Below are 186,507 nucleotides of genomic sequence, written 5' to 3' on the forward strand. Positions count from 1 at the left end.
CGAACTCGTGCACAGCGGGCAATTCCGCGAGGATCTGTATTACCGGCTCAAAGGCGTCGAGCTGAATCTGCCGCCGCTCGCGGAGCGCGTCGATAAGCTGCCGCTGATTCATCATCTGCTCGCGGCCGAGACCGACGACGATCCGCCGGAGCTGACGAGGGAAGCCGAGCAGGCGTTGCTGAGCTATGCATGGCCCGGCAACATCCGCCAGTTGCGTCACGTATTGCAAATGGCGATTGCGTTATGCGACGGACAACCGATCCGCTGCGAGGATTTGCCCGTCGAAGTCACGCAGCGCGAACCGGAGGTGGCGTCGCCCGCCGCGCCACAGGCGGCGCAGCCCGCCCCGCATGCAGACGACGACCCGGACCTTTCCGCGCTGAACGCGATTCAGTTGAACGAACGCGAGACGGTTCTTGCAATGCTCGAGGAAAACCGCTGGAACGTGAGCAACGTCGCCAAGGCGCTCGGCATCAGCCGCAATACGCTGTACCGGAAGATGCGGCGCCTGCAGATCCGTCTGTCGCACGACGGCTCGGGCAACGACGGCCTGGAAGCCGACGACGCGGCCGACGAACTCACCTCCGATGCGGCCGCACCCGAAGGCTCGCCGGGCGATGCCGCGCATCGCGCCCATGACGCATGAGCCAGGCGCCGGCTCGTCATCTCGCGGACTTCAAGCCCGATGCGCGCTTTGCGTGGTGCGTGACCGGCTCGGGCCATCTGCTCGAGGAGTCGATCGAGCTCGCGCTCGCCTTGCCGCGCACCGACCTCTTTCTCTCGGCCGCCGCCGAGGAAGTGCTGCCGCTCTACGGCTGGAAGCTGCCGCGACTGCGTGAGCGCTTCAACGTGTTCCGCGACAAGAGCGCGAGCGGCGTGCCGGTTGGCATGCTGTATCACGGCATGTATCACACTGTGATCATTGCGCCGGCCACCAGCAACACGGTGGCCAAGTGCGCGTTCGGCATCTCCGATACGCTGCCGACCAACATGTACGCTCAGGCGGGCAAGCAGTGCATTCCGGGCATCGTCTTTGCATGCGATACCGAGCCGACCGTGGTCACGCAAAGCCCTAACGAATGGGTCGAACTGCGGCCGCGGGCGATCGAGCTCGACAATGTGGAGCGGCTATCGCGCTTCGAATATACGACGGTGGTGCGCTCGCTCGATGAGTTGAAGGCGGCGCTGGATCAACGGGTCGCGATGCTCGATCTTGCATGAAAGCACTCTCACGCTAAAAACCTGCCCGGCGGCTCGGCGCGTACTGACATGGACCACATCCTCTTCCTGACAGGCCGGCTCGCCGAAAAGAGCCTCGTGCGCGTGCTCGAAAGCATGGCGCCGACGCCGTTCAGTTTGGAAATCCGCGAAATCGGTTTGCAGGTTGCGGCGCTGATGACGGCCGACATGATCCGCCGACGCGTGCCCGCGCCGCTCGCCGCGCAACGCGTGATCGTGCCGGGGCGCTGCCGTGGCGATCTCGCCGCGCTGAGCGAACACTACGGCGTGCCGTTCGAGCGCGGACCGGAAGAAGTGAAAGACCTGCCGCAATTCTTCGGCCGCGAGGCGAAACCCGTCGACCTGTCGCGCTACGAGACCGAGATTTTCGCGGAGATCGTCGATGCGCCGCGCCTCGATCTCGACGGCATCGCCGCGCGTGCTCGCGACTACGCGGCGCAGGGCGCGGATGTGATCGACATCGGCTGTCTGCCGGAAACGCCGTTTCCGCATCTCGAGGATGCGGTGCGCCGTTTGAAAGCCGAAGGCTATCGGGTGAGCGTCGATTCGATGCGCACCGACGAGTTGCTGCGCGGCGGCCGGGCGGGCGCGGACTATCTGATGAGCCTTAACCTCGACACGCTATGGATCGCCGACGAAGTGCCGTCCACGCCGATCCTCGTCGCGCGCGATCCGGGCGACCCCGCTTCGCTCGACGCAGCCATCGAACTTTTAACCGCGCGAGGCCGCGCGTTTCTCGCCGATCCGATTCTGGATCCGATTCCGTTCGGTCTCGCGACGTCGATTGCACGCTATGTCAGGCTGCGCGAGCGCTATCCGGACGTGGCCATCATGATGGGCATCGGCAACGTGACCGAGTTGACCGAAGCCGACACGAGCGGCATCAACGCGGTATTGCTCGGCATGGCCGCGGAGCTTCGCGTGAGCGCGGTGCTCACGACGTCCGTCAGCCTGCACGCGCGGCGCGCGGTGCGCGAAGCCGACGTCGCGCGCCGCGTGATGCACGCCGCACGGGAAGCGCACATGCTGCCCAAAGGCATCAACGGCGATCTCGCGACCGTTCACGCAAAGCGCCCTTTCCCCTATAGCGCGGCGGAAATCGACGAATTCGCGCGCGATGTTCGCGATCCTAACTTTCGTGTGCAGGTCAGCGACGAAGGTATTCACGTCTATAACCGCGACGGTCATCTCAAAGCCGGCGATCCGTTCGCGCTCTACCCCGATCTTCACCTCGAAGCCGACGGCGGCCACGCGTTCTATATGGGCGTACAGTTGGCGCGCGCCGAGATTGCGTGGCGTCTCGGCAAGCGCTTCGATCAGGACCAGCCGCTCGATTGGGGTTGCGCCGTCGAGCGGCCGGAACAGGATCTGTCGGCATGGTGCGCGCCTGGCGAAACGATGAAAAAACGCTGACGCCATTCGGTTCGATTTCTCCCAAACCGAACAGCCGCCCGAGTTTTTCAGCGCACTTCCGCCAAAGCCCTTTCGTCCGATTCGCTCACTTGCGCAAGTTCGCCGCGCATGTCGCTGATCGCCCGCGCATAGTCGTCCGCGCCGAACACCGCCGAACCGGCCACGAACACATCGGCGCCCGCCGCCGCAATCTGCGCGATGTTCGACGCCTTCACTCCGCCATCCACTTCGATCAGCAACGGACGACCCGTGCGCTGCATCGTCGCGTCGACCCGTTCACGCAGCATGCGCAACTTCGCGAGCGTCTCGGGTATGAACGCCTGGCCGCCGAAGCCGGGGTTCACCGACATCACGAGCACCACGTCGAGCCGTTCGATCACATGATCGAGCACCGCGAGCGGCGTGGCCGGATTCAGCGCGAGTCCGACGCGCGCGCCCTGCGTCTTGATGAGTTCGATCGTCCGATGCACATGCAGCGACGCTTCCGGATGAAAACTGATCGTGTTCGCGCCCGCTTCCGCAAAGGCGATGACAAGCGGATCGACCGGCATCGTCATCAGATGGACGTCGATCGGCACGCGCGTATGCGGCCGGATCGCCGAGCACACGAGCGGCCCGACCGTCAGATTCGGCACGTAATGGTTGTCCATTACGTCGAGATGAACCCAGTCCGCGCCGGCCACGGTGACGTCGCGAATCTCGTCGGCGAGACGCGCAAAATCCGCGGACAGCAGCGAAGGAGCAATCAGAAAATCACGCATGATGTCTCCTTGCGTTCAGTGATAACGGCGCGCCATTGCCTCGAGCGGCAACGGCTTGATGCGCGGCGCCTGCCCCGCGCAACCGAACGCCTCGAAGCGCTCGACGCAAATGCCGCGCGCCGCCGCCGTCGCCGCCTTCAACGCGGCCCGCGGATCGAATTCGCCGCGCGCGTTCGCCATCGACTCGCGCATCGCGCCGCTCATCGCGAGCCGGATGTCGGTGTCGATATTCACCTTGCGCACACCGTGCGCAATGCCGCGCTGAATTTCCTCGACGGGCACGCCATACGTTGTCGGAATGTCGCCGCCATATTCGCGGATCACCGCAAGCCATTCCTGCGGCACCGACGACGACCCATGCATCACGAGATGCGTATTCGGAATGCGCTCATGGATCTGCACGATGCGGTCGATCGCGAGAATATCGCCGGTGGGCTGGCGGCTGAATTTATACGCGCCGTGCGATGTGCCGATTGCGATGGCGAGCGCATCGACGCCGGTTGCATCGACGAAAATTTGCGCTTCGCTCGGGTCGGTCAGCAGAGTGTCGCGCGTGAGCTGGCCTTGCGCGCCGACGCCATCCTCGTCGCCGGCCGTGCCCGTTTCGAGCGAACCTAAGCAACCCAGTTCCCCTTCAACGGAAACGCCGACCGCATGCGCCGCCTCGACCACCCGGCGGCTCACGTCGACGTTGTAGTCATACGCGGCGGGCGTTTTCTGATCGGGCAGCAGCGAGCCGTCCATCATCACCGATGTAAAGCCCGAGCGGATTGCCTGCTGACACACGGCCGGACTCGCGCCGTGATCCTGATGCAGCACGAGCGGAATGTCGGGATGCGCCTCGAGCGCGGCGAGCACCAGATGACGCAGATACGGCTCGCCCGCATACTTTCGCGCGCCCGCCGACGCCTGCAGGATCACCGGGCTCGCGGTTTCCTCCGCGGCCTGCATGATCGCGTGAATCTGCTCCATGTTGTTGACGTTGAACGCGGGCACGCCGTAGCCGTGTTCGGCCGCGTGATCCAGTAGTTGACGCAGTGCGATGAAGGCCATTGCAAACTCCTCGGGAACGAATCATTGGATTCTGTTGTGCCGCTCGTGCGAAGCGAAGCGCTGCACGACGCGGCGCGCTTCGTCGGCCACGGCTTGCGCGGTCAGCGCGAAATGTTCGAACAGCGCGGCAGCGGGCGCGGATTCGCCGAAGCTGTCGATACCCACGACGCCGCCTTCGAGGCCCACGTACTGCCGCCAGAACGCGCGCACGCCCGCTTCGACGGCGACGCGCGGCACGCCCGGCGGCAGCACCGCTTCGCGCCATGCATCCGGCTGCCGGTCGAATACGCTGGTCGACGGCATGGAGACGACGCGTGCGGCGATGCCCGTTTCGGCGAGCAGCGCGAGCGCATCGAGCGCGAGCGATACTTCGGAACCCGTAGCAATTAGCACGACGCGAGCTTGCGCATTACCCTCCGGCCAATCGCGCAACACATAACCGCCTCGCTCGATTGCGTCGATCTGTTCGCTGTCGCGCGCGACGAACGGCAGGTTCTGCCGGCTCAGCAGCAGGCACGTCGGCCCATTGCGTTCGATCGCGCTGGCCCACGCGCGCGCGGTTTCGACCGTATCGCACGGTCGCCAGACGTCGAGCCCCGGAATCAGCCGCAAGCTCGCCGCGTGCTCGACCGACTGATGCGTCGGCCCGTCTTCTCCGAGCCCGATCGAATCGTGCGTGAACACGAATATCGAGCGTGTCTTCATCAACGCGGCCATGCGCAGCGCGTTGCGCGAGTAGTCGGAAAACGTGAGGAACGTGCCGCCGAACGCAATCTGCCCGCGATGCAGCGCGATACCGTTGATCACCGCGCTCATGCCGAACTCGCGCACGCCGTAGTGCAGATAGTTGCCGCCGCGCAGGCCGTCTTCGTCCGCGTGGATGTCCACCGCCGCCTGCCAGTTGGTCAGGTTCGAGCCCGTCAGATCCGCCGAGCCGCCGAGCAATTCCGGCAGCGCGCGAGCCAGCACGGCAATGGTCTGCTGCGAAGCCTTGCGCGTCGCGATGGTTTGCGCCGCGCTGTCGGCGTCGCGCAGCATCGCGCGAACGGCATCGTGCCAATGCGCGGGCAGCCTGCCCTGCGTCCTGCGCTCGAATTCGGCGGCTTCATGCGGATAGTGCGAGCGATACGCTTCGAAGCGGCGTCTCCAGTCGGCTTCGGCCGCCTCGCCGCGAGCGCGCGCATCCCACTGCGAGCGAGCCTCCTCGGGCACGACGAACGGCGGATACGGCCAGCCGAGCGCGCGCCGCGTATTCGCGACTTCGTCGGCGCCGAGCGGCGCGCCATGCACATCGTGCGTGCCCGCTTTGCCAGGCGAGCCTCTGCCGATCACCGTGCGGCAGCAGATCAGCGTCGGCCGGCCGGCTGCGCGCGCGTCTTGCAGCGCGCGGTCGACCGCGTCCGCATCGTGACCGTCGACGTCGCGCATCACCTGCCAGCCGTATGCGGCAAAACGCGCGGGCGTGTCGTCGTTGAACCACTGCGCGACATGGCCATCGATGGAGATGCCGTTGTCGTCGTAGAGCACTGTGAGTTTGTCGAGCTTCAGCGTGCCCGCAAGCGATGCCGCTTCGTGCGAAATGCCTTCCATCAGGCAGCCGTCGCCGGCGAACACATAGGTACGGTGATCGACAATCGTATGGCCGGGTCGATTGAACTCATGCGCGAGCAGCGCTTCCGCGAGCGCCATGCCGACCGCGTTGGCGAGGCCCTGGCCAAGCGGACCGGTGGTCGTCTCGACGCCGGGCGTCACGCCCACTTCGGGATGCCCCGGCGTTTTGCTGTGCAATTGACGAAAGCGTTTCAGTTCGTCTATCGGCAGATCGTAGCCGGTGAGATGCAGCAGCCCGTACAACAGCATCGAACCATGTCCGTTCGACAGCACGAAGCGGTCGCGGTCGGGCCATGCCGGATTGCGCGGATTGTGTTTCAGATGCCGGTCCCACAACGCAACGGCGATCTCGGCCATGCCGAGCGGCATGCCGGGGTGGCCCGACTTTGCCGCTTCGACGGCGTCGATGGCGAGCATGCGCAGCGCGTCGGCCATCAGGCGGGTTTCAGGTAATGCAAGCGATTCTGCGACGGCGCTCATCGAATGTCTCCTTGGAACAGCAAGCCGGTGTTTCGCGTCGGGTCTTTGCGGCTGGGCCGCGGTTACGGCCGCGGCTACGGCTTACGCTCGCGAGCGCCGGTCGATCAGTTGCAGAATCATCGGCGTGAAGATCAGTTGCATGGCGAGGCCCATCTTGCCGCCCGGCACGACAATCACATTCGGCCGCGACATGAACGAGTCGTGCAACATGGTCAGCAGATACTGGAAGTCGATGCCTTTGGGCCGCGCGAAGCGGATCACGACAAAGCTCTCGTCGGGCTGCGGAATCTCGCGCGCAATGAACGGGTTCGACGTATCCACGGTCGGCACGCGCTGGAAATTGACATGCGTGCGGGAAAACTGCGGGCAGATGTAGTTCACGTAGTCGGGCATGCGCCGCAAGATCGTATCGACGACCGCTTCATGCGAGTAGCCGCGCATGGTCTGATCGCGATGCAGTTTCTGAATCCATTCGAGGTTGATGGTCGGCACCACGCCAATCAGCAGATCCGCATGCCGCGCGATGTCGATGTGGTCGGTCACCGCCGCGCCGTGCAGACCTTCGTAGAACATCAGGTCAGTGTCGGGCTGCACGTCTTCCCACGGCGTGAACGTGCCGGCATCCTGCTTGTAGAGACGCGTCTCCGTTTCGTCGTGCACGTAGTGACGAAACTTGCCGGTGCCGGTCTCTCCGTAGCTGGCGAACAGCGCCTCCAGTTCTTCCAGCAGATTCGCTTGCGGTCCAAAGTGGCTGAAGTTCGGCACGCCGTCGCGCTCGTGCTGTTTCATTGCTTCGCGCATGCCGTTGCGGTCGTAGCGGTGAAACGCGTCGCCTTCCACGATCTGCGCGTTGATCTTTTCGCGCCTGAAAATATGGGCAAAGCTCTTCATCACGGTCGTCGTGCCGGCGCCGCTCGAACCGGTCACCGCGATGATCGGGTGTTTGATTGACATGCGCTTGTCTCCGGATAGTAGTGTTGTGTTCGGCCGCTCTGCGTCAGTGCGAGCCTGCATTGCGCGCAATCAGGCGGTGAAGCCCGGCAGAAACAGCGAGCGTCGGCCGAAGAGCGGCGACGTGAACGGCTGGTCCTCGCCACGGTCGTACTCGCCGTGATAGCGGCCAATGCGCTCGACTTCGTTGCGCGAGCCGAGAATCACGGGCACGCGGCCATGCAATGTGTGCGGCACGACGTCGAGAATGCGTTCGCGGCCTGTAATCGAAAGACCGCCCGCCTGCTCGACCAGAAAGCTCATCGGATTCGCTTCGTACAGAAGCCGCAGGCGCCCGTGCATGCCGGGCGTTTTCGAGTCGCGCGGATACATGAACACGCCGCCGCGCATCAGGATGCGATGCACTTCTGCGACCATCGAGGCGATCCAGCGCATGTTGAAGTCCTCGGTCCGGCAGCCGGTGCGTCCGTCCTTGCACTCCTGCACATAGCGGCGCACCGGCGGCTCCCAGAAGCGTTCGTTCGATGCGTTGATCGCGAACTCCGCAGTTTCCGCGGGAATGCGGATGTTCGAATGCGTGAGCACGAAATTGCCGATGTCGCGTTCGAGCGTGAAGCCGTGCGTGCCGTTGCCGACCGACAGCACGAGCATCGTCGAAGGGCCGTAGATCGCATAGCCCGCCGCGACCTGCTCGCGGCCCGGCCGCAGAAAAGCGGATTCGCCCACGGGTTCTTCGGCGTCGGCGGGACGATCGTCCACATGACGCAGCACCGAGAAGATCGACCCGACTACGCCGTTGATGTCGATGTTCGACGAGCCATCGAGCGGATCGAATGCGAGCAGATAGTCGCCGCGCGGATAGTGCTGCGGAATCGTGTAGACGCGCTCCATTTCTTCGGAGGCCATCGCCGCGAGGAGACCGTCCCACTCGCAGTGCTGCACGAAGACTTCGTTGGTGGCGACGTCGAGCTTCTTCTGTTCCTCGCCATGCGTGTTGACGCTGTGCGCCGAGCCGTAATGCCCGCCGAGCGCGCCCTTGGTGAGCATCGCCGAAATCGACTTGATGGCCGCGGCCACGTCGATCAGCAGCGCGGAAAGGCCCGCGTTTTGCGCGGTTCCCGCCGCGCAAGGCTGGCGGTCGAGCGTGTCGATCAGAAACTTCGAAAGGGTCGTGCGTCCGTCTTGCATGGCGATCTCCTGAGGTTGTTCTGTTTCAGCCTGGCGGCGCGGGGGCGGTGTGGTGCGCTTCGGGCGCATCGGGCGCGTCGGGCGTATCTGCGTTCGACGCATGGGCGGACGCTTCGGCGAACACGCGGCTCGCGCGAATGTCCTCGGCTGCGATCAGCGTCAACGCGGCTGCGTCGATTGGCGCGCCGCCGTCGATCGCTCTCGCGAAAAGACGATTGGCCTGGCGCAGCCGCGAGCGGTCGAGCGCATTGCGCACCGAGCGCGCATTGGCAAAATTCGGCTGACGCGTGCGCAATGCGAGGTAGTCCGCGAAAGCGCGCCGCGAATCCGTGTCGAAGCGGTAATGCATCGTCGCGAGCATGCGCTCGGCAATGTCGAGCAATTCCGCGTCGCCGTAATCGGGAAACGTGATGTGATGCGCGATGCGCGAGCGAAAACCCGGATTGCTCTCGAAGAACACTTCCATCCGCGACGCGTAACCGGCGAGGATCACGACGAGATCGTCGCGCTGGTTTTCCATCGTTTGCAGCAGGATTTCTATGGCTTCCTGACCGTAGTCGCGTTCGTTCTCGGGACGGTACAGGTAATATGCTTCGTCAATGAACAGCACGCCGCCCATCGCGCGCTTCAGCACATCGCGCGTTTTTGGCGCGGTGTGGCCGATGTACTGGCCGACCAGATCGTCGCGCGTGACCGACACGAGATGATTGCGGCGAATGTAGCCGAGCCGGTGCAAGACCTCGGCCATGCGCAGTGCAACCGTGGTTTTGCCCGTGCCCGGATTGCCCGAGAAACACATGTGCAGCGTCGGCGCGCCGCTCGCGAGACCGAGCGATTCGCGCGCACGCTCGACCAGCAGATGCGCGGCAATCTCGCGGATGCGCGTCTTGACCGGCACGAGCCCGACGAGATCGCGGTCGAGTTCCGCGAGCACGTCGCCGATGCCCGAGTCGCGATACAGCGCGGCGAGATCGATATGGGGCGGCAGCGCGAGGTTCATGTATCAATGCTCCGTGCCGTAGCGTTCGCCCGAAGGCCGGTCGCTCGCATAGCCTGCAAGGCCGTAGTGTTGCAAACGTCCTGGCCCGTCCTGACGCGTCAGACGGAAGCCCGGCTCATGATCGGGACGATTGACGATGAACGACAGGCGCATCGTCTCGAAGCCGCGCACCGAATCGAACGCATTGACCTTGATGTAATGATCGGGCCTTGCCGCGCGGCACGCTTTTACTTCCTGCAGCACGCCGGCTGCATCGTGCAGGTCGAACATCGGCAGGCCCCACATTTCCCAATACGTATTGCGCGGATGCGGGTCGTCGGTGAATTCGACGGAACAGGCCCAGCCCTGGCTCAATGCATAGTCGATCTGCAGACCGATTTCCTCGTCGGTCAATTCAGGCAGGAAGGAGAACGTGCCCTGTGTAATACGCATGACGTACCTCGCGATTGATTGACTGCAACGTTCGGACGGCGCAAGCGGTGTCACGCGCGGTGCGTCGGCACCGCTGCGAACTTGCATCCGTGATCTTTTGATGCGGGGTTTAAGCTGCTTAACGACCTAGGCTGCCGTCGGCGTGGCCGCGAAATCCGGCGAGTCAGTCGACGCGTAGTTGAAGGTCACGTCGCGCCACGTATCGAGCGCCTGCTTGAGCGGCCCGCACCAGCGCGCCGCTGCTTCCAGAATCTCCGGCCCTTCCTGACGGATGTCGCGCCCTTCGTTGCGCGCCTTCACCATGCACTCGAGCGCGACGCGATTGGCAACAGCGCCCGCCTGAATGCCGCCCGGATGACCGATGGTGCCGCCGCCGAACTGCAGGATCGCGTCGTCGCCGAAGAGGTCCAGCAGTTGATGCATCTGCCCTGCGTGGATGCCGCCCGAGGCCACCGGCATCACCTTGCGCAAACCGGCCCACGGCTGATCGAAGAAGATGCCGCGCGACAGGTCCACTTCGTTATGCGCCTCGCGGCACACGTTGTAAAAGCCCTGCACGGTCAGCGGATCGCCTTCGAGCTTGCCGACCGCCGTGCCCGCATGTGCGTGATCGACGCCCGCCATGCGCAGCCACTTCGCGATCACGCGAAACGAAATGCCGTGATTGCGTTGCCGCGTGTACGTGCTGTGCCCCGCGCGATGCAGGTGCAGGATCATGTCGTTCTTGCGCGCCCAGCGTGCCATCGACTGAATCGCGGTCCAGCCGATCACGAGGTCGATCATCACGATGCACGAACCCAGTTGCTTCGCGAATTCGGCGCGCTCGTATATGTCTTCCATCGTGCCCGCGGTGACGTTCAGGTAGTGCCCTTTCACCTCGCCGGTTTCGGCCTGCGCGCGGTTCACCGCTTCCATCGAAAAGAGGAAACGGTCGCGCCAGTGCATGAAAGCCTGGGAGTTGATGTTCTCGTCGTCCTTCAAGAAATCGAGGCCGCCGCGCAAACCTTCATAGACGACGCGGCCATAGTTCTTGCCCGAGAGGCCGAGCTTCGGCTTCACGGTTGCGCCCAGCAATGGCCGGCCATATTTGTCGAGCCGTTCACGTTCGACGACGATGCCCGTCGGCGGTCCCTGGAAAGTCTTCAGATAAGCAACAGGTATGCGCATGTCTTCGAGGCGCAGCGCTTTGAGCGGCTTGAAGCCGAACACGTTGCCGATGATCGACGCGGTCAGGTTCGCGACCGAGCCTTCCTCGAAGAGATCGAGTTCATACGCGATGTACGCGAAGTACTGCGGCTCGCTCGCGCTCGACGCGGGCACCGGATCGACGCGATACGCTTTGGCGCGGTACATGTCGCACGCGGTGAGGCGATCGGTCCAGACCACGGTCCAGGTTGCCGTCGACGATTCGCCGGCCACCGCGGCGGCCGCTTCCTCCGGATCGACGCCCGGCTGCGGCGTGATGCGAAACAGCGCGATGACGTCGGTGTCTTTCGGCGTGTAATCCGGTTGCCAGTAGCCCATCTCGCGATACTTCATCACGCCTGCGGCATAACGCTCGCGAGGATCGCCCGCATTGCGCGGCTTGTGGAGGGACTCGATCGCCGGTTGACTGAAATCGTTCATGACGTATCCTCGATGGTGGACAGGCGCGCTGCCGGAAGAACGAAGCGCTTGTGTGCACTGTAGGCAAGGTCGTCATCGACGGGAATTCACGATTTTATTTGGCAGAGTTAAGCGATCGGTTATTCATCGCACACGGTGGTGTGGGGTTTTGGCAGGTGAACTCAAATGCCGTCCTCACCGACCAGCACCAGATGCTAGTGCTCAGGACGAACCCTAAGTGACACCCGCATCAGGGTCTTTGCTGCAAGGTGGCACACTTTGCTGCATTATCGGAACAGTGCGCCGCACGAACTGCCGTCAGGCACCCACGCGGCGTGCGAAGCTACCGCCGCCGCTATCCGGCGAAAACCGTGTCGCGGCGCGGCATCGGCTGCATCGAGTGCGATTGCCATTGCGGCACGAACCTTGCGTAGCCGATGATGCCCATGAAGTCCGGCGCCTTGCCGGACCGACGGCGTGACGCTGTATCAACCGATGGAGGAAGCACATATGCAATGGACGACTCCGAGCTACACCGATATGCGTTTTGGTTTCGAAATCACGATGTATATCGCTACGCGTTAAGCCCGCATGGGCCGCGTAATGCGGCCCCTCTGCGGACCGATTGTTAATCGTCAGCCATACGGGCGGCCTGACGTGCTGCCACGACATGCGTTCCCATCCATGATCCACGAAACGATCGTCACTACCGCAGCGAGCGATGGCCGTCCACATGTCGCGCCGATGGGAGCCCGTTACGAGGGCGACTTCGTCGTCCTGTCGCCTTTTCGTCCGTCCGTCACGCTGGACAATATCGTCGCCACCCGCGCGGCGGTTCTCAACTTCACCACCGACGTCCGCGTTTTCGCCGGCTGCGTCACGCATTGCGCAACCGACTGGCCGACGCTGGCAGCGAGCCGCGTCGCGAGCGTGAGACTCGCCGAATCGCTCGCGCACGCCGAGTTCGAACTGCACGAGCTGCGCGACGACAACGAGCGCCCCGTGCTGCGGATGAAATGCGTGCACCGCGAAACGCATGCGCCCTTCACGGGTTTTAACCGCGCGCAGGCGGCGGTCGTCGAAGGCTCGATTCTCGTGAGCCGGCTCTTCATGCTGCCGGCCGACAAGGTCGATCGCGAGATGGCCTATCTGCAGATCGCCATCGACAAAACCGCCGGCGAGATTGAACGCACCGCGTGGGGATGGCTCACGTCGGCGATCGCGCGACATCGCGAGCGGCTTGCGTCGCCCGGCGGCCAGGCCGCCTAGTTCGCTTTTTTCGTATCTCTCCCGCTTTTTCCGCTTTTTTCGGAGAATACCGATGACGGCATTGCTTGCGAGCGTCCGCTCGCACGACGAAGCATTCGAGGCGGCCCGCGCCGGCGCGGACCTGATCGACCTGAAAGAGCCGAACGCGGGCGCGTTGGGCGGTTTGTCGATTGGCGATATTGCGCGGATCGTCCGCGAGCTTCGCGCCCGCTATCCGGTCAAGCCGATCAGCGCGACGATCGGCGACCTTCCGCCCGAAGCGCTCGACGAAATCGCCGCGCGCGTGATCGATGTGAGCGATACGGGCGTCGATTACGTGAAGGTCGGCGTGACGCCCGGACCGGCCGCGCGCCGTTGCCTCGAACAACTCGCGAATCTGCCGGCCGCGGTCGTGCCGGTGCTGCTGTGCGACGGCGGCATGGAGGGCGAGCTGGTCGCGCATGCCGCGTCGCTTGGTTTTGTCGGCGTGATGTTCGACACATCCACGAAAGACGGCAGCACTTTATTCGATCACGTGGACAGCGATTCGCTCGCGCGTTGGCTGCGGCTCGTGCGACAGCAAGGCGCGATGTGCGGCCTCGCCGGCTCGCTGGGCCTCGCTCAACTGGAACAGATTCGCGCGCTTGCGCCGGATGTGGCGGGCTTTCGCACGGCGTTGTGCGTCGATGGCCGGCGCTCGCGGCTCGATCCGCAACGCGTCGCCGATTGGGCGGATGCGCTGCATAGCGGATCGGGCGGCGTTCGAGGCGCGGGTGGCGACGTGGATTCTGTGGTGGTGGGTACGCTCGGCGTTTAACGAGCGCGCGGGGCGACAACGGCTCGCTGCAAGAGCCGCATGTCGTGCAGGTAACGCATGCACCACTGCGGCAGCCTTCAAATCACCGGCGTATTCAACAGCCGGTCTCTCATCAATTCGACGTTGTCCTTGTTGAAAAGCTCGACCACATAGTTCGCTTCGTTCACGTAATCGACGAAACGGCGGTCCACCACGCCCGACGCCGCGAGCGCGTCGAGCCGTTCGTTTCCCGCTATCGGGCACGACTTCACGACGATCAGGCGCTCGGCGTTGAGCATCGTCGAGAGCCAGGCGGCGAGGCTGTCCGAGGTCGTGTCCCAGTTGCTCATCGCGTCGGGCGTGTCGCGCATCAGCGCGGTCGGCACCCAGACGGCGACGTGACCATCGCGCAGCGCGCGGCGAATCTTCGCCTCGCTCGATGCCAGCACGAGTTCGGGCAGCACGCCCTGCATCAGAAGCGCGTACTGGGTCATCGCGAGCAGACACATGTTGTGCGCGGCGAGGTCGTCGAAACACCACTCGCTCTGGTACTGGCGCACCTTGTCCGCGAAATCGCCGCCGCCGGGAACGATGACGATGCGCCCGCCCCCCACCTCGCATAGCTCCATGAGCCATTGGCGCAGCGCCGGCTCATGACTCAGGCTGCCCCCGATCTTGACCACCCACATGATCGTCGTCCTCGTTTGCGATTAACCTCGTTTGCTTGTCCGCTTCGCTGCCTGTTTGCTTCTATGCCGGTCCTCCTGTGGATGGTTTGTGCCGTTTGCCTGCGTTTTCCTCTAGCCACAATCACTGCATCGGCCGCGTCCCCTTCACGCGGCGCGAAAAGCCGCATCGACGCTCGCGGCGCCCTCGCCGGCCGTCACGTCGCCCGCGTTCCCATACCGCGCCGCTGCAAGCAAACCCACCGCGACGCTCGGCGCGCAGGTCGCCGCCCACTCCGCCTGATCCGCCGCGCCTCCCGCGAGCGTGCCGAAATCGATGTAGCCGCGCGCCTCCTCGCGTGCGAGCGCCGCCGCGAGAAAACGTCCGCAGCCCGCGCCCACCAGCGGCGCGGCGGCCAGTTCAGGATGCGCGGCCGTCACGCGCGTCAGGTTCGCGCCGATCTCGCGCAATTGCAGCTCGCGCCAGCGCAACGCGAACGCGCGCCATTCGGCGGGACTCGTTTCGTGCGCGTCGCGGCCGATCATCCGCGCGATCCGCCTTCGGCTCGCCAATTCGGTTTTCGGGCCATTGTCGGCACTCGGGTAGAGGTCGTATTGCGGCGCGAGTTCGCCCGTGAGCCGGTAGACGTCGGCGGTGCTCGCGAACCATTCGTTCATCACGTTGACGGCCGCGCCGCCGAATTCGATGCGCCGCGCGATGCCACACAGCGGCGTGCGCACCACGCCCTGATACACGAGTTCGCCGGTCGCGAGCCGCCCGGCATCCGTCGATGCGCGCGCAACCACACGCCCGTTCGCGACCGGAATGATGTCGGTCGTCGTGCTGCCGATGTCGATCAGCAACGCATTCGGCACGCGCGTCGCGAGCCAGTGGGCGGTCGCGAGCCAGTTCGCCGACGCGACGCTGCGCCAGCCGGCCGCGCACGTCTCGCGCGTCAACCAGCCCGCGTCGCCCGCATAAAAAGCGACGCGCGGCCCGAGCCGCTGCGCCAGTGCGGCGGCAATCGCGCGCACGCCTTGCGAGCGGTCCTCGAAGAGGTCGACCATTTCGCCGGTCATCGTCACCGCATGACGCGCCGCGTAGGTCTTCGCGACCGGCCAGCGCTCGAATACAAGGTCGATCGTGCGCTCGAGATGTTCGAGCCCTTGCCACAACGGGCAGGCCCACTGGCCGACGTCGAGCAGCACGCCGCCGGCATCGCTCATCGACACCTTCACATGCGCGCCGCCGACGTCCCAGCCGAACACCGGCGAGCGGCCTACCGGTTCCATGCGCGGCGCGTTCATGGTTGCGCTCCGCAAGCGGAGTGAGTGTCGAACTCGCGCGCCGCCGCGCTCGTGGTTTCACGAGGTTCGCCGACCCGAACCCCATGCGCGCCCAGCAACACCGCGGAAAGGTTGCGCCCAAGCGCCGCCGACAAACCCGCATAAGCCACAGTCAGTCGCGGATTGACCTCGATGACCACAGGACCGCGCGACGGATGCCACACCACATCGATTCCGGCAAAACCGCGCAGCCCCGGTATCGCCTCCGCGACGCGATGAGCGAGTTCGCGCAGCGTCCGTCCCTGATCGCTGGCCTTGTCGATCTGATTGACCGTCACGCCGTCGAATTCGACGATGCTCGCGCGCTGCCCCGGCGCCGTGCTCTCCGAGAGCCCAATCCGTTGCCGGTTGATGCTGACGAGTTCGACGCGCTTGCCGTCGCAGATCAGCGAAAGGCTCAGCGGCTCGCCGTCGACCCACTCCTGCAACACCGGATTACGCGCCGCTGCCGCGCGCGCATCGTATTCGGTGCAGGCTTCGGCGAAATCGTCGAATACGAAGGTGTCGAGTCCGCCCGCGCCGTCGTCCGGCTTCACGACCCACTTGCGCCCCGCGTGAGCCATTGCATTGGCCGCCGCATGACCGGGCTCGATGGCCGGCGTGGTCGCAATGCCCTTCGCGGCGAGGCACGCGGCGGTCGCGCTCTTGCTCGACGTGACGCGGATCGCTTCCTTCGCGCAGCCGAGCCAGCGCGCCGCGCCGACCGCGTCGTACAGATGCAGCAGCAAGCCGTCGCATTCGGGCGCGACGATCCATGCGTAGTCATGTTCGCGAGCCGCGCGCGCGACGAAAGCCGTCATCGATTCGCCCGGCGCGGCCATACAATGAGCGAGCGCGGGGTCGACGTTTTCAAAGCGCGAGGTTGCGAAGCTCACCTCGACATCGTCGAGTTGACGCAGGTCCGCGACCAGCGCGTCGCGCATCACGCGGCCTTCGACGATCAGCGCGCTCAGGTCGGCGAGACTCGCCGCGCCGGCCAATGCCGGGTCGATGCCGCCGCCGGTGAGATACTCGAAGACAAAGATCTTGGTCAAAGGACGCGCCCCTATGCAGGTGATACCGGTTCTCGATCTGCTCGACGGCCACGTCGTGCGCGCGGTACGCGGCGAACGGAGCGCCTATCTGCCGATACGTTCGTCGCTTGCCGCCACCAGCGAGCCGCTTGCCATCGCCCGCGCGCTGCTTGCTGCAAGCGGCGCCCGCACGCTCTACATCGCCGACCTCGGCGCGATCCTTCAGCAGCGCGCTCACATCGAGACGCTTGCCGCGTTGCGCGCCGCGCTGCCCGGCATCGACATCTGGCTCGACGCGGGCTATGCCGACTTCGCGTCGATGCAGGCGCTGTTCGCGCGCATCGACGCAAGCAATCAGCACCCGCAACACTCGCAACACCCACAGCACACGCTCGCGACGCTCGTGCCGGTATTCGGCACCGAATCGTTGCAAGACATTCACGCACTGCGCGCCGCCGAAACAACCGCGTCGCCAACCTCGCCAGCCTCGCCGATCCTCTCGCTCGACCATCGCGCGGGCCAACTGCTCAGCGCCGCTGCCGCTCACGAATGCCCGGAGCCCGCGCGCTCATGGTGGCCGCGCAGAGTCATCGCGATGACGCTCGATCAGGTCGGCAGCTACGACGGTCCCGATCTCGCCACCTTCGAACGCATTCGAGCCAGTGCGCCTGCCGATACTCAGGTGATCGGCGCGGGCGGCATTCGCGATCGCGACGATCTGACTGCTGCGGCGCGTACCGGCGCAAGCGCGTGGCTCGTCGCGTCGGCGTTGCACGATGGCCGCATCGGCCTGCCGCTCGCAGCGTCGACGTAGGCGAGCAAAACAAGTTCCATGCCAATCGGCGGAAGCGGTGCGGTGGTAAACAACGGCCAGGCTTTATCGTGCTTTCGCGGGCCGCGGGTGACACTCTGCTCCAGAACGGCACACAACCTGTACGCGGACAACGCAGGCGCATAGCGCGGCGCGGCGCGGCGGGCGGCCTTCGCGAAGTCGGGCACGCTGTTCAATCGGCAGGCGTTTGCGGGTTTGAGTTTGGACACGACGCGCCCTCGCGGCCGTTCGCCCGGCATACGCGTTCAAGCCAACGCGACCTAAGCACCACGCATTTGCACCGCACTATTGCCGCGCGATGAAATGCATCGGCATGGAGCTTGCTAAAAGTCGCCCCATGCACCTCTCGCCCACCGATCCGTCGACGACCAACCCATCGGGCGCGGCCACCTCGGCCGCCGCGTCGATCACGCGCGACTGGACCTGCCCGTTCTGTCCGCTGCTTTGCGATGACCTCGCGATCGAATCGCATGACGACGCGACGCTCGCTGCGCAGAACACCGATTGCCCGCGCCTCCTGGAAGCGCTCACGCACTATGGCGCCGCGGATGCGCAATGCAGTGCGAGCATCGACGGAAACGCGGTGGACCTCGACGCGGCGCTCACGCGCGCGGCGCACATTCTGTCGTCGGCGCGGCGGCCGCTGTTCGGCGCATTGGCGACCGACGTGGCCGGCGCGCGTGCGCTGTACACGCTGGCTGCCGGCTGCGGCGCGATCCTCGATCATCGGCATGGCGATGCAATGAGCGCCGCGACGCTCGCGCTTCAGGACCGCGGCTCGTTCTTCACGACGCTTTCCGAAGTGCGGTCGCGCGCCGATTTGCTGCTGTTTTTCGGCTGCCAGCCATCGCGGCGCTATCCGCGCTTTTTCACGCGCACCATCGAGGGAACGACGACGCCGCGCGAGCTCGTGTTCATCGGCTGCGAAGCGGACCCGGCGGCGAGTGGACCTGGCTGCGAGCATGTGCGGGTCGAGTCGATTTTGCCCGACGCCGATCCGTTCGATACGCTCGCGCTGTGGTCGACGATCAGCGATCGCCGTCCGCCGACTTCGCTGCATCAGGACGTCGCCGATGCGCAAGACGCGCAGCGCACGCTTGCCGCGTTGCAGGCGCTACAGGCTCGCATCGATGCCGCGCGCTACACGGTGCTCGTGTACGAACCCGCGTCGTTGCCCGGCCCTCATGCTGCGTTGCTGATCGAAGCGTTGAACCGGATCGTGAAGGCATCGAATCTGAAGTCGCGCGCGGGCGGCCTCGCACTCGGCGGCGATGACGGCGCGTTGACGGTCAACCAGACGGTGACATGGCTCTCGGGCCTGCCGCTTCGCACGCGCGTATCGACACCGGCGCGTATCGCGGGCACCGCGCCGCTCGACTACGATCCGTATCGCTATCGCACGGAAAGACTGCTCGCGGATCGCGAAGTCGACGCGCTCTTGTGGGTCGCGTGTTTCGCGCCGCCCGCGTGGCCCGAAGCGCTTGCCGACGATGTGCCGCTCATCGTGCTCGGGCATCCGGCTCTCGCGCAGCGCGCGGCGGCTCGCGGCAAGAACACCGTGTTTATTCCGGTGGCGACACCGGCTGTGGACAGCGGCGGGCATCTGTTCCGTGTGGACAGCTCGGTCGTGATGCCGCTCACCGCCGCGCGCCGCGCCGGGCTTCCGTCGGTCGGAACGATTGCCGCAAAGCTTGGCGCGCTGCTGGCCACGCCGCTCGCCGCGTCTCACGCAGAGGCCCAGCCATGACGCTCATCCGCCTCAAGGGCGGCACCCTCTTCGATCCGGCCAACGGCGTCGACGGCGAGCGCCGCGACCTGGCAATCCGCGACGGCCGCATCGTCGACGTCCCCGCGAACGCTCCAGCCGACCGCGAATACGACGCGACCGGCATGATCGTGATGGCGGGCGGCATCGACATGCACTCGCATATCGGCGGCGGCAAGACCAATCTGTCACGTCTCCTGCTGCCAGAAGATCATCGCGACGATCCCGTGCGCGACGCATCCTATGAATCCGTGCAGGACGCAAACGGCCGCTATCTGCGCCTGCCGTCTTGCGGCGTCTGCGCGCCGGGCACGCTCGCAACCGGCTACCGTTACGCCGAAATGGGCTACACGGCCGCATTCGAACCGGCGATGATCGCCTCCAACGCGCGCCACACGCACCTCGAGATGGGCGACACGCCGATCATCGATCACGGCGCGTACGTGATGCTCGGCAACGACGAGCTGTTCCTGCAAATGCTGGCCGCGCGCGACGATTTCGAGCATCTGCGCGACTACGTCGGCTGGACGATTCATGCGAGCAAGGCGCTCGGCGTGAAAGTCGTGAATCCGGGCGGCATCTCGGCGTTCAAGTTCAACCAGCGCTCGCTCGATGTCGACGAACCGCACGTGCATTACGGCATCACGCCGCGCGAAGTGCTGCACACGCTGACACGCGCGCTCACCGAACTGCGCGTGCCGCATCCGCTGCATGTGCACGCGAGCAATCTCGGCGTGCCCGGCAACATCGATTCGACGATCGCGACGATGGACGCCGCCGACGGCCTGCCGATCCATCTCACGCATATCCAGTTTCATAGCTATGGCGTCGAAGGGCCGCAGAAGTTTTCGTCGGGCGCGCGGCGCATCGCGGAAGCCGTGAATGCGCGGCCGAATGTGTCCATCGACGTCGGCCAGATCATCTTCGGGCAGACCGTCACCGCTTCCGGCGACACCATGATGCAGTTCCGCAACGCGCCGCTCGCGCGGCCGCACAAGTGGATCGTCGGCGACATCGAATGCGACGCCGGCTGCGGCGTGGTGCCGTTCCGCTATCGCGAGCAGAGCTACGTGAATGCGTTGCAGTGGATCATCGGGCTCGAAATCTTTCTGCTGGTGGACGACCCGTGGCGCGTCGCGATGACGACCGATCATCCGAACGGCGGACCGTTTACGAGCTATCCGCATCTGATTCGTCTGCTGATGGACAAATCGTTTCGCGACGAGCAACTCGCGAAGCTGCATCCCGACGCGCAAGTGGCGAGCGCGTTGCCGCAACTGACGCGCGAATTCTCGCTGTACGAGATCGCGACCATCACGCGCGCGGGGCCGGCGCGTCTGCTCGGCCTGAAGGACCGCGGCCATCTCGGCGTGGGCGCGGCGGCGGACATCGCCGTGTATCGCGACGATGCCGACCGCGAGCGGATGTTCACGTCGCCCGCTTATGTGTTCAAGGACGGCGAACTGGTCGCGCGCGACGGCACGCTCGTCTCGACGCCAACGGGCGGCATTCATTTCGTGTCGCCCGAATTCGACCGCGGCATCGAGAAGCGAATCCGCGCGTACAGCGAAGCGAATCTTGCGAGCAACTTCGCGCATGCCGCAATCGGCGACGACGAGATCTGCCACTGCTGCCGCGGCGGCAAGCTGTTGCCGGTCGAATGCTTCGCGAACGGTCAACGACATGGCTGAAACCGCTGACCCGACGACCGTCACCCCGAACCGTGACCCGCACACGATGAGCGACACGCCGACCCTGCAGATCAACGGCACCACGATCGACGCCACCTTCGCCGAAGCGTTTCCGATGAAGGCGACGCGGCTCGTCATCACCGCGCATACGCCGGCGTGGGCGATGAACGCGGCGCACTCGCTGACGGGCTTCGCGACCTCGGTGATCGGCTGCGGCTGCGAGGCGGGCATCGAACGCACGCTCGAGGGCGACGACACGCCGGATGGTCGCCCCGGCGTCGCGGTGCTGCTGTTCGCGGTGTCGTCGAAGGAACTGGCGAAGCAGATCGAGCGGCGCGTCGGTCAATGCGTGCTCACGTGTCCGACCACGGCCGTGTATCGCGGCATCGATCCGCAAACGAGCCGCGCGCCGCTGTCGGATCTCGCGCCGCTCGGCAAAAACCTGCGCTTTTTCGGCGACGGCTGGCAGATTTCGAAGATGCTCGGGGACACGCGTTACTGGCGCGTGCCGGTGATGGACGGCGAGTTCGTCTGCGAAGAAACCGCGCCCACGGTGAAGGCCGTGGGCGGCGGCAATCTGATCCTGCTCGCGCGCGACATCGACGCTGCGCTCGCCGCCGCCGAAGCCGCCGTCGACGCGATGCGCCGCCTGCCGAGCGTGATCCTGCCGTTTCCTGGCGGCGTCGTACGGTCGGGATCGAAGGTCGGCTCGAAGTACAAAGGCGCGACCGCGTCCACCAACGACGCGTTCTGTCCCACGCTCGCCGGCCTCTCCGCGCGCAGCGAGTTGAGCGCGGAAGTGGGCTGCGTGCTGGAAATCGTGATCGACGGACTCACCGAAGCGGATGTCGGCGCGGCGATGACGGGGGGCATCGTCGCCGCTGCGGGGCTCGGGCGCGCAGGCGGCCTGCTGCGCATTTCCGCAGGCAATTACGGCGGCAAGCTCGGCCCGTATCACTTCCATCTGCATCAACTGGCCGGCGGCCTCGGCGGGAGCAGCGCATGAGCGTCGTGACGACATTGCGCGTGCGTACCGCACCGGGTTTTCGCGTCGATGCTTCGGCGCTGCTGCCGGCAACGCTGGCGGCGCTCGCGGTCGCGGACATCGAGCGCCTCGTGCTGCCGGCGGGCAACGATCGCTGCGTCGTCGGCGATGTATTCGATGTGTCGCGCGACGGCGACGCAGCGCCCGACGCACACAACGCACAGAACGCCGAAGCCGCGCTCGTGATCGAAGACGCCGTCCCGTGGCTCGACCGTCTCGGCGCACGGATGACGCAAGGCCATCTGATCGTGCGCGGTTCGGCGGGCGATCACAGCGGCTTCCAGATGGCGGGCGGCGTGCTGCGTATCGACGGCGACGCCGGTCACTTCACCGCCTGCGAAATGCGCGGCGGACGGCTGACCGTCGCGGGCGATTGCGGCGATTTCGCGGCGGGCGCGCTCGCCGGCGACGTCGAAGGAATGACGGGCGGCACGCTGACGATTCACGGCAACGCGGGCGCGCGGCTCGCCGACCGGATGCGTCGCGGGCTCGTGCTGGTCGGCGGCGATGCGGGCGACTTCGCGGCGTCGCGGCTCGTGGCGGGGACCATCGGCATTGCAGGCCGGTTGGGCGCACACTATGCGTACGGTATGCGGCGCGGAACCCTGCTGCTTGCGCAGCGTCCCACTAGTCTGCCGCCCACTTTCGCCGACGGCGGCCGCGGCTTCGACGTATTCTGGTCCTTGCTCGTACGCAGTCTCGCGGGCGAAATCGCGCCGTTTTCGCAGTGGCGCGCGGCCGCGCTGCCGCGCCGTTATGCGGGCGACGCCGCCGTCGACGGGCGCGGCGAAATACTCGTGATGAGCTAACCAGGGAGGCAGAGATGACGACCGCGCATGCTTCTTCCGCACAACGCCGCGCCGACGCGTCCACGCAGCGCTATGCGGGTTCGTTGATCGCGCTGCACTGGCTGATCGCGTTCGGCATCATCGGCCTGCTTGCGCTCGGGCTCTACATGGTCGGACTGCCGAAGGGCCTGCCGCTCAAGGCGACGCTGCTGAACCTTCATAAATCCATCGGACTCACAGTTTTCCTGCTGGTGCTTCTACGCATCGCGGCGCGGGCGGCCTTTCATCGGCCGCCCCTGCCGCCGATGCGACCGTGGCAACGCGCCGCCGCGCGCACTACGCAGGGCCTTTTATACGTGGCAATGGTTGTCATGCCTGTGTCGGGCTATCTGGGCTCGTCGTTCAATCGCTATGGGACGCGCTTCTGGGGCATTCCGCTGCCGAAGTGGGGTTGGGACGATCCCGGCTTACGCGAACTGTTCTTCGGCATTCATGAAGTGACGGCGTATCTGCTGATCGCGCTGATCGTGCTGCATGTGGCGGGCGCGATCAAGCATCAATGGATCGACCGCGACAATCTGCTCGCGAGGATGCTGCCATGACGCGGGCGCGAACAACCGGCACGCTGCGCACGCGCGACGCGCATCGCGTGTCGTTCACGGTTGCCGGCGCCGACGACGGCGTGCCGGTCGTCGTCCTGCACGGCGGCCCAGGCAGCGGCAGTCAGCCTGACGCAACGCGGCTCTTCGACCTGACGCGCTTCAGGGTCGTGCTGATCGATCAGCGCGGCACTGGAGCCTCGACGCCGCGCGGCGGCGTGCGCCGCAATCGCACCGACCGCCTGATCGAAGACATCGAAGCGGTACGCGCGCGGCTTCGCATCGAACGCTGGGGCGTGCTTGGCGGATCGTGGGGCGCGGCGCTCGCGCTCGCCTATGCGGGACGGCATCCGCAATCGGTGACGGGCGTGGTGTTGCGCGGCCTTTTTCTCACGTCGATGCGCGAGGTTCGCGGCCTGTTCGTCACGTCGCGAAAACGCGCGCCGCGCGCATGGCAAAAGCTCTGCGCCGCTGCGCATTGCAAGCGGCCCGCTGCGCTGCTTTCGCAATGCCATGCGCGACTGCAACGCGGCCGCGCAAGCGAGGCCCAGCAGCGCAAGCTCGCGCTCGCATGGCGCGGCTATGAAAACGCCGTGCTCGCGAGTGCGAACACGCGGCGCAGGCTCGTACCGGCCAGGCTCTCGCACAAGGACAGCCGCAAGCTCATCGGCAAGTACCGCATTCAGGCGCATTACCTGATGCATCACTGCTGGCTCGGCGAAGCGCGGTTGCTGTCGTTCGCGCGCCGCGCCGCCGCGGCCGGCGTACCGCTCTTTGCAGTGCACGGTTCGCGCGATCCCGTGTGTCCGCCGGATAACCTGCGGCGCCTCGCGCGAGCGGTTCCCAATGCTCACATTGAATGCGTGCGCGCCGGCCATCTTGCAAGCGATCCCGCTTTGCATGCACGCGTGGCCGATGCACTGACAACACTGTTTCTTCCACTCACCGACGAGGGGCGCACGCTGCGCCGCGCGGCATGAAAATCAAGGTACTCGGCTCATCGGCGGGCGGCGGCTTTCCGCAGTGGAACTGCAACTGCCGCAATTGCGACGGCGTGCGGCGCGGCACGCTGAAGGCCACGCGCCGCACGCAATCGTCGATTGCGGTGAGCGCGAACGGCGAGGACTGGCTGCTCGTGAATGCGTCGCCCGATCTGCTCGCGCAGATCGCCGCGAACCCCGAACTGCAACCGGCCCGCCGCGCGCGCGACAGCGGCATCGCGGCGGTGCTCGTCATCGACGCGCAGATCGATCACGTCACCGGCCTCCTGATGCTGCGCGAGCGCGACACGCCGCTGCCGCTCCATGCAACCGACGCCGTCTGGCAGGACCTGACAAGCGGCTTTCCGATCGCGCCGATCCTCTCGCACTACTGCGGCGTCGAGCATCGGCGGATCGCGCTCGACGGCGCGCCGCTCAGCGTCGACGCATTGCCCGGCGTGCAGATCGACGCGCTGCCGCTCACCAGCAAGGCGCCGCCCTACTCGCCGCATCGCAACTCGCCCGAGCGCGGCGACAACATCGGGCTCGTATTCACGAACCGGCAGACCGGCAAGCGCGTGTTTTACGCGCCCGGTCTCGGCGAGATCGAACCGCACGTACTCGAGGCGATGCGCGCGGCGGATCTGCTGCTCGTCGACGGCACGTTGTGGACCGCCGATGAAATGATCCGCCTCGGCCTCTCGAAGAAAACCGCTGCGGATATGGGTCATCTGCAGCAATCGGGACCTGGTGGCATGATCGAAGTACTGGATTCGCTCGACGCAAACAACGCGCGCAAGGTGCTGATCCACATCAACAACACCAACCCGATTCTCGTCGAGGATGGCCCGGAACGCCGCCTTCTCACGGAGCACGGCATTGAAGTTGCCTACGACGGCATGACCTTCGAACTATGAAGCGCGGCCACGCAGCACGCGTCGCGCAGGAACGGGAGATTGCATGAACGCGAAAGACACGTTGGGCACCACGCCAGGCAGCGAGCGCGCCCGCGACGAAGCCTGGACCCGTGAGGAATTCGAAGCGCAGTTGCGCGCGAAAGGCACGGCGTACCACATTCATCATCCGTTCAATGTGAAGATGAATAGCGGCGGCTGCTCGCCCGAACAGATTCGCGGCTGGGTCGCGAACCGCTTCTACTATCAGATCAACATTCCGCTGAAGGACGCGGCCGTGATGTCGAATTGCCCGGATCGCGAAACGCGCCGCCGCTGGGTGCTGCGCATTCTCGATCACGACGGCTACGGCGGCGAGGAAGGCGGCATCGAAACATGGGCGCGTCTGGGCGATGCAGTGGGCCTCTCGCGCGACGAACTGTGGTCGCTCGAACATGTGACGCCTGGCGTGCGCTTCGCCGTCGACGCGTACGTGAACTTCGCGCGCCGCGCGCCGTGGCAGGAATCGGTGTGCTCGTCGCTCACCGAAATGTTCGCGCCGCAGGTTCATCGCGACCGGCTCGCGAGCTGGCCCGAACACTATCCGTGGATCGAACCCTCCGGCCTCGCCTACTTTCGCTCGCGCATCACGCTCGCACAGCGCGACGTGGAGCACGGCCTCGAAGTCACGCTGAATTACTTCACGCGGCGCGAACAGCAGGAACGCGCGCTCGAGATTCTGCAATTCAAGCTCGACATTCTGTGGACCATGCTGGACTCGATCGAAAAGGCCTTTCCGCAATGAACGACACGTCCAACGCCGATCGTCCCGCGCTCAACAAGCTGTTCCGGCTGCAATGGGAACCGGCGCAGAACGCGCATGTGCTGCTCTATCCGGAAGGGATGGTGAAGCTCAATCAGAGCGCGGCGGAAATCCTCAAGCGTTGCGACGGCACGCGCGACATCGAAACGCTGATCGCCGATCTGGAGCAGGCGTTCAACGCAACAGGACTTGGCCCCGAAGTACGCGCATTCGTGACCGAAGCGCATTCGCGCGGATGGCTGGAGTAGCGCAATGACCGATCTCTCGCAACCTGCTGCCGACATTCACACTGAAGCACAGCCCGAAGCGACGCCCGCGAGCGTCGCGCCGCCGCTGTGGTTGCTCGCGGAACTGACGTATCGCTGCCCGCTGCATTGCGCGTTCTGCTACAACCCCGTCGACTACACCGATCACAATCGCGAACTCAGCACCGAACAATGGCTCGGCGTGCTGCGCGAGGCGCGCGCGCTCGGCGCCGCGCAATTGGGCTTTTCAGGCGGCGAACCGCTGATGCGCGACGACCTCGAAGTGCTGGTCGGCGAAGCGCGCAAGCTCGGCTTCTATACGAATCTGATCACCTCGGGCGTCGGTCTCACGGACAAGCGCCTCGGCGACCTGAAAGCGGCCGGGCTCGATCACATTCAGTTGTCGTTTCAGGACTCGACTCAGGAACTCAATGACTTCTTGAGCAGCACACGCACGTTCGATCTGAAGCAGCGCGTCGCGGCATCGATCAAACAGCATGGGTTTCCGATGGTGCTGAACTGCGTGCTGCATCGCTATAACCTGCCGCACGTCGACAAGATCATCGACATGGCGCTCGCGATGGGCGCCGAATACCTCGAACTCGCGAACACGCAGTACTACGGCTGGGCGCATCACAATCAGGCGCAGCTCATGCCGACCCGCGAACAACTGGAGGAAGCCGAAGCGGTGGTCGAACGCTATCGGCGCACGCATGGCGACCGCTGCAAGATTTTCTTCGTCGTGCCCGACTATTTCGAGCGACGCCCGAAGCGCTGCATGAACGGCTGGGGCGCGGTGTTTCTCGGCGTCGCGCCGGATGGCGCCGCGCTGCCCTGTCACGCGGCGCGCGCGCTGCCCGGCCTCGTGCTGCCGAATGTGAAAGACATGCCGCTGCGCGAGATCTGGTACGAGAGCGACGCATTCAATCGTTTCCGCGGTCTGCAATGGATGAAAGAGCCGTGCCGCAGTTGCGACGAGAAGGAAAACGATCTCGGCGGCTGCCGTTGCCAGGCGTATCTGCTCACCGGCGATGCGGCCAATGCGGACCCTGTGTGCGACAAGTCGCCGTTGCATGAAAAAGTGGTCGACGTGACGCGTCTCGCGGCGGCGGCGCATGAACCGCGAGAGCAGCCCATCATGTTCCGCAACGATGCAAACTCGCGCAAGCTGACGGGCGCGCATGCACCGCAAAACAAGGTGCAAAAAACGGCGCACGACGAGCCAAACGACAACGGCCACACCGGGGGTTGACCATGACAGCGGCGGACATTTCAGTGTTGCTCGTCGACGATCACGCCGTGGTGCGCGAAGGCTACCGGCGGCTACTCGAAGTGAATGCCGACGTGCACGTGTGCGGTGAAGCAGCCGACGCCGCTCAGGCCTATCAGCGCTTCTGCGCGCTGCGGCCCGATGTCGTCGTGATGGATGTCTCGTTGCCGGGCGCAAGCGGAATCGAAGCGATGCGGCGCATGCTCGCGCGCGAGGCCGATGCGCGCGTGCTGATTTTCAGCGTCCACGAAGAGGCGATTTTCGTGCGCCGCGCACTCGACGCCGGCGCGCTCGGTTATGTGACGAAAGCCAGCGCGCCCGACGTGCTGGTCGAAGCGGTGCGCACGATCGCGCGGCGCGCCAGTTATCTAAGTCCCGACATTTCGCAGGCACTCGCGCTGCGCAATGCATTCAGCGAAGGCCCGCCCGGACGGCAGTTGTCCGCGCGCGAATTCGAGGTCTTGCGTTTGCTCGTGCAAGGCTACACGCTGCCGAGCATCGCCGAAAAATTGGGCCTCAGCCAGAAGACCGTGGCCAATCATCAGTCGGTGATCCGGCAGAAGTTCGGCGCGGACAACGGTGTGCAACTCGCACAAATGGCAAGCCGCCTCGGCCTTCAGTTCACCGGCTCCGCCAGTCCCGCTTGAGCGGGCACGCGCGCGCAAAACAGGAAGCCGCCTTCGGGCTTGCTCGCGACATGAAACTCGCCGCCTAGCGCTTCGACCCGCTCGCGCATGCCGATGAGCCCCAGGCCCGCGCGCGGCGCATCGAGGTCGACGCCGGGACCGTCGTCGGCCATCGTTACGACGATTTCATCGATTGGCGCGCGTTTTTGGGCACTTTTCTGCGGCACATGCGCCTCACGCGGCGCGCGCACCATAAACACTTCCACGCGCGAGTGCCGCGCGAACTTCGACACGTTCGTCAGCCCTTCCTGCACCAGCCGGTAAAGCGTGATGGTGAGCGCGTCGCTGAGCCCTGTGTAATCGCCTTCTATCGTCAGCGAGAACGACGCGTCGGGCAAGCGCTCGCGCCATCCGTCGATGCAATGCTCGAGCGCGCTCGGCAAACCGAATTCGTCGAGACCGATAGGCCGCAAGCGCCGAATCATTCCGCCGATCTGCCGATACACATGGCTCGCGCTCCGCATCAATTCCACCGATATGCGATGAATCTCCGGCTCGCGCGCGGCGGAGAGATCGCGAATACGTGCTGCGTCGAGTGAAATGGCGTTCAGGTACTGGCCGAGTTCGTCGTGCAGTTCGCGCGCGAGATGGCGGCGTTCGAGTTCCTCTGCCTGCAACGCCTGGTTCGCAAGACGCCGGTTGTCGGCGAGCAGACGTTCGGCCTCTTCTTCGAGCACGCGGCGATGCGCAAGCTCGCTGCGCGTCTCGCGATAGCGGCGCCACGCGAACCACGCAAGCCCCAGCGACAGCACGCACAGCGTGAGCGGCAACTCGTCGAGTTGAAAGCGCTCGACGCCGCGCGTCCACCGATAAGCGCGCTCGCTGACATCGAACAGCGAGCCGAGCGCGGCCGCGAGCAAGGTCAGCGCGAGCACGCAGGCAAGATCGCGCGGCACCGCTGAATGCGGCGGATTGCGCGGCATATTGCGGCGCGTTTGATGAGGTTGGGTGGATTCGCTCGACATCACGTTTGCATTCTAGTCAGGCCAATCGGACACGAAGTTCGTCGCAACCAGTTTGGGAACGCTTCCTCGCGATTTCGGGAAAAGCTCCCGAGCCTTCACGCGAGCGCGCATGCGAAGCTTTGCACACCTTGAAAGAAAGCGCTACGTATGCCGCCACGCGGCTGCGTCCGAAGAAAGCGTCGATTCGGCAGGAGACAGAATAATGAATATCTCATCACGCGTGCGCCGCGGAAAACCCGGCCTCGGCTTCAGGCGGCGAGCCGGCATCACGCTTGGATTCGGCAGCGCGCTCGCGAGCATGTCGATAGGCGCATGGGCGCAAGCGGAGCCGGCGGCTGGCGTACCGGCTTCGGCTGCGGCTGCGGCTGCGGCTGCGGCTCCTGCTTCGGCGGCTGCCGCAGCCGATGCGCCAGACGATACGCCCTCGACCACGCTCGCGCCCGTGGTGGTGGTCGGCACGACGCCGCTGCTCGGCATCGGCACGCCGCTCGCGCAGGTGCCCGCCAACGTGCAGACCGTTCGCGCGCGAGACATCGAAGCGCAGCATCGCTTCAACCTCACGGATTACCTGGCGAAGAATCTGCCGAGCGTCGACATCGCCGATGCACAAGGCAACCCGTATCAGATGAACGTCAACTATCGCGGCTTCACGGCGTCGCCGCTGCTCGGCACACCACAGGGCATTTCGGTGTTCGTCGACGGCGTGCGCGTGAACGAGCCTTTCGGCGACGTGGTCAACTGGGACGTGCTGCCGCAACAGGCCATCGACACCATTCAATTGATTCCCGGTTCGAATCCGACGTATGGGCTGAATACGCTTGGCGGCGCGCTCGCCATCACGACGAAGAACGGCAAGACGAGCCCCGGCGGCGAGGCCGAAGTGGCGCTCGGCTCGTGGGGCCGCAAGACCGCGCAGATCGAACAGGGCGGCACGATCGGCCAGAACCTCGACTACTACGTGACCGGCAACGTCACGAACGACAACGGCTGGGCCGAGCAGAATGCGAGCCGCGTGCGGCAGATTTTCGGCAAGCTGCGTTATACCGATGCCGACACCACGCTGTCGTTATCCGCAGGCGGCGCGGACAACGATCTGCACGGCACGCAAACCATTCCGCGCTCATTCCTTGGCAATCCGAAGCAGCCTTATACGTATCCCGATCAGAACCTGAACAGCGCGGGCTACGTGACGCTGTCGGGCGAACACTACTTCAGCGATAACGTCGAGCTGAGCGGCAATGCGTACTACCGGCACTTCCGCAATAGCAATGTGAGCAGCAACACGAATCCGAACTTCGGTTCGATCGACGACGACGGCGACGTCGACACCACGCAGGCGACCAACGAGAAATCCGTCGTCTCTACCGATAGTTACGGCGCGAGCCTGCAACTCACGCTGCTCGGCAAACTCGGCGGCATGCAGAACCAGTTCGTTGCGGGCGTATCCGCGGACATCGCGAATTCGCGCTACACGCAATCGTCGCAGGATGCGGTTTTCACGGCTTCGCGCGCGACGGTCGGCATCGGCGATTTCACGCAGGAAACCGCGGCGAAAACCCATAACGGCAACTACGGCATCTATCTGCAAGACACTTTATCGCTGACGAAGCAATGGACGTTGACGCTCGCGGGACGCTACAACTGGGCCGAAGCGACCATCGGCGATTCGAGCGGCCTTCAGCCGCAACTGGACGGACACCATACGTTTTCGCGCTTCAATCCGGCGGTCGGCATCAACTGGAATCCGACCTCGGCGTTCACCGCCTACGCAACCTACAACGAAGGCATGCGCTCGCCGACCGCGATCGAACTCGCGTGTGCAGACCCGGCCGCGCCCTGCTCGCTGCCGAACGACTTCGTGTCCGACCCGCCGCTGCAACCGGTGATCTCGAAGACCTTCGAAATCGGCGCACGCGGACGAATCGGCCAGACGACAAGCTGGAGCGCCGCCGTCTATCGAACCACGCTCGATAACGACATCGAATTCATCGCCAGCAATGGCGCGGCGAGCAATCGCGGCTTCTTTCAGAACGTGGGCCGCACGCGCCGGCAAGGGTTCGAACTCTCGGGACGCAGCCAGCTAGGCCCGCTCGCGGTGACTGCGAGCTACAACTACATCGACGCGACGTATCGCACCGCGTGGACCGAGAACAGCGCGAGCAATTCCAGCGCGGATGCGAACGGCAACATCAACGTGAAGCCCGGCGATCATCTGCCCGGCATTCCGGCGAACACGGTCAAGCTGCAACTCGACTACGCGGCGACCGCGAAGTGGAGAGTCGGCGCGAACCTCACGTGGCGCGGCGGCATCTATGCACAGGGCGACGAAAACAATCAGGACGTCAATGGCAAGATCGCCGGCTATTTTCTGATCGATCTCGACACGTCGTATCAGGTCACCAAACAGTTGCAGGTGTTTGCGAGCGTCTCGAATCTGCTCGACAAGCGCTATGCGAGCTTCGGTTCGCTCGGAGAAAACTTCTTCAACGGCCCGAACCATACGTTCGACGGCGCGAATCCGAGCAACGAACAGTTCGTCGGACCGGGCGCGCCGCGCGGGTTTTGGGTCGGTCTGCGCTATGCGTGGAAGTAGGTGAAAGTGAGGGCGGTCATGCGTCGGCTCGCGCATGACCTCCGCGTGCTCAGTGCGATTCGATCGAGCCGTCGCTATGCGGATAGGTGACGATGCCCCACGCGAGCGGCAGTTGACCAATCTGCGTGACCGGCTGATAACTGCGCGCGTCGAGCACATAAACGGCATCGGAGCGCCCGCAGGCGACCAGCAGCTTTGTGCCGTCGGGCGTAAAACTGAAGTGCCAGCAACGCTGACCGACCGGCACGTCGGCAAGATGCTCGTAGCTCTTGCCGTCGAATACCTGCACCGTCTTGTCGCGCGCCGCCGCGACGAAAAGCCGCTTGCCGTCGGGACCGTAGGCGACGCCGTAAGGACCCAGTTTGGTATCGACGGTCTTCTTCACCTTGAACGTGCGCGCGTCGATCACGACGAGTTTGCTCAGCGACTCCAGCGTGACCACGTAGTCCTTGCCGTCCGGCGACAGGCGAATGCCACGCGGACGCCCGCCCGCCGCGAGCTTCACGGTCCTGACGGGCGCGCCTGTGCGCGCGTGATAGACGGAGACCGTATCGTCGCCTTCGTTGGTGACGAGCATGTTCTTGCCGTCGCGTGAAAATTCGATGCCCTCGGTTTCGTGGCCGCTCGTCACCGAGCGCACCACGCGCCAGCTTTTCATATCGACGATAGCGATCTCGGCGGGCGGCTTGTTGGCGTCGTCATCGTCGTCGGCGTGGGGTTTGCCGGCTTGCGCTTCGCCTGGCTTCTCGGCTGGCTTCTCGGCTGGCTTCCCAGACTGTCCGCTCGCTGCAGGCGGGCCGCCGTCTTCGCCCGGCTCATACGTCACATACGCATAGCCGTTGTGCACGCGCACAAACTCCGGGTTCTGACCGATCTTCACCCGCTGCACGACTTCGCCTGAAGCCGTATCGATCACGGCAAGATCGCCCGTGTTCTTGTTGGCGACCAGCAGGCGCGAGCCGTCCGCATTGAGGCTCAGGCCGCGCGGGCCGTCCGCGCCGACGGGGAAGGTTCGGGTCAACGTCATCTTGTCGAGGTCGATCACACCGACGCCGCCCTTCTCGCTCGTCACATAGGCGAGAGGCGCCGCGGCATGCGCCGAAGCGGCGCCGAACGCCGTCGCCGCGACCATACCCGCCGCGATCAAGGCTGAAACGATGGCGCGTCCCCGTGTTGTTTTGCGAAACCGTGTCTCCAGCATATGTTCTGCTCCGTTGTAAAAGCACTGTGCCGCGCAAGGCCGGCATTCAAGCAAAGTAGTTCATTAGAGGATCGTTTGACAACGGACGAAGGCGGGAGATTTTCCCGAATTGACCTGGCAAGGCCGCTAACGGTACTAAAACACCGGGCCGCGGCGGACAATGAACGCGGCGGCTCGACGAGTCGAAGGAAACGGTCATGCAGCACTATGGTCTCGCGAATGTCTGGCAAAGCGGCGATTTCATCACGCGCGCGATTCTCGGCATACTGTTCATCATGTCGATCCTGTCGTGGACGGTTATCGTCGTCAAGCTGTGGCATGTGCTGCGCATCAAGCGAGTAACCGGGCGCACCGACGCGCAGTTCTGGCAGGCCGACAACTTCGAACATGGGCTCAGGAACCTGGGCGGCCTTGCGGGCCACAGTAGTGAGGCATCGGCTGAGGCGCTGCGCGACAATCCGCTGCTCGCTCTTGCGATGGCCGCATCTGAGGCGGCCGCGCATCATCGCGACACCAGGCCGCATTTGCAGGATCGCATCGACGTATCGGACTGGATCGCGCGCCGCCTGCAAGGCAGCATCGACGACGCCGTCGCGCATATGCAAAGCGGCCTCGCGGTGCTGGCGTCGATCGGCAGCACCGCGCCGTTCGTCGGGCTCTTCGGCACGGTGTGGGGCATTTATCATGCGCTGATCGTGATCGGCGAAACGGGTCAGGCGTCGATCGATCATGTGGCCGGACCGGTCGGCGAGTCACTCATCATGACCGCGTTCGGGCTCTTCGTCGCGATACCGGCCGTGCTCGGGTATAACGGTCTCACGCGCGCGAACAAGTCGATCGTCACGCGGCTCAAGCGCTTCGCACATGGACTGCACGCGTACTTCGTGACGGGTCTGCAATTGCCGCACGGGTAATGGACCGTTAAACGATGCGTTATCGCCCGTCAAAGAATCTCTGAATTCAAATCGCGTGCGCGCTCCGCTATCGTGGCTTGCATACCGGCGGTATGCAGTCATGCACTCATGCAGTCACGCATCGCGCCGGCTCTCCATCACTGCGAGAGGACCGGCCCATGCAAGCCCTGATCTTCGATGTCGACGGCACGCTTGCCGATACCGAAAGCGCGCATCTGCACGCGTTCAACGCGGCGTTCGCGCAAGCCGGTCTCGACTGGCACTGGGACGAAGCGCTCTATGTGCGCCTTCTGGAAGTGGCGGGCGGCAAGGAGCGTCTGCTGCACTACTGGCGCATCGTCGATCCCGAGGAGGCGGAAGGCCCCGGCGTGAGCCGCGTGATCGACGCGGTGCATGCGATCAAGACGCGTCACTATGCGGCGCATGTTCGCGATGGCGGCTTGCCGTTGCGGCCGGGCATCGCACGCCTGATCGATGAAGCGGGCGCGGCCTCTATCCCCGTCGCCATCGCGACCACCACCACGCCCGCGAATCTCGACGCGCTGTTGCACGGACCGTTCGGCCCCGAATGGCGCAGCCGCTTTGCCGCGATTGGCGATGCAAGCACGACGCAGTCAAAGAAGCCCGCGCCCGATGTGTATCTCGACGTGCTTCGTCAACTCGGCCTCAAAGGCCAGGACTGCATCGCGTTCGAAGATTCCGCGAACGGCTTGCGCGCGGCGCGTGCAGCGTTTGTTCCGACTATCGTGACGCCGACAGCATACACAGCGCATCATTCCTTCGACGGCGCGCTCGCCGTGCTGCCTCATCTCGGCGATCCGCATGCGCCGCTCGCTTCGGCGGCTGCGAACGAGAATGAGCGGCCCGCATGGGTGGATCTCGCCACATTGCGTGGCTGGCATCGCAATGCGTTGAGCGAGGCTGCGGCCGTATGACGACGCCGCCGGTTTTTTCGCCTGAAGCGCTAACGCTAACGCAAGCGTTGCCGCGATCACGAACGCGCGCCGTGCTGATCGACCTCGACGGCACCATGGTCCACACAGCGCCGGATATTGTCGAAGCGGTGAGCTGCATGCTCGCCGATTTCGATCAGCCGCCGTTGCCCTTCGACACGGTCAGCAGTTTTATCGGCAAAGGCGTGCCGAACCTGGTTAAGCGCACGCTCGAAACGGCGGCGCTCGATGGACGAGTCGACATGGACGCCGCGCTCGCGGTGTTTGATCGGCACTATCGGCAGACGAATGGGCGCTTCGGTCATGTTTATCCGCACGTCGCCGCAGGTCTTCGCGAGCTCGCACGGCTCGGCTATCGGCTCGCGTGCGTGACCAACAAACCGGAGGCGTTGGCCGCACCGCTGCTGCGCATGACAGGACTCGCGCAAGATATCGACGTACTGGTCGCAGGCGATTCGATCGACAGCATGAAGCCTGCACCGCAACCGCTGTGGCACGCGTGCCGGTTGCTGGATGCAGACGTGGAATGCAGCGTTCTGGTGGGCGATTCGCCCGTCGATGTCAGCGCGGCGCGCGCGGCGGGCGTGCCGGTGTTTATCGTGCGCTACGGCTATGGCGGCCCGGATGGCGCGACGGCCTTGCAGTGCGATGCGTTAATCGATTCGTTCGCGCAGTTGCCCGATCTGCTTGCGCTGCGCGATGAGCGCTTGAACGCCGATGCAGGGTCGTAGTTCTCGCAGTCCACTATGAAAACGACCCGGACACTTACGCGTCCGGGTCGTCGGTTTCTCTGCTGCAAGCAAGCTCGCCAACAAGCTCGTCAACAAGCCGCTACAGCAGAATCAACCGCAGCGGAACATCAGAACTTATGACGGATACCGACGATCGCCAGCGCCTGCGAATCGGTGCCGTTGTAGCCATACGAACCGATCGAAGCCTGCGCGTCCTGCGTGGTGCCATCGGCGAGACGCTGCGTGCCGCTCGCGTGCTGGTAGGCCGCGACCGCGTAGAAGTCCGTGCGCTTCGAGATGTTGTAGTCCGCGCCGATGCTGAACTGGTGGTAATGCGCCGACGTGTCGCCGGAGGCAGCCGTGTACGCGTACCCCAGACCCGCGACCAGTGCCGGCGTCGCCTGATACGCAACGAAGGCTTTACCGCTGTTGTACTTCTCGGTGCCGGTGAAGGTGGACGCGCCGTCGCTCTTCAACTGCGTGTTGCTATACGAAGCGCCGAGCGTGACGGGGCCGAGCGCGTATTGGCCGCCGATCTGCGCGATGCTGACCGATTTCGCCGTCACGTAGCCGTCGTTGATATGGCTGTCGAAGATCGAATCGGTCGTGCTGCTCGCCCAGCTCGAACGCGCGGCCGTAGACGATGCGTTGGTCGCGCGCAGGTAGCCGCCCGCGAGCGAGAATGGACCGTTCGAGTACGACACCGCGCCGCTGTAGGTGTAGCCCTGGCCCGCCTGACCCGCGACGCCGCTGAATGCATACAGTGCTTCGAACTGCAGGCCGGCGTAGTTCGGCGACACGTATTTGACCGCGTTCGATACGCGCGCGCTGTTGTCGTTGTTGTCGACGTCGCCCGGCGTTGCGAAGGCGGAGCCGAAGAAGTTGTCGGCGGTGACGCCCTGCACCATGTCCGTGATCGGATCGTACTGGCGGCCGGCCGTCACCGTGCCCCATGTCGCGCCCGTCAGCCCGACGAACGACTGGCGGCCGAACTCGCGCGAGCCCTGACCGAGTTTGCCGGTGCCGACGTCGAAGCCATTTTCCAACGTGAAGATCGCCTTCAGGCCGCCGCCCAGATCTTCCTGGCCCTTCAGCCCCCAGCGGTCGCCGCTCAGATTGCCGTTGAGCATGCCCGCGAGATTGCTGCCCGAGCTGGCGTTATGCACATAGCCGATGCCGGCGTCGATCACGCCGTACAACGTCACGCTGTTCTGTGCATGGGCGGACCCCGCCGCGACCAGCAGTGCGAGAGAGGCGGAAGTCAATGCTGTCTTTTTCATCCTTGTTCCTTTATTCACGTTTCAGAAAGACATTGCGGACGCGCAGCATACCTTGATTAATTTAAAAATCAATAAAAGCGTTTGGAAATTCCAACACGATTAGTATCGCCAATTGATTACAAATAATTAAGGGCTATGTGCGAACACATAGCCCCGAGCCCGGCGCAACGACTTTCCCTGCGTGGAGACGTGGAGAAAGAACCGAACGGGATGCATTTAGCCAGCGCGATAGTGTGAAGTCAAGCGGCGGTCGATTGAGTTTCCTTTCCTGATCTTTTCACGCTCTCTTTATCGCGGCTTTATATTTCATTTTATTAATTCGCCTTTCCATTTCTAATTATCAAAGCGGGACGATCGAATCAAGAGAATCCCGTTTCAGTGACACCCTATTGCACAACCCTGGCCCGCGCGCCGCGCCCGTTGGCATGCACTGGCTTTTTCTCGCGAATGCTGGCTCTCCCACATACTGGCGGTGCGGAGCTTGTCATGCTGACGACTCAGGCGCGCGCGAAAAGGAGGTCGCCATGTCGGTCTATGTGGATGACGGATTCCGGCCCTGTGTCACGGAGCGCGCAACGGTCGCGTTCAGGGTCTGCTGGGACGACCGGGCGCAGGTTTTCGAAGTCAGCGCGGACGCGCTCATCGCCTATTGCGGCGCGGCAAGCGCGCGCAAGAAAGACTTGCTGCTCGCCTTCGAGGGCGCGCAAAGCGAGATCCTCACAGTGGCCGCACGGAAGTGGACGTTCCGGCCGACAGAGCCAGTGCCACTAGGCGTCGACGAATTCCGTATGATCATGCATTAGTCCACCCATTCGCCATGCAAGCACTGCGCCATGACCTGGATCGCCGCCCTGCCGATGTACAACGTCACGCCCTCGCTGGAAAACGAGTGGCGCGGGTGGCTTGCGGACGTGCTGCGCATGGTCAAGCCGGCGTGCCGCATCGTCGATCCCGATGAAGAATTGCACGGCTTCTGGCGGCGGCCCAATCTGCTGATTTCACAAACCTGCGGTTATCCGTTGATGCATGGTCTGCGCGAACAGGTGCAACTCGTCGCGACGCCGCGTTTCGACGCGCCCGGTTGCGAAGGCGCGCATTACTCGAGCGTCATCGTCACGCGCGCCGACGCACCATTCGATACGCTGGCCTCGTGCCGCGGCGCGCGCGTTGCCTACAATCAGGACGATTCGAATAGCGGCATGAACGCGCTGCGTCATGCAGTGGCGCCACACTCGCAGGAAGGTGCGTTTTTCCGCGCCGCGCTGCGCACCGGCTCGCATGTCGGCTCGTTGCGCGCCGTCGCGGACAATCACGCGGACGTCGCCGCGATAGATTGCGTGACCTTCGCTTTCGTCTGCGATGAAATGCCGGAACTGGCGCGGCAGGTTCGACGCATCGGCATGACAGCGGCGTCGCCGGGTCTGCCGTTGATTGCGTCCGACACCGTGCCGGCCGCGACCGTCGAAGCACTGCGCGACGCACTGAACGAAGCGCTGGCATTGCATCCCGAACGCGCAAAACGCCTGCGTTTGCAGGGGTTTTCCGCGTTACCGCTCGAGGACTACGAGCGCATCGCGCAGCTCGAGAGCGAGGCGCGCGCGGTGGGGTATACGCGGCTTGGCTGATACGGCGCCGATTGGCTCAGCCTGTCGGCGCGCTTAATCGTGCGCTTAATCGTGCGCTTATTCCCGCGCTACTGCACGTCCAGCACCAGAAGCTGCGCGCCGTCGGCAACCTGATCGCCCACCGCATACAGCACTTCCGACACAACGCCGGCCGCCGGCGCGCCGATGGTGTGCTCCATCTTCATCGCTTCCATCACGATGAGCGGCGTGCCCTTCTCCACCACCGTGCCCGGCTCGACGAGCACCGCGATCACCTTGCCCGGCATCGGCGCGGTCAGCCGGCCTTCGCCATGTTCCGCATCCGCGGCGTGCGCGAGCAGGTTCTGCCACTCGAACGCCAGTGCGTGACCGAGGCAGAACACATGAAACGTATCGCCGTCGATAAACACGCGCCCCGTGGCCCGCGCATCGCCGATGGTCGCGCGATATTCATGCAAGCCCGAACCGCTCGACCACGTGAAGCCTTCGCGCAGACCGTCGTGTTCGAGCGTTTGCGTGCCGCCGTCGCGCGCGAACGTGACCGTGAACGCATTGTCGTCTTCGACACTGCGCCAGCCTAGCGTCTGCGCGTAGCCGCCATTCAGACGCCAGTGCGACAGCGCATCCCAGGGCGACGCGCCGTGCGCGGTGCCGCCTTCGCGCGTGAGCAACGCGCCGCATGCGAGCGCGAGTGCTTCCTTGAAAGGCTTTTTCACGGGCGCGAACAGGGCCTCGTGATGCCGTTCGATCAGACCGGTGTCCAGATCGCCGCTCGCAAACGGCTCGCTTTCGACAATGCGCTGCAGAAACTCGACGTTCGTATGCGGCCCGACCACTTCGCATGCGTGCAGTGCACGGCTCATTCGCGCGAGTGCTTCTTCTCGCGTCGCGCCGTGCACGATCAGCTTTGCGATCATCGGATCGTAGAACGGCGTGATCGTGTCGCCCTCGCGCACGCCGCTGTCGATACGCACCGGCGCTTTACGGCCAGGCTCGCCGAGGCCGGCCGCGTCGATCGCGAATTCCACGCCTTCAGGCATGCGCAAATGCTTGAGCGTGCCGGTGGACGGCAAGAAGCCGCGCGCCGGATGCTCGGCGTAGATGCGCGCCTCGATCGCATGGCCGTCGATCTTGAGTTGATCTTGCGTCAGCGGCAACGGCTCGCCTGCGGCCACGCGCAGTTGCCATTCCACCAGGTCCTGGCCCGTCACCATCTCCGTGACCGGATGCTCGACTTGCAGACGCGTGTTCATTTCCATGAAATAGAACTCGCCGGTAGCCGTCATGATGAACTCGACCGTGCCCGCGCCGACATAGCTCACCGCGCGCGCGGCAGCGACTGCGGCCTCGCCCATTTCACGCTTGATTTCCGCGGACAATCCCGGCGCGGGCGCCTCTTCCAGCACCTTCTGATGACGACGCTGCACCGAGCAGTCGCGATCGAACAGATACACCGCGCCGCCGTGACGATCCGCGAAAACCTGCACTTCGACGTGGCGCGGCCGCGTCAGATACTTTTCGATCAGCACGCGATCGTTGCCGAAGCTGCTCGCCGCCTCGCGCTTGCACGAAGCGAGCGCCGCCACGAAATCCTCGCTGCGCTCGACCACGCGCATGCCCTTGCCGCCGCCGCCCGCGCTCGCCTTGAGCAGAACCGGATAGCCGATCGAATCCGCCTCGCGATGCAATAGTTCGGGGTTCTGATCGTCGCCGTGATAGCCGGGCACGAGCGGCACCGCGGCCGCATGCATCAGCGCCTTCGCGGCGGCTTTCGAACCCATCGCCGCAATCGCGTCGACCGGCGGTCCGATGAATACGATGCCCGCCGCTTCGCATGCATGCGCGAAGTCTTCGTTCTCCGACAGAAAACCGTAGCCGGGATGCACCGCCTGCGCGCCCGTCGCGCGTGCCGCTTGGATAATGCGCTCGATGCGCAGATAGCTTTCCGCCGCGCTCGCGCCGCCGATATGCACGGCTTCGTCGCACGCGCTCACGTGTTTGGCATCGGCGTCCGCATCCGAATAGACGGCCACGCTGGCGATGCCGAGCCGCTTGCAGGTCGCCGCGACGCGGCACGCAATCTCGCCCCGGTTGGCGATCAGGATCTTGTTGAACATGTGTTGTCTCGATCTCGGGATATTCTTCTGGTGAACGCCTCAAGGCGCCGCGCAATGTCGGTGAGCCGCACGTCAGTCGCGCCAGGCGGGCGTACGCTTTTCGAGGAACGACGCGACGCCTTCGCGGCCTTCCGCACCGGCTCGCGTGCGAGCGATGCGCGCCGCCGTGTCTTCGATCAATGCATCGTTCAGCTCGCGGCCGGCCATGTCCTGCACGAGTTGCTTGCAGGCGCGCACCGCTTCTGGACCGTTGGCGCAGAGCGTTTGCGCGATCTGCTGCACGGTGGCGTCGAGTTGCTCCGCGCTGACCGCTTCGCTCACGAGCCCGAGGCGCAGCGCGGTCGCGCAGTCGAACTGCTCGGCGGTGATGAAGTAGCGCCGCGACGCCTGCTCGCCCAACGCGCGTATCACGTACGGCGCGATGGTCGCCGGAATCAGGCCGAGACGCGCCTCAGAAAGACAGAAGCGCGCGCTTTCCACCGCGACCACGATGTCGCACGCGGACAAGAGGCCCATGCCGCCCGCGTAGGCGTCGCCGTTCACGCGCGCGATCACCGGCTTGTTGCAGCGATAGATGGACGACAGCATGCTGGCGAGCAACATTGCGTCGGCGCGGTTCTCGTCGTGCGAGTAGCCGGCCATCTTCTTCATCCAGTTCAGATCGGCGCCCGCGCAGAACGCCTTGCCGTTCGCGGCGAGCACGACTGCGCGCACATCGTCGCGTGTGTTCAGCGCGGTGAAGGCCGACGTGATGTCGGCGATCATCGTTTCGTTGAACGCATTGCGCACGTCAGGACGATTCAGCGTGACGGTCGCGACGTGTCCGGCGATCTCGACATTCAGCGTTTCATAGTGCATCGTGGCGGCTCCCATGCGTCGCGCTCTGTCACATCCGGAACACGCCGAAGCGTGTGTCTTCGATCGGCGCATTCATCGCCGCCGACAAACCGAGGCCGAGCACGTCGCGCGTTTGCGCCGGGTCGATCACGCCGTCGTCCCACAGGCGCGCGCTGGCATAGTACGGGTGCCCCTGATGCTCGTACTGCTCGCGAATCGGCTGTTTGAAGGCTTCTTCTTCGTCGGCGCTCCATGAACCGCCGCGGCTTTCGATGCCGTCGCGCCTGACCGTGGCAAGCACCGACGCGGCCTGTTCGCCGCCCATCACCGAAATGCGCGCGTTCGGCCACATCCACAAGAAGCGCGGCGAATACGCGCGTCCGCACATGCCGTAATTGCCCGCGCCGAACGATCCGCCGATGATCACCGTGAACTTCGGCACCTTCGCCGTGGCAACGGCCGTCACCATCTTCGCGCCGTTACGCGCGATGCCTTCGTTCTCGTACTTGCGGCCCACCATGAAACCCGTGATGTTCTGCAGAAACACGAGCGGAATCTTGCGCTGGCAGCATAGTTCGATGAAGTGCGCGCCCTTGAGCGCGGACTCCGAAAACAGAATGCCGTTGTTTGCAATGATGCCGACCGGATGCCCCCAGACATGCGCGAAGCCGCACACAAGCGTCGTGCCGTAGCGCGCCTTGAATTCGTCGAATGCCGAGTCGTCGACGATGCGCGCGATCACCTCGCGAATGTCGAACGGCTTGCGCGTGTCGACGGGAATCACGCCGTACATGCTCTTCACGTCGTAGCGCGGCGGCTTCGGTTCCTGCAACGCGACCGGCACATGCTTCGTACGATTCAGATTGCCGACGATGCTGCGCGCAATCGCCAGTGCATGCGCGTCGTTCTGCGCGAGATGATCGACCACGCCGGAAAGACGCGTATGCACGTCGCCGCCGCCGAGGTCTTCCGCGCTCACCACTTCGCCGGTTGCCGCCTTGACGAGCGGCGGACCGCCGAGAAAAATCGTGCCCTGGTTCTTCACGATGATCGACTCGTCGCTCATGGCCGGCACATACGCGCCGCCCGCGGTGCACGAGCCCATCACCACGGCGATCTGCGGAATGCCCGCAGCGGACAGATTCGCCTGGTTGTAGAAGATGCGGCCGAAGTGGTCGCGGTCGGGAAACACGTCGTCCTGATTCGGCAGATTCGCGCCGCCCGAGTCGACCAGATACACGCACGGCAAGCGGTTTTCCGCGGCGATTTCCTGCGCGCGCACGTGCTTCTTCACGGTGACCGGATAGTAGGTGCCGCCCTTGACCGTCGCATCGTTGCAGACGATCACGCACTCGTGGCCCGCAATTCGCCCAATGCCGGTGATGACGCCCGCGCCCGGCGCGTCGTCGTTATACATGCCGTAAGCCGCGAGTTGCGAGAACTCGAGAAACGGCGTGCCCGGATCGAGCAGCTTTTCGATGCGCTCGCGCGGCAGCAGTTTGCCGCGGCCCGTGTGCTTTTCGCGCGCGGCCTGGCCGCCGCCCAGCGCGAGCTTCTCGACCTTCGCGCGAAGATCGTCGACCAGCGCCTCGAGCGCGGCCGCGTTGGCGCGAAAGTCGTCGGAGCGCGGATTCAGCTTGGATTCGATGATCGGCATCGCGTCGTTCTCCTCGTTGGCCCGGCTTACATCGTTTCCGCAAACAGCTCGCGGCCGATCAGCATGCGACGGATCTCGCTCGTGCCCGCGCCGATCTCATAGAGCTTCGCATCGCGCCACAGACGTCCAACCGGATACTCGTTGATATAGCCATTGCCGCCGAGAATCTGGATCGCTTCGCCGGCCATCCACGTGGCTTTTTCCGCGGTATAGAGAATCACGCCCGCGCAGTCCTTGCGAACCTGGCGCACGTGTTCCGTGCCGAGCGTATCGAGTTGACGGCCCACCGCGTACAGATACGCGCGGCACGCCTGCAACGTGGTGTAGAGATCGGCGACCTTGCCCTGAATCAACTGGAATTCGCCGATCGACTGGCCGAACTGCTTGCGGTCGTGGATATACGGCACGACCGCGTCCATCACCGCGACCATGATGCCGGTCGGGCCGCCCGCGAGCACGGCGCGCTCGTAGTCGAGGCCGCTCATCAGCACCTTCACGCCGCCGTTCAGTTGACCCAGAATGTTTTCTTCGGGCACTTCGACGTCCTGAAACACGAGTTCGCCCGTATGCGAGCCGCGCATGCCGAGCTTGTCGAGCTTCTGCGCAACCGAAAAACCCTTCATGCCTTTTTCGACGATAAACGCGGTAATGCCGCGCGAATTCGCTTCGACGTCGGTCTTTGCATACACAACCAACGTGTCGCAATCGGGGCCGTTGGTGATCCACATCTTCGTGCCGTTCAGCACGTAGTGATCGCCTTTCTTGTCGGCGCGCATCTTCATGCTCACGACGTCCGAGCCCGCATTCGGCTCGCTCATCGCGAGCGCGCCGACATGCTCGCCGGAGACGAGCTTCGGCAAGTACTTCTGCTTTTGCGCGTCGGTGCCGTTGCGATGAATCTGGTTCACGCACAGATTCGAATGCGCGCCGTATGAAAGACCGACCGACGCCGACGCGCGCGAGATCTCTTCCATCGCGACCATATGCGCGGTGTAGCCCATGTTCGCGCCGCCGTATTCCTCCGAGACCGTCATGCCGAGCACACCGAGATCGCCGAATTTGCGCCACAGGTCCATCGGAAACTGATCGGTGCGATCGATCTCGCCGGCACGCGGCGCGATTTCTTTCGCAGCGAACCCGGCAATGCTGTCGCGCAGCATTTCGATTTCTTCGCCGAGTGGGAATTGCAAACCGGGCAGGTTGCTCATTGCTGTGTCTCCAGAGTTCATTGGCGGCCGGCGAGCGTTGCCGGCGAATTCGGGCTGGCCTCGTCTGCGGCCCTATGCGGAATCGCATCTTCCGATCTTTAAGGCGCGACGTTCAACGCGCATTTCACGCCAGATTTACGTAAGCGTCAATAGGTATTTTTGAGTGTCACTCAGAAAACAGGTTGACCCGGTTCATTGGCTTGCCGCTTGTGATAGCATCGAATCGACCGGGTTTTCCATACGAAGCTCGCCGATAAATTTGACCTCGACTCATATGACGGTTGCTATCAAGCCCGAACTGCCCGCGTCCCGTCGCCAGCCGGCCGGGCGCAAGTCGCAGCAGCGCGTGAAGGAAATCCTTCAGGCGGGCCGCGACGTGTTCTCCGAAAAGGGCTATGAACGCGCGACAACCGCGGAGATCGCTCAGCGGCTAGGCGTTTCGGAGGCCACCGTGTTCAGCTATTTCCGCGGCAAGCGCGAGTTGTGCGCGCGGGTGATCGGCGACTGGTACGACGAAATCATCGGCGCAATCGAATCCGGACTGCCGCGTGACGGCACCGTGCGTCAGCAGTTCGCGTTCATCGTGCGCACGCATTTGCGGCTGATGCTCGTGAACGGCACCGACCTCTGCGCGCTCGTGCTCTCGGAAGGCCGCGCGCGGCATCATGAATTGAGCGAAGCGCTGACCGAATTGCAGCGCCGCTACACCGCACCGTTGATGCGCGTCCTGGCGCAAGGCCAGGAAAGCGGCCAGATTCGCGCGGACATGCCGTTGCGTTTATTACGCTCGATGGTGTTCGGCCCGATGGAACACGTGTTGTGGGACGCGACGCTGGCGAAGCGGCATACCGACATCGAAGCCACCGCGGATCAGTTGATCGACGTGCTGTGGGCCGCGTTGACGCCGCCCGATCCCGCGGTGAATGCATTGCAGCAGTTCCGCGCGGAAGTGGCGGAAGCCAACCGGCGTTTCGACGAAGCCACGCGTGAAACGGCCGCGCGCGCTACGAACCCGGCGGCGAGTAGCGAGTAGCGCCTCCAAGCCGCCATCGGCACCGCTGTTGTAGTTCCAGCAATGCAGCGTTTCAACGCATCGACCGTTGATCCGCTTGACAGTGTGCTTATACACACATAGAGTGCCACCCATGAACCGCCCTATCTCCTACGACGAATGCAACTGTTTTGCGCTGCGCCAGGCGGCACGTCATGTCACGCAAATCTATGAGCGCCATCTCGGCCGCGTGGGCTTGACGGCTGCCCAGTTCACGATTCTCGCCAAGCTTGCCCGCACGCCCAATTTGCCGATATTGGACCTGGCGGACGCCATGGTGATGGAGCGCACCACGCTCCTGCGCGCGATGAAGCCCTTGCAGCGCGACGGACTGGTGGTGGCCGAATCGGCGGAACACGACGGCCGCACGTTTCTGTTCAGCCTGACGGAGCAAGGCGAAGCCATGTTCGATCAGGCCGCCATTGCGTGGCGCGCCGCGCAGGACGAATTCGAACAGAAGTTCGGCCGTGCGCGCGCCAAAATTCTTCGTACCGAACTCTTTAGCATCACCGACTAATTAGCGACTCGCCTGCTCGTTCAAACAGCGATCAGCTCGCCCTTAAATGTGCATATGCACTAACTGATAAGGAAACGCGGAAATGCAAGAACTGTTCGACGACGATTGCTTCGCAATCCGCCAGGCCGCGCGCTATGTCTCGCAAATATACGACCGGCACCTCGCTCATGTTGGGCTCACGATTACGCAGTTTTCGCTGCTGGGAAGGCTTAGACGCACTGGCGCGATGACCATGAAGCAAATGGCCGAAGCCATGCGCATGGAACGCACGACCCTCGTTCGCACCGTTCAGCCGCTGCGCCGCAACGGCCTCGTGTCGAGCGACGCACTCGGCGCCGACGCGCGCGCGCTGACCGTCACGATCACGCGAGCGGGCGAAGAACGTCTGAAGGCGGGCGGTCAACATTGGCAGGCCGCGCAAGCCGAATTCGAGCATCGTTTCGGCGAACGGCGCGCGGCCGCATTGCGCGGCGAACTGTTTGCCGTCACGCACGATTCCAACTGAAGTCGCGGACACAGCGACATGCGGCTCGCGCGATCCACGGGCCGCTTTTTTTCAACGTAAAGAGTGCATACACACAGGCCGACAACATGTCCACTACTCCATCGACTATCGCCCCGCCGAGCGCGGCGCAGACCGCGAGACCGGCACGGCGCATTCCGTGGATGCTGCTCGCGATCATCACCGTGCTTGCCGTGCTCGCGCTTGCGGTCTCGTACTGGTTCTTCGTCGGCCGCTTCTACGAGACAACGGACGATGCTTACGTGGGTGGCGACGTCACCGTGATGGCGCCGAAGGTCAACGGCTTCGTGACGAACGTGCTCGTGCGCGACAACCAGTTCGTCCACGCGAACGACGTGCTGATCCAGCTCGATGCGCGCGATTACGACGCGCGGCTCGCGCAAGCCAGAGCGGAAGTGCGGAGCGCGCAAGCCGCAGTGATCGAACTGCAGGCGAAGAAATCGTTGCAGCTCGCCACCATCAACCAGCAGGCCGCCGAAGCGCGCGCGTCCGGCGCCGAATTGACGCGCAGCGCCGCGGATCAGACGCGCTACCGCGAACTCGTGAAGGACGATGCGGTGTCGAATCAAGTCGTCGAACGCGCGGATGCCGATCTCGTCAAGGCACGCGCGGCGGTCGATCGCAGCGCGGCCGCGTTGACCGCGGCGCAACGCCAGATTGCCGTGCTCGATGCGCAGATCGGCGACGCGGAGGCGCGCATCGCGACAGCGCAAGCCGCCGAGCGCGTGGCGGCGCTGAACGTGGAGTACACGACCATTCGTGCGCCGATCGACGGCTATATCGGCAATCGCACCGCGCGTGTCGGCGTGCTGGCGAGCGCGGGTGTGCCGCTCTTGACCGTGGTGCCGTCGGGCGGATTGTGGATCGACGCGAACTTCAAGGAAGACCAGTTGAAGAAGATGCGCGTGGGCGACAGCGTCGACGTCGATCTCGACGCCTTCAGCACGCCCATCCACGGCGTGGTGGAAAGTCTCGCGCCGGCCACCGGCGCGACGTTCAGCGTGCTGCCCGCGGAAAACGCCACCGGCAACTTCACGAAGATCGTGCAGCGCGTGCCGGTGCGGGTGCATCTTACTGTGCCGAAGAACATGGAGGGCGCGTTGCGTCCGGGCCTGTCGGCCACGGTGAAAGTGCATGTCGATAGCGGCAAGACGCCGGCGCGCGGCTGAGCCCATCATGACGCAAGCTCTCGCCAACTCCGCCGGCCCTGCCACGCCCGCCGCCCCCGCCAATCCCGCCGACCTGCCGACGCGAATCAAAGTCCTGGCCTTCACGCTGATGTGCGTCGGCTTTTTCATGGCAACGCTCGACATCCAGATCGTTGCGTCGTCGCTGAAGGACATCGGCGGCGGCTTGTCCGCGAGTCAGGACGAACTGTCGTGGGTGCAGACGTCGTATCTGATCGCCGAAATCGTGGTGATTCCCATGTCCGGCTGGCTCACGCGTGTGTTTTCCACGCGCTGGGTGTTCGCGTTTTCCGCGCTCGGCTTCACGATTGCGAGCATGTTGTGCGGCCTCGCGTGGGACATCAACTCGATGATCCTGTTTCGCGGCCTGCAAGGCGCGCTCGGCGCCGCGATGATTCCGACCGTGTTCACCACGGCGTTCGTGCTGTTTCCCGGCAAGCAGCGGCTGATTGCATCGACCACGATCAGCGCGCTCGCCACGCTCGCGCCGACCATCGGCCCGGTGATCGGCGGCTGGATTACGTCGCAATGGTCGTGGCACTGGCTGTTCTATCTGAACCTGGTGCCGGGTGTCGCCGTCGCGCTGCTGGTGCCGAAATATGTGCACTTCGACGACGCCGACCTGTCGCTGCTGAAGAAGGGAGATTACTTCGGCATCCTTTTGATGTCAGGCTTTCTGGCCTGCCTCGAATACGTGCTAGAGGAAGGGCCGCGCAAGAACTGGTTCGGCGACGACGTGATCGTGACGTGTACGTGGATCACGGCGATTTGCGGCTTTCTGTTCATCGTGCATGCGTTCACCGCCAAAGAGCCGATCGTCGATCTGCGCGCGTTGGCCATCCGCAACTTCGGCATCGGCAGTCTGCTGTCGTTCATTACCGGCATCGGCATTTTCTGCGCGGTGTTTCTGACGCCCGTGTTCCTGTCGCGTGTGCGTGGTTTCGATTCGCTGCAGATTGGCGTGGCCTTGCTATCGGTCGGCTGTTTTCAGTTGGCCGCGATGGTGGTGTACTCGGTGGTCGCGCGCTTCGTCGACATGCGGATTCTGCTGGTGATCGGTCTCCTGCTGTTCGGCCTCGGCTGTTATCTGTATGTGCCGTTGACCAGTCAATGGGGCTGGCGTGAGTTGCTGATCCCGCAGGCGTTACGCGGCATCGGCCAGCAGTTCTGTATTCCGCCGATTGTGACGATGGCGCTCGGTTCGTTGCCGATGTCGAGGCTTCGTTCCGCTAGCGGCCTCTTTAATCTGATGCGCAACCTCGGCGGCGCGATCGGCATTGCGGTGAGCAGCACGATGCTGAACGACCGCCTGAACCTGCACTACGAGCGGCTCGACGAACATCTGAACGCGGGGCGCCCGGTCGTCCAATCGGTGTTGCAACAGCAGACCGCGCATTTCGCGGCAGTCGGCGGCAACGCGTTGAACGCGGCCAACGCCGGACTCGCGCAACTGCACGCGCTGCTGATGCGCGAAGCGCTCGTGCTCACGTTCTCCGACACTTTCTTCGCGTTGTCGCTGTGTTTCGTGGTCGGGCTGTTGAGCGTGCTGTTATCGCGGCCGTTCGGCAATGCGGCGCCGCCGCCCGATGCCCATTAAGGAATTCGACATGAAACCGAACTTTGTCAAAGTACTGGCGAGCGCCGCGTTGCTGACGCTCGCGGCGTGCGCGGTGCAACCGGAAAAGCATGCGGATTTGCCGCTCACCGTGAAGACCGTCGCGCCCGCCGCGTGGAATGTCGATGCGCCGCAGGACGCCGTGAGCGCCAACGCATGGTGGGCCCAATTCGGCGACCCCGTCATGCATCAACTGGTCGAATCCGCGTTGACCGGCAACCTCGATGTGCAGGCGGCAGTGGAGCGCGTCAGGCAGGCGCAAGACCTGGCGAAGCAGAATCGCGCGGCGCTGCTGCCTGAACTCAACGCGAGCGCCACCGCGTCGAACTCGCGCCAAAACACGCCGCCGCCCCTCGGCTATGTGCGCCAGGCCGGCGTCGGCTTGACGGCGAGCTGGACGCCCGACGTGTTCGGCGGCGAACGTCTCGCGGTGCTGGCTGCTCAGGCGCAGGTCTCGGGACGGCAGTCGGCATTGAACGAAGTGCGCCTCGCGCTCGCGGCGAATACCGCCGCAGCCTATATCGATCTGCGCTGGGCGCAAGCGCAGTTGCAGATTCTCAGCGACAACGAGACGATCCGCGCCCGCGCGCTGAAGCTCACGCAACAGCGCCTGCGCTACGGGCTGTCGACGCAACTCGACGTGGCGCGCGCGCAGAATCAGCTTGAGGATTTGCGGGCGCAGATTCCGCGCGTGCAATCGGCGGTGCAGCATCAATTGAGTTTGACCGCGGTGTATTCGGGGCGCACGCCGGAGAGCGTCGATACGCTGGTGCTCGCGAGCGCACGCGAGATTCCGGTGCCCACGCAAAGCGCGCCGCAGACGTTGCCATCAGAAGCGTTGTTGCAGCGGCCGGACGTACGCACCGCCTACGCGACGGTCGAGCAGCGCGCCGCGGAAGTCGGCGTGTCGAAAGCGCAGCGCTATCCGCAGTTCCGCCTCAATCTCGCCGACGGCCTGCTGGCCTCCTCTTACCTCGGCTTGCCGACGCTCACCGACAACCTGTTCAGTGCCGCGTTGAACGCGACGAGTCCGATTTTCAACGCGGGCCGCATCACCGCGAATATCGATGCGAGCGAAAGCCGCATGCGCGAATCGCAGCTCGCATTGCAGCAGACCATGCTGCAAGCGCTGAAGGAGATCGAGGACAACCGCAGCGATCTGGTCAACGGCGCAGTGCAGGTGCAGCGCCTTGGCGGTGCGCTGGATGCGTCGAACCAGGCGCTGCGTTTATCGAGCGAACTGTATAAGGGCGGCGCGTCGAGCTTCCTGGATGTGCTCGCCGCGCAGGAGGCGTATCTGCGTGACGCGGAGTCGTTGAACCAGGCGAAACGCGAGCATGCGCTTTCGGCCGTCTCGTTGTATCGGTCGCTTGGCGGCGGCTGGGATGTGCATGACGCCGTCGCGACCGTGTCGGCAAACAACTGATCGACCGATGCTTTTGCCTACGTAAAGTCATCACCCCGGGAACAAATCATGCTGCACGACGGCTGAGTTCCTGCCGGGCCGGGTGATGAAAAAACTGCTCGAAATCTGCCTCGGCGTCGTGACGGGCGTCGGCGGCTTTCTGGAGATGGGCTCGCTGGCGACAGCCGTACAAGGCGGTGCCGCGTTTCGCTTTCAGCCCGGCTGGGCCATCCTCGTCGGCACCGTGTGCCTCGTCTTTCTCACCGAGATGGCGGGCCGTTTCTCCGCGGTGAGCCGGCATACGATCGCCGACGGCATTCGCGACCGCTTCGGCGTGAAGTTCTTCCTGTTGCCGCTCATCGCGGTCGTCCTCGTCAACGCGCTGGTTATGTCGGCGGAAATCGGCGGCGTCAGCGTCGCGCTCGAGATGGCGACCGGCATCAAGCATCCGTGGTGGGCGTTTCCCGTTGCATTGCTTGCGTGGTGTGTCTTGTGGCGCAGCACATTCGGCGTGATCGAAAAAGGAACCTCGCTGCTCGGCCTCGTCACATTGAGCTTTGTGGCCGCGGCTATCGTGGCATCAGGTGGCACGCGGTCTCGTGCCCAGCGCGCCGCATCACGATCCCGCGAACTACTGGTTCACGGTGGTCAGCATTCTCGGTGCGTCGATCACGCCTTCGCTGTACCTGTTCTATTCGTCAGGCGCTATCGAGGATCACTGGGACCGCGGCTATCTCGGCGCGAATCGAGCGATTGCCGGTTTGGGCATGGCCTTCGGCGGCGGGATTTCACTGGCTGTTCTGATTGCGGCGGCCGTCGTTTTTCCGGCGCACGGCATCACGCGGGTCGACGATTATCAGCAGTTGCCGCTGACGCTCGTCGCGGTGTTCGGCTTCTGGGGTTTCGTGCTGTTCATCGCGTCGCTCGCTTTCGCGTGCTTCGGCGCGACGCTGGAAATGGCGCTTGAGCAGGCGTACTTCGTCGCACAGGGATTCGGCTGGAACTGGGGCAAAGATCGCAAGCCGCGCGACGACCCAGGGTTCAGCCTCGTGTACACCTGCGCGCTCGCAATCAGCGCGATCCCGATTGCCGCGGGTGCCGATCCGCTGAAACTGACGGTATTCTCGATGGCGCTGAGCGCGTTTAGCCTGCCGCTCACGGTCGTTCCGTTTCTCGTGCTGATGAACGACGAGAGTTATGTCGGACGTCATCGCAACGGCGCATTTTCCAATGCTGTCGTCACCGCGATCGTCGCGCTGAGCTTCGTGCTGGCAATCGTCACGCTGCCGCTGCAGATAGCCGGAGGCACATGATGGATCTCGTGCGAGACATACTCGACAAACAACTGGTGGATCGGCACGGCGCGAAGATGGGCCGCGTCGATGGAATCGTCGTTGAGCTGCGCCACGGCCGGCCGCCCGAGGTGATTGCGCTCGAGACCGGCCCGATAACCATAGGGCGACGCATCGGCAAGCGTGCCGCGGCCTGGGTCACGCGTCTCATGATCCGTATCGGCGGCCCACAGAACGGCGAGCCGTACCGCATTCCATGGAATCGCGTGCGCCGCATCGAGATCGATATCGGCGTGGACGCCGACGTGGCCGATACGCCGCTTGGCAGGCGGCAGAACTGGTTGCGCGAACATATTGTCGGACGCATTCCGGGGGCTCGGCGATGACGCAACTCAACATCGAACTTGTGCTCGGTCGCGAAGTGCGCTCTCGCGATGGCAAGCGACTCGGACACATAGAAGCAATCCATCTCGCACGCGACGGAGACTCGCTATTCATCAGCGAATTCCACATCGGCCCCGATGCGTTGCTTGAGCGTCTCGCGGTGGGATTATTGCCGCAGTGGCTGCGTGAAGTGGTCCATCGCAGGAATCAGTCGCGCCGCCATCGGCTTGCGTGGGACCAGATGGACCTTAGTGATCCGCGACATCCGCGGCTGATTTGCGACGAAGCTCAACTCAGGAAGCACGCGCACACAGATGACGCCCAGGCGTGAAGCCATGTTGTGCTGAAGTGTCCGAAGGAACGTCACGTCAACTCGACGAGGCATCGAACGGCGCAAGTCAGTCGACCAGTTGCGGGTCGTCAATCGCTCCCGTCAGCAACTGAAGAAACGCCTGCATCGCGACCGGCAACGATCGGCCTGCCATCGTCTGAATCTGAAGCGTGCGTTGATGCAATGCAGGGTTGCGAATCGGCAGCGCGGCGAGGCCGTCCGCGGCGAGCCGGCTGCGCACCGTCAGCAGTCCGGTCAGCGTCACCGCATCCGTTTGGCGCACGAAGCTTTGCAGCGCCGGATGATAGTTGCTCACGAACACGGGATCGAACACGAGCCCTTCGAGGCTGCATGCAATGTCGAATAGCTGGCGGATCGTCACGCCCGTGTTGTTGATCGCGAACGGCCACTGCAGAAGGTCCGCGAGCGTCACGGAGTCCTGCTTGCAAAGAGGATGATCGCGCCGGAGAAGCGCAAAGATCGGCGCGCGCTGCGAGTACACCACGTTGATGTCCTTCTCGGGCGCGATGCTGAAGCACACGGCGATGTCGGCGGTGCCTTCGCGCACGCGCTGCGTCGCGGCCGACGGCGCCGCGACGTCGAGCTGGAAATGCGTCGCCGGATGCGTCTTCAGAAAGCGCGCGAACACCTGCGGCAAGAAATGCGGCGCGACGCCTTCGGAACTCGCGACGCGAATCGTCGCGCGTCCGCCGTTGGTCAGCCCGCGAATTTCCTCGGTCACGCGCTCGGCGTCGAGCAGGCTGCGCTGCGCGTGTTCGGCCAGCAAACGCCCGGCATCGCTCAATACCATGCCGCGCGGACGCCGCTCGAAAAGCGCCGCGCCCACCTCTTCCTCAAGCTTCGCGATCTGCCTGCTCAGTGCGGACACGGCCACGTACAGCCGCGTCGATGCCTGGCTGAGCGAACCGCTGCGAGCCACCTCCAGAAAATAACGCAGTGCGGTGTTGTCCATATCGGTCGAGCTGCCCTTTGCCGTTTCGGCAACGATCGGTGCCAAATATTGTAATTGTCCACAAATATCGTCCACGCCAGGATTGCAGATAACGCCTTATCAACCGTTAGCGCCGCGGCGCGTCATTGCGCCATTGGAGAACCATGTTGACACGCGACACCGCCATCCACCAGGCGACGGATCAGTACGACTCCGGCCGTTTTCTCGACGACCTGCAGCGCCGCGTCGCGCTTCGCACGGAAAGCCAGGAAGCCGACAGCGGCGCGCGCCTGCACGCTTATCTGAGCGACGAAATCACGCCGACGCTGACGCAAATGGGCTTCACCTGCCGCATCGTCGACAATCCCGCTGCGGGCGCCGGGCCGTTTCTGGTGGGGCACCGCCACGAGGGCGACGGCTTGCCGACCGTGCTGACCTACGGCCACGGCGACGTGGTGCGCGGCTACGACGCGCAGTGGCGCGAGGGTCTGGGACCGTGGCGCGTGACGGTCGAGGGCGAGCGCTGGTACGGCCGCGGCACCGCTGACAACAAGGGCCAGCACAGCATCAACCTGGCGGCGCTGCAAGCGGTGCTCCGCGCGCGCGGCGGCAAGCTCGGCTTCAATCTGAAAGTGCTGTTCGAAACCGGCGAGGAAGTGGGTTCGCCGGGCCTGCACGCGGTCTGCGCGCAGTTGCGCGACGAACTCGCCGCCGACGTGCTGATCGCCTCGGACGGCCCTCGCCTCGCCGCGCAACGTCCGACGATTTTCCTCGGCTCCCGCGGCCTCGTGAATTTCCGCCTCGACGTCAAGCTGCGCGACGGCGGCCATCATTCGGGCAACTGGGGCGGCTTGCTGCGCAACCCCGCGGTCGTGCTCTCGAACGCGATTGCGTCGATGGTCGACGCGAACGGCCGCATCCTCGTTGAAGGCTTGCGCCCGCCGCCCGTGCCCGACGCGGTTCGCCAGGCGCTCGCCGACATCGCTGTAGGCGGCAATCCAGGCGAGCCGGAAGTCGATGCCGACTACGGCGAGCCTGGCCTCACGCCGACTGAGCGCGTGTTCGGCTGGAACAATCTCGAGGTGCTCGCATTCCGTACGGGTAATCCCGAGAAGCCGGTCAATGCGATTCCGCCGCACGCGTTCGCGTACATGCAGATCCGCTTCGTGGTCGGCACCGATTGGGAAAACCTCGAACAAATCCTGCGGCGGCATCTCGACGAGAACGGCTTCAGCATGGTGGATATCGATGTCGAACGCGGCATGCCCGCAACGCGCGTCGATCCTCTCGATCCGTGGGTGCAGTGGGCGTTGCGCTCGCTGCGGCAAACGACCGGCGTCGAGCCCGTGCTGCTGCCGAATCTCGGCGGCACCTTGCCCAACGACGCGTTCGCCGACGTACTCGGCATGCCCACGCTGTGGATTCCGCATTCGTATCCGGGCTGCTCGCAACATGCGCCCGACGAGCATCTGCTCGGTCCGGTGGTGCGGGAAGGACTCGGCATCATGGCGGGGCTTTTCTGGGACCTCGGCGCGCAGGATGCCGACGCGCCTCATCGCGCGAAAGCGAGTGCATCGCAACTTCCACGAAACGTTGCACAAGGACAACCGTCATGAGCACCGATACCGCCACCGCAGCCGGCACGATCGCGGCGCCTGCATCGAACGCGCACCTGTCGCGTCTGATCCTCGCGACGTCCATCGGCAACGCGCTCGAGTTTTACGACCTCGTCGTGTACGGTTACTTCGCGACGGTTTTATCGCGGCTGTTCTTTCCGGCTCACGACAAAACCGTGTCGCTTCTGCTGACGCTCGGCACCTTCGCGCTGTCGTATCTGGCGCGGCCTGTGGGCGCGCTCGTGCTCGGCTCGTTCAGCGACCGCAAGGGCCGCAAGGCATCGCTGACGCTCTCCATCGCGTTGATGACGCTCGGCACCGGGCTCGTCGCGCTGATGCCGCCGTATGCGGCGATCGGCGTGCTCGCGCCGATCGGCATCTTCGCGTCACGGCTTCTGCAAGGCTTTTCGGCCGGCGGCGAGTTCGGCAGTTCGACGGCGTTTCTGATCGAGCATGCGCCGCAGCGCAAAGGCTTCATGGCAAGCTGGCAGTTCTCAAGCCAGGGCGCAAGCACGCTGCTCGCGTCCGCGTTCGGCGCCGTGCTGACAAGTACGCTGACACAGGATCAACTCGAAGGCTGGGGTTGGCGCATTCCGTTTTTATTCGGGATGCTAATCGGTCCGGTCGGCCTCTATATCCGTCGACGCATCGACGAAACGCCGGAATTTGAGCGGGCTGAAAAAGCCGCCTCGCCCGTGCGTGAACTGCTGGCCACGCAGAAGTCGCGCGTGCTCGTGTCGATCGGCGCGCTCGTGCTGACCACCACGGCCAACTACATGCTGCTTTACATGCCGACGTATGCGTCGCGTCAACTGGGCCTCGCGCCGTGGGCGGGTTTCGTCGCGACCTTGCTGGCCGGCTTCATCATGATGGTGCTCACGCCGATAGTCGGCCATTGGTCCGACAAGGTGGGCCGCACGCGCATCATGCTCGGCGCCGGCGTGCTGTTCCTCGTCACCGTCTATCCGGCCTTCATGCTGATGAACGCGCATCCGTCGCTCGTGACGCTGCTCGCCGCCGTCGTGTGGGTCGCGCTGCTCAAGGCCACCTACTTCGCGCCGATTCCCGCGCTAATGTCGGAGCTGTTCCCGACCCGCACGCGCACGACCGGCATGGCGCTCGGCTACAACATCGGCACCACCGTATTCGGCGGCTTTACGCCGCTCGCCGTGGCGGCGCTGATCGCGGCAACCGGCAACAATCTCGCGCCGGGTCTTTATCTGATGCTCGCGGCTGTCATCAGCCTCGGCACACTCGTCTGGGCGCGTGCGCGGCTGAACGCGCGCTGATCGTCCAATCACGCTGAACCCGTTAATAGCAGGAAATCTGGAATGCAAGAAGATTTGCAACGAGCCGTGCAGTTTGCAGTTGAACATGAGTCGCTGTGGGATCGTCACGTCGACGGTGCGTGGGGTGTGCATGTGAACGATCCGCCGCCGTGGAATCGCTTGCTCGGCCCCGTACACGATCGCGGGCCGGTGTCGGGCGCGATCGCCGTCGACGGCCGTGTGCTGACCACCTGGGGCGAACCCGATCGCGCGGACCTGACCTTCAGCGTCGCGAAGATGTACCTCGCGTTGCTCGCAGGCGTCACGCACGATCGCGGCTTGCTGCCCGATGTGGACGAGCCCGTGCGTCTGCGCGTGCCCAACATCGGTTTCGACGACGAGCACAACGCAGCCGTCACATGGGCGCATTTGCTTCAGCAAACCAGCGAGTGGCAAGGCACGTATTTCGGTTTGTCCGACCAGGCCGATCACTATCGCGCTGTTAACTTCGCCGCACCGCCGATTGGCAAGAAGGGCGACTTGCGTCCGTTGCAGCGTCCCGGCACGTACTGGGAATACAACGATGTGCGGATCAACCAGTTGTCGCTCGCGCTGCTTCATCTGTTTCGTCGACCGTTGCCCGAGGTCTTTCGCGAAGCCATCATGCGCCCTGCCGGCGCCAGCGAAAACTGGCAATGGGTCGGCTATGACAACGCATGGGTCGAGATAGACGGACGGCGCATGCAATCGGTGCCGGGCGGCACGCACTGGGGCGGCGGCATGTCGGTGAGCGCGAACGATCAACTCAAGGTCGCGCAGATGCTGCTCGACGAAGGCGTCGCGAACGGCCGCCGCGTGCTGTCGCGCGAATGGATCGCGCGCATGCGCACGCCTTGCGCGATCGCGCCGTTCTACGGCTATCTCGTGTGGCTCAATACCGGCCGCAAGGTGTTCCCGAGCGTGCCGGCATCGAGCTATTTCGGCGTCGGCGCGGGCAGTTCTTTTACGTGGATCGAACCCGAGCGACGCATGACCGTTGTGGTCCGCTGGTTGAATCCGGCCGCCGCCAACGAGTTCTTTGGACTGGTGCTCGATGCGGTCGATGCCGTCCACAGCGCGTGACATGTTCCGCCGCGAATCGCGAAGTCGAAGTGCGGAGAGGCCGGCGCAGTGCCGGCCATCTGTCGTCTAGAACGCGCTCTTGATGACGCCCCCATCGGCGCGCAACGAAGCGCCGGTCGTGGCCGACGCAAGCGGACTGGCGATATACGCGACGAGGGACGCGATTTCCTGCGGCGAACCGAATCGCTTGATGAGCGATGTGGGACGCACCTTCTCGAAGAACTCCTTCTCGAATGCTTCGAACGATTTGCCGTCGGCCTTCGCGAGCGTCTCCACGAATTCGCCCACGCCGCGCGATTTGGTCGGCCCCGGCAGCACGCTGTTGACTGTAATCCCGGTGCCCGCGACGGCTTCGGCCAGCCCGCGCGAGACCGCGAGCTGCGCGGTTTTCGTTACGCCGTAGTGGATCATTTCGGCGGGAATCTGCACGCCGCTTTCGCTCGAAATGAAAATAATGCGCCCCCAGTTCGCCTGCTTCATCGCGGGCAGATACAGGCGGGCAAGGCGTACGCCGCTCAGCACGTTGACGTCGAAGAAACGCTGCCAGTCTGCGTCGGGAATCTCTTCAAACGGCTTCGGCTCGAAGATGCCCAGGTTATTGACCAGAATTTCGACAGCGGGATAGCGGCGCGCGAGTTCGTCGGCTGCGGCGGCCGTACTCAGGTCGCCCGCGAATCCAAGCACGTCGCCGCCGGTGTCCGCTTTCAGTTGAGCGACCACTTCATCCACCGACGACTGCGAGCGGCCATTGACGATCACACGAGCGCCTTCCTGCGCCAATGTGCTGGCGATCGCGAGGCCGATGCCGGCCGTGCTTCCGCTAACCAGCGCGAGTTTGCCTTTCAGGTTCAGGTCCATCAGCAATTTTCCTTTTCCGTGGATGAAATAGAAATGACGGCATCCGGTGTTGAACAACCGGATGCCGTCATGCTGATATTGACATACTCGCTATCTATTCGCGCTCGCCTCCACTAATTCAATGCGCGTTCGAACCAACCGGCGCTTCGCTCGCAGACGCTGGTTCCGCGGCCGGATGCCCGGCCGGCCGCAAGTCTTCGATCTCGTCGATGTTCTCCCGATTCAGCACCACACGCGCCCTGTCCATATCGAGCTGCCCTTCCCAACGCGCGACCACGACAGTAGCAACGCCATTGCCGATCAGGTTCGTAACCGCACGCGCCTCGTTGAGAAAGCGGTCGACACCGAGCAGTAATACGAGCCCTTCGACGGGAATCTTGTGCATCGACGCAAGCGTAGCCGCCAACGCAACGAATCCCGCTCCGGCGACGCCCGCCGATCCTTTTGACGTCAGCAAAAGCACGGCGAGTACGAGCAACTGGTCCCAGATCGACAGATGAATGTTCATGGCCTGCGCGATGAACAACGCCGCCATCGTGAGGTAAATTGCAGTGCCATCTGCATTGAACGTGTAGCCGGTCGGCAGCACCATGCCGACTACCGGACGCGAGCATCCCATCTTCTCCATCTTGATCAGCATTTGCGGCAATACGGCTTCCGTCGACGCCGTGCCAAGCGTAATCAGAATTTCGTCCTTGATATAGCGAAGGAACTTCCAGAGCGAAAGTCCGCATAGCCGCATCACGAAGCCAAGCACGACAACGACAAAGAAAATCGACGTCAGATACAGGCAAAGCATCAGTTCGCCGAACGACGCCAGCGTGCCGATACCGTACTTTGCGATCGTGAACGCCATGCCGCCGAACGCGCCGATCGGTGCAACGTACATGACGATCCGCACCACCCCGAACATGCCCTGCAAGAACATGTCGAGCATGTCGACAAACGGCGCGGTCCGTGGACCGAGCTTGGCAAGCGAGATGGCGAGCAGGACAGAGAAGAAAATGATCGGCAGCATTTCGCCGTTTGCGAATGCCCCGACAATGCTGTTCGGAACAATGCTCATGAAGAATTCGAGCATGCCGTGTTGCTTCGCCGCGTGCGTGTAAGTCGCGATTGCCGCGCCGTCGATATGCGACGGATCGACGTTCATTCCGCTACCCGGCTTGATGACATTGACGACCACCATTCCGATCAAGAGCGCAATCGTCGATGCAACTTCAAAGTAAACAACGGCCTTCACGCCGACTCGCCCCGCTTCATGAAGATCGTTCATGCGCGCAATGCCGACCACGACAGAGGCAAAGATGATCGGTGCAAGCAGCATCCGGATCAGCTTGATGAAGAGATCGCCCAATGGCTTGAGTTGCGAGCCAATGTCCGGATAGAAGTGCCCCACCAGGATACCGGCGACGATGCCGATGAGAACCTGCACGTAGAGCTTCGAGACGATTTTCCTGCCTTTCGATACCAGCATGTCTGTCTCCTGTGACTGGCGTCTTCTGGAAAGAGGACGTGCGGCCACAGCGGAGCAATCCGCCCTGGCGACCACGGCTCGCTTTCGCCTTCGTTGTATTTTTTATGTGTGCACCGACGGGCGCCGCCGGTGCATTTTTACTGCGAGGTTTTATACGGACAGCTTGCGCATTTCGGCGATCAGATCCGACTTGCCTTCAAAGCCAATGCCTGGCAAGTCCGGCATCGTGATGTAGCCGTTATCGACCTTGACGCCATCGGGGAAGCCGCCATACGGCTGGAACAGGTCCGGATACGACTCGTTTCCGCCGAGGCCGAGTCCAGCCGCGATGTTCAGCGACATCTGATGGCCGCCGTGGGGAATGCAGCGGCTCGGCGACCAGCCGTGCTGACGCAGCATGTCGAGCGTGCGCAGGTATTCGACGAGGCCATAGCTCAACGCGCAGTCGAACTGCAGCCAGTCGCGGTCGGGACGCATGCCGCCGTAGCGGATCAGGTTGCGGGCATCCTGCATCGAGAACAGGTCTTCGCCGGTTGCCATCGGGTTGTCGTAATAGTTGCGCAGCGTGGCTTGCAATTCGAAGTCGAGCGGATCGCCCGGTTCCTCGTACCAGAACAGGTCGTATTGCGAGAGCGCCTTCGCGTACTGAATCGCGGTATCGAGATCAAAGCGGCCGTTCGCGTCGACGGCGAGTTTCTGGCCGTCTTGCAGCACGCTGAGAATCGAGTCGATGCGGCGCAGGTCTTCATCGAGCGACGCGCCGCCAATCTTCTTCTTCACGACCGTATAGCCGCGGTCGATATAGCTGCGCATCTCGTCTTTCAGCTTCTCGTGATCCTGACCGGGGTAGTAATAGCCGCCCGCCGCATACACGAAGATCTTGCGATCCGGCTGGCCATTGCCATAACGGTCCGCGAGCAACTGGAACAGCGGCTTGCCTTCGATCTTCGCCACTGCATCCCAGATCGCCATGTCGATGGTGCCGATTGCAACCGAGCGCTCGCCATGACCGCCGGGCTTTTCATTGGTGAACATGGTCGCCCAGATCTTGTGCGGATCGAGGTTGTCGCCTGCATCGTTGACGAGAGAGGCAGGGTCCGCTTCGAGAATGCGCGGAATGAAGCGCTCGCGCATCAGCTTGCCCTGGCCGTAGCGGCCGTTCGAGTTGAAGCCGTACCCGACCACCGGCTTGCCGTCGCGGATCACATCCGTGATGACGGCGACGAGACTCAGCGTCATCTTGCTGAAGTCGATATAGGCGTTGCGGATCGGGGAACTGATCGGAACGGTATTTTCGCGGATTTCAACGATTCTCACGGCACAGTCTCCAGAGTTTTGGCAGAGGGTTGCGATACGTCGATTGCAATATGTGACGTAGCTTAATCGCCGGAAACGCTGCTAAACTGCACTTCGATTCATTTCATTTTTCACATTCGGTGAATACTGCCACCCAACCCGCCACCGACTTCGAGTTTTTCATTCTGCTTGCGAAACTGCGGAGCTTGTCCGGTGCGGCGCGAGCGCTCGATCTGTCGCCGCCCGCCGCGACGAAGCGACTCGGCGTGATCGAGCAGCGCCTCGGCGTGCGCCTCGTGAATCGAACCACACGAAGCGTGAGTCTCACGCCCGAAGGCGAAACGTATCTGCGATATGCGTCGCAAATCGTCGGGCAAGTGCGCGAGATGGAAGAGGCGATTTCAGGAGCGAAGCGCGACCCGCAAGGTCTTTTGCGCATCAACGCGACGCTCGGTTTTGGCCGCACGACGATTGCGCCGCTCGTCTCGGAGTTCGCGAAGCGCTTTCCGGCCGTCGAAGTTCAGTTCGAAGTAACGGACCGTCCCGTCGATCTGGTCGAAGGCGCGTTCGATATGGCGATCCGGTTCGGCGAACTACCGGACAGCCGGCTCAGCGCGCGGCGCATCATGAGCAACCGCCGCTTTCTCTGCGCATCGCCGAAGTACCTGGAGAAGTACGGCACGCCCGAGCGCGTTGAAGATCTCGCCGAACACCGCTGCATCATCCATCGGCAAAACGACGATGCGTACGGCGTCTGGCGCTATATCGTCAACGACCATATCGAGGCGATCAAGGTAAAAGGCGCGCTGTCCAGCAACGACGGCGACATCGTGCTTCGCTGGGCATTGGACGGACACGGAATCCTGATCCGCTCCGAATGGGATCTGGCCAAGTACGTGCAGAGCGGACGACTCAATCTCGTGCTGCCCAACACGGTGCTTCCATCGGCCGATCTGTTTGTCTATTACCCGCGGCAGAAGAACCAGACGGTTCGCGCGCGCGCCTTCATCGACTTTTTGGTCAGCCGGTTTCAGGCGCCGTTCACGCCGGTCGAGACAGGCGTTCAACCGCGCGAACGGAATAAACGAAACGCGCGCAAATGATGGCCACGTGCCTAGTGCCCTGAGCCACTCACGCCGTCGCTTGCTCTACTGCGGCCACGCTCTGTCTGTTTTTATCCATGAACAGCACGGCTATCGTGGCAATCACGGCCGGCGCCGCAATGGCGACGAAGTTCAGCTTCAGCGGCAACGCCATTTCCATCAGAATGCCGATGATGATCGGCGCGAGAATTGCCCCGCTTCGTCCAAACCCCGATGCCCAGCCGATTCCCGTCGACCGGATCGCCAGCGGATAAAACTGCCCCGCATATGCGTAAGTGAGAATCTGCGTACCGATCGTCGACGCACCCGCGAGTCCAACCACGAAGAACAGCACCGGCGTCGGCATCTTGAACCCGAGCAACGTGATCGACACGGCGGCGAGCGCATACATGCAAGCCAGCACATGCTTGATGTTGAAGCGATCCGCGAGCCACCCGCCGCCGATCGCGCCGATCATCGCGCCGAGGTTCAGCACGAGCACGAACGTCAATGCCGAGCCGAGCGTGTAGCCGGCGCTCGCCATCAATTTCGCGAGCCACGAACTCAGCGCGTAGACCATGAAGAGGCACATGAAGAAGGCGATCCACAGCATGACGGTGCCGAACGCGCGTCCATCCTGGAACAGCTTGCCGATCGGCGTGGCGCGCGCCGTGCCGCCATCGGACAAAACGAAGCGGTCGCCTTCCTGCGGAACGTAATCGGGCACGAGACGCGCGGCGATGGAGCGCAACGCGTCGGTGCGGCCCGTGCGAAGCAGGAACGCCATCGACTCCGGCATCATTCGCAATACGAACGGAATCAGCAGAACCGGCAGACCCGCGGCGATGAACACGGACTGCCAGCCGAAGCGCTCGATCAAGCCTTTGCCCAGCAGCGCCGCCAGCATGCCGCCGACCGAATAGCCGCTGAACATCAACGTCACCATCGTGCTGCGGATTTTGCGCGGCGAGTACTCGGACATTTGCGCGACCACGTTGGGCATCACGCCGCCGATACCCAATCCGGCGACGAAGCGAAACGCGCCGAACGTCACCGGGTCCCTGGCGAAGCCGGCCGCCGCGGTAAACACGCTGAACAGCAAGACGCAAGCAGCGATTGTCCAGCGCCGGCCGATACGATCCGCGATCGTGCCGAAGATCACCGCGCCGAACATCATCCCGAACAACGCGGTGCTGACCATGAAGCCGGCGCTGGTCGCCTTGATGCCCATCTCCTTCATGATCGACGGCAACGCGATGCCCGCGACCGCCAGATCGTAGCCGTCGAAGATGATCACCAGCGTGCACATGGCGAGCACGATTGCATGTAGACGCGTAAAGCGCGCGTCGTCGCCAAGCTTGTGAATGTCGATGTGCCGCATGTTGGTTCTCCTTGAACCGGCTTGAACGAGGCGCACGCGCACGGCGTGCCAGGAACAGGTGTAGCTGGCGGCCTGATTGGGATTGCCGCTCGTGTAAGTGCCCTTGGCGGGATACAGGCGCGGCTGTATTGCAGTTCGTTAGTTCGATGCACGCGGCGGCAGCGTTAGTCGCATCGCCAAACCCCGCCCGTCCCGAGTGAATGCACTATAGAGCACATTTAACATGCACCATAATGCTCGTTAACACTAGCGCAGCGCGTTGCATCGGGTCGATAAGGGCTCGCGGAGGGCCGCTCCGTCGACGGCCGCCGGGCGGCGATATACTCGGCTACTTCAGCCGTCCGCCTTCGTGGGAATCGAATGAATTCATCGCCGACCGACGCGGCCGCCGACGCAGCGCCCAAAGAGCCCGTGCTCGTCGCACTGGGTGAGCGCGTCCGTCTTTTGCGCGCGCGGCAAGGCATGACGCGGCGCGATCTGGCTCATCAGTCCAACGTGTCCGAACGTCATCTGGCCAATCTGGAGATGGGCAGCGGCAACGCGTCCCTGCTCGTGCTCGCGCAACTCGCGCAAACGCTGGGCTGCTCAGTCGCGGCGCTCGTCGGCGATCCGTTGAGTTGCTCGGCCGAAGGCGAGCAGATCCTGGAGTTGTTGCGCGATCAGCCACCGGCTGCGTTGCAGCACGCGCTCGAAACACTCAGGCAGTCGCTCGCCGCCCGTTCCGCCGACCCTGGCCGCTATCGGCGCATTGCATTGATCGGCTTGCGAGGCGCCGGCAAATCGACGCTCGGCAAAATGCTGGCCGATGCAATGGGCTTGCCGTTTATCGAACTCACGCGCGAGATCGAGCGGATTGCGGGCTGCAAGCCGTCGGAGGTTCATGCGCTGTATGGCGCGACCGCCTATCGGCGTTATGAGTTCAGAGCCCTCGAAGAAGTCCTGAAGCGCGAAGCGGAAGCGGTCATCGCGTCGCCGGGTGGACTGGTATCGGAGACGCGCACGTTCAATCTGCTTCTGTCGCGCTGCTTCACCGTCTGGTTGCGCGCGACGCCCGAGGACCACATGCAGCGTGTGATCGACCAAGGCGATCTGCGGCCGATGGCAGGCCGAAGCGAAGCAATGGACGACCTGCGCCGCATCCTCGCGGGCCGCTCCGAACTCTATGCACGCGCGGACGTTGCTTACGACACCAGCGGCAAGACCTTGAAGCAGGCTTATCGAGGATTGCGCGAGCTGGTGACGGCGAGCGTCGAATCAAATACGGGGGATGGCTCTTGGGCGTCAACTTTGACCTGAACGATTTGCAGGCGTTTCGAGCCGTCGTGGAGTTGGGCAGTTTCCGCAAGGCAGCGGAGGCGGTCAATATCTCGCAGCCGGCGCTGAGCCGGCGCATCGAGAAACTCGAAGCGGCGCTCGGCGTGCGGCTGTTCGAGCGGACCACGCGCAGCGTGACGCTGACCACCGTCGGCCGCGTGTTCGCGCCGAGCGCGGAACAGCTTCTCGACGATCTCGACGTCGCCTTGCTCGGCATCCGCGACGTTTCCAGCAGCCGCCTTGGTCATGTGACCATCGCCTGCGTGCCGTCAGTTGCGTACTATTTCCTGCCGAGCGTCGTTGCCGCCTATCACGCCCGCTATCCGCGGATCCGCGTCAAGCTGCTCGATTCGAGCGCCAACGAAGTGCTCGGCTCGGTCATCAGCGGCGAAGCCGACTTCGGCGTCAGCTTCATGGGCAGCCAGGAGCCGGAGGTGGAGTTCAAGGTTCTGCTGCAGGAAAGGTTCGTCGCGGCATGCCGGCGCGATCATCCACTGGCCCGCAAGACGCGCGTGTCATGGAGCGAGCTTTACGAACACGAATACGTTTCCGTCGACAAGACATCCGGCAATCGCCTGCTGCTAGATCAGGCGTTGACCAGCGTGGCGCCGCCCGTGCCGAGCGTCTGCGAGACGCGCCATGTGACCACCCTGCTCGGCCTGATCGAAGCGGGACTCGGTGTGGCCGCGGTGCCTTCGATGGCGATGCCGATGCGCGATCATCCAATCTTGACCAGCGTGCCGCTCGTCGATCCGGTCGTGACGAGGCGCGTCGGCATTCTCAAACGCCGCGGCCGCCCGCTTGCGCCGGCCGCGCAACAGTTCCATCAGATGATTCTCGAGGCCAGGCGCAGCAGCACGGCGCGCGCGGCGAAGAAGACTTCGAAATGATGCTCGCCAGGCCATTGCGGCTGCTTTACGTCCAGGTGCTGCTTGGCATGGCGCTCGGCATGACCGTCGGCCATGTGTGGCCGCAGATCGGCGCATCGCTCAAACCGCTCAGCGATGCGTTCGTCGCGCTGGTACGCATGATGATCGCGCCGATCGTCTTCTGCACGATCGTCACCGGCATTACTTCGCTGGCGAGCGGCTCGAAGATCGGCCGGACCATCCTGAAGGCGCTGGCGCTCTTCTACTGTCTCACCATCGTCGCGCTCGTTCTCGGGCTCGCCACCGCGTTCGCGCTGCATCCGGGCGCGGGAATGCACATCGACGCGCATCATCTCGACACGGCCATCCTCGCGCACTATTCGGCGCGCACCGAGTCGCACGGACTCGTCGAATTCGCGCTGCACGTGATTCCGCAGACGCTTGTCGGCGCATTCGAGAAAGGCGAAGTGCTGCCGGTCCTGCTGCTCGCCCTTCTGTTCGGCTTTGCATTGAACGCGAGCCCAACAGCCGGGCGGCGGGTGCAGGAAATGATCGACAGTGTCGCGGACGTGCTCTTCCGCATCCTCGCGATGATCATGCGGCTTGCGCCCGCCGGCGCGTTCGGCGCGATGGCATTCACGGTCGGCCGCTTCGGCATTCGTTCGATCGGCTCGCTCGGCATGCTGATGCTGTCGTTCTACGTGGCGTGTCTGCTGTTCGTGATCTGCGTGCTCGGTCCGCTCGCGCGGCTGCATGGCTTCTCGCTGTGGCGGCTGCTGCGCTACATTCGCGAGGAACTCGTGATCGTGCTCGCGACGTCGTCGACGGAACCGGTGTTGCCGCGCCTCATCGTCAAGCTCGAAGCGCTCGGCTGCGACAAGGGCATCGTGGGTCTCGTGCTGCCTGCGGGCTACTCGTTCAACCTGGACGGCACGGCGATCTACCTGACGCTTGCCTCGATGTTCATCGCTCAAGCCTGCGATGTCCCGCTCTCCGGCGGCCAGATCGCGACGATGCTCGCCGTCATGCTGCTGACGTCGAAGGGCGCGGCGGGCGTATCGGGCAGCGGGCTCGTCGCGCTCGTCGCGACGCTCGCCGTCATTCCAGACTTGCCGCTTGCGGGCGTCGCGCTGCTGGTGGGAATCGATCGCTTCATGTCCGAAGCGCGCGCGCTGACGAGTGTGATCAGCAACGCGTGCGCGGTGATCTTCGTATCGATGTGGGAGCGTGCCTGCGACCGGACGCGTCTGAGAGAAGCATTGAGCCTCGCGCACGCGCCGGAAGAAGCATTCGATCAGCCCGCCGACCTGCCGGACTGAGTGCTTGCCTTCAATGATTGCGTTGAATGGTTGCCTTCGTCAGTGCGAGGCGACGGAATCGAGCCCGGTCGATCGCACTTCCGGCTGCGCGGCGGGCGACGCGAGATAGTCGAGCAGCGCCCTGGCCTCCTTCGGATGCTGCGCGCCGACCGGAATGCCGGCCGCAAAGCGCGTGACAGACTGCAGCGACTCCGGAATCTTGCCGACGTACGCCGCGCCCTTCACGGGCAGCAACTCGCTCACCTGCTGAAATCCCAATTCGTAATCGCCGCTTGCAACGACCGACGCCACCGGGATCTTCGGGATCATTTTCGCCTTGCCCTTCATCTGTTCCTCGATGCCGAGCCGCTTGAACAGTTCGCGCTCGACATACACGCCGCTCGCGCTGTCCGAGTAAGCGATCGAGCGGGCATGCAGCAAGGTTTGCTTAAGCGCCGCCTCGGAGCCGATGTCGGGCTTCGGCGCGCCGTCGCGCACGACCATGCCGATGCGCGAATCCGCGAGTTCGACGCGCGAATCGGGGATTACCTTGCGCTGCTTGATGAGGTCGTCGAGTGCATAGCCGACCATGATCACCACGTCGGCCGGCTCGCCGCGTTCGAGCCGGTTCGGAATGGCTTCGGGCGACTTGCCCATCGACGGGCCGAACGCGGTATCGAGTGTATTGCCCGTCGACGCCGCGAATTGCGGTCCGAGCACTTTGTAGGCGGCCGTGAAGCCGCCCGAGCTCATCACGCGCAGATCGGCGGCCTGCACATTTGCCGCCGCGGCGGCGCTGCCGAGCAGCGCCACGGTACACAACTTCAGGAAGAAGGATTTCATGGTCGGAAGAATGTCAGTGTGAAGTCCGAACGAGCGACGCAGCGATGCATCACTAAGCTGCACGCAGCGGCGCGGCACGCCGCCGATACAGTGCGATGGTCGCGCCGAGGCCGCACATCGCGGCGAAGCTCATCCAGTAGCCCGGCGCGGCCTTGTCGCCGGTCATGTGAATCAGCGCGGTCGAGATGACGGGCGTGAAGCCGCCGAACACCGCCGTCGCGAGACTGTATGCCAGCGAGAAGCCCGCCACGCGCACTTCGACCGGCATCACTTCGGTGAGCGCGACGACCATCGCGCCGTTGTACATGCCGTACATGAACGAGAGCCACAACAGCACCAGCAGCATGTTGACGAAGCTCGGCGCGTGAGCCAGCAGCGACAGCGCGGGATAGGCCGTCGCGATCGCCAGCAGCGTCATGCCGAGCAGCAGCGGACGGCGCCCGATGCGATCGGACAGCGCGCCGCCGATGGGCAACCAGATGAAGTTGGAGATTCCCACGCATAGCGTGACGAGCAGACTGTCGGCGGTGCTCAGATGCAGGACCGTCTTGCCGAAGGTCGGCGCATACACGGTGATCAGATAGAAGCTCGTGGTGGTCATCGAGACCAGCAGCATGCCCGCGACCACGACATTCCAGTTCTGCACGAGCGTCGCGAAGACTTCTTTCATACTCGGGCGATGCTGGCGCTGCTTGAATTCCCGCGTCTCCTCGAGATTGCGTCGCAGGATGAAGATGAACGGCACGATCATGCAGCCGACGAAGAACGGCACGCGCCATCCCCACGCAGCGATCACCGCCGTGTCGAGCCACTGATTGAGCCCGAAGCCGAGCGCCGCCGCGATCACGATCGCCACTTGCTGGCTCGCCGACTGCCAGCTCGTGAAGAAGCCCTTGCGGCCCGGCGTCGCCATTTCGGCGAGATAGACCGAGACGCCGCCCAGTTCCGCGCCCGCCGAGAAACCTTGCAGCAGGCGTCCGATCAGCACGAGCGCCGGCGCAACAAGTCCGAGGGTCGCGTAGCCGGGTACGAATGCGATCAGGATTGTGCCGCTCGCCATGATCGACAGCGTGACGATGAGGCCCTTACGCCGGCCGACATCGTCGATATACGCGCCGAGGATGATCGCGCCGAGCGGGCGCATCAGAAAGCCGGCGCCGAACACGGCGAACGTCATCATCAGCGAAGCGAATTCGCTGCCCGCCGGGAAAAACACCGCAGCGATCTGCGTGGCGTAAAAGCCGAACAGGAAGAAGTCGAACTGCTCGAGGAAGTTGCCTGCCGTCACGCGCAGCACGGCGGATGTCTTCGATTGCCCGGGAGCGACAGGCGTTGAGGAAGCATGCATCGAGGGTGTCTCCAGAAATTTCGAACTCGCGGGGGTGCGGGCGGTTTGTTGTTTGTCGAATCTTCGCCCGGCGCGCGGGAAACGATAAGTGCTATTTTCTGAATGATCGATGCACGGTGGTTATCAATCGCGGCGCGACTCAACCGGCCTGCGATTGCGGACACTCCGTCTGAAACCAGTAGTCGACGAGGCGCTGCGCGGCTTGCAGATCGTCGGGATAGTAGGGATCGTCATACCAGGGCGACGGGTCGTAGCCGGCTTTCCTGAGAGCCGCGAGTTCGCTTTGATGCTGGCCCATCGTCGGCGGTGCGTTGGTTTTTAGCGCCGCCAGGTCGCGGCACTCCGTCGGGCTGAGATGCGGTCCCGCGTATGGCGCGCCGCCGACCACGCAACCGGAGAGCAGAAGCGCCAAAGCCGACAGTGCACCCACTGCCGGCCGAAATGTTTGCCGTGTGCTCATACCGGTTGCGCTCCGAAAAAGTACTGCATGTCGAATTTACGACCGTTACACGCGAATGTTGGAACAGCGCCTATTCGTCTCCACTGTAGTACACGTAGCCCGGCTGACGCAGACGAACCTGTCCGTACGGTTCATCGGTCGTATTGCCTTGCATTGGAAACTTGTCCCACAGCAACGCCCTGCCCTCCATCTGCTGTCTGTCCACCTCGGGATGCGTCGCCTTGTACTGATTGAGAAACTGCTCGAAGGGCGATACGTATAGCCCTTTTGTCGCATCCGAAGCGTTATTTGACGAGCGGCCGAATAGCTTCATTTCACTCTCTCACATCGTCCACATTGAAGGCGCACGCCGAACCGCGCGTGCGCGTGTGCATTGCTGAATACAGCTAGCCGCGTGCCACGCGGCGCATACCGGCAACAAGCGCTAACGCGGCCCGTGCCGTTGCTTTGCGCCGCCGCCGGCTCCGTGGTCCTTGCCGGCCTTGGTGTGATTCGCCGCGTGTTGTCCGCTGCCCGGCTTGCCGCTGGGCGTCGTTGCGGGCTTGCCGGAGTTTGCTTCGGCCTTGGCGTCCTGCTCGGTGCGATTATCGGGGGGAGCGGTCTTCACGATTGGTCCTCCATTTGCGCATGGCGCGGTAACGATCCAGCGACGCGCGAGCCGCACACGTCGCTGGTCCAAAAAAACAAGCGCTGCTTCGCGAGCGGCGCTTCGATAGGTCACTTCGACGAAGACACCCCAAGCGCTTGCGCCAGCTCGGCTGCATGTTGCAGATGTTCTTTGCCGACGGGCACACCTCGCGCCGCGAATGCCTTGACGTCCGGGTCTTCGCCCTGCGCGGCCTCGCTGGCATAGAGCGAGTTACCCATTCGATGAATGTGCAGTTGCGAGATCACATATTCGCGATCGAATTGCGCTCCGGACATATGCGAGAGTTCCGAATAGAGCGTGTGATTCGCGGGGTCCATCGCCTTCAGGAGCCGGACATGTTTCGTGTCCGCGAGCTGCGTGAGCTCAGCGTTGATCCGCGTATGTTCGGCGACCATGTGCTCGCCGAACGAGCGGACTTCCGGCGAACTGCCTCGCGTCGCCGCCAATTGGCCGAGGTCGATTTCAGCGGTTCCGACGCTCGCCGCCGTCAGCATGAATTGCTGATCGGTGGGCGTGACTTCGGCGCCCGACTGCATTAAACGGCATCCCGCTGCGGCGAGCATCGTGGCGCAACACAGCGCGGCAAAAGCAAAGAACCGGCTTCGCGGCGCGTGGCGCGACGTGTTGCGCGCCTCGGTTGACGCGCCGCTAGTGCTGTCGATGCGATTCATAGTCGGCTCTCCCGGATGCAACCGCCTGCGATGCGTGGGCAGCGGTCGTTGCTCGTCGAAGGCGATGGCGGCCTCGTTCATCCGCTCGCGATACGCGGATGCCTGGGCGCAAGTTCATCTCGACGACGTACCGAGCATGGGCTATGCCTGGCGCGCGATCAGCCCGGTTGAGCTTGCGTGCATTCGGTCTCGTACCAGATGTTCACCTGGCGCTGCGCCGCTTCGAGATCGGCCGGGTAATAAGGATCGAAGCGCCATTCCGGGTGATAGCCCGCGCTGCGCAGCGCCGTCAGCTCGCTCATGCTGCGCTCGTGCGTGGCGGGCGCCTTGTTGCGCAGATCGGTGAGATCGCGGCATTGCGCGGCGCTCAGATGCCGTTGCGCGGTCTGCTGCATGCCGCCCGTCGCGCAACCGGCGAGCGAGAGCACCAACGCCGCAAGCAGCGGCTCGAACTTCGTCGCGATCTTCATGTGGTGTCTCCTTTACTCCAACTTAGCCAAACTTGATCCAACGATCACGGCGGCGCATGCCGTGTTCCTGGCTCACAGTGCGGACGTCGGCGAAGATGGCCAACTCTGCAACGCTCAATGCGACGACACATACGTCGCATCCGCGAAGGCCGGCAGCGCGAAACTTTCGCGCATGCGCTTCGCCTCCGCCGCCGGCGTCAAGCCGAACAGGCGCTTGAACTCGCGGCTGAACTGCGAAGGACTCGTGTAGCCCACGGCGTGACCGGCGGCTTCCGCAGTCAGGTCCTGGCGAACCATCAATAGACGAGCCTGATGCAGACGCGTCGACTTCACGTACTGCATCGGCGACACCTGGGTGACCGCCTTAAAGTGGCTATGGAAGCTCGGCACGCTCATGCCCGCCTCGTCGGCAAGCTGCATCACGTCGAGCGACTCGGCAAACGCGGCATGGATGAGGCGCAGCGATCTGCCGATGCGGCCGAACTGTCCGCGCATTGCCAGCGCCCCTCTCATCGAGCGTCCCTGCGCGCCGGTGAGCACGCGGAAGTACAGTTCGCGCAGCAGGCCGGGTCCGAGGACAGCGCCTTCGAGCGGCCGATGCAACGCTTCGAGCAGGCGCAATACCGACGACTGCATGGCCGCATCCATCGGCGTCGACATCATGCTCTGGGGCGCCTCGATGGCTTCCGTCGCGGCTTCCGTCACGCCTTCGCGATCGATCTGCGCGGCGAGTTCCGCGGCCATCGCGAGATCGAGATGCAGATACAGCGCAAGCAGCGGACGCGCCGGGCTCGCGTCGGTTTCCATCGTGAACGGTACGGGCACGGACACGGCAAGGTAATGGCGCTCGTCGTAGAGATAGAGCTGGTCGCCGAAGTAACCTCGCTTGCGTCCCTGGCAAACGATCACAATGCCGGGATCGTAGAGCACCGGCGTACGCGACAGCGCCCGGTTCGAGCGCAGGATGCGCACGCCCGGCAACGCGGTCAGGTTGTAGCCCTCGTCGGGCGCGAGCTTGCGCAGCAGCGCAACGATGCGCTTCTGGTTGGCGCGCAACAGTTCACGCTGCTCGGCGAAGACGCGTTTTGCGTTCATAGTTTGCGTTCATAGCTTTAGGCAAGAAAATTAGCGGAACCGGGCTTTCGGTGCTCCGCTCGCAAGATTAGCATGCACTTTTCAATCAACACGACGGAGCGTGCTTCAATGTCATCCAGCAAAACTCTGCTTATCACGGGCGTCAGCAGCGGCTTTGGCCGGGCGCTCGCGCAAGAAGCGCTCGCGATGGGCCACCAGGTCGTCGGTACGGTAAGAAGCGCGGACGCCAGGCGCGATTTCGAGTCGCTCAGCGCGAGTGGCGCTATTGGACGCATTCTGGATGTGACCGATTTCGATGCCATCGACGGCGTCGTGGCCGAAATCGAAACCAGCGTGGGCCCGATCGATGTACTCGTGAACAATGCCGGCTACGGTCATGAAGGCATTCTCGAGGAATCGCCTTTATCGGAGATGCGTCGACAGTTCGATGTGAATGTGTTCGGCGCGGTCGCCATGATCAAAGCCGTGTTGCCCTTCATGCGAACGCGCCGGCGCGGCCACATTCTGAACATCACGTCGATGGGCGGCTACATCACGATGCCTGGCATCGCTTACTATTGCGGCAGCAAGTTCGCGCTTGAAGGCATGTCCGAAGCGCTTGCGAAAGAGGTCAAGCCATTCGGTATCGCGGTCACAGCCGTGGCGCCCGGCTCGTTCCGCACCGACTGGGCCGGACGCTCGATGAAACGGACACCACGCTCGATCGCGGACTACGACCAGACGTTCGACCCCGTGCGCCAGGCTCGCGAGGAAAAAAGCGGCAAGCAACTGGGCGATCCACGCAAAGCCGCGCGCGCGATGCTTGCCGCAATCGACGCAGTCAATCCGCCCGTTCATCTCTTGCTCGGCAGCGATGCACTCGCGCTGGTGCGAGGCAAGTTGTCGTCGCTCGAAGATGAAATCCGCGCGTGGGAAAGCGTTACTGTCTCGACGGATGGCTGAGCATGCCAGGCAAAGTGCAAGCACGCTGCATTGCCTATTCCTCTCGAAGCGCGGCGCCCGCAGCTTCGCGGGCATACTGCGTCGGCGGCATGCCGACATGACGTGTGAACGCGACGCTGAATGCGCTCGCCGAGCTATAACCTACGCGCGTCGCGATGGTTGCGACGCCGACTTCGGCCCGGCGCAGCAGGTTTCTCGCGATCGCCATGCGCCACGACAACAGGTATTCCATCGGCGCCACGCCGACTGCGCGGCTAAATCGGTCGAAAAACGACGAGCGTGAGAGCGCGGCGGCCTTCGCGAGTTCTGCGACGGTCCAAAGCTTTTCCGGGCTCTCGTGCATCTGGCGAATGGCAGGCGCGAGACGCGCGTCAGCGAGACCGCGGATGAGTCCAGGCGATGCGCCGGTTTGCGTCGATCGCAATGCTTCGATGAAGAGCACTTCGAGCAGGCGCGCGAGCACGACTTCGCGCGCGGGCCGCTGCGCGCGCGATTCGTCCCGCACGAGTTTGACGAGCGTCGCGAGCCGGCGATCGCCGCGCACCAGCACGAGCCTGGGCAGAAGCGAGACCAGCAACGCGGCATCCGGCGAACCGAACGCGCAGAGGCCGGCAAGCCACTGCGCTTCCGGCGCGGCGGAGGGATCGCCGAAACGAAAGGTGCCGTCGGGCAGCGCGGTAGGCGCGCTCTGAGGCAACGCATCGTCGTCGGGCGGCTCCATGCTCGTTACCGAAAACCCGAAAACCTCGGGTACGAGCACGAAGTCGTCGGCCTGCAGAACGAGCGGCTCGCAGCCGTTGACGGACAGACGCAGCGACCCGTCGAGCACCACGCAATAGAACGGCTGTCCGATTTCCGCGCGGCTCGCGCGCCAGCGCCCGGCGCCGCTCAGCACCTTCGAGAACGTGGGAGTCGGCTGAAGCAAGGTGACGACTTCAGCGAGCGGATCGGTCATGGATGGACGATTTCGAATGAAACGTGGACGTTCGATTGTAGCAAGTCCGACCCTTCACGACGTATCGTCTGGGGACTGTCACCGACCCCAGGAGTCAACATGAAGACCGTTTTGATTACCGGCTGCTCGTCCGGTTTTGGCGTGGAAATCGCGCGCTATTTTCTCGCTCGCGACTGGCGCGTGATCGCCACCATGCGCACGCCACGCGACGATGTGTTCGCGCCTTCCGACCGTCTTTTGATTCTTCCGCTCGACGTAACGGACGCGCAAAGCATTCGCGCCGCCGTCGATGCGGCCGGTCCGATCGACGTGCTCGTCAACAACGCCGGCATCGGCTTTCTGAACGCCGTCGAAGGCACGCCGATGGACACCGCGCGCGAGATCTTCGAGACCAACACGCTCGGCACCATCGCAATGACACAGGCTGTATTGCCGCAGTTTCGCGAGCGCCGCGAAGGCGTGGTCGTCAATGTCACGTCGACGGTGACGTGCAGGCCGTTGCATCTGCTCTCGGTCTATACCGCGAGCAAGTCGGCGGTCAATGCGTTCAGCGAATCGCTTGCGCTCGAACTCGAGCAGTTCAATGTGCGCGTACGGGTGGTGCTGCCGGGACGCGCGCCTTCCACGCGCTTCGGCGAAAACGCACGGTCGCGGATGCAAAGCGGCTTTCCCGAGCCGTACGGCGCGCTCGTCGAGCAGATATTCGCAAACTGGGAGAAAGAGACGACCGTCACGCACGCAGCGGATGTCGCGGAAGCTGTCTGGCTCGCGGCCACCGATTCTTCGAGCCCGTTCAATATTCCCGCAGGAGAAGATGCTGTCGAGTGGTACAACGCGCGCGGCCTACGCTGATGGAATTGCCCGGCGTGCCTGCAACGTTTTTCGATGTTCGCCATCCTAACTAAATAAGCGAGGTCGCCCGCCATGTTCCGACATGGCAGGCACTTGTAGGCGCGCGACGCAAGGCAAGCTTAAACGTCGCCCTGCCGCAATACACCTGCTATCCAACGTTCCTCCGACGCTTTGAGGTGCGTCCGCATGGCCGTCTGCGCGGCAATCGGATCGCCGCTCTGCAGCGCCTTGAGAATTTCCTCGTGCTCCCGTACCGCGGCCGACCAGGTTTCGGTGCTTTCGGAGTGGTCGCGAATCGCCGCCGCAATCGGGTCATGGCGGCTATCGAACATCTCGGCAACGAAGCGGCTCAGCACCGAGTTGCCGGCAATCTCCGCGATCAGCATATGAAATTGCCGGTCGGCATCGACCGGCGATTTGCCCGCGGCCGCCAGGCGCTTCATTCGCAGCACCGTGCGGCGCAATCTGTCGAGCGTGGCCGCCGACAGCTTGCCTGCTGCCAGCACGATCACAGTCCCCTCTATTGCCGCCCTCGCCTGCATCAGTTCGGAAGGACTCTCGCCGAGGGCCGGCACCGCATTGTCGCCGCCGGTCTTCGAATCGCGGACATAGACGCCCGAGCCCATCCGTATCTCGATCTGCCCGCCTATTTCCAGCGCGATCAACGCTTCACGCAACGAAGGACGCGATACGGCGAGCGTATTGGCAAGCTCGCGCTCGGCGGGCAGACGCGCGCCCGGCTGCAGCCCGGCCTGTTGGATTAGCGCGAGAATCTGCGTCGCCACAGATTGGTAAAGCCGCTTTGGCTCAGTTTGCTTCATTGTCCGCAGGGTCCGTCGGAGGGCCGCAAAGCGCGGCCGCGGCAAAGTCTAGCACGCGGCCACGAGGCCCGGCCACGCGTGCAGTTGCGAACTCAGGGTTTCCCTTATTGGAATGACCAGTTGCGCAACGTTAAATTGGCTTGACCAGATAAGCGGTTATGCGCTCTAATTTGCTCAAATTGGACTGACCAGTCGGCGGGATTCCGTTCCTGTGTGTCGGCTCGCAGATTCCTGAACAAATGGAGACGGGATTGACACAAACGACCGCGCAGCCGCGGCCAGGCCAGGCGCCTGAGCCGCCAGTTCCCCGGGAGGTCTTGCAACTCAAGGGAGTGGGCAAGCGTTTCCCCGGCGTCGTGGCGCTCGACGGCGTCGATCTCGATCTGCGCTCCGGCGAAGTGCACGCGATCTGCGGCGAGAACGGCGCGGGCAAGTCGACGTTGATGAAAATCATCAGCGGTCAATATCACGCGGACGATGGCGTGATGTGCTACGACGGCGCGCCCGTGCAGTTCTCTTCCACCTCGGAGGCGCAGGCGGCCGGCATCGCGATCATTCACCAGGAACTGAACCTGGTGCCTCATCTGTCCGTCGCGGAAAACATCTTCCTTGCGCGCGAACCGAAGCGCGGCCCGTTCGTCGACTACCGGACGATGAACGCCAACGCGCAGCGCCTGCTGCAACGCATCGCGCTGAACGTGTCGCCCACTACGCTGGTCGGCGCGCTGTCGATTGCGCAGCAGCAGATGGTGGAAATCGCGAAGGCGCTGTCGCTGAATGCGCGCGTGCTCATCATGGACGAGCCGACGTCGTCGCTGACTGAATCGGAAACGGTGCAGTTGTTCCGCATCATTAAAGAACTGCGCGCCGACGGTGTCGCGATTCTTTATATCTCGCATCGGCTCGACGAAATGGCCGAGATCGTCGATCGCGTCACGGTGTTGCGCGACGGCCGTCATATCGCAACGACCGATCTCACGGCGACCAACGTGAATGAAATCGTCGCGCGGATGGTGGGCCGCGCGCTCGACGACGCCTATCCCGCGCGTCAGTCCACTCCGACGAACGACATTCTGCTCAGGGTGCGCGATCTGCAGCGAGCGGGCACGTTCGGCCCGGTCTCGTTCGAGTTGCGCAAGGGCGAAATTCTCGGCTTCGCGGGCTTGATGGGCGCGGGACGCACCGAAGTCGCCCGCGCGATCTTCGGCGCCGAGCGGCCCGACTCGGGCTCGATTCTGCTCGGCGACACGCCGGTCGAAATCCGCTCACCGCGCGAAGCGATTCGTCACGGCATCGCGTATCTGTCCGAGGACCGCAAGAAAGACGGCCTCGCGCTGTCGATGCCGGTGTCGGCAAACATCACGCTTACCAACGTTCGCGCCATCTCGTCGCGCGGCTTTCTGCGTTTCGCCGAAGAGACGGCAATCGCGGAACGCTACGTTCGCGAACTCGCGATCCGCACGCCGACGGTCAGGCAGATTACGCGGAACCTGTCCGGCGGCAATCAGCAGAAGATCGTGATCGGCAAATGGTTGTACCGCGGCTCGCGCATCCTGTTTTTCGACGAGCCGACGCGGGGCATCGACGTCGGTGCGAAGTACGCGATCTATACGCTGATGGACCAACTGGCCGCGAAAGGCGTCGGCGTCGTGCTGATCAGTTCGGAGTTGCCGGAACTGCTCGGCATGACCGATCGCATTGCCGTATTTCACGAAGGGCGCATTACCGCGGTCCTCGAGACAAGACAAACGAATCAGGAGGAGATCTTGCACCATGCATCAGGGAGAAGTCATGCTTGAGATCACATCGGGCCGCGAGCAGGCCATCGAGAAGCAGGCGCGCCAGAGACGCCGCGACCTGATCCAGAAATTCGCGGCGCTCGGGAGCCTGGCAGTTCTGGTCGTCGCGTTTTCGCTGACCAGTGCCGCGTTTTTCTCGGTGGGCAATCTGCTGACCGTTGCGCTTCAAGTCACGTCGATCGCGTATCTCGGCGTGGCCGCGACGTGCGTGATCATCACGGGCGGCATCGACCTGTCGGTGGGATCGGTGCTGGCGCTGGCCGGTGTCGCGGCCGCGCTGCTCGTCAAGGCGGGCGTACCGGTGCCCGTCGCGATGCTGGGCGGCATGCTGGTTGGCGCAGCGTGCGGATGGGTCAACGGCATTTGCGTCACGCGCATGGGCTTGCCGCCGTTCATCGCAACGCTCGGCATGATGCTCGTCGCCCGCGGCGTCGCGTTGCAGATCACGGGCGCAAGACCTGTCTCCGGTCTCGGCGACGCCTTCGGCGAACTCGGCAATGGCGCGCTTTTCAAAGTCTCTCACATCGGCACCGACGGCTTTCCCGACACGGTTTTTCCGGGCATTCCGTATCCGGTCGTGATCATGGTCGTGCTGTTCGTCGCGGTGTCGATACTGCTTTCGCGCACCTCGCTTGGCCGTCATATCTACGCGGTCGGATCGAACGCGGAAGCAGCGCGGCTTTCCGGCGTCAACGTGCAAGGCGTCAAGCTCTTCACTTATGTGCTGTCCGGCGTATTGGCCGGCGCGACCGGTTGCGTGCTGATGTCGCGCCTCGTCACCGCGCAGCCGAACGAGGGCGTGATGTACGAGCTCGATGCGATTGCGAGCGCCGTGATCGGCGGCACGTCGCTGATGGGCGGCGTCGGCACGATTTCCGGCACGGCCATCGGCGCATTCGTGATCGGCGTGCTGCGCAACGGGCTGAACATGAACGGCGTATCGAGCTTTATCCAGCAGATCATCATCGGTGTGGTGATTCTCGGCACCGTATGGATCGATCAACTCCGAAACCGGAAGTCATAAAGTCGTAATCAGAAGACGCAGTTGAAACCACAAATCAAGGAGCGAGACATGAAAAAGGTATCCGTACTGGCTGCGGCCGCGGCGATGTGTGCAATGTTCAGCGCGTATGCGCAAGCGGCAGGCGGCGAGATTGCCGTGATCGTGAAGACGGCCAACTCCAACTACTGGCAGAACGTCCAGAAAGGCGCGACCGCTGCAATGGCCGATGCGAAGGGCTACACGATGACCTTCCAGGGTCCCGCGACGGAGTCGGCTATCGCGGACGAAGTCAACATGGTCGAGAACGCTGTGAACCGGCATGTGGCCGGCATTGTCCTCGCGCCGTCGGACCCGGATGCGCTCGTGCCCGCGATGAAGAAAGCGTGGGAAGCCCATATTCCCGTTGTGCTGATCGACTCGTCCGTGTCCGATGCCGGCAAGCAGTACTACCAGTCGTTCCTGTCGACCGATAACGCGAAGGCCGGCGAACTCTGCGCAAAGGCGATGATCGACCGCGTCGGACAGACCGGCAAAGTGGCGGTCATGTCGTATGTGCCGGGCGCCGGATCGGAAGTGGGCCGCGTCGGTGGATTCCGCAAGTACATTGCCGCGCATTCGAAGCTGCAACTGGTCGGCCCGTTCTACTCGCAGTCGCAGATGGCGAATGCGCTCAATCAGACCACCGATGTACTGTCGGCCAATCCCGACCTCAAGGGTGTGTTCGGCGCGAATGAGCCGACCGCGGTGGGCATGGGGCGCGCGCTTCAACAGTCGGGGAAAAGCGGCAAGGTGATCGCCATCGGCTTCGACGGCAACCAGGATTTGCAGGGCTTTGTTCGCGACGGCACGATCCAGGCCATTGCGGTTCAAAGCTCGTATCAGATGGGCTACAAGGGAATCGAGACGATCGTGAAGGTGATCGAGCGCAAGCCTGTGTCGAAGCAGGTCGACACTGGAGTGATGATGGTCGAGAAACAGAACCTCGATTCGTCCGAGGCAAAGAACGTTCTCTATTGATGAGCGTTCGCCGGCGCGGCGCTTTATAGCTGCGCGCCGGCATGTGCCCATTCGGACGACCTTCGTGCCCACGCCAACGTTTTATCGACAACGTATGCCGTTTTTTTACAGAGTCGATCCGCCGTCCGGTGATCGACAAGACCAATCAAGAGGATGCCGAAATGCTTAGCGTCATTTGCGAATCGCCTGGCGTGCTGCGCCGTGAAGACCGCGAACCACCTCACCGTGCCGAAGGCGAAGTGCTTTTGCGCGTCAGCCGCGTGGGTATTTGCGGGACCGATATGCACATCTATTCCGGCAACCAGCCTTACTTGCAATATCCGCGTGTGATGGGCCACGAACTGTCGGCCATCGTCGCCGAGGCCGATGCCAATGCGCACGTCGTGCCCGGCGACGCCGTTTATGTGATGCCGTATCTGTCGTGCGGAAGCTGCATCGCGTGCAGGCAGGGCAAGACCAACTGCTGCGTCAATATCAAGGTGCTCGGCGTGCATCGCGACGGCGCGCTCACGGAGTTTCTCTCGGTGCCCGCGCAGTTCGTGCATAAGGCCGAAGGCGTCACGCTCGATCAGGCGGCCATGCTCGAATTTCTCGCGATCGGCGCGCACGCGGTTCGCCGTGCCGATGTGTCGGCCGGCCAGCGCGTTCTTGTCGTGGGCGCGGGCCCGATCGGCATGGCGGCCATGCTGTTCGCAAATCTGCGTGGCGGACAGGTCACCTGTCTCGACACGCGCGAGGATCGTCTCGCATTCTGCCGCGAGCATGTTGGAGTGTCGGCGGTTCAGATCGGACCGAACGACGTCGACGAACTCGCGGCGATGACAGGCGGCGAGTTCTTCGACGTCGTATTCGATGCAACTGGAAACATCAACGCGATGAATCGCGGCTTCCAGTTCATTGCTCACGGTGGCAAATACGTGCTGATTTCGATCGTGCCCGGCGAGGTCACCTTCTCCGATCCGGAGTTTCACAAGCGTGAAGCGACGCTGCTCGGCAGCCGCAATGCGACCGCCGAAGACTTCGAGACAGTTCTCGAAGCGATGCGCGCGGGCCGCATTCCCGACAAGGCACTCAATACGCACCGAATGAGCTTGTCGGATGTACCCACCGAGTTCCCGAAGCTGATGGAGCCAGGACAGACCGTCGTCAAGGCGCTGGTGGAGTGCTGATTTAAGTCCGTTGGGTCAAACGGAACGCAGTGCTGTCACAAAGCAAAAAAATCCGCGTACTGCGAACTATCGCAAACAACGAAGTCGCAAGGTTTAAGCGCAGAAGGCCACTGCGCTTAATCACATGCCGCGTTTTACTTATACGCGATACGCGCCCGCGCTAAACGACAACCGCCGAAAAAGCCGTATTCACTAATCGAAATGCGCCAACAGTTCGCGATATGGAGACTCACAAGCCATCGCGCGCATCGATTGAACCTATACTCCCCCGCTGCGTGACGGCACTCAAGAGTGCCACGCTAGTCCGCTATCTACATGCCGCTTGCCGGGTCCGCCTCGGCATCGAAAGTTTTCAGAAAGCACTAAATCCTGTCCGATGTCTCCCGACCTCGGATGCGTTTGTCTTCTTCGGGGAGGAAGTGGCCAATGAATATCAAGAGTTTTACTTCACTCCGTGGTTTGGCCTGTCTGGCTGTCGTAGGAACTCATGTCTGGACCCTGTTCGATCTTCAGCGCCTGATCACCGCGCGATACGGCGTGAATTCGTTTCAGAACAAGATAGCCATATTCGTTGACAGAACGTTCAACGGACAAGCCGCAGTCGAAGTCTTCTTTGTTCTCAGCGGATGTGTACTCGCTTTGTCGTTGATGAGCGGCTCAGCCGCGAATAAGCCGTCGTGGGTCAAGACGTTTTATGTAAAAAGATTTTTCCGCATTTATCCCGCGTTGTGGTTGTCGATCGCGCTTGCGCTCGCGCTGTGGCCGCTCATCAAGACGGGACTGTCCTCTCCGGCCTATAGCGCCTGGGCGACGAGCGCCTTCCCGGCAAAGATCTCGGCTCCGCTGGTCGGCCTCTCGCTCGCATCTATATACGTCCATTTGAATTGGCCGATGTGGACACTTCGCGTGGAGCTGTTTTATTCGGTTCTGTTCCCGGCAATCTATCTGCTCGTGCAAAACCCGCGCACGCGCAAGCCGTTTCTCGTTTTCCTGGCACTGGTCGCGCTCGCTCCGATTCCGCGCACGCTGTCGCTGCACTATGCATTGGCCTTTGGTCTCGGCGCGCTGATTCCGCTCACGCGCGGAATCAGTCATTTCCGTTACCGCCTGATCGGCCTCGGCCTCATTCCGGTCTTAATGTATTCGCGCATCCTGCTGGAAGGTATCTTTGATGTGAAGAATATAGAAACGATGGAGATTCTGATTGCCTTCGGCATCGTCTATTGCCTGTTTCACAACAAGAGAAGGATGCCGCTTCTGGATCGGCCGATATTCGAGTACATGGGCACAATCTCATACAGCGTGTACGTGCTGCATTTTCCGATCGTGTTCGGTCTCGGAGCCTGCGTGGTAAAAGCTCTTGGAACATCCGCCGTTCAACAGCAGCCGTTGCTCATGGCTTCATTACTGGGCGTGTCGACTTTGATTATCACTCTGCCGCTCTCGATGCTCAGCAACAAGTTCGTCGAAGATGCAGGCAATACGCTCGGAAAACGTCTCGCGGCTTCGTGGTACGGCCGCCGCCAGGAGGCACCTGTCCTGGCAGCGACCGTGGAAGAACAATGATGCGCGCGCCCATCACCGCATTTTGACAACCACTTTCCCTTTGGCGCGTCCGCTATCGACATAGGCCATCGCCTCTCCGATCGAATCGAATGCAAAGATGCGATCGACAACCGGGCGTATCACGCCGCCTTCGATAAGCGATGTGATCTGCGCGAGCTGGTCGCCGCTTGCGCGCATGAACAGGAAGGAATAGCTGATTTTCAGGCGTTTGGCCGCCTTCCTGATCCGGTAACTGAGTAGACGCGTCGCCAGCGTCAGGAAGCCCGGCAAACCAAGCTCTTTTGCGAAGTCGGGGTCCGGCGGCCCCGAGATCGAGATGAGCCGACCGCCGGGTCGCAGCACGCGAAGCGATTTGTGCAACGTCGCCGCGTCCAGACTGTTTATCACCACGTCATAGCCGGCGAGCGTCTTCTCGAAGTCGTCCTTCTTGTAATCGATGACGACATCGGCCCCGAGGCCCTTCACCCATTCCACGTTCGCCGTACTCGTTGTCGTCGCGACGAATGCACCCAGGTGCTTCGCCAGTTGGATCGCGAACGTTCCGACGCCGCCGGAACCTGCATGAATCAGGACCTTTTGTCCTTTCCGCAGTTGCGCTTTCTCGATCAACGCTTGCCACGCAGTGAGACCCACGAGCGGAATCGAGGCGGCCTCTTCCATGGTGAGTGTTTTGGGCTTGATGGACACGTCCGCTTCTTTCACTGCAATCAGTTCCGCGAAGGTGCCGATCCGATCTTTATCCGGCCGCGCGTAAACTTCGTCGCCGACCTTGAATCGCTGCACGCGCGGTCCGACTCGCACGATCACGCCGGCTACATCGTTGCCGAGAATCAGCGGCAAACGATACGGCAAAATCAGCTTGAATTCGCCGTCGCGTATTTTCGAATCGAGAACATTAAGGCTGGCGGCGTGGACCTGGATCAGGACGTCGTCGTCGCGTAGTTGCGGCTCCGGCACGTCGGCGATATGCGCGCCATGCTTGCGTCCGTATCGCTCGAGAATGAATGCTCTCATGATGCTTTCGGGTCCCCTGGTGTGATCTGGCGCTGCATGTTTTTCATTCTTGCAAGAGAGGGCTTACCGACTGCGACGCCGGTATCGTGTCGAGTCGAAGGTCTTTACGAAGCCCGGCATCCACGAGCGCGGCCGGCGCGAATCTGCGCAGCATTTGCAGACGGCTCGCAAGCGCGCCCGCCGGGTAGCGCAGCTTCGGCTTCGCCGCGACTGCCGCCTTCAACACGACTTCAGCGACAACCGAAGGCTCAGTCGCCGTTGCCATCACCTCATTGACCCGCTTGCTGACAACCGCACGGGCTTCGCGATACGCATCGAGCGTGGAATCGGGTGCGAGGAAGTTCGCGTCGAACGGCGTCTTCGTATAAGCGGGTTCGATAACCGACACGCGGATGCCCCAGCCGCGCAATTCATGATCGAGCGATTCGGAATAGCCCTCGATTGCATGCTTCGTTGCCGCGTAGAGCGCGCCGTACGGCATCGGCACAAAACCGAGCACCGAGCCGATGTTGACGATGCGGCCGCTGCCCTGCCGCCGCATATAAGGCACGACCGCGCGGGTCATCCGCACAACGCCGAAGAAGTTCGTGTCGAAGATCGACTGGGCTTGCGCAATCGAGCTTTCCTCGGCGCCGGCGGGCGCGACGCCGAAGCCCGCGTTGTTCACGAGCAGATCGATGCGGCCGGCTCGCCGCATAACCTGGGCGACCGCGGCGTCGACGGATTCGTCGCTGGTGACGTCGAGCGTCAGCATGTCGAACGGATGCTGGCCCGCAGGCACTGGCCGCCGGCTTGTGCCGAAAACCTTGTAGCCCGCTTCGCTCAATCGCTGCGCGGCGGCCTGTCCGATACCCGAAGACGCGCCTGTGACAAGGGCGACACCCAACGGCTTTTTGTCAGTCATTTCAAGCTCCATGTGCGGAACGCCCGCGTCACTATCAAATTGAAATCGACTATACTGGGAAATCAAATCCATGTCACTATCAAAATAGTATGGACGACATCAATTCGTGCGATGACCCGTGTCCGATTGCGCGCAGCCTGGCTGTCGCGGGCGACGCGTGGAGCATCCTGATCTTGCGCGACGCCCACGCGGGTCTGACGCGCTTCGACCAGTTCCGCAAAAGTCTGGGCATTGCGCCCACGATGCTGACGCGGCGTCTGGCCGCGCTCGCGGAACAAGGTCTATTGGAGAAACGCCGCTATTCGGAGCGCCCGCCGCGCGACGAATACGTGCTGACGGCTGCGGGCATGGACTTCCTGCCGGTGCTGTTCATCATCGGCGCATGGGGGCGGCAGCACCGCGGGGATAGCAAGCTGGTTCGCTTCCTGGACGCGGAAACGGGAACGGAGATCAAGGCGATTGCGATCGACGAAGTCACCGGCGCGAAGATCGGGACGCGCCCGATACGCATCGTGAATGTCGATGAAGGTTGACGAAGCGTTCGCGCCTCGGGCCGACGAACGCTACGGCTTCTTCTTCGGTGCAGACAGGCGCGAAAGTGCGCCCGACTCGCAGGCTTGGAGGATTTCGTCCGCGAGAGGCGAGTCATCGGGACAGGCGCGCGAGAGCACGACCGCGCCCACCAGTTGCGCGATGGCGTCGATCGAGCGGGCTCGCGCTTCACGCTTGGCCGCGGCGCTTGTCGCGTTAGTCGCGCCACTCGCGCCACTCGCGCCATGCTTGCTCACCATGCTCATCAGCAGCCGTTCAATGCCGTCGGCAAAGGCTTGCTTGACCTGTTCCGGCTGACGCCCGGCATCCACGGACAACGCCGCCATCGTGCAGCCCGTGCCGGGCGTATCGCGGTGCTCGCGGGACAAGTACTGCTTGATGAACGCGGCAATGTCGATCCCTTCACTGCCGGCCGCCGACTCCGAAAAGCCACAGGCCGCCGCCTCCGCCATCAGATCGGCCTTCGAGCCAAAGTGCTTATAAAAGCCGCCGTGCGTGAAACCGGCGGCCGCCATCAGGTCCGCGACGCCCACACCGTCGTAGCCTCGCTCGCGAAACAGCGTCGCTGCCGTCTCGACGATGCGCGCCCGGTTCGCCTGCGCTTGCGCCTTAGTGACCTTCATGTTCGGTGCCTCTCTTCGACTAACGCCACGCTAAAGTGTTAACTATACATTGATGTCGATCATCATCAAAGTCGTTGACTTTTTTGATGACGACCATCATTGTTAACGCCAGCCTGCACCGCCGCCCTCGCTGATGGGCGGCAGCGGTCCCCACTCAAGCCAAGGAACACCAAGATGAAAGCCCTGCCCACTGTCCTCATTACCGGCGCCTCTTCGGGCATCGGCGCCGTCTATGCGGAGCGTTTTGCGCGCCGCGGCCATCCTCTCGTTCTGGTCGCGCGCGACAAGGCGCGGCTCGAAGCGCTGGCCAGCCGCTTGCGCGACGAAACGAAGGTCGATGTGGACGTGTTGCAGGCCGATCTGACGGAGCCCGCCGATCTCGCCGCAGTCGAAGCGCGCCTGCGCGAAGACGCGAACATTCGCGTGCTGATCAACAATGCCGGCCTTGCGCAATCGGGCGGCTTTGTCGAGCAAAGCGCCGACGCCATCAATCGTCTGGTGACGCTCAACATCACCGCGCTGACACGGCTCGCGGCCGCCATCGCGCCGCGCCTTGCGCAAGCCGGCGAAGGGTCGATCGTCAACATCGGCTCGGTCGTCGGTCTCGCGCCCGAGTTCGGCATGACCGTGTACGGTGCAACGAAGGCGTACGTGCTGTTCCTGTCGCAGGGCTTGAGCCTGGAACTGACGCCCAAAGGCGTGTATGTGCAAGCCGTGCTGCCGGCGGCCACGCGCACCGAGATCTGGGAGCGCGCCGGTATCGACATCGATACGCTGCCCGAAGTGATGGAAGTGGGTGAACTGGTGGATGCCGCATTGATCGGCTACGACCGCCGCGAGTTGGTGACCATACCGCCGCTTCACGTCGCCGAACGCTGGGATGCACTCGACGCCGCGCGCCAGGGTTTGCTCTCCGATATCCGGCAAGCGCAAGCTGCGGAGCGTTATCGGGCAACGGCCTGATCCGCTTCGGCTGAGCGGAGCGCAGGCGTTAGCCCGCGTCGCTCGAACCGATGACCGCTTCGGGAAGCACGACGATTTTCCCGCGTCTTTCGCGGTCGAAGGTTGCGAGCACAGCGTCGCTTGCGTTGGCGAGTGGGAAAGCGATGGTCGCAGGCGGTCGAAGATGACCGCGCGCGACCATCGAAAACAGCGCGGCGCGTACGCGCCGCGCCTGTTCCGGCCGGGTTGCGAGGAAATAGCGCACATCGACGCCATGCAGCGTGGCGTTCTTGAGAAGCGCGAGATTGACCGGCAGCGACGGAATCGCGCCGCCCGCAAATCCGATCACGAGATAGCGGCCGCCTTTCGCAAGCGAGCGGAACGCAGGCTCCAGCATGTTTGCGCCGACGGGGTCGAGCACGACGTCGACGCCTTCGGGCGCCACACTCCTGAGCGCGTCGCGCCAGTCGGGAAGTCTGTAGTCGATCGCGGCCACGGCGCCGAGTTCGCACGCGGCTATGCGCTTGGACTCGCTCGATGCCGCCGCAATCACACGAGCGCCCGCATGCACCGCAAGCTGAATGGCGGCGGACGACACTGCGCCGCCCGCTCCGAGTACCAGCAGCGTATCGGCGGCTGTCAAACGTCCCTGATCGAACAACGCGTAGTGTGCCGTCTGGTAGTCCACCAGCATGGCCGCGGCGATCGGCATGGGTAGCCCGCTCGGGGCGATGTCAACGTCAGCGGCATCGACCACCACGTATTCCGCGAGGCCGCCGCCAAGCTGCCAGGTGACGACACGTTCACCGACAAGCGGCCGCGTCACGCCCGGACCCACAGCGTCGACGACGCCGGCAATCTCTCCGCCGGGCACGTAAGGCAAGCGCGGCTTGATCTGATAGCGGCCTTGCATCATCAGCCCGTCGACGAAACCCAGAGCCGTTGCTTCGATGCGGATGCGCAGTTGTCCGTGACTGGGCTCCGGCATCGGTTCATCGACTAACGCATAGGAGCCGATGTCGAAGCTTGTTCCAACGAAGCTTTTCACGCTCTATCTCCGTCTCTCTTGCACAATCATCAGCATACCTACTAATGCGTGTGATTGCAGCCGCGCTTGACTGCACAGCGAATGGCGGCTTCGCAAGACAACGTGCGTCATCCCGCCAGTCGCGTAATCGCGATTCGACTGCCCGCCTGCTCTCGCAAACGAAACTTCTGGATCTTCCCTGTAGCGGTTTTCGGCAATTCGCCGAAAACGACGCGGCGCGGGCATTTGAAATGAGCCAGTCTTTCACGGCAGAACGAGATGACGTCCTGCTCGGTTATATAGGCTGCATCCGGCTTTAGTTCGATAAAAGCGCAAGGCGTCTCGCCCCATGTGTCGTCCGGCTGCGCGACCACGGCTGCATTGAGTACACCCGACATGCGGTAGATCACCTCTTCCACTTCCACGGATGAAATGTTTTCTCCACCAGAAATGATCACGTCCTTCGAGCGGTCCGTGATCTGGATATAGCCGTCCGGATGAACGACCGCCAGATCTCCGGTATGAAACCAGCCGCCGGCGAAAGCTTTTTCGGTTGCGTCGGCATTCTTCAGATATCCCATCATCACCGTATTGCCGCGGACGAGAACTTCGCCGCACGACTGGCTATCGGCCGGCACCGGTTCGAGCGTCGCGAGATCGGCGACCGACATTTTCTCGAACGCTGCCGCACGTACGCCTTGCCGCGCTTTCAATTTGCCTTGCTGCTCCGGCGGCAACGTATCCCACTCGTCGTGCCATGCACAGCTAATCGGCGTGCCGGAGATCTCGGTGATTCCAAACACGTGATCGACGTCGAAGCCCATTGCGCCGACGGCTTCGAGCACCGCAGCGGGCGCCGGCGAGCCGGCGGTGAGAACACGCACGCGACGCGGCAGCGGCTCACGTTCCGACTGCGGCATGCTCGCGATGCCTGCGAGAACAATCGGTGCTGCACAGAAATGATCGACGCCATGTTTCTCGATCGCGGAAAGGATATTCGCCGCGTTGACTTTGCGCAGGCATACATGCGTTCCCGCCGCGGCAGTAATCGCCCATGTGAAGCACCAGCCGTTCGCATGGAACATGGGGAGCGTCCACAGATAAATTGGCGCACGCGGAAGCGGCCAATTCGTCATCTGCAGCAGGCTCATCAGATACGTGCCGCGATGGCTCGGAACGACGCCCTTCGGATCTCCGGTCGTGCCCGATGTGTAGTTCAACGCGATCGGCGTCCATTCGTCGACGGGGCCACGGCCGGCAAATGCCGGGTCGCCGCTGGCGAGCAGCGATTCATAATCGGTTTCGCCGATGGCGGCGCCGTCGGGCGCTTCGTGATCGTTGATGTCGATGAGACGCGGCGGATTCGGGACTGACTGCAACGCTTTTTCGACCAGCGCGGCAAACTCGCGATCCACCAGCAGAAGCTTGCATTCGCCGTGGCGCAGAATGAACGCGATGCCGTCAGCATCGAGACGGCAATTGATGGCATTAAGCACGGCCCCCGAGAGCGGCACGCCGAAGTGCGCTTCGAGCATCGCCGGCGTATTCGGTGCGATGATCGACACGGTATCGCCCGGCTCGATTCCCAATTGAACGAGCGCCGACGCGAGGCGATAGCAACGCTCGCGAGTCGTCGCCCACGTCTGGCGGAATTCGCCATGAATGATCGCGGTGCGTTGCGGATAGACGTCGGCGGTTCGGTCGAGGAAGGTTAATGGCGTCAATGGAACGTGGTTTGCCGGATTCTTCTCGAGCCCTCGCGAGTAGGCCTTTGCACTCATGACTTTGTCTCCGTTCATTCATTATAGAAAGTAGTGAAATCGCTCACTGGGACACGGTCCGTCACTAGCGAATTCTCGATACAGTCGTGATCGGCATAACCGAGGCTCATTCCGCAGACCAGCATCTGGTTGTCGGGAATCGACAGTTCGTCGGCGATCACGCGGTGGAACTTGTTGAAAGCCGCTTGGGGGCAAGTGTCGAGGCCGCGCGCGCGAGCGGCGAGCATCACGCTTTGTAGGAACATGCCCGTATCCAGCAGACTGCCTTCGCGCATCACGCGGTCCACTGTAAAAAACAGGCCGACGGGTGCATCGAAGAAGCGATAGTTGCGGCCGTGCTGGACGTGCATTCGTTCCTTGTCGCCCTTCTCGATGCCGAGCAATCCATACAGGTTCCAGCCGACCTTGCGGCGACGGTCCACATACGGCGCGATCCATTCGCGTGGGTAGTAGTCGTAGGGCTCGTCGAGGTCCGAGCTGCGGGCGGGATCGTCATTGATCTCGTTGATGGCGGCAGACAGCCGCGACTTCTTCGCGCCTGTCACGACATGCACATGCCACGGCTGAATGTTGACGCCGGTAGCACTGAAGCGCGCGACCTCCAGGATGGACTCGATGTCCTCACGCGCAACCGGTGTCGGCAAGAAGGCACGAACGCTACGCCGGGTGACGAGCGCCCAGTCGACGGCTCGACTGACGTCGATAAACGAGGTGAAAGGAGGCGGAGATAGACGATCCATTTCTTTCTGCATGTTAAAAATGTACTGCCGCGTAGACGTGGCTTTTCTCGAGTGAATAACCTGCAATAGTCGCTATTAGCGCCCTGCACTGCGCTGAACCGCGGGAATAGCCGCACTGCGTCCGCGATAAGAATCGGCACGCGCGTGATCGATCAGCGTCACGGCCATTGCACCAATCAAACCTGCCACGCCGATTGCCATGAAGTTCTGCTCCAGCGGCAGCCTCAGCGACACCAGCCAGCCGATTAGCACGGGCGCCACGATCGCGCCGATGCGGCCCACGCCAGAAGCAAAACCGACACCCGTAGAGCGGATTGCATGGGGATAGAAGCCGCCCGCATAAGCATAGGCGAGCAATTGAGTACCGAGCGTCGATGCGCCCACAACGAATACAACGACAAACAATGACGCTGTCGATTTCGTGTAACCCATCAGCGAGAGTGCGACGGCTCCCACGACGTAGAACGCGATCAGCACCCGCTTGATATTGACCCTGTCGCCCAGCCAGCCGCCGAGAATCGCACCGGCAATGGCGCCGACGTTAAACACGATCACAAAGTTCAATGCCGAACCGAGGCTGTATCCCGCCATTGCCATGAGCTTGGTCAACCACGAACTCAATGCGTACACCATGAAGAGGCCCGTCATGAATGCGACCCACATCATCGTAGTACTGAAAGCGCGGCCGTCCTGAAAGAGTCGTCGCACCGAGACGTCTCTATTTTTGTCCGACGAGGGTCCTGCAAACTGCTCGTCGTCACTCAACGAATAGTCGGGCACGAGACGCTTCACGAGCGCGCGCAGTTCTTTATGTCGGCCGTTCTTGACCAGAAAGGTCATCGAATGAGGCATCGTTTTAATGATGAACGGGATCAGCAGAACGGGCAGGCCCGCGGCAAAGAAGACGGATTGCCAGCCATAACTGCCGATAAGCTCCTTTGCAGTGAGCGCCACCAGAATGCCGCCAACCGAATATCCCGCGAATACGAGTGTGACCAATCGCGTGCGCAACGCATTAGGCGAGAACTCCGCCATTTGCGCGGTGACGATCGGCAAAACGCCTCCAATGCCGAGGCCCGCAATGAACCGGGTCACGCTGAAACTGACGGGATCGTTCGTGAGTCCGGCGGCGGCGGTAAAGAGACTGAACAGCGCCACACACACGCAGACCATCATGGGCCGGCCGAAACGGTCAGCCAGCGTGCCGAGGAAAATAGCCCCGAGCATGACGCCAAACAGTGCCGATGCGGCCATGATGCCCGCACTGGTCGCGTCGATGTGCATGCCCTTCATGATCGACGGCAACGCTGCACCGACGATGGCGAGATCGTAGCCGTCGACTATCAGCATCAACACGCACCAGAACAGGACCAGCCTGTGCAAGCCGTTGAACCTGGCCTGGCCCGCGAGTGAATGAACATCGATCTGGTTCATGCTTGTCTCCTTTGGTTTAATGTCGTGGCCGAAGTCCGCGCAGGCCGCTGTGTTACAAGCAGTGTCGGGCGAAGGCTGCGGACAGTCGATGTCCATTAACTTCAAGATGAATGAGGTCGCCGAACACCTGCGTTTGCGGTGTTGTGACACTGGCAGTCCCGGTGTAACGCTAACGCCCGGAACCGCACATGGCGCGCGCTGCCAACGCGATTAGTTAGAGCACACGAAGCTGGCCGCAAGGTTCTGATCGCCGCCGACGTATTTGGGCCACTGCGGGTATTCGCAGATTGGCCGCGTGCGTCCGACTGCCGGCGGAGCGAGGTCGGTGATAGTCAGATTTTTGGGTTCGACGCCTTTCGTCACCCAGTTGTCCAATGCAGTCAGACCGTCATATGAACCATTGAATTGGCCGCCGGCACTGTGCGCTGCGCCCGGCACCACGTAGAACTTTAGAAATTGACTCAATGGCCCCTGCCCAAACCGGGATACCAGCCGGTCGTAGTAATCAATCGACAATTGCGCCGGAATGAACTGATCGGATTGTCCGTGCTGCAGAATGATCTTGCCGCCGCGCGCCTGGAATTGACTCAAGTCGGTACTCGTGCTGTCCATGAGCGCGCTCACCGCTTGCACGCGCGAGGTTAATGATCCGGGGTTGGCCGGATTAAAGTTCAGCGTGCTCAAGCCAGGATCGCGAGCAACCGCGAATCGAAGCATGTCATTTGAAAACGTATAGAAGAACGCGCTTTTGCCGATCACGCCAGGCTCGACTACCGCATCGGTGGCTGACGCGCCCCATGCAAAGGCGACGGACCAGAAGTCTGCTCCCGTGAACGCGTTAAATGCGGGGAAAGTCTGGACTCCGTTTGCCAGGTTGAAGCTAAGGTTAAGCGGCGTGCCGGCGGTGGTCATCGTATTGATTTGCGTGTCCGACAAGCAGCTATCGCCAGTGTCGACGCCGCTCGGGCAACGAATCGTTGCTGGATCGAATACGCATGCCGCGGGGTTACTGATAATGCCGTCAGCCACGCCATCCAGAGCATCGCATTGCTTGATGACTGCTTCGAGAAGAACCTTGCCTTTGGCAGGCGTAACGTATCCTCCAGGTGCGAGCAGCGACCGCGAGATCCTGCCCATCTGAAGCCAGAGTCCTGTTATTCCTGAAGCGGGATATGTGGAAATGATGCCGTCGTAGTCATGCGGGAATCGTTGTGCCGCAATCAGACCTTGCCGGCCTCCGCCTGAACCGCCAATAAAATAACTGTGCGTGAAGTCCGAGCCGTATCTTGCCTTTGCGATGTACGCTGTGAAGTCACGCGTCTTCTTGATGTGGTCGCCTGAGTAGTTGGCGAGTGCCTCATCGTTTGCCGCGAACGAACCGTCCATAAAGTTTCCCTCATGCCCAGCGTCGCTGCCGACAGTCACATAACCTCTGCGCAACGGTGTACTGACGCCTGCGGGCTCTGCTCCGGATAAGAACCCGTCCGCGGGAGAGCCCTTCGTATCGGGGATGGTGCCGTCGAATCCCCCGCCGCCAAAGTGAACGACTTTGCCGTTGAAGTTAGTCGGTAGATCCGCCTCCACTCGAATATCCGGCGCATTGAAATCCACCGGATGAATAGCTCCGAGAACCTTGCAGTACTCGCCGTTGCTGTTGCCGGAATCGGTAGCTGCAACGAGCGTCGCGGATACGATAGTGGCACCCGTTGTCGGCAATCCGATCGAGCCGGCGGGAACGGTCGTACCCGCCAACGCACTACATTTCGCGGCGGGCGTCGCGACCGCGACGTTGGCCGGCGCGGAATCACTGCCGCCGCAGCCGGATACGGCAATAGCCGATACGGCGAATAAAGTACTCACCATTGCCGAGCTTCGGCGGCTTCTCAACCGGGTTCTCATTCTCGTCTCCGTCTATTTTTTATACCGCAATGAGTGGCTCGGTTGCTTTGCGCAACCGGGCGCGACGCGTCCTTTGATCTGCCGAACGCGAGTGCAGTGTCAGCCTGCTCGGCGCACCGATCCATGTCCGCCGACCTCAGTTTTCGTGATGCGTGCGGACACGCTCCGCTCAATCGAATGAGCGTTCGCGCGAGGCGTGATTGGGAGAAGAGGATTGAATCTTTCGACCATTCAGACGTGCAAGCACATCTGAACGCGTGAATGGTGTGATGACGATGCTATGAGTTCTAACGGTTAGGGATTCGCCTTGCCATGTCGGTACATTCCCGGACTGGCCCCCGTCCACTTTCTGAAGGCCCGGTGAAAAGCACTCGTTTCCTGAAATCCAGTGCGTGCAGCGACTTCTGCGACCGTGAGAGTACTGTTCGAAAACAACTCGATTGCGATGTCACGGCGCAATTCGTCTTTCAGTTGCCGATAGTTCGTGCCTTCAGCCAACAGGCGGCGTTGCAGCGTGGCCGCGGATAGATTCAGTAGTCGCGATAGCTCGTCGAGGTCAGGCCAGTCGTCGGGGATCTGGTTTCTTAGCCGGCGTCTGACGAGGGCCGTAGTGCTCGATTCGTTGCGATACTTGACCAGGATATTGGCTGGTGCGTTTTGCAGAAATGCACGCAGGCTCGCTTCCGTCTCGGACAGTTTGAGGTCGAGAAAACTGCGATCGAAACGGATCAGCGTTTCTTCCGCGGAGAACGTCACATCTTCGCAAAAGCGCATGCGGTAGTCGCTGTCATCCGTTGGCGCCGAAGCGCGGAACCTCATCTCGATCAGCGGAATGCGTCTGCGTGCGAGCCAGCACGCAAGACCGTGCACGAGGATGAACCAGGTCCCGTAGGCAAAGAGGCGGCGCGTTCGGCCATCGTCATGCAGGACGATCAGTGCATGCTCGCCTTCGCAGCGCAACTCGCCATGAATGTCGTCGAGAACCGCGCGCAGGAACTTCAGCATGCGACGCAGCGCGTGTTCGAGATTGTCGGCATGCAGCACGGCGTGACACATCAGAGCGTAACTGCCTCGCCGCAATGCGTGGCTGTCGAGACCAAAGAACTCGTCGTCCATCAAGTCGGCGAGAGCCGCCCACAGACGCGAAAAGGCTAACGCCGGCACTCGGGCTCTCGGCGCATTCAGCAATTCCGCCGCGATGCCCGCGTGCTGGAGAACCGCCGACACGTCGAGATTGCGCTGCGTGGCGACAAGAATTGCTTCGCGCACGAGGCCGATAGAAGTTGTGCCCTTGTCTTGAGCGTCATTCATGGTCAGGGTCTACCTACAGAAAGTGCACTGATGTTAATCGCTGCCGGGCGTAAGCGAAACCTGGTATCACTGAGCATGAGCCGCACGATATGTCCGAAAGGCGCACGCAGGAAGAGGTCGATGGACATGGGCGTGGTTTCGCGTGCCGCTTACGATGATCAGTCAGTTGGTCGTCGCGAATATGGCTTTGCCAGCCGGTCACTTTGAGGAGACAGCATTGCAAATTCAAGGGAAAGGTTTCGTCGTCACAGGCGGCGGCTCAGGGCTTGGCGCAGCCACGGCGCGCCGTCTGGTGGCGGGCGGCGCCCGCGTGCTGCTGATCGACCTCGACGAGGACGCCGGTGCCTCACTCGCGGCGGAACTCGGCGCTAATGCCCACTTCGCCAGGGCCGACGTATCGGACTCGGCGAGCGCCGAGCGTGCGTTGGCCGCGTATTGCGAGACCTTCGGCGCGCTGCATGGCCTGATCAATTGCGCAGGCGTTGCGCCCGCCGAGAAAGTGCTCGGACGCGAAGGCCCGCATCGGCTGGAAAGTTTTGCGCGCACCGTTCAGATCAACCTGATCGGTGCGTTCAACATGGTGCGGCTGGCCGCGGCGTGCATGGCCGGGAACACGCCCGAGGCCGATGGCGAGCGCGGGGTCATCGTCAATACCGCTTCGGTTGCGGCCTTTGACGGCCAGATCGGACAAGCGGGCTACGCTGCATCGAAAGGCGGTGTCGTGGCGATGACGCTGCCTGTCGCGCGCGAATTGGCCCGCCACGGCATTCGCGTGCTCGCCGTCGCGCCCGGAATCATGGAGACGCCGATGCTCAAAGGCATGCCCACAGAAGTCCAGGACGCGCTTGGGAAGATGGTGCCCTTTCCCCCGCGCCTGGGCCGGCCGGAAGAATTCGCGGCACTTGTGCTGCATATCATCGAAAACACTTACCTCAACGGCGAGGTGATTCGTCTTGATGGCGCCATTCGTATGGCGACCAGGTGAACTTAGTCATCGCCGCCGCCGGGTTCGAGTGGCAATGATTCATCGACGACGACACCTTCCTCACCCTTTGCAACGCCGCCATGAAGCGGCGAATGGAGACTCGCATGACTGCCTCTTCGACTTCCGATGATCCCGTTGTGATCGTCGCTGCTGCCCGCACGCCGCTGGGTGGTTTCCAGGGCAACTTCGCTTCGCTGACGGCGCCTGTGCTGGGCGCGCACGCGATCCGCGCCGCGGTGCAACGTGCCGGGCTGCAACCCGACGCCGTCGATGAAGTGCTGATGGGCTGCGTGCTGCCCGCGGGCCTCGGTCAGGCGCCCGCGCGCCAGGCGTCGCTCGGCGCGGGTTTGCCGCTATCGGCGGGCTGCACCACGATCAACAAGGTCTGCGGCTCGGGGATGAAGGCGGCGATGCTCGCGCACGATCTGCTGCTCAGCGGCAGTCAACGAGTGATCGTCGCGGGCGGCATGGAATCCATGAGCAACGCGCCGTACCTGTTGCCCAAGGCACGCTCGGGTCAGCGTCTGGGACACGGCCAGGTACTCGACCATATGTTCTTCGACGGCCTGGAGGATCACTACGGCCTCGCCTCCGATGGCCGCCTCATGGGCACCTTCGCCGAGGACTGCGCGCGCCGTTTCGATTTCACACGCGAGGCGCAAGACGCGTTCGCTTCGACCTCCACGCTGCGCGCGCAGCAGGCGCAGCGCGATGGCCTGTTCCGCTGGGAGCTTGCGCCGATGACCGTGCCGGGTCGTAACGGCGAGATACTCATCGACGAGGACGAAGCGCCGGCGAAGGCGCAACTGGACAAGATCCCGAAGCTCAAACCCGCGTTTGCGAAGGACGGCACGGTGACGGCGGCGAACTCCAGTTCCATCGCCGACGGTGCGGCGGCCCTCGTTCTGATGCGCCAGTCGACCGCACGCGAGCATGGCTTGGCGCCGCTCGCCGTGATCCGCGGACACGCCACGCATTCGCAGGAACCGGCCTGGTTCACGACGGCGCCGGTCGGTGCGATTCAGAAGTTGCTCGCCACGGTGGGATGGCGGGCGAGCGATGTCGACGTTTGGGAAATCAACGAGGCATTCGCCGTGGTGGTCATGGCCGCGATGCGCGAGCTCGCGCTTTCGCACGAGCGCGTGAACGTGCATGGCGGCGCTTGCGCGCTCGGTCATCCGATCGGCGCGACGGGGGCGCGGGTTATCGTGACGCTGCTGGGTGCGCTTCGGCAACGCGGGGGGAAGCGTGGGGTGGCGAGTCTTTGTATCGGTGGGGGGGAGGCTACGGCGGTGGGGGTGGAGGTGGGGTGAGGGGGGATCAGGGTCAGTTGCAAGGCGCTGTTTGGGCGGAAGAACTGGAAGCCTTGGCGACGATTGCATGAAGAATCGAGCCCACGACAGGCAACCACAGCGGCGACCTTAGGTGGCACCGGGAGCTCATTTCATCGCGTCCCGTTTCACGCTCTCCCCTCACCCATGCAACCCCAACCCCTTCACCGCCTTATCCACCGCCTTCTTCGCCCCATGCACCGCGAGCCCCACCAGATCCAGATTACCGGCATCCTGTGCACGAAACACCTCACGATTCGCCGCGTCATGTCCAGTCGAAAACATCGCATGGACATACGGCACAATCTCGAGCTCACGGCTGACTGCCTGCCGATGCGCGGCCTGCAAACCCGGCAGATCAGCGGCGAACACCAGCATCGGTTGCCCGAGCATGCGGCCATACCGACGTCCCGCAGCGTCCTCATAACGCTCGCCTAGCGCATCGGGTATCGCAGCCGCCACGCCCGTCGCGAGAAATGCGACGACGTTGAGTTTTTGCCACACAGCCAGATCGTCGCGCACGATCAGCGCCACTTTCGTTTCGAACATGAACGTCCCTCCTTGGAACGCTCATGGTCCACGATCCGCGGCGATCAGTCTGGAACGTTTGTGCACATGCGCCGATAGGCCGCCGGCGTCATCCGGTACGCGCGATGAAACCAGCGGCCAAGATGACTCTGATCCGAGAACCCGACAGCCGCCGCAACCTGCGCAGGCTGATGACCGCTCGCCAGCATTTGACGCGCGGCGCGCAGACGCAAACGCACCAGATACGCATGCGGCGACGTGCCGAACGCGCGCTTGAAGAGGCGCGTCAACCGGAAGCGGTCGATGCCCGCAGCCGTCGCCAGTTCATCGAGTCCGATATTGCCGGCCATCTGCTCGTGCAAAAGATCGCGCACGCGAAGCGCGGCGAGCGGTATCGCGGAGCCATTCGTCGACGGCGCATCGAGCACGTGGCCGCTGAGTTGCGTCAGCACGCGATCGAGCGCCTGGTCGCGCGCCAACCTGCCCTCGTCGTGATAAATGGCGAAAAAAGCGGCCCGGATTGCATCGACGAGATGTTGATCGTCCACCAGCGTATGGCTAAAGGCCGCTTCAACGCCGCGTAACCCCGGAAGATTCAGTTGACGCGCCGCGTGCTCGACCCAGCCTTGCGGCAGGTACAACGCGGCATACGTGAAGCCGCTCGCCTCCGGCGCGTGACCGTCATGCAGCGCGCCGGGCTCGATCAGGATCGCCCGGCCCGGTGTGCTCGTGTGCAAAGACCGGTGGCACTGAAAACGTTGGACGCCTTGCTCTGTGTAGCCGATCAACATGTCGTCGTGATCGTGCGGATCGTAGGCGTGGCCTCTGAAATGCGCACGCAGCCCTTCAATGCCCGTCTCGGGATCGCGCCGCGCGACGAGCCAGTGATCGGTCCGCTCGTTAAACACGGTTGCGCCTGTCATCGCTTACTCCAATGGTGTCGGCATATTGCGTTAGCGCAATGGTATTACATCGCGGTATTACACCGGACCGCAAGCAATCGTGAGCTTGCAGTCGACGGCTTCGCTTCTATCGACGACAATCGTCGTCTCCCGAACGGAGTGTCGGTAGCCTATGAATCGAGAAAAATGCAAAACGATGTGTCCCGTGCCGAGTATTGGATGGCGTTCATCCTTAACCGATGCCAGTTTCCCAATCCAATAGCGCTCGCAGCGCAATTTGCAAACGCCGAAATCGTGGAACTCTGCGAATGCGGATGCAATAGCTTTGGCTTGTCGATGACCGCGCCCGAATCAGTTCCAAAACTATCGGCCGAGGGGCCCGGGAACCGATTAGTGTTTGAAGCGGACTTCCGCGCCCGGGACGAGTTGGGCGAATCAAGGTCGCTGCAAATTCTTCTTTTCGCCGATGAGTCGGGGCACTTGAGCTACGTGGAAATCGACTACTGCGTAAATGCGTTCCCTATGCCCGATCATCTGAACCTCGATGAGTCGCCGTATCGCGTCTTCGCAAGCGACTCGTTGATCAGCGAAAGCGGACAAAGCGGACCATAAGCGAGCTCCCGCAATTCCCGCTCACGCTCACCCTCACGCTCACGCTCACGCCCGCAGCGCCTTGGCAAGATCGGCCAACCGATACGGCTTTTGCACGAATATCAGATCCCGCAGTTCACTCTTCTCGTCGTGCAGCGGAGCCGGCGAATAGCCCGACGTCAACACGACCCTGATCGCCGGATAGTGCGCGCGCACGAGTTGCGCCAGTTCGAGTCCGCTCATGCCGTGGGCCATCGAGATGTCGGTGAAAACAACGTCGATGTCAGCCCGCTCCTCGAGAATCAGCGCCGCCTCCGACGCGCTGCTCGCGGGCACCACTTCGTAGCCGATGTTCATCAACAGTTCGGACGCAACGCCGAGCACGTCGGGCTCGTCCTCGACCAGCAAAACCGTCTCATGCCTTGCCGTCGACGGCAGACCGACGGCTGCCGGCGGCTCCGCGACCGGCAGATAAAGATCGACCGTCGTGCCCTTGCCCACTTCGCTCGATAGATGCACGTCGCCGCCCGACTGGGCGATAAACCCGTACACCTGACTCAAGCCCAGTCCCGTGCCCTTGCCTGGCTGCTTGGTCGTGAAAAACGGCTCGAACGCCTGCGCGAGCACGTCCTCGGACATGCCGCTACCGGTATCCGCAACCGAAATGCGGACGTAGTGCCCGGCAGGCAGCGCGGGGGTCACTTCCGTCTCCGACTGGACCGTGTCGGTGGTAATCGTGACCGCGCCGCCGGTCGGCATGGCGTCGACCGCGTTGACAACCAGATTGAGCAAGGCCGCCTCGAAACGCGCGGCATCGACGGATGCGAAAGCGTGCGTGGCATGCAGGCCAAGCTCGACATGCGTGTTGCGGTTGCCGGCCCGCGAGAGCATGGGCGTGAACTCGCGAATCAATCCGTTCAGGTCGTGCACCTGCGCCTGCAACGGCTGTTGCCGCGCGAACGACAGCAACTGCTGCGTCAGCGACGCGCCGCGGTCGATCGCCCGCCGCATCCCGTCGATCATTTTCTTGTCGAGCGGCGTGCGCGCCTGCAGCGCGAGCACCTCGAGACCGTTCGAAAGCACGGCCAGCAGATTGTTGAAGTCGTGCGCGACGCCGCCCGTCAGCCGCCCGATCGCTTCCATCTTCTGCGCCTGGAACAGCGCGGCGTTGGCCTTCTCGAGCGCGGCCGCGGCTTCCTTGCGCTCGGTGATGTCGCGCGTCACCTTTGCAAATCCGACGAGAGCACCCGCTTCGTCGCGGATCGCGTCGACCACGACGTGCGCCCAGAAGCGGCTGCCCCCTTTGCGAACCCGCCATCCTTCGCGTTCGGCACGGCCTTCTCTCGCCGCGATCGCGAGTATCTGCGCGGGCGCGCCGGCTGCTTTGTCCTCGTCCGTGTAGAAACGCGAGAAATGCTCGCCGATGATCTCCGACTGCCGATACCCCTTGATCCGCTCGGCGCCGACGTTCCAACTCGTGACGACTCCGGCAGGCGAAAGCATGAATATCGCGTAGTCAGTGACGCCCTGAACGAGAATCCGGAACTGCTCCTCTGTTTCGCGCGTCACATCCTGCCTGTCGTCACTCTGACTCATAAGGGTTGTTCCAAATCGGTAAAAAAATGTACTTACCGGACTCATTTTACCCTCGGCATGCGCGGGCCGTTCAGGCGGCAAGCGGAAGCCTGTTTGCTTGCTGATGGCGCCGCTATCGAATTGAAGATGAAGGTCGTGCGTATTCGGCAACACGTCGTTGAATGCGACCGCACGCCGCACACCGCGCATCCCTGATAATCTGAGCGTCCTGGCCCCGCGGCGCGGCAGTTGGACGCGCGCCGCATTGCCGTCGACCGAACTCCGATGCCGCCACTGTTTCGCCGCTTACTACTGCTTTACCACGCACTGCGATATGGCGCGCGCCTGCTCTGGCTCGCCGTGCCGTCCGATCGCAAGCTCCACTGGATGATCGAACTCGTCGGCCGCGTGCATGCGTCGGCGGACAGCGCGCGCAGCGTGCACGGCCTGCTGCCGGCGCTCGGCCCGCTTGCCGGCCGTTTCGCGAAGACGCTCGTCGAGCGTCCCGAACTGGCGAACGCGACATTGCACGACGCCATCGACGCCGTCGATCATCTGGAAACGCCGCTGCCGCCGCGCGAATCCGAGGAGGCGCTGGCGCGCGCGTTCGGCCGTCCGCTCGCCACGCTTTTCAGCGCGGTGGACCTCGTTCCGGTGCGCAGCGGTTTTGCCGAACAGACGCATTTCGCTCGGCTCATCATGCCCGTCAACGGTCATCGCGAGGTGGCGATCAAGCTGCTGCGCGCCGGCCAGTTGCAGCAGATCGGCGACGAGCTCGCGCTGTTGCGCTGGGTCGCGCGCTGGCTGGAAAAAGTGTCCGGCACGGCGCGCCGCCTGCGGCTGCGGGCGCTCGCGCAAACCTTCACCGACGACATCCTGCGCCGCTTCGATCTGCGCGCCGAAGCCGCCAATCTGAGTCAGACCGGCCATCATTTCGACGGCGACACGCGCATCGTCGTGCCCAACGTGATCTGGGACCTGTGCACGCCCCTCACGCTCACCATGCAACGCATCGACACATTGCCGGCGAGCGACCTGAGCGGCCTGCACGCGCATCATGTGAAACTCGCGCCGCTCGCCGCGCATATCGTCGAAGTCGTCACCGAGCAGGCTTTCGAACACGGCTTCTTTCACGCGACGCTCGACGCGCGGCGGGTTCGCGTGAGCATCGAACCGGATTCGCTGGGCCGCCTCGTGCTGGCCGAGTTTTCGATCATGTCGAGCCTGTCGACCGGCGAGCGCGAGTTCTTCGTGCACGGCGCGACTGCCCTGTTCGAGCAGGAGTATGGACGGCTCGCGGAAATGCATCGCGACGCGGGACACGTGCCGCACGACACGCGCGCCGAGCTGCTCGAAGCGGAGTTGCGCACGCGTGCCGAAGCGCATTTCGCGGCGGCGCCAGAGGACCGTTCGGCGGGCTCGCTGTTTCATCATCTGCTGCACGCGGTGCATCCGTTCGACGGCACCGTATCGAGCCGCCTCGCCACCGCGCAACGCTCGTTCCAGCAGGCCGAAATGCTGGCGCGTGCGCTGCATCCGGGCGTCGATACATGGAATATCGCGCGCGGAGTGCTCGCGGATATTGCGCGGCGCGACATCGATCACCGCGGCTGGTTCAAGCGCATTTCACGCGAACTGCCGCATCTCGCGCACATGCTGCCGCGCGTGCCGCAACTGGCGGTGCGCTATCTGCAGCACGAGCACGATCGCGCGCGCTCGCCGGGACAAAACGCTCGACTGCTTGCCGAGATCGGCCGCGAATATCGGCGCACGCGCGCGCTGTTGTGGGCATGTGTGTTGTGCGGCGGCGTCCTCGGCGCGGGCACGGTGTTGTTGATGTGGTGATGTCGGCGTGATGCGCTGATGTGTTGATGTGCGCTTGCGCGGCCCGTCGCGTTCTGCCGATCAAGACTTCGCGGGTCCGCTACATGCTCGTACGATCGCGGAAGCCGTTCTTCATCAGAAAGCACTGCGCCACCAGCAAGGAGCAAGACAACCATGAAGCAGACCGATCCAGCCACTGTTCAGACCAACATCGCGGCGGAAATGCACGTTAGCGCCGGCTTCGACGCCAACGAGGAAATCGAGCGCCGCATCTCTTTTCTCGCGAACTATCTGCGCAGCAACGGCCTGAAGACGTACGTGCTCGGCATCAGCGGCGGCGTGGATTCGACGACGGCCGGGCGCCTCGCGCAACTGGCCGTCGAGCGCTCGCGCGCGGAAAATTACGACGCGCGTTTCGTCGCGATACGCCTGCCGCACGGCGAGCAGAAAGACGAGGCCGACGCGCAGCAGGCGCTCGCCTTCATTCGTGCGGACGAGACGCTGACCATCGACATCAAGCCCGCCGCCGACGCGATGCTCGCGTCGCTGCATCAAAGCGGCCTGCCGTTCGCGGACGAAGCGCAGGAAGACTTCGTGCACGGCAACATCAAGGCGCGGCAACGAATGATTGCGCAGTACGCGGTGGCGAGCACGCGCACGGGCGTCGTGATCGGCACGGATCACGCGGCTGAATCGCTGATGGGATTTTTTACGAAGTTCGGCGACGGCGGCGCCGATGTGCTGCCGCTCGCCGGGCTCAACAAGCGCCGGGTGCGCGCAGTCGCGAAGGCGCTCGGTGCCTCCGACGCGCTCGCGCACAAGGTGCCGACCGCGGACCTCGAAGCGTTGCGCCCGCAACGGCCCGACGAAGATGCCTACGGCGTACCGTACGAGACGATCGACGACTTCCTGGAAGGCAAACCGGTCAGCGACGAGGCACGCAACATCATCTTGCGTTTCTACGATGTGACGCGGCACAAGCGCGCGCTGCCGTACACGCCGTTCGACTGGCCCGCGCCCACGAGCGAAGCGTGAGCCGCAACATGAGCCGCAACGCGAACCGCAGCTCAGCGCTTAGTGCGCGGGCGGCTGGGCGGGCGGCGAGTCGTCGGTGAAAAGATCGGCGCTCGCCTCGAGCGCCATTCCGCCCAGGTGCTTGCCATGAATCTGCCGCGCGATGACTTCGCCGACATACGGCACTTGCGCATCGAGTTCGACCGTGGCGTAGGCGCCAGGCGTGCCCGCGTCGACGACCTCGACGTTGCGCGCGTAATGCCCCAGCTCGTGCTTGAGGAATTCGCGCACTTCCTGCTCGGTGCACGACGGCGCGATGTTGCGCACGATCAGGTTCATGCTGCCTACTCCTGGCGGCTGCCGCCGGACCTGTCGACGCGCACGCGCGCCGGGCGCAATGCCGCGCGTTGTCTCGCCTGTGCGGCGGCCAGTTCGCGGATGAGTGCGGCGCCCGCCGCGCCGAGCGCGGCCAATGACAGGTAGAAAGCGATCATTTGAATCTCCGATATTCCGCGCGGTATTCCCGCGGTATTCCGATGAGCCCGCCGGGGTCCTGTTTAAGGATAGCCACTTACGATCGGACACGCGATGCGACGCGGCGTCACCATGACAAGCTCGCACCGGGTAGCACGATCAATGTGCACTGTACCCGAATAGCGCGCTATCCGTTCGGCCGCAACACTGTTTTGACTGACTGCGCCGCGGCGCCTGGAAATTGTGCTGAACATTGCGCGTGCAGACGCGGGTTGCAAGAAGCGGACCGCGGCATGCATGCCGGAGTTCGTTGCGCCGATCGGCGAATGAAAGCTGCTGCTCGCCGCGCGAGCGTCAGTCAGCGTCCTGCACGTTGGCCGCGCTCACCCACCACGCGTTCTTGCCTTGCGGCAATGCGACCAGCACCGCGGACGGATCGTCCACGCCGTCGTCCGCGACCTCGCACACGGCAAGTCCGTCGGGCAAATGCTTCACTTCCCCGGCCGACTGAAAGAGCGCGATGCGCTGCGCGTTCAGCGGACGCAGTTGACGATAGACATCGAAGCTGATGGCCGCGGGCACATCGCCGCGAATTTGCAGCGCGTCGGCTTTGCCGCAATGCGCCGGCTCGGCGGCGAACACGGGCGCGGTACCGACGGCGCATGCAACGCTCAGCACGGCGAGCGTCGCTGCGGCAAGACGTGAATAAGTCATGGTAATTCTCCAGGAATGAGTTGATTCGGCGAGTTCGATGCGAAAGCCGCGTGCTGAAAGACGGCGAGCGGCGACGACAAGTAAGTAATGCGGGCTGGCGGCACGCGCTGACAAAAAGCGTTTGTGGGTCACGCCCGCAAAGTTGGAGACAGGATCGAGCGTTCCGGCGCATTCAACCTTTTGCAAGCGCCGCGCAATCCGCGCCGACACCAACCGTTACGGCTGCGTGCCGCGCCCCGCTGCGCGCCCGCTGTCGGCGCTGGTGGCGACATCCAGCCGGCTGATGTCGCAAGACTCCTGGCTAAAGCCAGAATAGACCACCGACCAATCACCGACGATCGCCGCCTGCGCTTCCGCGAGACTCAGCTTGCCCTCGCAGACGCAGCGCTTGAGCATGACCGCCGCGCGCGCCTTGCGCCGCTCGCCCTGCCGTCCCGCCCAGGGCAGAAGGCCGAGATTGGACGGCGCGTCCGGCGAGCCGCCGAGCACCACGGGCACGCGCCGATCGAGCGCGAACTCGGCGCCGTCGTCTGCGTCGATGCCGCGCTCCGCGAGCATCCGGTCCTTGTGCGCCATCAGTTCATCGAACGGCGGCGAGACCGCGCTCGCATAGCCAGGGCGGCAAATCGTCTCGCGGATGGATTGCTGCGTCACGCGTTCGTCGAGCATGGCCGCGTCCTGCGCATACACTGCGCCGACGCGCACTGCGAGCAGCGCGGCAAGACCCAGCGTAAGCGTGAAACGCGCGCGCCACGCGCGCCGCCGCGCGAACGCAACTGCGCGCGGTCGAAAAGTACTGCCTATGTGGTCGCCGGAAGCCTCGCCGCGACGCCTGTCTGCAATGCCTGCCTTCATTCGTCGGCGCGCCTGTCGAGGCACGCGGTAGTTCAATTCGCAAGGCAATTAAAACACATTCGATCCGCATACGGAAAAAACCGCCGACTCTGAGCGGTGCGCCGGAGCGCTACAAACTTTCCACGGCGACCGCGACAGCCGCCGTGGAACCCCGCGCTTTGGCTATTGCGCCGTGCGCGCCTGCAGTGCCCGGATGCGGCTAAGTGCCTCAGTGTTGGCCACCGTCGAGTCATACATGTGCGCGAGGTCCGCCTTCAGCGCGGTGCGCGAGCCGCCGTCGAGATAAATCATGTGGCCCGACGGATAAAAGCGCGCCGACAGGTTCTGCCGCACCTGCTGACTGAGCAGCGGCATTTGCTGCAAATCGAGCACCGTCTGATAGAACGGCGTGACGAAATCATAAAAGCCGTTTGCCGACAGCACCTTCAGATCGGGATTGAGCGCCATGACCGCCGCGAGGTCGCCGGCCGTGTAGAGAATCACGTTGCCCTTGTCGTCCACGCCCTTCTGCGCGCCGGTCGGGTCGATGTGGCTGAAGTCCCAGAACTGGAACGCCTGATCGTTGAGATCCGTGAAGGCCGAGTTCGACGTGTACTTCAACTGCTCGTTCAGATAGACGTTCCACATCGTCGTATAGACGCCGGACACGGCCGTCATGGTCGGATCGTTGCCGCCGGAGTTCGGATCGATCTTGCCCGCAATGCCGGTGCCGATGGCGGTGACGCGGCCGTCGTAGGCACCGAGCACGAGACCCTTGGACTTGAGCAGCGTGGTCAGGAACAGCGAATTGCCGCGGCTGTCGTACGACGCTATGTCGAGACTCCACGCAAGCAAGGTCGTCTTGTCGATGCCGGTGTATTCGGCGAGCTTCTCGACCGTCGCTGCGTCGGTGGTCGGGAATTTGCGCAACGCCGCGAGGTAATCGGTGCGGGCGAACTGCGCGACTTCCTCGGCGAACGCGCCGAGATCCGTCGGCCGCGGCGCGATGCCGAGCTTCTTGTGATACCAGGCGTCGGCGGCGGCCGTGGGCAGCGCGCCGACCGGATTGCCGGCCTGCGTGTAATCGAGTATCGACGATTGCAGCGTGATGCCGTTCAGATCGACGCCGCCTTCGTGCAACCGGTAAGCGACCACGCAACTGCGCGCCGTGCCGTACGACTCGCCGAACAGATACTTCGGCGAATTCCAGCGATTGTTCTTCGTCAGAAAGCGCTTGATGAACTGCGCGATCGAATCGGCGTCCTGGTCGACGCCCCAGAAGTCGCGGTTCTTCTTCGGCGCGACGGCCGCGGAATAGCCGGTTCCGACCGGGTTGACGAAAATCAGGTCGCTCTTGTCGAGCAGGCTGTCGGGGTTGTCTTCGATCGTGTACGGCGCGGGCGGCGTGAAGTTCGGCATCGACGTCCTGATGCGGCGCGGCCCGAACGAGCCGAGCAGCACGAACACCGCGGAAGAACCGGGCCCGCCGTTATAGAAGAACGTGAGCGGCCGGGTTTCTTCTTTCTGGTTGTCCTGCGTGAACGCGACGTAGAACATCCGCGCGGCGGGCTGCGAACTGCTCGGGTCGACGATCACCAGATGGCCGACCGTCGCCGTGTAGTCGATCTTTTTGCCGTCTATCGTGACCGAGTGATGCGTGATCGCAGCGTTCTCGTCGGTCGCGGTGACGGAATCGTCGGGGCCGTTGCCGTAGGCGACCGGATCGAAGAAGGGCTGGTCGCCCGCCTTGTGCTTGCCCGCCGCTGCCGGCCTGGCTGACGCTTCGGAATTGTGCGGCGACTGCGGACTAACGGACGCTGGCTCTGTGCTTGTCATGATCGCTCCATGGGTACGTTCACGTCTTGTGCCGGTGCTGCGGGACTCGTGCCGATCGACTCGCTAGACAACTCGCCGATCAACCTGCTGACTATAGTGCGGCAGCCACTTTCTGACCATTGGGACTGCCGAGTCCCGTGCAGGCGTCCCAGCCCTTGGACGCCGCGAAGCTGCCGTTATTGCCCTGCGTGATGTCGTTGCACACGCCCGCCGCCTTGTACAGTTTCGGATTCACGAAGCCCGCCGGCGCGCCCTTCGCCGCGTTGATGCGCGCAATCAGCGCGGCCCACAGCGGCGCGACCGCGCTCGTTCCGCCCACCACCGTTTGCGTGCCGCCGACCAGCACCGTGTAGCCGGTAAGCGGCGAGGCATCGCCGGCGACATCGGGCACGCCACGCTTCGCGAGCGGCTTCTTGCCGCCCGCCGACAACGCGACCGAAAGCCCCTCCTGCCACGCCGGCAACGCAAACGCGCCGCTCACGCCACCGCCGCCCGCGCCGCCTTGCGGCCCGTCGTTCCACACCACCTCGTGCGTGATCGACGTGCCGGACGCGGTGAGGCTCGTGCCGCCGCACGCGAGCACATACGGGCTCGCCGCCGGAAAGTCGACGTTATCGCCGCCATTGGCGCCGTCGCTCGAGCCGCTGTCGCCCGACGCCGCGCACACCGTCACGCCGAGCGCCGCCGCGGTTTGCAGCACGCTGTTGAACGCCTTCAGCGACTGGCTCGTCCAGATCGACTCCGGCCCGCCCCAACTGATCGAAATCACCGACGGCTTGTTGACCGTGTCGTGCACCGCGCGGCTCACCGCGTCGATAAAACCGGCGTCGCTGTTCGGCGCGAAGTACACCGCGATCGTCGCGCCCGGCACGATGGCGCCGACAATCTCGATGTCGAGCGTGACCTCGCCGTCCGGGCCGTTCGGGTCACCGGTCGGTTCGTTGCGCGCCTGGTCGACGCTGACCGATTTCACCGTGGGCGAAGGCACGCCGAGGCTCGCGAAGTACGACTTCAGATCCGCCGGATCGTAACCGCCGCCCAGCTCGATGATGCCGACGCACTGGCCGCTGCCGTCGCCCTGCGGAAACTTGTAGAGCGACGCCAACTGCAGCGGCGTGAACGAAGCCTGATGTGTTTTCGCCGGCCTGAACGGCGGACGAATGCGAAAGTGCGGCCGCGCCTGCGGGCGGTTGTCGAGCCCAAGCACCGCCTCGACGACGTCGTGCAGATCGTCCGGCACGTTGACCGCGCCGGTCCGTCCGCGGAATTCGCCGGACGTATGGTGCTGATACTTTTCGAGCTTGACTTCGAACGCGCTCTGGAATTGCGCGACAGTGCCCGACAGCAGCACCGAGCGCGCGGCCAGATCTTCGCGCACCACCGTCAGCCCATGCGCGGCGGCAAATGCCTTGACTTTGGCGACGTCGTCGGGGGCTGCGCCGTAGTCTTTGGCCATCGCCTCGCGCGACAGCGGCTTCACGTTGGGGTCGCCGGCTTCGATCCGGCTCATCAGCGCGTCGAACTGCGCCTGCTGCTGACGGCGCAGCATCACGAAGACCTCGATCTTCTCCGATGGATCGCAGTCGCCGATGAGTTTGGAACCTCGTTCTACGTTGCGCTCGCTTCCGGGCAGCGGATGCTTGGTGGCCATGTGCGACTCTCCTCTTGGCATGACGGCGCCGGATGCGAGACGGACCGGCGCACGCGCCCATCCACTCAACGCCCGACGACAGCTATTGGAAGGTGCTGCATGCGAAGCGCGGCATGCGGGACTTCGCAAACCTTCGGACCAATGCATTCGAACACAGTTCCGGTCCGAGCGGCAGTCGGCCGAATGGCCAGGTGCCGCGGCGTCCGATGCATGGCCCGCGGCGCTCGGCTATGATGCTGCAGCGGCCGTTTAGCCGTTACATTGCATTGCCTCGCGCGTCCGCGCGCAAGATCGAAGAATCAGAGGAACTCCATGTCAATCTCGATGTATCAAGCATCACTGCCCGTGCTGATTCGCGGCCTCACCAATCTGCAAGGCATCCTCGGCAAAGCTCAGGCGCACGCCGCGCAAAAGCAGATCGAACCTGCGGTGTTCACGAACGCCCGCCTCGCGCCGGACATGTTGCCGCTCACGCGTCAGGTGTACATCGCAAGCGATACCGCGAAGGGCTGCGCCGCGCGGCTTGCGGATGTCGAAGCGCCCAAGTACGAAGACGTCGAGCAGACTTTCGACGAACTGCACGCTCGCCTTCAAAAGACGATCGAGTATCTGAAGGAATTCACCCCGCAGCAGATCGACGGATCGGAAGAGCGCGCGATCACATTGAAAATGCGCAGCGGACCGATCGAGTTCACCGGTCAGTCTTATCTGCTGGGATTTGTGCTGCCGAACTTTTTCTTCCACGTGACGACCGCGTACGACATCTTGCGTCATAACGGTGTGGAGCTTGGCAAGCTCGACTATCTGGGCGGGCTGAAGTAAGAGCCGGCCCTATGCGCGCGGCTGAAGTTCAGTGATCGGCCGCGCTGGCCGGCGTCATCGAGACGCCGGCTGTGGGTTATAGCATCGGCAGCGTTAACTCGCAGGCGTCCGCCCAAGCCGCGTCAATCGAGCGACAGCCGCACCGCGAAGCCGATCAGCGCCGCCGAAAAAGTCCAGCGCTGCAGCGTTTGTGCAAGCGGATGCGCGCGCATCCATTGGGCGATCCGCGCCGCGCCGACTGCGTACGCCAGGTCGAAGCAGAAGCCGACGGCGAGCAGCACCGAACCCAGCTCGATCATCTGCAACGCGACCGGTCCCGCTTCGGGACGCACGAACTGCGGCAACAGCACCGAACAGAACAGCAGCGCCTTCGGATTCAGCAGGTTGGTCAGCAAGCCCTTGACGAACGAAGCCCGCAACTGCGGCATGCCCGCCTGCGAGGCCTGCTGCTGCACGCCGCCGGTCCCGTCGCGCGACGCGCCGCCCTCGGGCAACGCGAACACCGGCGAGCGAAAAATCTGGATGCCGACCCAGGCGAGATAAACCGCGCCGCCATAGCGCACGACGTCGTATAGCCACGGCGCGTTGCGAAGCAGCGCGGCCGCGCCGCAAGCGGACAGCGTGACATGCGTCGCGCGTGCGACGCCGAGCCCGCAAGCCGCCGCAAAACCGCTGCGCACGCCGCGTCCAATACTGGTTTGCAGGATCAGCGCCATGTCCGGGCCAGGCACCGCGTAGACGACCAGCAGCGCGGCGATATAGACGGCGAGAAGATGTGCGGAAATCATGAGAGCCTCGTGGATTCGATGGCTCTATCTTGCTATCGTCGATGGAGGGTTTGTTGGCGAATTTCCGGCGCGGCGGCGTGAGGTTTGGTGGAATACGCTAACATCGCGTCATCTACATCAGCTTTCCTCTAGCACAAAACATCGGCCGCCCGACCATGACAACCGACCTCGACAAGACCGACCGCGCGATTCTCGCGGCGCTGCAAAAAGACGGCCGCATGTCGAATGCGAAGCTCGCCGAACTCGTCGGGCTGAGCGAGACGCCTTGCGCGCGGCGGCTCAAGCGCCTGGAAAACGAAAGCTATATTGGCCACTATCGCGCCGTGCTCGCGCGTCCGGCGCTCGGCTTCGGCGTGGTCGCTTTCGTTCTCGTGCGCTTTGCCGTGCACGACAAGAATCTCGCCAACCGCTTCGAGCGCGAGGTGCAGGCGATACCGCGCATCATCGCGTGCCACAACGTGTCGGGCAGCGCGGACTATATCCTGCAAGTGGTCGCGCGCGATCTCGACGACTACGGCACTTTCATGCGCGACCAGATGCGCAGCCTGCCTGGCGTGACGTCGGTGGAATCGGCGCTATCGTTGCGCGAGGTGAAGGCGGACAGTGGCTTGCCGCTATCGTGAGTGCGAACGTGGCATAGTCACGCCTTTTCACGCGGTGCGCGTTGCATCAACGGCGCATCACAGGTGGCATCAATCTGACGCCGGCAACGCGTCGGCGAACACGGAGTTTTCATGGACAACATCGATCACGAGAAAGCGCGGGCGGAAGAAGCCGCCGCAATGGAGCGCGTATTGACGGCGACGCAGCGGGTCAAGACCGCGTTCGCTTCGTTGCAGTCGCAGTTTCCGCCGGCCGGCAGCGGCAATCCCTCGCAATTCGCGCTGCAAACTTTCGACGCCGCGCTGCAGGAACTGGAAGACGCGCAGGCCGCCTTCGACGAACTGTTGGGCGAGTTGCTCGACGGCAATCGGTAAAGCGCGTTGAACGTCCGGAAAGGCGCGCGTTAGCGCTCAGCCCGCACGCGTTTCGATCGCCGGCTCGCACAGAATCGGAAAATTGACCGAGTTCGCGATATAGCACTTGTCATGCGCCGTGTGGTGCAACTGCTGCGCCAGTTCGGCGTTGCCGCCCGCCTGAATGATCACGCGCGGACGCAGCACGATCTGCGAAAAGCGGCCCTGCTGAGGACTGTCGAGCATGGTCCCTTCGGCGTCGTCGCGATAGTCGACGACGACAATGCCCGCGTCCGAGCAAAGGTGCAGATACCACAGCTTGTGACACGCCGAGGCCGCCGCAACCAGCAAATCCTCGGGGTTCCATCGCTTTGCGTCGCCGAGAAACGCGGCGTCGGACGAGCCCGGAATGTCCGGCTTGCTTCCCGAAGCGATCACGTGATCGCGGCTGTAGTCACGATAGCCGGATGTGCCGCTGCCGCGATTGCCCGTCCATTGAACGGAGACCTGGTAGTTGTGCTCGCCGTATGCCATGCGCGCTTCCTGTGATGGGGTGAACCGGTGGATGAAGCGTTCATTTTAAAGCCGCTTATGCGCTGCAAACCACCGCTCGCGCGCGTCGATCTAGCGCGGCGCCGCCGGCCTGCCGCTGAGACTCGGCACTCGCGGATCGGGGTTCTGATTCAGGCTCGTGCCGTTCGCTCGCATCGTGTTAGGGACGTGGCCTGAGTTCAGACCCGTGCCGACGCCGCCTGCGCTCAGGCCTGTGCCAATAGAGCCGCCAGGCGTCTCAAGTCCCGGCGAAGGCGTGAGCGTCGAGCCGACCGTTCCGCCGCCGCCAGCCACGTTTCCGGTAGACGGCGCCGTGCGCGTGCCGCCCGACTGCGCGCACGCCGTTCCGACCGCGCCGCACAGGGACGCCGCGATCACCACTGTTGCTGCCATACGGCCCATTACGATTTTCATTGCTCCACTCCGTCATTTCCGTCCGTTCGACTGCGCGCGATAACGCGCCGCTCAACCTGTATGACGAACCGCGGCCTGCTTCGTTCACGCTGGTAACAGCTTATGTCCGCGTTTCGCCTCTGGCCGCCTGCCGCTGTGCAAAGTCGTACAAATCCTTACAAAGCAGCGCGGGCGGAACGTGCACCGGACGCGTCGCGCAACCGTTATTGCAGGCACCTACCCGCGGAGACCGCAATGAACACGAACGTCACGACCAGCACTTCACCGCGCAGCCGTATCCATCCGTTGATCGCCGGCGCAGCGGTGGCCGTCATCGTCGCAAGCGCGACGGGGATCGCCGCGATGACCGGCTTGCTGCCCACGTCGCATGCAGTGACCGAACCCGCGGTTTCGCCCGCGGCGCTCGCCGCGCAAAGCGCGAACGGCACGCTCAACGCGCAGCAGCCGTCGGCGGCGCAGCAAACGACGCAGCAGGCCGTGCCGCAAAACGTGCAGCAGCCCGCCGCGCAAACGGCGCAGGAGCCGGCACAGCATGCTGCGCCCGCCAAACCGCCTGTGCATCGCACGCATAGCGGCGGCGCGACTGCGCCCCGCTATGCGAACAACAACGGCTACCAGACGGCCAACGAACCGGCGACGCGCCCGGTTCCCGCCGATCCGTACGCCGGCGAAGTGGTCGCGATCAACACCGTGCAGTCGCCCGAGCCGACGACCGGCCTCGGCGCACTCGGCGGCGCGGTCGCGGGCGGGCTCGTCGGCAACCAGATCGGCGGCGGACGCGGCAAGATCCTGACGACGATTGCCGGCGCTGTCGGCGGCGGGCTGGCGGGCAACGGCATCGAGCATGCGGTGCGCAAGCAGACGAGCTATCAGGTGCAGGTGCGCATGCAGGACGGCAGCTATCGTAACTTCGACTATCAGACGCAGCCGCCGGTCCAGGTCGGCGAACGCGTGCATGTTTCGGGCGACCAGCTTTCGGCTTCGTGAGCGTGACGCTTAGCGTTTGACGAGCTTTCCTCGCGCGTGCCGGGGCGTGAGGAAAGCAGTCACACAAAATGGCAGGACCGGCACCGCACGCCACCGCCGACGATACAAACCCTCCTCCCGCGTTATGATCGACCGTCACGCCCAAACGGCCCAAACGGCTGATCGCGCACGATGGAGCAAGCGTACGTCCACCTCCTGCACCTGCTGGCCGGTCATCCGGAATGGCTGCTCACGGTCGTATTCCTCGCGGCCTTTCTCGAGTCGGTTGCCGTCATCGGCACATTCGTTCCCGGCAGCACCGCGATGTTTCTCGCGGGCGCGCTCACAGGCACCGGCTCGCTGAGCCTCGGCTGGGTGCTCGCGTGGGCGATCGCGGGCGCCATCGCCGGCGACGGCCTCAGCTTCTGGATCGGCAGCCGCTACAAGAGCCGGATCGTCAAGCTCTGGCCGTTCTCCCGTCATCCCGAAGTGCTGGAAGCCGGCTACCGCTTCTTCGGCAAGCATGGCGCGAAGAGCGTCGTGCTCGCGCGCTTCGCCGGACCGTTGCGCGCGATCGTGCCGGTCGTCGCCGGCATGCTCGGCATGTCGCCCGTGCGCTTTTACGCGATGAACGTGCTGTCCGCGCTGCTGTGGGCGCCCGCGCATATCCTGCCGGGCGTCGTGTTCGGCGCGTCGGTGCTGCTTGCCGGCGCGGTGTCGTTCCGGCTCGTCGTGATTCTCGCGCTGCTCGTCGCGAGCATCTGGCTCAGCTATCGCGCGGCGGCTTTTCTGCTGTCGCACGCTCACGCATGGTCGAATGCAGCCGGCCGCCACCTCGGCAGTTGGGCTTGCCGTCATCCGGGGCCGGTCGGCCGCGTCGCGCGCAGACTGCTCGATCCCGAAGCGCCGGATGCGACGAGCATCCTCGCTGCGTCGCTGATCGTGCTCATATGCGGCGCACTGTTCTTCGGCATCCTCGAAGACGTGATCAGCGGCGACCCGCTCACACACGTCGACCAGTCCGTCTATCGCTTCATGCAATCGGTGCGCACGCCGTGGGGCGACTCGCTGCTCGCCGGCCTCGCGACGCTCGGCAGCACCGGCACGCTCGCCGCGCTGATCGTCGCCGTCGCGCTGTGGATGGCATGGGAGCGGCGCTGGCGCACCGTCGGCTACTGGCTCGCGGCCGTGCTCTTTTCGCAGTTGCTGATCTTCGCGTTGCAACTCGCGATGCAACGCGCCGCGCCGAACGCGCTGATGACCGACGCCTACGTATTCCCGAGCAATCACGTGGCGGCGACCGTCATCGTGTATGGCTTTCTTGCGTTCCTGCTCGCGCGGCGGGTCGGCATGCTCGAGGGTCTGCTCGTCGTCACCGCGAGCACGCTTGTCGTCATCGTCGTCGCGCTGGCGGGCGTGTACTTCGGCCGCTACTGGGTGTCGGACGCGATCGGCGGCGCGGCGCTCGCCTATGTGTGGGTGGCGATTGTCGCGCTCACCGCGATATTGCGGCATCCGCAGCCGCCGCCAGCGCGCCGCTGGATGCCGGCCGTCATGCTCGTGACGGTGCTCGCGAGCGTGGGCGTCCAGTCCGGCGTCGGCATGAGCGGCGCGCCGGCGGGCGGCCTGACGCTGGTGCCGCTGCCGCTCACGCACGTGACGCAGCAACAATGGACGGATTCGGTGTGGAAGCAACTGCCTTGTTATCGCTCGGATATGGGCGGCGACCGCAAGGAGCCGCTCACGCTGCAATGGGTGTCCGACGGCGATACGCTGCGCCGGCAATTGCGCGAGCAGGGATGGATCGAGGGCACGACGCTCTCCGTGCATAGCCTGCTTTCGCTCGCCTCGCCCGATGTGCCCGCGACCGCGTTGCCCGTGTTGCCAAAGCTGAACAACGGCGTGCCGTCGTCGCTCGTGTTCATGCGTCCCGGCGACACGCGCAATCGACGCGACGTGCTGCGCTTCTGGCCGAGCGGCTATGCGGTCGATAACGGCACGTCCGCCGTGCCGCTGTGGATCGGCTCGATCGCGCATGAACGGTTGTCGCGTGCATCGTGGCCGCTTAACCTCGTGCGGGTCGACAGGCAGTTATCCCGGGACGAGACAGGCGTGAAGCTCAATGGTAAAGAAGGCGTCGCGGTACTAGCGACAGTGAGCTGCCGCGGCGTGCCCGTATCGCTGCTCGCCGCTGCGGGAGAATGATCGGCGTCAGGCCGCGCGGATGAGATGCAATGCGACGCGATGCGAGCCCGTTGCCTGTCGCCCGTTGCCCGCTATCGCTATTGAACGGTGTAGCCCTTGCCTTGCATGCACGCGCCGTATGCATGCCAATAAGTCGTCATCGAAGATTGCTGCGACGCTGTAGCGGACTGCGCCTGCGCCGCATGCTGCTGACGGCTGCGCACTCCGCCGGCGAGCACGCCCGCGGTCGCGCCCACCGCGGCGCCGTGTCCCGCATCATTGCCGCTCACGTCCCCGACGATCGCACCCGCGGCCGCGCCTCGCGCCGCCCCTCTGACGCGCGCGCCGGTCGGGCCCGCTGGTGGCGGGGGCGTCTGCGCGACGACAGCCGGATCGATGCCGGTGCTTTGCTTCGCCCAGGCATAGCACGCGCCGTCATCCGACATCTGCTGCTGTTGGCTTTGTCCATGCGCGGGATAGGTTGCCGGTTTCTGGGCATAAGCAAGCGCGCTCGCGCTTGCCAGAATCAATGCGGCGAATCGCTTCATTTGAAACCTTCTAGTGAGGAACACTGACGGCTCATGCATCTGCTGGGAACGAGGGCAGTCTGCGAGGCGCACAGCTCAACGCATCTTACCTGGCAGGCTCGCGGCAGCCGAGAGCAATGCAGCTAAACGTGAACAGCTTTGCTTAACACCGTGCGCACCGATTCATGCGCTACGATTCCCTTCACCGAATGATTCTTCCAGCTTGGAAGATAGAAAAATCCATTAGCAAATGCAAGGCTATGCTTAGATATGCCTACGTTTTTTCGGACCTGCATTAACCTGTCCAAGTGCTAATTGAACACGGCGTGTCATAGATCATCCTTTCGCCAAGTTCAACCCGAATTTATTTGGCTCGAGCATTGCAATTCCATATGGAATAGAGCTAATAATCTCGCCATCGAAACGGGGATATACCGACACGAATGCCTGACACGCTTGCCGCACACGCCCATTCCATTCCCGCATTTCGCAGTCCAATGTTCGTCACGCCGTGCCCGTCGATTCATGTGCAAGCACGAGCGCACACCACGAGCCCGCCCTCATCCACATCACAACGAGACATGCAACTTCGACACACGGAGATTCCATCGTGAAACGCTCAAGCGCAATCCAGGGGGCAACGCTAATCGCGATTGCCATACTGGCCGGCTTGCCGGTCATGCTCGATGTCGCGACTCCCGCGGCCCACGCGCAAACCTCGGCGAAGATATCCAGTCAGCAACTCGATTCGCTGACCGCGCCGATCGCGCTCTATCCCGACGCATTGCTCGCCCAGGTGCTGATGGCCACGACCTTTCCGCAGGAAGTCACGTCCGCGGCGGCATGGTCGAAGGCGAATCCGAACAGCAAGGGCGACGACGCGGTCAGAGCCGTCGCCGCAGAACCGTGGGACCCGAGCGTGCAATCGCTGGTGGCGTTTCCACAGGTGCTCGCCACGATGGCGTCGAAGCCCGACTGGGTCGCGCAACTCGGCAACGCGTTTCTCGCGCAGCCGAACGACGTGATGGACTCCGTGCAACGTCTGCGCAAACAGGCGCAAACAGCCGGCAATCTGAAGACGACCGAACAGCAGAAGGTCATCGTCGAACAGAGCACGATTCAGATCGTGCCGGTCAATCCGCAGGTCGTTTATGTGCCGACGTATAACCCGACGGTGGTGTACGGCGTGTGGCCCTACCCTGCCTATCCGCCCGTGTATGTGCCGCCGCCGCCCGGCTATGCGGTCGCAAGCGGGCTCGCCGCGGGTCTCGCGTTCGGCGTGGGTATTGCGATCACGAGCGCGTTGTGGAGCGACGTCAACTGGAACAACCACAACGTCAATATCAATGTGAACCGATACAACAACATCAACGTGAACCGGCGCCTCGACGTGAACAGCAACACCACGCGATGGAATCGCGACACGACGTTCAACCGGAACGCATCGGCGAATCTCGGCGGCGGCGTGCAGCGCGACGCTTACCGCGGGCGCGACGTCTCCGCGTCACGCGCGCAAGCGCAGCAGGCGCTGCAGAACCGCACCGGTCAAAATCTCGGCGGCAGCGCGAGCGAGCGTCTGCAAGGCATTCAGCATGGCGGCACGAACGCCGGCAACATTCGGGCGAGCGCGCAGAACGTCAATCGCGACAACGCGCTGCGCGGCGCGGGCAACGGCCCGGCCGCACGGCAGGACATCGAGCGCGGCCAAGCGAGCCGCCAGGCGCAAGCCGGCTCGCACAACCGCCTCGGTGCAGGCGGTGGTGGACAGGAACGCGGCGGACTCGGCGCAGGCGGCGGCGGACAGGAGCGCGGCGGCCTCGGCGCAGGCGGCGGCGGACAGGAACGCGGCGGCTTCGGTGCAGGCGGCGGTGGACACGAACGCGGCGGCTTCGGCGCGGGCGGCGGTGGACAACGCCACCTCGGCCGGCAACGTTGAACGATACCCAGGAGCCGCTCATGAACCACATTCAATCGATTCGCGCTTGCCTCGCGAGATTCACCGCAGTGCCGCTGTCCCGCCATCTTGCCCACACGACGATTGCGATCTCGTCGCTACTCGTCTGCGCGGCACCGGCGCATGCGCAAGCCGTCTATCCGACACCGGAAGCCGCCGCCGATGCATTCGCCGACGCGCTCGCCATCAACGACCACGCGGCCATGCAGCACGTGCTCGGCCAGCACTACGACCGCTTCATTCCGTCGAAGGACGTCGGCGACGAGGACATCTACGAATTCCTGGGCGCGTGGGCCGCGGGCCATCGCATCGTCGACGACGCCGCGCCGCTTCATGGTCGCCCAAGCAAGCATCTGTCGGTCGGCACGGGTGGCTGGACGCTGCCGATTCCGCTCGTGCAGGCGTCAAGCGGCTGGCGTTTCGATCCCGCGGCGGGCAGCGATGAAATCCTCACGCGCAGGATCGGCCGCAACGAACGCGCGGCGATCATGACGTCGCTTGCCTATCTCGATGCGCAGCGCGACTATCGTGCATCGGCCGGCCATTACGCGCAGCGCCTCCTCAGCACACCGGGTCAGCACGACGGCCTGTACTGGCCCACTGCTCCCGGCGAAGCGGAAAGTCCGCTCGGTCAACTCGCAGCCGCGATGCCGAACACGGGATCGGTGAGCAAGGAGGGCTATCACGGTTATCGCTTTCGCATTCTGGGCGCGCAGGGTTCGCACGCGAAGGGCGGCGCGCTCGACTACGCGGAGAACGGCACGCTGACGAAGGGCTATGGCCTCGTTGCGTGGCCCGCCGAATATGGCAAGACCGGCGTGATGAGCTTCATCGTTAATCAGGATGGCCAGGTTTATCAGAAGAACCTCGGGCCGCAGTCGGCAAGAAAAGCGGCGGCGCTCCGATCGTTCGATCCTGATCCGTCGTGGGAACCGGTAGCGCCGTGAATGCCGATACCGACGCCGATGCCCGTATGAACGAAGAAAACCTGGTTGCCTGCCACGAGTGCGACGCGCTGTTCCGCAAGCGCCGGTTGCGCGGAAAGTCGTCCGCGCATTGCCTGCGCTGCGGCGCGATCCTGTATCGCGGCTTGTCGACGAACCTCGACGGCATTTGTGCGCTGACGCTCGCGTCGCTGTTCACGTTCGTCATCGCGCTCGGCACGCCGCTCCTCGAACTCGAAACGGGCGGCATTACTTCGCACACGAGCCTGTTCGGCGCACTCGTCGCGCTATGGAACGAGGACATGCAACTGGTCGCGGCAATGGTGTTCTGCTCGACGGTGCTGTTCCCGCTGACCGAACTGGCCGCGCTGCTATATGTGCTGACTTCCATTCGCCAGGGCTACGTGCCGCCGGGCTTTAATCGCGTGCTACGCGCCATTCAGTTCGTGCGGCCGTGGGGCATGATCGAAGTATTCATGCTCGGCGTGCTGGTCACGATCGTGAAGATGGTGAGCCTCGCGCGCGTGGTTCCGGGCGCAGCGCTGTTCGCCTTCGGTGCGCTCACGTTGATGCTGGTGCTCGTCGTCATGTTCGATCCGCGCACGCTCTGGGACTTCGCAGACGACATCCGCGCGCGCCGCGCAGCGCAGCCAGGACGCACGCGCGGCAACTGGCTGCCGGTCGCGGCTCCGCGCGGCCCGTGGCACAAACACCGGGTCACGCGATGAACACACTCACCGCATCGAAAGCCGGCCTGCTCACGTGCCACGCATGCGGACGCGTCGCGCGACGCGCAACCGCTCATGCCGCTCATGCCGCTCAGTCTTGCCCGCGTTGCGGCGCGGCCCTGCATCGGCGCAATCCGAACAGCCTCGCACGCACGTGGGCGCTGCTGATTTCGGCCGCGATTCTGTATATCCCGGCCAATCTGCTGCCGGTCATGCATACGTCGTCGCTGGTCGGCTCGGAAGACGACACGATCATCAGCGGCGTCATCTATTTCTGGACCTCGGGGTCGTGGCCGCTAGCGATCGTCGTATTCGTCGCGAGCATTCTCGTGCCGATGCTCAAGCTCGGGGTGCTCGTGCTGCTCGCCGCCACCGCGCAACGCCGCTCGGCATGGCGTCCGATGGAGCGCGTGAAGCTGTTCCGGCTTGTCGAGCGCATCGGCCGCTGGTCGATGCTCGACGTGTTCGTGATCACGCTGACCGTTGCACTCGTGCGCTTCGAATCGTTTGCCGTCATCACCGCCGGGCCCGGCGCGCTCGCGTTCGGTTGCGTAGTGATCCTGACAATGTTGGCGTCGATGCAATTCGACCCGCGACTGATCTGGGACAACCTCGAAGGCGGCAGCCCGCCGATGTCCCGCCCCGTTACGGAGCCGCCTCATGAATAGCCCGCAAGGTCCCGCCACGCCGCCCGATCTGCCGGACGCGCCCGATCCCGGCGTCGAGCCGCGCCGCGGCTGGCTGCCCTCTCTCGTCTGGGTGGTGCCGCTGATCGCGGCGCTCATCGGCATCGCGCTCGTCGTGAAGTCGATCACCGAACGCGGCCCCGCGGTCACCATCAGTTTTAACAACGCGGAAGGTCTCGAGCCGGGCAAGACGCAGGTCAAGTACAAGGACGTCGTGATCGGCTCGGTGAAGAGCATCACGCTGTCGAAGGATCATTCGCAGGTGCAGGTGGCGGTGCAATTGAGCAACCAGGCCGACGACTTCGCGGTGAAGGACACGCGCTTCTGGGTGGTGCGTCCGCGAATCGGCGCGAGCGGCGTAACCGGCATCGGCACGCTGCTCTCGGGGGCATATATCGGCGTGGACGCGGGCCGCTCGAAAGAGGCGCGCAGCGAGTTCGTCGGGCTTGAGGCGCCTCCGCCCGTCACCGGCGATCAGAAAGGCCGGCGCTTCACGCTGCACGGCGATTCGCTCGGCTCGATCGACATTGGCTCGCCGATTTTTTACCGGCGCGTGCAGGTCGGCCAGGTGTACGCCCTTTCGCTCGACAAGGACGGCACGGGCGTGACGATGCAGGTATTCGTGGCGGCGCCGTACGATCAGTACGTCGGCACGAATTCGCGCTGGTGGCATGCAAGCGGCGTCAACGTGCGGCTCGATTCGAACGGCTTTGTCGTGAACACGCAGTCGCTTACGTCGATCCTGATCGGCGGTCTGTCGTTCCGCGCGCCGCCGGGCCAGACGCCGGGGCCGCAGGCCGCGGACTACTCGAGCTTCCATCTCGCGTCCGACGAAGCCGATGCGATGCGCGCGCCGGACACCACGCCGGTGCGTACCGTGATGAAGTTCAACCAGTCGCTGCGCGGATTGTCGGTGGGCGCGGTGGTCGACTTCCGCGGCATCGTGCTCAGCCAGGTCACGGACATCGGCGTCGACTACGATCCGAAGACGCGCAGCTTCACGATGCCCGTCACGCTGGAGCTGTATCCCGACCGGCTGAGGCGCCGGGTGCACGGCACGGAGGTCCCCAAAACCGGGACAGTGGAAAATCAGCGGCTGCTGCAACATCTCGTCGAGCGCGGGCTGCGCGGACAACTGCGCACCGGCAACCTGCTGACGGGTCAGTTATATGTGGCGCTCGATATTTTCCCGAAGGCCGCGCCCGTGAGCTTTGATCCCGCGCGCGATCCGCTCGAACTGCCGACCATTCCCAATTCGCTCGACGCGTTGCAAACGCAGGTCGCGGAGATAGCGAAGAAGCTGGAGCGCATGCCCTTCGATCAGATCGGCGTGAACCTCAACAATTCGCTGAAGAACGCCGACAAGCTATTCACGCAGTTGAGCACCGAGATCATGCCGCAGGCGCGCGACACGCTCGCGGCAGCCAAACAGACTTTCGGTTCCGCCGAGGCCACGCTCAGGCAGGATTCGCCGGTGCAGGCCGACATGCATCAGGCGTTGCAGGAACTGACGCGCACGCTGCAATCGCTGAACGCGTTGGCCGATTATCTGGAGCGTCATCCGGAATCGCTCGTGCGCGGCAAATCGGAGGACAAGCCATGAGCCGCTATTCGCGTCGTCCGCTCGCCGGGTTTGCCGCGCTCGCGCCATGCGCGGCGTTGATGGCATCGGTGGCACTCGTCGCACTCGGCGCGCTCAGTGCCTGTTCGTCGCCGCCGAGCCGCTTTTATACGCTCGCCGGCGGGCTCGCATCGAGCGAAGTCCGCAGCGCCGCGCCGCCTCTGCTGATGATCGACGTCGCGGCCGTCGACGTGCCCGCGCAAGTCGCTCGGTCGGCGCTCGTCGTGCAGACCAGCGCGACTCGCGTGGACGTGCTCGAGCAAGCCCGTTGGGCGTCGTTGCCCGCCGACGAAATCCGTCTCGCGCTCTCGCAGGAACTCGTGCAACGGCTCGATGCGATCGACGTCTCGCGTTCTCCGCGCCCGGCCGGCGTGTCGGTCTATCGCGTGAAATTGAGTGTGCAGCGCTTCGAATCGTGGCCGGGCTCGCATGCGCTGATCGACGCGGTGTGGAGCGTGCGGGCGTTGTCCGAAGAAGCGGTGCTGACGTGCCGCAGCGTCGTCAGCGAGCCGGTCGGTGCGGGCAACGACGCGCTCGTGGCCGGTCATCGGCAGGCGCTTCAGCAGATTGCCGCCAATGTCGCCGACGGCATTCGCGCCCTCGACGCCGCGGCGCGTGCGCATCGCCTCCTGCGTGGGCAAGCCGCGCCACCTTGCCCCGCGCAGTGAAACCCTCAATTACAAACACCCTTCAGTATTCCGGCAGGCAGACGTAAACCAGATGTACGCCTCTTCTGGATACAGGAACGGAAATGAAAAACATGAAGGTCTCCACGCGCCTGCAAACCGGCTTCGGCCTGCTGACGGCGTTGCTTCTCGTGCTGGCCGGCATCGCGCTGTTCGGCTTGTCCGAGCTGAACGATAGTCTCGACGGCATTGCCCGCGTGAATAACGAGGAGACCCGTCTCGCGAACGAATTGCGCGCGTCGATTCAGGATCGCGCCATCGCGATACGCAACCTGGCGTTGATCACCGAGCCGCGCGACCTTGCCCAGGAAGCGGACCGCATCAAGAAGCAGGATCAGAATTATGCGGACGCCTACCAGCAACTCACTCGCCTGTTCGCGCAGGAGCCGGCCACGACTTCGGTGGAGCGCTCGCTGATCGAACAGCTCAAGCAGGACGAAGCCGCGGCGATGCCGCCGCTGCGCAAGGCGATGGATCTCGCACTGTCGCAGAACGCCGCGCTTGCGACGCAGGAGCTGCTGCAAAACGCGCGGCCGCCGCAGCGAGCATGGCTTGCCCGCGCGACGGAACTCGCGCGCGTCGAAGATGAGCAGAACAAGGAAGCGCAGCTCAGCGCCTTCGCGACTTACTCGACGGTCCGCACCATGATCTCGGTCATTGCCGCGATCGCATTCCTGCTGGGCGTGGCGACTGCCGCGCTCATCTCGCGCAGCATTCTGCGGCAGTTGGGCGGCGAGCCTCGCGCCGCGCAGGAAATGGCCGCGCAGATCGCAGAAGGCAACCTGACCGTGCGCGTGCAGGTTGCAGCCGGCGACCGGAGCAGTCTGATGGCGTCGCTCGAAGCAATGCGCGAGAAGCTCACCACGATCGTGTCGGGCATCAAGACGTCGGCGGAATCGATCTCGGTGGCTGCCGGCGAGATCGCGCAAGGCAACCAGGACCTGTCGCAACGCACCGAGGAACAGGCCGCGTCGCTCCAGCAGACCGCGGCGAGCATGGAAGAGTTGACGTCGACGGTGCGCAATAACACCGATAACGCGCGTCAGGGCAGCACGCTCGCCGCGGCGGCTTCCACGACCGCGGCATCCGGCGGCGAAGTGGTTCACCAGGTCGTGTCGACCATGCGCGACATTTCATCGAGTTCGACGAAGGTGACCGAAATCATTTCGGTGATCGAAGCAATTGCATTTCAGACCAATATCCTCGCACTGAACGCAGCGGTCGAAGCCGCTCGGGCAGGCGAAGACGGCCGCGGCTTCGCGGTCGTCGCGGGCGAAGTCCGCACGCTCGCCCAGCGCAGCGCGACAGCGGCGAAGGAGATCAAGGAACTGATCGAAGCCTCCGCGTCGCATGTGGCGAGCGGCTCGCAACTCGTCGAAAACGCAGGTCAGACGATGAGCGAAGTCGTGCGCTCGGTGCAGCAGGTGACCGACATCATGGGCGAGATCGCGTCGGCGTCGTCGGAGCAAACGAAGGGCATCGAGCAGGTCAACGTGGCCGTCACGCAGATGGACGAAGTCACTCAGCAAAACGCGGCGCTCGTCGAGCAGGCAACCGCCGCCGCGCAGGCCATGGCGGATCAGGCCGAAAGCCTGCGCTCGGCGGTATCGGTTTTCCGGGTGGATGCGGCCGGGCATAGTGGGCAAGGGGCAATGCGCACGGGTGTAGCCATGTCCGCGCGCGGCGCCACGCCGCCGGAAAAGACGGCTGTGCCGGGGGCGAAGTCGAAGGCTATTAGCGCCACGGCGCGCAAGGCGTTGCCGTCGTCTTCCTCGTCGTCTTCATCGTCCTCGCACTTCAAGGAACGCGAACTCCAGACCGCCGGCGCGGAAAACTGGGAAACGTTCTAAGTCCGTCCCTTCCCGCAAGAACCGGCGCACGAGCGCCGGTTTTTGTTGCAGCAAGCCAGCGCACGCGCCATGTCGCGTGCGTCTTCGCCCTTGAGAAAAAATTCTCACCGCCCCCGATGGTGCACTGCAGTGTGATCTCCCGATTCGCGCGTGCTACAAACGTACCGTACGTTTCAGGCTTCGGAGACACGCGGTGCGGTGTAGCGCAGAATGTCTCCAGCACCCAGTTCGCGCTGAGTTCGCCCGGAGGCTCGTCATGCCCTACGTTCCGTCCACGAGACATATCGACCGCATATGCAACGTCATAGAAGGACGAACCCAGCGTCCGGGCGCAGACGGCAAACGGCTTGCCTCGTCGTATAGGCGCTCGCTCGAGCAATACCATCTCGATCCCGGCGCGACCGCCGGGCCGCGCATTCTGACGGTGCCCGAATTGCGCGACGTGCAGCATCGCGAGGAATCGTTTCTGCGCGCGTCGGGCCAGTGTCTGTCGCGGCTGCACGAGATGGTGCGCGAAGCGGATTACTGCGTGATGCTCACCGACGCGAAAGGCGTGACGATCGACTATCGCGTCGACAAGGACCGCCGCCACGACTTCAAGCGCGCGGGACTCTATCTCGGCTCATGCTGGTCCGAGAGCGAGGAAGGCACGTGCGGCGTCGCGACCGTGCTGCTCGACGCGGAGCCGATTACCGTTCATCGCAGCGATCATTTTCGCGCGGCCTTCACCACGCTCACGTGCAGCGCGTCGCCGATTTTCGGTTTGCACGGCGAACTGCTCGGCGTGCTCGATGCATCGGCCGTACGTTCGCCCGACGATCGCGAAAGCCAGCGGCTCGTCAATCACATCGTGCGGCAAAGCGCGCTGCTGATCGAGGACGCTTACTTCCTGAATGCCGCAACGGATTGCTGGGTACTGCTCGCACATCGCAACCGCCATTACGTCGAGGCGCAGCCCGAGATTCTGATTGCCATCGACGCACGCGGCCACGCAGTCGCCGCGAACCGGCGCGCACGCGAATGTCTGCCGGTGCTCAATCAGTTGCCGCGCCATGTGTCGGAGATCTTCGACGTTCCGCCCGAGCGTCTGTTCGACGCCAAGACAAGCCGCGGTCTCGTATCGCTGAGGCTCAACGATACCGGCTCGCCGCTCTATGCGCGTGTGCGCGCACCGGCCGCCGCGCGAATCTCCCGACGCACGCACGCCGCATCGCCAGAAGCAAGCACCAACAACGCAAACACCGCGCCGCACGATATGCCGCTCATGTCGGAGAGCGAAGCGCTCGAGCGCAGGCGCATCGTCGACGCGATGAACGACGCCAAGTGGCGCACGGATCTGGCCGCGCAAGCACTCGGCATATCGCGCGCGACTTTGTATCGACGCATCGCGAAGCTGCATATTCTGCCGCCGCACAAGTGTTAGCGACGCTGCACAGATTCCCTTAGCGGGCATAGAACCCGCGTTCTCTCTGAAGTTCGACTATCCGTTTCATATGGAGGAGCAACCATGTCCGAAAACACTGCAAATCAGGCTATATCCGCTGTTCTGGAAAGCCTCGAAGCCGCGCTCAAACGCGGCGACACACAAGCCGCCGTCGACCTGTTTCAGCCCGACTGCTACTGGCGCGATCTCGTCGCATTCACCTGGAACATCAAGACGCTCGAAGGCCGCGAGCAGATCGCGGAGATGCTGAATACACAGTTGGCTGCAATCAAACCGTCCAGGCTGCGGCTTGCGGATAACGAGTCCGCAACGGAAGCGGACGGCGTCGCGCAAGGCTGGATCGCGTTCGAAACCGGCGTCGCGCGCGGCACCGGCTTCATTCGACTCAAGCAAGGCCGCATCTGGACGCTGCTCACCACGATGGCCGAATTGAAGGGCCATGAAGAGCCCAAAGGGCCGCTTCGGCCGATGGGCGCCGAGCACGGCGCACGCCGCGATCGCACGAGCTGGAAAGAGCGGCGCGAGGCCGAGCTCGACGCGCTCGGCACGGCGGAGCAACCGTATTGCCTGATTGTCGGCGGCGGGCAAGGCGGCATCGGACTCGGTGCGCGGCTGCGGCAACTCGGCGTGCCGACCATCATCGTCGACAAGAACGAAAGGCCTGGCGATGCATGGCGCAAGCGCTATAAAACGCTGTGTCTGCATGACCCGGTCTGGTACGACCATATGCCCTACTTGCCCTTCCCCGACAACTGGCCCGTGTTCACGCCGAAGGACAAGATCGGCGACTGGCTCGAGATGTACACGAAGGTCATGGAGCTGAACTACTGGGGATCGACCGTCTGCAAATCGGCGCGCTACGATGAAGCGAAAGGCGAATGGATCGTCGAAGTCGAGCGCGGCGGAGAGCCCATCACATTGCGTCCGAAGCAACTCGTGCTCGCGACCGGCATGTCCGGCAAGCCGAACATTCCGAGCTTCAAGGGCATGGATGTATTCAAGGGCGAGCAGCATCATTCGTCGCAGCATCCGGGGCCGGACGCGTATCACGGCAAGAAGGTCGTCGTGATCGGCGCGAACAATTCGGCTCACGACATCTGCGCGGCGCTGTGGGAAGCAGGCGTCGACGTGACGATGGTGCAGCGCTCGTCCACGCATATCGTCAAGTCCGATTCGCTAATGGAGTTGGCGCTCGGCGATCTCTATTCGGAACGCGCGGTGGCCTCCGGCATGACGACCGCGAAAGCGGATCTGACCTTCGCATCCATCCCGTATGCGATGCTTCACGAGTTCCAGATTCCGGTTTTCAACGCGATTCGCGAGCGCGATGCGGAGTTCTATGCGCGCCTGGAAAAGAGCGGCTTCATGCTCGATTTCGGCGACGACGACTCCGGCCTTTTCATGAAGTACCTGCGGCGAGGTTCCGGCTATTACATCGATGTCGGCGCATCGCAACTCGTCGCCGACGGCAAGATCAAGCTGAAAAGCGGCGTCGATGTAGTCGAACTGAAAGAGCACTCGGTGCTGCTCAGCGACGGCAGCGAACTCGAAGCGGATCTCGTCGTGTACGCAACGGGCTATGGCTCGATGAACGGTTGGGCCGCCGATCTCATCTCACGCGAAGTGGCCGACAAAGTCGGCAAAGTGTGGGGCCTCGGCTCGAATACGACAAAAGATCCAGGGCCGTGGGAAGGCGAACAGCGCAACATGTGGAAGCCCACTCAGCAAGAAGCACTCTGGTTTCATGGCGGCAATCTGCATCAGTCGCGGCATTACTCGCAGTATCTGTCACTGCAACTCAAGGCTCGCATGGAAGGCATTCCGACACCCGTGTTCGGATTGCAGGAAGTGCATCACCTTTCGTAGATGTGAGAGCATGGCGGCCGGCTTTTGCTTCGAGCCGGCCGCTCTATGCACTTTCTCTATGCACTCATTTCCGTGAGAAGAAAGTCGACCAGCGCGCGTTGATGCGCATTGAGCACGCCGCCGGAGCTGACGAGCGCAAGCTCTGTCGGCGGTAAAGGCGGTAAGCCGTTGCATAAGCGATGCTCCGGCAGTACTGCGGTAGTGGGCAGAACCGAAATGCCCAATCCCGACGACACCGCGGCCTGAATGCCAGTGAGACTATGGCTTCCGAATGCAATGCGCCAGCGCCGATGCGCCTTGTCGAGACCGCGAATCGCGCGCTGCCGGTACACGCAGCCTTGCGGAAATAGCGCGAGAGGAATGGGTTCGTCGGAAGAAGGTTCCAGCGCTTGTGCATTTGCGCCCTGCACCCACACGAGCGACTCCGGCCACGACGCGAGACACTCGCCGCTTGCCGGCTCGCGCTTGATCAGCGCGATTTCTATTTCGCCATTCGTGAGCCTGCGCTGCAAATCGGCACTCATGCCGGCCACTGTTTCGAGCCTGACGCCTGGCCTCGTTTTGACAAAGCCCGACAGCATGGCCGACATGCGCCGCGCGTCGAAATCTTCTGGAACGCCTATGCGAAGCGGCGTGACCGCAACGTCGCTCGTCAACGCATCTTGTGCTTCCTGCGCCAGCGCGAGCAGCCGTCGCGCATATTGCGCGAGCAGTTCGCCATGCTCGGTTGGCGTCACCTGATTGCCGGTGCGGTCACGCATCAGCAGCGTGCGGCCGACCAGTTCTTCGAGCCGCCGAACCTGTTGGCTCACCGTGGATTGCGTGCGATGCACGCGCTCGCCGGCACGCGTGAAGCTGCCTTCATCGACAACGCAGATGAGCGTATTCAACAGGTCGAGATCAAGCATGATGGACTCGCTTCGTTATTTGCGATGCAACTGACGTCGAGAGGTTAATTTAATTTTCCAATAAGTGTCAATGCGCCTAAGCTGACGTCATTCATAAGCCTATTCAATTGGGAACACATTTCATGTCTCTGCAAAACACCCCACGCCCGCGCTGGCTGACGTTCGACTGCTACGGCACACTGATCCAGTGGGACGAAGGCTTGCAAGCCGCGGTACGCGAGATTCTTCAGAGCAAGCGCGGTCATGACGTGGAGCCCGCGAAGCTGCTCGCCGTCTACGACCGGCACGAACACGCACTCGAGCAGACTCCGCCTTATCGCACGTTTCGCACGTTTCGCGAGGTGGCGGGCACGGCGCTGCGTATTGCGCTCGCCGAATTCGGCTTGCCCGGCGACGAAAGCGACGAAAGCGACGAGCGCGACATACGTACTTTGACGGACCGCATTTCCGCGATGCCGCCGTTTCCGGAAGTGGTCGACACATTGCGGCAACTCAAGCGGGATGGTTATAGCCTGTGCATCGTGTCGAATACCGACGACGACATCATTGCCGGCAACGTCGCGCAACTGGGCGGCTTTATCGACCGTGTGATCACTGCACAGCAAGCGGGCGCGTACAAACCGAACCGGCGGCTATTCGATTACGCGCATGAACAACTCGGCGTGACGCGCGATGAAGTCGTGCATATTTGCGCGAGTCCGCATCTCGATCACGCGGCCGCGCGCGACATCGGCTTTCGTTGCGTATGGATCGACCGTGCGACTGGCCGCACGCTACTGCCCGATTACACGCCCGATGCAACACTGTCCACGCTCGACCAGGTGCCGGTGCTTTTTTCATCGCTCGGCTGGTGACTTTGAGGAACGACCAACATGGCGCATACGCTTTCATCCATTGGTTCGGCGAAATCGTCGACGACATTACGACTCGATTCCGACGCTGTCATGGAGGCCCGTATCGAACTAGCGGCATGCTTTCAACTAGCGGCGCAATACGGTTTTGAAGAGGGAATCTGCAACCATTTCTCGGCGGTCGTGCCCGGACACGACCATCTGTTCTTCGTCAATCCGTATGGCTATGCGTTCTCGGAGATCACCGCATCGCGGCTTCTAATCTGCGATTTCGACGGGCACGTCGTGTCGGGCGAAGGCAAACCTGAAGCAACGGCGTTTTATATCCACGCACGATTGCATCGGTTAAAGCCGCGCGTGAAGGCCGCTTTTCATACGCATATGCCGAACGCCACGGCGTTATGTTTGCTCGACGGTCCGCCGCTGTTGTGGCTCGGGCAAACGGCACTGAAGTTCTACGGCCGCACCGCCGTCGATGAGAACTACAACGGCCTCGCGCTCGACGACTCGGAAGGCGACCGCATTGCCGCGACCATCGGCGACGCCGATATCCTGTTCCTCAAGAATCACGGCGTGATGGTGGCGGGCGAGAGTATTGCCGAAGCGTGGGATGATCTCTATTACCTGGAGCGTGCGGCTGAAGTCCAGTTAAAGGCAATGAGCAGTAATCGTCCGCTGAAACCCATACCGCACGAAGTGGCGCAGCGTACTTATGAACAGATGCGCGCCGGCGACAAGGAAAGCGCGCACGCGCATTTGCAAAGCGCAATGCGCGAATTGCGCAGGCGCGGCATCGCATTCGATCAATAGAACTATTTGCGCGTTCGATGCGCGGCGGCGACTGCATCGAGTCCCGCCATCACGAAGCAAATAAAGTCCTCCACCAGCGCATTTTTGTCTTTTGCAACGGCGGGCAGCAACGCTGCCTGCATTTGCCTGGGCGCGATCATCAGCGCGATGCAGGGCAGCACCGCGAACATCAGCGCGCGCTGCACGGCCGGCTCTTGCGGATTCAATTGCAATACCTCGCCGATCAATCCGAGTAGAACCGTTGCCTTTGGCCGCACCGCCTTTTCAATCAGCGCAGGAATAGCGGGCGACGGAGACAGTACTTCGCGCAGCATCAGCATGAATCCCCACGGCGCGCCGCTGCTGGTCGACAGACCCACGAATCGCGAGATTACCGCGCGCAACTTGTCCCGCGCATCGCCCGGCCCTTCTGTCAGCGCGGACAATTCATCGAGACTCACGACCTGGCGATGCGCTTCGACGAGCGCCGCTTCGTATAGCGCTTCCCGACTGCCGAAGTGATAGTTCACGGACGCCATCGGCGTGCCCGCGCGCTCGCATATTTCCTTGCTGGTGGCATCGGCGAAACCGCGCGCGGCGAATACCTGCCCCGCAATATCGAGCAGATGCTGGCGTGTCGCCGCACCGTCGGGACGGCTCGCGCGATTGACCGGCCGAGGCAGCTTTCCCTGTTCCGTGCGGGATTTGCGCGCCGCCGTCGTGGGTGTTTTCGTTGCGCCTGCCTGCTTGGTCCGCTCTTTCTGCTTTGCAGGAGTCGTCGCTCGTTTCGTCGGCATGGGAAAGTGCAGGCTCCGGAAATAGTTTGAATTCGAATTCAAATTCGCATATATTCATTGTACTTCATCCGTGCGGACGACACTCCATGAGGAACTTCATTACCCGGCTCTGGCGCCCCGCATTGGCACTCTTTATCGGCGTACTGCTTGCAGGATGCGAGCATCGCGACGAGAACGCCTACCACGGCTATGCAGAGGGCGAATATGTGTACCTGGGCTCATCGCAGGCCGGCACGCTCACGCGGTTGCAGGTCGCGCGCGGTCAAACCGTAAAAGCGGGCGCGTCTCTTTTCGCGCTTGATTCAGTGGACGAAACGGCCGCGCTGCGGCAGGCGCAGCAGCAACTCGCGGCGGCCCGCTCGCAACTCGCCGACATTCAAACCGGCAAGCGCGTACCCGAAGTCAACGTCAATCGCGCGCAACTCGCCGAGGCTGCGGCGAACGCGCGCAAGGCGGCGCTGCAACTCACACGCGACGAAGCGCAGTACAGCGCAGGCGGCATTGCAAAAGCGCAGCTCGACGATTCGCGCGCGAATGCAGAGGCGACGTCGGCGCAAGTGCGGCAGCTTACGAATCAGGTGGAAGTAGCGCGTTTGCCGGGCCGCTCGCAACAAATCGCTGCGCAGCAGGCTCAGGTCGCGGCGGCCGAAGCGGTCGTCGCACAGGCGCAGTGGAAGCTCGATCAGAAGCGCGCGAACGCGCCCGCCGACGGGCTCGTCTACGACACGCTCTATCGCCTCGGCGAGTGGGTGCCGGCCGGCAGTCCCGTTGTGCAATTGCTGCCGCCGCAGAACATCAAGGTGCGTTTTTTTGTGCCGGAAACGCGGGTCGGCGCACTGGCGCCGGGCCGCGAAGTGTCGATCCATTGCGACGGATGCGCAGCGGATTTGACTGCGAAGATTACCTACGTCGCGAATAAAGCCGAGTACACGCCGCCGGTTATCTATAGCAACGAGAGCCGCGCGAAGCTCGTTTTCATGATCGAAGCACACACGTCGGTTGCAGATGCAACGAAGCTTCATCCGGGTCAGCCGGTGACGGTGGCGCTCAAATGAGTACACCCGCGCCAGAGTATGTGATCGACGTGCACGGCCTGAACAAGCATTTCGGCGACAAGCACGTGGTCAACGACGTTTCGTTGCAGGTCGCGCGCGGCGAGATCTTCGGCTTTCTCGGCCCTAACGGCAGCGGCAAGACGACGTCGATCCGTTTGATGTGCGGACTGCTGACGCCGGACTCGGGCACCGGCACATGCCTCGGCTACGACATCCGCAGCGAGAGTGCGCAGATCAAGCGCAATGTCGGCTATATGACGCAGCGCTTCTCGTATTGGGAAGATCTGACCATTCGCGAGAACCTCGACTTCATCGCGCGTATCTACCAGATGCGCAACCGTCGCGAGGCCGTCGACAAATCGCTCGAATCGCTCGGACTGCAAAGCCGCGCGAATCAGCTCACAGGGTCGCTATCCGGAGGCTGGAAGCAACGCCTCGCGCTCGCAGCATGCATGCTGCACGAACCCAGGTTGCTGCTGCTCGACGAACCGACTGCCGGCGTCGACCCAACTGCGCGCCGCGACTTCTGGGAAGAACTGCACCGGCTCGCGGCGCGCGGCATTTCCGTCCTCGTCAGCACGCATTACATGGACGAAGCCGAACGCTGTCACAAACTCGCCTATATCGCGTATGGAAAGCTGCTCGCGCAAGGCACGTCGCGAGAGGTGATCGAGTCGCAGAACCTCGCTACATGGTCGATTCAAGGCGAGCATCTGAGCGAATTGTCCGAGAAGCTGCGCGCGATGCCCGGCGTCGATCAAACCGTCGTATTCGGCGCCGCGCTGCATGCCAGCGGGCGCGATCACGCGGCATTGGAACACGCGCTCAAACAGGCCACCGCGGACACGCGTTTGCGCATGGAGCCGATCGAAACCGGACTCGAAGACGTGTTCATCTATCTGATGAGTCATTCGCGGGATAACTTCGGAGCGCGATCGTGAGCACAGGTACTGGCTTTTCGTTGATGCGCTGGTGGAGCGTGGTGCTGAAGGAGTTTCTTCAATTGCGGCGCGACCGCGTCACGTTCGCGATGATCGTCGGCATACCGATCGTTCAGCTCGCGTTGTTCGGTTTCGCGATCAACACCGACCCGAAGCATCTGCCGACTGCCGTTATCGTTCACGACCAGAGCGAGTTCTCGCGCAGCTTCATTGCGGCGATGAGGAACTCAGCGTATTTCGACATCGTCGAAACGCTGCCCGACGAAGAAGCCGGACGCCGTGCGCTCGCCCAGGGCCGCGTACAGTTCGTGCTGAACATACCGGTCGATTTCTCGCGGAAGCTGCTGCGCGGCGAGCACCCTTCACTGCTTGTCGAGGCTGACGCCACCGACCCGACCGCGACTCACACCGCCGTTGCCGCACTGCCGAATCTCGTACAGCCCGTCGCCGACAAGGACATCACCGGACCGCTCGCGCATCTTAACGGCACGCCAGGCGCTTTCGGCGTGCAAGTCCACAACCTGTACAACCCCGAAGGAATTACGCAGTACAACGTCGTTCCCGGGCTCATGGGCGTCATTCTCACCATGACGCTCGTGATGATGACAGGCCTCGCCGTCACGCGCGAACGCGAACGCGGCACGATGGAAAATCTGCTCGCGACGCCAGTTCTTCCCGTCGAAGTGATGACCGGCAAGATCATTCCTTATGTGGCTATTGGCCTGATTCAGGCGTCGATCATATTGATTGCCACACGCTTCGTATTTCATGTGCCGTTTGTCGGCAGTCCCATCGCAATCTATCTGGCCGCGCTGCTGTTCATTGCCGCGAACCTGACTGTGGGCATTACGCTGTCCTCGCTTGCACAGAACCAGTTGCAGGCGATGCAACTGACCATGTTCTATTTTCTGCCGAACATTCTTCTGTCCGGCTTCATGTTCCCATTCGCGGGCATGCCGAAATGGGCACAGTTCATCGGCAACTTCTTGCCGTTGACGTATTTCAACCGGCTCATTCGCGGAATCATGCTCAAGGGCGACGGATGGGCGGACCTGTGGCCCTCGGTGTGGCCCATGGCTCTTTTCACCGCTGTCGTGATGGCGATTGCGCTGCGTTTTTATCGGCGCACACTCGACTAGGAAGAACGTTCATGAAAACACTTCTTGTTGTGTGCGCATTTGGTTTGACCGGCTGCGCGGTGGGGCCGGACTTTCACGCACCGGCCGCGCCCGACACTCAAAACTACACGCAACGCGCATTACCTGAGCAGACGGCCTCGTCCGAAGGGCCAGCGGGAGCCGCACAGACGTTCAACGCGGCGCCTGGTCCCATACCCATGTGGTGGCGTCAATTCCAGTCCGACGCGCTAAACCGTCTCGTGGATGAAGCACTGCGCCAGAATCCAACACTCGGTCAAGCGCGCGCAAGACTGATCGAGGCGCGCGAAAACTACACCGCGCTCGCGGGCGCAACGCAATTCCCGAGCATAGACGCAACGCTTTCCGGCTCAAGGCAGAAAGTCGATCCTGCTGCGTTCGGCATTCCGCACGTCGAGAGTCCCGGACCGTTCTCGCTGTTCAGTGCATCGGTCAGCGTCTCTTACGTGTTTGATATTTTCGGCGGCAATCGGCGCGCGCTCGAGGCAAGCATGGCGCAAGTCGATTACGAGTCGTATGAACTCGATGCAGCGCGTTTGAGTCTCGCCGGCAATATCGTGGCTACCGCCGTGCGGCGCGCGTCGTTACAGCAGCAGATCGCGCTGACGCAACGTCTGGCCGACGCACAGGCGCATCAACTGTCGATCGTCGACGCGCGCTTCGCCGCCGGCGGCGTATCGCAACTGGATGTGCACCGCCAGCGTACCCTGCTTGCACAGACACGCGCATCGTTGCCGCCGCTTGAAAGCCAGCTTGCGGCCTCGGATCATCAACTCGCCATTTTGCTGGGCAGAGTACCGTCGCAAGCGGATTTCCACGAACTCACTTTCGATGCGCTGCATTTGCCGCTGGATATTCCACTCGCTTTGCCGTCGACACTCGCCCGCGCGCGGCCCGATATAAAAGCGGCCGAGGCATTACTGCACGAGGCAAGCGCGAATGTGGGCGTCGCAACCGCCAACCTGTACCCGCAATTTTCATTGTCCGCGGGAATCGGCTCGGAGCGCACGCGGATCGGCGATATTGTGAATGGGCTGAACGTCTGGAATATCGGCCTGAACCTGACGCAACCCATCTTTCGCGGTGGAGAATTGCATGCGAAGAAACGCGCCGCAGAAGCCGCTTATGACGCCGCATTCGAGAACTATCGCCAAACGGTTCTCCAGGCATTGCAGCAGGTCGCCGATTCGCTGACCGCCATGCAGAACGACGCCCGCGAGTTGCAGGCGCGCACCGAAGCCGCGCAGCAAGCGCAAGCCAGTCTGGACGTCGCCACTCGGCAATATGCGGCGGGTGGAATCAGTCAGCTCGCTCTTCTCGACGCGGAACGTGATTCGCTGCAAACGGCGATAGATCGAACCCAGGCTCAAGCAAACCGCTTTTCCGACACGGCTGCGTTGTTCCAGGCGCTCGGCAGCAATCTATGACGGCTCGCGCGGCGTGTGCGAACTACAGTTGGGCTTCAATAGCCGCCTTATCGATAATCGACCAGACCCGGCCAATTTTTTCTCCGCGGAATTCGTAGAAGACATTTTCGGTGAAGGTCACTTTTCTTCCATTGACTTCGAGACCGAGAAATGTTCCTTGCGGTGTGCAATTAAAGCGCAGCCGCGCCCCGACATAAGCCGGGTCGGCAACCAGCAGATCGATGTCGAAATGAAGGTCGGGAATCTCGCGAAAGTCTCTCTCGAGCATTGCGCGATAGCCTGCCGAGCCGATCTGCTTGTCGTTGTAATAGACATCGTCATGAACGAATTGCGGCAAGTTCTTCCAGTCCTGCCGGTTCAGACAGGCGATATAGCTTCGGTAGATGTCCGAGAGATCGGGTTCGGTCATGACAATCTTCCATTTTGGCTGTCGGGCAACGAGACGTGCTGCGCGCGAGGCATATGCATTGCTCATTCTATGCAATGCGGCGCGCCCCTGCGCCGCCCAACGGATTTATTCGCGACCATGAAACATACACTCTTGTTGATTGCAGCCAGCGCGACTGCGCTGAGCGTGGCGCTTACCGGTTGCAACCGCTCCGGTCCATCGTCGGATCAGGCGGGCGCGGCCGCCGTCAGCGGCGCCGCGCAGAGTGGGCCTGCCGTCTCCGCGCCCGCCACGGCAGCAAGCGACGCGCCTGCGGGCGCAAGCCAATAGCGGCTTTTCGCGCTGTCCGCGTTGTGTGAGGTGAAGCTCGCGGCGTATGCAGTCTGCGTCGTGGGGAGGAATAGGCGTTGCTTAAACACTGCCTGTTGTCAGGCATTTCCCCCACTCGCATTGATACGGAGCACCTCATGAATGCAATTATCCCGAACCAGCCCGATGTCGGTCAGCAAAGCCATGCAATTGCCGCCTACGAGCTTGCAGCGAAAGCCGTTGCGGGCTTTGAAAAAGTTGTCGAGTTGAATGTGCAGACCGTCAAGACTTCTTTGTCCGAGCAACAGGCACTGGTCGATGCCGCGCTCTCATCCGTCTCTCTCAACCAGATGATCGATCTGCAGTTTCAGCAGGTTCCGGCAGCAATAAAAAAGACGTGCGCCTATTGGGGGCACGTCGAGGACATTGCAGTGGACACGCATAATGATCTTGTGGATGCTCTACAAGACAGCGTGCAAAGTTATCTGTCCACGTTCTTCTCGTTGCTCGGTAGTGCGGCCTCGATTGGCATGGTCTCAACGGGCCGCACGAACGTCACGAGCCCCCTCGTGATAGAGCAGCCGCCGGCCCCTCAGAACGACCCCGTCGTGATCGTGGACAGTTCGGGCAACGTCGTATCGTCGAGCCCCCGAATGGATCTGCACTAACCGAGTCAGGCACCGCGCGCCGTTTCGATCAGTTCTTTCACACGGCGCGCGATACTCGTCAAAATGTTCTGCGACGAAGCCGGTTGTTGCTTGCGATGCGGCATGCGCTGCAAATCTTCCCAGTCGCTTTCCACAGCACGCGCGTGACTTTCCGGCGTGAAGGGCCACTCCATCGCGACTGCACGCACCGGCGAGTCGCGCCGCCCTTCTCCCGAGCGCTCGACATACGCATTGATAGCCAATGCCTCCTGCTCCGCCGCCTCTTTTGAAGCTGCTGCGATAAAGTCGTCAGGTCCTTCAATATGGACGCACCACAATTGTTCGCTCACGCGACGTTCCTCGCCGGGTACAGTCATAAGGGACTGGCGTTCAGCAGTTCCCATTTCAGGTCGGAAAAGCATGGGCCCTGCGTCGCCTCACTGAATTTGACGTCGTTGTGTTCGCCATTCCACTCCATCACCTGGACTTTGCCGTCGCTGTCGACTGTGACATCCCAGCCTATGCAGCGCGCAAAAGGCACCTTGCTATGGAGTTGCAGCACCGTATCGACACAATCGTTGAATGCGGGCATCTTCAGGCCGGCAAATCTGACTTTCGAATCGGGGTGTTCTTCCGTCGCGCCCCAATCGGTCAGGAAACCCTCGCGCGCAAGTTCTCCTGTGACGAGATCCACCGGCACGCAGATTTCGTCGTCGATCCTGATGTGGGTATGACGCGCTCTGCCAAGGCGCAAGAAAGCCGCACGAAGAGAAGTGCGGCCGAGATCGTCGACAGCCGTCGTCAGGCGCAAGGTCGCAACCGAGTTTGGAGCAAACGTGCTGAGAAGCGGATGCTGAACGATGAACTTCTGAATGACGCCATTGCCAAGCGATTTGATCAGGCCGCAGTCAAACGATTCCCGGTCGAAGAAATGAATACCTTTGCCTTGCGCCGAGCCGTCGAGTTTGAAAACGATCTTGTCGCATTCGCGGAAGACGACGTGCTCGATCTCCTGCTCGCGCACCACCAGATTGCGGTCCGTGAAGAAGAGACCGTTCGCGAAGTAGGCCAGGTCCGGGAACGCGTCACAGCCGAAGATAACCCGCGACATCGGCTTCAGATTGGAGATTCGTCCATAGCCGCCTTTCATGCTGGGCACAACCACGCCGCCGTAGTAGTTGTCGGGAATCCAGCCTTCCTTGAAGGTCCCGCTAAACGCCGCGTAGACACGCAGCCACGGCGCATACTTTGCGTCGCCAAACACGTCCCGCGCATAGGTGTCGGCGAGCTTCAGGTTGGCCGGATCGGGAGGACCGTATTTCTTCTGCAATAGCCGAAGAACCTGTCTCGCCTGTGCGCGATGAACCTGGTGGAACGTGTATTGCCCCACCTTCTTGATTGAACGTCTGACTACTTTCTCTACGCCGTGTAGTTTCATTGTCCCCTCGTGATCAGGTTCTTGTTGACCCACTCCCATACCGCACAATCAACGACTCGACCCGACTCCGGGATCAGTAAGCGTTAGGATGATGCAGTCCCTTGAAGATCGTCGCGCAAATGATCTTGACGTCGAGTGCGAACGACCAGTTTCGAAGGTAGTACAAATCGTGTGCGACCCGGCCTTCCATCTTTTCGATGCGATCGGTCTCTCCGCGAAAGCCATTGATCTGCGCCCAGCCGGTAATGCCTGGCTTGATCCGGTAACGGTGAATATAGCCGGAGACGATGCCCTGATACAGGTCGTCGTGTTCGAGCGCGTGCGGCCTCGGACCGACCACCGACATATCGCCGCGCAGCACGTTGAAGAACTGCGGCAATTCATCGAGGCTCGTGCGCCGCAGGAAACGCCCGACCCGCGTAATGCGCGGGTCGCCGCGCGTGGCCTGTTCGAGCACCCCCTGTTTCTGTTCATGCAGACGCATGCTGCGGAACTTGTAGATCATGAAGATGCGTCCGTCCGCGCCCTTGCGGCACTGTTTGAAGAACACCGGCCCCGGCGAACTCAGCTTGACCGCTATCGCACACGCAAGAAGAATCGGCGACACGGCAATCAATGCGAGCAGTGCAAAAACGCGATCGAACAATTCCTTTTCCACCATTGCATTCGGCGGCAATGGCGAGGCGGCGAGATTGATCGTCGGAAAGCCGAGCAACTCGGTCACGCTTCCATCGAAGAGTGCTAATGCGCGCACATCCGGCATGAAACGCACGTTAATCAGATCGTTGCGAAACTCATCGACCAGCTCGAGAATCGCGCGTTCTTCCGATAAAGGCAGCGCGAGCCACACTTCATCCACCTGCTGTTCGCGCACATACTTCGCAAAAGCCGCGCGCTGTCCGAACGTCGGCACGGAACTCGTCGTCTTGTTGACCGGGCGCAGGTTGTAGACGGCGCTCGCGCGAAAACCCGCTGCCGGCTCCCGTTCCATTTTGCGCAGGATCTCGTCGCAATGTTCTCCGCATGCCGCAATAGCCACCTTTTGCAGATCCAGGCCAGCGTGGCGAACGCGCCCGAGCAGAACGTGCGTCATTATCCGGCCGGCGATCATTGCGCCGCCCGCTATTCCCGTCCAGTACGCGAACCATAGGCGCGACACGAAATCGATGCGATGCAACGAGAACATCAAAGCCAGCGCGCATGCCTGGACCAGCAGCCAGCCGAGTGCGACCTGGCCAACGAGTACACGTTTCGAGCGGCCGCGCCACGACTGATAGACGCCTAATGCAGGAAACACCGCGAGCGAAAACGCCGCCGCGAAAGCGACGAATGCCAGATAAAAGTTGCGTTGCGCGAAATCGTCGAAGCGGATATGAGAGGCAGCGAATGCGCCGCCGAGGATCATCGCCACATCGAACATTCTGGCCAGCAGACCGGTAATCAATCGCATAGCAGCCCCCTCGAATACGCTCTGGTTCGCCACGGCCGATTAACCCGCACGGCCATACTTGTCGTCGAACCGGACGATGTCGTCTTCGCCCAGATAGGCGCCGGACTGCACCTCGATGATCTGAAGCGGAACGCAACCCGGGTTCTCGAGACGATGCGTTACACCGAGTGGGATATACGTCGACTCGTTTTCGCCAAGCAGGAATTTTTCTTCTCCGCGTGTGACGAGCGCGGTGCCGCTCACCACAATCCAGTGCTCCGCGCGGTGATGATGCATCTGCAACGACAGGCGCGCGCCCGGCATTACCACGATGCGTTTAACCTGAAAGCGGTCGCCGTGATCGATCGAATCGTAAAAGCCCCACGGACGACGCACTTTGCGGTGCGCATCCGCTTCCGGCGAATTTTCGGCCTTGATGCGCGACACGAGTCCCTTGATGTCCTGCACATGCGAGCGGTCGGCCACCAGAACCGCGTCGTCCGTTTCGACGACGATCAGGTCGTTGGTGCCGACACATGCGACGAGCCGGCCGCCTTGCGAACGCGCATACGTTGCCGTCGCGCCTTCGAAAAGAACGCGTCCATTCGACGCGTTGCCGCACTCGTCCTTTTCCATTGCCTGCCACACGGCGTCCCATGAACCGAGGTCCGACCATCCCGCTTGCAGCGGCACGACGATCCCCGCGAACTGCGATTCGGGCTTGCCGAGATGTTCCATCACCGCGTAGTCGATCGAGTCCGACGGCGATTGCAGGAAGGCCTCGGCATCGGGAACGATGCAGCCGTCGTTGACCTTCGCGCCTTCGTAAGCGCGCACGCAGGCATCGTGAATTTGCGGCTGGAATTGCTTGATGACGGCAAGCCATACAGACGCACGCACGACGAACATGCCGCTATTCCACCAGTAATTGCCGGACTCGACATACTGCGCCGCAAGTTCGGGCGCCGGCTTTTCAACAAAGCGTTCAATGCGGCGCGCGCCGTCGTTCAACGCAGCACCTAGGCGGATATAGCCAAAGCCGGTATCCGCGCCAGTGGGCGGAACACCAAGCGTCGCGATTGCGCCCGCGTCGGCATGACGCGCAGCTATTTCGATTGCCTTATGAAGCGCATCGAGATCTGCAATAGCGTGGTCCGCGGGCATCGCGACGAGAATCACGTCGTTGCCGTCCGACGCTGCAGCCAGCGCAGCAAGCGTGAGTGCAGGAGCCGTATCACGGCGGCCAGGTTCGACGACGACCCGTGCCTTCACGCCGCTTTCGCGCGCCTGCTCGCAGGTTGCAAAGTAATGTTCGGCACCGCACACAATCACCGGTTCGGGAGCGACTGCCCACAGAGGACTGAAGTTATTCATGCGTCCCATCGTGGCCTGCAACAGCGTCTGGTCGCCGATCACGTCGATAAGCTGCTTCGGGAACTGCTCGCGTGATACGGGCCATAGACGCGTGCCTGAGCCGCCTGCGAGAATCACCTGTGCGAGCGTGGTGCATTCCTGCGACGCGGCGCTTTGCGTCTCGTTGTCGTTCTCGTGTGCGGTTGCAAAAACTTTATCCATTTTTATTGCTCCTGGACGGGCAAGCCAAAGCGCGATTAATCGCATAAGCGCCGACGAAATACGCTGCACGTCGCCACTGCTCCGGTCTCACGTGTGATCAATAACGGGGTGTGGGCATCAACGGGCTCGGCGAGCCGTTCTGTCCGCGCAAAGCTAGGGATGCGCACCGAAGTTCCCGCACTAGGCGGGCGTTAGCGGCACACATATCGGCGTGGCGCCAGAAAGCCGATGCCACTCAAGCATGACTCGATGTGATCCATCATAGTCACCTCACGCTGCACCACAGCAATGGTGGCGCGTTCAGTTGAGGTTTTGGCCAGCCTCGTCGCATTAGCCCGCGCATCGGCCACTGTGGCCTTTCTTATGGCCGCTGTGTGTGCGGTAGCGCGTGGAAATCAGTGCCTAGACGTGGTACCTTCGCGAGTACCTTCATGACAGATGGGCAGTTCGTTCATCGAGACGTAGGACCCCGATTCCGTTCAGGTGCACCGCCATCGTGGTGCACCGCACTTCCAACCAGGTTGTCTTCGCACGTAATGGCACTGTCATTGCAAGCTATGCGCCATTTGTTTTCCGGGAGTCGCAATGGCTTACATTTCGCTACTTGCGCTGTTTCTAACGGTTACGAATTTCGTGCCTCTCAGCGCGGTCGGCTTCGTGCCGATCTTCGTGTACGCGTGGCGCTTTTACGGTCGCCGCTATCCGGCGTTCATTACGCCGCTCACCGCGCTGACGGTCGTGATCGTCGTCTCCACGCTGCTCTACGATCCTCAGTCTTTCGCCGAATTCGATTTCTATCGGCGCGACGGTAACTTCTTCATTTCGTATGCTCCCATTTTTGCCGGTTGCCTGTACGCGCATCGTCTCGATCTGAACAAAGTACTTCGCGCATTTTTTATTTTCGCGGTCGGCATCAATATCCCGCCGTACGCGGTGTACATCGTCAGCACCGGACTCCTCGGCATCTTCACGAATCCGGACAAGAGCTTCGGCAGCTATTTCATCGCGCGCAATGCGGCGGGCGGATTCTTCGCCATGCTGTTCTGCCTCGGCGTGGGCTGCTACCTGCAAAAGCGCAGCAAGCTACTGCTCGGGCTACTCGCGATGAACGCGCTGATGCTGTTCTCCACGTATAGCCGCGGTTCGCTGCTCGGCGCGGCTGCGGTACTGCCGTACCTCTATTTCGGCCGCAAGCGCTGGCTGCTGGCTGCGTTAATGGGCGTGCTCATAGCAGGTTCGCTTGCAATGGCGTTCTATCACACGGACGCCACCGTCGACTACATGGGCTACCCGTTCAGTATCCACAACCAGGATGCGAAGGTCGCCAATCTGAATATCCGGTATGAGTGGCTGTGGCCGCGCGCGCTCGCCTATTTCGAGCAGAGTCCGATCGTGGGTATGGGCTTCGGTTCTTTCGACGATCACATCGGCAATGTGACTTCATACTTTCACCTGTTCGGTGCGCCGTCGAACGTCCTCGTCGAACATAGCGATTCGCACGCCCACAACTCGTACCTCAATTTCCTCGCGGAAACCGGTGTCGTCGGTCTTTTCCTGCTGCTGAGCTTCTTCTGGAGACTCGTTGATTGGAGCAAGCATGGAGCGGCTGCGGGCGCGCTCGTGGGAGGCGGTCAGAACTTCGCCGCCTTCCGGTTCGTCGAGATCTCTTCTATTTGCCTGCTGGTCATGGCGGCAACGGAACATCGCCTCGTGTCCCCTTCCAATGTCCTGATCCTCTCGCTCGTGATCTCGCTACTGCTGGCCTCGCAATCGGCCAATGCAATCTCGGCGGAATTCAATCGGCGGAACTCGCTGATTCGCTCGCGCGTCTGACAGTACCTGCGCCCACTCCGGTACAGCGGGAACACAAAGATCCCGCTGTAGAGAACCCAACAACAACGAGAACCCTATGTGGACTGTATTCACTAACATAGGCGATGCGGCCGTCACGTTGCCCGTGGCCGCTGTTTGCGCCTGCTGGATCGCATTATTCGACGTCAAGCTGGCCTGCCGGTGGATCGCGATGCTCGCAGCCGGCGTCGCTATTGTCGGCGCGAGCAAGATCTTCTATGCGGGCTGGGGCATATCGTTTCCGGCGTCTGATTTCCGCGTGATTAGCGGCCATGCGATGCTCTCCACCTCCGTGTGGATGGTGGCCCTCGCATTGCAGCTCAGATGGTGGCGTCTGCCGGCGTTTCTGGGTATTGCGGCCGGTCTGGTTATCGGTGCGTTGACTGGCGTGTCGCGCCTGATGGACCTTTCGCATTCCGTACCCGAAGTCATTTCAGGCTGGATTCTGGGCGCAATCGTCGCGCTGCTCTTCTTGCGAAAGGCGCTTTCCGTGGAGTTCGAACGCCCACGGCCCGCATGGTCGGCGGCGAGCTTTCTGTGCGTCTGCGTGCTCGCCTATGGGCATCAGGCGCCGCTTCAGCGGCTCATTGAAACGCGGTCACCGCAAATACATAGCCATGCTCATTCGATCATGGCTCTCGCCGGCCGCGTCAAATACCGCATTCAGTCTTACGAGGGCATACTCGCAAGGTGACGCTCCTCTGCCGTGCGCTCGCGCACCAGGTAGGGGCGAAGCTGTTCGATCGAGCTGCGCAAAAGCCGCGCGTCGATAAAGTCCGTCAATGCCGTCTTGAAGTTCTCGGTTGAGAACCGCTCGGCATTCTGACGGCAATTCACCGGATCGAATAAAGAGGCATTGCGCTCGAAGCGTGTCACCGCTTCGAGCAATGACTCCGCCGTCTGCTCGCCGAAGAAAACACCCGTTGGCTGCTCCAGAGGCAAGCCGATAACCGACTCGAGCGCACCGCCCCTGCCGAAAGCAATCACGGGTGTGCCGCAAGCCTGTGCTTCCACAACGGAAATGCCGAAGTCCTCTTCCGCCGCGAAAACGAATGCGCGGGCGCGTCGCAAATGATCGACGAGTACTTCGAGAGGCTGGTGACCGAGTATCGTCACATTCGGCCCCGCAGTCGCTTTGATCCGCTTCATTTCCGGGCCATCGCCGATCACGACCAGCCGGCGCTCAGGTGTCTGCGAGAAGGCCCGCACGATCAAGTCGATGCGCTTATAAGGCACCATCCGCGAGGCCGTCACGTAGAAGTTTTCTTTCTGCGTGCACATCACCATGTTGTCGAGATCGACAGGCGGATAGATAACCGTCGCGTCGCGCTGATAAGCCTTCTTGATCCGCCGCGCGATGAAGTGCGAATTTGCCAGCAGATGATCGACGCCATTCGCCGAACGCGAATCCCAGCCGCGAATGTAATGCAGCAGCGCGCGCGCCATGATCGACTTCACGCCCTTGTTCAGATGCGATTCGCGCAAGTACTGATGCTGCAGATCCCACGCATAGCGGATCGGCGAATGCACATAGCTGATGTGAATCTGATTGGGTCCGGTCAGTACACCCTTGGCCACCGCGTGCGAACTCGAAATGACCAGATCGTACGCGGACAGGTCCAGTTGCTCGATCGCAATCGGCATCAACGGGAGATAAGCTCTGTAGCGCTTGCGCGCAAACGGCATCTTCTGAATGAACGACGTGTTGACGGGTTTCCCTTTCACGCAATCGCGATCTTCGAGAAAGTCGACAATCGAAAAGACGTCCGCTTTCGGAAAGCATTCGATAATGTTCTTCAAAACCTTCTCTGCGCCGCCCGAAACCACCAGCCAATCGTGAACAATAGCGACTTTCACTTCTCTCTCCTGTGAGATGACGCGCCGGACGCTTCACCGGCGGCAATCCGTTTCACTTGTCTTTGGCCGCGCTTGTCTGGGCTCTTACACCCCACGCCAGCCCCAGCATTCCAGCGGCGCGCCGCGCGCCCGGCACCAGTCCGATCAGTTCGAGACGGACCATGATGACCAGCAGGATCACGGCGAGCGTTGCTTCACCGAATACACGAGCCATGGCCATGCCCATTGCTCCAAAGCGCGGCGCAAGAATCAGTGCCGCGGCCAGGTTGGCGAGGCCGGAGGCGAGCCCGGCAAACGCGAGCAGCCGGTCTTTCTTGCGCGGAACGAATACGTAAAACGCGACGAATTCGTTGAACGCGACGAATGGGAACATCCATGCGAAACATTGAAGAATGCGCGCGGCAGGCTCGAACTCGGCGCCGAGAATCAACGGCAACAGGAACGGCGACAACGTCATTGCGCCGCAGAAAACGAGCAGTCCATAACCGAGCAGAAGCGCCGCGCCACGGCGCGTGGTCGCATGCGCACCCTCTTTGTCGCCGTGTGCGAGCTGCCGCGAAATAGTCGGCACGAATACCTGCGACGCCGGTCCCATCAGGCTCAGTGCAATGGTGGCGAAACGCTCCGCCGCGCCAAAATAGCCGACCTGAGCCGGCGTCGACAAGAGCGTCAATAGATAGGTGGAAGACGCCGTCAATACAACGGAGCCTGACGAGTAGCAGAAGAGCATCGTCGAGCTGCGAATGAGCGGCATCACGCCTTCCACTTTCAGTCGGGGCAGTCCCAATTGCGACGTGGTGATGCCATAGGAAATGATCGACGACGCCACGCCGGCAACCAGGAGACTCGCCAGCACCCACACGGAATCCTCGGGCTTTCTCACGAGGCTCAGCACCAGAACGAGGCTCACGGCAAAGCCGAATACTTCGATCATGATCGGCGTGCGAAAACGCTGACGGCCCTGGAATAGCCAGCCGAGATTCATTGCCGACACGATGCCGAGCAGCGTGCCCAGCACGCCGATCAGCGGCCGCTCGGACAAGGTAGGCGAGCACATCGTCGCGATCAGACCGATGCTTCCGCCAATCACGGCCAGCATGAGCCGCGCGCTCACATGCAGCGAATAGATTGCATTGCACTCCTTCGCCGAATGCGCTTTAGCGACTTCGCGCATGCCGACGAAGGTGAAGCCGTAACTCACGAGCATCCAGATGACGTTCATGAGCGACATCGACGCGAGCACTCGCCCATACTCGGCGACGCCGAGAATTCTTCCGTAGAACGGCACCACGATGATGAGGTACACGTACCTCATCAGATATCCGCCGTAAACAAACGCAATGACGCTTGCGTTGTCTCGTCTTTCCATTCCGTTCTCCAAATGCCTGCTCCCGGGCTTAACGCTGCGCCATGCGCCGACGCGCAAGCGGGTTCGATATGTAGCGAACCACAAAGTCAGAAAGCGGCGAGTACGGCACGAGGCACAAGCCGGAAAGAACCACAGTTCCGAATTTCTTCTTCACACTCCAGAATGGATTGGCCAGGATCGCGTGGAAATAGCCCCGCGAATCGCGCATCATCCAGCGCCAGCGGTGCGCGAACGTCGCGCGATAAACGCTTGAGCAGAAGATCGCCTTCTCGTGGCCGAAATCATGAAACGTCGGCGACAACTCGATACCGAGACGCGACCGCGCGATGTTGCGCAGAATTGCCCAGCGCATACCCAACGCTTTGGGCGCCTTGGAAATCTGCTCGGAATTGGCGAACGACACCGTGCCGCCATCGGCGTTATGCACGCGATAGCCGCCGAGCGATTTGCGCAGCGTCGCGACGGGGCCGACGAGCGCGGCGCCATAGATCGCGAAGAAGTCGGCGCCGTAGCGATTGATGCCCGGTGCGGGAACCGGAAATACCTGCTTGAGCGCACTCACCCGATAAGCATTGCCCGAGGCGGGCGGCGACGGGTACAGCCAGCCCGCTTGCAGCAGCTCTCCGCAATTGGGCGGCGGCTCGGTGTTCGGCACATAAGCGCCTGTCGTTGCGCCGTTTGCGTCCATCACGTCGAGCCTGAACTGCACCTTGGCCCATGCGCCGCTGGAGAAAAGCTCCATGACTTCCGATACGGCGCTCGGATACAGAATGTCGTCCGAATCGAGCAGGATCGCGTATTCCGTTTCGAGCGCGCTGATCGCATGGTTGTAGGCGGACACCTGGCCGCCGTTCTCCTGGAAGATCGCAGTTATGCGGCTGCCGTACTTCTCGATGATCGCGCGCGAGCCATCCGTCGAGCCGTCGTCGAGCACGACGACGCGCGTGCCGGGATAGTCCTGATTGAGCGCGGAGTCGATCGCGTCCGCTAAATAGCGTTCGTAGTTGTAGTTGCAGATGACAACTGTGACCTGGTTCATGGCATTCGACGCTGTCTGATGTTTCGGTGAATCGGAATGGCTACGCAAGGGAACGGACCGCGATATACGCAAGGTGGGTCGGCGGATCGTTTCCTGCACCGTTGACCCGATCGGGTACCTTGAAGCTCAATTGCAAACCGTCGTTACTCCAGGTGGTCGTCATCGCGTCCTGTGCACTTACTGTGCCCGTCAACGCATCTATGAACTCAACCTTTACTTCGCGCGACGCGGGTCGCTTGAGTCCCGCTACTGTCACCCTTCGCCAACCCGCCGACGCGCTCACCTGCAGCACGATGTCATTGCCCGAACGCAATCCGCTGCCCGAAGCGCCTGGACCAAATTGCAAAGGGTTCGACAAACTTGCCAGCGGCCCTGAAACAGTCTGATGAAGCACGATGAGGCTCCTGCCCGACACGTTGTAAGTACGTACCGGCGGCCCCCGATGAGTCAGACGGAATGGCTCATAGCCGTCCCAGTGATAGATCATCGAGACGTATTTGTTCGGATCGTCCCAGTTGTGATCGAGCGCCCATACCGCGAAGTCGAAGAAGTACTCCGGCAGGTAATGCGGGTCCTTCATATACGCATCGCCGATCTCGGTTTGCCAGATGCCTCTCGCCGGTCCGTTCTTCACATACCGCTGATACAGCTCGTCGAGATCGCGCACACCGAGGTAGTGAGTGTCGAGATAGTCGACCCAGTCCAGCATGCGTTCGTTCGATGCAGGACTTCTGTACTCGAGCCACTTACAGTAATTGGACAGACCGCCCTGATCGGGCCACCCGCCGTAGACGATATAGGCGTTGTACTTGCGGATAATGCGGGCAGCGGGCAGATGCACTCGCTCCACGTAATCCTGCATGGCACGCTCGTACGGCTTCTCGTGCTTGCCGTCCTTGCTGAAGGTCGGACCGTGCCAGAACGTCGCCTGCTGCGCGCCGCCAGACAACGTTCCGGCCGCCTCATTCCAGATCTGGAAGTAGCGCAGGTTGAACGGCGGAGCGGAGTACTTGCGCACGGCAGCCTCGACATAGCGCGTCCACGCGCCGACATCCATCGGCGCGGAATTGCTGTCGCCGGGAACAGTGGCGTTCCACGGCGCCGTATAGCCGAGCAACAGCAGCGACTTGATGCCGTTGCGATTGTTCAAGAGCAGCGCTGTCGGAAGATCGGCGTCGAATTGCGAGCCGGTTTTGTCGACACGCATGGGTGCTCTCGGCGATTCCGGCTGCCCAGGGCCCACCGAATCGCGCCCCCATGTGATACCCATTTGACGCCACATTTCGACGTCACGGCTTGCGCCCGCCCAGCCGTTCGCGCCGATCAGATCCGTGATCCTGCGACCGCCGCTGCTGCCCGTTTGCGGCGCGGCGCTTCCTGACGGCGATGTCTTGCCGTACGCGAGCGGTATCGCGGCGCCAAGGAGGCCCGCAATGGTTCGCAACGCCCGACGTCTGCCGGCACTCTTTCGAATGCGATACATTGGCCTGCCTACCGACATGCGTTAGCTCGCCGACGCGCGGGCCGGCACGCCCGACAACCGAACGCCCGCCTGCCCCTTGAGGATCTCGAGCACCGTCTGCGCCGTCACATCCCAGCGGAATTCGCGCGCACGCGCGAATCCCATTGTCTTGTAGCGTTGGCGGAGTGCGTCGTCGGTCATCATGAGCGAGATCTTTTTGGCAATGTCGTCTGCGGACGTCGCGTCGCAATACAGCGCCGCATCTCCGCACACTTCGGGTATCGACGTCCGCGAAGAAGCGACGACCGGACACCCGCAGTACATCGCCTCGAGCGGCGGCAGTCCGAATCCTTCGTACAGCGACGGAAACACCAGACAGCCCGCGTTTTCATAGAGCGCCTTGAGTTCGCCGTCAGTCACGAAACCGGCCCACACCACTTTCTCGGACTGCGGCTTTTCCTCAGCCAGTTCGCTGTTGAAAATGCGCGCATTCTTTCCGCCGACCACGACGAACTTCACATGGTCGAGATGGCCGAGCTTCTCAATTGCTTCCAGCACGCGTTGCAGGTTCTTGCGCGGATCGAGACTCCCGACCACTACGCAATACGCGTCCTTGACGAGACTCAGGCGCTCCAATACCGCGGGCTCCGACGTCACGCGGTCGAGGTGATCCGCTGCCGGATGCACGACTGCGACTCGCGACTCATCAATTTTCAGGTGATGGCAAATACGCGATCGGGAGAACTTCGACACGGTCAGGATCGTTGGCGCCATGCGCGGCAACATGAAAAAGCACAGGCGATACCACAGCAAGAACTTCTTCGAGAATCCGCCAGGTACGTCGTACACCGCCATGTCGTGAACCATGACGACCTGGCGGCGCTTGAACAGCGGACTCATGTTGCACAGATTCAGAAGCGTGACGCCTCTCGCGGCGATGGGCAGCGTGATCTGCTCCCATAGCGTGCCGCGCAGCCACGAAAAGCGCCGTTGCCATTTCAACAGCGCCCCCGGCTCTCTCGCATTGCGCGGGACGTAGATCTCCAGCTTCTCGCCTGCGGGAACCCGCATTTGCATCGCTCTCGTCAATTCATACGCGACTCTCTGAACACCCGTGACGGGTTGCGAAGTAAATTTCCCGTTAATTGCAAACGCCATCTGCTTCTCCGTTTTGCGAATTCATCGACGACAGTGGCAACTCGCTCACGTCCGGAGAGGTGCGCTGGTCGGATCGGCATCGCCGTAATCGCTGGCGTAGTTCGTTGCATATCCATAGGTGCGAGTACTGCGCCGAAGCGGAATGCCGTTGAACACAGCGCCTGCAATGCGTCCCTCGGCGCGCTCCATCTTCTTGATCGTGTCTTCGATCTCTTCCTCGCTCTGCATGCCCGAGCGCAAAACCAGCAGCGATGCACCGGCTTCGCTTGCAATGATCGACGCGTCGGTGACTGCGAGGAACGGCGGCGTATCGAAGATCACCAGATCGAATTGCGCGCTGAGGCGTTCGAGTACTTCCTTGAAACGCGGCCTTGCGAGCAATGCGGCGGGGTTGTCCGGACGCGATCCGCATGAGAGGAACGACAAGCCTTCAATACCCGTGTGACGAAGCGCATTGCGTAGCGGCATCCGGTCGGAAAGCACTTCGGAAAGTCCGCCACGATTGCTCTGATTGAAGAGCGATGCGAGATGACCGCGACGCATATCCGCATCGATAAGAAGAACGCGTGCGCCGATCTCTGCCTGCAGGGTCGCGATATTGGCCGCGACAAAGCTCTTTCCTGCCGACGGCGTCGGTCCAATCACCATCAGGATGTTGTTGCGTGCATGCGCCAGATCGCGCGCCAGCGAAGTGCGCACTGCTCGCAGCGCCTCGACGGAGTTATCGTTGGGGAAGCGTTCGGCCAGTACCCTGTTGCCGCCGGCCGCCACCTGTATTTCGGACGCACCGCCCGCCACCGGCTGCGGCAATCCGGCCCGCGCCGCGGCACCGGGCAATGACTTGGCGCCTGGACTGGTTCTGTCGAGCAACGACTGCTGCTGACTGAACAGGATCTCGCCGAACACCGGCACACTCATTCTGCGTTCGACATAACGCGGATCGGTAACGCCCGTCAGCACATGGCGGCGCATGAACACCAGCACGATGCCCGAGACGATGCCGAGTGCGAGACCGCCTGGCAGCACGAGAATCGGCTGAGGTTTCACCGGACGATGCGGCGTGATCGCCTGGTCGACGATATGCGCGCCGCCGGTAGTACTTGCGCGACGCACCTGCAATTGCTCGGCCTTTTGCACCATGCCCAGATAGATCGTCTCCGCGACTTTCTGCGCGCGCAGAAGATCGACGCTCTGGCGCTCCGAAGCGGGCATACCGTTGAAGTGGCCGCTGAAATTCGCCTTCGCGCTATTGAGCTGGGCGAGTTGCGTGTCGACACTCTGCACCCAGCGGCTTTGCGGCGTATAGCGCTCGAGAAGCTGCGTGCGCTGCAATTGCAGTGTCGCGATCTGCCGGTCGATGTCGAGACCGCCTTGCAGATAGGCTTGCGCCTCGGCCGTCGGCTGCATCGATTGCGAATTGGCGCGGAATGACTTAAGTGCTTCTTCCGCCTTTCTCAGGTCACCGAGCAGACGCGGAAGTTCTCCGTTGATGAACGCAAGCGTCGTCGTATCGTTGAGCTGGCGGCTCGCAATTGCCGTCGCCAGGTACTGTTGACCCAACGCATTGGCGACTTCCGCAGCCTTTGCCGCACTCTTGTCCGTGTACTCGATCTGCACAAGACCCGAGTCTTTCACTTTGTCGCCGACCTTGATGAGCGCGTCGAAACGCTTGATGGCGTCCACCGCGTTCCAGCGTACGACCGTGAACTCAGTGCCAGGCCGCGCGACCAGTGCATCGACGCGCATCGAAATGCCGTTGCTCGATACCGCCTTGCCGACCGTGCCCTGCAAGAACACCTGATCCTGCGGACCGCGCAACTCGTACGTGTTGTCGTCGCGGGCAACCAGCGTCATCTTTTCTTCTTCGAGATCTTTGGGAACGTCGAGCGCGCCGATCTTTACCTGCTCGCCTCCCCATGCGTATGACTTGAGTCCGAGCCAGGGCCGCGAGGGCTCGCCAGGCGTCGCGAACTTCTCCGCGATATCGCCGAGCAGCGGCAGCTTGCGCGGCGTCACGGAGACGTCGAAGCGGAAGCGCTGAATAACCGGTTCGAGCACCGAGCGGCTGCGGATCACGCCCATTTCCGTCACAGGAGACGGAGCTGGCGGAGGCATGTTCTCCTGATTCTGGAGTGCGAGGCCGAGTGCATTCGGTTCTGGCGGATCGACGCGAATGAGTACATCCGCGGAATAGATCGGCGACGCAATCAGCAAATAGGCGGCGGCCAGGCTGAAAACGACGACCGTTGTCAGCACGATCTCCCAGATATGGTCGCGCATGAGACGGAGCATGGCGCTCGCGCTAAGCTGTCCACGCTCTGTACTGGCAGTGCCAGGGAGCGAATTCAGAGGATAGTAGTCCACCGGTTTGATCCTTCCATGTTTGATGGGCACAGTAATGAGTCGACACCGCCTTGGCTGCACCAACGGTCCACAGTCCAGAGCCGTCTCCGGCAGGAATGCGTATGGCGTAGCGCGACGCGTGGTCGAAGCTACGTCATGGTCTTGCCAAGCCAAGTGGCTGTCCACCTGCTTGAACGATCAAAGGCTGCACCGCCAGCAGCACGGCTCGCCCCGTCTCCAGACTTCGAATCCCCCAATCTCCGGACAACGGCTTTACGCCGCGCACCGCGTTTTATTTGGTTCTACAAATGGTTCGCTTGCTCAATGAAGCGCTGAGCGAATCGTCGAGTCGCCAATACGCAGTCCGGCCCCGGACTTGCGTGAGCGTTGCCTCGTCGTACTTCGTCAGTGCACGGCACTTCGGGACACGGCAATAACTACACCTCAATGGAACCATCCACGCCAAAAGGTGAAGATATTGCGCATTGCTGGCATTCCATAGCGCCTACCGCGGCAACCGCTATTTCTGCAGATGTTGCAGTGAAGCATAGCGCTCGTGCGAATGAGTGGATCGATAGCGGCATAAATTCGGGTGCTAATGGCCGATTCCGCCGAAGCGATTTCCGCGCAACACCCCATCCAGAAAGTGTTGTAGCTATGTGCAATGGATGTAACAGAGTGATACGCGTTAGCCAATTTTCTGTCACTAACATTTAGTGACACTTCAGAGGGTTGATCGCGGCATTCAATGCACGTTGCGCCCCGAGCGGCCTTGTCGGACGGGCTTCTCGGGCGAAAGAGCACTGCGACCCTTATTAGCGGCTTCTGAATTATGCGAAGCAAATCTTGCTGCTTTTCACTGCCTTTTGTATGGCTTTATTTAGCCAGGCAAGGTAACAATTTCCCCAATCATCACTATTGCGCCAAAACACCATCGATTACCGGCCAGGTTCGCAAGGGTGATTTGAGTACGTTAATCTCGTCACGTAGACAGTGATTCACCCTGTTTGGAGAACTAAGCGTGACAACTTCCACCGACTTTCTTTCGTCGTATCTTGATACGCACCGCAGCGGCCCAAGAGTGGCGACACGGAAACCTGCAAAGCACATTGGACTACTGGTGTCGCAGGAATGCTCGATGGCGACTGCTGGAGCAATCGGCGACGCGTTCCGGCTCGCAAACGAATTGTCTGAAGGCGCGACCGACGACTCACCCTATCGTCTTTCAGTACTTTCTGAAAGCGGCGGGCTCGTGACCAGTTCCTCCGGCATTTCGATCTGGACCCAAAGCATCGAGCGCAATCGGCTCGGTGACTTCCATGCATTGTTTGTCGCGTGCCGCGACGCTGCGCGGGCACTGGAGTCGAATGACCGCCTGCTCTCATGGATAGCGCGCCAAGGCTCTATTGCGTCGTTCGACATTCAGCAAGGCGCGAACCTGGTGGTCATTTGCAAGGACCCGTTGCATTCCACCGTGCCGATCTTCCTGTTCGACGATGCGCCGACCACGACCCGCCCCAACAGTGCGACGCCGACCGATCTTGCGCTCGCGCAAATCGAACGCGACCTGAGTACCGAAGTCGCGCGGAAGATCGCCGACACGCTGCAAACCACCTACGTCGAGTCGGACAAATTCGAACTGGACGATGCGAGCATTACGACGACAACGGAGAAGATCCGTGAGTCGGCGCGGTGGATCAAGGAGAACTACAGCAATCCTATTTCCGTCGCGAAAGCCGCGGAGTGCGCGGCAATGAGCAAGCGCAACTATCAGCGCCGGTTCAAGTTCGAGTTCGGCATGACGCCCCTCGAGTACTTGCTGCGCACACGCTTCGAAGTCGTCCGCGCGATGCTGCGCAATACCGATCTGCCCGTCGACAAGATCGCGCGGCGTTGTGGAATGGGCGACGGCAATCGTCTCGGCCGCCTTTTCAAGGAACGCTATGGAATGTCTCCCACGCAATTCCGCGCGCAGCAGCGCCTGGAAGTCGCGGAACGATGCGTGGCAATCGACGATTGACGATTGACGGCTAATGCCAGTGTGAGCGGGAGCCGCGCCACTCATATATAGAGCGATAGCGCGCCGTCCCCGCTGGCCCTGGCAGGCTACGCACGCCGATTGAGCGTCGAGCCGCTATTCAAAAGGGACCGGACAATGACAACAACGAAGTCTGTACAGTTCTCCAACCAGGCCGATATGCCGGAGGACACCGCGAGCCACCACTTGGCGCCGCGCAAGGAATCTCCGGCCAGAAGGCTAAAAGAAGCAGCCAAGTCGATGCTGCCGGCACCGATATTTTTGAGCCTGCTGCATCACAAGGAAATTGGCCGCTATCCGAACCTGCTGCGCCCCACTACGTTCAACGAAAAGATCCTGCAGAAAAGCCTGCGGCCCGACCCGTGGTTCGTCGAGCTGACCGACAAGCTGACGGTCCGCGAGTATGTTGCGAGGAAAATCGGCGAACAGCACGTCATACCGTTGCTGGCTACGCCCGACGTCTTCACGAAAGAAGTATTCGACGCGCTGCCTAATGCATTCGTCATGAAGGCCAACCACGGCAGCAGTTACGTCGAGGTGGTCACGGATAAATCGGCAACATCGTTCGAGAAACTGCGGGATCTCGCGAACTACTGGCTGTCGCTCGATTTCTACAAGATCGCGCGCGAAAGACACTATCGGCAGATCAAGCCACGCATCTTCTTCGAGCAACTGCTGCTCGACGAGAGCGGCAAGATTCCTGCCGACTACAAACTGCACTGCTTTGGCGGAAGAAGCGGACGCCCGATCATCTACATTCTGGTGATTTCGGACAGATTTGGCGGGAATACGCGGGGCGACGTCTATGACGTCGACTGGAATCATCTCGACATAGCGATTGGCTACTACAAACGCAGCCCGATACCGGCGCCGCGTCCCGAGAATCTCGAGGCCATTCTGCATGCGGCCACGAGACTTTGCGAAGACTTCGACTACGTTCGCGTCGATCTATACGCGCCGGATAACCGCGTTTATTTCGGGGAGCTAACTTTCACTCCCGGCGCGGGCGTTCTGCCTTTTACGCCAGACAAGATCGACTACGAGTGGGGGAAACTGGTGCCGCAGACCTTCTGCCGCTGATATAAACCTGGCCTCGTCCCACGAGGGAGGCGAGAACCAGGTTCATTACAACAGCATCTTAGACGTCGTTCAGGTGTCCGCGTGGCCCGACGTGAAGCTGGTGAACGCGTTGTACGGCGCGTCGATTGCCTTACCGTCGACCATTATGCCGTACGTGTTGTTTCCGCTATCCAGAACGTAGTACATGACCGACTGGATGTTGTGGGTCTTTCGGGCATTGTAGAACGCGGCGAGTCTGTCCGAGATGTAAGTCCCGCGATAGCTCTCCGACTTCTCCGGCCCGGTGTTCCACTCGGTGACAATCAGCGGCACGCCGTAGCGGGCCTTGCAATACGTGGCCAAGTCGAAGCCCGGTCCCGCACCGTCGGTGCCGACGTTGAACAGGTCGCCGTATACTTCATAGTTGTGCCACGTCGTGACGTCCCAACGCACCGTCGGATGGCCCCCGCTGCCGTCCGGCTGCCTGCCTTCCCATAGTGCATCCGAGGCGCCCACGTCCGCCACGCAGAAATTGATCCCGCACTTCGCGGACGGCTGCGCCGACTTCACGCCGTCGATCATGCCGCGCATGACACCGCGCATGATGGGCCAGTTCTGGTTGTTGAAGTCGCTCGCCTTCGAACCCGCGTACGTGAAGTCCACCACGGTTGCGTCCTGTCGCGTCAACTCGTTGCCGCACTCGTAAATCGTCACGCCATACGGCTTCAACGCGTTTGCGACGGTTGCGCCGACAGAATAACCGCGATTGTAGGCAACGGATTCGCTGCCCATCAGGCCGCCCGATTCATACACGCCCTGGTCGATCAGCACGAGCAGCGTAAGTCCTGCCGACTGAAACGCTTGCGCAAGCTTGACGACCGCATTCAGATCTTTCGGATCGTCGGTCACGCCAACGCGATAGCTCGTGCAATTCATTCCCTTCAGAATCGACACGACCTGTTCCGGCGTATACGTGTAATCAGCGTGTCCGTTCATACCGTAGAAGCTGCCCGGAACGGGCGCCACGTCGATACGCGGGTCGCTGCAATGCAGCCATTTTTCGGGCACATCATCCGCGTTCACATAGAACTGACCGCCGGTGCCGCAATGCCATATCTTGCCGCCATACCAGAGCACGAGCGACACGCTATACGTATTGCCGACCGTCGAGCCGTTGCGGTAAATCACGCCGTTGACGAGCGTCCACACGTCGCCGTAACCGTCAATGATCGAAGCGGCTCCCGGCATCACCGTACCGTTTGCCGAGGCGTTCGCGGCCGAGACTTTCGCCATTGGACTCGCGGAGGCCTTTGCTGTTGAACCCGTGCTGCCGTCGCCGGAGCCACCGCCACCGCACGCGCTGAGAAGATAGCTGCCGGCAAGGGCCGTCAAGCCGCCGAGGAATTGTCGTCGTTTCACCATGTTTGTTTTTCCCACTGTCGAGAAAGTTCTCGATAAAAAATCAAAAGATGAGTTTGTGAAGTTCGGTAGAACCTGCGATTATTCAAAAAAACAATTGTTATTAATTCGTTGTGCTTATCTATGCACAATTGCATGCTGCGCCATCGGCACTTTGCATAAGTGCGATCACATTGCCGGAGACAACGTGGAATAAATCGGTTGGCGGTAGAAAAAGCTCCGCCCGTCGCGATGCGCTCGACGCCGCGATTCGTTAATGGACCACCTGGAAACGCCACTGCGAGACAGCTGTTACCGGTCACTCGCTCGGAAAGTTGTTCGCTTCTCCGTCGCGACCGGGGTAAATCGTACCCGGTAATGCTGGACAGGTCACACGGAAATCGGTGCTTTTGGGGCAAAAAGCAGGAATCTTTCCGAGAACTTCGCGTAACGCAAAAATTCCTGCTTTCAGATGATGATCGGAAGATTAGATGGACAGCGCGTTAGTGCATCCGACCCTAGGACAATTGTTCTCTTTTACATGAGCTTGCAGTAAGTCTTTCTTTCTAGCGCAGAAGTGGTGCACGCCATAGGAAAAATTAACCATCATCAGACGAAAGCCGATCTAACAACGCACGCCGCCTACACAACGACGGATGGAATTTTCCGCATTCAATCGTCCGACGAAATTTCCTTTCTCGTGGTTAACGCTATTCGAGCGCATTCAAGCGGGGAGCGAGTCGTCGGCAACGGACAAAAACAACCTAGCGTTCGCAAACCGGGCAACAAGCAAGGCTCTCAACAAGCGAGATTAAAACCTCCCTCGCAAATAGATATATAAGCACCTGACAGCATGCATTAATGGCTATTTGACCTATTAGCAAACCCGCACACCGCATCAAGAACACGACATCTGCGTTTAGTGCGTCAACACACGTACGCGCCGATCGCGCCGCTATAGTGTTGAGTGCCGTGCGCTAATTCCCTCACACCGACCCTTGTTTCTCTTGCGCCGCGGCCATCTGCACACTACCTTCGTTGTACATACTCTGGTGACTATCGGATAGTGTCCGCGAATCGATCCTGCAAACATGCTCTTGCGCCTCTGTCGGCGCTTCTATTCGGCGCTCTCGCCGGCTTTTCTTCTTGCGCACAGGCGCAGGAGTTCTCGCTACTGGCGGGTCCCCTTTTTAGTGCAGGCTCGAATACCTACTCGTGGAGCGCGACGTATCGCGAAGGTTTGGGGCGCTACGCAGCGTGGAGCTTTTCCTGGCTCAACGAGGGGCATCTGCCCAACCATCATCGTGACGGACAGGCGCTGCAAGCCTGGGGACGTATGCCGCTATGGAACGATCGCCTCGAATTGTCGGCGGGCGCCGGGCCATACCGGTACTTCGACACCACCGCGGCAAGCGCCGGCGGCGATTATTCGAACACCCACGGCTGGGGCGTATTGGCCAGCCTGCGCGCCGCCTATTATTTCGACCGACGCTGGATTGCCCTCGCCCAACTGAATCATGTACATGCGTTCGGCGGTCCTCACACGACGGCGCTGCTATTCGGCGTCGGTTATCAGCTCGAGGCGTCCGGCGAGCCGGGCCCGCGTGAGCGAGCCGTACCGCGAAGCTCGAACGTGACGAGCAACGAGCTAACAGTCATGTTCGGCAAGACGATCCTCAACAGCAACGAGTCAGAATCGGCGAGTGCGGGAAGCCTTGAATACCGGCGCGGCTTATGGCGCTATGTCGACGTGAGCGCGTCATATCTGCACGAAGGCGGCCAGATTCAATCGCGGCGCGACGGCGTCGCCGTGCAGTTGTGGGCAACGCGCGCATTCTTCGGCGACAGCCTCACGTTATCGGCGGGCGTTGGTCCTTATGTTGCGATCACGCAGACCGACAACCTTCCGCAAGACCGCACGGGCGACGGCCGCGTTTCTGCGCTCTTCGCCGTGTCGGCGAGCTATCGCTTCACCTCGCGCTGGCTCGCCCGCGTGACGTGGAATCGCGTGGTCACCCGCTATAACCGCGATACGGATTTGATCGAGGGCGGCATCGGTGTGCGGTTTTGATCTCGCGCCATCGGGCACCGAGCACGCGCGAACGTAAGCGACATCCGCTGCTAGCCGCGGCGTTGCTGCTGCGGCACCTGCCGGCCCGCCGGCAGATTCATCCGTCGATCGCGAACTAACTGCCACGGCCGCAACGCATACGCGAGCGAAGCAAAGCCGCTCCATACATGCACCAGCCGCGTGAACGGGAAGATCAGAAACACCGTCATGCCGAGCACCATATGCGCCTTGAAAACCCAGCTCACGCCGTCGAGCAGTTGCACCGCGCCTGACCTGAACGTCACGATGTGCTGCGCCCAGCCGGCGAGCCTGAGCATCGTACTGCCATCAAGATGTTGCGCGGACAACGGAATCGTGCCGAGCCCCAAAACCAGTTGCACCCACAACAACACAAGCAGAACAATGTCGCTGGTCTTCGACGTCGCGCGAATACGCGGATCGCCGAGACGCCGGCGCAGCAACAGCGTCACGCCGATCAGCGCGAGCAGGCCGGCAATTCCGCCGGAGACCATCGCGACGATCTGCTTCGTGCCCGCGCTGATGAACGGCTCGTACACGAAGTGCGGCGTCAACATGCCGAAGAAGTGCCCGAATAGCAGGAACAGCACGCCGACATGAAACAGATTACTGCCGCAACGCAGCGTGCCGGAGCGCAGTAGCTGCGACGAATCGCTTTTCCACGTGTACTGGTCGCGGTCGTAGCGCAGCAGGCTGCCGACCAGAAACACCGTAAGGCAGACATAGGGATAGATGCCGAAGAGGAGCGTGTCGATAGCGGTCATAGCAAGCCTTCCTTGGGCGCAGCGAAAGAAGTGGCGTCGCGCCGAACGAACTGAATGGTCTGAACATCGGGCGCGTAATGCGAACCGCTTGGCGAGCATCCGCCAAATGCGTCGGGCTCGCGCCATTCGTCATCGATCGCAGGTTCGGCAGGCGCTCGCGCAGCGGCATCGGGCGGCTGCACCGGCTCGCCCGCGAGATCCAGCGTCGCCGCCACCGCTGCGGCATAGGGACTGTGCTGACACACGAGCGCCGCATGAATCGATTGCAACAGATGCGCCATCTCGGCCAGGAACTCGCGCGCCGTATGCTGCGGCTGCATCGCGGCGAATTCGAGAACGACCGGCAGGTAATCCGGCAATTCATCGGCGGTGAGAAACATGCCTTGTTGTGCGTACGTTTGTTGCAGATCGATCAGCGCGGGACCGCGCTCGCGCGAATCTCCGTGCACATGTTCGAATAGATGAAGCGATGTTCGGCGTCCGCGATCGAATGTGTCGACGTAACGCGCTTCGGCTTCCAGCGCGTCGGGGTCTTGCAGAGTGTCGATCAGCGCGACGACGGCTTCACGGCTCTCGTCGGAAAGCGCCCGCTCTGATGACTGCAGCGCAACGCGCAGATCCGGCAAAGCCGCGCGCAGTTCAGCGCCGGGATAGTTCAGTAACGCCGCCAGCACGCGAGCGGCCACATGATGAGCGTCACTATTCATGTCGGCCCGTTTCATACCTGCTCCCTGATCGGAATGGTGCGTCTCTTCTTGCCGCCGAACAGGCTTGTCTCGCCCACGCCATCCGAACATCTGTTGCCGAATGAGAAGCCGCAACTACCCTTCAGGTCATAAAGGTTCTCCGCGTATTCACGATGCGTGCCCGGCACCATAAAGCGGTCCTCATAACTTGCGAGCGCCATGACGCAGTACATGTCTTCCACTTCGTCGCGGCTCAAGCCGACCTGCTCGAGCACGGCCGGATTCTCGCAGCCGTCAACATGCTTGCCGCGCTGATACGTGCGCATTGCCAGCATTCGTTCGAGTGCGCGGATCAACGGCGCTTCGTCTCCGGCAGTCAGCAGATTGGCAAGGTATTTGACCGGAATACGCAGTTGCGTGACGTCGGGTATTTCGCCGTTCGCGCTTATATGTCCTTCCCTTGCCGCGGTGGTGATCGGTGACAGAGGCGGCACGTACCAGACCATCGGCAGCGTGCGGTATTCCGGGTGCAAGGGCAACGCGACTTTCCACTCCATCGCCATCTTGTAGACGGGGCTCTTCTTCGCCGCTTCGAGCCATGCGTCGGGAATGCTATCGGCGCGCGCCTGAGCAATTACGCGCGGATCGTGTGGATCGAGAAACACGTCGAGTTGCGCCTGATACAGGTCAGTCTCATGTTCTACCGACGCCGCCTTTTCAATTTCGTCCGCGTCGTATAACAGCACGCCGAGATAACGAATGCGCCCGACGCAGGTTTCCGAACACACCGTTGGCTGACCGCTTTCAATTCGCGGATAGCAGAAGATGCACTTCTCCGCCTTGCCGGACTTCCAGTTGTAATAGATCTTCTTATACGGACATCCCGACACGCACATGCGCCATCCGCGGCATTTGTCCTGGTCGATCAATACAATGCCGCCTTCTTCGCGCTTATAAATTGAACCCGAAGGACAACTCGCGACGCACGCCGGATTCAGGCAATGCTCACACAAGCGCGGCAAGTACATCATGAAGGTGTTCTCGAACTGACCATAGATGTCCTTCTGCACATCGTCGAAGTTCTTGTCCTTACTGCGCTTCTCGAACTCGCCGCCGAGAATCTCCTCCCAGTTCGGCCCCCACTCGATCTTCTGCATCCGCTTGCCTGTGAGCAGGCTGCGCGCTCGCGCAACAGGCGGCGCCTTGCTTTCCGGCGCGGACTGCAAGTGCTCGTAGTCGAACGTGAACGGCTCGTAATAGTCGTCGATTTGCGGCAGATTCGGATTCGCAAAGAGCCGCGACAGCACCTTGAGCCGGCTCCCTTGGCGCGGTTCAATCGAACCGTCCGCATTGCGTTTCCAGCCGCCGTTCCATTTGTCCTGGTTCTCCCACTGCTTCGGATAGCCAATGCCCGGCTTCGTCTCCACATTATTGAACCACGCGTATTCGACGCCCTCGCGGCTCGTCCAGACGTTCTTGCACGTCACCGAACACGTATGGCAGCCGATGCACTTGTCGAGGTTGAGCACCATGCCGATCTGTGCGCGAATTTTCATGTGCGATCTCCGTGTGTCGCGATAACCGGTTCGTCGTCGAGCCAGTCGACTTTCGCCATCTTGCGCACGACAACGAATTCGTCGCGATTCGTGCCGATGGTCCCGTAGTAGTTAAAGCCGTAGCTAAGCTGCGCATAGCCGCCGATCATATGCGTGGGCTTGAGCACAATGCGCGTGACCGAGTTGTGAATGCCGCCGCGCGTGCCGGTGATTTCCGAACCGGGTACATTGACGATCTTCTCCTGCGCGTGATACATCATCACCATGCCGGGATTCACGCGTTGACTCACTACCGCACGCGCGGCAATCGCGCCATTGATGTTGAACAGTTCGACCCAGTCGTTATCTTCGATGCCAGCCCTTTTAGCGTCGTCTTCGCTGAGCCAGATCACCGGGCCGCCGCGATTGAGCGTGAGCATGAGCGCGATCTCCGTGTGCCCATTCGGCTTGCGGCCATGCATCGGCGACGCGGCTTTCAGGTCGACCGGCGGGCGATAACTCACGAAGCTCTCGCCGAATTCGCGCATCCACGGATGATCCTGATAGAACTGCTGGCGGCCCGTCAGCGTGCGCCACGGAATCAGTTCATGCACGTTGGTATAGCCGGCCGTGTACGACACTTTCTCGCTTTCCACACCGCTCCACGTTGGCGAAGAAATGATCTTGCGCGGCTGCGCCTGAACATCGCGATAACGAATCTTCTCGTCCTCGCGATGCAGCGCGAGATGCGCATGATGGCGGCCTGTAATCTTCGAGAGCGCGTCCCACGCTTTCACCGCGACATGGCCGTTCGTTTCGGGCGCGAGCATCAGCACGACTTCGCATGCGTCAATATCGTTGTCGATCTTCACGAGTCCGCGCGTCGCGCCTTCTTCATTGACGATGCCGTTGAGTTCGGCGAGTTGCGCGGTCTCCGTGCCGGTCTGCCACGCAATGCCCTTGCCGCCGTTGCCGAGCTTGTCCATCAGCGGGCCAAGAGCCGTGAAGCGGCGGTATACGTTCGGATAATCGCGTTCGACCACGCTCACCTGCGGCGCGGTCTTGCCGGGTACGAGTTCACACTCGCCGCGTTTCCAGTCGCGCACATCGTACGGTTGCGCGAGTTCGGCGGGCGTGTCGTGCATTAGCGGCGTGAGCACGACTTCTTTCTCGACGCCGAGATGACCGATGCAGACTTCGCTAAAAGCCTTTGCAAAGCCTTTATAGATCTCCCAGTCGCTGCGCGCCTGCCATGCCGGATCGACTGCGCTCGACAGCGGATGAATGAACGGATGCATGTCGCTCGTATTCAAATCGTTCTTTTCGTACCACGTCGCGGTCGGCAGCACGATGTCCGAATAGAGACACGTCGTGCTCATCCGGAAGTCGAGCGTGACGAGCAGATCGAGTTTGCCTTCCGGCGCCGTGTCGTGCCATGTGACTTCGCGCGGCTTTGCATCGTCGTCGCCGAGATCGCGGCCTTGCACGCCGTGAGTCGTGCCGAGCAGATGCTTGAGGAAGTACTCGTGCCCCTTGCCCGACGAGCCAAGCAAATTGGAACGCCACACGAACATGTTGCGCGGCCAGTTGTCCGGATGATCCGGGTCCTCGCAACTCATCTTCAGCGTGCCGTCTTTCAGCCTTCGCGCGACATAGGCTTTTGCATCGATGCCTGCTGCCTGTGCGTCGCGCGCCACCTGCAATGGATTGGTCTGCAATTGCGGCGCCGACGGCAACCAGCCCATGCGTTCGGCGCGCACGTTATAGTCGATTAACGAGCCGCCGTCGTGCGCGCGATCCGCGAGGGGCGAACGAATTTCTTCGACGCCGAGTTTTTCATAGCGCCATTGATCCGTATGCGCGTAGAAGAAGCTGGTGGAATTCATTTGCCGCGGCGGACGAATCCAGTCGAGTGCAAAAGCGAGCGGCGTCCAGCCCGTTTGCGGACGCAGCTTCTCCTGACCGACGTAGTGCGCCCAGCCGCCGCCGCTTTGACCGATGCAGCCGCACAGCATCAGTATGATGATCACGCCGCGATAATTCATGTCGCTGTGATACCAGTGATTCATTGCGGCGCCGATAATCACCATCGACTTACCCTGCGTCCGGTCCGCATTGTCCGCGAATTCGCGCGCCACTAAAATGGCCTGCTCGCGCGGCACGCCGGTTATGCGCTCCTGCCACGCAGGCGTATACGGCACGTCGTCGTTGTAATCGCGCGTGCCGCCGAAGCCGCGATCTACGCCGTAATTAGCGGCCAACAGATCGAACACAGTGGCGACGAGCACTTCGCGGCGCTCGCCGTTCTTGCCGAGTGCAATGCGCGCAACCGGCACCTCGCGCGCGAGTACATCGGCCTGTTTGCTTGCGGTGAAATGCGGCGTGTCGATGCCGCCGAAGTACGGAAAGCCGACCGTGACGATCTCATGCGCTTGCGCGCCGTCTTCCGCGACGGAGAGCTTCAGCTTCACTTCTGCGCCATGCCGCGCTTCTTTTGCTTCGAGATTCCAGCGCCCTGCGTCGCCGCGGCCTTCCGCGCCCCAGCGAAAGCCAATCGAACCATGCGGCAACACGAGCTTGCCGTCGACGTTGAACGCGACCGTCTTCCACTCGGGGTTATTGTCCTGGCCGAGCACGCCGTTGAAATCGTCGGCGCGGAGATAGCGGTCGGGCACCATGATGCGGCGGCCGTCGACCAGCGTCTGCTCTTTTAGTTGCACGAGCAACGGTAGGTCGGTATAGCGGCGCGCATAGTCGTCGAAGTACGCGCTGCGCCGCTCGAAATAGAACTCGCGCAGAATTACGTGGCCCATCGCCATCGCGAGCGCGGCGTCGGTGCCCTGGCGCGGGTGCATCCACAGGTCCGCCAGTTTGCTGACTTCCGCATAGTCGGGCGTGACCGCGACGGTCTTCGTGCCGCGATAGCGAACCTCGGTGAAGAAATGCGCGTCGGGCGTGCGCGTTTGCGGCACATTCGAGTCCCACGCAATGATGTAACTCGAGTTGTACCAGTCCGCGGATTCCGGCACATCGGTCTGCTCGCCCCACGTTTGCGGACTCGAGGGCGGCAGATCGCAATACCAGTCGTAGAAACTCATGCAGACGCCGCCGATCAGACTCAAATAGCGGCTGCCCGCTGCATAACTGACCATCGACATCGCCGGAATGGGCGAGAAGCCAATGATGCGATCCGGCCCATGCTTCCTGATCGTATAGACGTTGGCCGCGGCGACGATCTCATTCACTTCGTCCCAGCTCGCACGCACAAACCCACCGAGGCCGCGCTGACGCTGATAGCCGCGACGTTGCGCGTCGTTCTCCACCACCGCCGCCCATGCATCGACGGCACTCATCGCCACCGCACGCGCGGCGCGCCAATGCTTGAGCAGCCGCGCACGCACGAGCGGATACTTGACGCGGTTCGCGCTATACAGATACCAGCTATAGCTCGCACCACGCGCGCAGCCGCGCGGCTCGTGATTCGGCAGCTCGGCGCGCGTACGCGGATAATCGGTCTGCTGCGTTTCCCACGCGACGATGCCGCCTTTCACGTGAATCTTCCACGAGCATGAGCCTGTGCAATTCACGCCATGTGTCGAGCGCACCACCTTATCGTGCTGCCAGCGTGCGCGGTACGCGTCTTCCCACGTGCGGTCCTCTCCGGTCGTCACGCCGTGGCCTTGCGCGAAGCGTTGCTTGCGCTGCGAGAAGTATTTAAGTCTGTCGAGAAAGTGGCTCATTGTGTAGGTCCGTTTTCGATTAACACGGCATGCCCGCATTGCGCCGCGCGTAGAACCACCACGTAAGCCCAATACACAGCAAATAGAAAACAACGAAGCAGTACAACGCGAGTTCCGGGCCGCCGGTCATCAGAATGGAACTGCCATAACTCTTCGGAATAAAGAACCCGCCGTACGCGCCGATTGCGCCTGCAAAACCAATTGCGGCCGCGCCTTCGGTACTGCCTTCACGTGTCGCATCGGCGAGCGCATTCGCATCGCCCGCGGGCACGCCACACAGGCGCAGATTCGAAAAGATCACCGGAATCATGCGGAACGTCGAACCGTTGCCGATGCCGGTCGTGAGAAAGAGCAGCAGGAACATCGCAAAGAAGCCTGTGAAGCTGCCATCGCGCGGACCCGAGGCGAGCGAGAGCGACGCGCCGCCCGTCTTTGGCAGAAAGTACAGAACGCCGACGACCGCGAGCGCCATCACGACGAAATTCCACAGCGTCACGCGCGCGCCGCCGAGCCGGTCCGCGAGCCATCCGCCGAACGGCCTGATGAGTGCACCGACGAACGGCCCAAGCCATGCATACGTCAGCGGATTAACGCCGGGAAACTGGCTCTTGATAAGCAATGGAAAGCCGGCTGCATAGCCGATAAACGAGCCGAAGGTGCCGAGATACAGCGTGCACATCAGCCAGTTATGACGGCTCCTAAAGATGGTTGCCTGCGCAGCGAACGACGCCTTCACATCGGCGAGATCGTTCATTCCGAACCATGCTGCAAGCGTTGAAATGACGATACACGGCACCCAGATAAACGCCGCATTCTGCATCCACACTTGCGACGTGTGCCCGGCCTTGACGAGCGTCTGCGGCTCGCCGCCGAAGATGCCGAGCATGCCCGCCGTTACCACGAGCGGTGACAGGAACTGCACCGCCGACACGCCGAGATTGCCAAGCCCGCCATTCACGCCGAGCGCAGAACCTTTGCGTTCCTTCGGGAAAAAGAAGCTGATGTTGGCCATGCTCGAACTGAAGTTGGCGCCGCCGAGGCCGCATAACAGCGCGAGCAGCAGCATCGTCGGATAGCTTGTCGTGTTGTCCTGCACAGCGAAGCCGATACCGATTGTGGGAATCAACAGCGACGCGGTGGAGATCGTGGTCCAGCGCCGCCCGCCGAATATCGGCACCATGAACGAATAGAAGATGCGCAACGTCGCGCCGGACAATGCGGGCGCGGCCGCGAGCCAGAACAGTTGATTGGTCGAATAGTTAAATCCAAGCGACGGCAAGCTCACCGCCACCACGCTCCACATCTGCCAGATGACGAAGGCGAAAAAGAGCGCGGGCACCGAGATCCACAGATTAAGCTTTGCAACGGCTTCTCCTTCGCGCCGCCAGAATGCTTTATCTTCGGGTGTCCAGATCTTGAGCGTGCGGCCGGCCCGCGCGCGTGCTGTCGAGATATTCATGATTCCGTTTCCGCAGGTTGAGATCCGACAGTTCGCACAGGCTGTTCCGACGAGACGGGCGGAGTTGCCGCGAGTACGTCTTTCGTGCGAACTTCGGTGAAGTACATCCAGATGAGCGAGACCCACACCACGCCGTAAAGCAGCATGAAGGCGCTCGAACGAATGCCGGTGAAGTCGACCAGCAGGCCGAAGAGAATCGGCAGCAGAAAGCCGCCCAGGCCGCCCGCGAGCCCGACGATGCCGGAAATCGTGCCGATGTTGTCCGGGTACTCGTCGCCGATGTACTTGAAGACGCTGGCCTTGCCGAACGCGAATGCGATGCCGAGTCCGAACATCAGCACCGTGAAACCGATCACGTTGAGGCCGATGTCGAAGCCTTTAGCGCCGTTCACCGTGGTAATGATCAAATGCGTGCGCGGATAGCTGAGCAGGAACAGGCCCACCCAGCTCACCCACATCACCCACCACGTCACGCGGTGCGCGCCATAACGGTCGGAGAGCCAGCCGCCCACCGCGCGCAGCACGCCGCCCGGCAGCGAGAAGCACGCGGCGAGCAGCGCCGCGACGCGCAGGTCGAGACCATATTCGCCGACGTAGTACTGCACCATCCACAGAGACAGCGCGACGTAACCGCCGAATACGATGCTGTAGTACTGGCAGTACTTGAGCACCGTCGGGTCTTTCAACGCGCGCAACTGGTCGACGAAACGCGCGTTCTGCGAGACCAGATGCGACGGGTCGCTGCTGCTGAGAATCCAGAACACCACAGCCGTAACCAGCATGATTACCGCGTAGACCTGAGGGACCATCGCCCAGCCGAATGCGACGACGATTGCGGGCGCAACGAACTTGTTCACCGCCGCGCCGGAGTTGCCCGCGCCGAAAACACCCATCGCGAGGCCGCGCTTCTCTGGCGGAAACCAGCGCGCGACGTAGGGCGTGCCGACCGAAAACGAGCCGCCCGCAAGGCCGACGAAGAGACCGATCACGAGTAGCTGCCAATAGGCGGTGGCATAGCTCAACAGCCAGATCGCGGGCGCCGTGGCGAGCATCAACGCGGTCATGACAATGCGACCGCCATAACGGTCGGTCCAGATGCCGAGCGGCACGCGCACCAGCGAACCGGTGAGTACCGGCAACGCGGCGAGCACACCGAACTCGGTCTCGTTCAGATGCAATGAGCGGCGCAGCGGAATGCCCACGACGGCGAACATCATCCACACCATGAAGCACACCGTGAATGCGAGCGTGCTGGCGATCAGCACGGACAAGGCGCGCCGGCGAGATGGGCCGTCGGTTGCTGTCGATGTCTGTGTCATGAAACGAACTCCGCTTTTCATGACATCGACTTTGGACTCTCACCGCATTCGCGAACATCCTTCGAATGGAGGGTCTCAGCGCGGCAAAAGAACTACTGCGGGCTGACTACTTTAGGCAGGACGTAGTTCTTTCGAACTATGGGTGGAAGTTGATAGCGTTGAGTTGATGCTATGCAGTCGTAGGCCGACAGATTGCATTGACCGTTGCATACACCGCGGCTTGCACTCGCGAAGTCAGCTTCAGTTTGCGCAGAATGTGCTGGACGTGGATCTTGACCGTCGTTTCTGAAATGGCAAGCGCGCGAGCAATTTCCTTATTGCTCGCGCCGCGCGCGATGTAGGTGAGGATTTCCTGCTCGCGTATCGACAGCGCGGGTTCAGGCTCGGAGCCATGTTGCGCTTCGGGCTTGAGCGTTGCAGGATCATCATCGGCGATTGAACTGGCGTCGCCCTCGCCTGCGTTCGCCATCGCGCGATAGGCTTGCACCAGCTTGCCCGTCATCTCCGGGCTCACGACGGACTCGTCGCGCATGGTACGCACGATCGAATCCGCGAGCGCCTCGGCATCGACCGTTTTCAGCAGATAGCCGCGCGCGCCCGCGCGCAGCGCGGCGCCCAAGTCGCGCTCGTCCTCGCTAACAGTGAGCATCAGAATGCGCGCGTGAGGCGCTGCTTCGCGCAGATCGTTCAGTGCGTCCACGCCCGGCAGATGATTGTCGAGCAGGATCACGTCGGGTTGCAATTCGCTCGCGCGGCGTTGCAATTCGCTCGCGCGGCGTTGCGCTTCGCCTGCGTCGGCAGCTTCGCCGGCCACTCTAAAACGCGCGTCCTGGCCGAGCAGCGCGATCAGGCCGCGCCGGAACAACGTGTGATCGTCGACGACGAGCAAGCGGATTGAAGTCATATCGTTCTGCCTTTGGAAACCGGTTGGTCAGTCCGCATACACGTGTCTCCGCGATGCTGCGGCAACGTCAGCGTCACACAAGTGCCCTCGCCCGGCACCGATTCGACCACCACCCGCGCGCCGATGCGCGCGGCCCGCTCGCGCATGATGCGCATGCCGACATGCGTCTCGCCGCGCGTATAGCGCGCCGCATCGAAGCCCTGACCGTCGTCGCGTACCTCGAAGCTCCACGCCGGAGTCTGCTGTACCTCCAGCCACACTTCACGCGCGCGAGCATGTTTGCGCACGTTCGACAGCGCCTCCTGCAACACATGCAGGACTTGCACCTTGACATCGGCGTCGAGCGGCAAGCCATGACCTTGCATCGATAAATGCGTGGTCAGCCCCGTTTGATGTTCGAACTTGCGCAGCGTCGTTCGTAATGCGGGCTCCATGTCCTCTGCATTTCCGCGAGTGCGAAAGTGAACCAGCAGTTCGCGCACGTCGCCGGTACTTTCGCGCACGCCTGCATCGAGTTCGTCGACGATTCGCGCAACCGACGCATCCGTATGCGCGGGCAACGCATCGCGCAGCAATTGCACCTGGATTTTGAGGAAGGCGAGCGACTGCGCGATCGAGTCGTGCAGTTCGCTCGCGAGCAACGCGCGCTCGCCGGAGACCGCCGCTTCGCGCTCGAGCGCCGTGACGCGCAGGTTTTCCATTGCGGTTGCAAGGTGACTTGAGAGCGCGTCGAACAGATCGCGGTCTTGCGCGGACAACGCTATTTCGTCGTTGAAGAAGAGGTCGATTTCGCCGAGCGGACGCTGATGCAAAATCACGGGCACCGACACGAGCGTCGCGTAACCGGCGCGCGCGCAGTGGCCGAGAATCGCCGCACCGTCGGTGTGAACCGGGATCACGCGCGCGCCCGGTTCGGTGCGCGGCTCGCCGCATAGACAGCTATGCGAGGTCAGGCACTGCTCGTCTTCGATCATGAAGCGCGGCAAGCCGTCGCTTCCCAATAGCAGATACCGTTCGTTGCCCTCGTCGGACCAGCGGATCGCGACCGAATCGGCTCCCGCAATGCCCCGCATGCGTCGCGCGAAACCGTGCGCCAATACGTCGAGCGTGCTGGCCTCAGCCGCGAACGCGCTGATCTCGTAGAGCGCCGCAAGCCGCGCGCGCTCGGTTTCGAGGCTTGCAGTCTTCTCGCTGACTTTTTGTTCAAGCTCGGCATAAAACTGCTGAAGATTGCGGGCCATGCGGTTAAAGCCGGCCGACAACTGACCGAACTCGTCGTGCGACGCGACTTGCACGCGCATCGAGAAATCGCCCTCCTCGATGCGAGCGAGGCCGCCGGTCAAACGCGACACGGGCTCGAGTACAAGCAGATGGCCGATGTACAGCAGCGCCCATGCACTGCCGATCGCCAGCACGAGCAGCGCAATCTGCACAACGTTGAGAATTGACGTCCAGCGCGCGAGTTGTGCTTCTATCGACGTGTCGAACGCGTCGATCATCTCGACGAAGGTGTTCGCTTCGCGCAGTATGTCGGTGGATGTGGACGATGGCGCGTCGCGCGCCTTCGCCGCATCGATCCAGATGGGCCGCAATGCCTGCCACTGCCGTTGCACGTTAGCAAAACGCGCACGAGCTTCGTCGTTCCACGGCACCGACAGCGGACGCGCCGGATCGCCGACGCGTAATAGTTCAAGGCTCTTATCGAATTGCGTAGCCAACGCGTCGATGCGCTCGGGCGCTTCGCGCAACATCAGCGCCGCGCGATAAGTCTGCATGCGCATGCGGCCCGCTTCGTTGATGACGGCCGCGCCGCCGTCCAGTTGCAACGTGATCCACAACGTCACGCCGATGGATGCCAGCGCAAGTGCAAGCAAGGTCGCGACGACGACCGCAAGCTTGGTGGTGAGCGGCCACGAAGAGACGGGGCGCACAAGGCTTCCGACGTCTACCCTATCGGGACATCATATTCATACTGACGTTATGCATGACCCACACCGTCCCGCCGATCAGGAACAACGCAGCCAATGCCGTATAGGCCAATGCCATGACATTCCAGCGCTGCCCGGCTGACATGTCGATATGCAGAAAGAACACGAGATGCACGACAATCTGCACGAAGGCGAGAACGGAGAGCGCGATCATCGCGGTCTGCGCCGGGAAAGCGCCGTGCATGACAAGCCAGAAAGCAGCCGCGGTCAACACAACCGACAGTACGAAGCCGGCGAGATAACCGCGCAGACTGCCGTGACCTTGATCCGCTGAAAGTGATTGCATGTGAGCCATTTACAGCACGCTCCCCAGATAGACGAACGAAAAGACGCAGATCCACACAATGTCGAGGAAGTGCCAGAAGAGACTTAAACACGCGAGACGTGTGAGCTGGCGCTCCGACAATCCAGGGCCGCGTACGATCTGCACCGCGAGCACTGCCATCCATACGAGACCCACGGTGACGTGCAAGCCGTGCGTGCCCACCAGTGTGAAGAACGCCGACAGGAACGCACTGCGGGCCGGTCCGGCGCCCTCGGCAATCAGGTGCGAGAACTCGCGCATTTCCAGAGCGAGAAACGCGAGGCCGAGCACGAACGTCACCGCGAGCCAGGCGAGTACCGCAGTGGATTTGCCGCGACGCGCGGCAAGCATCGCGAAGCCGTATGTGATGCTGCTCAACAGCAGCGCGGCGGTCTCGACCGCGACGCCGCCGATGTCGAACAGATCCTTGCCCGATGGGCCGCCCGCGAACTGATTCGACATCACGGCGAATACCGCGAAGAGCGAAGCGAACAGCACGCAATCGGTCATCAGATACAGCCAGAAGCCGAACACCGTGTCCGATGAACCGTGATTGCCGTGTCCGCCATCGAGCGAAACGGAGAGTGTATTGTTCGACATGAATCAGGCCTCCACAGCTTCCAGTTCGCGGTTATTCACCGGTGCGGCCGCAGGGCCACGCTTGCTTTCGATTTCCCGCACTTTTTCCGCAGGAATGTAATAGCCGTCGTTATCGCCGAAGCTGCGCACGATCAGCGTCGCGACGATGGCCAACAGCGCGGCAGCCGCCAGCCACGTGATATGCCAGACGCCGGCAACCCCGAGCACGAGGCCGAACATACCGATCAACAAACCGGCACTCGTATTCGACGGCATATGGATGTCGCGATACACCGGCGCTTTCGCGTGGCCGCTCACGGTTTCCTTCATGTGTGTATAAGCGTCGAGCTCGTGCACTGTCGGAATGATCGCGAAGTTATAGACCGGCGGCGGCGATGACGTTGCCCATTCAAGCGTGCGGCCGTCCCACGGATCGCCAGTCATGTCGCGATACTCGGGCTTGTTGCGGTTCGCCACACTGACCCACACTTGCGCCACCTGAAACACGACGCCGATAGCGATCAACACGACGCCGCATGCGGCGGCAATCAGCCACGGATGCCACGCCGGATTGTCATAGTGATTCAGGCGCCGCGTCATGCCCATGAAACCGAGTACATAGAGCGGCATGAACGAAGCGTAGAACCCCACGAACCAGAACCAGAACGCGCACTTGCCGAGCTTCTCATTGAGCTTGAAACCGAACGCTTTCGGGAACCAGTAGTGGAAACCGGCCAGGTAACCGAACACCACGCCGCCGATGATCGCGTTATGAAAGTGCGCAATGAGAAAGAGGCTGTTATGCAATACGAAGTCCACGCCGGGAATCGCCATCATCACACCAGTCATGCCGCCGATCGTGAACGTGATCATGAAGCCGATCGTCCACAGAACAGGCGCGGTGAACTCCAGCCGCCCGCGATAAATCGTGAACAGCCAGTTGAATATTTTCACGCCAGTTGGAATGGCAATAATCATCGTCATGATGCCAAAAAACGCATTGACGTCCGCGCCGGAACCCATCGTGAAGAAGTGATGCAGCCACACGAGGAATGCGAGCACCATGATCGCGCAGGTTGCATAGACCATCGTCCGGTAACCGAATAGCGGCTTCTTGGAGAACGTCGCAATCACTTCCGAATAGATGCCGAATGCCGGCAGCACGAGGATATAGACTTCAGGGTGTCCCCATGCCCAGATCAGGTTCAGGTAGAGCATGGCGTTGCCGCCTGCTTCATTCGTGAAGAAGTGCATGCCCATGTAGCGATCGAGGCCGAGCAGCGCGAGCGCCACCGTCAGGATCGGGAACGTGGCCATGATCAGCACGTTAGAGCACAGTGCGGTCCACGTGAATACGGGCATTTTCATCAGCGTCATGCCGGGCGCGCGCATCCGCACGATCGTCACGAAGAAGTTGATTGCCGTGATCAGCGTGCCGACGCCGGACAGTTGCAGACTCCATATGTAATAGTCGACGCCGACGCCAGGACTGAACTGCAACTCCGAGAGCGGCGGATACGCGAGCCAACCGACCTGCGCGAATTCGCCGATCACGAGCGACAGATTCATCAGAATCGCGCTGATCGCAGTCATCCAGAAACTGAGCGAATTGAGGAACGGGAACGCGACGTCGCGCGCGCCGATTTGCAACGGCACGACGAGATTGAACAGGCCGACCATTAACGCCATCGCCATGAAGAAGATCATGATGACGCCGTGCGCGGTGAAGATCTGATCGTAGTGATGCGGCGGCAGGTAGCCTGGCGAATGATAGGCGAGTGCAAGCTGCAGGCGCATCATGACTGCATCGACGAAACCGCGCACGAGCATCAGCACGGCAACGACGATGTACATCACGCCGATCTTCTTATGGTCGACGCTGGTCAGCCACTCGTGCCAGAGCCATTTCCATTTGTGAAGGCGGGTCAGTGTCGCGACTACCGCAAGCACCATGACGAGCATCAGTGCGCCCGCGCCCATGATGATGGGCTGATCGAACGGGATCGCGGAGAGTGTCAGATTTCCGAGCATGTGCTAACCCTTTGTGCGGCAATTGCTGTTTTGCGGATCAAGAACATTACCGTTGTTGTACTTCGCAATGATGTTGTTGAAGAGTCTCGAATCGACCGACGAGAAATAGCCGACCGGTTCCTTCTCGCTGGGTTTCGACACCGAGTTGTACTCGTTCATATCGAGCCGGCGCGGCGACGCTTTCACTTTGTCGACCCATGCGTCGAACTGCGCGGGCGTGACAGCAAGCGTGCGGAACTTCATGTCCGAAAAGCCCTTGCCGCTGAAATTCGCGGAAATGCCGGCGTAATCGCCCGCGTGGTCGGCGATCAGATGCAGTCGCGTTTGCATGCCCGCCATTGCGTAAATCTGGCTTCCGAGTTGCGGAATGAAGAATGAATTCATCACAGAATCGGACGTGATTCTGAAGTCGATCGGCGTACCCACGGGTACTGCAAGCTGATTGACCGACGCAACGCCGAGTTCGGGATAGATGAAGAGCCACTTCCAATCGAGCGCGACGACTTCGACTTTGATCGGCTTGACCGCCGATTCGATCGGCCGGTAAGGGTCCAGTTCGTGCGTGGTGTTCCAGGTCAGAATGCCGAGGAACAGAATGATGAGCGTGGGTACGGTCCACACCACTGTTTCGATCGCGGTGGAATGCGCCCACTTCGGTGCGTACGTCGCGTTGCGATTGCTGGCGCGATAACGCCACGCAAACACGATGATCATGACGATCACCGGCACGACGACTAGCAGCATGGCCATTGTCGCCGTACTGATCAGCGACTTCTCCGCCATGCCGATACTGCCTTTCGGATCGAGCAGCTCGAGATTGCTGCACCCCGAAAGGCACGCGGAGAGCCCAGCCCCCAAGGGTATCAATACCCGTTCAAAGCTCTTTTTATTCACCATATCTGCTGATTTCCGTGGACCGATCTGAAACGCTACCCAATGTTCTCGCGATGAAGACCAGACCACTACTTCATGCGCTGTGGAATTCTAAGAGTGCGGCGGGATCGGGAACATGATCCTGGACAAGCTACGTGCAGAGGTGGCCGGTGAAGCGCGTGATATATGCAGTGCTGGGGAGGGGGAAAGGGAGAGGCCGCGACGATTTCAATGCGGTCGTGGTATGGAGGAGGTGGAGTCCGCGAGAAGGCCGGATGCCTTCTTTATTGTCGAACTGATGCCGTCGAGTGGCGCAGCCGCGAAATCAAGAAAATGAATATGGATCGATCTTGCCGCCTTCGATCACAAAGTGCTGTGCATCAAACGCGGGCGCGAAGAATCGCCAGTCTTCCTCGTCCGGTATGCCGGCCGGCGTAATGGTGACGCGCAGCCCTTCAGACATTGAAAGAATTACCCCGCCCGATTCGTTGGCCAAAACGTCTTCGACAATCGTCAGCCCATGCTTCACCAGCAACTCGTCAAGTTGCTCCGCCGCGCGGTGTGCTTCCTCGTCAGTCCCTGACAGAGCGTTCTGTGTGGCTATGATTTCGCCCGTCCGCTCAACCTGCCAGTTGCATTGGATGTGAAGCGCCCATTCACCAACCTGTTTAACCGCGCCTTTGAAATTCGTGACCTGTCTCAGCGAACCAAACTGCATTGTCAGCATGTTTGCGGCGTGGCTTATACCGCTCACGTTTAGCCCTCGGGGCGCAGACAGGTGACGTTCAATCTCTTTTCGCGTATCAATCATAAGGGAATCGGTTTATATTCCGGCCTCGCTACCGGAAATCGAACATGTCCTTAGCGCGCTCCATTATCCCAGTCACGATAAAGACCAAGGATCCACCTTCCCACCTGTAATCACAAAGTGCTTGGCATCCGATCCCGAAGCAAAGAACCGCCAGTCCTCCTCGTCTGATATCCCGTCCGTGGTGATCGAAATTCGGACATCTCTGGACAAGCCGATGCGGACCATACCGTTATCCCCGACCTCAATCGTTTGAACGACGGTCGGCCCCTTGTCTACAACCAGGTCGCGGATGCGGTGCGTCATCTCGCGCGTACTCGTTTCAGAAGCCGCAAAATCACGATAGGCTGCCAGGACTGTCGCTCCTTGTTCGATTGTCCAGTCGCATTGAATATGTAGTGACCATGCGCCGACACGTTTTATAGTTTGGCGCTTTGTCGTTATTTCCCGGATCGGCCCGAACTGCAACGTAAGCATGTCCGCTGCGTGTCCCACGCCGCTGACGTTCAGCCCGACGAGGACCGAAAGGCGCTGTTTGATCTGTTCACGCGTATGAATCATCTGAGTCATTAACCACCAGAAAAACCCACTTCAACTACTACCACGCCGCACGACCTCAAACCCCACATCGGTCACCTTGCTCTGCCCCGACCCAGAAAGCCGATCAAGCAGGCACCGCGCGGCCGTGACTCCAATGCGCGCGCCATCGACATGCACCGAAGTAAGTTGCGGCGTAGTCTCCGTCGCGAACTCGAGATCGCCGAATCCGCAGATCGCCAATCGCGACGGCACGCTCAACCCCATTTGCCTCGCCGCGCTCAACGTGCCGATCGCGAGCAGATCCGAGCCGCAAAACACGGCGTCGATATCCGGCGCCTGCTCGATCAAACGAGGCAGCGCCGCCTTGCCGAGCGCCACCGAACTCGGCGGCGCGACGAGTACTTCGGCAATCCCGGATATGCCCGCCTGCGCGAGCCGCTCACGAAAACCGCGGCGACGGGCGAGCGCGCGTTCGTCGTTAGCGGACACGAGCCCTGGCTTGCGCACATTCCTTTGCAGAAAATGCTCGGCGACCGCGACGCCGATCTGGTAATGCGAAAAGCCGACCAGCATGTCGATCGGTCGATCGGTCATGTCCCACGTCTCGACAATCGGAATGCCGACGTTCGCAAGCCGCTCGCGCAGCGAATCGGTATGCGCGACGCCCGTCAGCAGTACGCCTTCGGGACGGCGGCTCAGCACTGCGTCGAGCAAAACCTCCTCGCTCGAATCGTCGTAGCCGCTCAGCGCGAGCAGCACCTGGTAGCCGGCGCGCGACATGGTCTCGCTGAATACCTGAATGGTTTCGGAAAACAGCGAATGCGCGATGGTCGGCACGATCGCCGCGATGAGCCGCGAGCGCGACGACGACAAGCCGCCCGCGAGTCTGTTCGGCACATAGCCGAGTTTTTGCACGACCTGCCGCACGCGTTCCAGCGTTTCCGGCGCGACCGTCTCGGGGCTGTTGAACACGCGCGACACCGTGATCGGCGCGACGCCCGCTTGCGCGGCGACATCGGTGATGCGCAAGCCCTTGGGACCGCCGCGCATGCGCCGGACGGGCGCCGCCGCGTCGGGCAACTCAGCGCCGGCGGCAGCGGGCGGTTCTTTATTCGGCATGGTGGCTGACAGGAGAAGATGGATCGCGCGCGTATTCTAAACCGCGCCCTATCGCAGACGGCTCGGGCACTCGCGCGACATGCATTGAGCGCTGCGCGTCGTGGCTTACTCAGTCACCGCGACCCCGCTTTGCGCGACACGGGCGCCTCGGTCGCGGCGCAAGATGAAAACCGTGACGATAGCGAATACGAGCAGACAGGTCGCGGGAATCATCATCGGCGCCTTCACGCTGCCCGTCGTTTGACGAACCCACGGCACGAGGTTCTGCGCGATGAAGCCGCCGATGTTGCCGAGCGAATTTATCGCGGCAATCCCGGCCGCGGCACGCGCGCCGAACAGGAATTTCGGCGGCAAGGTCCAGAAGCACGGAATCAGCAAATACATGCACGGCGCGCCGAAACACAGCGCGATAAAGCGCAGCGTGTTGGTCGGCAGAAACACGGCGCTCGCGAAACACATCACGCCCAGCAGTGCCGAAACCAGCATTGCGATCAGCGCGCGATTACCGGTGCCGCGCAGTTTCGAAGGCAACCATGCGAGTACGATCGTCGCCATCAGCCACGGAATGATGTTCAGCAAACCGTTGGTCGTATTGCTCACGCCAAAGCCCTTCACGAGCGTCGGCAACCAGTAGCTCACGCCGTAGACGGAAATGGACAGCATCATGTAGTAGAGCGCCATGCCGATCACGCGCGGCTCGGTCAACACGCTCAACAGCGAACCGTGCGTCGCAACGCTCGCCTTGATCTGCGCGCGCTCGGCATCGAGCGTGTTCGTGAGCCACTGCTTCTCGTCGGCGGAAAGAAATTTGGCTTCTTTCGGCGACGACGGCAACAGGAACAGCACCACCACGGTCAACAGCACCGACGGCAGCCCGGTGACGATGAACACCAGTTGCCAGCCGTCCAGCCCCGCGAGCCCGCCCTTGTCGAGCAGCCAGCCGCAAATCGGCGCCCCGACCATATTGCCGAGACTGCTGCCCACCGTGAAATAGCCGAGCATGCGCACGCGATGCCGCGACGGAAACCACAGCGTCAGATAATAGATCACGCCAGGATATAAACCCGCTTCCGATGCGCCGAGCAGAAAACGCAGCACGTAAAACATCGTCGCGTTCTTCGTGAAGGCGAGCAATATCGTCACCACGCCCCACGTCAACATGATGCGCGCCATCCAGCGCGGCGCGCCGTACTTGTGCAGCATCACATTGCTCGGCACTTCGAAAATCAGATAGCCGATGAAGAACAGCGACGCGCCCAGACCATACGCGACCTCGGAAAGTCCGAGGCTGCCGAGCATTTGCAGCTTCGCAAAGCTGATATTGGAGCGGTCGATATAGGCAACCAGATAAAGCAGCCCCAGCAGCGGCATCAAACGCAGGGCAAGGCGGTTGATCAGGCGCGATTCGGCGATGGCCGGTGTCATGGTGCTCACAACGTCTCCTACGGCCGCGTGTTTTGCGCGAGCCTGTTTCCTGCGATGGATCAATCAAGCGTCGTTCGATTCGGCGATGCAGATGCAGATGCCACGCCGCTTATGGCCGTTGCGCACGCCATTGCGCGTACGCGGCCAGCGTTTCCTCGTTCGGCGGATAAGTGCCGCGCAATGGCCGCCCTTCTTCGATCCGCGCGGCGATGAATACTTCGAGCTGCTCCTGCTCGGCGGCATCGCGCGCGACATCGGCGGCCATTTCACGCGGCACGATCACCACGCCGTCCACGTCCGCGACGACGATGTCGCCCGGATACACCGCCACGCCGCCGCACGCGATCGGCACATTCATATCGACGGCATGATGTTTCGCGAGATTGAGCGGCGCGCTCGCGCCCGCGCACCAGATCGGCAAGCCGAGCGCCGCGATGGTCCCGCTGTCGCGCACGGGTCCGTCCGACACCATGCCCGCGACGCCGCGCTTCGCAAGACGCAACGCGAGAATCGAACCGACCGATGCCACCGACCGCTCGCCGCGGCAGTCCTGCACGAGCACGCTGCCGGCAGGCGCCGTTTCGACGGCCTTGCGCTGAGGATGATCCGGGTCCTGAAACACGCCGACGTGATCGAGGTCTTCGCGCGCCGGGATATTGCGCAGCGTGAACGCGGGACCCACGACATTCGGCGCGCCGGGCGCGGGCTTCACGAGCGGCGCGACGCCTTGCAAGAACACGTTGCGCAAGCCGCGCTTGAAGAGTTGCGTGGTCAAGGTAGCGGTGCTGACGTGCCTCAACTGTTCGAGCGTCGCTTCGCTCACGACGATTTCGGATGCGGTCATGAAGGACTCCGTTTGAATTAGTGGATCTCGGGTTCGCCGCGTTTCGCGTCCGGCGCGCTTTGTGCCGTGTCGTGCGAAGCCGCCGCCTTCAGCGGCTCTTCGAGAAAGTCGAAGTCGCAGCCTTTGTTCGCCTGCAACACATGCAACTGATGCATCACGCCGAAGCCGCGCTCGAATGGCAGTTTCGGCGGCTGCCACGCGGCTTTGCGCGCGGCGAGTTCTTCGTCGGTGACATCGAGATGCAAACGCCGCGCGGCCACGTCGAGCTCGATCATGTCGCCGTCCTTCACGAGCGCAAGCGGGCCGCCGACGAATGACTCGGGCGCCACATGCAGCACGCACGCGCCGTAGCTCGTGCCGCTCATGCGCGCGTCCGAAATGCGCACCATGTCGCGCACGCCCTGCTTCAGGAGTTTTTGCGGAATCGGCAGTTGGCCCCATTCGGGCATGCCCGGTGCGCCGACCGGCCCCGCGTGCTGAAGGACGATCACCGAATCGGCGCTCACGTCGAGCTCTTCCATGTCGATGCGCGCCGCCATGTCCGCGTAATCCTTGAACACCACGGCGGGACCGCGATGCTTGAGAAGATGCGCTTCCATCGCGGCCGGTTTGATCACCGCGCCGTCGGGGGCGAGATTGCCGGTCAGCACGGCGAGGCCGTCGCTTGCCACGACGGGATTGCTGCGTCGGCGGATCACGTCGTCGTTGAATATTTCGGCACCCGAAATATTTTCTCCGAGCGTCGCGCCGTTGACCGTCAGTTGCGAGCCGTCTATCAGATCGCCGAGTTCCACCAGCAGCGCGCGCAAGCCGCCCGCGTAAAAGAAGTCTTCCATCAGGTACTGACCCGACGGCCGCAGATTGCCGATCACAGGCGTGATGCGCGACAGTTCGTCGAAGCGCGCGGTCGTCAGGTCGATGCCGGCGCGACGCGCCACGGCCACCAGATGCACAATCGCATTGGTCGACCCCGACATCGCGAGCACGGTGGTGACGGCGTTATCGAATGATTTCGCGGTGAGAATGTCCGACGGCTTCAGGTCGGTCCACACCATCTCGACGATGCGCTGCCCGGTCAGCGACGCGAACTGCGCATGCCGCGAGTCGACGGCGGGAATCGACGAAAAGCCCGGCAGCGTGAGGCCGAGCGCTTCGGCCGCGCTGGTCATCGTCGAAGCGGTGCCCATCGTCATGCAATGGCCAGGCGAGCGCGCGATGCCGCTCTCGATGCCCTTCCACTCGTCCTCGGTGATCTTGCCCGCGCGCAGTTCGGCCCAGTATTTCCAGGTGTCCGAACCGCTGCCGAGCGTGCGGCCATTCCAGTTGCCGCGCAGCATCGGACCGGCCGGCAGAAAGATCGCCGGCAGGTTCATGCTGATCGCGCCCATCAGCAGGCCAGGCGTGGTCTTGTCGCAGCCGCCCATCAGCACGCAGCCGTCGAACGGATACGACTTCAGGATTTCCTCCGTCTCCATCGCGAGGAAATTGCGGTACAGCATCGTGGTCGGTTTCTGGAACGGCTCGGCCAAAGTCATTACCGGCATCTCGACCGGAAAGCCGCCGGCTTGCCAGATGCCGCGCTTCACTTCCTCGACGCGCTGCTTGAAATGCGTGTGGCACGAGTTGATCTCGCTCCACGTATTGACGACGGCGATCACCGGCTTGCCCATGTAATCGGACGCGTGATAGCCCATTTGCGCCGTGCGCGACCGATGACCGAACGAGCGAAGGTCGTTCACGCCATACCAGCGATAACTGCGCAACTGCTCGGATGTTTTGCGGTTCGCCACTGATGTCTCCATGGTATCGCTACCATCCCGTCACAAGGCTTAATCGCGGGACGGCGCTGTCGTGATAGACGCGATGGTAGCGATACCATCCGGCGCTGTCGCTCAGGGATATTACCGACGAGGCTCCTGCATCCGCGATTGACGGCACGAGGCGATCGGACTAGCATTGTTCCATCCAACGATTATCAGTTCTATCGAATAGAACAAACACCGGAGCAGATCATGGCCCGCAGTAGCGAGACGGCGCGCACGCCGCAAGGCGTCACCTCGAGCGGCATCGACGTGCTGGACCGCGCGGCGTCGATCCTTTTCGCGTTTCGCCGCAATGACGAACCGCTCACGCTCACGCAGCTTTCCGAGCGCACGGGGCTTTACAAGAGCACGCTGTCGCGGCTCGCGCAGGCGCTGTGTCATCACCAGCTTCTGATTCGCCGCGACGACGGGCGCTACTGGATCGGCTCGGCCGCGATGCACCTGAGCGCGGTCTATGAAGCCGGCTTCGATCTGCGCGACATTCTGCTGCCCGCGATGAAGGAATTGAGCGAGGAAACCGGCGAGGCCGTTTCGTTTCATGTGCGCGAGCGCGATCACCGCGTGTGCCTGTATCGCATCGCGTCGCGCCACTCGATCCGCGCCGAAGTGCAGCAAGGCGACACGCAACCGCTCGAACGTGGCGCGGGCGGCCGCGTGCTACTGGCGTTCGCGGGCGAACCCGGCGAGCCGTACGAGACCGTGCGCTCGCGCTACGTGTATCTGTCGATGGGCGAACGCGACCGCGAAACCTCGGGCATATCGGCACCCGTGTTCCGCGTCGGCCAGGAACTCGTCGGCGCGCTCGGCATCGTCGGACCGTCCGCGCGCATGGGCATGGAAGAGATGGAGCGCTACCGCCCGCGCCTGCTGGAATTCGCCGCGCGCGTGACGAAAGCGCTCGGCGGCGACGCGGAGCCCTTGCTCGCGGCGGCGTCGGCTACAGAAACCGCGTCGCGCTGACGACACATCACACCGCATTTTAATTCGGACTACTTGCATGATCATCGACATTCACGGTCACTACACGACCGCGCCCAAAGCGCTCGAAACATGGCGCAATCGCCAGATCGCCGCGCTCGGCAATCCCACTGACGCGCCCAGCCCGTCCGAACTGCAAATCAGCGACGACGAACTGCGCGAGTCAATCGAAACCAACCAGTTGCGTCTGATGCGCGAACGCGGCCTGGACCTCACAGTATTCAGCCCGCGCGCGAGCTTCATGGCGCATCACATCGGCGACTTCAATGTGTCGAGCACGTGGGCCGCGATCTGCAACGAACTGTGCTATCGCGTGAGCCAGTTGTTTCCCGCGAACTTCGTTCCGGCTGCGATGCTGCCGCAAAGCCCCGGCGTGGACGTCGCCACCTGCATTCCCGAACTCGTGAAGTGCGTCGAGCAGTACGGCAATGTCGCGATCAATCTGAACCCCGATCCATCGGGCGGACACTGGACGAGCCCGCCGCTCTCCGATCGCTACTGGTATCCGATCTACGAGAAGATGGTCGAGTACGACATTCCCGCGATGGTCCATGTCAGCACGAGTTGCAACGCGTGCTTTCACACCACCGGCGCACATTACCTGAACGCGGACACGACTGCGTTCATGCAGTGCCTCACGTCCGATCTGTTCCGCGACTTCCCCACGCTCAGGTTCGTGATTCCTCACGGCGGCGGCGCAGTGCCCTATCACTGGGGACGCTTCCGCGGCCTTGCACAGGAAATGAAAAAGCCGCTGCTCGAAGAGCATTTGTTGAAGAACATTTTCTTCGACACCTGCGTCTATCACCAGCCGGGCATCGACCTGCTGACGAAAGTGATTCCCGTCGACAACATTCTCTTTGCCAGCGAAATGATCGGCGCGGTGCGCGGCATCGATCCGCAAACCGGCCACTATTTCGACGATACGAAGCGCTATGTCGAAGCGGCGGAGATGAATCCGCAACAGCGCGACAAGATCTATGAAGGCAACGCGCGGCGCGTCTATCCGCGCCTCGATGCCGCACTCAAAGCACAAGGACGTTGAACATGTTTGAACTCGGCGTGGTTTATCGCAACATCGCGCGCGCGGATAGCCGCGTCGCGGAAGGACTCGGCGCGCTCGGCAGCGCAACCGTTCACGAAGCAATGGGACGCGTCGGCCTGATGAAGCCGTACATGCGGCCGATCTACACCGGCGCGCACGCATCGGGGACCGCCGTCACGGTGCTGCTGCATCCCGGCGACAACTGGATGCTGCACGTCGCGGCCGAACAGATTCAACCGGGCGATGTGGTCGTGGCCGCCGTCACCGCCGACTGCACCGACGGCTATTTCGGCGACCTGCTCGCAACGAGTTTCCAGGCGCGCGGCGCGCGGGCGCTCATCATCGATGCAGGCGTGCGCGACGTGACCGTGCTCACCGACATGGGCTTCCCTGTGTGGAGCAAGGCGATCTCGGCGAAGGGCACGATCAAGGCCACGCTCGGCTCGGTGAATATTCCGGTGGTCTGCGCGGGCGCACTGGTGACGCCGGGCGATGTGATCGTCGCCGATCACGACGGCGTGGCCGTGGTGCCGTCGGCGCAAGCGCAAGAGACGCTCGACAAGGCCAGCGCGCGCGAAGCAAACGAAGCGCAAAAGCGCGCGAAGCTCGCCTCTGGCGTGCTGGGCCTCGACATGTATCAGATGCGCGAGCCGTTGCGGCAACTGGGGCTGCGCTACATCGACTGAGTGTGAAGCGTGACGCCGATCGGTCAGGCCGCACGCCTCATCGTGCCGGTGTGACCGCGGACACCGCTGCGCGCACAAACGTGAGCAGCGGTTCGCTCGCCCACGTGCCGACCATCAGTTCAGGATCGTTCTGCAGCGCGTGACGGAATTTCATATGCGTAGCGGGATCGTCGCCTGCGTAGCTGCGGAACAACTCGAGCCAACGCAAGGCCAGATCGCGGCCCTGCTGCGAATCGGGTGCGATGCCGGCGTCGATTGCATCGCGGACGTCCGCCATCAATTGCGGCCACTCCATCGCGCGAGTGCCGTAATGCGCGCGCATGAAACGCGTCTCCTCGGGCGTCAGGTAGCGCTCGTAGATCCGCATCTTCGTTTCGGAAAACGCGCGCAGCACGTAATCGCGCAAAGGTGTCGAGATGCCGAGCGTCGCCTGCATCGAAGGCTCGTTGTCGTGCATCACATTGAGTTTCGCGAGAAGCCGCGGGTCGCCGCCGGTATCGCGCACCAGCAGCGTCATCCAGCGAACCGACAGCGCGCGCGGCGTCTCTTCTTCAGGCGGCACGCCCGCGTCCATCTGCGCGCGGACTTCGGCAACCAGATCGCCCCACTCCGGGTCCGGCGCCTGTGTCTTGCGATACATCGGCAGGCGCGCCAGTTCGTCTTCGGTAAAGTATTTGTCGTACATGGTCATCAACTCCAACGTGGAAAGCCAGTCGGAGAGGTCGGGTTCGTTGCCCGCATGCAGCGTATCCTGCAGCGCTTGCAGCCGTTCGCGCAGCCGCGCCGCCTCTGCAATCTGCTGATCGAGCATCGCGATCTGCCGCGCGACGATTGTCGCAAGCGGTGCATCCGGCGCGCGCATATAGTCGCAGATGTCGGCAAGACTCAGGCCGAAACGGCGCAATGCCTGAATACGATGCAGCCGCGCGATGTCGTTGCGGTCGTACAGACGATAGCCGTTGCCGGCACGCGCTGAAGGTTTGAGCAGGCCAATCGCATCATAGTGATGAAGCGTGCGCACGGTCAGTCCGCTGCGCCTCGCCAGTTCCCCCACCTTCAACAACATTCGACTTCCCTCCGTTACACGCGTTAGAGACTAAGAAACGCTAACACAATGAAGGTTGAAGTTGCCGCCAACAGATGAGGCAGGTGGCGATCTTCATGAACGCTTCGTGGATGAGGGCGAGGCGTTCGAAGCGAACGCGCAGGCGTCTGAAGTTATGCAGCCAGGC

171 protein-coding genes and 2 pseudogenes (1 of these 173 cut by a window edge) are annotated in these 186,507 nt (G+C 62.4%); 84 read left to right on the forward strand and 89 right to left on the reverse strand.

Features of this window, described 5'->3' with window-relative positions; all coding sequences use genetic code 11:
- The 3 genes in view from AB6809_RS12875 to AB6809_RS12885 are tightly spaced (at most 48 nt apart) and all read left to right on the forward strand, a layout consistent with a single transcriptional unit that may run on beyond the window.
- A protein-coding gene (locus AB6809_RS12875; RefSeq protein ID WP_371026789.1) for a sigma-54-dependent Fis family transcriptional regulator crosses the window boundary here: on the forward strand, window positions 1–646 show its 3' portion. It extends 1,493 nt beyond the left edge of the window; only the last 646 of its 2,139 coding nucleotides appear in the window; the start codon falls outside the window, past its left edge; the stop codon is at window positions 644–646.
- Window positions 643–1,221 carry a flavoprotein gene (locus AB6809_RS12880; protein WP_006046600.1) on the forward strand — a complete coding sequence of 193 codons (579 nt, stop codon included), beginning with the start codon at window positions 643–645 and terminating at the stop codon, window positions 1,219–1,221. The genes AB6809_RS12875 and AB6809_RS12880 overlap by 4 nt, the downstream gene beginning before the upstream one ends.
- A gap of 48 nt (window positions 1,222–1,269) precedes the next feature.
- Window positions 1,270–2,652 (forward strand): DUF6513 domain-containing protein, encoded by a 1,383-nt coding sequence (locus tag AB6809_RS12885; protein WP_371026790.1) that lies wholly within the window; start codon window positions 1,270–1,272, stop codon window positions 2,650–2,652.
- Between the two features lie 47 nt (window positions 2,653–2,699).
- Here AB6809_RS12885 and rpe read toward each other — a convergent pair whose 3' ends face one another.
- From rpe to AB6809_RS12925, 8 genes are all read right to left on the reverse strand, one after another.
- A complete protein-coding gene (gene rpe / locus AB6809_RS12890) occupies window positions 2,700–3,413 on the reverse strand; it encodes a ribulose-phosphate 3-epimerase (RefSeq protein WP_006046597.1) in 714 nt (237 codons plus the stop codon).
- A gap of 15 nt (window positions 3,414–3,428) precedes the next feature.
- A complete protein-coding gene (gene fba, locus AB6809_RS12895) occupies window positions 3,429–4,466 on the reverse strand; it encodes a class II fructose-bisphosphate aldolase (protein WP_371026791.1) in 1,038 nt (345 codons plus the stop codon).
- A gap of 21 nt (window positions 4,467–4,487) precedes the next feature.
- Complete coding sequence (tkt, locus tag AB6809_RS12900; protein ID WP_371026792.1) at window positions 4,488–6,557, reverse strand: transketolase; 2,070 nt, start codon at window positions 6,555–6,557, stop codon at window positions 4,488–4,490.
- 81 nt (window positions 6,558–6,638) lie between these two features.
- Window positions 6,639–7,511 (reverse strand): phosphoribulokinase, encoded by an 873-nt coding sequence (locus AB6809_RS12905; protein ID WP_006046594.1) that lies wholly within the window; start codon window positions 7,509–7,511, stop codon window positions 6,639–6,641.
- A 69-nt stretch (window positions 7,512–7,580) separates the two neighbouring features.
- Window positions 7,581–8,696, reverse strand: coding sequence for a class 1 fructose-bisphosphatase (locus tag AB6809_RS12910; RefSeq protein ID WP_006046593.1), 1,116 nt, complete (start codon window positions 8,694–8,696; stop codon window positions 7,581–7,583).
- A gap of 25 nt (window positions 8,697–8,721) precedes the next feature.
- Window positions 8,722–9,696: a CbbX protein gene (gene cbbX, locus AB6809_RS12915; protein WP_006046592.1), complete on the reverse strand. Its 975-nt coding sequence runs from the start codon at window positions 9,694–9,696 to the stop codon at window positions 8,722–8,724.
- A 3-nt stretch (window positions 9,697–9,699) separates the two neighbouring features.
- Window positions 9,700–10,128, reverse strand: coding sequence for a ribulose bisphosphate carboxylase small subunit (locus tag AB6809_RS12920; RefSeq protein ID WP_006046591.1), 429 nt, complete (start codon window positions 10,126–10,128; stop codon window positions 9,700–9,702).
- A 126-nt stretch (window positions 10,129–10,254) separates the two neighbouring features.
- Window positions 10,255–11,754, reverse strand: coding sequence for a form I ribulose bisphosphate carboxylase large subunit (locus AB6809_RS12925; RefSeq protein WP_114157071.1), 1,500 nt, complete (start codon window positions 11,752–11,754; stop codon window positions 10,255–10,257).
- A gap of 489 nt (window positions 11,755–12,243) precedes the next feature.
- On the opposite strand from AB6809_RS12925, the gene pqqA reads away from it, so the two are divergent.
- The 3 genes from pqqA (at window position 12,244) to AB6809_RS12940 (ending at window position 13,798) form a co-directional block, all read left to right on the forward strand.
- Window positions 12,244–12,318, forward strand: coding sequence for a pyrroloquinoline quinone precursor peptide PqqA (gene pqqA / locus AB6809_RS12930; RefSeq protein WP_013342881.1), 75 nt, complete (start codon window positions 12,244–12,246; stop codon window positions 12,316–12,318).
- A gap of 99 nt (window positions 12,319–12,417) precedes the next feature.
- Entirely contained in the window at window positions 12,418–13,002 is a 585-nt protein-coding gene (locus AB6809_RS12935; RefSeq protein ID WP_114157070.1) for a DUF447 domain-containing protein, read from the forward strand.
- Window positions 13,003–13,054: 52 nt separating this feature from the next.
- Window positions 13,055–13,798 carry a (5-formylfuran-3-yl)methyl phosphate synthase gene (locus AB6809_RS12940; RefSeq protein WP_310400784.1) on the forward strand — a complete coding sequence of 248 codons (744 nt, stop codon included), beginning with the start codon at window positions 13,055–13,057 and terminating at the stop codon, window positions 13,796–13,798.
- A gap of 77 nt (window positions 13,799–13,875) precedes the next feature.
- On the opposite strand, the gene AB6809_RS12945 is transcribed toward AB6809_RS12940, so the two are convergent.
- The 3 genes from AB6809_RS12945 to AB6809_RS12955 all read right to left on the reverse strand — a co-directional run bounded on the left by AB6809_RS12945 (window position 13,876) and on the right by AB6809_RS12955 (window position 16,823).
- Window positions 13,876–14,466 carry an aspartate/glutamate/uridylate kinase gene (locus tag AB6809_RS12945; RefSeq protein ID WP_006046586.1) on the reverse strand — a complete coding sequence of 197 codons (591 nt, stop codon included), beginning with the start codon at window positions 14,464–14,466 and terminating at the stop codon, window positions 13,876–13,878.
- A gap of 144 nt (window positions 14,467–14,610) precedes the next feature.
- On the reverse strand, window positions 14,611–15,750 hold the full coding sequence (locus tag AB6809_RS12950) for a hydantoinase/oxoprolinase family protein (RefSeq protein ID WP_310400787.1): 1,140 nt from the start codon (window positions 15,748–15,750) through the stop codon (window positions 14,611–14,613).
- The gene (locus AB6809_RS12955; protein ID WP_371026793.1) at window positions 15,747–16,823 is read right to left on the reverse strand and encodes an ATP-grasp domain-containing protein; all 1,077 of its coding nucleotides are present in this window, start codon (window positions 16,821–16,823) and stop codon (window positions 15,747–15,749) included. The genes AB6809_RS12950 and AB6809_RS12955 overlap by 4 nt, the downstream gene beginning before the upstream one ends.
- A gap of 13 nt (window positions 16,824–16,836) precedes the next feature.
- Between AB6809_RS12955 and AB6809_RS12960 the strand changes: the two genes are divergently transcribed.
- The 12 genes from AB6809_RS12960 (at window position 16,837) to AB6809_RS13015 (ending at window position 28,380) form a co-directional block, all read left to right on the forward strand.
- Window positions 16,837–17,616, forward strand: coding sequence for a HisA/HisF-related TIM barrel protein (locus AB6809_RS12960; RefSeq protein ID WP_371026794.1), 780 nt, complete (start codon window positions 16,837–16,839; stop codon window positions 17,614–17,616).
- A gap of 355 nt (window positions 17,617–17,971) precedes the next feature.
- Window positions 17,972–19,381 carry a formylmethanofuran dehydrogenase gene (locus tag AB6809_RS12965; RefSeq protein ID WP_371026795.1) on the forward strand — a complete coding sequence of 470 codons (1,410 nt, stop codon included), beginning with the start codon at window positions 17,972–17,974 and terminating at the stop codon, window positions 19,379–19,381.
- Window positions 19,378–21,090: a formylmethanofuran dehydrogenase subunit A gene (locus AB6809_RS12970; RefSeq protein ID WP_371026796.1), complete on the forward strand. Its 1,713-nt coding sequence runs from the start codon at window positions 19,378–19,380 to the stop codon at window positions 21,088–21,090. Before AB6809_RS12965 ends, AB6809_RS12970 begins: the two co-directional genes overlap by 4 nt.
- A gap of 46 nt (window positions 21,091–21,136) precedes the next feature.
- Window positions 21,137–22,096 (forward strand): formylmethanofuran--tetrahydromethanopterin N-formyltransferase, encoded by a 960-nt coding sequence (gene fhcD / locus AB6809_RS12975; protein ID WP_371026836.1) that lies wholly within the window; start codon window positions 21,137–21,139, stop codon window positions 22,094–22,096.
- Entirely contained in the window at window positions 22,093–22,944 is an 852-nt protein-coding gene (locus tag AB6809_RS12980) for a formylmethanofuran dehydrogenase subunit C (RefSeq protein WP_371026797.1), read from the forward strand. The genes fhcD and AB6809_RS12980 overlap by 4 nt, the downstream gene beginning before the upstream one ends.
- A gap of 14 nt (window positions 22,945–22,958) precedes the next feature.
- A complete protein-coding gene (locus AB6809_RS12985) occupies window positions 22,959–23,525 on the forward strand; it encodes a cytochrome b (RefSeq protein WP_371026798.1) in 567 nt (188 codons plus the stop codon).
- On the forward strand, window positions 23,522–24,502 hold the full coding sequence (locus tag AB6809_RS12990) for an alpha/beta fold hydrolase (protein WP_371026799.1): 981 nt from the start codon (window positions 23,522–23,524) through the stop codon (window positions 24,500–24,502). Before AB6809_RS12985 ends, AB6809_RS12990 begins: the two co-directional genes overlap by 4 nt.
- On the forward strand, window positions 24,499–25,419 hold the full coding sequence (gene pqqB / locus AB6809_RS12995; RefSeq protein WP_029965991.1) for a pyrroloquinoline quinone biosynthesis protein PqqB: 921 nt from the start codon (window positions 24,499–24,501) through the stop codon (window positions 25,417–25,419). The genes AB6809_RS12990 and pqqB overlap by 4 nt, the downstream gene beginning before the upstream one ends.
- A gap of 43 nt (window positions 25,420–25,462) precedes the next feature.
- Window positions 25,463–26,200: a pyrroloquinoline-quinone synthase PqqC gene (pqqC, locus tag AB6809_RS13000; RefSeq protein ID WP_029965992.1), complete on the forward strand. Its 738-nt coding sequence runs from the start codon at window positions 25,463–25,465 to the stop codon at window positions 26,198–26,200.
- Window positions 26,197–26,466: a pyrroloquinoline quinone biosynthesis peptide chaperone PqqD gene (gene pqqD / locus AB6809_RS13005; protein ID WP_029965995.1), complete on the forward strand. Its 270-nt coding sequence runs from the start codon at window positions 26,197–26,199 to the stop codon at window positions 26,464–26,466. The genes pqqC and pqqD overlap by 4 nt, the downstream gene beginning before the upstream one ends.
- Before the next feature lie 4 nt (window positions 26,467–26,470).
- A complete protein-coding gene (gene pqqE / locus AB6809_RS13010) occupies window positions 26,471–27,715 on the forward strand; it encodes a pyrroloquinoline quinone biosynthesis protein PqqE (protein ID WP_371026800.1) in 1,245 nt (414 codons plus the stop codon).
- 2 nt (window positions 27,716–27,717) lie between these two features.
- Window positions 27,718–28,380, forward strand: a complete 663-nt coding sequence (locus tag AB6809_RS13015) for a response regulator transcription factor (protein ID WP_006046571.1) — start codon at window positions 27,718–27,720, stop codon at window positions 28,378–28,380.
- Here AB6809_RS13015 and AB6809_RS13020 read toward each other — a convergent pair.
- Entirely contained in the window at window positions 28,350–29,384 is a 1,035-nt protein-coding gene (locus AB6809_RS13020) for a histidine kinase (protein ID WP_371026801.1), read from the reverse strand. The two genes, AB6809_RS13015 and AB6809_RS13020, sit on opposite strands and share 31 nt — an antisense overlap.
- Window positions 29,385–29,586: 202 nt before the next feature.
- Between AB6809_RS13020 and AB6809_RS13025 the strand changes: the two genes are divergently transcribed.
- Window positions 29,587–31,977: a TonB-dependent receptor gene (locus AB6809_RS13025; RefSeq protein ID WP_310400805.1), complete on the forward strand. Its 2,391-nt coding sequence runs from the start codon at window positions 29,587–29,589 to the stop codon at window positions 31,975–31,977.
- 49 nt (window positions 31,978–32,026) lie between these two features.
- Here AB6809_RS13025 and AB6809_RS13030 read toward each other — a convergent pair whose 3' ends face one another.
- Window positions 32,027–33,178, reverse strand: a complete 1,152-nt coding sequence (locus AB6809_RS13030; RefSeq protein WP_107707515.1) for a beta-propeller fold lactonase family protein — start codon at window positions 33,176–33,178, stop codon at window positions 32,027–32,029.
- Between the two features lie 197 nt (window positions 33,179–33,375).
- Here AB6809_RS13030 and AB6809_RS13035 point away from each other — a divergent pair, with 197 nt between their 5' ends.
- The 3 genes from AB6809_RS13035 to gph all read left to right on the forward strand — a co-directional run bounded on the left by AB6809_RS13035 (window position 33,376) and on the right by gph (window position 35,776).
- Window positions 33,376–34,092: a MotA/TolQ/ExbB proton channel family protein gene (locus AB6809_RS13035; RefSeq protein ID WP_371026802.1), complete on the forward strand. Its 717-nt coding sequence runs from the start codon at window positions 33,376–33,378 to the stop codon at window positions 34,090–34,092.
- 158 nt (window positions 34,093–34,250) lie between these two features.
- Entirely contained in the window at window positions 34,251–35,027 is a 777-nt protein-coding gene (locus AB6809_RS13040) for an HAD family hydrolase (protein ID WP_371026803.1), read from the forward strand.
- Complete coding sequence (gene gph / locus AB6809_RS13045; protein ID WP_006046563.1) at window positions 35,024–35,776, forward strand: phosphoglycolate phosphatase; 753 nt, start codon at window positions 35,024–35,026, stop codon at window positions 35,774–35,776. The genes AB6809_RS13040 and gph overlap by 4 nt, the downstream gene beginning before the upstream one ends.
- Window positions 35,777–35,904: 128 nt before the next feature.
- On the opposite strand, the gene AB6809_RS13050 is transcribed toward gph, so the two are convergent.
- Window positions 35,905–37,056, reverse strand: a complete 1,152-nt coding sequence (locus tag AB6809_RS13050; protein ID WP_371026804.1) for a porin — start codon at window positions 37,054–37,056, stop codon at window positions 35,905–35,907.
- A gap of 524 nt (window positions 37,057–37,580) precedes the next feature.
- On the opposite strand from AB6809_RS13050, the gene AB6809_RS13055 reads away from it, so the two are divergent.
- The gene (locus AB6809_RS13055; protein WP_029966005.1) at window positions 37,581–37,859 is read left to right on the forward strand and encodes a DUF1488 family protein; all 279 of its coding nucleotides are present in this window, start codon (window positions 37,581–37,583) and stop codon (window positions 37,857–37,859) included.
- Window positions 37,860–37,889: 30 nt separating this feature from the next.
- A complete protein-coding gene (locus AB6809_RS13060; protein WP_006046560.1) occupies window positions 37,890–38,681 on the forward strand; it encodes a phosphate/phosphite/phosphonate ABC transporter substrate-binding protein in 792 nt (263 codons plus the stop codon).
- Window positions 38,682–38,749: 68 nt separating this feature from the next.
- On the opposite strand, the gene AB6809_RS13065 is transcribed toward AB6809_RS13060, so the two are convergent.
- From AB6809_RS13065 to AB6809_RS13080, 4 genes are all read right to left on the reverse strand, one after another.
- Complete coding sequence (locus AB6809_RS13065) at window positions 38,750–40,777, reverse strand: acetyl/propionyl/methylcrotonyl-CoA carboxylase subunit alpha (RefSeq protein WP_114157053.1); 2,028 nt, start codon at window positions 40,775–40,777, stop codon at window positions 38,750–38,752.
- Window positions 40,778–40,849: 72 nt separating this feature from the next.
- Complete coding sequence (locus AB6809_RS13070) at window positions 40,850–41,635, reverse strand: enoyl-CoA hydratase/isomerase family protein (protein WP_107707607.1); 786 nt, start codon at window positions 41,633–41,635, stop codon at window positions 40,850–40,852.
- A 28-nt stretch (window positions 41,636–41,663) separates the two neighbouring features.
- Window positions 41,664–43,271, reverse strand: a complete 1,608-nt coding sequence (locus AB6809_RS13075) for a carboxyl transferase domain-containing protein (protein WP_053859355.1) — start codon at window positions 43,269–43,271, stop codon at window positions 41,664–41,666.
- 26 nt (window positions 43,272–43,297) lie between these two features.
- Window positions 43,298–44,479 (reverse strand): isovaleryl-CoA dehydrogenase, encoded by a 1,182-nt coding sequence (locus AB6809_RS13080; RefSeq protein WP_006046556.1) that lies wholly within the window; start codon window positions 44,477–44,479, stop codon window positions 43,298–43,300.
- A gap of 274 nt (window positions 44,480–44,753) precedes the next feature.
- Between AB6809_RS13080 and AB6809_RS13085 the strand changes: the two genes are divergently transcribed.
- The 9 genes and pseudogenes from AB6809_RS13085 to AB6809_RS13125 all read left to right on the forward strand — a co-directional run bounded on the left by AB6809_RS13085 (window position 44,754) and on the right by AB6809_RS13125 (window position 52,784).
- Window positions 44,754–45,512, forward strand: coding sequence for a TetR/AcrR family transcriptional regulator (locus AB6809_RS13085; RefSeq protein ID WP_029966010.1), 759 nt, complete (start codon window positions 44,754–44,756; stop codon window positions 45,510–45,512).
- A 112-nt stretch (window positions 45,513–45,624) separates the two neighbouring features.
- Window positions 45,625–46,047: a MarR family winged helix-turn-helix transcriptional regulator gene (locus AB6809_RS13090; RefSeq protein WP_006046554.1), complete on the forward strand. Its 423-nt coding sequence runs from the start codon at window positions 45,625–45,627 to the stop codon at window positions 46,045–46,047.
- 82 nt (window positions 46,048–46,129) lie between these two features.
- Entirely contained in the window at window positions 46,130–46,552 is a 423-nt protein-coding gene (locus tag AB6809_RS13095; RefSeq protein WP_006046553.1) for a MarR family winged helix-turn-helix transcriptional regulator, read from the forward strand.
- An 86-nt stretch (window positions 46,553–46,638) separates the two neighbouring features.
- Entirely contained in the window at window positions 46,639–47,739 is a 1,101-nt protein-coding gene (locus tag AB6809_RS13100) for an HlyD family secretion protein (RefSeq protein WP_006046552.1), read from the forward strand.
- A 7-nt stretch (window positions 47,740–47,746) separates the two neighbouring features.
- Window positions 47,747–49,354: a DHA2 family efflux MFS transporter permease subunit gene (locus AB6809_RS13105; RefSeq protein ID WP_371026805.1), complete on the forward strand. Its 1,608-nt coding sequence runs from the start codon at window positions 47,747–47,749 to the stop codon at window positions 49,352–49,354.
- Between the two features lie 10 nt (window positions 49,355–49,364).
- A complete protein-coding gene (locus tag AB6809_RS13110) occupies window positions 49,365–50,798 on the forward strand; it encodes an efflux transporter outer membrane subunit (RefSeq protein ID WP_371026806.1) in 1,434 nt (477 codons plus the stop codon).
- A gap of 145 nt (window positions 50,799–50,943) precedes the next feature.
- Window positions 50,944–52,090, forward strand: a pseudogene (locus tag AB6809_RS13115) (NRAMP family divalent metal transporter).
- A complete protein-coding gene (locus tag AB6809_RS13120; protein WP_371026807.1) occupies window positions 52,087–52,455 on the forward strand; it encodes a hypothetical protein in 369 nt (122 codons plus the stop codon). Before AB6809_RS13115 ends, AB6809_RS13120 begins: the two are co-directional and overlap by 4 nt.
- Window positions 52,452–52,784: a hypothetical protein gene (locus AB6809_RS13125; RefSeq protein WP_310400825.1), complete on the forward strand. Its 333-nt coding sequence runs from the start codon at window positions 52,452–52,454 to the stop codon at window positions 52,782–52,784. Before AB6809_RS13120 ends, AB6809_RS13125 begins: the two co-directional genes overlap by 4 nt.
- Before the next feature lie 67 nt (window positions 52,785–52,851).
- On the opposite strand, the gene AB6809_RS13130 is transcribed toward AB6809_RS13125, so the two are convergent.
- Window positions 52,852–53,757 carry a LysR family transcriptional regulator gene (locus AB6809_RS13130; RefSeq protein ID WP_006046546.1) on the reverse strand — a complete coding sequence of 302 codons (906 nt, stop codon included), beginning with the start codon at window positions 53,755–53,757 and terminating at the stop codon, window positions 52,852–52,854.
- 146 nt (window positions 53,758–53,903) lie between these two features.
- Between AB6809_RS13130 and AB6809_RS13135 the strand changes: the two genes are divergently transcribed.
- Genes AB6809_RS13135 through AB6809_RS13145 form a run of 3 tightly spaced genes read left to right on the forward strand, consistent with a single transcriptional unit; the run spans window position 53,904 to window position 57,742 of the window.
- A complete protein-coding gene (locus tag AB6809_RS13135) occupies window positions 53,904–55,352 on the forward strand; it encodes a M20 family metallopeptidase (RefSeq protein ID WP_371026837.1) in 1,449 nt (482 codons plus the stop codon).
- Window positions 55,349–56,641, forward strand: a complete 1,293-nt coding sequence (locus AB6809_RS13140; protein ID WP_053859361.1) for an MFS transporter — start codon at window positions 55,349–55,351, stop codon at window positions 56,639–56,641. Before AB6809_RS13135 ends, AB6809_RS13140 begins: the two co-directional genes overlap by 4 nt.
- 42 nt (window positions 56,642–56,683) lie before the next feature.
- On the forward strand, window positions 56,684–57,742 hold the full coding sequence (locus AB6809_RS13145) for a serine hydrolase domain-containing protein (RefSeq protein WP_371026808.1): 1,059 nt from the start codon (window positions 56,684–56,686) through the stop codon (window positions 57,740–57,742).
- Window positions 57,743–57,808: 66 nt separating this feature from the next.
- Here the strand turns inward: AB6809_RS13145 and AB6809_RS13150 are convergent, their stop codons facing one another.
- The 3 genes from AB6809_RS13150 to AB6809_RS13160 form a co-directional block, all read right to left on the reverse strand.
- Window positions 57,809–58,600, reverse strand: a complete 792-nt coding sequence (locus tag AB6809_RS13150) for an SDR family NAD(P)-dependent oxidoreductase (protein ID WP_006052123.1) — start codon at window positions 58,598–58,600, stop codon at window positions 57,809–57,811.
- Window positions 58,601–58,718: 118 nt separating this feature from the next.
- Window positions 58,719–60,077: a C4-dicarboxylate transporter DctA gene (gene dctA / locus AB6809_RS13155; RefSeq protein ID WP_029966029.1), complete on the reverse strand. Its 1,359-nt coding sequence runs from the start codon at window positions 60,075–60,077 to the stop codon at window positions 58,719–58,721.
- Window positions 60,078–60,227: 150 nt separating this feature from the next.
- Complete coding sequence (locus AB6809_RS13160; RefSeq protein ID WP_371026809.1) at window positions 60,228–61,394, reverse strand: mandelate racemase/muconate lactonizing enzyme family protein; 1,167 nt, start codon at window positions 61,392–61,394, stop codon at window positions 60,228–60,230.
- Between the two features lie 119 nt (window positions 61,395–61,513).
- Here AB6809_RS13160 and AB6809_RS13165 point away from each other — a divergent pair, with 119 nt between their 5' ends.
- Window positions 61,514–62,476 carry a LysR family transcriptional regulator gene (locus tag AB6809_RS13165; protein ID WP_107707530.1) on the forward strand — a complete coding sequence of 321 codons (963 nt, stop codon included), beginning with the start codon at window positions 61,514–61,516 and terminating at the stop codon, window positions 62,474–62,476.
- Between the two features lie 28 nt (window positions 62,477–62,504).
- Here AB6809_RS13165 and AB6809_RS13170 read toward each other — a convergent pair whose 3' ends face one another.
- Complete coding sequence (locus AB6809_RS13170) at window positions 62,505–63,836, reverse strand: MFS transporter (RefSeq protein WP_053859365.1); 1,332 nt, start codon at window positions 63,834–63,836, stop codon at window positions 62,505–62,507.
- Window positions 63,837–64,196: 360 nt separating this feature from the next.
- Between AB6809_RS13170 and AB6809_RS13175 the strand changes: the two genes are divergently transcribed.
- From AB6809_RS13175 to dctA (AB6809_RS13185), 3 genes are read left to right on the forward strand one after another with little or no spacing between them, the layout of a single operon-like run.
- Window positions 64,197–65,132: a helix-turn-helix transcriptional regulator gene (locus AB6809_RS13175; protein ID WP_371026810.1), complete on the forward strand. Its 936-nt coding sequence runs from the start codon at window positions 64,197–64,199 to the stop codon at window positions 65,130–65,132.
- Window positions 65,111–66,040 (forward strand): LysR family transcriptional regulator, encoded by a 930-nt coding sequence (locus AB6809_RS13180; protein WP_107707533.1) that lies wholly within the window; start codon window positions 65,111–65,113, stop codon window positions 66,038–66,040. The genes AB6809_RS13175 and AB6809_RS13180 overlap by 22 nt, the downstream gene beginning before the upstream one ends.
- Window positions 66,037–67,338, forward strand: coding sequence for a C4-dicarboxylate transporter DctA (gene dctA / locus AB6809_RS13185; protein WP_371026811.1), 1,302 nt, complete (start codon window positions 66,037–66,039; stop codon window positions 67,336–67,338). The genes AB6809_RS13180 and dctA (AB6809_RS13185) overlap by 4 nt, the downstream gene beginning before the upstream one ends.
- 39 nt (window positions 67,339–67,377) lie before the next feature.
- Here dctA (AB6809_RS13185) and AB6809_RS13190 read toward each other — a convergent pair whose 3' ends face one another.
- The 8 genes from AB6809_RS13190 to AB6809_RS13225 all read right to left on the reverse strand — a co-directional run bounded on the left by AB6809_RS13190 (window position 67,378) and on the right by AB6809_RS13225 (window position 72,853).
- Window positions 67,378–68,160: a substrate-binding domain-containing protein gene (locus AB6809_RS13190; RefSeq protein WP_371026812.1), complete on the reverse strand. Its 783-nt coding sequence runs from the start codon at window positions 68,158–68,160 to the stop codon at window positions 67,378–67,380.
- Window positions 68,161–68,212: 52 nt separating this feature from the next.
- The gene (locus tag AB6809_RS13195) at window positions 68,213–69,508 is read right to left on the reverse strand and encodes an MFS transporter (RefSeq protein WP_371026813.1); all 1,296 of its coding nucleotides are present in this window, start codon (window positions 69,506–69,508) and stop codon (window positions 68,213–68,215) included.
- A 139-nt stretch (window positions 69,509–69,647) separates the two neighbouring features.
- Window positions 69,648–69,968 (reverse strand): DUF4148 domain-containing protein, encoded by a 321-nt coding sequence (locus tag AB6809_RS13200; protein ID WP_371026814.1) that lies wholly within the window; start codon window positions 69,966–69,968, stop codon window positions 69,648–69,650.
- 70 nt (window positions 69,969–70,038) lie between these two features.
- A complete protein-coding gene (locus tag AB6809_RS13205; protein ID WP_006052111.1) occupies window positions 70,039–70,281 on the reverse strand; it encodes a DUF3460 family protein in 243 nt (80 codons plus the stop codon).
- Window positions 70,282–70,392: 111 nt separating this feature from the next.
- A complete protein-coding gene (locus AB6809_RS13210; protein ID WP_006052110.1) occupies window positions 70,393–70,575 on the reverse strand; it encodes a hypothetical protein in 183 nt (60 codons plus the stop codon).
- 110 nt (window positions 70,576–70,685) lie between these two features.
- Window positions 70,686–71,288, reverse strand: a complete 603-nt coding sequence (locus AB6809_RS13215) for a DUF4142 domain-containing protein (protein WP_371026815.1) — start codon at window positions 71,286–71,288, stop codon at window positions 70,686–70,688.
- Between the two features lie 158 nt (window positions 71,289–71,446).
- The gene (locus AB6809_RS13220; RefSeq protein WP_006052108.1) at window positions 71,447–71,758 is read right to left on the reverse strand and encodes a hypothetical protein; all 312 of its coding nucleotides are present in this window, start codon (window positions 71,756–71,758) and stop codon (window positions 71,447–71,449) included.
- A gap of 114 nt (window positions 71,759–71,872) precedes the next feature.
- Window positions 71,873–72,853, reverse strand: coding sequence for an AraC family transcriptional regulator N-terminal domain-containing protein (locus AB6809_RS13225; protein WP_371026816.1), 981 nt, complete (start codon window positions 72,851–72,853; stop codon window positions 71,873–71,875).
- Window positions 72,854–72,961: 108 nt separating this feature from the next.
- Here AB6809_RS13225 and AB6809_RS13230 point away from each other — a divergent pair, with 108 nt between their 5' ends.
- Window positions 72,962–73,795 (forward strand): oxidoreductase, encoded by an 834-nt coding sequence (locus AB6809_RS13230; RefSeq protein ID WP_371026817.1) that lies wholly within the window; start codon window positions 72,962–72,964, stop codon window positions 73,793–73,795.
- 34 nt (window positions 73,796–73,829) lie between these two features.
- On the opposite strand, the gene AB6809_RS13235 is transcribed toward AB6809_RS13230, so the two are convergent.
- Complete coding sequence (locus AB6809_RS13235) at window positions 73,830–74,750, reverse strand: AraC family transcriptional regulator (RefSeq protein ID WP_371026818.1); 921 nt, start codon at window positions 74,748–74,750, stop codon at window positions 73,830–73,832.
- A 99-nt stretch (window positions 74,751–74,849) separates the two neighbouring features.
- Here AB6809_RS13235 and AB6809_RS13240 point away from each other — a divergent pair, with 99 nt between their 5' ends.
- Window positions 74,850–75,602, forward strand: coding sequence for an SDR family oxidoreductase (locus AB6809_RS13240; RefSeq protein ID WP_371026819.1), 753 nt, complete (start codon window positions 74,850–74,852; stop codon window positions 75,600–75,602).
- 119 nt (window positions 75,603–75,721) lie between these two features.
- Here the strand turns inward: AB6809_RS13240 and AB6809_RS13245 are convergent, their stop codons facing one another.
- Window positions 75,722–76,423: a FadR/GntR family transcriptional regulator gene (locus AB6809_RS13245; RefSeq protein ID WP_006052103.1), complete on the reverse strand. Its 702-nt coding sequence runs from the start codon at window positions 76,421–76,423 to the stop codon at window positions 75,722–75,724.
- A gap of 239 nt (window positions 76,424–76,662) precedes the next feature.
- On the opposite strand from AB6809_RS13245, the gene AB6809_RS13250 reads away from it, so the two are divergent.
- The 5 genes from AB6809_RS13250 (at window position 76,663) to AB6809_RS13270 (ending at window position 82,977) form a co-directional block, all read left to right on the forward strand.
- Window positions 76,663–78,222 carry a sugar ABC transporter ATP-binding protein gene (locus tag AB6809_RS13250; protein ID WP_371026820.1) on the forward strand — a complete coding sequence of 520 codons (1,560 nt, stop codon included), beginning with the start codon at window positions 76,663–76,665 and terminating at the stop codon, window positions 78,220–78,222.
- Window positions 78,215–79,246, forward strand: coding sequence for an ABC transporter permease (locus tag AB6809_RS13255; protein WP_371026821.1), 1,032 nt, complete (start codon window positions 78,215–78,217; stop codon window positions 79,244–79,246). The genes AB6809_RS13250 and AB6809_RS13255 overlap by 8 nt, the downstream gene beginning before the upstream one ends.
- A gap of 48 nt (window positions 79,247–79,294) precedes the next feature.
- The gene (locus AB6809_RS13260) at window positions 79,295–80,242 is read left to right on the forward strand and encodes an ABC transporter substrate-binding protein (RefSeq protein ID WP_006052100.1); all 948 of its coding nucleotides are present in this window, start codon (window positions 79,295–79,297) and stop codon (window positions 80,240–80,242) included.
- Window positions 80,243–80,403: 161 nt separating this feature from the next.
- Window positions 80,404–81,411 carry a zinc-binding alcohol dehydrogenase family protein gene (locus AB6809_RS13265; protein ID WP_029966057.1) on the forward strand — a complete coding sequence of 336 codons (1,008 nt, stop codon included), beginning with the start codon at window positions 80,404–80,406 and terminating at the stop codon, window positions 81,409–81,411.
- A gap of 426 nt (window positions 81,412–81,837) precedes the next feature.
- Window positions 81,838–82,977 carry an acyltransferase gene (locus AB6809_RS13270; RefSeq protein ID WP_029966059.1) on the forward strand — a complete coding sequence of 380 codons (1,140 nt, stop codon included), beginning with the start codon at window positions 81,838–81,840 and terminating at the stop codon, window positions 82,975–82,977.
- A 12-nt stretch (window positions 82,978–82,989) separates the two neighbouring features.
- Here the strand turns inward: AB6809_RS13270 and AB6809_RS13275 are convergent, their stop codons facing one another.
- Window positions 82,990–83,991 carry an NADP-dependent oxidoreductase gene (locus tag AB6809_RS13275; protein WP_029966061.1) on the reverse strand — a complete coding sequence of 334 codons (1,002 nt, stop codon included), beginning with the start codon at window positions 83,989–83,991 and terminating at the stop codon, window positions 82,990–82,992.
- Between the two features lie 43 nt (window positions 83,992–84,034).
- Window positions 84,035–84,895: an oxidoreductase gene (locus AB6809_RS13280; protein ID WP_029966063.1), complete on the reverse strand. Its 861-nt coding sequence runs from the start codon at window positions 84,893–84,895 to the stop codon at window positions 84,035–84,037.
- An 89-nt stretch (window positions 84,896–84,984) separates the two neighbouring features.
- Here AB6809_RS13280 and AB6809_RS13285 point away from each other — a divergent pair, with 89 nt between their 5' ends.
- The gene (locus tag AB6809_RS13285) at window positions 84,985–85,428 is read left to right on the forward strand and encodes a helix-turn-helix domain-containing protein (RefSeq protein ID WP_029966066.1); all 444 of its coding nucleotides are present in this window, start codon (window positions 84,985–84,987) and stop codon (window positions 85,426–85,428) included.
- Window positions 85,429–85,458: 30 nt separating this feature from the next.
- Here the strand turns inward: AB6809_RS13285 and AB6809_RS13290 are convergent, their stop codons facing one another.
- Window positions 85,459–86,070 carry a TetR/AcrR family transcriptional regulator gene (locus tag AB6809_RS13290; RefSeq protein ID WP_029966068.1) on the reverse strand — a complete coding sequence of 204 codons (612 nt, stop codon included), beginning with the start codon at window positions 86,068–86,070 and terminating at the stop codon, window positions 85,459–85,461.
- A 174-nt stretch (window positions 86,071–86,244) separates the two neighbouring features.
- Here AB6809_RS13290 and AB6809_RS13295 point away from each other — a divergent pair, with 174 nt between their 5' ends.
- A complete protein-coding gene (locus tag AB6809_RS13295) occupies window positions 86,245–87,033 on the forward strand; it encodes an SDR family oxidoreductase (protein ID WP_006052093.1) in 789 nt (262 codons plus the stop codon).
- A 28-nt stretch (window positions 87,034–87,061) separates the two neighbouring features.
- On the opposite strand, the gene AB6809_RS13300 is transcribed toward AB6809_RS13295, so the two are convergent.
- The 6 genes from AB6809_RS13300 to AB6809_RS13325 all read right to left on the reverse strand — a co-directional run bounded on the left by AB6809_RS13300 (window position 87,062) and on the right by AB6809_RS13325 (window position 95,204).
- Window positions 87,062–88,060 carry an NADPH:quinone oxidoreductase family protein gene (locus AB6809_RS13300; protein WP_029966071.1) on the reverse strand — a complete coding sequence of 333 codons (999 nt, stop codon included), beginning with the start codon at window positions 88,058–88,060 and terminating at the stop codon, window positions 87,062–87,064.
- Between the two features lie 107 nt (window positions 88,061–88,167).
- Window positions 88,168–89,820, reverse strand: coding sequence for an AMP-binding protein (locus tag AB6809_RS13305; protein WP_029966073.1), 1,653 nt, complete (start codon window positions 89,818–89,820; stop codon window positions 88,168–88,170).
- A gap of 14 nt (window positions 89,821–89,834) precedes the next feature.
- Window positions 89,835–90,560: a nitroreductase gene (locus AB6809_RS13310; protein ID WP_051153874.1), complete on the reverse strand. Its 726-nt coding sequence runs from the start codon at window positions 90,558–90,560 to the stop codon at window positions 89,835–89,837.
- 75 nt (window positions 90,561–90,635) lie between these two features.
- On the reverse strand, window positions 90,636–91,994 hold the full coding sequence (locus tag AB6809_RS13315; RefSeq protein WP_371026822.1) for an MFS transporter: 1,359 nt from the start codon (window positions 91,992–91,994) through the stop codon (window positions 90,636–90,638).
- Between the two features lie 210 nt (window positions 91,995–92,204).
- Window positions 92,205–93,893, reverse strand: coding sequence for a tannase/feruloyl esterase family alpha/beta hydrolase (locus tag AB6809_RS13320; protein ID WP_029966079.1), 1,689 nt, complete (start codon window positions 93,891–93,893; stop codon window positions 92,205–92,207).
- Window positions 93,894–94,187: 294 nt separating this feature from the next.
- Window positions 94,188–95,204 (reverse strand): AraC family transcriptional regulator, encoded by a 1,017-nt coding sequence (locus AB6809_RS13325; RefSeq protein WP_029966081.1) that lies wholly within the window; start codon window positions 95,202–95,204, stop codon window positions 94,188–94,190.
- Between the two features lie 217 nt (window positions 95,205–95,421).
- On the opposite strand from AB6809_RS13325, the gene AB6809_RS13330 reads away from it, so the two are divergent.
- Both AB6809_RS13330 and AB6809_RS13335 read left to right on the forward strand, forming a co-directional pair.
- Window positions 95,422–96,189 carry a 3-hydroxyacyl-CoA dehydrogenase gene (locus AB6809_RS13330; RefSeq protein ID WP_029966083.1) on the forward strand — a complete coding sequence of 256 codons (768 nt, stop codon included), beginning with the start codon at window positions 95,422–95,424 and terminating at the stop codon, window positions 96,187–96,189.
- Between the two features lie 104 nt (window positions 96,190–96,293).
- Complete coding sequence (locus tag AB6809_RS13335; RefSeq protein ID WP_307258983.1) at window positions 96,294–97,502, forward strand: acetyl-CoA C-acetyltransferase; 1,209 nt, start codon at window positions 96,294–96,296, stop codon at window positions 97,500–97,502.
- Window positions 97,503–97,661: 159 nt separating this feature from the next.
- Here the strand turns inward: AB6809_RS13335 and AB6809_RS13340 are convergent, their stop codons facing one another.
- The gene (locus AB6809_RS13340; RefSeq protein WP_029966085.1) at window positions 97,662–98,069 is read right to left on the reverse strand and encodes a DUF2000 domain-containing protein; all 408 of its coding nucleotides are present in this window, start codon (window positions 98,067–98,069) and stop codon (window positions 97,662–97,664) included.
- Between the two features lie 44 nt (window positions 98,070–98,113).
- Entirely contained in the window at window positions 98,114–98,971 is an 858-nt protein-coding gene (locus AB6809_RS13345; RefSeq protein ID WP_029966086.1) for an AraC family transcriptional regulator, read from the reverse strand.
- A gap of 165 nt (window positions 98,972–99,136) precedes the next feature.
- Between AB6809_RS13345 and AB6809_RS13350 the strand changes: the two genes are divergently transcribed.
- A complete protein-coding gene (locus AB6809_RS13350; RefSeq protein WP_035569430.1) occupies window positions 99,137–99,562 on the forward strand; it encodes a hypothetical protein in 426 nt (141 codons plus the stop codon).
- Between the two features lie 45 nt (window positions 99,563–99,607).
- Here the strand turns inward: AB6809_RS13350 and AB6809_RS13355 are convergent, their stop codons facing one another.
- Window positions 99,608–101,137, reverse strand: coding sequence for a PAS domain-containing sensor histidine kinase (locus AB6809_RS13355; RefSeq protein ID WP_029966087.1), 1,530 nt, complete (start codon window positions 101,135–101,137; stop codon window positions 99,608–99,610).
- Between the two features lie 264 nt (window positions 101,138–101,401).
- On the opposite strand from AB6809_RS13355, the gene AB6809_RS13360 reads away from it, so the two are divergent.
- Both AB6809_RS13360 and nadE read left to right on the forward strand, forming a co-directional pair.
- The gene (locus tag AB6809_RS13360) at window positions 101,402–102,961 is read left to right on the forward strand and encodes an ABC1 kinase family protein (protein ID WP_371026823.1); all 1,560 of its coding nucleotides are present in this window, start codon (window positions 101,402–101,404) and stop codon (window positions 102,959–102,961) included.
- Between the two features lie 153 nt (window positions 102,962–103,114).
- Window positions 103,115–103,975, forward strand: coding sequence for an ammonia-dependent NAD(+) synthetase (nadE, locus tag AB6809_RS13365; RefSeq protein ID WP_029966090.1), 861 nt, complete (start codon window positions 103,115–103,117; stop codon window positions 103,973–103,975).
- 39 nt (window positions 103,976–104,014) lie between these two features.
- Here the strand turns inward: nadE and AB6809_RS13370 are convergent, their stop codons facing one another.
- The 6 genes from AB6809_RS13370 to AB6809_RS13395 form a co-directional block, all read right to left on the reverse strand.
- Window positions 104,015–104,293, reverse strand: a complete 279-nt coding sequence (locus tag AB6809_RS13370) for an RNA-binding protein (protein ID WP_006052079.1) — start codon at window positions 104,291–104,293, stop codon at window positions 104,015–104,017.
- A 5-nt stretch (window positions 104,294–104,298) separates the two neighbouring features.
- Window positions 104,299–104,448, reverse strand: a complete 150-nt coding sequence (locus AB6809_RS13375) for a hypothetical protein (protein ID WP_006052078.1) — start codon at window positions 104,446–104,448, stop codon at window positions 104,299–104,301.
- A gap of 334 nt (window positions 104,449–104,782) precedes the next feature.
- Window positions 104,783–105,142, reverse strand: coding sequence for a hypothetical protein (locus AB6809_RS13380; RefSeq protein ID WP_029966091.1), 360 nt, complete (start codon window positions 105,140–105,142; stop codon window positions 104,783–104,785).
- A 216-nt stretch (window positions 105,143–105,358) separates the two neighbouring features.
- The gene (locus AB6809_RS13385; RefSeq protein ID WP_029966092.1) at window positions 105,359–105,997 is read right to left on the reverse strand and encodes a hypothetical protein; all 639 of its coding nucleotides are present in this window, start codon (window positions 105,995–105,997) and stop codon (window positions 105,359–105,361) included.
- Between the two features lie 162 nt (window positions 105,998–106,159).
- Entirely contained in the window at window positions 106,160–107,812 is a 1,653-nt protein-coding gene (locus AB6809_RS13390; RefSeq protein WP_006052075.1) for a S10 family peptidase, read from the reverse strand.
- A 91-nt stretch (window positions 107,813–107,903) separates the two neighbouring features.
- A complete protein-coding gene (locus AB6809_RS13395) occupies window positions 107,904–109,463 on the reverse strand; it encodes a protease pro-enzyme activation domain-containing protein (RefSeq protein ID WP_006052074.1) in 1,560 nt (519 codons plus the stop codon).
- 312 nt (window positions 109,464–109,775) lie between these two features.
- Between AB6809_RS13395 and AB6809_RS13400 the strand changes: the two genes are divergently transcribed.
- A complete protein-coding gene (locus tag AB6809_RS13400) occupies window positions 109,776–110,285 on the forward strand; it encodes a DUF1993 family protein (protein ID WP_029966093.1) in 510 nt (169 codons plus the stop codon).
- 122 nt (window positions 110,286–110,407) lie between these two features.
- Here the strand turns inward: AB6809_RS13400 and AB6809_RS13405 are convergent, their stop codons facing one another.
- The gene (locus AB6809_RS13405) at window positions 110,408–111,073 is read right to left on the reverse strand and encodes a LysE family translocator (protein ID WP_029966094.1); all 666 of its coding nucleotides are present in this window, start codon (window positions 111,071–111,073) and stop codon (window positions 110,408–110,410) included.
- A gap of 155 nt (window positions 111,074–111,228) precedes the next feature.
- On the opposite strand from AB6809_RS13405, the gene AB6809_RS13410 reads away from it, so the two are divergent.
- Window positions 111,229–111,696, forward strand: a complete 468-nt coding sequence (locus AB6809_RS13410) for an Lrp/AsnC family transcriptional regulator (protein ID WP_029966095.1) — start codon at window positions 111,229–111,231, stop codon at window positions 111,694–111,696.
- Between the two features lie 111 nt (window positions 111,697–111,807).
- On the forward strand, window positions 111,808–112,050 hold the full coding sequence (locus tag AB6809_RS13415) for a hypothetical protein (protein ID WP_053859393.1): 243 nt from the start codon (window positions 111,808–111,810) through the stop codon (window positions 112,048–112,050).
- A 36-nt stretch (window positions 112,051–112,086) separates the two neighbouring features.
- Here AB6809_RS13415 and AB6809_RS13420 read toward each other — a convergent pair whose 3' ends face one another.
- Together AB6809_RS13420 and AB6809_RS13425 are read right to left on the reverse strand one after the other, a co-directional pair.
- Window positions 112,087–112,563, reverse strand: a complete 477-nt coding sequence (locus AB6809_RS13420; protein ID WP_029966098.1) for an OsmC family protein — start codon at window positions 112,561–112,563, stop codon at window positions 112,087–112,089.
- A gap of 90 nt (window positions 112,564–112,653) precedes the next feature.
- Window positions 112,654–112,995, reverse strand: a complete 342-nt coding sequence (locus AB6809_RS13425; RefSeq protein WP_029966100.1) for a hypothetical protein — start codon at window positions 112,993–112,995, stop codon at window positions 112,654–112,656.
- Between the two features lie 234 nt (window positions 112,996–113,229).
- Between AB6809_RS13425 and AB6809_RS13430 the strand changes: the two genes are divergently transcribed.
- Complete coding sequence (locus tag AB6809_RS13430) at window positions 113,230–113,982, forward strand: glycine zipper 2TM domain-containing protein (RefSeq protein WP_029966102.1); 753 nt, start codon at window positions 113,230–113,232, stop codon at window positions 113,980–113,982.
- Between the two features lie 171 nt (window positions 113,983–114,153).
- A complete protein-coding gene (locus tag AB6809_RS13435; protein WP_029966104.1) occupies window positions 114,154–116,166 on the forward strand; it encodes a bifunctional DedA family/phosphatase PAP2 family protein in 2,013 nt (670 codons plus the stop codon).
- 77 nt (window positions 116,167–116,243) lie between these two features.
- Here AB6809_RS13435 and AB6809_RS13440 read toward each other — a convergent pair whose 3' ends face one another.
- Window positions 116,244–116,693: a YMGG-like glycine zipper-containing protein gene (locus tag AB6809_RS13440; protein WP_029966105.1), complete on the reverse strand. Its 450-nt coding sequence runs from the start codon at window positions 116,691–116,693 to the stop codon at window positions 116,244–116,246.
- A 589-nt stretch (window positions 116,694–117,282) separates the two neighbouring features.
- Between AB6809_RS13440 and AB6809_RS13445 the strand changes: the two genes are divergently transcribed.
- The 9 genes from AB6809_RS13445 to AB6809_RS13485 all read left to right on the forward strand — a co-directional run bounded on the left by AB6809_RS13445 (window position 117,283) and on the right by AB6809_RS13485 (window position 128,451).
- A complete protein-coding gene (locus AB6809_RS13445) occupies window positions 117,283–118,608 on the forward strand; it encodes a DUF3300 domain-containing protein (RefSeq protein WP_029966107.1) in 1,326 nt (441 codons plus the stop codon).
- Between the two features lie 20 nt (window positions 118,609–118,628).
- Window positions 118,629–119,573: a DUF2950 domain-containing protein gene (locus AB6809_RS13450; protein WP_029966109.1), complete on the forward strand. Its 945-nt coding sequence runs from the start codon at window positions 118,629–118,631 to the stop codon at window positions 119,571–119,573.
- A 26-nt stretch (window positions 119,574–119,599) separates the two neighbouring features.
- Window positions 119,600–120,298 (forward strand): paraquat-inducible protein A, encoded by a 699-nt coding sequence (locus AB6809_RS13455; RefSeq protein WP_029966112.1) that lies wholly within the window; start codon window positions 119,600–119,602, stop codon window positions 120,296–120,298.
- Window positions 120,295–120,966, forward strand: coding sequence for a paraquat-inducible protein A (locus tag AB6809_RS13460; RefSeq protein WP_307258981.1), 672 nt, complete (start codon window positions 120,295–120,297; stop codon window positions 120,964–120,966). Before AB6809_RS13455 ends, AB6809_RS13460 begins: the two co-directional genes overlap by 4 nt.
- A complete protein-coding gene (locus AB6809_RS13465; RefSeq protein ID WP_371026824.1) occupies window positions 120,959–122,587 on the forward strand; it encodes an intermembrane transport protein PqiB in 1,629 nt (542 codons plus the stop codon). Before AB6809_RS13460 ends, AB6809_RS13465 begins: the two co-directional genes overlap by 8 nt.
- Window positions 122,584–123,273, forward strand: coding sequence for a membrane integrity-associated transporter subunit PqiC (locus tag AB6809_RS13470; RefSeq protein WP_029966116.1), 690 nt, complete (start codon window positions 122,584–122,586; stop codon window positions 123,271–123,273). Before AB6809_RS13465 ends, AB6809_RS13470 begins: the two co-directional genes overlap by 4 nt.
- An 83-nt stretch (window positions 123,274–123,356) precedes the next feature.
- Window positions 123,357–125,141, forward strand: coding sequence for a methyl-accepting chemotaxis protein (locus AB6809_RS13475; protein ID WP_035569435.1), 1,785 nt, complete (start codon window positions 123,357–123,359; stop codon window positions 125,139–125,141).
- Window positions 125,142–125,397: 256 nt separating this feature from the next.
- The gene (locus tag AB6809_RS13480) at window positions 125,398–126,564 is read left to right on the forward strand and encodes a sigma-54-dependent Fis family transcriptional regulator (protein ID WP_029966119.1); all 1,167 of its coding nucleotides are present in this window, start codon (window positions 125,398–125,400) and stop codon (window positions 126,562–126,564) included.
- Between the two features lie 84 nt (window positions 126,565–126,648).
- The gene (locus AB6809_RS13485; protein ID WP_307258977.1) at window positions 126,649–128,451 is read left to right on the forward strand and encodes an NAD(P)/FAD-dependent oxidoreductase; all 1,803 of its coding nucleotides are present in this window, start codon (window positions 126,649–126,651) and stop codon (window positions 128,449–128,451) included.
- Window positions 128,452–128,507: 56 nt separating this feature from the next.
- On the opposite strand, the gene AB6809_RS13490 is transcribed toward AB6809_RS13485, so the two are convergent.
- Entirely contained in the window at window positions 128,508–129,359 is an 852-nt protein-coding gene (locus tag AB6809_RS13490) for a LysR substrate-binding domain-containing protein (protein ID WP_029966121.1), read from the reverse strand.
- Between the two features lie 122 nt (window positions 129,360–129,481).
- Here AB6809_RS13490 and AB6809_RS13495 point away from each other — a divergent pair, with 122 nt between their 5' ends.
- A complete protein-coding gene (locus tag AB6809_RS13495; RefSeq protein ID WP_029966124.1) occupies window positions 129,482–130,213 on the forward strand; it encodes a haloacid dehalogenase type II in 732 nt (243 codons plus the stop codon).
- Window positions 130,214–130,231: 18 nt separating this feature from the next.
- A complete protein-coding gene (locus tag AB6809_RS13500) occupies window positions 130,232–131,020 on the forward strand; it encodes an aldolase (protein ID WP_029966125.1) in 789 nt (262 codons plus the stop codon).
- 2 nt (window positions 131,021–131,022) lie between these two features.
- Here AB6809_RS13500 and AB6809_RS13505 read toward each other — a convergent pair whose 3' ends face one another.
- Window positions 131,023–131,796 (reverse strand): TetR/AcrR family transcriptional regulator, encoded by a 774-nt coding sequence (locus AB6809_RS13505; protein ID WP_029966127.1) that lies wholly within the window; start codon window positions 131,794–131,796, stop codon window positions 131,023–131,025.
- Window positions 131,797–131,882: 86 nt separating this feature from the next.
- Here AB6809_RS13505 and AB6809_RS13510 point away from each other — a divergent pair, with 86 nt between their 5' ends.
- From AB6809_RS13510 to AB6809_RS13525, 4 genes are read left to right on the forward strand one after another with little or no spacing between them, the layout of a single operon-like run.
- Window positions 131,883–132,851, forward strand: a complete 969-nt coding sequence (locus AB6809_RS13510) for an HlyD family secretion protein (RefSeq protein WP_029966129.1) — start codon at window positions 131,883–131,885, stop codon at window positions 132,849–132,851.
- Window positions 132,848–133,792, forward strand: a complete 945-nt coding sequence (locus tag AB6809_RS13515; RefSeq protein ID WP_029966131.1) for an ABC transporter ATP-binding protein — start codon at window positions 132,848–132,850, stop codon at window positions 133,790–133,792. The genes AB6809_RS13510 and AB6809_RS13515 overlap by 4 nt, the downstream gene beginning before the upstream one ends.
- Window positions 133,793–133,815: 23 nt before the next feature.
- Window positions 133,816–134,931 carry an ABC transporter permease gene (locus tag AB6809_RS13520; protein ID WP_044021901.1) on the forward strand — a complete coding sequence of 372 codons (1,116 nt, stop codon included), beginning with the start codon at window positions 133,816–133,818 and terminating at the stop codon, window positions 134,929–134,931.
- An 11-nt stretch (window positions 134,932–134,942) separates the two neighbouring features.
- A complete protein-coding gene (locus tag AB6809_RS13525) occupies window positions 134,943–136,376 on the forward strand; it encodes an efflux transporter outer membrane subunit (RefSeq protein WP_029966133.1) in 1,434 nt (477 codons plus the stop codon).
- A gap of 22 nt (window positions 136,377–136,398) precedes the next feature.
- Here the strand turns inward: AB6809_RS13525 and AB6809_RS13530 are convergent, their stop codons facing one another.
- The gene (locus tag AB6809_RS13530; protein ID WP_006052047.1) at window positions 136,399–136,785 is read right to left on the reverse strand and encodes an ester cyclase; all 387 of its coding nucleotides are present in this window, start codon (window positions 136,783–136,785) and stop codon (window positions 136,399–136,401) included.
- A 117-nt stretch (window positions 136,786–136,902) separates the two neighbouring features.
- Between AB6809_RS13530 and AB6809_RS13535 the strand changes: the two genes are divergently transcribed.
- Window positions 136,903–137,094 carry a hypothetical protein gene (locus tag AB6809_RS13535; protein ID WP_029966135.1) on the forward strand — a complete coding sequence of 64 codons (192 nt, stop codon included), beginning with the start codon at window positions 136,903–136,905 and terminating at the stop codon, window positions 137,092–137,094.
- Between the two features lie 137 nt (window positions 137,095–137,231).
- The gene (locus tag AB6809_RS13540) at window positions 137,232–137,741 is read left to right on the forward strand and encodes a phasin family protein (protein WP_371026825.1); all 510 of its coding nucleotides are present in this window, start codon (window positions 137,232–137,234) and stop codon (window positions 137,739–137,741) included.
- Between the two features lie 5 nt (window positions 137,742–137,746).
- Here AB6809_RS13540 and AB6809_RS13545 read toward each other — a convergent pair whose 3' ends face one another.
- The 4 genes from AB6809_RS13545 to AB6809_RS13560 form a co-directional block, all read right to left on the reverse strand.
- Entirely contained in the window at window positions 137,747–138,097 is a 351-nt protein-coding gene (locus tag AB6809_RS13545; RefSeq protein ID WP_029966137.1) for a hypothetical protein, read from the reverse strand.
- On the reverse strand, window positions 138,094–139,119 hold the full coding sequence (locus AB6809_RS13550) for a sugar-transfer associated ATP-grasp domain-containing protein (protein ID WP_035569535.1): 1,026 nt from the start codon (window positions 139,117–139,119) through the stop codon (window positions 138,094–138,096). The genes AB6809_RS13545 and AB6809_RS13550 overlap by 4 nt, the downstream gene beginning before the upstream one ends.
- A 112-nt stretch (window positions 139,120–139,231) precedes the next feature.
- Window positions 139,232–140,608 carry an undecaprenyl-phosphate glucose phosphotransferase gene (locus AB6809_RS13555; RefSeq protein WP_371026826.1) on the reverse strand — a complete coding sequence of 459 codons (1,377 nt, stop codon included), beginning with the start codon at window positions 140,606–140,608 and terminating at the stop codon, window positions 139,232–139,234.
- Window positions 140,609–140,647: 39 nt separating this feature from the next.
- The gene (locus AB6809_RS13560; protein ID WP_029966141.1) at window positions 140,648–142,162 is read right to left on the reverse strand and encodes a mannose-1-phosphate guanylyltransferase/mannose-6-phosphate isomerase; all 1,515 of its coding nucleotides are present in this window, start codon (window positions 142,160–142,162) and stop codon (window positions 140,648–140,650) included.
- A 585-nt stretch (window positions 142,163–142,747) separates the two neighbouring features.
- Here AB6809_RS13560 and AB6809_RS13565 point away from each other — a divergent pair.
- Both AB6809_RS13565 and AB6809_RS13570 read left to right on the forward strand, forming a co-directional pair.
- A complete protein-coding gene (locus tag AB6809_RS13565; protein ID WP_006052040.1) occupies window positions 142,748–143,995 on the forward strand; it encodes an O-antigen ligase in 1,248 nt (415 codons plus the stop codon).
- A 76-nt stretch (window positions 143,996–144,071) separates the two neighbouring features.
- Window positions 144,072–144,707: a phosphatase PAP2 family protein gene (locus AB6809_RS13570; RefSeq protein ID WP_006052039.1), complete on the forward strand. Its 636-nt coding sequence runs from the start codon at window positions 144,072–144,074 to the stop codon at window positions 144,705–144,707.
- Here AB6809_RS13570 and AB6809_RS13575 read toward each other — a convergent pair.
- Genes AB6809_RS13575 through AB6809_RS13600 form a run of 6 tightly spaced genes read right to left on the reverse strand, consistent with a single transcriptional unit; the run spans window position 144,683 to window position 153,190 of the window.
- Entirely contained in the window at window positions 144,683–145,870 is a 1,188-nt protein-coding gene (locus AB6809_RS13575; protein ID WP_006052038.1) for a glycosyltransferase family 4 protein, read from the reverse strand. The two genes, AB6809_RS13570 and AB6809_RS13575, sit on opposite strands and share 25 nt — an antisense overlap.
- Window positions 145,871–145,922: 52 nt before the next feature.
- The gene (locus AB6809_RS13580; protein WP_006052037.1) at window positions 145,923–147,239 is read right to left on the reverse strand and encodes a lipopolysaccharide biosynthesis protein; all 1,317 of its coding nucleotides are present in this window, start codon (window positions 147,237–147,239) and stop codon (window positions 145,923–145,925) included.
- A gap of 28 nt (window positions 147,240–147,267) precedes the next feature.
- Window positions 147,268–148,278 carry a glycosyltransferase family A protein gene (locus AB6809_RS13585; RefSeq protein WP_006052036.1) on the reverse strand — a complete coding sequence of 337 codons (1,011 nt, stop codon included), beginning with the start codon at window positions 148,276–148,278 and terminating at the stop codon, window positions 147,268–147,270.
- A 40-nt stretch (window positions 148,279–148,318) separates the two neighbouring features.
- A complete protein-coding gene (locus AB6809_RS13590; RefSeq protein ID WP_006052035.1) occupies window positions 148,319–149,761 on the reverse strand; it encodes a hypothetical protein in 1,443 nt (480 codons plus the stop codon).
- Window positions 149,762–149,782: 21 nt separating this feature from the next.
- The gene (locus AB6809_RS13595; RefSeq protein ID WP_107707579.1) at window positions 149,783–150,898 is read right to left on the reverse strand and encodes a glycosyltransferase family 1 protein; all 1,116 of its coding nucleotides are present in this window, start codon (window positions 150,896–150,898) and stop codon (window positions 149,783–149,785) included.
- A gap of 45 nt (window positions 150,899–150,943) precedes the next feature.
- Window positions 150,944–153,190 (reverse strand): polysaccharide biosynthesis tyrosine autokinase, encoded by a 2,247-nt coding sequence (locus AB6809_RS13600; RefSeq protein WP_035569443.1) that lies wholly within the window; start codon window positions 153,188–153,190, stop codon window positions 150,944–150,946.
- Between the two features lie 1,189 nt (window positions 153,191–154,379).
- Here AB6809_RS13600 and AB6809_RS13605 point away from each other — a divergent pair.
- Both AB6809_RS13605 and AB6809_RS13610 read left to right on the forward strand, forming a co-directional pair.
- Window positions 154,380–155,261 (forward strand): GlxA family transcriptional regulator, encoded by an 882-nt coding sequence (locus AB6809_RS13605; RefSeq protein WP_006052032.1) that lies wholly within the window; start codon window positions 154,380–154,382, stop codon window positions 155,259–155,261.
- 135 nt (window positions 155,262–155,396) lie between these two features.
- Window positions 155,397–156,359 (forward strand): ATP-grasp fold amidoligase family protein, encoded by a 963-nt coding sequence (locus AB6809_RS13610; protein ID WP_371026838.1) that lies wholly within the window; start codon window positions 155,397–155,399, stop codon window positions 156,357–156,359.
- Window positions 156,360–156,428: 69 nt separating this feature from the next.
- Here AB6809_RS13610 and AB6809_RS13615 read toward each other — a convergent pair whose 3' ends face one another.
- Window positions 156,429–157,760 (reverse strand): hypothetical protein, encoded by a 1,332-nt coding sequence (locus tag AB6809_RS13615; RefSeq protein ID WP_006052030.1) that lies wholly within the window; start codon window positions 157,758–157,760, stop codon window positions 156,429–156,431.
- A gap of 1,042 nt (window positions 157,761–158,802) precedes the next feature.
- On the opposite strand from AB6809_RS13615, the gene AB6809_RS13620 reads away from it, so the two are divergent.
- Window positions 158,803–159,807 (forward strand): hypothetical protein, encoded by a 1,005-nt coding sequence (locus tag AB6809_RS13620; protein WP_371026827.1) that lies wholly within the window; start codon window positions 158,803–158,805, stop codon window positions 159,805–159,807.
- 50 nt (window positions 159,808–159,857) lie between these two features.
- Here AB6809_RS13620 and narI read toward each other — a convergent pair whose 3' ends face one another.
- The 18 genes from narI to araD form a co-directional block, all read right to left on the reverse strand.
- Entirely contained in the window at window positions 159,858–160,589 is a 732-nt protein-coding gene (gene narI / locus AB6809_RS13625; RefSeq protein WP_371026828.1) for a respiratory nitrate reductase subunit gamma, read from the reverse strand.
- The gene (gene narJ, locus AB6809_RS13630; RefSeq protein ID WP_081652973.1) at window positions 160,586–161,311 is read right to left on the reverse strand and encodes a nitrate reductase molybdenum cofactor assembly chaperone; all 726 of its coding nucleotides are present in this window, start codon (window positions 161,309–161,311) and stop codon (window positions 160,586–160,588) included. The genes narI and narJ overlap by 4 nt, the downstream gene beginning before the upstream one ends.
- The gene (gene narH / locus AB6809_RS13635) at window positions 161,308–162,831 is read right to left on the reverse strand and encodes a nitrate reductase subunit beta (protein WP_371026829.1); all 1,524 of its coding nucleotides are present in this window, start codon (window positions 162,829–162,831) and stop codon (window positions 161,308–161,310) included. The genes narJ and narH overlap by 4 nt, the downstream gene beginning before the upstream one ends.
- The gene (locus tag AB6809_RS13640; protein WP_371026830.1) at window positions 162,828–166,550 is read right to left on the reverse strand and encodes a nitrate reductase subunit alpha; all 3,723 of its coding nucleotides are present in this window, start codon (window positions 166,548–166,550) and stop codon (window positions 162,828–162,830) included. The genes narH and AB6809_RS13640 overlap by 4 nt, the downstream gene beginning before the upstream one ends.
- A gap of 19 nt (window positions 166,551–166,569) precedes the next feature.
- On the reverse strand, window positions 166,570–168,009 hold the full coding sequence (locus AB6809_RS13645) for a NarK family nitrate/nitrite MFS transporter (protein WP_029966154.1): 1,440 nt from the start codon (window positions 168,007–168,009) through the stop codon (window positions 166,570–166,572).
- The gene (locus AB6809_RS13650) at window positions 168,006–169,328 is read right to left on the reverse strand and encodes a nitrate/nitrite transporter (RefSeq protein WP_029966155.1); all 1,323 of its coding nucleotides are present in this window, start codon (window positions 169,326–169,328) and stop codon (window positions 168,006–168,008) included. The genes AB6809_RS13645 and AB6809_RS13650 overlap by 4 nt, the downstream gene beginning before the upstream one ends.
- Before the next feature lie 169 nt (window positions 169,329–169,497).
- Window positions 169,498–170,232 (reverse strand): LuxR C-terminal-related transcriptional regulator, encoded by a 735-nt coding sequence (locus AB6809_RS13655; RefSeq protein ID WP_307258950.1) that lies wholly within the window; start codon window positions 170,230–170,232, stop codon window positions 169,498–169,500.
- Window positions 170,229–172,163 (reverse strand): type IV pili methyl-accepting chemotaxis transducer N-terminal domain-containing protein, encoded by a 1,935-nt coding sequence (locus AB6809_RS13660; RefSeq protein WP_029966157.1) that lies wholly within the window; start codon window positions 172,161–172,163, stop codon window positions 170,229–170,231. Before AB6809_RS13660 ends, AB6809_RS13655 begins: the two co-directional genes overlap by 4 nt.
- A gap of 19 nt (window positions 172,164–172,182) precedes the next feature.
- Complete coding sequence (cyoD, locus tag AB6809_RS13665; RefSeq protein WP_006049430.1) at window positions 172,183–172,515, reverse strand: cytochrome o ubiquinol oxidase subunit IV; 333 nt, start codon at window positions 172,513–172,515, stop codon at window positions 172,183–172,185.
- Window positions 172,516–173,124 (reverse strand): cytochrome o ubiquinol oxidase subunit III, encoded by a 609-nt coding sequence (gene cyoC, locus AB6809_RS13670; protein WP_006049429.1) that lies wholly within the window; start codon window positions 173,122–173,124, stop codon window positions 172,516–172,518.
- 3 nt (window positions 173,125–173,127) lie between these two features.
- Window positions 173,128–175,134 carry a cytochrome o ubiquinol oxidase subunit I gene (gene cyoB / locus AB6809_RS13675; RefSeq protein WP_029966159.1) on the reverse strand — a complete coding sequence of 669 codons (2,007 nt, stop codon included), beginning with the start codon at window positions 175,132–175,134 and terminating at the stop codon, window positions 173,128–173,130.
- A gap of 3 nt (window positions 175,135–175,137) precedes the next feature.
- Window positions 175,138–176,031 carry a ubiquinol oxidase subunit II gene (gene cyoA / locus AB6809_RS13680; protein WP_029966161.1) on the reverse strand — a complete coding sequence of 298 codons (894 nt, stop codon included), beginning with the start codon at window positions 176,029–176,031 and terminating at the stop codon, window positions 175,138–175,140.
- A 301-nt stretch (window positions 176,032–176,332) separates the two neighbouring features.
- Window positions 176,333–176,818 carry a hypothetical protein gene (locus AB6809_RS13685; protein ID WP_029966163.1) on the reverse strand — a complete coding sequence of 162 codons (486 nt, stop codon included), beginning with the start codon at window positions 176,816–176,818 and terminating at the stop codon, window positions 176,333–176,335.
- Window positions 176,819–176,890: 72 nt separating this feature from the next.
- On the reverse strand, window positions 176,891–177,385 hold the full coding sequence (locus AB6809_RS13690; protein ID WP_307258944.1) for a hypothetical protein: 495 nt from the start codon (window positions 177,383–177,385) through the stop codon (window positions 176,891–176,893).
- Window positions 177,386–177,406: 21 nt separating this feature from the next.
- A complete protein-coding gene (locus AB6809_RS13695; RefSeq protein ID WP_307258941.1) occupies window positions 177,407–178,474 on the reverse strand; it encodes a LacI family DNA-binding transcriptional regulator in 1,068 nt (355 codons plus the stop codon).
- A 105-nt stretch (window positions 178,475–178,579) separates the two neighbouring features.
- Complete coding sequence (locus tag AB6809_RS13700) at window positions 178,580–179,908, reverse strand: MFS transporter (protein WP_029966170.1); 1,329 nt, start codon at window positions 179,906–179,908, stop codon at window positions 178,580–178,582.
- A gap of 100 nt (window positions 179,909–180,008) precedes the next feature.
- The gene (locus AB6809_RS13705) at window positions 180,009–180,743 is read right to left on the reverse strand and encodes a ribonuclease activity regulator RraA (protein WP_029966172.1); all 735 of its coding nucleotides are present in this window, start codon (window positions 180,741–180,743) and stop codon (window positions 180,009–180,011) included.
- A gap of 17 nt (window positions 180,744–180,760) precedes the next feature.
- Window positions 180,761–182,545: an L-arabinonate dehydratase gene (gene araD / locus AB6809_RS13710; RefSeq protein ID WP_029966174.1), complete on the reverse strand. Its 1,785-nt coding sequence runs from the start codon at window positions 182,543–182,545 to the stop codon at window positions 180,761–180,763.
- Between the two features lie 210 nt (window positions 182,546–182,755).
- Between araD and AB6809_RS13715 the strand changes: the two genes are divergently transcribed.
- From AB6809_RS13715 to ligK, 3 genes are read left to right on the forward strand one after another with little or no spacing between them, the layout of a single operon-like run.
- Entirely contained in the window at window positions 182,756–183,526 is a 771-nt protein-coding gene (locus AB6809_RS13715; RefSeq protein ID WP_029966176.1) for an IclR family transcriptional regulator, read from the forward strand.
- Between the two features lie 37 nt (window positions 183,527–183,563).
- Window positions 183,564–184,589, forward strand: coding sequence for an amidohydrolase family protein (locus AB6809_RS13720; RefSeq protein ID WP_029966177.1), 1,026 nt, complete (start codon window positions 183,564–183,566; stop codon window positions 184,587–184,589).
- A 2-nt stretch (window positions 184,590–184,591) separates the two neighbouring features.
- On the forward strand, window positions 184,592–185,275 hold the full coding sequence (ligK, locus tag AB6809_RS13725) for a 4-carboxy-4-hydroxy-2-oxoadipate aldolase/oxaloacetate decarboxylase (protein WP_029966178.1): 684 nt from the start codon (window positions 184,592–184,594) through the stop codon (window positions 185,273–185,275).
- Between the two features lie 37 nt (window positions 185,276–185,312).
- Here the strand turns inward: ligK and AB6809_RS13730 are convergent, their stop codons facing one another.
- Both AB6809_RS13730 and AB6809_RS13735 read right to left on the reverse strand, forming a co-directional pair.
- Window positions 185,313–186,341 (reverse strand): MerR family transcriptional regulator, encoded by a 1,029-nt coding sequence (locus AB6809_RS13730; protein ID WP_029966179.1) that lies wholly within the window; start codon window positions 186,339–186,341, stop codon window positions 185,313–185,315.
- 40 nt (window positions 186,342–186,381) lie between these two features.
- Window positions 186,382–186,507: pseudogene (locus tag AB6809_RS13735) on the reverse strand (IS5/IS1182 family transposase); the annotation flags it as partial.

It is taken from the genome of Paraburkholderia sp. RCC_158 (genome assembly GCF_041355255.1).
Lineage (GTDB): Bacteria > Pseudomonadota > Gammaproteobacteria > Burkholderiales > Burkholderiaceae > Paraburkholderia > Paraburkholderia graminis.

Coding starts and splice junctions, on each gene's coding strand:
- AB6809_RS12880 (WP_006046600.1), top strand. CDS start 643: ATGAGCCAGGCGCCGGCTCGTCATCTCGCGGACTTCAAGCCCGATGCG.
- AB6809_RS12885 (WP_371026790.1), top strand. CDS start 1,270: ATGGACCACATCCTCTTCCTGACAGGCCGGCTCGCCGAAAAGAGCCTC.
- rpe (WP_006046597.1), bottom strand. CDS start 3,413: ATGCGTGATTTTCTGATTGCTCCTTCGCTGCTGTCCGCGGATTTTGCG.
- fba (WP_371026791.1), bottom strand. CDS start 4,466: ATGGCCTTCATCGCACTGCGTCAACTACTGGATCACGCGGCCGAACAC.
- tkt (WP_371026792.1), bottom strand. CDS start 6,557: ATGAGCGCCGTCGCAGAATCGCTTGCATTACCTGAAACCCGCCTGATG.
- AB6809_RS12905 (WP_006046594.1), bottom strand. CDS start 7,511: ATGTCAATCAAACACCCGATCATCGCGGTGACCGGTTCGAGCGGCGCC.
- AB6809_RS12910 (WP_006046593.1), bottom strand. CDS start 8,696: ATGCAAGACGGACGCACGACCCTTTCGAAGTTTCTGATCGACACGCTC.
- cbbX (WP_006046592.1), bottom strand. CDS start 9,696: ATGAACCTCGCGCTGCCGCCCCATATCGATCTCGCCGCGCTGTATCGC.
- AB6809_RS12920 (WP_006046591.1), bottom strand. CDS start 10,128: ATGCGTATTACACAGGGCACGTTCTCCTTCCTGCCTGAATTGACCGAC.
- AB6809_RS12925 (WP_114157071.1), bottom strand. CDS start 11,754: ATGAACGATTTCAGTCAACCGGCGATCGAGTCCCTCCACAAGCCGCGC.
- AB6809_RS12935 (WP_114157070.1), top strand. CDS start 12,418: ATGATCCACGAAACGATCGTCACTACCGCAGCGAGCGATGGCCGTCCA.
- AB6809_RS12940 (WP_310400784.1), top strand. CDS start 13,055: ATGACGGCATTGCTTGCGAGCGTCCGCTCGCACGACGAAGCATTCGAG.
- AB6809_RS12945 (WP_006046586.1), bottom strand. CDS start 14,466: ATGTGGGTGGTCAAGATCGGGGGCAGCCTGAGTCATGAGCCGGCGCTG.
- AB6809_RS12950 (WP_310400787.1), bottom strand. CDS start 15,750: ATGAACGCGCCGCGCATGGAACCGGTAGGCCGCTCGCCGGTGTTCGGC.
- AB6809_RS12960 (WP_371026794.1), top strand. CDS start 16,837: ATGCAGGTGATACCGGTTCTCGATCTGCTCGACGGCCACGTCGTGCGC.
- AB6809_RS12965 (WP_371026795.1), top strand. CDS start 17,972: ATGCACCTCTCGCCCACCGATCCGTCGACGACCAACCCATCGGGCGCG.
- AB6809_RS12970 (WP_371026796.1), top strand. CDS start 19,378: ATGACGCTCATCCGCCTCAAGGGCGGCACCCTCTTCGATCCGGCCAAC.
- fhcD (WP_371026836.1), top strand. CDS start 21,137: ATGAGCGACACGCCGACCCTGCAGATCAACGGCACCACGATCGACGCC.
- AB6809_RS12980 (WP_371026797.1), top strand. CDS start 22,093: ATGAGCGTCGTGACGACATTGCGCGTGCGTACCGCACCGGGTTTTCGC.
- AB6809_RS12985 (WP_371026798.1), top strand. CDS start 22,959: ATGACGACCGCGCATGCTTCTTCCGCACAACGCCGCGCCGACGCGTCC.
- AB6809_RS12990 (WP_371026799.1), top strand. CDS start 23,522: ATGACGCGGGCGCGAACAACCGGCACGCTGCGCACGCGCGACGCGCAT.
- pqqB (WP_029965991.1), top strand. CDS start 24,499: ATGAAAATCAAGGTACTCGGCTCATCGGCGGGCGGCGGCTTTCCGCAG.
- pqqC (WP_029965992.1), top strand. CDS start 25,463: ATGAACGCGAAAGACACGTTGGGCACCACGCCAGGCAGCGAGCGCGCC.
- pqqD (WP_029965995.1), top strand. CDS start 26,197: ATGAACGACACGTCCAACGCCGATCGTCCCGCGCTCAACAAGCTGTTC.
- pqqE (WP_371026800.1), top strand. CDS start 26,471: ATGACCGATCTCTCGCAACCTGCTGCCGACATTCACACTGAAGCACAG.
- AB6809_RS13015 (WP_006046571.1), top strand. CDS start 27,718: ATGACAGCGGCGGACATTTCAGTGTTGCTCGTCGACGATCACGCCGTG.
- AB6809_RS13020 (WP_371026801.1), bottom strand. CDS start 29,384: ATGTCGAGCGAATCCACCCAACCTCATCAAACGCGCCGCAATATGCCG.
- AB6809_RS13025 (WP_310400805.1), top strand. CDS start 29,587: ATGAATATCTCATCACGCGTGCGCCGCGGAAAACCCGGCCTCGGCTTC.
- AB6809_RS13030 (WP_107707515.1), bottom strand. CDS start 33,178: ATGCTGGAGACACGGTTTCGCAAAACAACACGGGGACGCGCCATCGTT.
- AB6809_RS13035 (WP_371026802.1), top strand. CDS start 33,376: ATGCAGCACTATGGTCTCGCGAATGTCTGGCAAAGCGGCGATTTCATC.
- AB6809_RS13040 (WP_371026803.1), top strand. CDS start 34,251: ATGCAAGCCCTGATCTTCGATGTCGACGGCACGCTTGCCGATACCGAA.
- gph (WP_006046563.1), top strand. CDS start 35,024: ATGACGACGCCGCCGGTTTTTTCGCCTGAAGCGCTAACGCTAACGCAA.
- AB6809_RS13050 (WP_371026804.1), bottom strand. CDS start 37,056: ATGAAAAAGACAGCATTGACTTCCGCCTCTCTCGCACTGCTGGTCGCG.
- AB6809_RS13055 (WP_029966005.1), top strand. CDS start 37,581: ATGTCGGTCTATGTGGATGACGGATTCCGGCCCTGTGTCACGGAGCGC.
- AB6809_RS13060 (WP_006046560.1), top strand. CDS start 37,890: ATGACCTGGATCGCCGCCCTGCCGATGTACAACGTCACGCCCTCGCTG.
- AB6809_RS13065 (WP_114157053.1), bottom strand. CDS start 40,777: ATGTTCAACAAGATCCTGATCGCCAACCGGGGCGAGATTGCGTGCCGC.
- AB6809_RS13070 (WP_107707607.1), bottom strand. CDS start 41,635: ATGCACTATGAAACGCTGAATGTCGAGATCGCCGGACACGTCGCGACC.
- AB6809_RS13075 (WP_053859355.1), bottom strand. CDS start 43,271: ATGCCGATCATCGAATCCAAGCTGAATCCGCGCTCCGACGACTTTCGC.
- AB6809_RS13080 (WP_006046556.1), bottom strand. CDS start 44,479: ATGAGCAACCTGCCCGGTTTGCAATTCCCACTCGGCGAAGAAATCGAA.
- AB6809_RS13085 (WP_029966010.1), top strand. CDS start 44,754: ATGACGGTTGCTATCAAGCCCGAACTGCCCGCGTCCCGTCGCCAGCCG.
- AB6809_RS13090 (WP_006046554.1), top strand. CDS start 45,625: ATGAACCGCCCTATCTCCTACGACGAATGCAACTGTTTTGCGCTGCGC.
- AB6809_RS13095 (WP_006046553.1), top strand. CDS start 46,130: ATGCAAGAACTGTTCGACGACGATTGCTTCGCAATCCGCCAGGCCGCG.
- AB6809_RS13100 (WP_006046552.1), top strand. CDS start 46,639: ATGTCCACTACTCCATCGACTATCGCCCCGCCGAGCGCGGCGCAGACC.
- AB6809_RS13105 (WP_371026805.1), top strand. CDS start 47,747: ATGACGCAAGCTCTCGCCAACTCCGCCGGCCCTGCCACGCCCGCCGCC.
- AB6809_RS13110 (WP_371026806.1), top strand. CDS start 49,365: ATGAAACCGAACTTTGTCAAAGTACTGGCGAGCGCCGCGTTGCTGACG.
- AB6809_RS13120 (WP_371026807.1), top strand. CDS start 52,087: ATGATGGATCTCGTGCGAGACATACTCGACAAACAACTGGTGGATCGG.
- AB6809_RS13125 (WP_310400825.1), top strand. CDS start 52,452: ATGACGCAACTCAACATCGAACTTGTGCTCGGTCGCGAAGTGCGCTCT.
- AB6809_RS13130 (WP_006046546.1), bottom strand. CDS start 53,757: ATGGACAACACCGCACTGCGTTATTTTCTGGAGGTGGCTCGCAGCGGT.
- AB6809_RS13140 (WP_053859361.1), top strand. CDS start 55,349: ATGAGCACCGATACCGCCACCGCAGCCGGCACGATCGCGGCGCCTGCA.
- AB6809_RS13145 (WP_371026808.1), top strand. CDS start 56,684: ATGCAAGAAGATTTGCAACGAGCCGTGCAGTTTGCAGTTGAACATGAG.
- AB6809_RS13150 (WP_006052123.1), bottom strand. CDS start 58,600: ATGGACCTGAACCTGAAAGGCAAACTCGCGCTGGTTAGCGGAAGCACG.
- dctA (WP_029966029.1), bottom strand. CDS start 60,077: ATGCTGGTATCGAAAGGCAGGAAAATCGTCTCGAAGCTCTACGTGCAG.
- AB6809_RS13170 (WP_053859365.1), bottom strand. CDS start 63,836: ATGCGGCACATCGACATTCACAAGCTTGGCGACGACGCGCGCTTTACG.
- AB6809_RS13175 (WP_371026810.1), top strand. CDS start 64,197: ATGAATTCATCGCCGACCGACGCGGCCGCCGACGCAGCGCCCAAAGAG.
- dctA (WP_371026811.1), top strand. CDS start 66,037: ATGATGCTCGCCAGGCCATTGCGGCTGCTTTACGTCCAGGTGCTGCTT.
- AB6809_RS13190 (WP_371026812.1), bottom strand. CDS start 68,160: ATGAAATCCTTCTTCCTGAAGTTGTGTACCGTGGCGCTGCTCGGCAGC.
- AB6809_RS13195 (WP_371026813.1), bottom strand. CDS start 69,508: ATGCATGCTTCCTCAACGCCTGTCGCTCCCGGGCAATCGAAGACATCC.
- AB6809_RS13200 (WP_371026814.1), bottom strand. CDS start 69,968: ATGAGCACACGGCAAACATTTCGGCCGGCAGTGGGTGCACTGTCGGCT.
- AB6809_RS13205 (WP_006052111.1), bottom strand. CDS start 70,281: ATGAAGCTATTCGGCCGCTCGTCAAATAACGCTTCGGATGCGACAAAA.
- AB6809_RS13215 (WP_371026815.1), bottom strand. CDS start 71,288: ATGAATCGCATCGACAGCACTAGCGGCGCGTCAACCGAGGCGCGCAAC.
- AB6809_RS13220 (WP_006052108.1), bottom strand. CDS start 71,758: ATGAAGATCGCGACGAAGTTCGAGCCGCTGCTTGCGGCGTTGGTGCTC.
- AB6809_RS13225 (WP_371026816.1), bottom strand. CDS start 72,853: ATGAACGCAAAACGCGTCTTCGCCGAGCAGCGTGAACTGTTGCGCGCC.
- AB6809_RS13230 (WP_371026817.1), top strand. CDS start 72,962: ATGTCATCCAGCAAAACTCTGCTTATCACGGGCGTCAGCAGCGGCTTT.
- AB6809_RS13235 (WP_371026818.1), bottom strand. CDS start 74,750: ATGACCGATCCGCTCGCTGAAGTCGTCACCTTGCTTCAGCCGACTCCC.
- AB6809_RS13240 (WP_371026819.1), top strand. CDS start 74,850: ATGAAGACCGTTTTGATTACCGGCTGCTCGTCCGGTTTTGGCGTGGAA.
- AB6809_RS13245 (WP_006052103.1), bottom strand. CDS start 76,423: ATGAAGCAAACTGAGCCAAAGCGGCTTTACCAATCTGTGGCGACGCAG.
- AB6809_RS13250 (WP_371026820.1), top strand. CDS start 76,663: ATGGAGACGGGATTGACACAAACGACCGCGCAGCCGCGGCCAGGCCAG.
- AB6809_RS13255 (WP_371026821.1), top strand. CDS start 78,215: ATGCTTGAGATCACATCGGGCCGCGAGCAGGCCATCGAGAAGCAGGCG.
- AB6809_RS13260 (WP_006052100.1), top strand. CDS start 79,295: ATGAAAAAGGTATCCGTACTGGCTGCGGCCGCGGCGATGTGTGCAATG.
- AB6809_RS13265 (WP_029966057.1), top strand. CDS start 80,404: ATGCTTAGCGTCATTTGCGAATCGCCTGGCGTGCTGCGCCGTGAAGAC.
- AB6809_RS13270 (WP_029966059.1), top strand. CDS start 81,838: ATGAATATCAAGAGTTTTACTTCACTCCGTGGTTTGGCCTGTCTGGCT.
- AB6809_RS13275 (WP_029966061.1), bottom strand. CDS start 83,991: ATGAGAGCATTCATTCTCGAGCGATACGGACGCAAGCATGGCGCGCAT.
- AB6809_RS13280 (WP_029966063.1), bottom strand. CDS start 84,895: ATGACTGACAAAAAGCCGTTGGGTGTCGCCCTTGTCACAGGCGCGTCT.
- AB6809_RS13285 (WP_029966066.1), top strand. CDS start 84,985: ATGGACGACATCAATTCGTGCGATGACCCGTGTCCGATTGCGCGCAGC.
- AB6809_RS13290 (WP_029966068.1), bottom strand. CDS start 86,070: ATGAAGGTCACTAAGGCGCAAGCGCAGGCGAACCGGGCGCGCATCGTC.
- AB6809_RS13295 (WP_006052093.1), top strand. CDS start 86,245: ATGAAAGCCCTGCCCACTGTCCTCATTACCGGCGCCTCTTCGGGCATC.
- AB6809_RS13305 (WP_029966073.1), bottom strand. CDS start 89,820: ATGAGTGCAAAGGCCTACTCGCGAGGGCTCGAGAAGAATCCGGCAAAC.
- AB6809_RS13310 (WP_051153874.1), bottom strand. CDS start 90,560: ATGGATCGTCTATCTCCGCCTCCTTTCACCTCGTTTATCGACGTCAGT.
- AB6809_RS13315 (WP_371026822.1), bottom strand. CDS start 91,994: ATGAACCAGATCGATGTTCATTCACTCGCGGGCCAGGCCAGGTTCAAC.
- AB6809_RS13320 (WP_029966079.1), bottom strand. CDS start 93,893: ATGAGAACCCGGTTGAGAAGCCGCCGAAGCTCGGCAATGGTGAGTACT.
- AB6809_RS13325 (WP_029966081.1), bottom strand. CDS start 95,204: ATGAATGACGCTCAAGACAAGGGCACAACTTCTATCGGCCTCGTGCGC.
- AB6809_RS13335 (WP_307258983.1), top strand. CDS start 96,294: ATGACTGCCTCTTCGACTTCCGATGATCCCGTTGTGATCGTCGCTGCT.
- AB6809_RS13340 (WP_029966085.1), bottom strand. CDS start 98,069: ATGTTCGAAACGAAAGTGGCGCTGATCGTGCGCGACGATCTGGCTGTG.
- AB6809_RS13345 (WP_029966086.1), bottom strand. CDS start 98,971: ATGACAGGCGCAACCGTGTTTAACGAGCGGACCGATCACTGGCTCGTC.
- AB6809_RS13350 (WP_035569430.1), top strand. CDS start 99,137: ATGCAAAACGATGTGTCCCGTGCCGAGTATTGGATGGCGTTCATCCTT.
- AB6809_RS13355 (WP_029966087.1), bottom strand. CDS start 101,137: ATGAGTCAGAGTGACGACAGGCAGGATGTGACGCGCGAAACAGAGGAG.
- AB6809_RS13360 (WP_371026823.1), top strand. CDS start 101,402: ATGCCGCCACTGTTTCGCCGCTTACTACTGCTTTACCACGCACTGCGA.
- nadE (WP_029966090.1), top strand. CDS start 103,115: ATGAAGCAGACCGATCCAGCCACTGTTCAGACCAACATCGCGGCGGAA.
- AB6809_RS13370 (WP_006052079.1), bottom strand. CDS start 104,293: ATGAACCTGATCGTGCGCAACATCGCGCCGTCGTGCACCGAGCAGGAA.
- AB6809_RS13375 (WP_006052078.1), bottom strand. CDS start 104,448: ATGATCGCTTTCTACCTGTCATTGGCCGCGCTCGGCGCGGCGGGCGCC.
- AB6809_RS13380 (WP_029966091.1), bottom strand. CDS start 105,142: ATGACTTATTCACGTCTTGCCGCAGCGACGCTCGCCGTGCTGAGCGTT.
- AB6809_RS13385 (WP_029966092.1), bottom strand. CDS start 105,997: ATGAAGGCAGGCATTGCAGACAGGCGTCGCGGCGAGGCTTCCGGCGAC.
- AB6809_RS13390 (WP_006052075.1), bottom strand. CDS start 107,812: ATGACAAGCACAGAGCCAGCGTCCGTTAGTCCGCAGTCGCCGCACAAT.
- AB6809_RS13395 (WP_006052074.1), bottom strand. CDS start 109,463: ATGGCCACCAAGCATCCGCTGCCCGGAAGCGAGCGCAACGTAGAACGA.
- AB6809_RS13400 (WP_029966093.1), top strand. CDS start 109,776: ATGTCAATCTCGATGTATCAAGCATCACTGCCCGTGCTGATTCGCGGC.
- AB6809_RS13405 (WP_029966094.1), bottom strand. CDS start 111,073: ATGATTTCCGCACATCTTCTCGCCGTCTATATCGCCGCGCTGCTGGTC.
- AB6809_RS13410 (WP_029966095.1), top strand. CDS start 111,229: ATGACAACCGACCTCGACAAGACCGACCGCGCGATTCTCGCGGCGCTG.
- AB6809_RS13415 (WP_053859393.1), top strand. CDS start 111,808: ATGGACAACATCGATCACGAGAAAGCGCGGGCGGAAGAAGCCGCCGCA.
- AB6809_RS13420 (WP_029966098.1), bottom strand. CDS start 112,563: ATGGCATACGGCGAGCACAACTACCAGGTCTCCGTTCAATGGACGGGC.
- AB6809_RS13425 (WP_029966100.1), bottom strand. CDS start 112,995: ATGAAAATCGTAATGGGCCGTATGGCAGCAACAGTGGTGATCGCGGCG.
- AB6809_RS13430 (WP_029966102.1), top strand. CDS start 113,230: ATGAACACGAACGTCACGACCAGCACTTCACCGCGCAGCCGTATCCAT.
- AB6809_RS13435 (WP_029966104.1), top strand. CDS start 114,154: ATGGAGCAAGCGTACGTCCACCTCCTGCACCTGCTGGCCGGTCATCCG.
- AB6809_RS13440 (WP_029966105.1), bottom strand. CDS start 116,693: ATGAAGCGATTCGCCGCATTGATTCTGGCAAGCGCGAGCGCGCTTGCT.
- AB6809_RS13450 (WP_029966109.1), top strand. CDS start 118,629: ATGAACCACATTCAATCGATTCGCGCTTGCCTCGCGAGATTCACCGCA.
- AB6809_RS13455 (WP_029966112.1), top strand. CDS start 119,600: ATGAACGAAGAAAACCTGGTTGCCTGCCACGAGTGCGACGCGCTGTTC.
- AB6809_RS13460 (WP_307258981.1), top strand. CDS start 120,295: ATGAACACACTCACCGCATCGAAAGCCGGCCTGCTCACGTGCCACGCA.
- AB6809_RS13465 (WP_371026824.1), top strand. CDS start 120,959: ATGAATAGCCCGCAAGGTCCCGCCACGCCGCCCGATCTGCCGGACGCG.
- AB6809_RS13470 (WP_029966116.1), top strand. CDS start 122,584: ATGAGCCGCTATTCGCGTCGTCCGCTCGCCGGGTTTGCCGCGCTCGCG.
- AB6809_RS13475 (WP_035569435.1), top strand. CDS start 123,357: ATGAAAAACATGAAGGTCTCCACGCGCCTGCAAACCGGCTTCGGCCTG.
- AB6809_RS13480 (WP_029966119.1), top strand. CDS start 125,398: ATGCCCTACGTTCCGTCCACGAGACATATCGACCGCATATGCAACGTC.
- AB6809_RS13485 (WP_307258977.1), top strand. CDS start 126,649: ATGTCCGAAAACACTGCAAATCAGGCTATATCCGCTGTTCTGGAAAGC.
- AB6809_RS13490 (WP_029966121.1), bottom strand. CDS start 129,359: ATGCTTGATCTCGACCTGTTGAATACGCTCATCTGCGTTGTCGATGAA.
- AB6809_RS13495 (WP_029966124.1), top strand. CDS start 129,482: ATGTCTCTGCAAAACACCCCACGCCCGCGCTGGCTGACGTTCGACTGC.
- AB6809_RS13500 (WP_029966125.1), top strand. CDS start 130,232: ATGGCGCATACGCTTTCATCCATTGGTTCGGCGAAATCGTCGACGACA.
- AB6809_RS13505 (WP_029966127.1), bottom strand. CDS start 131,796: ATGCCGACGAAACGAGCGACGACTCCTGCAAAGCAGAAAGAGCGGACC.
- AB6809_RS13510 (WP_029966129.1), top strand. CDS start 131,883: ATGAGGAACTTCATTACCCGGCTCTGGCGCCCCGCATTGGCACTCTTT.
- AB6809_RS13515 (WP_029966131.1), top strand. CDS start 132,848: ATGAGTACACCCGCGCCAGAGTATGTGATCGACGTGCACGGCCTGAAC.
- AB6809_RS13520 (WP_044021901.1), top strand. CDS start 133,816: ATGCGCTGGTGGAGCGTGGTGCTGAAGGAGTTTCTTCAATTGCGGCGC.
- AB6809_RS13525 (WP_029966133.1), top strand. CDS start 134,943: ATGAAAACACTTCTTGTTGTGTGCGCATTTGGTTTGACCGGCTGCGCG.
- AB6809_RS13530 (WP_006052047.1), bottom strand. CDS start 136,785: ATGACCGAACCCGATCTCTCGGACATCTACCGAAGCTATATCGCCTGT.
- AB6809_RS13535 (WP_029966135.1), top strand. CDS start 136,903: ATGAAACATACACTCTTGTTGATTGCAGCCAGCGCGACTGCGCTGAGC.
- AB6809_RS13540 (WP_371026825.1), top strand. CDS start 137,232: ATGAATGCAATTATCCCGAACCAGCCCGATGTCGGTCAGCAAAGCCAT.
- AB6809_RS13545 (WP_029966137.1), bottom strand. CDS start 138,097: ATGACTGTACCCGGCGAGGAACGTCGCGTGAGCGAACAATTGTGGTGC.
- AB6809_RS13555 (WP_371026826.1), bottom strand. CDS start 140,608: ATGCGATTGATTACCGGTCTGCTGGCCAGAATGTTCGATGTGGCGATG.
- AB6809_RS13560 (WP_029966141.1), bottom strand. CDS start 142,162: ATGGATAAAGTTTTTGCAACCGCACACGAGAACGACAACGAGACGCAA.
- AB6809_RS13565 (WP_006052040.1), top strand. CDS start 142,748: ATGGCTTACATTTCGCTACTTGCGCTGTTTCTAACGGTTACGAATTTC.
- AB6809_RS13570 (WP_006052039.1), top strand. CDS start 144,072: ATGTGGACTGTATTCACTAACATAGGCGATGCGGCCGTCACGTTGCCC.
- AB6809_RS13580 (WP_006052037.1), bottom strand. CDS start 147,239: ATGGAAAGACGAGACAACGCAAGCGTCATTGCGTTTGTTTACGGCGGA.
- AB6809_RS13585 (WP_006052036.1), bottom strand. CDS start 148,278: ATGAACCAGGTCACAGTTGTCATCTGCAACTACAACTACGAACGCTAT.
- AB6809_RS13590 (WP_006052035.1), bottom strand. CDS start 149,761: ATGTATCGCATTCGAAAGAGTGCCGGCAGACGTCGGGCGTTGCGAACC.
- AB6809_RS13595 (WP_107707579.1), bottom strand. CDS start 150,898: ATGGCGTTTGCAATTAACGGGAAATTTACTTCGCAACCCGTCACGGGT.
- AB6809_RS13600 (WP_035569443.1), bottom strand. CDS start 153,190: ATGCTCCGTCTCATGCGCGACCATATCTGGGAGATCGTGCTGACAACG.
- AB6809_RS13605 (WP_006052032.1), top strand. CDS start 154,380: ATGGCGACTGCTGGAGCAATCGGCGACGCGTTCCGGCTCGCAAACGAA.
- AB6809_RS13610 (WP_371026838.1), top strand. CDS start 155,397: ATGACAACAACGAAGTCTGTACAGTTCTCCAACCAGGCCGATATGCCG.
- AB6809_RS13615 (WP_006052030.1), bottom strand. CDS start 157,760: ATGGTGAAACGACGACAATTCCTCGGCGGCTTGACGGCCCTTGCCGGC.
- narI (WP_371026828.1), bottom strand. CDS start 160,589: ATGACCGCTATCGACACGCTCCTCTTCGGCATCTATCCCTATGTCTGC.
- narJ (WP_081652973.1), bottom strand. CDS start 161,311: ATGAAACGGGCCGACATGAATAGTGACGCTCATCATGTGGCCGCTCGC.
- narH (WP_371026829.1), bottom strand. CDS start 162,831: ATGAAAATTCGCGCACAGATCGGCATGGTGCTCAACCTCGACAAGTGC.
- AB6809_RS13640 (WP_371026830.1), bottom strand. CDS start 166,550: ATGAGCCACTTTCTCGACAGACTTAAATACTTCTCGCAGCGCAAGCAA.
- AB6809_RS13645 (WP_029966154.1), bottom strand. CDS start 168,009: ATGAATATCTCGACAGCACGCGCGCGGGCCGGCCGCACGCTCAAGATC.
- AB6809_RS13650 (WP_029966155.1), bottom strand. CDS start 169,328: ATGACACAGACATCGACAGCAACCGACGGCCCATCTCGCCGGCGCGCC.
- AB6809_RS13655 (WP_307258950.1), bottom strand. CDS start 170,232: ATGACTTCAATCCGCTTGCTCGTCGTCGACGATCACACGTTGTTCCGG.
- cyoD (WP_006049430.1), bottom strand. CDS start 172,515: ATGGCTCACATGCAATCACTTTCAGCGGATCAAGGTCACGGCAGTCTG.
- cyoC (WP_006049429.1), bottom strand. CDS start 173,124: ATGTCGAACAATACACTCTCCGTTTCGCTCGATGGCGGACACGGCAAT.
- cyoB (WP_029966159.1), bottom strand. CDS start 175,134: ATGCTCGGAAATCTGACACTCTCCGCGATCCCGTTCGATCAGCCCATC.
- cyoA (WP_029966161.1), bottom strand. CDS start 176,031: ATGGTGAATAAAAAGAGCTTTGAACGGGTATTGATACCCTTGGGGGCT.
- AB6809_RS13685 (WP_029966163.1), bottom strand. CDS start 176,818: ATGATTGATACGCGAAAAGAGATTGAACGTCACCTGTCTGCGCCCCGA.
- AB6809_RS13690 (WP_307258944.1), bottom strand. CDS start 177,385: ATGACTCAGATGATTCATACGCGTGAACAGATCAAACAGCGCCTTTCG.
- AB6809_RS13695 (WP_307258941.1), bottom strand. CDS start 178,474: ATGCCGAATAAAGAACCGCCCGCTGCCGCCGGCGCTGAGTTGCCCGAC.
- AB6809_RS13705 (WP_029966172.1), bottom strand. CDS start 180,743: ATGACCGCATCCGAAATCGTCGTGAGCGAAGCGACGCTCGAACAGTTG.
- araD (WP_029966174.1), bottom strand. CDS start 182,545: ATGGAGACATCAGTGGCGAACCGCAAAACATCCGAGCAGTTGCGCAGT.
- AB6809_RS13715 (WP_029966176.1), top strand. CDS start 182,756: ATGGCCCGCAGTAGCGAGACGGCGCGCACGCCGCAAGGCGTCACCTCG.
- AB6809_RS13720 (WP_029966177.1), top strand. CDS start 183,564: ATGATCATCGACATTCACGGTCACTACACGACCGCGCCCAAAGCGCTC.
- ligK (WP_029966178.1), top strand. CDS start 184,592: ATGTTTGAACTCGGCGTGGTTTATCGCAACATCGCGCGCGCGGATAGC.
- AB6809_RS13730 (WP_029966179.1), bottom strand. CDS start 186,341: ATGTTGTTGAAGGTGGGGGAACTGGCGAGGCGCAGCGGACTGACCGTG.